The organism is Acinetobacter sp. ACNIH1, from assembly GCF_002934695.1.
GTDB classification, from domain to species: domain Bacteria; phylum Pseudomonadota; class Gammaproteobacteria; order Pseudomonadales; family Moraxellaceae; genus Acinetobacter; species Acinetobacter variabilis.
In genome coordinates this window covers 2,998,209-3,228,894 of the sequence record NZ_CP026420.1, presented here as the reverse complement: position 1 = coordinate 3,228,894, position 230,686 = coordinate 2,998,209, and the positions used below count along the sequence as shown (strand labels likewise).

At 40.6% G+C, this 230,686-nt stretch carries 191 protein-coding genes, 4 tRNA genes, 3 rRNA genes, 18 pseudogenes and 1 CRISPR repeat array (2 of these 217 only partly in view); of the genes and pseudogenes, 95 read left to right on the top strand and 121 right to left on the bottom strand.

Going from position 1 to position 230,686, the window contains the following annotated elements; translation table 11 throughout:
• From C3F22_RS15700 to def, 10 genes are all read right to left on the bottom strand, one after another.
• Positions 1-2,151: the 5' portion of a YgiQ family radical SAM protein gene (locus C3F22_RS15700; protein ID WP_104427036.1), read on the bottom strand. The gene continues 240 nt to the left of window position 1, outside the view; only the first 2,151 of its 2,391 coding nucleotides appear in the window; the start codon lies at positions 2,149-2,151; its stop codon lies off the left edge, out of view.
• Between the two features lie 143 nt (positions 2,152-2,294).
• Positions 2,295-3,509 (bottom strand): MFS transporter, encoded by a 1,215-nt coding sequence (locus C3F22_RS15695; protein WP_005233431.1) that lies wholly within the window; start codon positions 3,507-3,509, stop codon positions 2,295-2,297.
• A gap of 150 nt (positions 3,510-3,659) precedes the next feature.
• Positions 3,660-3,774: ribosomal RNA gene (gene rrf, locus C3F22_RS15690) — 5S ribosomal RNA — on the bottom strand.
• Between the two features lie 202 nt (positions 3,775-3,976).
• Positions 3,977-6,868 (bottom strand): 23S ribosomal RNA (locus tag C3F22_RS15685).
• A 404-nt stretch (positions 6,869-7,272) separates the two neighbouring features.
• Positions 7,273-7,348 (bottom strand) — tRNA-Ala (locus C3F22_RS15680).
• A gap of 67 nt (positions 7,349-7,415) precedes the next feature.
• Positions 7,416-7,492: transfer RNA gene (locus C3F22_RS15675), tRNA-Ile, on the bottom strand.
• Between the two features lie 61 nt (positions 7,493-7,553).
• Positions 7,554-9,091, bottom strand: a 16S ribosomal RNA gene (locus tag C3F22_RS15670).
• Together the 16S, 23S and 5S rRNA genes with 2 tRNA genes alongside form the textbook arrangement of a ribosomal RNA operon.
• Positions 9,092-9,685: 594 nt before the next feature.
• Positions 9,686-11,752 carry a TonB-dependent copper receptor gene (locus C3F22_RS15660; protein ID WP_104426936.1) on the bottom strand — a complete coding sequence of 689 codons (2,067 nt, stop codon included), beginning with the start codon at positions 11,750-11,752 and terminating at the stop codon, positions 9,686-9,688.
• A 71-nt stretch (positions 11,753-11,823) separates the two neighbouring features.
• Positions 11,824-12,234, bottom strand: a complete 411-nt coding sequence (locus tag C3F22_RS15655; protein WP_104426935.1) for a DUF2946 family protein — start codon at positions 12,232-12,234, stop codon at positions 11,824-11,826.
• A 92-nt stretch (positions 12,235-12,326) separates the two neighbouring features.
• Complete coding sequence (def, locus tag C3F22_RS15650) at positions 12,327-12,857, bottom strand: peptide deformylase (RefSeq protein WP_004780730.1); 531 nt, start codon at positions 12,855-12,857, stop codon at positions 12,327-12,329.
• 120 nt (positions 12,858-12,977) lie between these two features.
• Here def and C3F22_RS15645 point away from each other — a divergent pair, with 120 nt between their 5' ends.
• Genes C3F22_RS15645 through C3F22_RS15635 form a run of 3 tightly spaced genes read left to right on the top strand, consistent with a single transcriptional unit; the run spans position 12,978 to position 15,939 of the window.
• A complete protein-coding gene (locus tag C3F22_RS15645; RefSeq protein WP_104426934.1) occupies positions 12,978-14,132 on the top strand; it encodes a LysM peptidoglycan-binding domain-containing protein in 1,155 nt (384 codons plus the stop codon).
• A 57-nt stretch (positions 14,133-14,189) separates the two neighbouring features.
• Positions 14,190-15,329, top strand: coding sequence for a DNA-processing protein DprA (gene dprA / locus C3F22_RS15640; protein ID WP_104426933.1), 1,140 nt, complete (start codon positions 14,190-14,192; stop codon positions 15,327-15,329).
• Positions 15,330-15,369: 40 nt separating this feature from the next.
• Positions 15,370-15,939 (top strand): L-threonylcarbamoyladenylate synthase, encoded by a 570-nt coding sequence (locus C3F22_RS15635; RefSeq protein ID WP_034171542.1) that lies wholly within the window; start codon positions 15,370-15,372, stop codon positions 15,937-15,939.
• A 397-nt stretch (positions 15,940-16,336) separates the two neighbouring features.
• On the opposite strand, the gene C3F22_RS15625 is transcribed toward C3F22_RS15635, so the two are convergent.
• Positions 16,337-17,248: a DMT family transporter gene (locus C3F22_RS15625; protein ID WP_104426932.1), complete on the bottom strand. Its 912-nt coding sequence runs from the start codon at positions 17,246-17,248 to the stop codon at positions 16,337-16,339.
• Positions 17,249-17,439: 191 nt separating this feature from the next.
• On the opposite strand from C3F22_RS15625, the gene C3F22_RS15620 reads away from it, so the two are divergent.
• From C3F22_RS15620 to C3F22_RS15605, 4 genes are all read left to right on the top strand, one after another.
• Positions 17,440-17,985 carry a glutathione peroxidase gene (locus tag C3F22_RS15620; protein WP_104426931.1) on the top strand — a complete coding sequence of 182 codons (546 nt, stop codon included), beginning with the start codon at positions 17,440-17,442 and terminating at the stop codon, positions 17,983-17,985.
• 174 nt (positions 17,986-18,159) lie between these two features.
• Positions 18,160-18,705 carry a glutathione peroxidase gene (locus tag C3F22_RS15615; protein ID WP_004780720.1) on the top strand — a complete coding sequence of 182 codons (546 nt, stop codon included), beginning with the start codon at positions 18,160-18,162 and terminating at the stop codon, positions 18,703-18,705.
• Between the two features lie 208 nt (positions 18,706-18,913).
• Positions 18,914-19,291 carry an RcnB family protein gene (locus C3F22_RS15610; protein WP_104426930.1) on the top strand — a complete coding sequence of 126 codons (378 nt, stop codon included), beginning with the start codon at positions 18,914-18,916 and terminating at the stop codon, positions 19,289-19,291.
• Between the two features lie 164 nt (positions 19,292-19,455).
• Positions 19,456-20,061: a primosomal replication protein PriC gene (locus tag C3F22_RS15605; RefSeq protein WP_104426929.1), complete on the top strand. Its 606-nt coding sequence runs from the start codon at positions 19,456-19,458 to the stop codon at positions 20,059-20,061.
• 68 nt (positions 20,062-20,129) lie between these two features.
• Here C3F22_RS15605 and C3F22_RS15600 read toward each other — a convergent pair whose 3' ends face one another.
• The 11 genes from C3F22_RS15600 to C3F22_RS15550 form a co-directional block, all read right to left on the bottom strand.
• Positions 20,130-21,506, bottom strand: a complete 1,377-nt coding sequence (locus C3F22_RS15600) for an NAD-dependent succinate-semialdehyde dehydrogenase (protein WP_104426928.1) — start codon at positions 21,504-21,506, stop codon at positions 20,130-20,132.
• Positions 21,507-21,882: 376 nt separating this feature from the next.
• Complete coding sequence (locus C3F22_RS15595; protein ID WP_004780711.1) at positions 21,883-22,302, bottom strand: F0F1 ATP synthase subunit epsilon; 420 nt, start codon at positions 22,300-22,302, stop codon at positions 21,883-21,885.
• A 26-nt stretch (positions 22,303-22,328) separates the two neighbouring features.
• Positions 22,329-23,723 carry a F0F1 ATP synthase subunit beta gene (gene atpD / locus C3F22_RS15590; RefSeq protein WP_004780710.1) on the bottom strand — a complete coding sequence of 465 codons (1,395 nt, stop codon included), beginning with the start codon at positions 23,721-23,723 and terminating at the stop codon, positions 22,329-22,331.
• Between the two features lie 30 nt (positions 23,724-23,753).
• On the bottom strand, positions 23,754-24,623 hold the full coding sequence (atpG, locus tag C3F22_RS15585) for a F0F1 ATP synthase subunit gamma (RefSeq protein WP_004780708.1): 870 nt from the start codon (positions 24,621-24,623) through the stop codon (positions 23,754-23,756).
• Positions 24,624-24,711: 88 nt separating this feature from the next.
• Positions 24,712-26,256, bottom strand: a complete 1,545-nt coding sequence (atpA, locus tag C3F22_RS15580; protein ID WP_004780707.1) for a F0F1 ATP synthase subunit alpha — start codon at positions 26,254-26,256, stop codon at positions 24,712-24,714.
• A gap of 45 nt (positions 26,257-26,301) precedes the next feature.
• Positions 26,302-26,838 (bottom strand): F0F1 ATP synthase subunit delta, encoded by a 537-nt coding sequence (locus C3F22_RS15575; RefSeq protein ID WP_004780705.1) that lies wholly within the window; start codon positions 26,836-26,838, stop codon positions 26,302-26,304.
• 12 nt (positions 26,839-26,850) lie between these two features.
• Positions 26,851-27,321 (bottom strand): F0F1 ATP synthase subunit B, encoded by a 471-nt coding sequence (locus C3F22_RS15570; RefSeq protein WP_004780703.1) that lies wholly within the window; start codon positions 27,319-27,321, stop codon positions 26,851-26,853.
• A 39-nt stretch (positions 27,322-27,360) separates the two neighbouring features.
• Positions 27,361-27,606: a F0F1 ATP synthase subunit C gene (gene atpE, locus C3F22_RS15565; protein ID WP_000424060.1), complete on the bottom strand. Its 246-nt coding sequence runs from the start codon at positions 27,604-27,606 to the stop codon at positions 27,361-27,363.
• A gap of 82 nt (positions 27,607-27,688) precedes the next feature.
• A complete protein-coding gene (gene atpB / locus C3F22_RS15560; protein WP_004780701.1) occupies positions 27,689-28,564 on the bottom strand; it encodes a F0F1 ATP synthase subunit A in 876 nt (291 codons plus the stop codon).
• Positions 28,565-28,668: 104 nt separating this feature from the next.
• The gene (locus C3F22_RS15555; RefSeq protein WP_004780700.1) at positions 28,669-29,067 is read right to left on the bottom strand and encodes an ATP synthase subunit I; all 399 of its coding nucleotides are present in this window, start codon (positions 29,065-29,067) and stop codon (positions 28,669-28,671) included.
• 170 nt (positions 29,068-29,237) lie between these two features.
• Complete coding sequence (locus C3F22_RS15550) at positions 29,238-30,077, bottom strand: metal ABC transporter solute-binding protein, Zn/Mn family (RefSeq protein ID WP_104426927.1); 840 nt, start codon at positions 30,075-30,077, stop codon at positions 29,238-29,240.
• Between the two features lie 145 nt (positions 30,078-30,222).
• Between C3F22_RS15550 and C3F22_RS15545 the strand changes: the two genes are divergently transcribed.
• The 4 genes from C3F22_RS15545 to C3F22_RS15530 are packed head-to-tail and all read left to right on the top strand — an operon-like array spanning position 30,223 to position 32,762.
• Positions 30,223-30,720: a transcriptional repressor gene (locus tag C3F22_RS15545; RefSeq protein WP_005233384.1), complete on the top strand. Its 498-nt coding sequence runs from the start codon at positions 30,223-30,225 to the stop codon at positions 30,718-30,720.
• Positions 30,702-31,484: a zinc ABC transporter ATP-binding protein ZnuC gene (gene znuC / locus C3F22_RS15540; RefSeq protein WP_005233382.1), complete on the top strand. Its 783-nt coding sequence runs from the start codon at positions 30,702-30,704 to the stop codon at positions 31,482-31,484. The genes C3F22_RS15545 and znuC overlap by 19 nt, the downstream gene beginning before the upstream one ends.
• Positions 31,485-31,487: 3 nt before the next feature.
• The gene (znuB, locus tag C3F22_RS15535; protein WP_104426926.1) at positions 31,488-32,288 is read left to right on the top strand and encodes a zinc ABC transporter permease subunit ZnuB; all 801 of its coding nucleotides are present in this window, start codon (positions 31,488-31,490) and stop codon (positions 32,286-32,288) included.
• 3 nt (positions 32,289-32,291) lie between these two features.
• A complete protein-coding gene (locus C3F22_RS15530) occupies positions 32,292-32,762 on the top strand; it encodes a DUF523 domain-containing protein (RefSeq protein ID WP_104426925.1) in 471 nt (156 codons plus the stop codon).
• A gap of 39 nt (positions 32,763-32,801) precedes the next feature.
• Here C3F22_RS15530 and C3F22_RS15525 read toward each other — a convergent pair whose 3' ends face one another.
• Positions 32,802-33,422 (bottom strand): LysE family transporter, encoded by a 621-nt coding sequence (locus C3F22_RS15525; protein ID WP_104426924.1) that lies wholly within the window; start codon positions 33,420-33,422, stop codon positions 32,802-32,804.
• A gap of 159 nt (positions 33,423-33,581) precedes the next feature.
• On the opposite strand from C3F22_RS15525, the gene C3F22_RS15520 reads away from it, so the two are divergent.
• A complete protein-coding gene (locus C3F22_RS15520; protein ID WP_104426923.1) occupies positions 33,582-34,502 on the top strand; it encodes a Dyp-type peroxidase in 921 nt (306 codons plus the stop codon).
• Between the two features lie 104 nt (positions 34,503-34,606).
• Positions 34,607-35,530, top strand: a complete 924-nt coding sequence (locus C3F22_RS15515; RefSeq protein ID WP_104426922.1) for an IS5 family transposase — start codon at positions 34,607-34,609, stop codon at positions 35,528-35,530.
• Positions 35,531-35,538: 8 nt separating this feature from the next.
• Here the strand turns inward: C3F22_RS15515 and C3F22_RS15510 are convergent, their stop codons facing one another.
• The 6 genes and pseudogenes from C3F22_RS15510 to C3F22_RS18305 all read right to left on the bottom strand — a co-directional run bounded on the left by C3F22_RS15510 (position 35,539) and on the right by C3F22_RS18305 (position 39,951).
• The gene (locus C3F22_RS15510) at positions 35,539-36,747 is read right to left on the bottom strand and encodes an IS256 family transposase (protein ID WP_004672268.1); all 1,209 of its coding nucleotides are present in this window, start codon (positions 36,745-36,747) and stop codon (positions 35,539-35,541) included.
• Between the two features lie 195 nt (positions 36,748-36,942).
• A complete protein-coding gene (locus C3F22_RS15505) occupies positions 36,943-37,335 on the bottom strand; it encodes a hypothetical protein (RefSeq protein ID WP_104426921.1) in 393 nt (130 codons plus the stop codon).
• A complete protein-coding gene (locus C3F22_RS15500) occupies positions 37,332-37,784 on the bottom strand; it encodes a hypothetical protein (protein ID WP_104426920.1) in 453 nt (150 codons plus the stop codon). The genes C3F22_RS15505 and C3F22_RS15500 overlap by 4 nt, the downstream gene beginning before the upstream one ends.
• Positions 37,785-37,791: 7 nt before the next feature.
• Positions 37,792-38,184 (bottom strand): annotated as a pseudogene (locus C3F22_RS15495) (transposase family protein); the annotation flags it as partial.
• Between the two features lie 37 nt (positions 38,185-38,221).
• The gene (locus tag C3F22_RS15490; protein ID WP_000669095.1) at positions 38,222-38,626 is read right to left on the bottom strand and encodes a transposase family protein; all 405 of its coding nucleotides are present in this window, start codon (positions 38,624-38,626) and stop codon (positions 38,222-38,224) included.
• Positions 38,627-38,673: 47 nt separating this feature from the next.
• On the bottom strand, positions 38,674-39,951 hold the full coding sequence (locus C3F22_RS18305; protein WP_158651684.1) for a glycoside hydrolase family 19 protein: 1,278 nt from the start codon (positions 39,949-39,951) through the stop codon (positions 38,674-38,676).
• A 51-nt stretch (positions 39,952-40,002) separates the two neighbouring features.
• On the opposite strand from C3F22_RS18305, the pseudogene C3F22_RS15480 reads away from it, so the two are divergent.
• Positions 40,003-40,419: pseudogene (locus C3F22_RS15480) on the top strand (helix-turn-helix domain-containing protein); the annotation flags it as partial.
• Between the two features lie 27 nt (positions 40,420-40,446).
• Here the strand turns inward: C3F22_RS15480 and C3F22_RS15475 are convergent.
• Complete coding sequence (locus tag C3F22_RS15475; protein ID WP_001223318.1) at positions 40,447-41,148, bottom strand: IS1-like element ISPa14 family transposase; 702 nt, start codon at positions 41,146-41,148, stop codon at positions 40,447-40,449.
• Between the two features lie 58 nt (positions 41,149-41,206).
• Here C3F22_RS15475 and istA point away from each other — a divergent pair.
• Both istA and istB read left to right on the top strand, forming a co-directional pair.
• Positions 41,207-41,818: pseudogene (gene istA / locus C3F22_RS15470) on the top strand (IS21-like element ISAba8 family transposase); the annotation flags it as partial.
• A complete protein-coding gene (gene istB, locus C3F22_RS15465) occupies positions 41,818-42,591 on the top strand; it encodes an IS21-like element ISAba8 family helper ATPase IstB (RefSeq protein ID WP_075167882.1) in 774 nt (257 codons plus the stop codon). The pseudogene istA and the gene istB, both read left to right, overlap by 1 nt.
• Before the next feature lie 22 nt (positions 42,592-42,613).
• Here istB and C3F22_RS15460 read toward each other — a convergent pair whose 3' ends face one another.
• Positions 42,614-42,793, bottom strand: a complete 180-nt coding sequence (locus tag C3F22_RS15460) for a hypothetical protein (protein ID WP_104426919.1) — start codon at positions 42,791-42,793, stop codon at positions 42,614-42,616.
• Positions 42,793-45,651, bottom strand: a complete 2,859-nt coding sequence (locus C3F22_RS15455; protein ID WP_104426918.1) for a type VI secretion system Vgr family protein — start codon at positions 45,649-45,651, stop codon at positions 42,793-42,795. Before C3F22_RS15455 ends, C3F22_RS15460 begins: the two co-directional genes overlap by 1 nt.
• A 273-nt stretch (positions 45,652-45,924) precedes the next feature.
• Here C3F22_RS15455 and C3F22_RS15450 point away from each other — a divergent pair, with 273 nt between their 5' ends.
• From C3F22_RS15450 to C3F22_RS15435, 4 genes and pseudogenes are all read left to right on the top strand, one after another.
• Positions 45,925-47,079: a methionine aminotransferase gene (locus C3F22_RS15450; protein WP_104426917.1), complete on the top strand. Its 1,155-nt coding sequence runs from the start codon at positions 45,925-45,927 to the stop codon at positions 47,077-47,079.
• Between the two features lie 103 nt (positions 47,080-47,182).
• Positions 47,183-48,547, top strand: a complete 1,365-nt coding sequence (locus tag C3F22_RS15445; RefSeq protein ID WP_104426916.1) for an MATE family efflux transporter — start codon at positions 47,183-47,185, stop codon at positions 48,545-48,547.
• 162 nt (positions 48,548-48,709) lie between these two features.
• A pseudogene (locus C3F22_RS15440) lies at positions 48,710-49,561 on the top strand (NtaA/DmoA family FMN-dependent monooxygenase); the annotation flags it as partial.
• A gap of 56 nt (positions 49,562-49,617) precedes the next feature.
• Positions 49,618-50,558, top strand: a pseudogene (locus C3F22_RS15435) (IS5 family transposase).
• Between the two features lie 134 nt (positions 50,559-50,692).
• On the opposite strand, the gene C3F22_RS15430 reads toward C3F22_RS15435, so the two are convergent.
• Positions 50,693-51,541, bottom strand: a complete 849-nt coding sequence (locus C3F22_RS15430) for an SDR family NAD(P)-dependent oxidoreductase (RefSeq protein WP_104427035.1) — start codon at positions 51,539-51,541, stop codon at positions 50,693-50,695.
• 219 nt (positions 51,542-51,760) lie between these two features.
• Between C3F22_RS15430 and C3F22_RS15425 the strand changes: the two genes are divergently transcribed.
• From C3F22_RS15425 to phoR, 3 genes are all read left to right on the top strand, one after another.
• On the top strand, positions 51,761-52,453 hold the full coding sequence (locus C3F22_RS15425; RefSeq protein WP_034171440.1) for a TetR/AcrR family transcriptional regulator: 693 nt from the start codon (positions 51,761-51,763) through the stop codon (positions 52,451-52,453).
• Between the two features lie 221 nt (positions 52,454-52,674).
• Positions 52,675-53,385 (top strand): phosphate regulon transcriptional regulator PhoB, encoded by a 711-nt coding sequence (phoB, locus tag C3F22_RS15420; protein WP_004780667.1) that lies wholly within the window; start codon positions 52,675-52,677, stop codon positions 53,383-53,385.
• A gap of 24 nt (positions 53,386-53,409) precedes the next feature.
• Positions 53,410-54,768 (top strand): phosphate regulon sensor histidine kinase PhoR, encoded by a 1,359-nt coding sequence (gene phoR, locus C3F22_RS15415; RefSeq protein WP_104426913.1) that lies wholly within the window; start codon positions 53,410-53,412, stop codon positions 54,766-54,768.
• A gap of 52 nt (positions 54,769-54,820) precedes the next feature.
• Here phoR and C3F22_RS15410 read toward each other — a convergent pair whose 3' ends face one another.
• From C3F22_RS15410 to C3F22_RS15400, 3 genes are all read right to left on the bottom strand, one after another.
• A complete protein-coding gene (locus C3F22_RS15410) occupies positions 54,821-55,471 on the bottom strand; it encodes a glutathione S-transferase (protein WP_104426912.1) in 651 nt (216 codons plus the stop codon).
• Between the two features lie 119 nt (positions 55,472-55,590).
• The gene (locus C3F22_RS15405; RefSeq protein WP_104426911.1) at positions 55,591-55,989 is read right to left on the bottom strand and encodes an OsmC family protein; all 399 of its coding nucleotides are present in this window, start codon (positions 55,987-55,989) and stop codon (positions 55,591-55,593) included.
• Between the two features lie 32 nt (positions 55,990-56,021).
• On the bottom strand, positions 56,022-56,969 hold the full coding sequence (locus C3F22_RS15400; protein WP_104426910.1) for a pirin family protein: 948 nt from the start codon (positions 56,967-56,969) through the stop codon (positions 56,022-56,024).
• A 496-nt stretch (positions 56,970-57,465) separates the two neighbouring features.
• On the opposite strand from C3F22_RS15400, the gene C3F22_RS15395 reads away from it, so the two are divergent.
• Positions 57,466-58,818 (top strand): GGDEF domain-containing protein, encoded by a 1,353-nt coding sequence (locus C3F22_RS15395; RefSeq protein ID WP_104426909.1) that lies wholly within the window; start codon positions 57,466-57,468, stop codon positions 58,816-58,818.
• 159 nt (positions 58,819-58,977) lie between these two features.
• Positions 58,978-60,201, top strand: a pseudogene (locus tag C3F22_RS18790) (GGDEF domain-containing protein).
• 69 nt (positions 60,202-60,270) lie between these two features.
• Here the strand turns inward: C3F22_RS18790 and guaA are convergent.
• Positions 60,271-61,839: a glutamine-hydrolyzing GMP synthase gene (gene guaA, locus C3F22_RS15385; RefSeq protein WP_104426908.1), complete on the bottom strand. Its 1,569-nt coding sequence runs from the start codon at positions 61,837-61,839 to the stop codon at positions 60,271-60,273.
• A gap of 481 nt (positions 61,840-62,320) precedes the next feature.
• Here guaA and C3F22_RS15380 point away from each other — a divergent pair, with 481 nt between their 5' ends.
• Positions 62,321-62,959 carry a DedA family protein gene (locus C3F22_RS15380; RefSeq protein WP_104426907.1) on the top strand — a complete coding sequence of 213 codons (639 nt, stop codon included), beginning with the start codon at positions 62,321-62,323 and terminating at the stop codon, positions 62,957-62,959.
• Positions 62,960-62,984: 25 nt separating this feature from the next.
• Here the strand turns inward: C3F22_RS15380 and C3F22_RS15375 are convergent, their stop codons facing one another.
• The 5 genes from C3F22_RS15375 to C3F22_RS15355 all read right to left on the bottom strand — a co-directional run bounded on the left by C3F22_RS15375 (position 62,985) and on the right by C3F22_RS15355 (position 65,787).
• A complete protein-coding gene (locus tag C3F22_RS15375) occupies positions 62,985-63,578 on the bottom strand; it encodes a threonine transporter RhtB (RefSeq protein ID WP_104426906.1) in 594 nt (197 codons plus the stop codon).
• Positions 63,579-63,772: 194 nt separating this feature from the next.
• Positions 63,773-64,165 (bottom strand): hypothetical protein, encoded by a 393-nt coding sequence (locus C3F22_RS15370; RefSeq protein ID WP_104426905.1) that lies wholly within the window; start codon positions 64,163-64,165, stop codon positions 63,773-63,775.
• A 13-nt stretch (positions 64,166-64,178) separates the two neighbouring features.
• Positions 64,179-65,015 carry a ParA family protein gene (locus C3F22_RS15365; RefSeq protein WP_104426904.1) on the bottom strand — a complete coding sequence of 279 codons (837 nt, stop codon included), beginning with the start codon at positions 65,013-65,015 and terminating at the stop codon, positions 64,179-64,181.
• A gap of 61 nt (positions 65,016-65,076) precedes the next feature.
• A complete protein-coding gene (locus C3F22_RS15360) occupies positions 65,077-65,469 on the bottom strand; it encodes a SirB2 family protein (protein WP_104426903.1) in 393 nt (130 codons plus the stop codon).
• A gap of 9 nt (positions 65,470-65,478) precedes the next feature.
• The gene (locus C3F22_RS15355; RefSeq protein WP_104426902.1) at positions 65,479-65,787 is read right to left on the bottom strand and encodes a BolA family protein; all 309 of its coding nucleotides are present in this window, start codon (positions 65,785-65,787) and stop codon (positions 65,479-65,481) included.
• A gap of 230 nt (positions 65,788-66,017) precedes the next feature.
• Between C3F22_RS15355 and C3F22_RS15350 the strand changes: the two genes are divergently transcribed.
• Positions 66,018-66,093 (top strand) — tRNA-Gly (locus tag C3F22_RS15350).
• A 45-nt stretch (positions 66,094-66,138) separates the two neighbouring features.
• A tRNA-Gly gene (locus C3F22_RS15345) sits at positions 66,139-66,214 on the top strand.
• A gap of 324 nt (positions 66,215-66,538) precedes the next feature.
• On the opposite strand, the gene C3F22_RS15340 is transcribed toward C3F22_RS15345, so the two are convergent.
• On the bottom strand, positions 66,539-66,766 hold the full coding sequence (locus C3F22_RS15340; protein ID WP_004895349.1) for a helix-turn-helix domain-containing protein: 228 nt from the start codon (positions 66,764-66,766) through the stop codon (positions 66,539-66,541).
• A 115-nt stretch (positions 66,767-66,881) separates the two neighbouring features.
• Here C3F22_RS15340 and C3F22_RS15335 point away from each other — a divergent pair, with 115 nt between their 5' ends.
• The 5 genes from C3F22_RS15335 to C3F22_RS15315 all read left to right on the top strand — a co-directional run bounded on the left by C3F22_RS15335 (position 66,882) and on the right by C3F22_RS15315 (position 69,935).
• On the top strand, positions 66,882-67,091 hold the full coding sequence (locus C3F22_RS15335; RefSeq protein WP_000122748.1) for a hypothetical protein: 210 nt from the start codon (positions 66,882-66,884) through the stop codon (positions 67,089-67,091).
• A 19-nt stretch (positions 67,092-67,110) separates the two neighbouring features.
• Positions 67,111-68,292 (top strand): site-specific integrase, encoded by a 1,182-nt coding sequence (locus C3F22_RS15330; protein ID WP_004895354.1) that lies wholly within the window; start codon positions 67,111-67,113, stop codon positions 68,290-68,292.
• The gene (locus tag C3F22_RS15325) at positions 68,285-68,533 is read left to right on the top strand and encodes a hypothetical protein (RefSeq protein WP_004895356.1); all 249 of its coding nucleotides are present in this window, start codon (positions 68,285-68,287) and stop codon (positions 68,531-68,533) included. The genes C3F22_RS15330 and C3F22_RS15325 overlap by 8 nt, the downstream gene beginning before the upstream one ends.
• Positions 68,534-68,605: 72 nt before the next feature.
• On the top strand, positions 68,606-69,178 hold the full coding sequence (locus tag C3F22_RS15320) for a DUF1376 domain-containing protein (RefSeq protein ID WP_104426901.1): 573 nt from the start codon (positions 68,606-68,608) through the stop codon (positions 69,176-69,178).
• A 10-nt stretch (positions 69,179-69,188) separates the two neighbouring features.
• Positions 69,189-69,935: an ATP-binding protein gene (locus C3F22_RS15315; RefSeq protein WP_004895361.1), complete on the top strand. Its 747-nt coding sequence runs from the start codon at positions 69,189-69,191 to the stop codon at positions 69,933-69,935.
• A gap of 106 nt (positions 69,936-70,041) precedes the next feature.
• Positions 70,042-79,372: direct repeats of the CRISPR family, unit length 28 nt; unit sequence TTTCTAAGCTGCCTATATGGCAGTGAAC.
• A gap of 131 nt (positions 79,373-79,503) precedes the next feature.
• Here the strand turns inward: C3F22_RS15315 and cas6f are convergent.
• The 7 genes from cas6f to C3F22_RS15280 form a co-directional block, all read right to left on the bottom strand.
• Entirely contained in the window at positions 79,504-80,106 is a 603-nt protein-coding gene (gene cas6f / locus C3F22_RS15310) for a type I-F CRISPR-associated endoribonuclease Cas6/Csy4 (protein WP_034686346.1), read from the bottom strand.
• Between the two features lie 9 nt (positions 80,107-80,115).
• Entirely contained in the window at positions 80,116-81,129 is a 1,014-nt protein-coding gene (cas5fv, locus tag C3F22_RS15305; RefSeq protein ID WP_034686348.1) for a type I-Fv CRISPR-associated protein Cas5fv, read from the bottom strand.
• Positions 81,130-81,140: 11 nt separating this feature from the next.
• Positions 81,141-82,130 carry a type I-Fv CRISPR-associated protein Cas7fv gene (cas7fv, locus tag C3F22_RS15300; protein WP_034686351.1) on the bottom strand — a complete coding sequence of 330 codons (990 nt, stop codon included), beginning with the start codon at positions 82,128-82,130 and terminating at the stop codon, positions 81,141-81,143.
• Between the two features lies 1 nt (position 82,131).
• Entirely contained in the window at positions 82,132-85,080 is a 2,949-nt protein-coding gene (locus C3F22_RS15295; protein WP_034686354.1) for a CRISPR-associated endonuclease Cas3'', read from the bottom strand.
• Complete coding sequence (gene cas1f / locus C3F22_RS15290; RefSeq protein WP_034686357.1) at positions 85,077-86,045, bottom strand: type I-F CRISPR-associated endonuclease Cas1f; 969 nt, start codon at positions 86,043-86,045, stop codon at positions 85,077-85,079. The genes C3F22_RS15295 and cas1f overlap by 4 nt, the downstream gene beginning before the upstream one ends.
• Before the next feature lie 156 nt (positions 86,046-86,201).
• Complete coding sequence (locus tag C3F22_RS15285) at positions 86,202-87,251, bottom strand: HNH endonuclease (protein ID WP_034686360.1); 1,050 nt, start codon at positions 87,249-87,251, stop codon at positions 86,202-86,204.
• Between the two features lie 2 nt (positions 87,252-87,253).
• Positions 87,254-87,844, bottom strand: coding sequence for a class I SAM-dependent methyltransferase (locus tag C3F22_RS15280; protein WP_016658949.1), 591 nt, complete (start codon positions 87,842-87,844; stop codon positions 87,254-87,256).
• A 151-nt stretch (positions 87,845-87,995) separates the two neighbouring features.
• Between C3F22_RS15280 and C3F22_RS15275 the strand changes: the two genes are divergently transcribed.
• From C3F22_RS15275 to C3F22_RS15265, 3 genes are all read left to right on the top strand, one after another.
• Positions 87,996-88,325, top strand: coding sequence for a DUF4236 domain-containing protein (locus tag C3F22_RS15275; RefSeq protein WP_004895773.1), 330 nt, complete (start codon positions 87,996-87,998; stop codon positions 88,323-88,325).
• A 99-nt stretch (positions 88,326-88,424) separates the two neighbouring features.
• The gene (locus C3F22_RS15270; RefSeq protein WP_034686363.1) at positions 88,425-88,760 is read left to right on the top strand and encodes a hypothetical protein; all 336 of its coding nucleotides are present in this window, start codon (positions 88,425-88,427) and stop codon (positions 88,758-88,760) included.
• Between the two features lie 12 nt (positions 88,761-88,772).
• Complete coding sequence (locus tag C3F22_RS15265) at positions 88,773-89,486, top strand: IS1 family transposase (RefSeq protein ID WP_034686366.1); 714 nt, start codon at positions 88,773-88,775, stop codon at positions 89,484-89,486.
• Positions 89,487-89,596: 110 nt separating this feature from the next.
• Here the strand turns inward: C3F22_RS15265 and eat are convergent, their stop codons facing one another.
• On the bottom strand, positions 89,597-91,018 hold the full coding sequence (eat, locus tag C3F22_RS15260) for an ethanolamine permease (RefSeq protein WP_034686785.1): 1,422 nt from the start codon (positions 91,016-91,018) through the stop codon (positions 89,597-89,599).
• 181 nt (positions 91,019-91,199) lie between these two features.
• Between eat and C3F22_RS15255 the strand changes: the two genes are divergently transcribed.
• On the top strand, positions 91,200-92,204 hold the full coding sequence (locus C3F22_RS15255; protein WP_004681103.1) for a phosphotransferase enzyme family protein: 1,005 nt from the start codon (positions 91,200-91,202) through the stop codon (positions 92,202-92,204).
• Between the two features lie 98 nt (positions 92,205-92,302).
• Positions 92,303-93,337, top strand: a complete 1,035-nt coding sequence (locus tag C3F22_RS15250; RefSeq protein ID WP_004681105.1) for an AraC family transcriptional regulator — start codon at positions 92,303-92,305, stop codon at positions 93,335-93,337.
• A 68-nt stretch (positions 93,338-93,405) separates the two neighbouring features.
• Here C3F22_RS15250 and C3F22_RS15245 read toward each other — a convergent pair whose 3' ends face one another.
• The gene (locus tag C3F22_RS15245) at positions 93,406-94,749 is read right to left on the bottom strand and encodes an aspartate aminotransferase family protein (RefSeq protein WP_104426900.1); all 1,344 of its coding nucleotides are present in this window, start codon (positions 94,747-94,749) and stop codon (positions 93,406-93,408) included.
• Positions 94,750-95,172: 423 nt separating this feature from the next.
• Here C3F22_RS15245 and C3F22_RS15240 point away from each other — a divergent pair.
• Positions 95,173-95,261: pseudogene (locus C3F22_RS15240) on the top strand (transposase-like zinc-binding domain-containing protein); the annotation flags it as partial.
• An 85-nt stretch (positions 95,262-95,346) separates the two neighbouring features.
• Here C3F22_RS15240 and C3F22_RS15235 read toward each other — a convergent pair.
• Both C3F22_RS15235 and C3F22_RS15230 read right to left on the bottom strand, forming a co-directional pair.
• On the bottom strand, positions 95,347-95,532 hold the full coding sequence (locus C3F22_RS15235) for a hypothetical protein (protein WP_034684112.1): 186 nt from the start codon (positions 95,530-95,532) through the stop codon (positions 95,347-95,349).
• Positions 95,533-95,686: 154 nt separating this feature from the next.
• Positions 95,687-96,139 (bottom strand): annotated as a pseudogene (locus tag C3F22_RS15230) (LysR substrate-binding domain-containing protein); the annotation flags it as partial.
• A gap of 441 nt (positions 96,140-96,580) precedes the next feature.
• On the opposite strand from C3F22_RS15230, the gene C3F22_RS15225 reads away from it, so the two are divergent.
• From C3F22_RS15225 to C3F22_RS18635, 5 genes are all read left to right on the top strand, one after another.
• Complete coding sequence (locus C3F22_RS15225) at positions 96,581-97,255, top strand: hypothetical protein (RefSeq protein ID WP_004681107.1); 675 nt, start codon at positions 96,581-96,583, stop codon at positions 97,253-97,255.
• Complete coding sequence (locus C3F22_RS15220; protein WP_104426899.1) at positions 97,256-99,529, top strand: hypothetical protein; 2,274 nt, start codon at positions 97,256-97,258, stop codon at positions 99,527-99,529.
• Positions 99,513-102,698 (top strand): site-specific integrase, encoded by a 3,186-nt coding sequence (locus C3F22_RS15215; RefSeq protein WP_104426898.1) that lies wholly within the window; start codon positions 99,513-99,515, stop codon positions 102,696-102,698. Before C3F22_RS15220 ends, C3F22_RS15215 begins: the two co-directional genes overlap by 17 nt.
• Positions 102,699-102,828: 130 nt before the next feature.
• On the top strand, positions 102,829-103,197 hold the full coding sequence (locus tag C3F22_RS15210) for an MbcA/ParS/Xre antitoxin family protein (RefSeq protein WP_034684109.1): 369 nt from the start codon (positions 102,829-102,831) through the stop codon (positions 103,195-103,197).
• A gap of 283 nt (positions 103,198-103,480) precedes the next feature.
• Positions 103,481-103,741, top strand: coding sequence for a helix-turn-helix domain-containing protein (locus C3F22_RS18635; RefSeq protein WP_004647603.1), 261 nt, complete (start codon positions 103,481-103,483; stop codon positions 103,739-103,741).
• 4 nt (positions 103,742-103,745) lie between these two features.
• On the opposite strand, the pseudogene C3F22_RS15200 reads toward C3F22_RS18635, so the two are convergent.
• Positions 103,746-104,375 (bottom strand): annotated as a pseudogene (locus C3F22_RS15200) (aconitase family protein); the annotation flags it as partial.
• 380 nt (positions 104,376-104,755) lie between these two features.
• Here C3F22_RS15200 and C3F22_RS15195 point away from each other — a divergent pair.
• Together C3F22_RS15195 and C3F22_RS15190 are read left to right on the top strand one after the other, a co-directional pair.
• Positions 104,756-105,064, top strand: coding sequence for a helix-turn-helix transcriptional regulator (locus tag C3F22_RS15195; RefSeq protein ID WP_034684105.1), 309 nt, complete (start codon positions 104,756-104,758; stop codon positions 105,062-105,064).
• The gene (locus C3F22_RS15190) at positions 105,061-106,350 is read left to right on the top strand and encodes a type II toxin-antitoxin system HipA family toxin (protein ID WP_104426897.1); all 1,290 of its coding nucleotides are present in this window, start codon (positions 105,061-105,063) and stop codon (positions 106,348-106,350) included. The genes C3F22_RS15195 and C3F22_RS15190 overlap by 4 nt, the downstream gene beginning before the upstream one ends.
• An 18-nt stretch (positions 106,351-106,368) precedes the next feature.
• Here the strand turns inward: C3F22_RS15190 and C3F22_RS15185 are convergent, their stop codons facing one another.
• Together C3F22_RS15185 and C3F22_RS18755 are read right to left on the bottom strand one after the other, a co-directional pair.
• Positions 106,369-109,716 carry a DEAD/DEAH box helicase gene (locus C3F22_RS15185; protein ID WP_104426896.1) on the bottom strand — a complete coding sequence of 1,116 codons (3,348 nt, stop codon included), beginning with the start codon at positions 109,714-109,716 and terminating at the stop codon, positions 106,369-106,371.
• Positions 109,717-109,835: 119 nt separating this feature from the next.
• A complete protein-coding gene (locus tag C3F22_RS18755; protein WP_265735207.1) occupies positions 109,836-109,964 on the bottom strand; it encodes a hypothetical protein in 129 nt (42 codons plus the stop codon).
• Here C3F22_RS18755 and C3F22_RS15180 point away from each other — a divergent pair.
• A pseudogene (locus C3F22_RS15180) lies at positions 109,964-110,200 on the top strand (hypothetical protein); the annotation flags it as partial. The gene C3F22_RS18755 and the pseudogene C3F22_RS15180 overlap by 1 nt on opposite strands.
• Before the next feature lie 29 nt (positions 110,201-110,229).
• Here the strand turns inward: C3F22_RS15180 and C3F22_RS15175 are convergent.
• From C3F22_RS15175 to fruB, 4 genes and pseudogenes are all read right to left on the bottom strand, one after another.
• A complete protein-coding gene (locus C3F22_RS15175; protein WP_104426895.1) occupies positions 110,230-111,912 on the bottom strand; it encodes a fructose-specific PTS transporter subunit EIIC in 1,683 nt (560 codons plus the stop codon).
• A 4-nt stretch (positions 111,913-111,916) separates the two neighbouring features.
• On the bottom strand, positions 111,917-112,849 hold the full coding sequence (pfkB, locus tag C3F22_RS15170; RefSeq protein WP_104426894.1) for a 1-phosphofructokinase: 933 nt from the start codon (positions 112,847-112,849) through the stop codon (positions 111,917-111,919).
• A gap of 6 nt (positions 112,850-112,855) precedes the next feature.
• A pseudogene (gene ptsP, locus C3F22_RS18850) lies at positions 112,856-114,505 on the bottom strand (phosphoenolpyruvate--protein phosphotransferase); the annotation flags it as partial.
• Between the two features lie 86 nt (positions 114,506-114,591).
• Positions 114,592-115,720 (bottom strand): annotated as a pseudogene (gene fruB, locus C3F22_RS18845) (fused PTS fructose transporter subunit IIA/HPr protein); the annotation flags it as partial.
• A 168-nt stretch (positions 115,721-115,888) separates the two neighbouring features.
• On the opposite strand from fruB, the pseudogene C3F22_RS18630 reads away from it, so the two are divergent.
• Together C3F22_RS18630 and C3F22_RS15155 are read left to right on the top strand one after the other, a co-directional pair.
• Positions 115,889-116,017, top strand: a pseudogene (locus C3F22_RS18630) (IS110 family transposase); the annotation flags it as partial.
• Between the two features lie 37 nt (positions 116,018-116,054).
• Positions 116,055-116,189 (top strand): annotated as a pseudogene (locus C3F22_RS15155) (IS3 family transposase); the annotation flags it as partial.
• A gap of 343 nt (positions 116,190-116,532) precedes the next feature.
• Here the strand turns inward: C3F22_RS15155 and C3F22_RS15150 are convergent.
• On the bottom strand, positions 116,533-118,152 hold the full coding sequence (locus C3F22_RS15150; RefSeq protein WP_104426892.1) for an oleate hydratase: 1,620 nt from the start codon (positions 118,150-118,152) through the stop codon (positions 116,533-116,535).
• 383 nt (positions 118,153-118,535) lie between these two features.
• On the opposite strand from C3F22_RS15150, the gene C3F22_RS15145 reads away from it, so the two are divergent.
• The 3 genes and pseudogenes from C3F22_RS15145 to C3F22_RS15135 all read left to right on the top strand — a co-directional run.
• A protein-coding gene (locus C3F22_RS15145; protein WP_104427034.1) for an IS4-like element ISAba33 family transposase occupies positions 118,536-119,629 on the top strand; the annotation gives its coding sequence in 2 pieces (ribosomal slippage) (positions 118,536-119,079 and positions 119,079-119,629; 1,095 coding nt in all).
• A 120-nt stretch (positions 119,630-119,749) separates the two neighbouring features.
• Positions 119,750-119,884: pseudogene (locus tag C3F22_RS15140) on the top strand (IS3 family transposase); the annotation flags it as partial.
• A 111-nt stretch (positions 119,885-119,995) separates the two neighbouring features.
• Positions 119,996-120,118, top strand: a pseudogene (locus C3F22_RS15135) (VF530 family DNA-binding protein); the annotation flags it as partial.
• A 258-nt stretch (positions 120,119-120,376) separates the two neighbouring features.
• Here C3F22_RS15135 and C3F22_RS15130 read toward each other — a convergent pair.
• Positions 120,377-120,967 (bottom strand): TIGR00730 family Rossman fold protein, encoded by a 591-nt coding sequence (locus C3F22_RS15130; RefSeq protein ID WP_005233278.1) that lies wholly within the window; start codon positions 120,965-120,967, stop codon positions 120,377-120,379.
• A gap of 519 nt (positions 120,968-121,486) precedes the next feature.
• Here C3F22_RS15130 and C3F22_RS15125 point away from each other — a divergent pair.
• From C3F22_RS15125 to glmS, 9 genes are all read left to right on the top strand, one after another.
• Complete coding sequence (locus tag C3F22_RS15125; RefSeq protein WP_104426891.1) at positions 121,487-122,455, top strand: alpha/beta hydrolase; 969 nt, start codon at positions 121,487-121,489, stop codon at positions 122,453-122,455.
• Between the two features lie 336 nt (positions 122,456-122,791).
• A complete protein-coding gene (locus C3F22_RS15120) occupies positions 122,792-124,303 on the top strand; it encodes an aldehyde dehydrogenase family protein (protein WP_104426890.1) in 1,512 nt (503 codons plus the stop codon).
• A gap of 412 nt (positions 124,304-124,715) precedes the next feature.
• The gene (gene ribBA, locus C3F22_RS15115; RefSeq protein WP_104426889.1) at positions 124,716-125,837 is read left to right on the top strand and encodes a bifunctional 3,4-dihydroxy-2-butanone-4-phosphate synthase/GTP cyclohydrolase II; all 1,122 of its coding nucleotides are present in this window, start codon (positions 124,716-124,718) and stop codon (positions 125,835-125,837) included.
• Between the two features lie 11 nt (positions 125,838-125,848).
• On the top strand, positions 125,849-126,319 hold the full coding sequence (ribE, locus tag C3F22_RS15110; protein WP_104426888.1) for a 6,7-dimethyl-8-ribityllumazine synthase: 471 nt from the start codon (positions 125,849-125,851) through the stop codon (positions 126,317-126,319).
• 4 nt (positions 126,320-126,323) lie between these two features.
• Positions 126,324-126,773, top strand: coding sequence for a transcription antitermination factor NusB (gene nusB, locus C3F22_RS15105; RefSeq protein WP_005233270.1), 450 nt, complete (start codon positions 126,324-126,326; stop codon positions 126,771-126,773).
• Positions 126,774-126,790: 17 nt separating this feature from the next.
• Entirely contained in the window at positions 126,791-127,708 is a 918-nt protein-coding gene (gene thiL, locus C3F22_RS15100) for a thiamine-phosphate kinase (RefSeq protein ID WP_104426887.1), read from the top strand.
• 22 nt (positions 127,709-127,730) lie between these two features.
• Entirely contained in the window at positions 127,731-128,207 is a 477-nt protein-coding gene (locus C3F22_RS15095) for a phosphatidylglycerophosphatase A (protein WP_052209084.1), read from the top strand.
• Positions 128,208-128,227: 20 nt separating this feature from the next.
• Complete coding sequence (gene glmU, locus C3F22_RS15090; RefSeq protein ID WP_104426886.1) at positions 128,228-129,592, top strand: bifunctional UDP-N-acetylglucosamine diphosphorylase/glucosamine-1-phosphate N-acetyltransferase GlmU; 1,365 nt, start codon at positions 128,228-128,230, stop codon at positions 129,590-129,592.
• A 12-nt stretch (positions 129,593-129,604) separates the two neighbouring features.
• Complete coding sequence (gene glmS, locus C3F22_RS15085; protein WP_104426885.1) at positions 129,605-131,443, top strand: glutamine--fructose-6-phosphate transaminase (isomerizing); 1,839 nt, start codon at positions 129,605-129,607, stop codon at positions 131,441-131,443.
• Positions 131,444-132,042: 599 nt separating this feature from the next.
• On the opposite strand, the gene C3F22_RS15080 is transcribed toward glmS, so the two are convergent.
• From C3F22_RS15080 to C3F22_RS15070, 3 genes are all read right to left on the bottom strand, one after another.
• Positions 132,043-132,791 (bottom strand): IS5 family transposase gene (locus tag C3F22_RS15080; protein ID WP_407061124.1). Its coding sequence is split into 2 segments (ribosomal slippage): positions 132,043-132,557 and positions 132,557-132,791, totalling 750 coding nucleotides; the frame shifts between segments, so codons are not numbered across the junction.
• A gap of 89 nt (positions 132,792-132,880) precedes the next feature.
• Complete coding sequence (locus tag C3F22_RS15075) at positions 132,881-133,369, bottom strand: GNAT family N-acetyltransferase (RefSeq protein WP_104426883.1); 489 nt, start codon at positions 133,367-133,369, stop codon at positions 132,881-132,883.
• A complete protein-coding gene (locus tag C3F22_RS15070; RefSeq protein ID WP_039890759.1) occupies positions 133,359-133,625 on the bottom strand; it encodes a DUF1778 domain-containing protein in 267 nt (88 codons plus the stop codon). The genes C3F22_RS15075 and C3F22_RS15070 overlap by 11 nt, the downstream gene beginning before the upstream one ends.
• A gap of 428 nt (positions 133,626-134,053) precedes the next feature.
• On the opposite strand from C3F22_RS15070, the gene C3F22_RS15065 reads away from it, so the two are divergent.
• From C3F22_RS15065 to C3F22_RS15040, 6 genes are all read left to right on the top strand, one after another.
• Entirely contained in the window at positions 134,054-134,857 is an 804-nt protein-coding gene (locus tag C3F22_RS15065; RefSeq protein ID WP_104426882.1) for a TnsA endonuclease C-terminal domain-containing protein, read from the top strand.
• Complete coding sequence (locus tag C3F22_RS15060; RefSeq protein ID WP_104426881.1) at positions 134,844-136,964, top strand: Mu transposase C-terminal domain-containing protein; 2,121 nt, start codon at positions 134,844-134,846, stop codon at positions 136,962-136,964. Before C3F22_RS15065 ends, C3F22_RS15060 begins: the two co-directional genes overlap by 14 nt.
• The gene (locus C3F22_RS15055) at positions 136,961-138,643 is read left to right on the top strand and encodes an AAA family ATPase (protein ID WP_104426880.1); all 1,683 of its coding nucleotides are present in this window, start codon (positions 136,961-136,963) and stop codon (positions 138,641-138,643) included. The genes C3F22_RS15060 and C3F22_RS15055 overlap by 4 nt, the downstream gene beginning before the upstream one ends.
• A 27-nt stretch (positions 138,644-138,670) precedes the next feature.
• Positions 138,671-140,206 (top strand): TnsD family Tn7-like transposition protein, encoded by a 1,536-nt coding sequence (locus tag C3F22_RS15050; protein WP_104426879.1) that lies wholly within the window; start codon positions 138,671-138,673, stop codon positions 140,204-140,206.
• A gap of 2 nt (positions 140,207-140,208) precedes the next feature.
• Positions 140,209-141,822 (top strand): Tn7-like element transposition protein TnsE, encoded by a 1,614-nt coding sequence (locus C3F22_RS15045; protein WP_104426878.1) that lies wholly within the window; start codon positions 140,209-140,211, stop codon positions 141,820-141,822.
• Positions 141,823-142,003: 181 nt separating this feature from the next.
• The gene (locus C3F22_RS15040; protein WP_171284762.1) at positions 142,004-143,374 is read left to right on the top strand and encodes a phosphomannomutase CpsG; all 1,371 of its coding nucleotides are present in this window, start codon (positions 142,004-142,006) and stop codon (positions 143,372-143,374) included.
• An 80-nt stretch (positions 143,375-143,454) separates the two neighbouring features.
• On the opposite strand, the gene galE is transcribed toward C3F22_RS15040, so the two are convergent.
• The 19 genes from galE to tviB form a co-directional block, all read right to left on the bottom strand.
• Complete coding sequence (galE, locus tag C3F22_RS15035) at positions 143,455-144,471, bottom strand: UDP-glucose 4-epimerase GalE (protein WP_005233256.1); 1,017 nt, start codon at positions 144,469-144,471, stop codon at positions 143,455-143,457.
• On the bottom strand, positions 144,464-146,131 hold the full coding sequence (pgi, locus tag C3F22_RS15030; protein WP_104426876.1) for a glucose-6-phosphate isomerase: 1,668 nt from the start codon (positions 146,129-146,131) through the stop codon (positions 144,464-144,466). Before pgi ends, galE begins: the two co-directional genes overlap by 8 nt.
• Positions 146,131-147,387 carry a nucleotide sugar dehydrogenase gene (locus tag C3F22_RS15025; RefSeq protein WP_104426875.1) on the bottom strand — a complete coding sequence of 419 codons (1,257 nt, stop codon included), beginning with the start codon at positions 147,385-147,387 and terminating at the stop codon, positions 146,131-146,133. Before C3F22_RS15025 ends, pgi begins: the two co-directional genes overlap by 1 nt.
• 15 nt (positions 147,388-147,402) lie before the next feature.
• On the bottom strand, positions 147,403-148,278 hold the full coding sequence (galU, locus tag C3F22_RS15020) for a UTP--glucose-1-phosphate uridylyltransferase GalU (protein ID WP_104426874.1): 876 nt from the start codon (positions 148,276-148,278) through the stop codon (positions 147,403-147,405).
• 26 nt (positions 148,279-148,304) lie between these two features.
• Positions 148,305-150,179 carry a polysaccharide biosynthesis protein gene (locus C3F22_RS15015; RefSeq protein ID WP_104426873.1) on the bottom strand — a complete coding sequence of 625 codons (1,875 nt, stop codon included), beginning with the start codon at positions 150,177-150,179 and terminating at the stop codon, positions 148,305-148,307.
• Between the two features lie 135 nt (positions 150,180-150,314).
• The gene (locus C3F22_RS15010) at positions 150,315-151,484 is read right to left on the bottom strand and encodes a DegT/DnrJ/EryC1/StrS family aminotransferase (RefSeq protein WP_104426872.1); all 1,170 of its coding nucleotides are present in this window, start codon (positions 151,482-151,484) and stop codon (positions 150,315-150,317) included.
• 31 nt (positions 151,485-151,515) lie between these two features.
• Positions 151,516-152,172 (bottom strand): NeuD/PglB/VioB family sugar acetyltransferase, encoded by a 657-nt coding sequence (locus C3F22_RS15005; protein ID WP_104426871.1) that lies wholly within the window; start codon positions 152,170-152,172, stop codon positions 151,516-151,518.
• A complete protein-coding gene (locus tag C3F22_RS15000) occupies positions 152,165-152,773 on the bottom strand; it encodes a sugar transferase (RefSeq protein WP_104426870.1) in 609 nt (202 codons plus the stop codon). The genes C3F22_RS15005 and C3F22_RS15000 overlap by 8 nt, the downstream gene beginning before the upstream one ends.
• Positions 152,770-154,014 carry a glycosyltransferase family 4 protein gene (locus C3F22_RS14995; protein ID WP_104426869.1) on the bottom strand — a complete coding sequence of 415 codons (1,245 nt, stop codon included), beginning with the start codon at positions 154,012-154,014 and terminating at the stop codon, positions 152,770-152,772. The genes C3F22_RS15000 and C3F22_RS14995 overlap by 4 nt, the downstream gene beginning before the upstream one ends.
• A gap of 74 nt (positions 154,015-154,088) precedes the next feature.
• Positions 154,089-155,237 (bottom strand): non-hydrolyzing UDP-N-acetylglucosamine 2-epimerase, encoded by a 1,149-nt coding sequence (gene wecB, locus C3F22_RS14990; protein ID WP_104426868.1) that lies wholly within the window; start codon positions 155,235-155,237, stop codon positions 154,089-154,091.
• Positions 155,238-155,250: 13 nt separating this feature from the next.
• On the bottom strand, positions 155,251-156,309 hold the full coding sequence (locus tag C3F22_RS14985; protein WP_104426867.1) for a glycosyltransferase family 4 protein: 1,059 nt from the start codon (positions 156,307-156,309) through the stop codon (positions 155,251-155,253).
• Between the two features lie 22 nt (positions 156,310-156,331).
• Complete coding sequence (locus C3F22_RS14980) at positions 156,332-157,423, bottom strand: hypothetical protein (protein ID WP_104426866.1); 1,092 nt, start codon at positions 157,421-157,423, stop codon at positions 156,332-156,334.
• Positions 157,424-157,448: 25 nt separating this feature from the next.
• Positions 157,449-158,315, bottom strand: coding sequence for a hypothetical protein (locus C3F22_RS14975; protein WP_228203558.1), 867 nt, complete (start codon positions 158,313-158,315; stop codon positions 157,449-157,451).
• A complete protein-coding gene (locus tag C3F22_RS14970; RefSeq protein ID WP_104426865.1) occupies positions 158,315-159,430 on the bottom strand; it encodes an O-antigen ligase in 1,116 nt (371 codons plus the stop codon). Before C3F22_RS14970 ends, C3F22_RS14975 begins: the two co-directional genes overlap by 1 nt.
• Positions 159,417-160,694, bottom strand: coding sequence for an oligosaccharide flippase family protein (locus C3F22_RS14965; RefSeq protein WP_104426864.1), 1,278 nt, complete (start codon positions 160,692-160,694; stop codon positions 159,417-159,419). The genes C3F22_RS14970 and C3F22_RS14965 overlap by 14 nt, the downstream gene beginning before the upstream one ends.
• A 7-nt stretch (positions 160,695-160,701) precedes the next feature.
• Positions 160,702-161,781 (bottom strand): DegT/DnrJ/EryC1/StrS family aminotransferase, encoded by a 1,080-nt coding sequence (locus C3F22_RS14960; RefSeq protein WP_104426863.1) that lies wholly within the window; start codon positions 161,779-161,781, stop codon positions 160,702-160,704.
• A complete protein-coding gene (gene wbpD / locus C3F22_RS14955; RefSeq protein WP_104426862.1) occupies positions 161,778-162,365 on the bottom strand; it encodes a UDP-2-acetamido-3-amino-2,3-dideoxy-D-glucuronate N-acetyltransferase in 588 nt (195 codons plus the stop codon). Before wbpD ends, C3F22_RS14960 begins: the two co-directional genes overlap by 4 nt.
• Positions 162,366-162,379: 14 nt before the next feature.
• A complete protein-coding gene (locus C3F22_RS14950; RefSeq protein ID WP_104426861.1) occupies positions 162,380-163,324 on the bottom strand; it encodes a Gfo/Idh/MocA family protein in 945 nt (314 codons plus the stop codon).
• A 24-nt stretch (positions 163,325-163,348) separates the two neighbouring features.
• Entirely contained in the window at positions 163,349-164,647 is a 1,299-nt protein-coding gene (gene tviB, locus C3F22_RS14945; RefSeq protein ID WP_104426860.1) for a Vi polysaccharide biosynthesis UDP-N-acetylglucosamine C-6 dehydrogenase TviB, read from the bottom strand.
• Positions 164,648-164,940: 293 nt separating this feature from the next.
• Here tviB and C3F22_RS14940 point away from each other — a divergent pair, with 293 nt between their 5' ends.
• The 5 genes from C3F22_RS14940 (at position 164,941) to C3F22_RS14920 (ending at position 169,953) form a co-directional block, all read left to right on the top strand.
• Positions 164,941-166,041 (top strand): polysaccharide biosynthesis/export family protein, encoded by a 1,101-nt coding sequence (locus tag C3F22_RS14940; RefSeq protein WP_104426859.1) that lies wholly within the window; start codon positions 164,941-164,943, stop codon positions 166,039-166,041.
• Positions 166,041-166,469, top strand: coding sequence for a low molecular weight protein-tyrosine-phosphatase (locus C3F22_RS14935; RefSeq protein WP_034706709.1), 429 nt, complete (start codon positions 166,041-166,043; stop codon positions 166,467-166,469). The genes C3F22_RS14940 and C3F22_RS14935 overlap by 1 nt, the downstream gene beginning before the upstream one ends.
• Positions 166,470-166,504: 35 nt before the next feature.
• Positions 166,505-168,694: a polysaccharide biosynthesis tyrosine autokinase gene (locus tag C3F22_RS14930; protein ID WP_104426858.1), complete on the top strand. Its 2,190-nt coding sequence runs from the start codon at positions 166,505-166,507 to the stop codon at positions 168,692-168,694.
• A 445-nt stretch (positions 168,695-169,139) separates the two neighbouring features.
• Positions 169,140-169,535 (top strand): transposase family protein, encoded by a 396-nt coding sequence (locus C3F22_RS14925; protein ID WP_171284733.1) that lies wholly within the window; start codon positions 169,140-169,142, stop codon positions 169,533-169,535.
• Positions 169,483-169,953: a transposase family protein gene (locus tag C3F22_RS14920; protein ID WP_104426856.1), complete on the top strand. Its 471-nt coding sequence runs from the start codon at positions 169,483-169,485 to the stop codon at positions 169,951-169,953. The genes C3F22_RS14925 and C3F22_RS14920 overlap by 53 nt, the downstream gene beginning before the upstream one ends.
• Before the next feature lie 188 nt (positions 169,954-170,141).
• Here the strand turns inward: C3F22_RS14920 and C3F22_RS14915 are convergent, their stop codons facing one another.
• The 3 genes from C3F22_RS14915 to C3F22_RS14905 form a co-directional block, all read right to left on the bottom strand.
• Positions 170,142-170,780: a sugar transferase gene (locus tag C3F22_RS14915; RefSeq protein ID WP_104426855.1), complete on the bottom strand. Its 639-nt coding sequence runs from the start codon at positions 170,778-170,780 to the stop codon at positions 170,142-170,144.
• A gap of 65 nt (positions 170,781-170,845) precedes the next feature.
• Positions 170,846-171,067, bottom strand: a complete 222-nt coding sequence (locus C3F22_RS14910; RefSeq protein ID WP_104426854.1) for a hypothetical protein — start codon at positions 171,065-171,067, stop codon at positions 170,846-170,848.
• 589 nt (positions 171,068-171,656) lie between these two features.
• On the bottom strand, positions 171,657-172,610 hold the full coding sequence (locus C3F22_RS14905) for a GNAT family N-acetyltransferase (RefSeq protein WP_104426853.1): 954 nt from the start codon (positions 172,608-172,610) through the stop codon (positions 171,657-171,659).
• 121 nt (positions 172,611-172,731) lie between these two features.
• On the opposite strand from C3F22_RS14905, the gene C3F22_RS14900 reads away from it, so the two are divergent.
• Positions 172,732-173,700, top strand: a complete 969-nt coding sequence (locus C3F22_RS14900; protein WP_265596748.1) for an IS30 family transposase — start codon at positions 172,732-172,734, stop codon at positions 173,698-173,700.
• Positions 173,701-173,783: 83 nt separating this feature from the next.
• On the opposite strand, the pseudogene C3F22_RS14895 reads toward C3F22_RS14900, so the two are convergent.
• The 6 genes and pseudogenes from C3F22_RS14895 to C3F22_RS14870 form a co-directional block, all read right to left on the bottom strand.
• Positions 173,784-174,464 (bottom strand): annotated as a pseudogene (locus C3F22_RS14895) (glycosyltransferase); the annotation flags it as partial.
• 26 nt (positions 174,465-174,490) lie between these two features.
• Positions 174,491-176,095, bottom strand: a complete 1,605-nt coding sequence (tnpC, locus tag C3F22_RS14890; protein ID WP_004733110.1) for an IS66 family transposase — start codon at positions 176,093-176,095, stop codon at positions 174,491-174,493.
• 74 nt (positions 176,096-176,169) lie between these two features.
• On the bottom strand, positions 176,170-176,505 hold the full coding sequence (tnpB, locus tag C3F22_RS14885) for an IS66 family insertion sequence element accessory protein TnpB (protein ID WP_005232274.1): 336 nt from the start codon (positions 176,503-176,505) through the stop codon (positions 176,170-176,172).
• Positions 176,502-176,885, bottom strand: coding sequence for an IS66-like element accessory protein TnpA (tnpA, locus tag C3F22_RS14880; protein WP_005232272.1), 384 nt, complete (start codon positions 176,883-176,885; stop codon positions 176,502-176,504). The genes tnpB and tnpA (C3F22_RS14880) overlap by 4 nt, the downstream gene beginning before the upstream one ends.
• 45 nt (positions 176,886-176,930) lie before the next feature.
• Positions 176,931-177,458 (bottom strand): glycosyltransferase, encoded by a 528-nt coding sequence (locus C3F22_RS14875; protein ID WP_228203557.1) that lies wholly within the window; start codon positions 177,456-177,458, stop codon positions 176,931-176,933.
• Positions 177,455-177,910, bottom strand: coding sequence for a hypothetical protein (locus C3F22_RS14870; RefSeq protein ID WP_228203556.1), 456 nt, complete (start codon positions 177,908-177,910; stop codon positions 177,455-177,457). Before C3F22_RS14870 ends, C3F22_RS14875 begins: the two co-directional genes overlap by 4 nt.
• Positions 177,911-177,994: 84 nt before the next feature.
• On the opposite strand from C3F22_RS14870, the gene C3F22_RS14865 reads away from it, so the two are divergent.
• Positions 177,995-178,963 carry an IS30 family transposase gene (locus C3F22_RS14865; RefSeq protein WP_014538385.1) on the top strand — a complete coding sequence of 323 codons (969 nt, stop codon included), beginning with the start codon at positions 177,995-177,997 and terminating at the stop codon, positions 178,961-178,963.
• Here C3F22_RS14865 and C3F22_RS14860 read toward each other — a convergent pair.
• The 10 genes from C3F22_RS14860 to rfbB form a co-directional block, all read right to left on the bottom strand.
• Positions 178,890-179,414, bottom strand: a complete 525-nt coding sequence (locus C3F22_RS14860) for a glycosyltransferase family 2 protein (RefSeq protein ID WP_228203555.1) — start codon at positions 179,412-179,414, stop codon at positions 178,890-178,892. The two genes, C3F22_RS14865 and C3F22_RS14860, sit on opposite strands and share 74 nt — an antisense overlap.
• Before the next feature lie 2 nt (positions 179,415-179,416).
• On the bottom strand, positions 179,417-180,559 hold the full coding sequence (locus C3F22_RS14855; RefSeq protein ID WP_104426851.1) for an O-antigen ligase family protein: 1,143 nt from the start codon (positions 180,557-180,559) through the stop codon (positions 179,417-179,419).
• A 130-nt stretch (positions 180,560-180,689) separates the two neighbouring features.
• On the bottom strand, positions 180,690-181,577 hold the full coding sequence (locus C3F22_RS14850; RefSeq protein WP_104427032.1) for a glycosyltransferase family 2 protein: 888 nt from the start codon (positions 181,575-181,577) through the stop codon (positions 180,690-180,692).
• 15 nt (positions 181,578-181,592) lie between these two features.
• Positions 181,593-182,837 carry an O-antigen translocase gene (locus C3F22_RS14845; RefSeq protein ID WP_104426850.1) on the bottom strand — a complete coding sequence of 415 codons (1,245 nt, stop codon included), beginning with the start codon at positions 182,835-182,837 and terminating at the stop codon, positions 181,593-181,595.
• Positions 182,838-183,953 carry a DegT/DnrJ/EryC1/StrS family aminotransferase gene (locus tag C3F22_RS14840; protein ID WP_104426849.1) on the bottom strand — a complete coding sequence of 372 codons (1,116 nt, stop codon included), beginning with the start codon at positions 183,951-183,953 and terminating at the stop codon, positions 182,838-182,840.
• A gap of 91 nt (positions 183,954-184,044) precedes the next feature.
• A protein-coding gene (locus C3F22_RS14835) for an IS5 family transposase (protein ID WP_085064288.1) occupies positions 184,045-184,867 on the bottom strand; the annotation gives its coding sequence in 2 pieces (ribosomal slippage) (positions 184,045-184,485 and positions 184,487-184,867; 822 coding nt in all).
• A gap of 58 nt (positions 184,868-184,925) precedes the next feature.
• Positions 184,926-186,014 (bottom strand): acyltransferase family protein, encoded by a 1,089-nt coding sequence (locus C3F22_RS14830; protein WP_104426848.1) that lies wholly within the window; start codon positions 186,012-186,014, stop codon positions 184,926-184,928.
• Positions 186,015-186,112: 98 nt separating this feature from the next.
• Positions 186,113-186,541 (bottom strand): sugar 3,4-ketoisomerase, encoded by a 429-nt coding sequence (locus C3F22_RS14825; RefSeq protein ID WP_104427031.1) that lies wholly within the window; start codon positions 186,539-186,541, stop codon positions 186,113-186,115.
• Between the two features lie 5 nt (positions 186,542-186,546).
• Positions 186,547-187,422: a glucose-1-phosphate thymidylyltransferase RfbA gene (rfbA, locus tag C3F22_RS14820; protein WP_104426847.1), complete on the bottom strand. Its 876-nt coding sequence runs from the start codon at positions 187,420-187,422 to the stop codon at positions 186,547-186,549.
• Positions 187,422-188,480 (bottom strand): dTDP-glucose 4,6-dehydratase, encoded by a 1,059-nt coding sequence (rfbB, locus tag C3F22_RS14815; RefSeq protein ID WP_104427030.1) that lies wholly within the window; start codon positions 188,478-188,480, stop codon positions 187,422-187,424. The genes rfbA and rfbB overlap by 1 nt, the downstream gene beginning before the upstream one ends.
• Positions 188,481-189,332: 852 nt before the next feature.
• On the opposite strand from rfbB, the gene C3F22_RS14810 reads away from it, so the two are divergent.
• The 11 genes from C3F22_RS14810 to ahr all read left to right on the top strand — a co-directional run bounded on the left by C3F22_RS14810 (position 189,333) and on the right by ahr (position 199,649).
• Positions 189,333-190,409, top strand: coding sequence for a polysaccharide biosynthesis/export family protein (locus tag C3F22_RS14810; protein WP_104426846.1), 1,077 nt, complete (start codon positions 189,333-189,335; stop codon positions 190,407-190,409).
• Positions 190,410-190,839: 430 nt separating this feature from the next.
• Positions 190,840-193,023, top strand: coding sequence for a polysaccharide biosynthesis tyrosine autokinase (locus C3F22_RS14805; RefSeq protein WP_104426845.1), 2,184 nt, complete (start codon positions 190,840-190,842; stop codon positions 193,021-193,023).
• Between the two features lie 166 nt (positions 193,024-193,189).
• Positions 193,190-193,894, top strand: coding sequence for an FKBP-type peptidyl-prolyl cis-trans isomerase (locus C3F22_RS14800; RefSeq protein ID WP_104426844.1), 705 nt, complete (start codon positions 193,190-193,192; stop codon positions 193,892-193,894).
• 48 nt (positions 193,895-193,942) lie between these two features.
• The gene (locus C3F22_RS14795) at positions 193,943-194,632 is read left to right on the top strand and encodes an FKBP-type peptidyl-prolyl cis-trans isomerase (protein ID WP_104426843.1); all 690 of its coding nucleotides are present in this window, start codon (positions 193,943-193,945) and stop codon (positions 194,630-194,632) included.
• 163 nt (positions 194,633-194,795) lie between these two features.
• Positions 194,796-195,530, top strand: a complete 735-nt coding sequence (locus C3F22_RS14790; RefSeq protein WP_104426842.1) for a dienelactone hydrolase family protein — start codon at positions 194,796-194,798, stop codon at positions 195,528-195,530.
• Between the two features lie 79 nt (positions 195,531-195,609).
• The gene (locus C3F22_RS14785) at positions 195,610-195,969 is read left to right on the top strand and encodes an HIT family protein (protein WP_005233203.1); all 360 of its coding nucleotides are present in this window, start codon (positions 195,610-195,612) and stop codon (positions 195,967-195,969) included.
• A 166-nt stretch (positions 195,970-196,135) separates the two neighbouring features.
• Entirely contained in the window at positions 196,136-197,164 is a 1,029-nt protein-coding gene (mutY, locus tag C3F22_RS14780) for an A/G-specific adenine glycosylase (RefSeq protein ID WP_104426841.1), read from the top strand.
• Positions 197,165-197,215: 51 nt separating this feature from the next.
• The gene (locus C3F22_RS14775; RefSeq protein WP_104426840.1) at positions 197,216-197,758 is read left to right on the top strand and encodes a M23 family metallopeptidase; all 543 of its coding nucleotides are present in this window, start codon (positions 197,216-197,218) and stop codon (positions 197,756-197,758) included.
• Positions 197,759-197,773: 15 nt separating this feature from the next.
• The gene (locus tag C3F22_RS14770) at positions 197,774-198,019 is read left to right on the top strand and encodes a hypothetical protein (protein ID WP_004780440.1); all 246 of its coding nucleotides are present in this window, start codon (positions 197,774-197,776) and stop codon (positions 198,017-198,019) included.
• A 21-nt stretch (positions 198,020-198,040) separates the two neighbouring features.
• Positions 198,041-198,622, top strand: a complete 582-nt coding sequence (locus tag C3F22_RS14765) for a DNA-3-methyladenine glycosylase I (protein WP_104426839.1) — start codon at positions 198,041-198,043, stop codon at positions 198,620-198,622.
• Positions 198,623-198,626: 4 nt separating this feature from the next.
• Positions 198,627-199,649 (top strand): NADPH-dependent aldehyde reductase Ahr, encoded by a 1,023-nt coding sequence (gene ahr / locus C3F22_RS14760; protein ID WP_104426838.1) that lies wholly within the window; start codon positions 198,627-198,629, stop codon positions 199,647-199,649.
• Between the two features lie 466 nt (positions 199,650-200,115).
• Here ahr and tnpA (C3F22_RS14755) read toward each other — a convergent pair whose 3' ends face one another.
• Complete coding sequence (gene tnpA / locus C3F22_RS14755; RefSeq protein WP_104426837.1) at positions 200,116-200,514, bottom strand: IS200/IS605 family transposase; 399 nt, start codon at positions 200,512-200,514, stop codon at positions 200,116-200,118.
• 59 nt (positions 200,515-200,573) lie between these two features.
• Here tnpA (C3F22_RS14755) and C3F22_RS14750 point away from each other — a divergent pair, with 59 nt between their 5' ends.
• Positions 200,574-201,881 (top strand): RNA-guided endonuclease InsQ/TnpB family protein, encoded by a 1,308-nt coding sequence (locus tag C3F22_RS14750; protein WP_104426836.1) that lies wholly within the window; start codon positions 200,574-200,576, stop codon positions 201,879-201,881.
• Positions 201,882-202,165: 284 nt separating this feature from the next.
• A pseudogene (locus C3F22_RS14740) lies at positions 202,166-203,502 on the top strand (IS4 family transposase).
• Between the two features lie 37 nt (positions 203,503-203,539).
• On the opposite strand, the gene C3F22_RS14735 reads toward C3F22_RS14740, so the two are convergent.
• Positions 203,540-204,184 (bottom strand): START domain-containing protein, encoded by a 645-nt coding sequence (locus C3F22_RS14735; protein WP_034170748.1) that lies wholly within the window; start codon positions 204,182-204,184, stop codon positions 203,540-203,542.
• A gap of 57 nt (positions 204,185-204,241) precedes the next feature.
• Positions 204,242-205,063, bottom strand: a complete 822-nt coding sequence (gene dapB, locus C3F22_RS14730) for a 4-hydroxy-tetrahydrodipicolinate reductase (protein ID WP_104426835.1) — start codon at positions 205,061-205,063, stop codon at positions 204,242-204,244.
• A gap of 353 nt (positions 205,064-205,416) precedes the next feature.
• Here dapB and C3F22_RS18300 point away from each other — a divergent pair, with 353 nt between their 5' ends.
• Positions 205,417-205,599, top strand: coding sequence for a hypothetical protein (locus tag C3F22_RS18300; RefSeq protein ID WP_155757182.1), 183 nt, complete (start codon positions 205,417-205,419; stop codon positions 205,597-205,599).
• Between the two features lie 3 nt (positions 205,600-205,602).
• On the opposite strand, the gene C3F22_RS14725 is transcribed toward C3F22_RS18300, so the two are convergent.
• Complete coding sequence (locus C3F22_RS14725; protein WP_104426834.1) at positions 205,603-205,800, bottom strand: hypothetical protein; 198 nt, start codon at positions 205,798-205,800, stop codon at positions 205,603-205,605.
• A gap of 854 nt (positions 205,801-206,654) precedes the next feature.
• Between C3F22_RS14725 and C3F22_RS14720 the strand changes: the two genes are divergently transcribed.
• Complete coding sequence (locus tag C3F22_RS14720; RefSeq protein ID WP_004780424.1) at positions 206,655-206,840, top strand: hypothetical protein; 186 nt, start codon at positions 206,655-206,657, stop codon at positions 206,838-206,840.
• A 171-nt stretch (positions 206,841-207,011) separates the two neighbouring features.
• Here C3F22_RS14720 and dnaJ read toward each other — a convergent pair whose 3' ends face one another.
• The 5 genes from dnaJ to C3F22_RS14695 all read right to left on the bottom strand — a co-directional run bounded on the left by dnaJ (position 207,012) and on the right by C3F22_RS14695 (position 214,291).
• Positions 207,012-208,127, bottom strand: coding sequence for a molecular chaperone DnaJ (dnaJ, locus tag C3F22_RS14715; protein ID WP_104426833.1), 1,116 nt, complete (start codon positions 208,125-208,127; stop codon positions 207,012-207,014).
• A 103-nt stretch (positions 208,128-208,230) separates the two neighbouring features.
• On the bottom strand, positions 208,231-208,608 hold the full coding sequence (locus C3F22_RS14710) for a hypothetical protein (RefSeq protein WP_104426832.1): 378 nt from the start codon (positions 208,606-208,608) through the stop codon (positions 208,231-208,233).
• Between the two features lie 141 nt (positions 208,609-208,749).
• Positions 208,750-211,875, bottom strand: coding sequence for an efflux RND transporter permease subunit (locus C3F22_RS14705; RefSeq protein WP_104426831.1), 3,126 nt, complete (start codon positions 211,873-211,875; stop codon positions 208,750-208,752).
• A 2-nt stretch (positions 211,876-211,877) separates the two neighbouring features.
• Entirely contained in the window at positions 211,878-212,981 is a 1,104-nt protein-coding gene (locus C3F22_RS14700) for an efflux RND transporter periplasmic adaptor subunit (protein ID WP_104426830.1), read from the bottom strand.
• 177 nt (positions 212,982-213,158) lie between these two features.
• Positions 213,159-214,291, bottom strand: a protein-coding gene (locus C3F22_RS14695; protein ID WP_223235881.1) for an IS3 family transposase whose coding sequence is annotated in 2 segments (ribosomal slippage) — positions 213,159-214,039 and positions 214,039-214,291 — 1,134 coding nt in all. Because the reading frame shifts where the segments join, the coding sequence is not laid out codon by codon here.
• Positions 214,292-214,415: 124 nt separating this feature from the next.
• Between C3F22_RS14695 and C3F22_RS14690 the strand changes: the two genes are divergently transcribed.
• The 4 genes from C3F22_RS14690 to C3F22_RS14675 all read left to right on the top strand — a co-directional run bounded on the left by C3F22_RS14690 (position 214,416) and on the right by C3F22_RS14675 (position 220,471).
• Entirely contained in the window at positions 214,416-215,039 is a 624-nt protein-coding gene (locus tag C3F22_RS14690; RefSeq protein ID WP_104426829.1) for a TetR/AcrR family transcriptional regulator, read from the top strand.
• Positions 215,040-215,189: 150 nt separating this feature from the next.
• On the top strand, positions 215,190-217,874 hold the full coding sequence (gene ppc / locus C3F22_RS14685; protein ID WP_104426828.1) for a phosphoenolpyruvate carboxylase: 2,685 nt from the start codon (positions 215,190-215,192) through the stop codon (positions 217,872-217,874).
• A 298-nt stretch (positions 217,875-218,172) separates the two neighbouring features.
• Positions 218,173-219,468, top strand: coding sequence for a solute carrier family 23 protein (locus tag C3F22_RS14680; protein WP_104426827.1), 1,296 nt, complete (start codon positions 218,173-218,175; stop codon positions 219,466-219,468).
• A 97-nt stretch (positions 219,469-219,565) separates the two neighbouring features.
• Positions 219,566-220,471 (top strand): LysR family transcriptional regulator, encoded by a 906-nt coding sequence (locus C3F22_RS14675; protein ID WP_104426826.1) that lies wholly within the window; start codon positions 219,566-219,568, stop codon positions 220,469-220,471.
• Here C3F22_RS14675 and C3F22_RS14670 read toward each other — a convergent pair.
• The 5 genes from C3F22_RS14670 to ilvD (C3F22_RS14650) all read right to left on the bottom strand — a co-directional run bounded on the left by C3F22_RS14670 (position 220,468) and on the right by ilvD (C3F22_RS14650) (position 226,808).
• Positions 220,468-221,205, bottom strand: a complete 738-nt coding sequence (locus C3F22_RS14670) for a sulfite exporter TauE/SafE family protein (RefSeq protein WP_104426825.1) — start codon at positions 221,203-221,205, stop codon at positions 220,468-220,470. The two genes, C3F22_RS14675 and C3F22_RS14670, sit on opposite strands and share 4 nt — an antisense overlap.
• Before the next feature lie 156 nt (positions 221,206-221,361).
• A complete protein-coding gene (locus tag C3F22_RS14665; protein WP_004780403.1) occupies positions 221,362-221,649 on the bottom strand; it encodes a chorismate mutase in 288 nt (95 codons plus the stop codon).
• Between the two features lie 21 nt (positions 221,650-221,670).
• Positions 221,671-222,951: a hypothetical protein gene (locus C3F22_RS14660; RefSeq protein WP_104426824.1), complete on the bottom strand. Its 1,281-nt coding sequence runs from the start codon at positions 222,949-222,951 to the stop codon at positions 221,671-221,673.
• A gap of 152 nt (positions 222,952-223,103) precedes the next feature.
• A complete protein-coding gene (gene ilvD / locus C3F22_RS14655; RefSeq protein WP_104426823.1) occupies positions 223,104-224,789 on the bottom strand; it encodes a dihydroxy-acid dehydratase in 1,686 nt (561 codons plus the stop codon).
• A gap of 189 nt (positions 224,790-224,978) precedes the next feature.
• The gene (ilvD, locus tag C3F22_RS14650) at positions 224,979-226,808 is read right to left on the bottom strand and encodes a dihydroxy-acid dehydratase (protein ID WP_104426822.1); all 1,830 of its coding nucleotides are present in this window, start codon (positions 226,806-226,808) and stop codon (positions 224,979-224,981) included.
• 407 nt (positions 226,809-227,215) lie between these two features.
• Between ilvD (C3F22_RS14650) and fmt the strand changes: the two genes are divergently transcribed.
• A complete protein-coding gene (fmt, locus tag C3F22_RS14645; RefSeq protein WP_104426821.1) occupies positions 227,216-228,178 on the top strand; it encodes a methionyl-tRNA formyltransferase in 963 nt (320 codons plus the stop codon).
• A complete protein-coding gene (rsmB, locus tag C3F22_RS14640) occupies positions 228,175-229,479 on the top strand; it encodes a 16S rRNA (cytosine(967)-C(5))-methyltransferase RsmB (protein ID WP_104426820.1) in 1,305 nt (434 codons plus the stop codon). Before fmt ends, rsmB begins: the two co-directional genes overlap by 4 nt.
• Positions 229,480-229,541: 62 nt before the next feature.
• On the opposite strand, the gene zupT is transcribed toward rsmB, so the two are convergent.
• The 3 genes from zupT to C3F22_RS14625 form a co-directional block, all read right to left on the bottom strand.
• Positions 229,542-230,357 (bottom strand): zinc transporter ZupT, encoded by an 816-nt coding sequence (zupT, locus tag C3F22_RS14635; protein ID WP_104426819.1) that lies wholly within the window; start codon positions 230,355-230,357, stop codon positions 229,542-229,544.
• A gap of 83 nt (positions 230,358-230,440) precedes the next feature.
• A complete protein-coding gene (locus C3F22_RS14630; RefSeq protein WP_004780392.1) occupies positions 230,441-230,551 on the bottom strand; it encodes a methionine/alanine import family NSS transporter small subunit in 111 nt (36 codons plus the stop codon).
• Between the two features lie 10 nt (positions 230,552-230,561).
• A protein-coding gene (locus C3F22_RS14625; RefSeq protein ID WP_104426818.1) for a sodium-dependent transporter crosses the window boundary here: on the bottom strand, positions 230,562-230,686 show its end. It continues 1,351 nt past the right edge of the window; the window shows 125 of its 1,476 coding nt (coding positions 1,352-1,476); its start codon lies beyond the right edge, outside the window — the gene reads right to left on this strand; the stop codon is at positions 230,562-230,564.

The following is a 230,686-nucleotide window of genomic DNA, read 5'->3' as shown; positions in this document are numbered from 1 at the left end:
TTGATAAGTCGGAATCAGATGCTGCTTCGAGTTACCAATCAGATCCTGACGCCCCATTTCCTTTAAAGCTTCACGCAATAAAGGCCAGTTGTTTGGATCGTGATAACGCAAGAAGGCTTTATGCAGACGACGACGTTTCTCACCTTTCACGATGTCCACATCTTCAGTATAACGCGCGACTTTCGCCAGCGGATTTTTACCGGTGTAGTACATGGTCGTTGCAGTCGCCATCGGTGACGGATAGAAGGTTTGTACCTGATCGGCACGGAAACCATTCTTTTTCAACCAGATCGCCAAATTCATCATGTCGTAATCCGTAGTTCCTGGATGCGCCGCGATGAAGTAAGGAATCAGATACTGTTCCTTACCGGCTTCCTTACTGAAACGGTCAAACATCTGTTTGAAGCGATCATACGTTCCGATGCCCGGTTTCATCATCTTCGATAATGGACCTTTCTCTGTATGCTCTGGCGCAATCTTTAGATAACCGCCGACGTGATGGGTGACCAGCTCTCTAACATATTCCGGGTTCAGTACAGCTAGGTCATAACGTAGACCTGAGCCGATCAAAATCTTTTTAATACCCGGTAAAGCACGTGCTTTACGATACAACTGAGTTAACGGTGCATGGTCAGTATGCAGGTTTTGACACACGCCCGGGAATACACAAGACGGCTTACGACAGTTCTTCTCAATCTCAGGATCTTTACAGGCTAAACGGTACATGTTGGCTGTTGGGCCACCCAAATCTGAAATAATGCCGGTGAAACCTGGAGCCGTATCACGAATTTTTTCAACTTCACGCAGGATTGATTCTTCAGAACGGTTCTGAATGATACGGCCTTCATGCTCGGTGATCGAACAGAAAGTACAGCCACCGAAACAGCCACGCATGATGTTCACCGAGAACTTGATCATGTCAAAGGCCGGGAAACGTGCATTACCGTAAGATGGATGTGGCAGACGTGCATAAGGCAGGTCAAACACATAGTCCATCTCTTCAGTTGTCAGTGGAATCGGTGGCGGGTTGATCCAGACATCACGTTCACCATGTTTTTGTACCAGTGCACGCGCGTTCCCTGGGTTAGTTTCCAGATGCAGAATACGGTTGGCATGCGCATACAGCACAGGATCATTCGCGACTTCTTCAAAAGAAGGCAAACGAATCACTGCTAATTCACGTGGTGGTAATTTATGTTTAATCGCTTTAGATGCCGGTTGTAGCTGCACGATTTGCGTATCTGGGTCCAGGTTATCCCCTTCACGCACGATTGGATTCGCTACGATTTCTTTCTGGAAATTCTGGTATTGGCTTAAGCTGTTGCCTTTATCTTTTTCGATTTCACAGCCGTCAATATCTTCGCTCATTACATATGGATTGATGATCGGATCAACACGGCCAATAGTATCGACATCATTGGATGCAATTTCGACAAACTGGGCTTTCGCAGCTCGGTTATGTTTATTAATAATGAATGCAGTACCACGGACATCGGTAATCTGATGAATCTTTTCACCTTTAGCCAGGCGATGCATGATTTCAATGATCGAGCGTTCGCCATTACCGTACATCAACAGATCTGCTTTAGAATCCATCAGAATCGAACGACGAACTTTATCTGACCAGTAATCATAATGCGCGATACGACGCAATGAACCTTCAATCCCACCAAGCAATACCGGCACATCCGGAAAAGCTTCACGACAACGTTGGCAATAGACGGTTGCTGCGCGGTCTGGACGTTTATTCGGCTGGTTATCTGGAGAATAGGCATCATCTGAACGAATCTTACGATCTGCCGTATAACGGTTAATCATCGAGTCCATATTACCGGCAGAAACACCCCAGGCAATATTCGGCTTACCGAGTACACGGAAGGCTTCTACATTGGTCCAGTCTGGCTGGGCAATAATCCCGACGCGGAAACCTTGTGCTTCGAGCACACGTCCAATAATCCCGGTCACAAATGACGGATGGTCAATATAGGCATCACCGCAGACAAAAATAAAGTCACAGCTGTCCCAACCGAGTTGGTCCATTTCCTCGCGTGACATCGGCAAAAAAGGCGCGGGTTCAAAACATGACGCCCAATATTTGTCGTAATCAAACAACGCTTTAGGCGCAGTCTGAGCGGTATAAGCAGTAGACATGGCTAGCAATTCTCGGCTGGCAGATGGAAGATCAGGAAAGTGATCAAAGATGAAAGCCGAGTATTTTAGCATGAATTCAGCTTAGGTTGCTTGATTATAATTTATACGAAAACAGCTTTAAGACCTTTATTAGGAATATATACTTATCCTGATTTTGAAGAATCATTTATAGGTTTTAAACGCTGTGCCATCAACAAGCCTAATCCTAAAATAATAGCGATAAATACACTTAGTCCTAACCATCCGGCATTTTCCCAGACTAGTCCACTCGAACTTCCAAGTAAGCTTGAACCGAGGTAGTAACAGAACAAATAAAGGGACGAACCTACCGCACGATACTGTAAGGATTGCACCGATACCCAGCTACTGGCAGTTGAATGAGCCGCAAAAAAGGAAAAGGTAAAAATCAGCAAACCAATAAAAACCAAAGCCAAGTTATCAATCAACATTAAGGCTAAGCCGAACAGCATGGTACAAAGCATGGCGGCAAGCACCTTATAACGTCCAAACTTTCTGCTCCAAGCTGCGGCTCGTGGAGAGCTATAAATTCCGGCCAGATAAGTAATCGAAATCAACCCTATCCAGACATGAGACAGTTCAAATGGTGGTTGAATCAAACGATAACTTAAATAGTTAAATACCGACACAAAGCCCCCCATCAGGATAAAGCCCTGTAAAAACAGAATTCTTAATTTAGGATCACTCAGATTCTGCTGAAATGCTCTGATAAAACGACTGAATTGTATTGGATAAGCTTTAAAATGCCTGGACTTCGGTAATAGAAAATAAAAAGTTGTCGCGATACATAGATTCAGCAATCCAATAATCAAAGTCGCGGATTGCCAGGAAATAAAATCGACCAATGTTCCAGCAATCAATCGACCACTCATACCACCAATCGCAGTCCCGGAAATATACAGTCCCATGGCAAAGCCCACATCCTGCTCCGCCACTTCCTCTCCGATATAAGTCATCGCCACGGCTGCCACGCCACTGACCGTGAGACCTATTAACACTCGTGTTGTTAAAAATATAGACCAGATAGGTAATAAAGCACTGAGTAATAATAAGACTGATACAGAGAATAAAGACCAAACCATAATTGGTTTACGGCCAAAACGGTCTGAAATAAGTCCTGTAAAAATCAGGCCAATAGCTAAGGCAATGGTAGAGAAGGAAAGTGGAAAACTACTTTGTGTTGGAGAGATATGAAAATAATCCGCCAGAATCGGCATCATTGGCTGGACACAATACAGCGATGAGAAAATCGCAAAACCCGCCAGAAATAAGGAGAATAAAATAGCTTTAAAAGCAGATGAACCATATTCGATATGGCTTGAAGATGAATTTGAGGACATATCCGCTCCTTAGACCGGTTCAGTATAAGCCTCCCAAGTTTATTTTTATGTGATATTTTAGTCGAAATAGCACATAAATAACATTTATTTGACTAAATCCTTCCCATAAAAAAAAGCCCCCTGCGTGAGCAGAGGGCTTTTGGAATAATGAGCTGGCGATGACTTACTCTCACATGGGAGACCCCACACTACCATCAGCGCTAAGAGGTTTCACTTCTGAGTTCGGGAAGGGATCAGGTGGTTCACTCTTGCTATGGTCGCCAGCACAACTGGTATGCTTACTCGCTATGGTCTTATCTACGTTGCTTGCGCTTCGTTTGCCTAGCTTTCTTCAAATAGAGTTCATTAACAGATGTATCCGAGTCGCAGTAGTTTGTTCGATTAGCTTAACTAAATCAAGGCTTCGTCTGATCGTTAGATCAATATAAAATCAATTGATGCTTTATATACAACTGCTTGGGTGTTGTATAGTCAAGCCTCACGAGCAATTAGTATTGGTCAGCTTCACATATCGCTATGCTTCCACATCCAACCTATCAACGTCGTAGTCTTCAACGGCTCTTTAGGAGACATAAAGTCTCGGGGAAATCTTATCTTGAGGTAGGCTTCCCGCTTAGATGCTTTCAGCGGTTATCCCTTCCGAACATAGCTACCCGGCGATGCGACTGGCGTCACAACCGGTACACCAGAGGTTCGTCCACTCTGGTCCTCTCGTACTAGGAGCAGATCCTCTCAAATTTCCAGCGCCCACGGTAGATAGGGACCGAACTGTCTCACGACGTTCTAAACCCAGCTCGCGTACCTCTTTAAATGGCGAACAGCCATACCCTTGGGACCTGCTTCAGCCCCAGGATGAGATGAGCCGACATCGAGGTGCCAAACACCGCCGTCGATATGAACTCTTGGGCGGTATCAGCCTGTTATCCCCAGAGTACCTTTTATCCGTTGAGCGATGGCCCTTCCATACAGAACCACCGGATCACTAAGACCTACTTTCGTACCTGCTCGACTTGTGGGTCTCGCAGTTAAGCGCGCTTTTGCCTTTATACTCTACGCGTGATTTCCGACCACGCTGAGCGCACCTTCGTACTCCTCCGTTACTCTTTAGGAGGAGACCGCCCCAGTCAAACTACCCACCAGACATGGTCCTCGCTCCCGATCAGGGAGCAGAGTTAGAACCTCAATATTACCAGGGTGGTATTTCAAGGACGGCTCCATGGCAACTAGCGTCACCACTTCAAAGCCTCCCACCTATCCTACACAAGTAAGATCAAAGTTCAATGTCAAGCTGCAGTAAAGGTTCACGGGGTCTTTCCGTCTAGCCGCGGGTACACCGCATCTTCACGGCGAATTCGATTTCACTGAGCCTCTGCTGGAGACAGCGCCGCCATCATTATGCCATTCGTGCAGGTCGGAACTTACCCGACAAGGAATTTCGCTACCTTAGGACCGTTATAGTTACGGCCGCCGTTTACTGGGGCTTCGATCAAGAGCTTCGCTTACGCTAACCCCATCAATTAACCTTCCAGCACCGGGCAGGCATCACACCCTATACGTCCACTTTCGTGTTTGCAGAGTGCTATGTTTTTAATAAACAGTTGCAGCGGCCTGGTTTCTGAGGCTGCCAACAGCTCAAGGAGCAAGTCCTATCACCGCCGGCAGCGTACCTTCTCCCGAAGTTACGGTACCATTTTGCCTAGTTCCTTCAGCAGAGTTCTCTCAAGCGCTTTGGTCTACTCGACCTGACCACCTGTGTCGGTTTCGGGTACGATTCCAGTGTAACTGAAGCTTAGAGACTTTTCCTGGAAGTATGGTATCAGCCACTTCACCAGTAAACTGGCTTGCTATCAACTCTCAGCATAGAGCACCCCGGATTTGCCTAAGATGCATGCCTACTGTCTTCCACCTGGACAACCAACGCCAGGCTGACTTAACCTTCTCCGTCCTCTCATCGCATTACACTGAAGTATTGGAATATTAACCAATTTCCCATCGACTACGCCTCTCGGCCTCGCCTTAGGGGTCGACTCACCCAGCCCCGATTAACGTTGGACTGGAACCCTTGGTCTTTCAGCGAACGGGTTTTTCACCCGTTTTGTCGTTACTCACGTCAGCATTCGCACTTCTGATACCTCCAGCAGACTTCTCAATCCACCTTCATCGGCTTACAGAACGCTCCCCTACCACTTGCAATAAATTGCAAATCCGCAGCTTCGGTACATAGTTTTAGCCCCGTTACATCTTCCGCGCAGGCCGACTCGACTAGTGAGCTATTACGCTTTCTTTAAAGGGTGGCTGCTTCTAAGCCAACCTCCTAGCTGTCTATGCCTTCCCACATCGTTTCCCACTTAACTATGATTTAGGGACCTTAGCTGGCGGTCTGGATTGTTTTCCTCTTGACTACGGACGTTAGCACCCGCAGTCTGTCTCCCGGATAGTACTCATTGGTATTCGGAGTTTGCATCGGTTTGGTAAGTCGGGATGACCCCCTAGCCGAAACAGTGCTCTACCCCCAATGGTATTCGTCCGAGGCGCTACCTAAATAGCTTTCGGGGAGAACCAGCTATCACCGAGTTTGATTAGCCTTTCACCCCTATCCACAAGTCATCCCCTGGCTTTTCAACGACAGTGGGTTCGGTCCTCCAGTTAGTGTTACCCAACCTTCAACCTGCTCATGGATAGATCACCCGGTTTCGGGTCTATACCCAGCAACTATACGCCCTATTAAGACTCGATTTCTCTACGGCTCCCCTATTCGGTTAACCTCGCTACTGAATATAAGTCGCTGACCCATTATACAAAAGGTACGCAGTCACCACACAAAGTGGCTCCCACTGCTTGTATGCATGCGGTTTCAGGATCTATTTCACTCCCCTCACAGGGGTTCTTTTCGCCTTTCCCTCACGGTACTGGTTCACTATCGGTCAGTCAGGAGTATTTAGCCTTAGAGGATGGTCCCCCTATATTCAGACAAGGTTTCACGTGCCTCGCCCTACTCGACATCATCATATCAGCCCTTTCGTGTACAGGACTATCACCCACTATGGTTGCACTTCCCAGAGCATTCCACTAAAACTGATATGACTTAATGGGCTGTTCCCCTTTCGCTCGCCGCTACTGAGGGAATCTCAATTGATTTCTTTTCCTACGGATACTGAGATGTTTCACTTCTCCGCGTTCGCCTCATAAACCTATGTATTCAGTTTATGATACCGACCTTATAGCCGGTGGGTTTCCCCATTCAGACATCTCCGGATCACAGGATATTTGCCGCCTCCCCGGAGCTTTTCGCAGGCTATCACGTCTTTCTTCGCCTCTGACTGCCAAGGCATCCACCACATGCACTTAATTACTTGACTATACAACCCCAAACAGTCGTTTATCCCACAAGTAAGATAAGCAACAGATTGTGATGATCTCTCATCACTCTCATACAGTTGGCGTTTCGTAGATTTAACTACTGTACAGCTTCAATTAGATTCATATACCAAAACGCTTGATTCAGTTAATTTCGCTAGTTCTCATTCAATCACTTCAACAATCAATCTTGCGATCTCTTGTTTCCGCTTTTGTATGAGTATGAACAAATTATTTCAACTCAAATATATTCTGTTAATGATTTAATGCATCCTCGTCGGACTGCATTACTGTGATAAATCACAGAGCTTAATAACAATGCCGCGTATTATACGCAACTTAATCACTAAGCTCTATAAGCTATCAGTTCGTTTGCTTAATGTTTAACTCATTGCATCGCAATGAGTGGTGGAGACTAGGAGAGTCGAACTCCTGACCTCCTGCGTGCAAAGCAGGCGCTCTACCAACTAAGCTAAGTCCCCAGCTTATCAATAAGTCAATGTACCGTTCCGTTTCTGTTCGCTCTGCAATTGCTTGCTTCGTCAGTAGTGGTGGGTCTGACAAGACTTGAACTTGTGACCCCACGCTTATCAAGCGTGTGCTCTAACCAACTGAGCTACAGACCCTCAGATACATCGTCATGAAGAACAACTTGTTGTGGATTCTTACCAATCGTCAATCTTTCGTTAAGGAGGTGATCCAGCCGCAGGTTCCCCTACGGCTACCTTGTTACGACTTCACCCCAGTCATCGGCCACACCGTGGTAAGCGTCCTCCCTAAGGTTAGACTACCTACTTCTGGTGCAACAAACTCCCATGGTGTGACGGGCGGTGTGTACAAGGCCCGGGAACGTATTCACCGCGGCATTCTGATCCGCGATTACTAGCGATTCCGACTTCACGCAGTCGAGTTGCAGACTGCGATCCGGACTACGATCGGCTTTTTGAGATTAGCATCTGCTCGCGCAGTAGCAACCCTTTGTACCGACCATTGTAGCACGTGTGTAGCCCTGGCCGTAAGGGCCATGATGACTTGACGTCGTCCCCGCCTTCCTCCAGTTTGTCACTGGCAGTATCCTTAAAGTTCCCACCCGAAGTGCTGGCAAATAAGGAAAAGGGTTGCGCTCGTTGCGGGACTTAACCCAACATCTCACGACACGAGCTGACGACAGCCATGCAGCACCTGTATCAGAGTTCCCGAAGGCACCAATCCATCTCTGGAAAGTTCTCTGTATGTCAAGGCCAGGTAAGGTTCTTCGCGTTGCATCGAATTAAACCACATGCTCCACCGCTTGTGCGGGCCCCCGTCAATTCATTTGAGTTTTAGTCTTGCGACCGTACTCCCCAGGCGGTCTACTTATCGCGTTAGCTGCGCCACTAAAGCCTCAAGGGCCCCAACGGCTAGTAGACATCGTTTACGGCATGGACTACCAGGGTATCTAATCCTGTTTGCTCCCCATGCTTTCGCACCTCAGTGTCAGTATTAGGCCAGATGGCTGCCTTCGCCATCGGTATTCCTCCAGATCTCTACGCATTTCACCGCTACACCTGGAATTCTACCATCCTCTCCCATACTCTAGCTAACCAGTATCGAATGCAATTCCCAAGTTAAGCTCGGGGATTTCACATTTGACTTAATTAGCCACCTACGCGCGCTTTACGCCCAGTAAATCCGATTAACGCTTGCACCCTCTGTATTACCGCGGCTGCTGGCACAGAGTTAGCCGGTGCTTATTCTGCGAGTAACGTCCACTTATCCCAGGTATTAACCAGGTAAGCCTCCTCCTCGCTTAAAGTGCTTTACAACCAAAAGGCCTTCTTCACACACGCGGCATGGCTGGATCAGGGTTCCCCCCATTGTCCAATATTCCCCACTGCTGCCTCCCGTAGGAGTCTGGGCCGTGTCTCAGTCCCAGTGTGGCGGATCATCCTCTCAGACCCGCTACAGATCGTCGCCTTGGTAGGCCTTTACCCCACCAACTAGCTAATCCGACTTAGGCTCATCTATTAGCGCAAGGTCCGAAGATCCCCTGCTTTCTCCCGTAGGACGTATGCGGTATTAGCGTCCCTTTCGGAACGTTGTCCCCCACTAATAGGCAGATTCCTAAGCATTACTCACCCGTCCGCCGCTAGGAATCAGGTGCAAGCACCCTATCCCCGCTCGACTTGCATGTGTTAAGCCTGCCGCCAGCGTTCAATCTGAGCCATGATCAAACTCTTCAGTTAAAATCATTTCGAGTTTTATAAGTAAAACTCTTAAACTTGGCTCATCAATTTCCTGACTTAAATTTCGCTCAAATAAACTTCGAGTAATTCAAACCAATCAATCAATGAAAATAATTTCGATCAATCAACCAGTAAAAATCCACACAAGTTGTTCTTCATAATCTCTTAATGATCTTCTTGCTACTTCGTCAGTAGCAAGCTAGGTCGGCTATATTACTCTCTATCTCTAGAAAGTCAACCAGTAATGAAAATTATTTTTAAACTTATCAAATAAAACCCAACTTAACTATTTCATGCTAAGTTACTGTTTTATCAGAAGTTTTAATCTTCATCACCGCCGATGGATGTGCATTCTACAGCATTTCAGAGGGCTTGCAACACCTTTTTTAAAACATTTGAAACGTGTGTTTATTTTATAAACCACAATATTTATAAATAACTGTTTTATATATAAAAAATATTTTAATAAAAATATTCATTATTTTATTTAGAAATTGTCAAAATAATTAAATATTTGATTATTATTAACTTTATTAAATTAAAAAAGCAAAAAGCAGAACTTTTGTCCTGCTTTTTGTACTGAATCTAATCAGATTAGAACTTCATACTGATTCTTGCCCAATAATTTCGTCCCATATTATTGAATTGTTCATTGGCCGCCAGACCGACACCTGCATTTCCCATCTTATTCAAATGCTCCGTATAGGTTTTATCTAACACATTATCAATACCCACTGATAAATCGATGTCTTCTGCTAAATTATAGGTTCCATTTAGCGATAATGTGCTAAAACCTGCGCTTGGCTGTAGATCGTATCCAACAATATTACCTTCATTCTTACTAATACGGTTTTGACCATCCACTACACGCCACAATAACCCAACATTGTATTTGTCTTGAATATAGCGCAAGTTAACTCGTGCTTCTAATGGAGAGATTTGGGGTAGCGGCGTATTGTCAGTTGTATTCTCACCCCAAGCGTACATTGCACTAACATCTGCTTGAATAGCATCTGTAAAGTTATAACCAATACCTGCTTCCGCACCAGCAATAATGGCATCAACATTTCTTGAATCGACAGTATTTTGCTTAGCACTCATATGCATTGAATGCCCATGCCCACTTGATTGTGTTTGTGGATATACCATCAAAATATAATCGTTAATTAAGCCTGTATAAGCCGACACCCAAGAATTAAATGCACCGTGTTCATGCTGATAGCCTAAATCAAGCTGTAATGTTTTCTCTGTTTCTAATTTTTTGAAAGTATTTGCCGTTACACCTTTGTAATCGGTTTTAAACAATTCCCAATAATCTGGCACACGTTCTACGTAACCTAAACCGATATAAGTTTTACCATCATCATGGTTAGGGTGAGTATTTTCAAAACGGATAAATGCACTTGGCAAAAGTTCTGTACGGCTGTGTTGAGTTTTTAAAGCATCAATTTCAACACGATCAATACGCGCACCTGATACAACACGATTGTTTCCTTCCAATTGATAAGTTAATTCACCAAAAGCACCATAAGACTGAAACTCCATATCAGCTTTTAATGGCATATCCATGCTATTCGACTTCATACCACCAGCATGTTTATTGTGTTGAGAATCAAACCCCGTAATAAGTTGAGTCTTATCCCATTCACTTGTCATAGCTAAACGAGTATTGAGTGTACGGCGTGTTACCTGCATAGACATTGGATTATCCACCATTTGATGGTTGTCATCGTGTGTCTGAGGTACTTTTCTCAAACTATAATTATCCATAATATGGTCATTAAAATTATAGTTCACTTGCGCTTCAATTTTCTTAATTACATCTGTAATATTTTTCTTCTCAACACGCAAACCTAAGCTTTCTCGTGCAAACTGTGAACCATCCATGCCACGCCCTGCATAAACAGCTTCGCCATCAGCTTTTCCGCCTGTTAACTCAATCCATGTGTTTTCATCAGGTGTCCAACCTAATGCAATATCGGTATTCCATCTTTCCCAATCTGATGGAACTCTATTGTTATCACCATCCTTATAACTATCCGATACAGATCGGCTCGCATTTAAACGAATGTATTTTTTATCATCCCCCAATGCTGCTTCAACATTATGATCTAAACGACCATAAGAGCCCATAAGTACACTAGCTTGTCCACGGTAATTTTTATCTTCTGTAAAGCTTTCAGGATTACGTTCAAAAATAACTGTTGCAGCAGAACCTGTATTGGCATATTGAACCGTTTGCGGGCCTTTAATCACTGAAATACGATCATAACTTTCTGGAGAAATATATGAAGTGGGCGAATCCATCCGGCTTGGGCAGGCACCTAGATTTTCTGTGCCATCGGTCAAGATTTTAATACGTGAACCGAACATGCCACGAAAGGTCACATCGCTATTGGTACCTGCTCCGCTATTGACCGAACTAAAACCTACAATACTTTGCAGATAATCTGCACCATCGGTTGCTGGCACTGGCTGAATCGGCTGTTTTGGATCAGCACGAACAATCAGACCATTGGCATCATTACCGGCAGTTGAAGTCACCACAATCGGTGCCATGGTTTGTACTGGCATGGCTTCATTTGCCAGCACCATCGAAGAATAACAAGCAACACAAATCGCAGCCGCAAGGGGCTGTAAAGAAAATTTAGGCTGAGCCATTTTCTATCTCACTGAATACATAAATTGAACACGGCCTAAGTCAGTAAAGACCCAGGCAAAACAACGTGGATTTATGCAAACAGTGGCGGTGCCCGTCCCTGCGGGATTAAAAAGAGTCGCTGAAGGATAAACCAGACATGCTTAAAGGCTTGTTCAAAAGCCAATAGTCTGACCTGAATTCGATCCAGGACTTCTTTCACTTCAAGCTCAGGCGGCAAAACCAGGTTGCCATAGACAGTACAGTACTGACACTGATGACTGGCATCGTGTTCATGCGCTATGGAGTCCGAGGAAATAGGATGCTGATCAAGATGATGAGCAGGATGTTCAGAATGAACATGCGAGGAAACTAAAAGGGCACGCGTGATGGTTTCACAGACCGGAGCAACCTGATATTGCTTCGGCAGCAAAGGCTGTAAGAATACAGCAATCTGTAGAAATACCGCTAGAAAGGAAAGTAGCAGACCTCCCCGCAGAACCATAGGCAAACCCTTAAATTTATCCAGGCTGAGTATAACAAAACCCAATCAAAATTGGGCTTTTTGAATCATAAAAATTGCTTGGAAAAATAATTTTAGCGTTTAACTGCAACTTTTTCCTTATTGCGCTGGCGAACCAGTTTTTCTACTTTTTCACGAGCACGCTGACGTTTTAATGGCGACAGATAATCCACAAAAAGTTTACCATTTAAGTGATCCATTTCATGTTGGATGCACACAGCGAGAAGTCCATCAGCCTCTTGTTCAAAGGGTTGACCATCCAGACCAATTGCCTCAATTTTTACGCGTGACGGACGCTCAACTTTATCGTATATTTGAGGAACTGATAGACAGCCCTCTTCATAAGGCTGTGTTTCTTCAGTCAATGGTGTGATTTTGGGGTTAATGAACACCATGGGTTGATCTTTGTTTTCAGACAGGTCCATCACAATCAGCTGAATATGACGATCGACTTGGGTCGCGGCGAGTCCGATGCCTGGCGCTTCATACATGGTTTCAAACATATCTGCAGCGAGCTGACGAATTTCATCAGTAACTTCTTCGACTGGTTGTGCAATGGTACGAAGACGGGGATCCGGGAAACTTAAAATAGGTAATAAGGCCATACTGCGTCCTCAATTATGCCATTGATCAAAAACCCAAATGAAGGGAATGCTTCATCAAAAAAATGTGTGTAAGATCGTTATTATAACGCAATTACGCACATAATTTTAGGAATTATGATAATGAAAAAGGTTTTGAAGGGCATGCCATTTTTTAGTGCCTTGGGGTTAAAAAATCAAATGCTCGCACTGGCAGTTTGTGTCGGAGTGAGTATGGGCACAATGTATTCAGCCGAGGCAGCTCCTGCCCGCAACGTCAATCCACCTGCTTTAAAAGCCAGTGCGCCTAATGTCTACGTGGTCAAAAAAGGCGATACATTGTGGGATATTTCAAAACGTTTCTTAAAAAATCCGGTGCGTTGGCCAGAAATCTGGGCCAGTAACAAGCACGTGAAAAATCCACATTGGATTTTTCCAGGTGACCGCCTGTTGATGTGTGACTATCAAGGTCGTCCAATTATCGGTAAAGACGAAGGTGATGGCTGTGAAGGTATCATCAGTCGTTATATCGGTAGTACTTCATTACAACCACAGGTTCGCGTTGAATCTTTAAATAATACGATTCCAGTGATTCCATTAGCGCATATCCAGCAATGGTTGGAACGCTATACCATAGTGGCAGCTGATTCAGTTCAGGGTACGCCTTATATTCTCGGCACTGCAGACCAGCGCGTACTGGCCGGTAAAGGCCAGAAGGTCTATGCACGCGGCAATGGTCTGGTGGTTGGCCAGCGTTATGCGGTGTATCGTGAGGCAGACCCTTATGTCTTTACCGATGCCAATGGCAAGAAATACACGGCTGCTCTAGAGCTGCAACAGGTTGCTTCCGGAATCGCAGTACGTGGCGAAGGTGATGTCACCACGCTGGAATTGACAGATAGCTACAATGCCGAAGTGCGTCGTGGTGACCGTGTATTACCTGAATACGATCCGATGTTGCCTACCCTGTTCTATCCAGTGAATGCAGAAAATACGGTTGCTGGTGGTCAGATTGTGCGTGTACTGGGTTCAATTGGTACAGCAGCACGTCATAGTGTCGTGACGATTGACCGTGGTACGGCACATGGGGTTCAGACTGGTCATGTCTTTAGCGTAAACCAGAAAGGTGAAGTCGTGACTGATCCGAAAACCAAAGAGCGCGTACAGCTTCCAGGTGAGCGCATTGGCAATGTGATGGTCTTTAAAACTTTTGACCAGCTGAGCTATGCTTATGTGCTGGAAAGTGAGTTACCTATCAAGGTGGGTGCCAATATTCAAGCGCCATTGTTAGATGAATAATAGATTGATCTAACTTTACAACTGAAAGAATAAGAAGACACACATATAGGTCTCGATATGCTGAACTCTTTATCACGCGTGCAACTGGAAATACTGACGTTATGGTATCTGGTTCAGCATTCTCTTTCGAGTTTCTATAAAATCAGTCAGCATTATTCAAGTCTGACCACAGCCATACAGCCTGATCAGGTGCCTACCTGGCAGGCGCTTGGCATTCATGCCAATCATGTCCAACGCTTAAAAAACTTCTCGCTTCCAGAATCACAACAGAAATTTCAGCGCTGCCTGGAAAAAGTTCAGCGAGATAGTGATTTTGTTCTACTCTACCATGATCTGCACTATCCGCAGCAACTCAGCCACTATGTAGACAAACCACCGATTATTTTTGGCCAAGGTCAGCCGGATACTCTGCTACAAGCCCAAATTGCAGTTGTGGGAAGTCGCAAGCCGAGTCCTCATGGCTGGCAAGTAGCTTATGATTTTTCCTTTTATTTGAGTGAACAGGGTTTCTATATTAATAGTGGATTAGCACAAGGCATAGATGAAGCTGCTCATCGGGCAGGATTAAAACATCAGGGAACCATTGCAGTGATGGGAACCGGACTGGATCAGACCTACCCTTCTCAACATGCACAATTGCGCCAGGAGATTATTGCGCATGGTGGTGCCGTCATTACCGAGTTTCTACCAGAAACCCTACCGTTGCAGCATCACTTTCCACGGCGTAACAGGATTGTCAGTGGCTTAAGTCTCGGGGTCATTGTGGCTGAAGCGACCTTAAAAAGCGGCTCTCTGATTACGGCCAAACTGGCTGCCGAACAAGGCAAGACTGTATTTGCCATTCCGGGACATATTTATAGTGAATATCATAAAGGTTGCCATCAGCTGATTCGTGAAGGCACGATTCTGATTGATCACCCGCAACAGGTGATTGAAGAACTGGCTCTGGCAACCCAATGGCAAGCCTTACAAAATGAAGTACAACATGACATGGCGGATGAACTTCCTACACACATACCGCCCCATTTGCTCAGACTTTATAACCAGCTGGACTGGGTCGGACAGGATCTGGATCATCTCAGTCATCATCTGCAACAGGATGTTTCTTCTCTCACCGGTCAATTGATGGAACTGGAGCTACTTGGCTTTTGCACCCAGCAAGCCGGCATGTATCTACGTTGTCGTCCGCATAAATAAGGTTCACAATAGACACTTCTTGTTTTGATAAGGTATACACATGATCACCACCTCTGTTGCCGAAGCAGCTGAATGTCTCAAAGCTGGACAGGTCTTGGCATACCCTACAGAGGCTGTTTGGGGTTTAGGTTGCGACCCCTATAATGAACAGGCATTTCACCAGATTTTAACCTTAAAACAGCGCCCGATTGAAAAAGGCGTGATTTTACTCGCAGCTCATATTTCACAAGTGGAACATTTACTTCAGGATCTAAGTGAAGAAATGCGTGAAAAAGTAATTGAGTCCTGGAGTAATGATCGACCTACAGACCGGGCGACCACCTGGCTACTCCCTGCCAATGACGATATTCCAGGCTGGATTAAAGGCAAACACCCTAAAGTGGCAGTGCGCGTGACCACTCATCCTCTTTGTGTAGCCTTGTGTCAGGCTTTTGGCGGTTTTATTGTTTCAACCAGTGCCAATCCTGCCGGCTTAGAACCTGCACGTTCCCTGCAAGATGCCATGCGTTATTTTGGTCAGGATCTGAATTATCTGAATGGTGATCTGGGACTGAGCCAGAAACCAAGCCGGATTATTGATGCCGTAACAGGTGAAATTATTCGTGACTGAGCCTTTGCTCAGTCATTTTTCTTTTCAAGTCGACTAAAGTTTTAAGACAAAAAAAAGCTCAACCATATAGGGATGGTTGAGCATAAAAAAGGATGTGTATCAATCACATCCAGAGGGTATCGAAATCTCTGGACATTTCAGCAACAGTTGCTGATCTGCGATGGAGCGTATTATGGGCGAACAGTTTAAAAAAAACAAATATATTTTAGCTCTTAGAAAGCAGCTTAAACCTATGATTAATCAATCATTATTTTAAAAAAATTCAAATTATCTTGCTCTTTTTAAAGTGCTTTTTAAAGAACCTAAAACCTCCCATCCTCGACTAAAGTCTATTTGTCTTTATTTACGAGATCATTCAAGCAAAAAAACTAAGTTTGTTTGTTCGTTTTTTAGGCAATTATTTGGCTTTTAGCAGCACCGGCGCCATGGTTTTTTTCTGGGCCAGTACAATGCCGAACAGAATAATCGCCCCACCAATACTGTGATAAATGGTCCAGGCCTCTTTTAACCAGACCAAGGCAATTAAAGCAGTAAACACCGGCATCAGGTTCATAAAGATACTGGTACGGTTCGGCCCCAGACGCTGAATCGCCATCATCCACAGCAAAGGTGCAATCAGTGACGGGAAAATACTGGCGTAGATGACGCTGCCAGCATTGGCCAGATTAATGACATCTAGACCCAACCAGGCCACAAACGGCAGGTGATACAGCAATGCAAATAGAATCTGCACATACAGGCTCAGCATGAGCGGAATCTGCAGCTGCCATTTTTTCAGAAAGACCCCGTAAAAGGCATAAAAAAATACGGCAATAATCATCAGCAGATCACCCCACTGGCCGCCAGCATGCAGCAACCCCCACGGATTACCCTGCCCCATCACATAGATCAGCCCGGCAAAGGACAACAGACTGCCAATAATCGCATAGCGATTCGGGATATCGCGCAGAATCAGCATCGACACAAAAATGGTGAAAATTGGAATAAAGGCATTAATAATGCCCATATTGGTGGCGGTGGTGTAATGTGCGGCGGTATACGCCAGGCCCTGATACAGCACCAGACCAAAGGCACTCAGCACTGCCAGCTGTTTCAGATGCGGGACGATCAGGGCACGTTCACGAATCACTCGCGGCAGAATAAACGGGGTCAGAATCAGAAAGGCAAAAAACCAGCGATAAAAACTGATGCTCACCGGCGAAATAAAGTCCGTCACATAGCGGGTCACGACAATATTCAGTGACCAGATCAGGACCGCAGTCAATGGAAGCAGCATGGCCCACCACATTGTTTTTTGCTGCTGCGTCATAACTTCATCCTTGTCTCTATCTATTGTTAATCTATACCTTCTTGGCAAGTGCCTAAGCATAATTGATTTTTCAACTAAAATTAATGCTATTTGTAGCCGGCAAGTAAGCATTTCACTGATTCCGACTTGTACTATATTTAAATACCCGTTAAAACAAATAGCCCTTATTCATTTAATAAAAAGGAAATCTGATGAGCACTTCTGTGTATGACATTCCGGTAAAAACGATTCAAGGAACGGACACGACGCTGAACCAGTATCAAGGCAAAGTCTTGCTGTTGGTAAATGTGGCATCAAAATGTGGCCTCACTCCACAATACGAAGGCCTGCAAAAACTTTATGATGATAAAAAAGCCGAAGGACTGGAAATTTTAGGCTTCCCTTCCAATGATTTTCTGGAACAGGAACCTGGAAGTGAAAAGGAAATTCAGGAATTCTGTTCCCTGAACTATCAGGTGGATTTCCCGCTGTTTGCTAAAATTCCAGTCGTGGGTGAAGCTAAACATCCTTTGTATGCTACTTTGACTCAAGCTGTGCCAGAACGTATCGGTGAAGGTCCGTGGTGGAAAGACCTGGTCGACTATGGCCTGACTCCAAATGAACCACCTGAAGTCCTCTGGAACTTTGAAAAGTTCCTAGTGAACAAACAGGGTGAAGTCGTTGCACGTTTTGCACCGGATATCACGGCAGATGATTCACGCCTGCTGGATGCAATCAATGCTGAGCTTGCTAAATAAGTCTTTTTAAATAGGTCGGTTGCAACTGATGATCAGTTTAGCCGACCTGGCTCATAGGCATGAACATTGAATTTCATATTTTTTTCAAAAACTTATCTAAAATTTATGTTTTCTGAAACCGCCAAGACCCGATAAAACATGAGTCTATTTCCATAACAATTCGAGCAAAACAATATGAGTCAGTCCATTTATGAGATTCCGGTAAAAACCGTCACTGGAAAAAATACGACTTTGTCCGATTATCAGGACAAAGTCCTGCTGATTGTGAATGTCGCATCGAAATGTGGTTTAACCCCACAATATGAAGGACTGCAAAAACTTTATAATGAGAAAAAAACCGAAGGACTGGAAATTCTGGCTTTTCCTGCGAATAACTTTAAAGGTCAGGAACCCGGCACAGATGAGGAAATTCAGCAGTTCTGCAGTTTGAACTATAATGTGGATTTCCCGCTATTCTCCAAAATCTCTGTCGTGGGTGAAGATCAGCATCCTCTTTACCATTATCTGACCCAAGCTCAGCCGCAACGTACAGGCGGCGAAGATTTTGCAGAGCGCCTGAAAAGTTTTGGCAATACGCCAAATGAATTACCAGAAGTGCTATGGAACTTTGAAAAATTCCTGGTCAACAAGCAAGGTGAAGTGGTCGCGCGTTTTGCACCCAATATTCCGGCAGATGATGCTCGCTTGCGAGATACGATCAATGCAGAATTGGCTAAATAATTTGTAACAGTAATGTAAGTATTTATTTCAAGAATAGATACTTATTCTTTATATTAAAATCAAATACTTAAAACCATATTTACGTAGCTCTAAAATCTCCATGATTTACACTTAATTTTTATTTTTCTACAACAATTCATTCCATATTTATCAATGAGTTGAGCCTAATATGCAGTTATCCCAAGAGAGATAACGATAGGTTCAAAACATGAAAAACTTAGTAAAAGCAGTCATATTTTCATTATCTAGTGCACTTGTGGCGACTTCAGCTTTTGCTGCAGCTCCAGAGCATCACTCGCAACACCATCAGCCACAAAAAACGCATGTTCAGCAGCATGCACAGCATAAAGCCCCTGCACACGATCAACAGCATAAACAGGTACATAAGAAAGTAGATCCTTCACGCGATTGGCGTGTAGGTCAAAAAGTACCGGCTCAGTTTCAGAGCAAAGTGTACAAGGTAGACCACAGCAAATACAAAAGACTCAGCAAACCTGGTAAAAACCAGCAATGGATCAAAGTGAATGGTGACTATATCCTGACCAATGTGATGAGCCATAACATTATCAAAATTATTGCAGGATAAGTTTTATCCTCCTCGGTGAAAAAAGAGTGCTTCGGCACTCTTTTTTAATGTCTTAATCATTTGTATTCAAAATATTTGTTATTACTTTGCAACAATCTTTTTTATCTCCACATTTTATTCTTATAGTCATGCCTTAGAACCACCTGCACCGAGACCACGATTTCATGTCCAAGATTCTTGTAAATGCTCTTCTTCCTTTTGCATTATTTAGCTCAGGCATTTTATTAATGGGCTGTGAACAGGCGACCGAAGCACCGGTCGAGCAAGAACAAAGTACTCTTTCTACTGATCTTGAACCTGCACAGCAAAGTGATCGCACGACGACTGCGCAAACAGAGCTGAAGTCTGGCAATATGTTTTATATGGTGCGTGATGTGGCTGATCTGCAATTCAAGGCAGGCAGTTATGTTGAACAGTTAAAGCAGACCCAAACTGATCTGCAAACTGCGGTAGATACTAAAGATACCCAGCAACTGCAAGCTACAGCAGGCAAGTTACAACAACAGTTGACAGGCTTTAATCAGGCCTTAAGTGAACTGAATTTAAAAAGTCAGGAAATTGATCAGGTACGTAGCAATATCATGAGTGCCAATCAACAGGTTCTAGCTTCTCCTTTACTGAATGGCCAAGTCGATTTCAGCCGGGTTGATTTAAAGAAAATTGAAAGCCAGATGGTCAGTGTGCAAGCTGAAATGCTTAAACTGGCAGGCATACTGATTCAAAACCCAGATAAAGACGCTTCATCAGAAGCTGAACCAGAAAACACCTGATTTACGTTGATATCTCGTTCAAAAAGAAGCCACTGTTTAAGTGGCTTCTTTATTTTAAAAATTCAATATTATTTTTTTGGGCTTTTCACCACTACCAATCGTTTCTGCACAAATTCTTTGAAACCATCAATTGAAAGTTCATGACCATAACCTGAATTTTTGATCCCGCCAAATGGTAGCTCTGGCGCAGTGTCGGTATACCAGTTAATCCAGATCATGCCGGTTTCTACACGTGAAGCCAGCTTTTTCGCCCGCTCAATATTTTGTGAATGAATCACGCCTCCGAGACCATAATTGGAATCATTGGCAATCGATACAATTTCATCTTCATCTTTTGCCACATAAATTTGAGCGACCGGGCCAAAGAATTCTTCATACCAAGCCGGATTATCACGGCTGATATTTTCCAGAATAGTTGGCTGATAGAAATTACCTTCATGTTCATAAGGCTTACCACCAGTCAAAACTTTCGCGCCATTCTCTACAGCTTTATCCACCTGCTTAGTCAGTTTTTCCAACGCATCTGCTGAAGACAGTGGGCCAAGAGTAGTTTCAGAATCCAATGGATCACCAATTTTTAAGCCTTCAAAGACCTCGAGCATGCCCGCTTTAAATTGTTCTGCAATTTTCTCATGCAGGATAAAACGTTTAGCTGCTGTACAAACTTGCCCCGTGTTATTAACGCGTGCCTGACAGCCAATTTTGATCGCTTTTTCCAGATCAGCATCATCCAGCACAATGAATACATCATTACCACCCAATTCTAATGTGGATTTGGTGACATGTTTACCGGCCTGCCCCGCTACTGCACGCCCTGCACCTTCTGATCCCGTAAGAGCAACGCCTTGTACACGTGGATCTGCGATAATATCTGCGACCTGATCACTACTGATAAACAGATTAGTCCACACACCTTTCGGTGCGCCTGCATCAAGAATCAACCGTTCAAAGGCTTCAGCACATTGCGGAACGATGCTGGCATGCTTGGCTACCACAGGGTTACCAATTGCGCAGTTGGGGGCAAAGACACGCATCAATTGATAGAATGGGAAGTTCCAGGGTTCTACCGCCATAATAATGCCTAAGGGATGATGTTCTACCCAAGCTTCTCCCAGTTCCGTTTTATAAGAAACTGGCGCTAAAAACTCTTTGGCATGATCAGCATAGTATTCTGCAATTTTGGCGCAGGTTTCGATTTCACCTTCACTTTGCTTAATCAGTTTCCCCATATCCTGGGTCATAAGCTTGGCCAGTTCAGCTTTTTGCGCTCGCATGTTGGTAGCCAATTTACGCAGTACTGCAATACGGGTATCAACCTGCTGTGACCATTCTGACTTTAGAATTTTTTCTGCAGTATCCAAGGCATTCTGGATATCTTGATCAGTATGTGACGGATAATCTTTTAATTTCTGGTTGTTAAACGGGTTAACGGATTGATAACTCATAATTAGATCCCTGCTTGGCCAATTCAATTTTTATAAATGGATAACAACGTGATTCGCGTCGTGACAGAGGTAGTAGAACCGTGAAGCTTTTTACTGAATAAATCTGGAAAGCTTAAAGACGCCATATCAACTTAGCATTGTTTTTTTCTGACTATGACTTTGCTTACAGATTGGTTCAAAAGATTACGCAGCGCAGGTAAAAGTTATATCGAGTGGTACAAATTGGGGTTATATAGTTTTCTTAAAATAATTATTCATAAAGCTAAAATTTGGTAATTTTTTTCAAAATATTTATAAAGCATGCATGAGCAAAATAGTTTTTATATGTATAAAAAAACCACCCTTTCGGGTGGTCTCTTCAATCTTAAACCAGCAATTACATTGCACGGTTTTTGATTTTGCGGATCGTTTCCAGCTGAGCAGCAGTTTCTGCAAGAGCAGCCAAAGCAGCAGCAGAGTCCAAATCGCTCTTTTGATTTGCTAGCAATTGTTCAGCGTGTTTACGCGCTTCAATAATTGCAGCTTCATCCAAGTTTTCTGCACGGACTGCTGTATCAGCAAGAACCGTAACAACATGCGGTTGAACTTCTAGAACACCACCAGATACATAGATTAATTCTTCTGTACCGTTTTCCAAAATAACGCGGATCGCGCCAGGTTGGAGCAAAGTTACCAGCGGAGCGTGACCAGGCATAATACCTAACTCACCGCCAGCACCTTTAGCAATTAGCATAGTTACAGTGCCTGAGTACAAAGACTCTTGAACACTTACAACGTCACATTGCATAGTCGCCATGAGAATCTCCTAAATTAGGGAACTAATTAAAGTTTCTCAGCTTTAGCAATCACTTCGTCAATACCACCAACCATGTAGAACGCTTGTTCTGGGATGTGATCGTATTCACCAGCTAGAAGACCTTTAAAGCCACGAATCGTTTCTTTAAGCGGTACAAGTTTACCAGGAGCACCAGTAAACACTTCAGCTACGTGGAACGGTTGAGAGAAGAAACGTTGGATCTTACGTGCACGGTATACAGTAAGTTTGTCTTCTTCTGACAATTCGTCCATACCAAGAATTGCGATAATGTCTTTCAATTCTTTATAACGTTGAAGAACGTTTTGAACTGAACGAGCGATTTCGTAATGCTCAGTACCAACTACAAGTGGATCTAGCTGACGTGAAGTAGAGTCAAGTGGATCGATCGCAGGGTAAATACCTTGAGAAGCGATGTCACGGCTCAATACAACAGTTGCGTCCAAGTGAGCGAACGTAGTTGCAGGCGATGGGTCAGTTAAGTCATCGGCAGGTACGTATACCGCTTGGATTGACGTAATAGAACCAGACTTAGTCGATGTAATACGTTCTTGAAGAACACCCATCTCTTCTGCAAGAGTCGGTTGGTAACCTACTGCAGATGGCATACGGCCTAGAAGTGCTGATACTTCAGTACCTGCTAGTGTATAACGATAGATGTTGTCGACGAACAATAGTACGTCACGGCCTTTACCGTTTTCGTCTTTTTGATCACGGAAGTACTCAGCCATAGTCAGACCAGTCAACGCTACGCGTAAACGGTTACCTGGTGGCTCGTTCATCTGACCGTAGACCATTGCTACTTTGTCTAGAACGTTAGAGTCTTTCATCTCGTGATAGAAGTCATTACCTTCACGGGTACGCTCACCAACGCCAGCAAACACAGATAAACCTGAGTGAGCTTTCGCGATGTTGTTGATCAACTCCATCATGTTTACAGTTTTACCAACACCGGCACCACCGAACAGACCAACTTTACCACCTTTCGCGAACGGGCATAGTAAGTCGATGACTTTAATACCAGTTTCTAGAAGGTCAGTAGAAGCCGCTTGTTCTGCATAAGAAGGCGCTTGACGGTGAATTGGTAAACGCTCTTCAGTCGCAACAGGACCAGCTTCGTCGATCGGGCGACCAAGAACGTCCATGATACGGCCAAGAGTCGCTGTACCTACTGGTACAGAGATCGGAGCGTTAGTGTTAGTTACGTTCAAACCACGCTTAAGGCCTTCAGTAGAACCCATTGCAATAGTACGAACTACGCCATCACCAAGTTGTTGCTGAACTTCTAAAGTAGTTTCAGTACCGTCAACTTGGAGAGCGTCATAGATCTTAGGAACGCTGTTACGTTCAAACTCGACGTCGATAACCGCGCCGATGATCTGAATGATACGACCGCTACTCATTGCTGTCTCCTCAATTCAAACTAATATATGTTAAACGGCAGCGGCACCACCAACGATCTCAGAAATTTCCTGAGTAATCGCGGCTTGACGCAGCTTGTTATAAATAAGTTGCAGGTTCTTGATCAATTCACCCGCATTATCAGTTGCAGCTTTCATTGCAACCATACGAGCAGACTGCTCACACGCGATGTTTTCGATCACACCTTGATACACCACAGACTCGATGTAACGAACCAACAAGCCATTTAAAAGCTCTTCAGCTTCAGGCTCGTAGATGTAGTCCCAACCGTATTGACGGTTAAGCGTCTTGTCTTCTTCAGCAGCTGCCAAAGGAACAAGCTGTTCGATCTTTTGGTTTTGAGTCATGGCGTTGACAAAGCCGTTAGAAACCAGATAAATACGATCTAATTCGCCTTTATCATAAGCGTCTAACATCACCTGTACAGAACCAGATAACTGTTCAAGACTTGGAGTGTCGCCCACTTGAGTGGTCGCACCAAGCACTTTACCGCCGTAGTTTTTAAAAAACGAAACCGCTTTTTGACCAATCAAAGCAAATTGAACTTCAATTGACTGCTCTTGTTGCTGCTGAACGTGTTTTACCACTTTCTTGAACAGGTTAATGTTCAAACCACCAGCAAGGCCACGATCTGAAGACACAATGATATAGCCAACGCGCTTAACAGGACGTTCAACCATATAACGGTGTTTATATTCAGGATTCGCTTGTACCAAATGAGCAATTACACGGTGCATATTTTCGGCATACGGACGGCCTTGAGCCATGCGCTCTTGCGCACGACGCATCTTAGAAGCTGCTACCATCTGCATCGCGCGAGTAATTTTCTGCGTGCTTTTGATACTAGCTACTTTGGCGCGAATTTCTTTTAAATTTGCCATACGCTTAACCTAGTATTCGAAGGCCCTTACGAGCCCTCGAAGGTTGATTCCGTGAACCAAACCAACACAAATCTAGCAAGTTGCTAAATTAGTAAGTTTGAGTCGCTTTGAATTTTTCAATACCAGCTTTGAATTCAGCTTCGATATCTTTATCCCAAGCACCAGTCTCGTCAATTTTTTGCATTAATGCAGCGTGTTCTGAACGGAAGTAAGCAATTAACGCAGCATCAAAGTCTACGATTTTCTTAACTTCTACGTCAGCCATGTAGCCTTCGTTAGATGCATAAACTGATACAGCTTGGTCAGCGATTGAGTATGGAGCATATTGTTTTTGCTTCATCAACTCAGTTACGCGTTGACCGTGTTCAAGCTGTTTACGAGTTGCTTCGTCAAGGTCAGAAGCGAACTGAGCAAACGCTGCCAATTCACGGTACTGTGCAAGTGCAGTACGGATACCACCAGACAATTTCTTGATGACTTTAGTCTGCGCAGAACCACCAACACGAGATACAGAGATACCCGCGTTCACAGCAGGACGAATACCTGCGTTGAACAATGATGTTTCAAGGAAGATCTGACCATCAGTAATCGAAATTACGTTGGTCGGTACGAATGCAGATACGTCACCTGCTTGAGTTTCAATAATCGGCAATGCAGTTAATGAACCAGTTTGGCCTTTAACTTCACCGTTAGTGAATTTCTCAACGTAGTCAGCAGATACACGAGAAGCACGTTCAAGTAGACGTGAATGTAGATAGAACACGTCACCTGGATAAGCTTCACGACCTGGTGGACGACGAAGAAGCAATGAAATTTGACGATACGCAACAGCTTGTTTAGACAAGTCATCATAGATGATCAGAGCGTCTTCACCGCGGTCACGGAAGTATTCACCCATTGTACAGCCAGAGTATGGTGCCAAGAACAGCATTGCTGCTGGATCGGCTGCAGCTGCTGCTACAACAGTTGTATACGCCATAGCGCCAGTTTCTTCTAGCTTACGTACTACGTTTGCGATAGTTGATTGTTTTTGACCAACTGCAACATAGATACATTTAATACCAGAGTTTTTCTGAGCGATGATCGCGTCGATCGCCATAGCTGTTTTACCAGTCTGACGGTCACCAATGATCAACTCACGTTGACCACGGCCTACTGGGATCATTGTATCTACTGATTTATAACCAGTTTGTACAGGTTGATCCACTGATTGACGCCAAATTACGCCTGGTGCTACTTTTTCAACAGCATCAGAAAGTTTTGCATCAATAGGGCCTTTACCATCAATTGGGTTACCCAAAGCGTCTACGACACGGCCAAGAAGTTCAGGACCAACCGGAACTTCTAATACACGACCGGTACAACGAGCTTTTTGACCTTCTTGAAGGCTTAAGTAGTTACCTAAAACAACGACGCCCACTGAATCCTGTTCTAGGTTCAGTGCCATACCGTATAAGCCGCCGTCGAATTCGATCATTTCACCGTACATTGCATCAGCAAGGCCGTGAATGCGCACAATACCGTCGGATACCATAACAATGGTACCTTCGTTTTTAGCGGTCGCGCTGGTGTCCAGATCGCCGATACGCTGTTTAATGAGCGCACTGATCTCGGATGGATTCAGTTGTTGCATTGCGCTATACCTCAATCTTTTTAAAGTTCAGTCTTCTTATTGCAATTAAGCTAGAAGACGAGTACGCATTTTTTCAAGCTTATTAAGCGCAGAATCATCTATCACTTGGTCGCCTGCACGAATAACCACACCCGCGATTAACGCCGGGTTAACTTCTACAGAAACATTTACTGCGGCATTGAATTTTTTCTCTAACGCATGAGTAAGAAGTTGTTCCTGTACAGAAGTCAATGGGAATGCTGATTCAATTACAACATCCACAGTATTGTTATTCTGTGATTTGAGCTGTTCATATTCTGCAGCGATTTCAGGAAGCAAAGCCAAACGTGCGTTTTCAGCAAGCATAGTCAAAAAGTTTGACACTGCAGGCGTTTGGTCTTCGCCTAAAACTTTAGCAAAAAGTGCCACCTGCTCAGCAGGTGTCAACTCAGGGCGATTTAGATAAGCTGAAAATGCTTCGTCTTGCACCGCAGCACTGAGCAATTCAAGTGCAGTTGACCAAGAGTCAGCTGTACCTTGCTCAGAAGCGTAAGCAAATGCTGCTTTAGCGTAAGGGCGTGCCAACGTCAAGAGTTCAGCCATAATCCGCCTCTCTTAAAGTTTAGCAGCCAGCTGAGTCAGCATGGCATTGTGAGCTTCTGCGTCAACTTGCTGGCTAAGAATTTTCTCAGCACCAGCAACTGCAAGAGCAGCCACTTGTTGACGTAATTCTTCGCGAGCAGCATTGATTTCAGTATCAACAGCTTCTTTAGCTTGTTGACGAATACGCTCACCTTCAGCTGACGCTTGAGTACGAGCTTCTTCGACCAATTGCGCTGCACGACGGTTCGCTTGTTCGATCAATTGAGCCGCTTGTGCTTTTGCCGCGTCCAGTTCAGCTTTCACTTGTGCTTGCGCATCTGCAAGGTCAGCCTTCGCTTTTTCAGCAGCATTTAAGCCATCAGCGATTTTACGCTGACGTTCACTAATCGCATTGATTAGTGGTGGCCATACAAACTTCATGCAGAATGCGACGAAAATCGCAAACGCAATCGCTTGGCCAAACAATGTGAGGTTGATATTCATTGCAAATTCCTCAAATAGTGAATTTCGGAATTAAGCTGATTAACCTACAAATGGATTAGCGAAGATGAAGAACAAGCCAATACCAACACCGATCATAGGCACAGCATCAAGAAGACCCGCGATTAAGAACATACGAGTTTGAAGTTGTGGAGCCAATTCTGGTTGACGAGCTACAGCTTCAAGGAAACGGCCGCCTAGAAGACCAAAACCAATCGCAGTACCTAAAGCACCGAAAGCGATCAAGATAGCAGATGCAATTGCAACTAGACCTAAAGTGAGTTCCATGATAATTCCTCAGAGGTTAGGTTTATACCAAATTAAGTTAAAAAATTGTGCCCAACCATCCCGTGACAGTTAGGCAATACCATTAATGCTTTTCGCTTGCCATGCTCAAGTATACGATAGTCAGCATCATGAAAATGAATGCTTGTAGCGTAATAACAAGAATGTGGAAGATCGCCCAAGGCACAGATAACGCCCACTGGATCCAGAACGGTAATAACGCGATAAGAATGAAGATTAACTCACCCGCATACATGTTACCGAATAGTCGTAGAGCCAATGAAACTGGACGTGCAAGGAAGGTTACCAATTCCAGAATCAAGTTCACTGGAATAAGAATCGCTTTTGCAACTGGGTTACTTGGGTTAAATGGGTTAAGTGCTAGTTCACCAACGAAGCCGCCAACACCTTTTTCACGGATGCTGTAGAACAAGATAAGTGCAAATACAGACAATGACATACCAAGGGTAATGTTAGGGTCAGTAGATGGAACGATCTTGAAGTATACGTGGTGTGGATCAATACCAAACAGGCCACCAATCACGTGTTGAGCGACATAAGGAATCCAGTCAACCGGGATAAGGTCCATCAAGTTCATGAGGAAAATCCACACGAAGATGGTTAGCGCTAGTGGAGCGATCAAACGCGATTTACCATGGAAGGTATCGCGTACACTTGAGTCAACAAACTCGATAATCATTTCGATTGCAGACTGGAACTTGGTAGGAACACCAGAGTTTGCAGCTTTCGCTACGAGCCAGAATAACAAGCAGAAAATGATACCGAGGCCGATTGACCAACCCATTGAATCCAAGTGAATAGCAGTGAACCCCATCTGTTGAGCTTCAGCACCATTCTCGGCCAATTTCCATGTACCGTCTGGCATTTTGCCATAGGTCATATTGGTCAAGTGATGCTTGATATACTCGGTCGAAGTAAGGGCATGTTCTTCAGCAGCCATAAATCACACCTGGTCAATGTCAAAAAACTATAGAACAAACGAATATCGCGTGCTGCTTGATATCTCGCCTGCTCCTAAAAAAACTTTTCAATTTTTTGTTGTGTTTAAACTCGTTTTTGTAGACGTGACACCCAAAAAGGAGCGACCCACGACATGGCTTGAACGAGCATAAAACCACAAAACAACGCAACCGGGGATAACGGCTTGACATTGCTTAAAATTAAAATGAAACCAACAATCACAATTGCAAACTTGCCCATCAGGCCTTTATACATGTTCGAAAGAACCTGCTTAGATGCCCGGGCTCCTGCCGCTCGAAATGATTGCCATGAAAAATAACAACTCGCAAGCCAGCAGACGAACGCCCCCAAAGCGGCACTCAAGGCTAAGGTTGAGTCTTTCACGACCCAGCCAATCAAGGCTGAAACAGGAATCATTAATGCTTGTAAGAGGACTAAAGCTTTCGCTAATCGTCGGTCAATCAAGCGACTAGTTCGGCTCATTATTTATTCACTCACAGCAAGCATGCTTGACAAGTTTAGCTGATGATTATTTTTAATCGCAGGCATTATAGAGTTACACCCCTGAACATGCAATCTTTTCCCGACCTTAGTCGTGTTTTTTTCAACAGATCAAATGCTGGCAAACTAATCAAAACTTGATTATTTTTAAATCATTGATGGGCATTTAACACACATTTACGGGTTTGCTCGGCCAATTTCTGCCAGGCCTGGATAAAGTCCCCTGCCCCACTCATGCTTTCATCGACCCTCTGGAACACAATCGGTTTCAGTTTACGGTACTGATTTTCACCAGCATGTGCTTCTGCCAGCAGACACATTTTGCTCTGCACACGACTGTCTTGCAGATACTTGATCTGCGCCACGGTTGGTGACACATGTGGATCATCCGTCAAAGCCCCCATGAACTTCAGGTTCAATGGGCGTTCCAGATATTGATAGGCATCATGATAGGACCAATAAGGTTTAGCTTTACTTGTAGAATTATAACGCTGTGCAGTCAAAAACATGGTTTGGGCAAAGTCACGCGCATTTTTCCAATAGGCTTCCCGATGCTCAGGCAGCTGCTGAGAACGTAAGGCTGCAATAAAGAAACCGATACGTACCGCATTATTGGGATCGAGCCAGACATGGGTATCGACAGTATCTTTTAAGGCTTGCCCACGTGGATTACGCATTGGCAAAATGGTCAGAATACCCGAATCTAAAATCGCGATACTTTTATTGTTATTGTTCAATACTTTTGCCAACGGTGCTTCATGTGCCTGCCCTAACCAGATCATCAGACCAGCATCCTGAATTGTTTTACGGTGTGCTGGGGTCAGGCTGACATCATGACCGCTTTGATTGGCCAATAATAAAGTCGGCTGTTCCACGCCTTGAGTAATGGACTTGGCAATCAGATAAATCGGCTGCGTTGAAACCACTAGACTTTGCGACCAGCTTAGGGTGCTGAACAAAGTCAGGCTACACAGGGCAAGGAAACGGAACATGAAGAGAAATCGCTATATAAGGACAAATTTGATAGTGTTATAATATAACAAAATTACAAAAATACCTATGCCCAATCGAAACTCTGGACGCTTCATGTTAAGATTTGAAATCTTTTAATTTTCAGTTTCGCACCTGAGGTGAACTATGGGTTCATGTTCGCACGAACACCACAATGCATTGCACGGCGTACACGACCATCCAAATGTCGCGCAGCGTCTGGCCGAAGCAGAGAGTCTTTGTGCGGCAAGTGGCGCACGCCTCACTCCTTTACGCAAAGAGGTACTGGAACTGATTCTGAATGCAAGCGGCCCGATGGGTGCGTATGATCTGCTGGCACAAATGAAAAATGCCAGCGACCGTCCTGCTGCCCCACCAACGGTGTACCGTACACTCGACTTTTTATTAGAAAAAGGCTTTATTCACCGCCTGACCTCTATTAATGCCTATATTCCCTGCTGCCATCCGCGTGAAGGCCATCAGGCGGCATTCTTGATTTGTACTGAATGTAAAGCCGTAAAAGAAGCATCTGCACAAGGTTTATTAGAACAACTGGATGCCTTGGCGGCTTCAGACGATTTTAGTGCACACCACAGCATTATCGAAATTTCAGGAATCTGTCAGCAGTGTCGCAACAAAGCTTGAATGCATCACCCTTGATCCAGCTTTCCAAGATTTGGGTCAATATTGATGATCGTGACATTTTAAAGGCCATTGATTTCTCTTTGCAGGAGAAAGAGATTGTTACGCTGATTGGTCCGAACGGTGCCGGTAAGTCGACCTTAATAAAGGTCATGCTTGGGATCGTCAAACCGAAATCCGGTGAAATCAAAACGGCGCGCAAGCTGAAATTCTCTTATGTGCCACAGAAATTCAATCCTTCACATAGTTTACCGCTACGTGTCAAAGATCTGTTGGCGTTAGAAAAATGCCCTTCAGCTATTAAAGCTGAAATTATCCGTGATACCGGTATTGCCAAACTGGAAAATTCTAAAGTACAACAGCTTTCCGGCGGTGAACGTCAACGTGTTCTGCTAGCACGTGCCTTATTACGTCAGCCGGATATTCTGGTACTGGATGAACCGATGCAGGGACTGGATATTCAATCCGAAGCTGAACTGTATGAATATGTGCGTAGCCTGCCGGAAAAATATGGCTGTGCCATTTTAATGGTATCACATGACCTGCAATGGGTGATGCAAGGTACGCATCGTGTGGTATGCCTGAATAAACATATCTGCTGTAGCGGCCTGCCAGAAAGCGTACAGCAGCATCCAGAATATCAAGCCATTTTTGGTACCAACCGGGTGTTCTACCAGCATCATCATGACCATTGTGCGCATGGTGATTCAGCCACACCATGCCAGCACGATTCACGCCCCCACATTCACCCCGAGCCGGAAGCTTAAGCCATGATGGATTGGTTATCTCTCCTATTACCTGCATGGATTATGGGAACACTTTTGGTGTTCCTGACCGCACCACTCGGCTGTCTGATGTTATGGCGCCGTATGTCTTTCTTTGCTGACACGATGGCACATGGCACTTTATTGGGTGTGGCCATTGCAGGTGCACTCAGTTTGCCATTATGGACTGGTGTCACCTTAATCGCCTTACTATTGGTGGCGATTTTATGGGTACTTCATGACCCACGTCTCCCAAATGACGCGTTGTTAGCATTATGTTCAGCAACCCTATTATGTTCTGGCTTATTGTTCATTCAACATTTACCAAGTTTAAGACCAGAACTGCTGAGTTATCTGTTCGGTGATTTGCTGACGATTTCCTGGAATGATTTACCGACTTTTGCTGTGGTGATTATTGTTGCACTGGCTGTGATTTATAAAAGCTGGCAGGCACAGATCCAGATTGCCATTGATCCTGATATGGCGATCAGTGAAGGGGTGAATGCAAAACTGCAACGTCTGATCTTTATGCTGTTATTGGCATTGTTTACTGTATTGGCATTACGTGCGGTCGGTTCACTCTTGATGGGTGCATTGCTGGTGATTCCTGCACTCACTGCTCGCCTACTGGCAAATTCTCCTCGTCAAATGGTGATCTGGGCTTTTGTGATTGCACAAATTGGTGTGACAGTCGGACTCTGGTCAAGTGCAGGTCTGAATACGTCAACAGGTCTAACCATTGTGCTGACCATGTCAGTGTTGTTTGCTGCTATTTTTATCCTGCAGAAGTTTAAAAAACTGGCTTAAGACATGGCAGGCAAATTTTATCTAATTAGTGCCTGCTTGCTCGGACACAAGGTCCGTTATGATGGCCGCGACTGTCTGGTAAAAGAGTTGGTCGATCATTTGCTACCAGATCAATATGTCACGATTTGCCCTGAAGTCAGTGGTGGTTTGCCTATCCCCCGGCCCTCAGCAGAAATTCAAGGCGGTACAGGATTAGAAGTTCTTAAAAGTTTAGCTCAAGTAACAGATATTCAAGGACAGGATGTATCTACTGCTTTTATACAGGGAGCTTATGCTGCCTTGGAGCTAGCACAGAAATTTCAAGTCACCCATGCAGTCTTAAAAGCCAATAGTCCATCTTGCGGCAGCAAGCTGATTTATGATGGTTCATTTACTGAAAATAAAATTCAGGGTGATGGCGTGACGGCTGCATTGTTTAAACAGCATGATATTGAGGTCATGACTGAAGATGAATTTTTACAGATGATTCTTTAAGAGATCGTTGAATTGCCTCTCCTTTAAGGAGAGGTCTCCTTACTGATGCACTAGACTCAATAAAAACGCAGCTCCGGCGAACAAGCTGGCAAAAGTTCGATTCATGACTTTCTGCTGTTTTGGCGATTTCAGAAGACGCAAAACCTTGGCAGCCAGACCGGTATAACCTGCCATCACAATCAGATCAATCGTTACCATAGTCGCGGCCATAATCACATACTGAATCCATTGCGGTTTAGATAAGTCCAGAAATTGCGGCAATACTGCCAGCAAAAATACAATTGCCTTGGGATTACTCATATTGACCAGAAAACCGTGAATGACGAGTTTCCCAGCTGATTTTCGTGCGAGTTCATGTTTAATTTCAATCGACTGCGCCGGTGCTTTCCACTGCAAAAAGGCCAGATACAATAAATAGGCAACCCCAAACCATTTCACTGCAAGAAATGCCCAAGGTGTAGTCGTGAACAATACTCCTGCCCCGGCAGCCACAATGGCAATTTGAACCAATAGGGCGAATTGCAAACCGAGCGCATTCCAGTATCCATGTCGAAAGCCATAATTCAGTCCGCTCGACATTGAAGCAATAGCACCCGCGCCTGGGGAAATACTGATCACCCAACAGGCTAACATATAAGCAAACCAGACTTGATAGGACATGGAGATTTAACTCATTCAAATTCAGGATCTAATTATATGACTTTTCCAATATTTTCAGCCAAAAAAATTGCTTAAACATCAGACTGCATACTATTCACTCTATAGCGCTTCAGGCACAATAGCAGGATTGGATACAGAAATTTATTACAGGAGCCATGAATGACAGCCCAATCTGTAATTTTGCCATTACCTTCAGATCATGCTCGCTTTATTGTTTTACGTCTTAAAGATCTCAGCATTGAAGATTTCAAAGAGCAATTAGAACAATTATTTACGACACGCGATCGTCTGATTACTCAACATCCTAATGCGCAGATTAAAACAGGCGTGGCTTTTGGTCCTGAACTCTGGTCAAAACTTTATGACCAGGCTGCTGCAGGCTTTAAACAACTTGAGCCGATTCAAGGTTCGTTTGATATGCCAGTGGTTCCTGCGGATGTACTGATTCATATTGCCAGTGCGCGTGCCGATATCTGTTTCGCCTTGAGTCAGTCTTTCTTCGAAGGTATTCGCGATCAGGTTGAAGTATTAGATGAGCGTGTTTGCTTCCGTTACTTTGATGGCCGTGATATTACCGGTTTCATCGATGGGACTGAAAATCCACAATTTCCGGATGATCGTGCTGAAGTGGCTTTACTGGGTGAAGATGCTGGTATTTTCCAAGACGGTTCATTTATTTTTGCGCAGCGTTATGCGCATAACCTGGATAAATGGAAGAAACTCAAAGTCGATGCTCAAGAACAAGTCATGGGTCGTACCAAACTTGAATCGATTGAACTCGAGGATGAGGTAAAACCTGCCAATGCGCATATCGCTCGTACTGTTGTTGAAGATGAGGAAGGCGAGGAAATGGAAATTCTACGTCACTCTCTGCCTTATGGAGATGGTCGTGGTGACCAAGGTCTATTCTTCATTGCTTATACCAAAGACCTGAAAATCATTGATGCCATGTTAGTACGCATGTTTGGTACATCAGGCGATGGGATCCATGACCGCTTGCTACACTTCGTGACTCCAATGGATGGTGCGTATTACTTTGCACCAAGTGAGGAGTTGCTGGAAGAGGTTTTGGAAGGGTAAATAATAGGGCTAATTGATATCAATTAGCCCTAATCTTTTTAATTTACTATGGCTTTGTTGCACAAAGCTGTTCTTAAGGACTCCTTCGGCAATATAATTTCCAAATGAAGAAGCCTACACACAAAATCTACCGCACAACCAATTGGCCCGCATATAACCGAGCTCTCATTAATCGTGGGAATATTGCCATTTGGTTCGATCCAAAAACACAATGGTATGCAGAACCTCAAGGCAAACAAGGTCGAAGTCAAACCTACTCCGACATAGCGATTCAATGCTGTTTGATGATCAAATCTCTATTTAGACTCACTTTACGCATGGTTACTGGTTTTGTTCAAAGCTTAATTAAACTTTGCGGATTAGATTGGACAGCACCAGACTTCACGACGCTTTGTAGAAGACAAAAGTATATTGATATTCAAATTAACTACCAGAAAAGTCGTGATGGGTTACATCTACTCGTCGACTCTACGGGTTTAAAATTTTTAGGTGAAGGCGAATGGAAGCGTAAGAAGCATCAGCCTGAATACCGTCGGCAATGGCGTAAACTGCATATTGGTATAGATGCTGAAACACTGCAAATACGTGCCGTTCAGCTTACGACAAATAATGTCAGTGATTCACAAGTACTTGGTGATTTACTCGATCAGATTCCTCAAGATGAGCATATTGACTCCGTTTATACCGATGGTGCTTATGACACAAAGCGGTGTCGCCAGTTGATCACAGATCGAAATGCCCATGCGATTATTCCACCCAGAAAAAATGCGAAGCCTTGGAAAGATACAAAAGTTCATTCGCTAGAGCGAAATGAATTACTTCGCACTGTTAAACGTTTAGGCAGGACACTATGGAAAAAATGGTCGGGCTACCATCAGCGAAGTCTGGTAGAAACCAAGATGCACTGCATCAAATTATTAGGCGATAAGCTCAGTGCTCGGAATTTTGATAGCCAAGTCAACGAGATTCATGCACGTGTGGCCATCTTAAATAAGTTTACGGAGGAGGGTGTAAATAATTCTGTGTAAATACAGTTTTAAAAATACTTGGTTACACGCTCTTCAAACATGATACTAAAGCGATTCATGGCAGCTTTCCAATTCTGAATAGGCATCGTCCATTTTTTGCTTGCTGCCATAATTGCTAAATATACCACCTTTTTCACGGAATCATCAGTTGGGAAGATTTTTCTTTTCTTGGTTGCATGGCGGATAACGCTGTTCAATGATTCAATCGCATTCGTCGTGTAAATCGCTTTGCGAATATCCATAGAATAAGCGAAAAACGTGTTTAGATTCGACCAGTTGGCAAGCCATGACTTGCTGATTTGAGGATACTTCTCATCCCATTTTTGTCCAAATTCATCTAAAGCCTGTAAGGCTGCGTCTTCTGTAACAGCTTGATATATCTTTTTTAAATCGGCTGTGACAGCTTTGTAGTCTTTCCAACTCACATATTTAAGGTTGTTGCGTACCATGTGGATGATACACAACTGAATATGCGTATCAGGGTAAATTGTATTGATTGCATCAGGAAAGCCCTTCAGTCCATCTACGCAGGCAATCAGAATATCCTTTAACCCACGATTTTTCAGTTCTGTAAGGACTGAGAGCCAAAATTTAGAACCTTCGTTTTCTGACATCCACATACCTAATAAGTCTTTCTGTCCGTCTGTATTGACACCTAATGCCAGATACACCGCTTTGTTAATAATCGTACTATCTTGACGCACTTTCACGACGATACAATCCATATAGACAATAGGATAAAGGGCATCCAATGGTCGATTTTGCCATTCTATTACTTGTTCTTTAACTGCATCCGTCACTTTGGAAATAAGCGTTGGGGAGACGTCCGCATCGTACATTTCCTTGAATGTGGCAACGATATCTCGTGTCGTCATGCCTTTGGCGTATAGGGATAGGATTTGGCTATCCATTTGTGTGATACGGGTTTGACTCTTCTTGATCAGCTGGGGCTCAAAAGTGCCATCACGATCTCTAGGCGTGTCTAGTTCAAATTCACCATCATCAGTAAATAGCCGTTTGGTTGTATAGCCATTACGTGTATTTTTGCCTATACGAGGACTATTCTTCTCATAGCCTAAATGTTCAGTCAGTTCAGCATTGAGTGCAGTTTCAACGGTGAGTTTCTTTAAAGCTTTACTGAAATTATTCAGGTCAGCTTCTGTTTTTAAGTTCTTAGCAAATTCTTTTGCCAATGCCAGCATTGCTTCATCTTTCATGGTAAACACCTGTGTTGCCCCCCAACAGCGTTGAGGGATAGTTTAAGCGTTTACACAGTTTTATTTACAGTCTCTTACGGAGCTCGGCCGACCTCACACCCAAGTTGTCACTTAAATTTAAACAACTTAGGAAAGCTCTATCTTTAAAATCTTTATGCAACAAAGCCATTTACTATCATCAATTGCATATCTTAATTAAATACAATTTATACCTTTAATTCTTAAATCATTTTTTTCAAAGAAAGTTTTTTTCTTAGTTTTTAAACTAAAATATTCCACATTATAAAGAAGATAACCTTGCGACATGAAAGTATATTTCCCTGTTATTTTTCCATTAATCATTTCATTCATGGTTCTATAAATTTCTGGTTTAGCATTATCTCCCATATCAATACTTTTTTCTTTTATAGGTTTTGAAATTTTAATATTTTTTAAATAGGGATAATATTTTATAGAATCAATTTCGGGATAACGACTAGAAACTAATAGAATTGATTTATTATCGCTTGCCAAGCAATAGTATTTTTCATTAGATTGAACATTTGAACATGAAGTTAGAGCAAAAAATATGGCGATAATTTTCTTCATAATTCTTTTATTCTCTTTTTAGCTAAGAATTTTGCAGAATTTGCAGTGTAACCATATCTCTTTCTACTAACTTTATTACCTTTTTTATCTTTAGTATATCCAAAAGGAAACTCTTTATCTTTACTCATTTCTAGAAATCTCTGATATCCTTTTTTGGCTTCTTCAGCACTTTTTAATTTTCCTTTTTTATATCCCTTAGGATCATTCCATAACCCCCACCCAAAACTTTCTCCTATTTTATTAGCATAAATATAACTATTTTCAAATTTTGTATAATAATCAAGATTAGCTACTACTTTTTTATCTAAGTTTCTACATTTCTTTATATTAAAAGCTGCTATAGCTCTTTTATGATATTTTTCTCTATCATCAAATCCATTATATCCTCCGTTAATTAATGCACAAGTTGCTATTAGATCATTATTAATTAGACTTCCTTCATAAATCATTTTTCAATCAATTTAATTGTTTATCTTTCACCCAATCTAAATTGTATATGCCAGCAAGTAAATTAAACCGCAGGTTTAATCTTTTACGACGATTTCTATATACACAAGATAAAATCTTAAAACATTTCATCCTTCCAAATACATGCTCTACTTGAATTCGTCTACGACCAATCTCTTTATTTAACTTTTTTAATTCAGAATCTAGTTTTTCAGTTTTCTTTGCTTTAGATGGCATGAGGCATCCAAAACCCAATTTCTTTATCCCTAAATAACCCTTATCAACGATAAAAAAGGGCTTAAATTTTAATTTCCTCATGCTTTTTTTAAATATTTTAAAATCATGCATGCTTCCATGACTTCCACATACACTCAGTATTTCACCTGTTATATAGTGCATAGATAGCTGAAATTTAAAGGTATGTCGCTTTTTTTTACCGCTATACCATTTCTTCTGTTTTTTTTGGACGTTGAACTAATATTTCAGTGGCATCAATCACAACAACTTCCCAATCCACTTCATCTCGATTAGGAAGTTGTTTTGGCAAGTTGAATTTTCCAGAACGGATTAAGGTATCTTCAATAACACGTGTGATACGAATTGCACTCGTTTCAGATACACCGTAACTCATACCAAGATGGAAAAATGTTCGATATTCTCTCCAATATTCTATACATAAGAGCAAACGATCTTCCAACGGTAATTTATGCGGTCGTCCTTTACCAATATGACGAGGTAAATGCTTATTTAGCTCGGCCAACATGAGGTTAAATGTAGCCCAACTAACACCGGTAAGCCTACGAAACTTAACGTTTGATAATTTTTGAATATCTTTGAATTTCATCCAAGGATTATCTCTTGAATTAAATAATTTTGCTGATTAATCTAAGATCAAATAAATTGTACGTTTTTTGATTTATGACGGAAGTCTATTGCATGAGGAGTTAAATTACCAGCTTTAGAATGATGCCAATACCAAACTGCAGAACCTACAGCATGTTGTTTTTCTCTAGCAATTCTATGCCTATTATTTCCTAAAAAATTTTCATTCACTGCCAACCCATATGACTCATAATTAGTTTTATAAGTTATTTGTATTAATCCCCTTCCTTTATAACCATCATAAACTTCACTTTCAGATTTACCAGCTAATCCTTCTTCCATTAGAGAACAACTTGCAGTTTCATGCAGTGTATGTGCTATAAAATGGGCTTTTTCCAAACAGTTATTCATATTAAGTTTCTTAAACTGTTGATTTAAATATTTAAGAAAGCTTATAGCTGTAACACTAGTTGTTACTTTTTTGAATTCTTCTTCCATAATATCTCTATTACAGGCACATTCATTAACTTTTAAGTCCTTTTCTATTTCGGGTTTATTTACTGAGGTTTGGCCTCCTGTTATATCCACATCTAATTCCAATTTATTAGAATCTTCTTTCATTCTTTTAGAGTAATAATTATTGGCTTCTAAAGGCTTTCCATCTGGTTTAAATACTGTAATCTTTACTTTTTCTCCAACCATACTTTGAAGTGAAAATTTTCCATTAGAAGTATTTGAAACTTTCTTTATTCCACTTTCTAAATACAAGATTTCAATTTTAGTATTTTCAATATTGTAGTCATTTCCTAACCTGTCTACTATTTTGAAATTTGAGAGACTTTTAAAATTTTCATAAGGTTCATCTAGTTTAATTATTATTGGTATTTGGGATCCATTCCCAGAGTTAATAGAACTTTTTAAAGTAAATTCATCATTCGAAGTTAAAACCAAAATTTCAATATCTCGATTAGGTGAAGATAGGACTTCTACAATGCCCTGTTCATTTGAATTACGCTCAAATGACTTTTGACTTCCTTTAGGACGAGAGGTTACTGGGAAATTTATCAGGATTTTCTCTTTACTATCTATAATTTTAAATAAAGTTTTCACTATCCCTTTTGAAGTAGTGGTAACTTTTTTCTGTTGATATTGCTCTATACTTTTAGGTAAAGGTACTTTTACAGGGTCTTTTCTAGAAGAAACTATTGAAGAATTAATAGTTTTAACAACAATATAATCTTTGGTATTAGGTGGTTGGGCTAGAATTTCTACAGTTCGATTCGGTGAAGCATGAAAGATAAATAGACCGTTGTTAGCGGCAGTGTAAAAATGACCCCCTAACGGCATTTAAAAACTGACCCCCTTGGTTAATATAGCGGTCATTTTGGACTGCTCAACATGTTAACTTTGGAGCAAGCAGTGACAATCCAAATACTTCATCAGCAAGGTAAATCTATTAAAGCCATTAGTCGTGAACTGGGGGTGTCCCGAAATACCGTACGTAAATATTTACGGCAGAAGGAAACACCTCAGTATCGGCGTACACAACCTAGAACAAGTATTCTTGATCCATATAAACCCTATTTACTCAAACGTGTAAACGCAGCTCATCCTGAATGGATTCCTGCTGTTGTGCTCTACCAGGAAATTTTAAGGTTGGGATATCCAGGAAAGATCAGGATCTTGAGGGAATATCTCGCAACATTAAAACCAGTTGCTAAACCGGAACCGATCATTCGTTTTGAAACCCAACCTGGCCAACAAATGCAGGTGGATTTCACCACGATTCGACGCAACAACACGACTTTGAAAGCCGGTGGTGTTTCAAAAAGTATGCTGACATTAAATGAAGCCATTATTGATGTAAAAAAAGGTTAAGTCGAAAGCTTTAAAATGGTTTTCAATCTTTTTTGAAAAATTACAACTCCTTCTAAAACCGCGCCTAATTCGATGCCTTATTTTGCAATTATTACCTTCAATACCTACAGTAAAAAATTTACCAATACTTTGCTTGCAGTTTTTAAAAGCAGTGATGAAACTGTCCCAATGATCACTTGCAATTCGGGTGTAGTGAATACCTAATTGTTTAAGCTTTGTCTTCAATCGTTGAACTGTAGCTAAGTCTCTTTTACCCCAAACATAAGCAACAATCTCACCTGTTTCTCGATGGTAGGCGTAAATAAGCCATTGTTTATTATTTTTATTTCCCACGAAAGTCCAAAACTCATCAACTTCAAGAGACTCATAATGACTTTGTTTAGGCTGAATTTGGTAGGTCGATTCGGTTAAAGTACGTAAAACTTTACCGATACTGATTCGCTCAACTTCAGCGATATCTCGTATACCACTACCTCTGACCATCAACTGTAATATTTTTCGAGTAATGCCTGAATTACATCCTAGATAGCTCAGAGCATGGTCACCAATAAACTGACGTTTACAGTCTTTGCACTGATAGTTTTGTTTCCCATCTACTTTGATGCCATTTTTCTTTATACTGTCACTGAGGCAGGTTGGACATTTGATTTCTAGAGTTATTCGCATTTCTCTATTTTATCAAAATTCAACCTGCTTTGTTTCAGCATACTTTTTGAAACACCACCTGAAAGCCTTTGTCGCAACATTAGGGTATTCCAGAGCGACTTTCGTGAAATTTTATGATCATGAACGTACCGATGCATGGATCGATGGTCTAGAAAATGCATTTCAGTTCTTTGCAGGAGTACCTCAAGAAATCCTGTTTGATAACGCTAAAACGATCATGATTGAACGGGATGTCTATCAGGAGGGGCAGCATAAATGGAACCCCAAACTGCTCGACTGCGCCAAGAAATACAGCTTTCGTCCTCGCGTATGTAAGCCCTACCGTGCACAGACCAAAGGCAAAGTTGAACGCTTTAATGGATACCTCAAATCAAGCTTTATTGTGCCATTGAAAGCAAGCCTGAAGACTTCGGGTTTACTGTTAAATGTTGATGTCGCCAATGCCCACATTGGCCGGTGGCTGCATGAAACCGCCAATCAGCGGATTCATGCCACCACGCAAGAAAAACCGGCTGTTCGACTGCAACAGGAGCAGCAAAAATTTACGCCATTACCGCAATCAGATACAGGTTCTGGCACTGTACCTGTTGCAGCAGCACAGCATGTCATGCCCTACGAGAGTTTGCAGCATCCCTTATCGGTATATGATCAGTTGCTAGGAGTTTCCTGATGAATCTGCAATACGACCGTATAGAGCAGCTTTGCCAAAAGCTCAATCTGCCTGCCATCGCATCACAATGGTCACATCATGCACAACAAACATTAGGTCAGGATGGAAGTTATGCCGACTTTGTTGAAGCAATCTTGACGCATGAATATGCTGCCAGGCAACAGCGCAGTCAGCAGGTACTGATGAAACTCTCAGGCCTGCCTCAAGTCAAAACCCTGGAAGACTATGATTTTAATTATGCCCTAGGGGCCCCTAAATCACAGGTGATTGAACTGTTCAATCTGAGCTTTATTGCTAGAGCAGAAAATGTGGTGTTTCTGGGGGCTAGCGGAGTAGGAAAAACGCACTTATCTATGGCATTAGGCTATAAGGCCATCATGAACAACATTAAGATCAAGTTCATTACCGCAGCGGATTTAATGCTGCAACTGAGTACAGCCTATCAGCAAGGTAAATTGAAAACCTATATGCAGCGTGCGGTACTGGGACCAAAGTTACTGATTATCGATGAAATTGGTTATTTACCATTTGGACGTGAAGAAGCGAATCTGTTCTTTAACGTGATTGCCAAGCGTTATGAAAAAGGCAGTACGATATTGACGAGTAACTTACCCTTTAGCCAATGGTCTAAGTCATTTGCGGATGATGTCACGTTGACCGCTGCGATGTTAGATCGGCTATTACATCACTGTCATGTGGTACAAATATCGGGTGAGAGTTATCGTTTGAAGGGTAAAAAAAGAATTGGGATTCAGCCCCAGGTTGAAACTTAATACGAGATCAAAGGGGTCAATTTTACTTTGCCATTTGTAAGGTAAAAGGGGTCAATTTTAGAATGCCGTTGACACCGTCTTGATCTGTCTTATTGATGTTCTCTCTAGATGAACCTTTATAGCGTGATTTTACCTTTAAATTGATGACATACTTCCCTGATGCATCATAAAGTTTGGATGTAATAGTGACTAACTGACTCATTACTCAGTATCCTCTTTAGTGTATACCTCATCCTCAATTTCCTCATCTTCTAGGTCCTCCAATAACTCATCGATATCCTCTTTATTTAGCTCTTGACGTAGATATGTTTGACAAGAATTAAACCCAAAAGCTATAAAATCTGTTTTTTGAGAGGTATAGAACCGTAGACTACTTATTTGATTTACTTCATTTAGCAGGGATTTTTTGCTTTTAATTAATGTTCCCTCCTTCTTATCAACAATGAAAATTTCTTTTTCTCTTTCACAGGCAGTATTCCATTGATAATTAATTCGATTACTAAACAAAGTTTCCATTTTTGGTAGACTTATTTTTTGTTCAATAATATTTTGACCTTCTTTAAATATATGCTGCCCCGCTTTACACTCAAACTTCCCACCTGTTACTCCAAATACACCTTGTCCATTAATCTTTAACTGAGATCCACCGGCAGTAAGCACAATTTCTTTAGGGCTTATAATTTCAATTCGATCTTCAGTTGAAATAATTTTTACTTTATGACGAGCAATTGTTTCTATTGCGTCATCTTGTGCCTGGAGTTCGACTTTTCCCTTTGCCGCAACGACTTTTAATCCTTGTTGAGCTGCAAATAAGCTGATCTTGTCCTGAGCGTGAGCAATCAAAGATTTCCGTGTGGAAAAATTAATATTATCCGCAGCACTGTGGTTAATCTGCTGATCAGCTGAAAGATACAGATCTTCATTAGTTGAGAGTGCAATTGAATTCGGTGCACACAGCAGCATTAAAGCTTGTTTGAAAGTTTCAGCCTTGCTTTGATCTTGCTGTTCAATCTGATCCAGAAATTTTTTTAGATGATCTAACCCTTCTAAGGGGTCTGTTTGCTGATTTTTAGCAATCTCACTTAAGGCCTTACTATGATTCAAACTAGATTCAAGCTGGCTTTTCGCAGGACTGACATTTAAGTGATTGGCATTGGCATTTTCTTGTTTATAGGTAGAGAGAAGCAAGCCAGCTCCCGCTCTAAGTGCTCCCCATTGATCTGTTCTTAACTCAAAGCCCTCACCACGCCCGGCGCTAGCCTCATCTTCTTTTGGATGACTTAGATTTCCTAAATTTAGCTGACTGGCCCCATGACTACTTTGCAGCTGTGCACTAATCTGTCCAGTTGTATCATCGAAGCGAAGCTGGTTAAAACCTTCGCCACCCACCTCTTGAGAACGGATACCACTTAGTTTTTTAGTGAATGGCAATCGCCCCTTCTTATCAAACATAGTTTGAAAACGTTCAGCTTCATGAATACGTCCAACAATGAAGGGACGATCAATATCTCCTTCGAAGAAATCAATCACTACAATTTCCCCGATACGCGGATGGAATCGGGCGCCATAACCTTCGCCTGCCCATGGCGTTAGCACGTCTACCCAGGCCGAATCAGTGTCATTATCAGTGGCGCCAGCACCACCATCATGCTGATGATCTTCACTACGGGTAAACAAAAAACGGACCTTCACACGTCCCCATTCATCGACATAAATAGTCTCACCTTCAGGCCCTACTACTTTCGCCCGTTGTGGATAGGCCATAGGCCGATGTTGTAGTGGATGATATTCAGGTATCACCGGAATATCTCGACGAATTAAATACAGCTCATTACCTTGTCTCTCATCATCCAGAACTTTCCAGTGACTGGACTGCATGAGCTGATCCAGCTGTAGCAAAAGATCTTTCGGTAAATTATTTTGGTTATAGAAGTGTTTGCCCAAAATTAAAAATTCACGCTCATTGTGCGGATGTTGATCAATTTCGGGATGGTCATGCAGTTCAAACCAGTAACCGACTTGGGCATCACGAACACTACTGCTGGCCTTAAAATATTTGGACTGCATGGCATGATAGTGACTAAGTTGCTGACTGAGTTGATCCAGTTGAGCTGGACTGGATGATGTAGCCTGATCTTCTCTCTTTAGGTCACTGGTCCAAGCTGGACTGATGTTCCAGACATCTTCCAGACTTAAACTGGTATGATCCTGAACACTACTTTGCTGGATATTCACTAACTGCTGGTTTTGCTCCTGCTCCAGATCTATAGCTTGCCAGCGTTGCAATGCAACACTATTTGGTACAAGTTGTCGCTCAGCAATTAGGCTGGTGATAGTATCGAATTGCTCAGTTGCATGACTACGATGGAAGCGGATGGAACGGCGTTTTAAGGCTTGAAAATATTGCTGCCCATTAACAAGACGCAGGACTTGTGGCTGAATGGTTTGAGCTGAGATTGGAATAATTAATTCCTTTTCATCAATCAGCCAGTTAATACCCTCACTACGCCATAAGCGGGTCAGAAAATCATAATCACTTTCATTGGACTGTATGACCAATGGCCGTACATCATATTCACGATTTAGTCCGGAAAGATCCAAACTTAAACTTTTCGCAAATAAGCCACTTCGCTTTTGCCATTCAGTAAACAGAATCTCACTAATCGCTTTGATACTTTTATTCAAAAACACACGGCTATTACGGCGTTTATGCCAAAGTGAAGTCGCATCTTCGAGAGTCAGCTGATAGACACTTAAAGCACCATCGCTATGCCCCTGTTTAGCTGCGGTAATGATACCTGTAGTCCGAAAAAGCTCACCTTGATCAGTGACCTGATCAACAGCAACCTGACAGCCAATAAACTGTTTTAAGGCAATATAGGGATGGGTGGATAGACAAAGTAATTCAGCATGTAGTCCCTCATTGATCCAGTGCCTGCCTTCAATACGCTGAATCAGGACCTGAGAATTTAAAATTTCATTGGAAAATCGGAGATGAAGTGCACGCTTCTGTGAGCTTAGACCCAAGCCTTCAAGCACCGTATAAATACTCTGTAGCATTTTATAATTATTATTTGAGGTTATTTTTATCGCACTGATTTTAGGGAATAAGCTTAGAACAATCCATCTTGGTATTTATTTCACATGAATTAACCACAAATAACCTTACCCTGACCTAATATTCTCTATGTTTATGAAATAGAAGATGTATTCTGTTTCAACCTTTTCGATTTTTCTGATTATTTGCTGATTCACTTACTGCTACACTGAAAGCCGAATACTTTATATCTCCTACATCATCCTGGATTACAGGATAAGCCAGAGGCCAAGGACATGCTTGAGTTACATTCTAAACTTCCCAATCTGGGCGTTACTATTTTTAGTACTATGTCGGCCTTGGCACAAAAACTCGGGGCAATTAACCTGTCACAAGGTTTTCCAGATTTTCCTGCTCCACCGCAATTGATTGAAGCCCTCAGTCGGGCAGCTGAAAATGGTTTTAACCAATATGCACCGGGTGATGGCTTGCCAGTATTACGTGGTCTGGTCGCTGATCTTTATCAGCATCGTGACCGGCTCATTCTAGATCCGGTAGATGAAATCACCATTACTCCTGGCGCAACGATTGCAATCTTCTGTGCAATTCAGGCAACGGTACGGGCAGGTGAAGAAGTCATTATTTTTGATCCCAGTTATGACAGCTATGCGCCAAGCGTGAAGCTGGTCGGTGCCAAACCGGTACATATCGCTCTAGAATATCCTGGTTTTTCTGTGGACTGGAATAAGGTCAAAGATGCAATCAATGACCGTACCCGCATGATTGTAGTGAATACACCGCATAATCCCACCGGAACGGTATGGACAGAGCAAGACTGGCAGCAGCTGATTAAACTGATTCGTGATCGCAATATCGTGGTTCTGTCTGATGAAGTTTATGAACATCTGATATTTGATGAAGTTCGTCATCATTCTGCAGCATCTTTTCCGGAACTCCGTGAACGCAGTTTTGTGATTGGTTCTTTTGGTAAAACCTTTCATGTGACCGGCTGGAAGACCGGTTTCTGTGTCGCGTCCCCAGCCTTAATGCAGATGTTCAGACAGATTTACCAGTTTGTCAGCTTCTGTGGCGTAACCCCAATTCAGGTAGCTTTGACTGAATATATGCAGCTGCATTCTGAACATATTCATGAGCTGTCCGGTTTTTATCAGACCAAACGGAATTTGTTTAATCATGCACTGACAGATTCCCGTTTTCAATGGACACCGTCTCAAGGCACCTATTTCCAGAATCTGGATTACAGTGAAATTCGTCCTGATCTGGATGCACTGTCGATGTGTCACTATCTGGCGGAACAACACGGTGTTGTGGCGATTCCGGTATCAGCGTTTTATCAGGAGCCGCCTAAAGATTTACACTTATTGCGCTTCTGCTTTGCCAAAAAAGATGAAACCTTGATAGAAGCAGCACATATTCTTTCCAAAGTTTAAAAAAATAGACTTATTGGTTACTGAAAAGCTAAAGCGTTCTTGATGCTGATCAAGGATAATTTAGTCCTGATAAATATATGAAAAATCAAGAACAGGATGTCATATGGCACAGCAAGCATTGGTTCACCAGCAGAATTTATGGAAAACATTTTTTATTTTCCTGTTACCGCTGGTGGTTACCAACATCCTGCAAAGCCTGTCCGGTACGATTAATACTGTTTTTGTGGGGCAAATGCTCGGCGTGCAAGCGATTGCTGCAGTTGCAGTATTTTTCCCGATTCTGTTCTGTCTGATGGCCTTTGTGATTGGTCTCTCTGCAGGTTCTACGGTTCTGGTAGGACAAGCTTGGGGTGCCAGAAATCTTGAAAAAGTGCGCTGTGTAGTTGGCTCTACCCTGTTTATGACGCTGATTGGTGGCAGCCTGATTGCCCTATTGGGAGTATTTTTTGCTGAAAATATCTTGCAATTACTGGGTACAGATCCGGATGTAATGCACCTGTCTTTGCCTTATGTGCAATGGATGCTGGCTGGTAGTCCTCTAATTTTTATTTATATTATTTATACTTCAATTTTACGCGGGGTTGGAGACAGCACTACGCCACTGTTTGCCTCTGCCCTAACGATTGGTGTGGGCTTGATAGTAACACCGGTCCTGATCGCTGGTTATTTTGGTTTTCCTAAGATGGGGATCATCTCTCCAGCAATTGCAACCATTCTAGGTAACTTGGCTGTTCTGTTATTTCTTATTCTCTATTTAAATTATAAACGTCATCCTCTAAGACCAGACTGGGCTTTAATCAAAGATATTCGTCATCAGCCCCAGCTCAGCAAGATTATTCTGCGCTTAGGTATTCCAACCGGGGTTCAAATGGTCACAACTTCAGTCGCTGGTCTGGTCATTGTGAGTCTGGTCAACCGTTATGGTGCAGAAGCGACGGCGGCCTATGGTGCCGTGAATCAGGTACTGAATTATATTCAGTTCCCTGCTCTTTCTATTGCCATTGCAGCTTCAGTCTTTGGGGCACAGGCCATTGGTGCTGGTAAAAATGATTTGCTCAATAAAGTGACTCGAACTGCCTTAAGTATGAATATCTTGTTCACAGGTAGTCTGGTAATTCTGGCTTATCTGTTTTCTAAATATCTCATGGCACTATTTATCACTGACCCACAGGTCGTGGTCCTAGGTCAGCAACTTCTCTTCATTGTCCTATGGTCGATTCTGTTCTTTGGTGCTAGCGCAATTTTTGCTTCGATCATGCGGGCCAGTGGCACAGTGACAGTCCCGATGTTGATCAATATTATTGCCATTATTGGCATTGAAGTACCAGCTGCCTATATGTTCAGCCGCTTGTGGGGTTTACAAGGGATCTGGTACGGTTATGCCTTGGCCTTTGTCTGTCTTTGTATCATGCAAGGCCTGTATTACCAGTTTATCTGGAAGAAAAAAACCATCGAGGCACTAGTTTAATCTTCCAGCTTGGACTACTGGATAAACCTAGCAAAGCACTTCTAAATAGCGTATTTCCTGCTTAATCCATATTTTTTTATATGGATTCATTTTTATTATATTTTTCAGCCATGAAGATCCTTGTTATAAGCAGTGTATTGCATAAAAACACAAGGTCTTCTCATGGCTAAACGACAAATTAAACTGGGTGCTTTTATTCCAACGACTTCGCAACATGCGGCAGGTTGGCGCCATCCTGAGTCTCGTCCTCAGGATCATTTAAGTATTGATTATGCGATTGAATTGGCGAAAACTGCTGAATGCGGCCTGTTTGATGCTTATTTCCTTGCAGATGGTCTGGCAGTCAACTGGAGTCATGGCGCTTCCAAACATAATAAGAATGTCGGTTATAGTGATAAAGTCGTGGGCTTTGAACCAGTCACCTTATTCGCAGCGATTTCAGCCGTCACCCAAAATATTGATTTTATTGCCACTGCTTCTACCACCTATGAAGAACCGTATTTGTTGGCACGAAAATATGCCTCTTTAGACCATATCAGTAAGGGTCGTACCGCATGGAATGTCGTGACCACTATTTCTGCTGAAACCGCACGGAACTTTGGTTTTAGTGCACATCCGGATGCCAAAGTCCGTTATGAACGCGCGGATGAATTTATTGAAGTTGTACAGAAGCTCTGGGACTCCTGGGAAGATGATGCATTCCTCTATGACAAAGAAAACGGTCATTTCTTTGATGCATCTAAACAGCACGAACCACTTCATAGTGGCAAATATTTTAATGTCCAGGGTGCACTGAATGTCCCTCGTCCGCCACAGGGCTATCCAGTGATTGTCCAGGCAGGTCAGTCTGCAGATGGACGTGAGCTGGCCGCCAAATATGCCGAAGTGATTTTTACCGCCCAGCAAAGTTTAGCTGATGCTCGAGCCTTCTACCGTGAGGTCAAAGGACGCCTGGCTAAATATGGCCGTCATCCGGATGATCTAAAAGTAATGCCGGGGGGTTCTGTCTTTGTAGCGGCTTTGTTGCATAAACCTAGCCTAGAAAGATTATTCAGTCCTATAATTTCAATATGAATAAACCTGTTCCTAAAATCTATCGTACAACTAACTGGTCTTCCTACAATCGTGCCCTCATTAACCGAGGTAATATTTCCATTTGGTTTGATCCAAACACTCAGTGGTATGCACAACCACAAGGCAAGCAAGGTCGGAATCAAACTTACTCTGATACCGCTATTCAATGCTGTTGAATGATCAAATCTCTATTCAGACTCTCTTTACGCATGGTCACAGGTTTTGTTCAAAGTTTGATTAAACTGTGTAAATGAGCTGCTCCGAATATCAGCGATATTCGTACAGCACGCTTTGTCGAAGACAAAAACATATTGATATTGCGATTAGCTATCAAAAAAGTAGCGATGGGCTACATCTACTCGTAGACTCAACTGGTTTGAAGTTTCTAGGTGAAGGTGAATGGAAACGTAAGAAACATGGACCTGAAGATCGTCGCCAATGGCGTAAGCTTCATATTGGTATTGATGCCGACACCTTGCAAATACGTGCAGTACAGCTCACTACAAATAATGTGAGCGATTCACAAGTACTCGATGATTTACTTGCTCAAATTCCTTTAGACGAACGAATTGATTCGGTCTATACCGACGGTGCTTATGATACGAAGTACTGCAGACAAGTCATTTTAGATCGAGATGCACATGCGGTCATTCCACCAAGAAAAAATGCAAAACCATGGGAAGATCAGAAATTGAGATCTTTAGAGCAGAATGAATTATTAAAAACAGTGAAACGTTTAGGAAGAATGCTTTGGAAAAAATGGTCTGGTTATCATCGTCGAAGTTTGGTCGAAACCAAGATGCATTGCATCAAATGATTAGGCGATAAATTAACAGCAAGGAGTTTTCCTAGTCAGGTCAATGAGATTCATGCACGCATAGCAGTATTAAACAGATTTACAGAATTAGGTCGTCCTCATAACCAAGTTGTCACTTGAGTTCTGTTCAGATAAGCAGGTGCTGTCTTTTAAATCTTTGTGCAACAAAGCCTTTTTGATTTATAAAATACTTTAGCTGCTTAAGTTTTCGGGCATAAAAAAAACCCGCTTACGCGGGCTTTGATCAGAGTGTTTTAAGCTGACTTTTTCTTTTGCTTGCCGAGGCGGGTAGCTAAAGCCGTGACTTTCTGATAGCCAGTTGGCATGAGGCGCTGAATTAAATCAATCATTTTGGCATCATTTCCAATCAGCAAACGGCGTTTGTCTTTTTGTACCGCATCCAAAATTTGACGAGCTGCTTCTTCCGGTGGGCAACGCAGCAGCTTATTGAAATTCTGTGCAGATTTTTCCGGATGCATTCCCAGACTACGAATGCTGTCATTCATTTTCGCTGCAATGGCGATATTGGTGCGGATTCCGCCTGGGTGTACACAGAGTGCGCTTACGCCGCAGTTTTCCATATCCAGTTCCTGACGCAAAGATTCGGTAAAACCACGCACAGCGAATTTAGTGGCATTATAAGCAGACTGGGTTGGCTGGGCAGTTAAACCAAACAGGCTGGAAATATTGATGACATGACCATCACCGGTTTTCTCGATTAAAGGCAGAAACTCTTTGGTGCCATAAACTACACCCCAGAAGTTAATCCCGACGATCCATTCCAGCTCTTCATAGCTAGCACCTTCTACGGTAGAACTAAGAGCTACACCAGCATTGTTAAAGATCATATTCACGCTGCCATGATCTTTCTCGACCTCAGCGGCCCAAGCGTGCATTTCTTCCAGATTAGCCACATTGACCTTTTTGGTTGTGACACGAACAGCAGTACCTTTCAGCAGCTCAACGGTTTTAGCCAGGCCCTGTTCATTCACATCACTGAGTGCTAAATGACAGCCCTGCTTTGCTAAAAGCACCGCAAGTTGTTGACCGATACCTGAACCTGCACCAGTAATGGCCGCGACTTTATTATTAAAATTTTTCATTGAATTTCCTTGATTAAAACACTGCCCTTTCATGACAGCCTGTTTTTCTGTCGCATAGGGATACAGCACACCGTTTCAATATAGTTTTGACAATCCTTATTGTCAATAATTCCAGCATGTCTCTACGGGCCAATTTTCAGGTTTGAATTTCAGCATAGGTCAAAGCCGGATTTATTGATAAGATACTTAAAATCTCAAGCACATGAGTCTATGGTCTTTATGACGGATGCAGTAAATTCAGGGCAAAAACTAGCAAGTAAAAGTAAAGAACGCCAGTTTAAAGGACTTTCCATGGCTGAACGTCAGCAGGCGCGTCGTGAAAAGCTGATTGAGGCCGGAATCGAGGCTTATGGCCGTCATGGTTTCTTTTCAGTCACAGTGAAGGATATCTGTAACGAAGCCAAACTGACTGAACGTTATTTTTATGAATCCTTTAAGAAAAGCGAACATCTGTTCCAGACTATTTTCCTCAAGCTGATTGACCAGTTACAGCAGAATGTCATGCAGGCCATGATGCAAGCCTCTTCTGATCCAAAGAAAATGATCGAAGCCGGTCTGACTGCCTTGCTAACGACCTTACGTGACAATCCGGGTATGGCACGAATTATTTATATCGATGCGATGCTGGTTCAGGAACTGCATAATCAGGCCACGATTCATGAAACCATGGGCCGTTTCGACCGTATGATTCAGGCCTTTGTCATGCTGATGATGCCGAACCTTAATCGTTCTGAACGAGAGATTTCCCTGGTCTCGACCGGACTTAATGGTTATGTCACCCAGATTGCGATTCGCTGGGTCATGAGCGGCTTTAAGCAGTCACTGGAAGAAATTCTGTCTTCCTGTAGTCTGGTATTCTTTGCTTTACTAGATACTTTGGGTACAGAAAAACCAGCGGATCCGGTTAAATAATTTTTAAATCAAGATAAGTTCCAGATAGATTTACTTGTAAGTGATCTACAATATTTTGAATTAAGACCCTCTTATAAAATAACAGCTTAAATTGTGACAAATCTTTGCAAAAAGTCCCGGAACTACCTATTCTGCAATGATACTGTCATAATTAATCTTTGTAATAAGCCTGTCATAAATATAAAACGGTCCACCGTTTGCATGAAATAGGGTATTGCGCTGTGAAAGATGACTACATTCTAATTGTTGATGATGAACTGCCGATTCGTGAAATGATCCACACTTCTCTGGATATGGCAGGCTTTCAATGTTTACAGGCAGAAGATGCCAAGCAGGCTCATCAAATGATTGTGGACCAGCGTCCAGCATTGATTTTGCTGGACTGGATGATGCCGGGTGGCGTCAGTGGTGTCGATCTATGTCGTCGTTTGAAACGTGATGAAAACCTGTCCGAAATCCCTGTCATCATGCTGACTGCGCGTGGTGAAGAAGATCATAAAGTTCAGGGACTGGACGCCGGTGCCGATGACTATATGACCAAGCCGTTTTCGACCCGTGAGCTGGTTTCACGTATTAAAGCTGTTTTACGTCGCTCCAATGCCCTTAGTGGTGAAAAATCTATTGATGCTAATGGATTGGTATTAGATCCAGTCAGTAAGCGTGTGAATTTTGGCAATACTATACTGGACATGGGACCCACTGAATATCGTCTCTTGGCATTTTTCATGACCCATCCGGAACGTGCTTATACCCGTGCGCAGTTGCTGGATCAGGTTTGGGGTGGCAACGTCTATATTGAAGACCGGACCATTGATGTGCATATCCGTCGCCTGCGCAAGGTACTCGAACCTTATGGCGCTGACCGCTATGTACAAACTGTGCGTGGCACCGGTTACCGTTTCTCGACCCGTGTCGATGTTGCACTCGGTTAATTGTTTTTAGGTAAATCTCGTTTTATGTATGAGCCCTATCCTGTTCCCGAACTGTCACACGAGCACAAAAGATTTCGTTACAGCAGCTTATGGGATTTTGCCAAGCAAGATTTACGTCTCCTTCTTTTCTTCCTAGTAATTGCCAGTTGTATTGGCCTAGGCATCGGTTATTTCTGGATCTGTATCGTTCTGGCCTTTGTTGCCTTCTTTGGTACACAGTTGCGTTCACTCTACCTGGTCAATGAATGGATCTCGAACCGTCCCTATGATGTACCGCCAAATATCAACGGAATCTGGGGCGCTTTACTGTTTAATGTTTATCGGGCCCAGCGTCAGGAACGCGTTGTTCAGGCTGAAATGGTCGAGCTGATTGACCGTGCACAGTCCTCGCTAGTCGCCCTTCAAGAAGCTGTAGTGCTGATTGATGAAAACCAGCAGATTGAATGGTGGAATCCAGCGGCAGGACGTTTACTAGGGATTGGTCAGGAAGATCGCGGCCGTAATATCCTGAGTTTGTTACGTCAGCCAAATTTCATTGATTACTATCATCATATTGATAATGCACCTGATGGCCTTAAAATGAAGTCTTCGATATTAGAAGATCATTATGTGCAAATCAAAATGACCCGTTTTGGCGGTGAAAGCCGCTTACTGGTCGCTTATGATGTGACCCGGATGCATAATCTGGAACAGATGCGTAAGGACTTCGTCGATAATATTTCGCACGAACTGCGTACACCTTTAACTGTGCTCAGCGGCTATATCGAAACCTTTACCGATCAGGAAGATATTAGCCCGCGCTGGAAACGCGCCTTTGACCAGATGCAGTCTCAGACCCGTCGCATGAATGCACTGGTGAATGACCTGTTACTGCTATCCCGTCTGGAAAATGACAAGAATATTGCCAAGAACCAGATTATTGACATGCCGAATCTGATGAACCAGCTGTTTGATGATGCGCAAGCCTATAACGTGGATTATGGCCATACCCTAAATCTGGATATTGACAGTCACTGTGACCTGATCGGCTCAGATATGGAAATTGCCAGTGCCTTTAGTAACCTGATTACCAATGCCATCAAGTACACGCCTAAAGGTGGAACCGTGACCATGGGCTGGCATGATGATGGTGAATCGGCCTATTTTGTCGTAGAAGATACCGGAATTGGGATTGATCCTAAACACTTGCCACGTTTGACCGAACGTTTCTACCGGGTAGATTCTGACCGTAGCCGCCGTACTGGTGGCACAGGACTGGGGCTAGCGATTGTGAAGCATGTACTGATGCAACATCAGGCCCAGCTCGAAATTGATTCCCGTGAAAATCAGGGATCCACCTTTAAGGTGATTTTTCCTAAAGAACGTCTCAGTTTCCCGGACTGATTCAAAAATAAAAAAAGGTGCAAGTCGCACCTTTTCTTTTTTAGCGAAGGTTTTAAGACTTTAATGCCTGCTCTTTGGATAAGGCCCGGAAATAAGCTGCTCGATGCGAGATCCGTTCCAGATAGGCTTGAATCGCCGGATAACTTTTACCAGTACGGCTTTGCATGGCTTCGAGTGGGAAGCTCATCTGAATATCCGCAAAACTGAAACGACCGGCAAAATATTCATGCTGGCTTAAATGATCTTCCAGAAACTGGATATGGTCTTTTAGACGGCTTTGTACAAATTGCTTTTTCACTCCTTCACAAATTGTTTTAGCAACCGGACGAACTAAAAATGGCACTTGCTCAGGAACTTTGGTCATCACCAGTTGCATGACCAGCAAAGGCATCAAAGACCCTTCTGCATAATGCATCCAGTAACGGTATTGCGCCTTGTTCTCGGCACTGATCGGCTGAAACTGATGGGTCGAATCATAGGTTTCTTGGAGATACTCCAGAATAGCGGCAGACTCAGCCAGTACCAGATTCTGATCTTCCAGAATCGGGACTTTACCCAGAGGATGAACCTGTTTCAAAGAAGGCGGAGCAGAATAGTTTGGCAGGCGTTTGTAATACTTGATCTCATAATCAAGTTCCAGCTCTTCCAAGGCCCACATGATTCGAAATGATCTTGATTGTTCGAGATGATGTAAAACACGCATATTAGACTCATGATTTTATTGTTATTACTGCGTGAGCATAGCAAAAAGTCCAGATCTGATTAAAGAGTTTATTAGTCTACTTACATTTTCCCTACCGGATATAGCGTACCCTCTTTAGCTTAAATCAGGCTAGTGCGAATCTCCAGACTGCGTAACAGGGTTTTGGTCACCGGGGTTTTGGCACAAATCTCCAGAATTTTCTGCTGCAAAGCCGAATCATGAACAGTATCAAAACTTAAGCGTCGTTCAATCCATTCCTGCCCTTCTTTATTAGCAAAAAATTCTGCTTCAACCTGAAAGTCGCCCAGTTCAATATTCTTATGCTTGGCATACATGCGCAAAGTAATCATGGTGCAAGAGATCAGACTGCCTAAAAGTAGATCATAAGGTGCAGGACCTGCATCCTGCCCGCCGAAGGATTCAGGTTTATCGGTCAGGTAATGATGCTGGCCATGACTGATTTCTCCCTGCCACGGTATGGTTAAGCTCTGTATTTTGGCAATTGCGATACGGGCCATACTGATCCTTTGTTCTTATGATTATGTAAAAGTTATTTGGAAGCTCGCATATGTTCCGGAAATGCCGGTGCTTCCATACGTGGGCCATCATAGCTTGGAATGGTGCCAAAACGCGGGTGTCCCATCATCCACTGTTCACGGGCCAGCTTAAGTTCTTCCACATCACGACCCACCAGATTCCACCACAATAAAATAGGGCTTTCAAACGGCTCTCCACCAATCAGCAGGACTCGTCCACCGGCATGAATTTCGACATCCACATGCTGTAATCCGGGTTCAAGAATCACCATATTATCTTCAGTCAGTTCATGCCCATTAATACTTGCCAGCCCCTCAAGGGCCATAAAACCATATTCAAATCTTGGATCTAAACTCAGACGGGCACGGGTACTTTCAGCAGCGAATAGATTCACCCCCAAAAGTTCGGTATGAACCTTAACTGGTGATAGTGTATCCAGAAATTCCCCGACCAGGACCGTACATTGAATGCCCTGTTCTTCGATCACAGGTAATTCCGAATAATGATCAAACGCCGGAGCCATATTGATCTTGTCATCAGGCAGGGCGATCCAGAGCTGTGCTGCATGCATTTTGGTTTCAGTTTCCGGTGAAACCTCTGTATGCGAAATGCCATAGCCTGAAGTCATCAGATTAACCTGTTTCGGCCGGATCAATTGCCGGTTACCCAGACTGTCACTATGCATCATGGTGCCTTCAATCATCCAGGTAAAAGTTTGCAGGCCAATATGCGGATGCGGTCCGATATCCAGACCATCTCCCTGAGGAAATTGAGTGGGACCGGCATGATCCAGAAAACACCAGGCGCCAATCATGCGTTTATGCCGACTCGGCAAGGCGCGTTTAATGACGGTTCCCTGCCCGATTTCCGCACGCCGTAAAGGAACTTCCTGTATGAACTGATTGATATACTTTTCACAATCATCTGAATTTGACAGTTCAATATCATTATTATTCGACATGGTTGAGCTGACCTCGGCAAGTTCATTCTGGCTGTATGCTGTATCAAGACATCTTTCCCTGATCATCACAAGATGTCTACCTCATAGAACAATGTACCGCGTCTACCCGCAAAATCTATCTTTGGAAATATTTCGATACGTATAAAATGTGCTACTCATCAGAACAGTTCAGATACTTAAAAGCTTCAGTCTTCCAAAGACTGTAATCAAGATCTTGGTTATGAATTATATAATCATTCAAGTAACCAGCATTATCTCGTTTAAATCAACTTATTCATCCTGCTCATGTTTCACGTGAAACGCTCATTTTTATTTATATAAACTTTTAAAATCAGCAATCTATAAAAATGTGATCCGTCTAGCTTTATGTTCACAAAAACAAAAATTTTGTTACGTTTTCTTTTTAAAAATCGTGCTACCCCCTGATTCTAGGGAGATTGTTTTTTATTCATTTGGTTCATAATAAGGCCCAATAAAAATAAGATTGGATCAGGATATGTCATCCTCGAATGAAAATATATATTCAACGGCGAATATGTCTTTTCAAAACTCGACCACGGATAGATCATTAAAGTTGGCCGAATGTGATCTGCAAAATCGCCAGTTAATTGAAGATGCGCTTGTACATCGCGCTGCACCTATTCCTGTGCAATTCCAGCAGTACTTTTATAACTATCTTTATGTGCATCGTCATCAAAATCTTCGCCAGATTAATTACATGGCACAGATCGCCTTTTTGCTGTATTTCTTTGCCGATATTTTTATTATTCCTGATATGTTTTTCCTGTCTGGACTGATCCGGGTATCACTGGTCATTGCTGTCATGTTTTGCTGTTATTACCTGTTTAAGCATCAAAAGAATATCCGGGTTCTGGACATGATTTTGCCTGTGGGCACGACTGTGGCTGCAGCGACCTGGATTGGCCTGCTCCTGCTGTCGAGCAGCCCGCATGTGTCGACTTATATCTATGCTTCTGCGATCTTTATTTTAATTACCAACCTCTGTGTACAGACCGAGTTTAAGGGTGCGCTGTATTGTTCTATTTTTATCGCCCTGTTTATCATGATTGGGGTAACCCATCTCATGAGTCTATCGCAGGCCTTTATTTTCACCGTTGTTTTCACACCTCTCTGGGCGTTTAGTATTTATATCAACTGGAATAATATCATCAACATACGGCGATCTTTTCTACGCACTTTGCTGGATGAATGGAATTATCAAACCTTAAAGAATCTTGCCCATACTGATGATCTGACCCAATTATTTAATCGTCGTCATTTTGTGGATATGGCGGAACGTTCAATCCACCAATGGCCAAAGCCTGCCAGCACCTGCCTATTGATGTTTGATGTCGATTATTTCAAGAGAATCAATGACAACTATGGCCATGATGTGGGTGACCGGGTGCTACAACTGATTGCTGAAATTACCCGTAAAGAAATGCGCTCTAGCGATGTACTGGCACGTTTTGGTGGAGAAGAATTTATTGCCTTGCTGGAAGATACCCAGCTACAGGATTGCCTGATGATTGCAGAACGGATTCGCTGCTCGATTCAAAAGCAGGTGATGCACATCAATCCCGACCAGAAAATCCAGTTCACGATCTCCATTGGTATTGCTGAACTTGAATCTCCACAACAGGAACTTGAAGACCTGATTAAGCATGCGGATATTGCGCTTTACGAAGCCAAAAAAGCAGGACGAAATCGGATTCGGGTCTATCATCCTAATATGCTGCAACCGACTAAACCGCTCTCTCCAAATCCCTGGAATGTATTTAAACCACTGAATAAACAGGAGCAGTCTGGCGCTCATCATAAAGCGAAACAGTTTTGGTCTGCTTTGTAAGTTGAGAGCAAAACCAAGATTGTTAGACAAGAATTTAAGAATTAGACCTAAATCTGTTTGTGATGCTTTTCAAATAATTTCTAAAAGAATAGAATATTTTTCATACAAATATAAATATTCATCTTATTCATTTCTTTAGATTTAATGTAGGAAGGCGGCATGCCAGATAAATATGAAGAAGAAGTTCGCCTCCTGCTTCAGGATGCCCTTCAAGATCCTCTTGTTCGTATTCCTGGGTCTTTAAAACCTGCCTACTTCAGCTATCAGAAACAGCTCACTTTAAAATATCTGTTACAGGTGAACCTATTCGCACAGGTGGCATATGCCTCCTACACCCTTGCCGATATTCTGGTGCTAAATGACATTATGAATTTGCTCATTCTGACCAAGCTAGGCTATACCTTGGTAATTCTACTGATTACCATCTGGATGTATCATTTTTACCGGAATTTGCCTGTATTTGACCTGCTGTTGCCGACCTCGATTATCGGGGCAAGTGCAATCTGGTTTTTTAATCTGAATCAGTGTGAAAGTCCGCATACGTTCATTTATCAATATGCTTCACTGGTCTTTATTGTCCTGGCCAATCTATGTGTACAGATTCGCTTCTGGCCTAGCCTGATTAATTCCGGTCTGATTACACTGGTGATTTATATTGGTGTGTATTTCAATACCCAAGCTAATCTGTATCAGATGTTCTTGTTTTCCCTGATCTATATGCCGGCATTGACCTTCAGTTTATATATCAGTTGAAGCTCTACACTAAAATCCCGTTTGGTATTCCTGCAACATACCCTGAATGAATATCATCGTCAGACTTTTGAAAATCTCGCCCATACTGACTCGCTGACAGGCCTGAATAATAGACGCTGTTATGAATATCTGATACAACAGCTGATCCAAAACAATCTTAAACAGCCTGCTCCAATCAGTTTGCTGGTCTTTGATGCCGATCATTTCAAGCAGATCAATGACCGTTATGGACATGATGTTGGAGATCAGGTATTGCAGATGATTGCGCAGGCCACACGCAATGAAATGCGGCGTCATGATGTGCTGGCACGCTATGGGGGTGAAGAATTTATCGCATGCCTTACTGAAACTTCACTAGATGATGCACTCAAAATTGCCGAGCGTTTAAGACACAAAATCGAGAATATTATGGTCAATCTGAAACATGGGCATCATCTCGATTTCACCGTTTCAATTGGTGCAGCCATTCTGGAAAGTAGTGAAACAGATTTAATGGCGCTGATTAAATAGGCTGATATTGCCCTGTATCAGGCTAAAGCCAATGGTCGGAACCGAGTCGAGTGTTATGATCCTGAACTTGACCAAGGTTTGCTTGGAGAACTTCAAAACTGGCAGGTTAAACCGGCTTAAATGTCATTTCAAAAATAATAAAAAAGAGCGCCGAAGCGCTCTTTTTTATAGGTAATTTTCGTTAGAAAATTACTCCCATTCAATTGTTGCTGGTGGCTTAGATGAAACGTCATATACCACACGAGAAACTTCAGCAATTTCGTTCATGATACGTGTAGAAATACGGTCTACCAGGTCATATGGAAGATGTGCAAAACGCGCTGTCATAAAGTCGATGGTTTCAACTGCACGAAGTGCAATTACCCATGCATAACGACGGCCATCACCGACCACACCCACAGATTTCACTGGTTGGAATACGGCAAAAGCTTGAGCAGTTTTGTCGTACCAGCCGCTTGCGCGAAGTTCTTGCATGAAGATGTCATCAGCAAGGCGAAGAATATCAGCATATTCTTTTTTCACTTCACCCAGAATACGAACACCAAGGCCTGGACCTGGGAACGGATGACGATAGATCATGCTGTGTGGCAAGCCTAGAGTTGTACCCAATTTACGTACTTCATCTTTAAACAGGTCACGCAATGGTTCAACCAGGTCAAATGCCAAATCTTCAGGCAAGCCACCTACGTTGTGATGCGACTTGATGACATGTGCCTTACCTTGTTTGCTGGCAGCAGATTCAATCACATCTGGATAAATCGTACCTTGTGCAAGGAAGGTTACGCCATCGAGCTTACGCGCTTCTTCAGCAAAGACTTCGATAAATTCGCGACCGATGATTTTACGTTTTTTCTCTGGATCAACTTCGCCAGCCAAAGCAGAAAGGAAACGGTCTTCAGCATCAGCGCGGATCACGCGGATCCCCATGTTGTCTGCAAACATCTGCATCACTTGATCGCCTTCGTTCAAACGAAGCAGACCGTTGTCTACAAATACGCAAGTCAACTGATCGCCAATTGCTTTGTGCAAAAGCGCAGCTACAACTGATGAATCCACACCACCTGAAAGACCTAACAATACTTTTTCATTGCCAATCTGTGCACGAAGCTGTTCTACACGCAGGTCAATAATATGTTCTGGTGTCCACAGACCACGACAGCCACAAATCTGGTGTACGAAGTTAGACAGTAATTCTGCACCTTTCGAAGTATGTGTCACTTCAGGGTGGAACTGGATCCCATAGAAACGGCGAGTTTCATCAGACACCATGGCAATCGGACAGCTTGGTGTGCTTGCAGTCACCTGAAAGCCTTCTGGAATACGTGCAACCTTGTCACCATGACTCATCCAGACATGCAGCTGGTTTTCACGGTCTTGCAGCTGACCAATCAGCTGGTCACGTACCACGATATCCACTTCTGCATAACCGAACTCATGTACAGTACCTGGCTCAACTTTACCGCCAAGCTGTTCACACATGGTTTGCAAGCCATAACAGATACCCAGTACAGGTACACCTAACTCAAATACCACTTGCGGCGCACGCGGGCTGCCTTCCAGGTGAACACTTTCAGGTCCACCAGACAAGATGATACCGTTTGGATTAAATGCGCGAATGTCTTCTTCAGACATGTCATAGGCATACATTTCAGAATATACACCAGCTTCACGGACACGACGTGCGATGAGCTGACTATATTGAGAACCGAAATCCAGAATCAGGATACGATCTTCAGTAATTTGAGTATTGGTAGTCATGACAAACAACTATGAAAGGCAAACGAAAGATAAGCGCCGTATTCTAGCATTTTTATTAGGCTTAAGCACACTATTCCCATCCGCATAATAATTAAGCAGTTTATTTTTTTAAATAGAATTAAGCTTTCGATTCAGCAGGAGAGCTTTCCCTTCTCTCCCCAGAATTCAATATATTTACGCTATTTGGATTTCAATATTTTAAGACCGGCCAGTTAAGTTGCTATTGAAAGTTTATTTCGCTTACCTCTATCACGGTCTTCACTGGGATGGCGTTTAGGGTTAAACATGTGAGCCACCTTTTGATTTTTATTTTAATGACATTTTCATGCTAAGCCTGTTTTATAGGAATTTACCGCCAATTTGTAAGATAAATTTTTAATTCACCCATCAGGGATGAACGGGCAATTATTTTCCTGTTCGGTACTGACTTTCATGCCGCAGACTGTTAGGATTTGATCACCTTTTCGCTTGTTTTTTCCCTATGGAACTGCTTGATTTTATCCTCCACGTTGATGATCACCTGCTCGAATTCATTACCAATTACGGCATCTGGATTTATGGCATTCTTTTCCTGATTATTTTTGTTGAAACGGGACTGGTGGTGATGCCATTCCTGCCGGGAGACAGCCTGTTATTTGCATCAGGTGCACTAGCGGCTTCAACGGGTGCAATGGATCCATGGGTACTGATTCCGCTACTGTTCACTGCGGCAGTGCTGGGCGACACTCTGAATTATCATATTGGTAAATATATTGGGCCACGTGTATTTGAGATTGAATCACGTTTTATTAATAAAAAGCATTTGCTTGCTACCCAGCAGTTCTTTGTGAAACACGGTGGTAAAACCATTATTTTTGCCCGTTTCATTCCTTTTGCACGTACCTTTGCACCTTTTGTTGCTGGTGCGGGAAGTATGAATTACAAATATTTCCTGACTTACAATATAATCGGTGGCTTTCTCTGGATCAGTTCATTTGTGATCCTAGGTTATCTGTTTGGCAACATGCCAATCGTCAAAGACAACTTCACTCATCTGATTTTCGGTATCATTATTTTAAGTGTCATGCCAGGTGTGATTGGCTTTGTTCAGCAGAAACTCAAGAAAAATAAAATCGCCTGAAAGCCTAGAATTATTGATTGAAAATTTATTCCAGCCAATTGATCAACAAGGGCACCAGGCAAAGCAGTAAAAACAGAGCCGACCCTTTATAAATCAGGTCGGCTTTTCTTTTTGCTGACTCTCCCGCCAGAATCGCTTGTCCGAAGATCATCCAGAACAACGCAACAAGCAAGGCAATCCCGGTAAAAATCGCAAAGACCAGAACAAAGTTACTCGGGCTTTTCCAAGTAGACAGCGGCAAGATTCCGGTCGCCAGAAGTGCTGCTTTGGGGTTTTTTAGGGTTCCCTTAAACATCTGCCAGGGACGGATCTGAGGATGACTCTGATTATATTGTTCCAGTTGCCGTGCTTTGAATAAATGGAAGGTCATCCAGCCCACACCAATTGCACTCAGCATATGCACCAGTTCCTGAAAACTGGGCCAGATCGGTGAAAACAGATGAACCAGCAGAGCCCACCCATTGATCGCATATAAATACCCTACCAGAATGACGGGAATATACAGACTGGTTTTGGCTGTTCCCTGCTGATAGGCAGAACTGGCCACCAATGCATTGGCTGGTCCAGGGATCATCAGCACTGCTATTGTTGCAAAAACAAAGAGCCAGTTTTCAATCATGGTGGTTAAACATATCAGACAAGGTGATTACCTTAACCAATCTCGTGTTCTGATCACAAGACGGGATCTTTCAAAATTTTATGCGCATCGGTCATTTTTTCTGGTGAATACTGCGAACTGTGTCACTTGAGCAATCATTTTTAAGATAGAAAAAATGCCGACTTAAAGTCAGCATTTTTTTGATATTTAGAGGGCTATTTATTGGCGTTTTGACGGACAACAATTGGGCAAGCTTTAAATTTTGCAGCTTGTACAATAGCTTCCTGTTCACCCAGTAGACGTGCCGTTTCAGTGCGTTTGGTATTGGAAGACTGTCCCATATTCACTGATACACTCGGACCAATGCCCCAGCCACCGCGGCTGCCCCAGCCACCACCGACTCCTACCCCTACGCCGACACCTGTACGTTTAGGCGGCTCAACACCATTATCAAGATATTGCTGAATACGGTTGTATTCCCCCTGAAGCTGCTGACAGTTGAGGGTTTGATAATGAGTGGGTGAAACATAGGTCGGTTTGACCGTCGTTGCACAGGCACTCAGCAAGCTAAGTATACTGATCGCCAGGCTTATTTTCACAAGTTTCATAGTTAACTCGATCTTAATGCTGCTCTATCTCATTGAACAATGATTGATAGGCCTGAGTCAATTTATGATCAGTTGCCAAGTGAATTAATGGCTGATTTTTTTGATGTGACTCTTTCATCAGCACCGACGGTGGCAACATGCTGTTTAGTACCGGAAGACCTTCATCTCTTAGTTGCTGTACCACTTCGCGAGGCAGTTTTGCCTGAGCCTGAAACTGGTTGACCACGATGCCTTCAATTTCCAGACGTTCGTTATGATCATCCTGAGTTTCGATGACATTCTCAATCAGAGTTTGCAAGGCCCGTTTAGAAAACACATCACAGTCAAACGGAATCAGAACACGGTCTGCAGCAATCAGGGCTGAAAGTGTAAAGAAATTAAATGCTGGCGGAGTATCAATAAACACCCGGTCATAATGCTCAGCAAGTGGTTGCAAGGCATCGCGCAGCTTGTAAATCTTATGCTTGGATTCCAGTGCATGGGCCAATGTGCCCAAACTTGGACTGGCCGGAATGACATCCAGATTTTTAAAAGGTGATTGATGCAGATAACTTTCCAGCCCTTTAGCCCGGTTCTTGAGAATGGAACCAATCGCATTACCAATTAAGCTTTTGCTCTGCTGGTTCCCCAACACATCTTCAAAATAGTTTTCAATATTCGGCTCCAGCGCCGGCTTGTCACTCGAATAAGTTGCATCATCCCCTAGTAAATACTGGCTGGAGTTTGCCTGCGGATCAAGATCGATTAACAGGGTTTTAAGCCCCTGATGCGCACTGATTGCTGCCAAATTGACTGCAATACTCGATTTCCCCACCCCACCTTTTTGATTAAAAACCACACGAGTATGCATAAACACCCCTCTTTATTTTTCTAATGATCAGTATGTTTGAGTTCATTGACTGATGAATAATTTAGCCAAAATTCGGCTTGATCATGACCAATACCATAATCACAATAAGTGAAACCACAGCAATAAATAAGCCAGCACGGCGTTGTACCAGCAGGATTGAATCATCTTTTTTATAGGCTTTGCCCAAGGATGAAATCAGCACCAGAAATAAAATGATTTTGGCATAAAACCAAAGCTGTACATCAAAATTCTTTAAAAACAGGGCAATAATCCCAGTTAAGGCAATCACGCTAATCACCAGGTGCTGCAAAGCGACCAGAAATACACGTGCTTTTGGATTCGGTTGATTGCCCTGTGTACCCATAAACAGGGTAATAGCACGCGCAAGAATGGCCACAATGGCCAGTCCTGCCGCAGACATATGAATAATCTTGACTAAAAGCTGGGTATCCATAAAGTCCTCTTAGTTTTTTGGTGTATGTGCACATTCCGGACTAGACGTATCCTGTCCTGTCCACTCTTCAGGCAAGAAAGCATGAATTGCCAAGGCATGAATTTTATCTTTAGACAGCAAATCACCTGCCGCAGCATAGACCTTTTGATGGCGTTGTACCGCACGCAGGCCGGCAAAGGCTTCACTGACAATCACCGCCTTAAAATGCGATTCCTTACCCGGAAAATATCCACCATGACCTGAAGATTCATTCACGACTTCCAGGTAAGTAGGTGACAATTGTGCCAAACGGTCTTTCAGTTGTTGTTCTAAGCTCATGGCCTGACTCCGATTCAAGATATGGGTCCAGTATACCCTGTTCTACCCGCTATTTCGGTGCAAGAAATGTCTGCAATTATTTGATTGTGCCGAGATTTCATTAAATTTTGCATAAATTTTGTCTAATTGTTTGGAAGCACAGAGAATATTGCTTTTATTTTATGCAATCGACATAAGATTTTTCATAAAGTTATTGACCCTGTTTTTGCATGCTGTATTATACACGGCATGCGGGAATAGCTCAGTTGGTAGAGCACAACCTTGCCAAGGTTGGGGTCGCGAGTTCGAGTCTCGTTTCCCGCTCCAAATTCTTTTTTGTTCATTTTTTAAAGTAAAAAATCGATCGACCCTGCGGGAATAGCTCAGTTGGTAGAGCACAACCTTGCCAAGGTTGGGGTCGCGAGTTCGAGTCTCGTTTCCCGCTCCAGATTCAAAAAGCCCTGATCGAAAGATTGGGGCTTTTTTATTGTTGATTTTATTATATTTTTTAAAAACTCTCCTTCCTTTGTTATTCGATTCAATAAAAAATATTCTTAATGTAATTCGTATTTTGTGACCAAGATGTGACCATGGCGTGCCCACAACAAAAAAAATGGTCTCAATTGATCTTAAATGTCCTCAATCGATCACCACTTTCAGAGCTTTTTTGAAGGCAAAAATCACCCTGTTCTCTTCCAAACAAGGTATTTTTTACCAAATGATCAATAATTTGTGACCATTTCACTTTTTGATGTGACCATTTGTGACCAAACTACTCACTAACAGATTGTTCTTTATTGTCTTTTTCAAAAACAAATAAATCCCCTACCTGTACATCCAAATAATCACAAATTCGATCGATGGTCTCCAAATCAATTCGAGTCAATTCGCCATTATAAAGCTTATGCAAAGTTGTCTTATTAATGCCTGTACCACGAATTAAGTCAGCTACACGCATTTTTCTTTCAGCCAACAATATTGGTAGCTTACAAATAACCATTAATTTTTCCTCTAATACAATGAAAATTTAATTGCATTTAATTAAATTTGAGGTTATTTTAGGTCTAAGGATGAAAAATTCCTTACATCCGATGAATTACGCTAGGAATACAATTATGTCATATACCTATCTCACAGCCCAGCAACTGGCTGAAAAAATCCAGTACGACGCTCGTACCATTCGCAACCAGCTGAAGGACAGTGTCTTTATTGAAGGTGTTCACTACATCCGTCCTTTTGGTGGCCGCAAAATTCTTTTTGTTTGGGAACGTATTGAAACTGAAATGCTTAAATTCACTGGTTTAAGCATGGATGCTTTGCAATAAGGCTTAGGAGGTTTAACTGATGGCTACCATCCGGGAACGAAGTGGCAAACTGATTGCCGACTTTCGCTACATGGGCATTCGTTGCAGAGAAACAACCAATCTTGAAGACAATGCTTATAACCGTCGCATTTTGAAAAAACGTCTCGAACAGCTTGAAGCTGAAATTACTTTGGGAACTTTTGAATACGAAAAGTACTTTCCAAAAAGTAACCGTGTTGAGGAGTTTAAGGAAAAAAGAAGTCAGCAAATTGCTGTACAGACCAAAGTTCCTCTTTTTAAAGAGTTTACTGAATTGTGGTTTAAGCAGAAACAAGTTGAATGGAGAACCTCATATCAGCAAAAGGTTTCAATTGTGATCAAAAACTATTTGATTCCTGCTTTTGGTAATCAGGTTCTCTCGAAAATCAAGAAGTCAGACTTGCTGAACTTCCGTGCCTCTCTCGCCAAAGTGACACACGGAAAAGATCAAACAAGTCTGAAAGCATCGAGGATCAATCAAATCATGACGCCTTTACGTATGATACTCAATGATGCGGCTGAACGATACGAGTTTGAGTCGCCTTATAAAAATATTAACAATCTGAAGGAAAGCAAGATTGAAGTCACACCTTTTTCTCTGGAAGAGGTGCATAAAATTCTTACCACAGTGCGTGAAGACTTCCGCCCCTATTACACCGTTCGCTTTTTTACGGGTATGCGTACCAGTGAAATCGATGGTCTGCAATGGAAAAATATCGACTTACAGCGTCGTGAAATCCATATCAGAGAGGCGTTAGTGAATGGTGTGCTTGGTGGAACCAAAACTTATGGTTCTGACCGCACGATCCAGATGAATGACCGCGTTTACCAAGCCTTTCTCCAACAGAAAAGCTTAAATAATGGTAAATCAGAGTTTGTTTTCTGCAATCGTGATGGTGGACCTCTCGATTATCGTCTGGTGAATAAACGTGTCTGGCATCCGATCTTGCGCTTTCTAGGATTGAAGTCTAGAAGAGCCTATCAAACACGCCATACAGCAGCAACTCTTTGGCTGTCAGCAGGAGAAAATCCGGAATGGATCGCACGTCAATTGGGACATTCAACGACTGAAATGCTGTTTCGAGTCTATAGCCGTTACATCCCCAATGTTACGCGCCGCGATGGCAGTGCATTTGAAGCCATGCTGGAAAAACTAAATACAGAGGAGCTTGCACATGAATAGTAAAGCTTTCTTTGGTGGTGTGGTCGTCAGCCCTGAAGCAGATATGGTCGCTCGTGAATTAATCCATGAGCTACACATTCCCAAACTTCACAATCTAGCTTTTTTGTTGGAAATCAATAAATGCTTCGATGATCACCAGGCGTTGAGACTCTGGTTACAGCGAATGTTGGATGAAGGGCAAGCCCATTACGATGACTTGGCCCAACAGGCCCGTCTCCGCTTAATGAGTCTCGCTCACTAATAAAACAAACACAGACAGAAGGTCATCCAATCGATGACCTTAGCCCCTCTATACCTATAAAAAGGTGAACACATGCATAAAGATATTTCAATTTGGATGCCACTCTATATTGGCGACCTACAGGCAAAATTTGCACGAATGACGGCAGAACAAATTGGTGCGGCACTGCTGTTAATGATGGATTTCTGGAAAAATGGTGCCATTCCTCATAACCTAGCTACTGTATGTAGCATCACGAAATTACCTCAGCACACCAAGGCTAAAACTTTGTTGAATACGCTGATGGCTCTGGAATTGTTTGAAGTCGAGTCTGAGCAGATTCATTCAAGTTTTTTAACCAGTTTAAAAAGCCAGGCATTGCAAAATCAGCAAATGAAATCTGATAAAGCTAAAAATGCAGCTCAAGCACGCTGGAATAAATCCGCAAGTAATGCTCAAGCATCAACTAAGCAACGAAAAGTAAATACTCAAGCAGCTCCTGAGAAGAGCCCGAGTATTACTCAAGTCATGCTTGAATCATGCCCTTCATCTTCATCTTCATCTTCATCTTCATCTTCATCTTCATCTTCATCTTCATCTTCATCTTCATCTTCAAATTTTGAAGAAAAAAATGAGAGTTTTTTAGAAAATTCAAAATGGATTTAGGAGATCAGCCATGAAAACCATGCTTAAAACACTCCAGTTTCGCGCAGAAACAACAGAAACACTTTGCCCTACCCATCATATACCCCTGATGGAAATTGCAGGTCACAGGCTCTGTAAATTGTGTGCCAAAGAAACCGTCCATCACTCACATGCAGCCTATGAGGATGAACTGCAACAGCGATTGCTACAACAGAAAATTAGAAATTCAGGACTTAATAAACGATACCTGGATCGTGGCTTCAAGAATTATGTAATTGCATGCCCTGCACAAGACAATACCATCAAGCTATGTCAGGCCTTTGCACAGCAAATTATTTCTGACCACAACCCGAACATGTTGATGATTGGTACACCGGGTACAGGTAAAACCCATCTGAGTGCATCAATTATTCGCAACATTCTGCATAACAGTACAAAATCTGCGCGCTACTATACCAGTGCAGAAATTGCTCAAAAAATGATGGACACCTGGTCAGATGCTTCACGTTCTGAGAAGGAAGTTATCGACCATTTCTCTAGTTTTGATTTATTGGTCATAGATGAATATGGCCTGCATGACCGGCATGAAAAACGCCTGGAGATGGTGCATAAGGTTTTGTATAGTCGTTATGACAATATGAAATCTACCCTGCTGATTTCCAATTTCACAGTCCAAAATATGCAGCGGGATTTAGGTGTAAGATTATGGTCTCGGTTACATGAAAATAATTTGATTGTAGTGCCGTGTTATTGGGATGATCGAAGAATAAGCGGATAGCCAAACTCTTTGCTTAAGCCAATTATCTTACTGAGATAATTGGCTTTTTTATTACAAAAATTATTTACAGAAACTCTCGTTTGCATAAGTATTACTGAAGATAATACTTCAAAGCTGCCTATATGGCAGTGAACCGGGATGCTTCAATGCCGCAATACTGAATCAATTTCTAAGCTGCCTATATGGCAGTGAACGCTGCTTCCAAAGGCGATTGGTAGTTATGCTGTTTCTAAGCTGCCTATATGGCAGTGAACCCTTAAAAGCCCTCAAGATCATTAAAACTTGATTTCTAAGCTGCCTATATGGCAGTGAACCGCCGTCATACTTTCCTGAAACTCTAAATATCTTTCTAAGCTGCCTATATGGCAGTGAACGTGTTTCTGCAATCAAAGCGACGAGCGCGGTTTTTCTAAGCTGCCTATATGGCAGTGAACTCTTTCCTGCTCGGTCAATTGTTTGTTTCTAATTTCTAAGCTGCCTATATGGCAGTGAACAGACACATAGCTTAGAAAAGATTGTATTAGCTTTTCTAAGCTGCCTATATGGCAGTGAACTCTGCAATCCGGCTTCACGTACCGCCTGATTTTTTCTAAGCTGCCTATATGGCAGTGAACATCTTTCTGTTCGGCAGCATGATTTATGCTCTTTTCTAAGCTGCCTATATGGCAGTGAACGATGTTCAGCAGCCAGAGACGCCTGCATGTATTTTCTAAGCTGCCTATATGGCAGTGAACTATTATTCCCCAAACTGTAAAGCACAACTAATTTTCTAAGCTGCCTATATGGCAGTGAACTCCTTCCTCATGGCGCTTTAGACTATCGCAATTTTCTAAGCTGCCTATATGGCAGTGAACATCCACATCAAATGTCCGTACTGCGATGGGTTTTTCTAAGCTGCCTATATGGCAGTGAACGCTCTGACATTGGGTTACTCCACTTTTGGATATTTCTAAGCTGCCTATATGGCAGTGAACTCACAACCCTTCACGAGGGAATCACCTGTTTTTTTCTAAGCTGCCTATATGGCAGTGAACACTTACATCGATGTGCCAAACGGAACGAAAAATTTCTAAGCTGCCTATATGGCAGTGAACCAGTCACTATTTGTTTGCTTACATTGCTTAATTTTCTAAGCTGCCTATATGGCAGTGAACCGTGAACTCATGGTGATTTGGCCAAACTTCGTTTTCTAAGCTGCCTATATGGCAGTGAACAATACAGGGCGCAGGTGCGCGTCAAGCGACAATTTCTAAGCTGCCTATATGGCAGTGAACGCTCATTGTGGCACTGTGAAAAGGATCATTCATTTCTAAGCTGCCTATATGGCAGTGAACAGTTGTTCATGAGTGCAGAAAATGGATAGTATTTTCTAAGCTGCCTATATGGCAGTGAACATCAGCCGTTGCCCACAGGTTTTCACCAATCTTTTCTAAGCTGCCTATATGGCAGTGAACTGATAATGTAACCCAACAACAGCCCTAAAATTTTTCTAAGCTGCCTATATGGCAGTGAACAGGCACGAAAAGCCGGTATTGGCCCTCGATTTTTTCTAAGCTGCCTATATGGCAGTGAACTGACAGAGCCGCTATTTACTCGCTTGAATAAATTTCTAAGCTGCCTATATGGCAGTGAACCCTGGCTATGTGGATTGCCGCATCGGATGCATTTTCTAAGCTGCCTATATGGCAGTGAACATACATTAAATGGCTCTGGTAAAGGTTCTGGTTTTCTAAGCTGCCTATATGGCAGTGAACAGTGATTAACGTCTACGGCGAAAGTGCCGAATTTTCTAAGCTGCCTATATGGCAGTGAACTGCTCCCGATCTGTTAGATCAGGAATGTCGAATTTCTAAGCTGCCTATATGGCAGTGAACTTGCTGATCTAAAAAAGCCCTAATTTCATCAATTTCTAAGCTGCCTATATGGCAGTGAACTCCGGGAGAATATAGACTGAGACTTCTACTGATTTCTAAGCTGCCTATATGGCAGTGAACTCAATGATTTTGCGTGAGCGGATTACTCCAGTTTTCTAAGCTGCCTATATGGCAGTGAACCCAACATTCGATCCAGGCTGACAGAGTTGATTTTTCTAAGCTGCCTATATGGCAGTGAACAGGATTATCAAGCATCACTCATCAGGAATCACTTTCTAAGCTGCCTATATGGCAGTGAACATAGCACGGTATATTCATCGACATAACTGCACTTTCTAAGCTGCCTATATGGCAGTGAACCTGTACAATCAATTATTTCCTTTAAAGTAAGATTTCTAAGCTGCCTATATGGCAGTGAACTTTTTTCTGTTCCATTAACATCAGGTAGTAAATTTCTAAGCTGCCTATATGACAGTGAACGCCAGGAAATCAGCAGCTTGCTTTTCACTGTCTTTCTAAGCTGCCTATATGGCAGTGAACTTCAAGCCGTAACGGTAAAGGTCGTGGAATTAATTTCTAAGCTGCCTATATGGCAGTGAACGATTGCCAAGTCTTTTAAGTCTCTCTTGAACTTTTCTAAGCTGCCTATATGGCAGTGAACCACTACCAACGTTGTACAAAACTATTGCATACTTTCTAAGCTGCCTATATGGCAGTGAACGCGGATAATTTCAATGTATGAGTTTCCCCATATTTCTAAGCTGCCTATATGGCAGTGAACGAAAACCTCTAAATCACGCTGCGTAAACGAAATTTCTAAGCTGCCTATATGGCAGTGAACTGCAACTTAGCTTTCGCGAGATCAATCATTCTTTTCTAAGCTGCCTATATGGCAGTGAACCTTGAGGTTGCGTAGCAATTTGCTGTACTTGATTTCTAAGCTGCCTATATGGCAGTGAACAAGGAATAAAAAGTCTAAAAGTAAACAAATACTTTCTAAGCTGCCTATATGGCAGTGAACCCTGAGATTCAAAATAAGGTCAATTCCTGTATTTTCTAAGCTGCCTATATGGCAGTGAACCAGGGTTGGTGGTGGTTTGTTGTGTTAGTTATTTTCTAAGCTGCCTATATGGCAGTGAACTTTGTGGATAATAAATAGACTTCTCACCTTTTTTTCTAAGCTGCCTATATGGCAGTGAACTATTTAACCAATAGTCAGACCAAGCGCCACAATTTCTAAGCTGCCTATATGGCAGTGAACGTATAGAAATGTGCTTTGAGTATTTAAATCAATTTCTAAGCTGCCTATATGGCAGTGAACTCACTACGCAGTGGGCGTAGACCTGATTTCTTTTTCTAAGCTGCCTATATGGCAGTGAACATATGTTGCAGTACAAATTAGAAACGCTCGAATTTCTAAGCTGCCTATATGGCAGTGAACTTACATACCAGATTGACAGCCGGACTGTTGAATTTCTAAGCTGCCTATATGGCAGTGAACATCCGTCAGAGCGTCCGTACTATGACGAAACATTTCTAAGCTGCCTATATGGCAGTGAACTCCACATCGCGTAAGTCCATAGGTTCGCGCTTTTTCTAAGCTGCCTATATGGCAGTGAACAACTAATGTACGAGCAAAACTGCCGTCTGTTATTTCTAAGCTGCCTATATGGCAGTGAACTCCATGTCATGAAAATAATATTGCGAAGCAGTTTTCTAAGCTGCCTATATGGCAGTGAACGCTCAATATATCGCTTAAGCAGCACCCCCAAATTTCTAAGCTGCCTATATGGCAGAGAACTTTTTACCAAAGAAAAACGATAACGCATTATTTTTCTAAGCTGCCTATATGGCAGTGAACGCCACGGTACAAGAGTCCACTATTAAATAAGTTTTCTAAGCTGCCTATATGGCAGTGAACCGCCAGCGCAAAATTGATTAAGTCTGTTACTGTTTCTAAGCTGCCTATATGGCAGTGAACATAGCTCTTTTAAATCCATTGTTCTCTCCAGTTTTCTAAGCTGCCTATATGGCAGTGAACGAGCAAGAACTTTAGCGACACCAGTAGCAGTATTTCTAAGCTGCCTATATGGCAGTGAACGGGCTATAAAGCCTTATTGAAGTTCATAGAAATTTCTAAGCTGCCTATATGGCAGTGAACGAATTCTTTTTTCTCTGATCACAATGCTCCCATTTCTAAGCTGCCTATATGGCAGTGAACAAAAATGTCCTATTGGTGAAACGCTTGTAAATTTTCTAAGCTGCCTATATGGCAGTGAACGCCCGGATCAGGTTTTCATCTGCAATGTGATTTTTCTAAGCTGCCTATATGGCAGTGAACTAGAAAAATTGAGGATATTGACGCAACACACTTTTCTAAGCTGCCTATATGGCAGTGAACTAAAAGTTACAGGGTCTTACTCTGCTAAACTTTTTCTAAGCTGCCTATATGGCAGTGAACCAGCAGCATTAGCTGAACTCATTAAAAAGATTTTTCTAAGCTGCCTATATGGCAGTGAACAGATCACGGTTTTCTTTTTGATTTTCCATGATTTTCTAAGCTGCCTATATGGCAGTGAACGCAGTTATCTAAATAGGTGGCGACATGAAAAATTTCTAAGCTGCCTATATGGCAGTGAACGTATTGTCACCCTGTATCCGCATATTTTTTATTTTCTAAGCTGCCTATATGGCAGTGAACTTTCTTAAATTCGTAATGCAACTGATCCTTATTTTCTAAGCTGCCTATATGGCAGTGAACAATTTAGCGGTGATGGTGTCGCCAATTTTGTATTTCTAAGCTGCCTATATGGCAGTGAACATCTTCAGTAATGGTCATAGGCTTGTCAAAGCTTTCTAAGCTGCCTATATGGCAGTGAACTTAAGGCTATAGATCAGCAAGGTAACTATATTTTCTAAGCTGCCTATATGGCAGTGAACTAGTACATAGAAACGGAAACAGGCATCTTATTTTTCTAAGCTGCCTATATGGCAGTGAACTATTTCTGGGCATTTTGGCGACTGCATACACTTTTCTAAGCTGCCTATATGGCAGTGAACTTCACTTCCTCGCACAACTGGCACATGAGTCATTTCTAAGCTGCCTATATGGCAGTGAACGAAAAAATACTTATCCAGAAGATTCAACTTTTTTCTAAGCTGCCTATATGGCAGTGAACTGGATTTTGCAGGGAATATTCATGCTGGTGTTTTTCTAAGCTGCCTATATGGCAGTGAACCGCAGAACGATGAGAACGCATATTTCTGAACTTTTCTAAGCTGCCTATATGGCAGTGAACGTACGCGTGATCGTCAAAAACGTGGTGTAGAATTTCTAAGCTGCCTATATGGCAGTGAACTCACAACTATAGAAAGCTTTACTGATTTTGAAGTTTCTAAGCTGCCTATATGGCAGTGAACTTAAAATTGTTTATTAAACCGTTTCTTGAAACTTTCTAAGCTGCCTATATGGCAGTGAACAACTAATCAAAAGTGAGGTTGAATCAGTGGAATTTCTAAGCTGCCTATATGGCAGTGAACTTTTGTGGATTGAATTGCATTTTTCGATCTCCTTTCTAAGCTGCCTATATGGCAGTGAACTACGTGATTATTATGTGTGTTCAGACATACACTTTCTAAGCTGCCTATATGGCAGTGAACTTTTGAAATGCAGTCCTTCTTCTTAGATTTTTTTTCTAAGCTGCCTATATGGCAGTGAACAAAACCTTTGTGATTTATCACGCAAACTACATTTTCTAAGCTGCCTATATGGCAGTGAACGATCCGTTTGGGCGAAAAACAAAAAGCATCTTTTTCTAAGCTGCCTATATGGCAGTGAACGGGCTATGGTGCGGTTTTTGGGAATCTGGACTTTTCTAAGCTGCCTATATGGCAGTGAACTGGCAGATCCAGTCAGCATGCTTAGACTTATGTTTCTAAGCTGCCTATATGGCAGTGAACGTCGCGTGGTTAGATTGAACAATGTTTTTAATTTTCTAAGCTGCCTATATGGCAGTGAACTTTCATCTTGAAGGCTTGTATGACTTGTACAATTTCTAAGCTGCCTATATGGCAGTGAACGTATGATTTACGTCAGACCAATTCATGTTGTTTTTCTAAGCTGCCTATATGGCAGTGAACGATAATTGGTCGTGACCGAAATACCATAGTTTTTTCTAAGCTGCCTATATGGCAGTGAACTGCTCTGTCAAAGCAGGACTGATCAACAAATTTTTCTAAGCTGCCTATATGGCAGTGAACCTAAGTTTTCGCTGGTTTCACTCGAAACATTTTTTCTAAGCTGCCTATATGGCAGTGAACTTGATTGCAATTGCATCAGCTCTGGGAATTCTTTTCTAAGCTGCCTATATGGCAGTGAACATTCATCAAAACGCATTAGTGTTCAAATTAATTTTCTAAGCTGCCTATATGGCAGTGAACCCCTAGCCAAGCGAGTACATCGACTGAAGCAATTTCTAAGCTGCCTATATGGCAGTGAACCATGAATGCGGCTTCTGATTTTGTAAGCGTTGTTTCTAAGCTGCCTATATGGCAGTGAACTTGCGGATGCAGAGAAGAACTTGGAACATGAGTTTCTAAGCTGCCTATATGGCAGTGAACCAATCCTGGATCAAGGTTGGTCTAAACTTGTTTTTCTAAGCTGCCTATATGGCAGTGAACTAAATTTCAAGCACTCATGCTTGCTTCGTATTTTTCTAAGCTGCCTATATGGCAGTGAACAAAGTTGCCCCGCTTGTTCAACAGAAATATCGTTTCTAAGCTGCCTATATGGCAGTGAACTTCTTCACGATCTAAATTTGCTTTTTCTTCATTTTCTAAGCTGCCTATATGGCAGTGAACTTGAAAGCGAATCAATTCAAATAAATTAGTAGTTTCTAAGCTGCCTATATGGCAGTGAACTCACATCCAATGCGTATTCCAAGAGTAAATTTTTTCTAAGCTGCCTATATGGCAGTGAACCGCTCACAAGCGTCAGAAGCCTTCTCGTTGATTTTCTAAGCTGCCTATATGGCAGTGAACCACCAGTTCTTCGGTGACAGCCTGGACGGTCTTTTCTAAGCTGCCTATATGGCAGTGAACGTTTGGATTCAGTCCGGTATCGTGCCGAATTTTTTCTAAGCTGCCTATATGGCAGTGAACATTTGGGCGCATCGTTACGCTGTTGATGTTGTTTTCTAAGCTGCCTATATGGCAGTGAACCGAGAAGGCATTTAGAAAAAGATGGTGCGAAATTTCTAAGCTGCCTATATGGCAGTGAACTGTTCGGGAAGGCGACACGCTGCATATCGGTATTTTCTAAGCTGCCTATATGGCAGTGAACATCGAAATGCAGAAAGACATTATGAAACAGCATTTCTAAGCTGCCTATATGGCAGTGAACATGGATATGCCTGAAACATTGGCGGTGGGTGTTTTCTAAGCTGCCTATATGGCAGTGAACAACCACACATTGCCACCATTTTGCAATTCAATTTTCTAAGCTGCCTATATGGCAGTGAACCGGTTGATGATGCGACCCTTCAATTTGTAGATTTTCTAAGCTGCCTATATGGCAGTGAACGGTACTTTATCTTATATACGTATTACACAAGTTTTCTAAGCTGCCTATATGGCAGTGAACCATAGAACGAAAGCCAATGCTTATTTAATGCTTTTCTAAGCTGCCTATATGGCAGTGAACTGGATGGTCGCGTAATCCATTTATCTATTCGCTTTCTAAGCTGCCTATATGGCAGTGAACGCGTTAATGTTGGCTCGGTGACTGTACCGCTTTTTCTAAGCTGCCTATATGGCAGTGAACTGCACTCTATAGCACTGTCTGCATAGTGGCTTTTTCTAAGCTGCCTATATGGCAGTGAACTGAAAACACAAGATCATATTTAGCTTTTTCATTTTTCTAAGCTGCCTATATGGCAGTGAACACGCTGAATGACCAATATGCTGAGATTGAGCATTTCTAAGCTGCCTATATGGCAGTGAACAATGAAAAATCTGACAGCCATATCTAGCATTATTTCTAAGCTGCCTATATGGCAGTGAACATTTTAACCTCCTCTTCGGCGCGGTGCGTTTATTTCTAAGCTGCCTATATGGCAGTGAACAAGGATAGCTGCAGCTACTTCTTTTGGTGATATTTCTAAGCTGCCTATATGGCAGTGAACTGGTTGGTACACTGACTGCGATAGCTGCTATTTTTCTAAGCTGCCTATATGGCAGTGAACTTCTAACAATGTTAATATTCTATTGTTATTTATTTCTAAGCTGCCTATATGGCAGTGAACGTTTAGATTCTGGAACATTTTTCTTAACTTTCTTTCTAAGCTGCCTATATGGCAGTGAACGACCACTCCAACTAGCAGAACAATTGCATCATTTTCTAAGCTGCCTATATGGCAGTGAACGTGCCAGGGTATGGCTTTTTGGGCGGCAATACTTTCTAAGCTGCCTATATGGCAGTGAACGGTTAGAAGGCTTGATCTAGTGCATCGTTATTTTTCTAAGCTGCCTATATGGCAGTGAACATTTTTTCAACTACCAAGGTTTATTTTTAGATTTTCTAAGCTGCCTATATGGCAGTGAACGGCAAGGAAGTCAATGAGGGCTATGCTTATATTTTCTAAGCTGCCTATATGGCAGTGAACTCGATTGAGCCTTTCGCTGACTTCGACATATTTTTCTAAGCTGCCTATATGGCAGTGAACATTTTGAGCCGATCCATTGACGCCATATTTTTTTTCTAAGCTGCCTATATGGCAGTGAACGCTGATCGACTATGAAAAGGAGCATAAATAATTTTCTAAGCTGCCTATATGGCAGTGAACCAGCATCAGTGGTTCGAGCATCACGATCTGATTTTCTAAGCTGCCTATATGGCAGTGAACGACAAATGGTTTGTTGTATCTGACCAGGCTTTTTTCTAAGCTGCCTATATGGCAGTGAACTCGATGTCTGGGGTGATATCAATGCACTAAGTTTTCTAAGCTGCCTATATGGCAGTGAACAATATGATATTTCTGCTAAAGAGGCTGCAGCTTTTCTAAGCTGCCTATATGGCAGTGAACATGGCAATGGGGATTATATCTGTCAGCAATGTTTTCTAAGCTGCCTATATGGCAGTGAACTTATGCTCCTTTTCATAGTCGATCAGCACTTTTTTCTAAGCTGCCTATATGGCAGTGAACAAGAAATCGGCCAATGACTTTCTGAAAATTCATTTCTAAGCTGCCTATATGGCAGTGAACGTTCAGATCAGCAGTTATCTAGAAATGCGAAATTTCTAAGCTGCCTATATGGCAGTGAACCAATGGCGCTACGTGCAGCGGTTTATAGCGATTTTCTAAGCTGCCTATATGGCAGTGAACTGTATCGAGCAACAACAGTTTTAATAACAGATTTTTCTAAGCTGCCTATATGGCAGTGAACAGCATTTGTTTTATTAAAAACGCTTTAAAGCATTTCTAAGCTGCCTATATGGCAGTGAACCCGCTTTTTAGTAGTGCTCTTATTCATTGAGTTTTCTAAGCTGCCTATATGGCAGTGAACAGCAATTTTAAAGCAAAAAATAAAGTTATAACAGTGATTTAACTCTTAAATCTCTCAAAAGACCCAAGTTTTAAACCACTATCATAAGCTATTGATTTTATTAAGCTGTTAAAGAGTATAAAAATATTGGGTTAAAATTCTGGTACAGATGACACCGAACTTAATCCATAAGTGCTAAAAACCTGAGTTTCAGATTTTTCAGCAGATTGCTTTTCGATAAACAATTTAAAACGTTTTTCACTTTGCTGATCTGAAGTGCTCAGGCTTTTCATTTCAATATAAGGCATGTTGGTTGTCGTAACTACATTGCTGTATCTGGCTAATGCCTCATCAAAGCCAATATCCCCACGTTTTACACGGTGACGCGCCAAACGTTGTGCATTGGTTTTCACTTGCTTACGCTTATAAATGGCATAGTTCTTAATATCATTAGGTACTTCACGAATAGAAGTGACATGTACATAATCTTCTAAACGCTCAAGCCAACGTCGAATGTCCAGTTTCTTCAAATCAGCTTCAGACTCAGCAAATAAACGTAATTTTGTACCTATAAATCCAACACCTTTATCTTGATGAAAGCGGTATTGAGGGAACGAAAATCCAATATTCACTTTATTGTCAGCATTTTTGGCTTCAACCAATGCAAGATGCAATTGAGGATAAAGTTGTGACCATAATTCATAAGGAGAAAATTGATCATTTTCCATTAATGTTACTTCAATGTAATAGTTCATATCTCTTCCTTAAGGTCTAATATCCGTGACATAAGCCAAGCCCTTTTTACCTAAGTAAAAAGATGAAACCCCTGCATTTTCAATTTTTTCTTCTAAATCTCTTGCTTGTTCTTTAGAAATATTCAAATTTATAATGAGCTTTCCACTAGCTTTGGTTAAAACAGATACGATTTCACCCTCACCTTTTTTCTTTTCTTTCAATAAATAGGGATTGCCCCAAATGAGCTTTTTACTTCCTGTCGTATAACGATCCATAAAATCTTTTTTGGTAAATCCACGCTTTGAGATTCCACTCAGTCCGCCACTTTTTGTTAAGACAGTTGAGAGATCATATCTTTGAGATAATCTTGTAATTTGAAGATATAAAGCAGAGGCATAAATACTGATCAAAGGTAATTGCTTTTTTGCAGTCAAATACTTTGTATCGGGGAAATGATTCAATAAATAGTCTAGTACAGCTTGAATATCCTCCGTCAGATCCATTGGTTTTTCTGCACTCAAAACTTCAATACGATTACACACCGTAATTGGATCTAAAACTTCAGAGTAGGTCACAGAATATGACTCATCCAAAATAAATTTGGAAACTTCAGATAAATTAAGCCATAAAACACCCCAAAGTTCAGCTGAAAAACTCGAGCTAAAGGATGGATCATTTGCTTTAATTTCACCTGTAAATGAATTTTGATCTGTACTCCCTGAAACATTACGGATATAAACCATCTCGTTACTATTTAAAGCGTGATCGACAATATCATTCTCCTGAAGTACTTTTTCAACTTCAGTAAAATAATAATTTTCATCCTGTCGTGCCTGATAAAGTTTACGTTGATCACCAATCAAACGATTTAGAATGCCCATGACGGTATCTTTTGAAATACTACGCTTTTTGTAATTGCCTTCTTGCTTTAATGTTGTCATTGAAGCAATAAAATTACGTCCGCCTTTAGGCAAGGGTTCATTATTAGAGCCATCTAAAAATGAATTTCGCCAAGAGGATTCATATTCAATAATGATTTGCATAAATCACCTCATTATTGGGCTTCAAAATAAACTGCATAATCTTGTTGTAGCTCAGGATTGGCTTGGTCTGGATTGCGTTTAATACGCATCATTTTATGACTGTCGTTATAATCCACTTCTACCGTATCTGCGCACATATAACCTTTGGCTTGCTTAATAACGAGTTCTTCAAGCATTGAAAGCGTTTCTTTGACTAAAATATCAATTGCAGTGTTGTCGAGTAAAATACCCACTTCACCTTCATTAAAGATTGTTCCCTTACGGACATAATTTTTATGGAAAATTGCTTTTGGTTCTTTCGATGGATCAAGGCTCTTAATAAATTCCTGTACTCGCTCTGCAATCTTTTCACCTTCTCCTTCTTTAATAATCATCGAAGCACGGTCAAATTTTTTATCGAGTGAAATGAACTGCAATTGTTCAATACTAATCGAGCCATAAGCGATATATTCGGTATCACCAAAGGTCGTTTTAGAGAAGATTGAGTTTTCACCACGTTTATATGTTTTTGAGCCATCATCTTGCGTAATTTCTTCACTTGAACTTGCATTCGAAAGCTGTTCAAAGTTGCCATTACCCAACTGATCAATAAAATCAGTAATCAAAAGTGGACTTGTACGTTTACATTGACTCGATGGCACAACATAACCACGGATTAATCCCGTAATAGATGCTAGAACATCAATCAAATTCTTATCTTTTGCATAATGTAAATCAAAAGATTGGTCACGGAATAAGTGATGGCGAATACAATTTTGGCTGATATATAAAGGCGTTTCGTTAAAATCAATGTCTGATGCTTCTTTACGGTATTTGTAGCCTGTTTCTTCTTTGACTCTACCTGATAAATTACTGAAACCACGAAGTTTAGGTAATGTGTGGTTATCCACTGTCTTACCATCATTACCTGTCAGTGACGTTGGACCATTCCAATTCACCACCCCATAACCATATGCTGTAATTTTAAAATCTACGCTTTTTACGCCTGTTACTTTAGCCATATTATTTACCCTCTGGTGATGTTGTTAAAATATGAAGTTTGTCTAATGTAATTGAACCAATCGGTTGCTGATCGCATACCGCATAATAAATTGCTTCAGGATGTCGAACCCCTGTGCCACCCACTTTATTTAAGTCATCTTCGATGTAGCTCAGATACAAAGGGAAATCTGCATCTCTTGCATAATTTTCTAAGACCATACATCGTGATTTTTGTTTTTTCTCAGGAATGCCTTTTACTGGATGTGACGGATCAATATTGCCATGCTTTTGGGCAATAAAATTAATCAATCCAAGTTCTTGAATAATATTTAAGGACTCCGTCAAATTATCATATTCAGTTGTATCATCTAAAGGTGGTTGATACGCATATTCATTTTCAAATACAGGCTTGGCATAATCATTTAAATTCAACTTAGCTAACTGTACAAAACGGCTATCTCCACGTAATGAGTTTTTACTAATCTTAGATTTACGCTCTGTCGTTTTAGGTTTTGACACTTTGGTGGGTTCAGTCACCTTATTATTAATTCGATCAATACTTTTCTTCAAAGCTTTTTGCATATCTTGAAAAATAGCAGAGTTTTCTTGATCTTGTTGCGTATGGAATGCTTTGTAGAGTTGATAAAGCTTTGATAACTTAAAGCTTTGCCCTGCAAGCTGATCTTGTAAAAAATCGTACCAAGCCTTTGTAGTTTGCAAACAATTTAATTGATTTAAGAAAAATGCTGAAGAACCTTTACAACTGCCATTTTTTACATTTTCAGTAATCGCAACTTTTAAAACATTAAGACTTTCACTTTCGCCAAAACGATCTAAGCGTCCTAAACGTTGAAGCATATTTTCAGGTGAGGTCATTTCTGTCAGCATATTTTTGGCTGTTATATTTAATGATGCTTGTACAATTGGACCACTACGTAATACATCAAATTTATGTGTACCCTCTTTTTTAAATGCCTCATACACTTCATTAAACCAATATTTTTTATCACTGCGTTTAAACTTTGAATGGAAAAGTACACTTTGCTCTTGATTCTTCTGATAAATAAAGCCCAATTGTGCTGTTAAAGCCGTATTTGAAATGATAAAGGTTTGTCCATCATAGACTTGATAAAATGGATTTCCCTCAATGACAGATTCGTCATAATCTATAAATTCAATCTTATAGTCACGATCATTAAATGATGGCATTGCGATAACGTCATCTTGATGCAAACCTAAGACTTGTTTTAAATAAGAATAGTGTGGTGTTGCTGAAACCAATAAAGTATTTTTTTCGTATTTCTTACGCATATTTTTATTGGCAATCAACTCAGCAAACAATATGTTGAAAATCTCCATCCCAATATATTCATGGTATTCATCAAAGACCACATGTACATCTATAAATGGAATTAAACTATCCACTTTACTATGTGTCACAATTGATCCTAATATTTGATCAATCGTTGTAACCACCACCTCACCCGATAGATATTCATGTTCAGGGGTGACTTTGTCCCAAGCATTAGTAAACTTAAATTCTCCCGTGAAGATCTCCACTTTTGCATCTGGTAAATAGCTTTCTGTGAGTTCTTGAAAAATCCCCTGACAAACTTGTACACGTGGGCAAATCCAAAATATTTTTTTTGCATTTTTTAGTTTTGCCCACTCTAATGCAATTTTAGTTTTACCACAGCCTGCTGGACCTGCAAGCACAGCAATATCTCTTAAATCAGCAAGTTGTTGAGCGATTTCGTTTTGTTTCTGAGTGCGTTCACTGTTTGGAAATTTTGTCGAAACATTGTTTAAATGTTCAGATAGATTAGAAAGCGTTTCTTGTGAATCCAATAACTCATCTAAGCGGTGCTCAGCAATGTATTCCATTAAATCTTGCGCAGACAGTTTTGAAATCAAACGGTCTGCACTAATCACACAGGCACGTAATAAATTATGTTCTGAGTTAATACGCACCTTATCACGTAATATGTCTATAGAATCTGTATTGGTATAATGTTTAAATTCTGGAAAATATTTACTTTTGAATTGATATTCAAAATTATCTTTTAGCTCTTGTGCTTGATCGATATTCCAATCGATATGCTTTTCGATACTTTCATTGGCATAATAATTTTTTGATAGGTTGTTAATTCTTTTAACTAAGTCAGATGTCCGTTGAATCAAGATTTCAAACTGATCTACTTGAATGTTTTTGATTAAATATTCGTAGGCTTTATACACCCCTGTAAAATCATCATTTTGACGATATGGCTTCGCATGATGCCAATACAAAATATGCTGTAAACTTTCTTTTTGACGATTATTCAATCCTTTACATTGCTGTTCAAAAAAATTAAATAGCAATAATGACACCTCATTATGACGAGGGTGTTTATCAAAGGTAAATTTAACATCGATATGCTGACCATCATCTTCAGGATCTTTCCGTTTTCCTTTTTTAACCCATTCTTGAAATAGAGGGTCTAATTTGCCTAAATCATGCAAACAACCCGCTAAAAATACAACTTTAGATAAGTTGTCATATTCATCGTTATCCACTACTGTTTTAAATAATTGCTGTGCCAAATAACCAATTGCAAAACTATGTTCTGCGAGTGGCTGTAAATGCGTATTCGCATAAAACTCATCTTGTTTTGCTTTCATTGTTACAACATCCATAAATACATCTTTTTGTGTGCTATTCACAGGCACGACCCCAATGTTATTAAACTTATTCCGATTCCCAACAATCCACAGTAACTCACTGCGCCTTCTACCCCGAATCCAGTGACAACTCACCGCTGTACTTTTGGTTACGGTTTTACGCAGCAATTTTTTAACTGCAATTAAACCTTCCTCAGTAATTACTGTCTGCCAGGTGTTATCACCAATTCGGTCTGCAAAAGCATCCAATACTCGTCGGGTTCGTGGAATCGCTTTCTTTTCACATTGACTAATAAAGGTCACAATCATAATGCGTCCCCATCTACATCATGATTTTTACAAGCTTGTGCTTTGACCTGATCAAACATAAAGTCCAAACACTTATGCTCAGTAAATTTCTGCAAAATCTGCTGTCTAAATTCCTGTTCGGTCATTTTTTCTTTGGCACAAATAAAAGCATACGGTAGAACCACTGCATCCTTAATTAAATCAGCCACATCAAACACTAAAGCTCCACGGCGAGTTTTACCATGCATTACGGCAAAACCATGTGGAATTCCAAGTACCCAAAGCGTGGTTGCTGCTAAACCATAAGCCAGATAATTGCCATGATTTAAAAAATCATTGGCTAAATCGCCTTGTTCAGGATTGCGACTAAAATCCTTTAAACCTGTACGAGTCGCTGCAATTTTATAAAGTTGCTTTGTGGTTGCAGCTTCTGCAAGTAGTAAGTCTCCGACTTTACTTTGTTGTGAAATTCTTGCTGCATAACCTGTTAAAGCCTGTTGAATATCTAAATCATCTACATGAAAGGTATATTCTTTTAAATCTCGCTCTTTCGACCAAATCTTCTGAATATATTCAACTCGAGCCAATTGAAACTGTTTAGCAACATCTAAGCGTTTGGCTTCATCAAACCAAAATTGCATCCATCCTTGCATATACTCAGTTGGACGGTATTCACTTTGAGGTGTCATCCATTCAATTTCACAGCCCATAAACAAAGGTGTGCCACCTCCACCTGCAAAACCAACCAGAACACCTGCACTTGCGAGCATGCGCATTGCTGCTTGCGTAATTGATGTGCCTGTACCCAATAAAATCACTGTGGTATTGGCAATCGGAATATTCCAATATTGATTTTCGTTTTTAGCCTCAGTCAGATAAAGTACTCGACCATCTTTCTGCATCACACGACAATGTTCAAGATAGTACAGATTGGCACGTTTCGAATGTAATATTGCTTTTAGATCTGATGGATTGAGCTGTTCCATTCTTATCATCAATTATGAAGAAGAGTTGTCCTTAAAATATCCTTTTCCAATAATTATTTGAAGAAATTTCAGGAAATTAACGTCACATATTGACGCAGTCTTTTTAAAGAATTTGTGTGATTCATACAGTTAAAAATATTTTTGAAACTTAATAGTTTAATACACTCGGGCTAATATCTTCTTCTCTTTTCCCCCTAACCAGACTAAATACTCATTCTCTATCGCCTGTTTATAAGCCCAATCAGCAACCCGATGCGAACGCTGCAGATCCGTTAAGAAGCCAAGTTGAGAAATCTCTCGTGTAATGGCTTGATCATGCAGATGATTACGTTCTCTCCATTGCTCAAAGAATTGCTCAGATGCCAAATAATTACTTTTCTGTGAGTTACATTTATCATCTGCCAGAACAAAATTATGTCCGGTATCAGCAGGATATAAAGACCATGGAATAAAATGATCCACAGCATATTTTGAATTTTTGAGACTTTTTCCACAGTAAAAACACTGGCATTGCTGTAAGTCAATTAAGAAGTCCGCGACCTGCCCCAATTGATTACGACTTGGAGCAAACATGAATTCATCTAGGTCAGGCAAACCATCCAGTACCACCAGGTTCTGCTTGTTTAGTCGAACAAAATCAATCCAGCGCTTCTGGCACAACTCTTCAATGATTTCACTAAATTGTCTTAAGCAATACATCACCTTGGGCAACAAGTTGAGGGACTGTTTGGAGTCTTCAAGGCAATAGAGAAATTCTACCGTTTGACCATTCAGATTCTGCAAATATACCACCGGCATTTGCTTTACCGTTGTTGCAACTGCTCGCTTCAACCTGTTCCAGTAAAGTACATCCTTTCTAAACGCAGCCAAGGTCTTGAATTGTTGCTGTGCATTCTGGATTTCAGTGATGATCTTTGCCTGCTTACCAGTGCTTTGATGAATAGTAAAAGGCTCATACTGGTTAAACTGAAACGGCAGTGACTGTTTCCAGTATAGGTCAATAAACTTTTCAGCAATATCTTGATATTCTAAATGCAAGACAGCACCAGTATCTTGCCCCTGTTCAATCGCCAGACGCGTGATACTTATCAGTAAGGCAAACTTATATGTCGAAGTAAACGTCCCTGACTGCAAAATCTGCTGAATATGCTTTAAGAATTTCAACTGTTCTTGAGGGGTTGGTATTTCGGCTATACTGAATAACATATCTAAGCCTGCACTTTTCTAATCAGAATATTCATCCACTCTTCTGTACGCTCTGGACGTTTATCTACAGTAATCCATTGTTGTAACAGTAAAGCCTGATCGATCTGCTTAAGTAAGTCATGAGCTTGCTGTTCATTCAAGTCAGTAAAGCTACGCCCCTCTATCTCACGGTCTGTATTGCCATACTTAAAAGACATGTAACACACACCATTTAGCTTTAATGCTTTGAATATAAGCCCCAGCACTTCAGTTAGGCGATCTCTTTCACAATGTAAAAGAGATGCACAAGCCCAAATACCATCGTATTTATTATTCTCAGCTAGGTCATAAAAACTTTGCTGACGTACTTCAATATTGGTCAGCTCCCTGGCCTTTTTAACCAGCTCGGCAGAATAATCAATTGCCTCAACTTGATAACCTTTTTTCTTAAATGCCAAAGTGTCCCGCCCCGAGCCACAGCCCAAATCCAGGATCAATGCCTGTTCCGGCAAATATCTTAGAAATGGTGCGTAAAGACTTTCCATTTCAACCTGATAGGTATTTTCAAAAAATGCTTGAGCATGTTGATTGTAATAATTTGATGTTTGATTCATTGTCTAAAAGCCAATATCTTATGTTAAAGAACATACTGATTTTTCACTAGATAAGTCAAATGATCAGTCCTATGAATGAATCAAACTCTTATTTCACTGTATCCGGACAACTGAGATAGAAACCAAACTGGTTCTTGTAAATGGAAAAAATATGGGCTTCAGATTTCGCAAGAGTATTAAACTGCTACCTGGATTAAAAATTAATCTGACGCATAAAGGCATTAGTAGCGCGAGCATTGGCAAACCTGGTGCTTCTTTAAATATTGGCAAAAAAGGCACCCGAACCAGCGTTGGTATTCCAGGCACAGGCCTATCCTATTCCAAGCACCAACCCTATAAAAAAAGAGCAGGCAACCAAAAAATTCCTGCTCAGGAACAACAACCACTCTATACATCACATACTGAGAAACCCAAATCGAATGTCTGGATTTGGGTAATTTTTGGATTATTTTGTTTTATTGTCGGGGCAATTATTTTTTGAATTTAGCCATTCTTTGTACCCCATAATATCCACTGCTAGGCAAAATTTAATTCATTCATTACTATGGACGGATGTTAAATACAATAAAGGCTGCCGCTGATGTCTGATAATGACAGTACTATGGATTATGATGAAAATGATTTAATCGATTCTCCCTTGTCTCAAATTTTAAAAGAGGATAATGAGCAAATTGAAGTTCTAATTTATCGATTACCCGATAGTGACTGGACACTGGAAGTGGTAAACCAAAATGGTACTTCTACGGTATGGGATGAAACATTCCCGTCAGATCAGGAAGCTCTATCTGTCGCTTTAGATGGAATTAAAGCCGCAGGCGGTATTCAGGCCTTTTACGAACTCAGCGACCTCGAAGCAAAGAAAAATATTTGGTGGTGTATCAAAAAGTATGCTAAAAAAAAGCAGGTTGAATTTTGATAAAACAGAGAAATGCAAATAACTCTAGAAATCAAATGGCCAACCTGCCTCAGTGACAGTATAAAGAAAAATGGCATCAAAGTAGATGGGAAACAAAACTACCAATGCAAAGACTGCAAACGTCAGTTTATTGGTGACCATGCTCTGAGCTATCTAGGATGTAATTCTGGCATTACTCGTAAAATATTACAGTTAATGGTCAGAGGCAGCGGTATACGAGATATCGCTGAAGTTGAGCGCATTAGTATCGGTAAAGTCTTACGGACTTTAACTGAATCGGCCTATCAAATTCAGCCTAAACAAAGTCATTATGAATCTCTCGAAGTAGATGAATTCTGGACTTTTGTTGGAAATAAAAATAATAAACAATGGCTTATTTACGCCTACCATCGAGAAACAGGTGAGGTTGTTGCTTATGTTTGGGGTAAGAGACATTTAGCTACAGTCCAAAGGTTGAAGACAAAGCTTAAACAATTAGGTATTTACTACACCCGAATTGCAAGTGATCATTGGGACAGTTTCATCACTGCTTTTAAAAACTGCAAGCAAAGTATTGGTAAGTTGTTTACTGTAGGAATTGAAGGTAATAATTGCAAAATAAGGCATCGAATAAGGCATGGTTTTAGAAGAAGTTGTAATTTCTCCAAAAAGCTTGAAACACCACCTGGAAACCATTTTAAAGCCTTCGACTTAACCTTCTTTTACATCAATAATGGCTTCATTTAATCTCAGCATACTTTTTAAAACACCACCAAATAATTTAATGAGCATTTAAGAATATCAAGCCCATTAAAAATGGGATTGATATTCTTAAAAATTAGGTAAATTTCACTCAACTATTCATCTCTGATTTCAATAGATGCAAACTCTTGTTCAGGCGTGCCTTCCACCAGATGATGTCTGCTATACAGCAGATAATACAGAATGAATAAACCATAAATTAGCGCTGCCAAACACCATACTTTTGGATTAACCATTAAACCCGCCACCACTGCAGCACAGGCCAAAACCAATGCTATACTTGAAGTGACGATGCCGCCGGGTGTTTTATATGGTCGTGCTAAATCTGGACGGGAAAAACGCAATTTAATATGCGACATCATCATCAACACATAAGAAATGGTGGCACCAAACACCGCAATCAAAATCAGCAAATCTCCTTCACCCGTTAATGACAATACAAAGCCAATTACCCCAGGAATCACAATCGCCCATTTCGGCGCTTGTTTATTATTGGTGAGCGATAATATTTTCGGTAAATAACCCGCACGCGATAGGGCAAACACTTGACGCGAATAAGCATAAATAATCGAGAAGAAGCTTGCTACTAAACCTGCTAATCCCACAAAATTCACAAAACTGGCAATCCATGAATGCTGTCCATAGACTGCAATTAATGCATCAACCAATGGTGCTCCTGAGTTTTTCACTTGCTCTGCACCCATCGCACCAGCACTTAAAAACAAAATCAGCAGGGCAAATGCAGCCAGAATCAACATTGAACCAATTAAACCACGTGGTAAAGATTTGACTGGATCTTTGGCTTCTTCAGCAGCCAAAGGCACGCCTTCAACTGCAAGGAAAAACCAGATTGCAAACGGGACAGCAGCCCAAATGCCCATGTAACCGAGAGGCAAAAATGAACTCGCCCCCGCAGTATTTGGCATTACTGCAATATTAAATAAATTGGCAGCATTAAAGTGTGGAACCATTGCCACTATAAACACCAACAGCGCCACACAAGCAATTGCGGTAATGCCAAACATTATTTTCAGAGCCTCACCTGCACCTTTTAAATGAATTGCCATGAAAAACACATAGCAAAACAGATAAATCGGCCAGCCACCTATGCCAAATAAAGCTTCACAATAATTGCCAATAAAAACTGCAATTGCGGCAGGTGCGACTGCATATTCAATCAGAATTGCAGTCCCTGTAAGATAACCACCAAATTGCCCAAACGCCACTCGCGCAAAACTATAGCCCCCGCCTGCTGTTGGCAGCATGGTCGACATTTCTGACATCGACAAGCTCATGCATAGATACATAAATGCCACTACAATCGTAGCAACAAATAATCCGCCCCAACCACCTTGCGCAATACCAAAATTCCAACCTGCGAAGTCACCCGAAATCACATAAGACACCCCTAACCCCACCAACAGTAACCAACCGACGGCACCCTTTTTCAGTTGGCGTTGGGCAAAATATTCGGTGTTATCTGCGACACTCTCCGTCATTATCATTTCATTTTTCATGATGCTCGATCACCTTTTCACCAAATTCGACCACTTTAATATCGGTGAAATATCGGCTTTAAACTTGACAATAAATCATGAGCATAGTCGCTTGAAGTCAAGTTGCTCTTTTTTTTCTTTTATAAGATCAGCTCAAAGTCTGGGACTCCGCACCCAAGATCAGCATGAAAAGGAGTACAACATGAGCGTCCAACAAAATGAATATTTAAGCATTCAACAACTCTACGAATTGGCAAAAAAAGCCATGCAAACCTATCCAGCATGCTATCAAGGCGAGATCAAATTACTCTGCCAATCTGAAAATGCCACCTTTGTTGTGAAAACCGCTCAACAACAATATGCACTACGCATTCATCGTCCCAATTATCATTCCAAACAACAAATCGAAAGTGAACTAGCATGGTTAGATGCGTTAAATGCGCATGGCATCGCGGTGCCGATTGCCATTGCCGACTGTCATGGAGATAAAGTCCAAACATTGGCACTCAGTCCAGATATTTCAAGGCATGCAGTGCTCTTTCATTGGGTGAAAGGTGTAATGCCTACAGCAGATAATGTCGATCCATGTGATTTTAAGCAGTTGGGTGAAATCACAGCACAACTGCACCTGCACAGTAAAACATGGGAGATGCCAGCCTACTTCCAACGTATTGTTTGGGATCATGAAAGTATGGTTTTTGCCGATGGACATTGGGGTGACTGGCGTCATGCCCCACAGTTAAAATCGGTAGATCATGCCGTGATTGATGAGGCAATTTGCCGTGTTGCCACCGAGCTAAATCAATTTGGGAAGTCCAAAGATCACTATGGGCTGATCCATGCTGACCTCAGACTGACCAATCTGTTGTTGAATGAAAAAAAGGTTGGTGTGATTGATTTTGACGACTGCGGCATGGGCTGGTTTATGCATGACTTAGCTGCAGCAATTAGTTTTAATGAACACTATACTGCTGCACCCAAGTGGGTCGAACAATGGTTGAATGGTTATGAAAAAATTGGGCATGTGAGTGCAGAAGAGTATGCGTTGGTTCCCACCTTTATTATGCAACGTAGAATCCAATTGATGGCTTGGTTCGGTTCACATGCCTATACCGACATGGCCAAAAGTTTGGGAGCGCAATGGTCGGATGAAACTGTGCGACTTTGCAAAAAATATCTTAACAACCAAATTCCAGCAGGTATATAAAAAAATACCTGTAGGCAGAAGCAAACCGTAAAGCATTGAATGGCATAGCTCTTGCTTAATTTAGAACAATAACGGTTCTGTATTAAAAGAGGCTATGCATGATTCAATTTAATCCTCTCTCCATCAACGCTCAAGACATCAGCAACCAAGGCATTTTATCAGCTGCCGCGACAGGCCTAAGTGACTTTATTCTGCATAAAGGTGCCGATGTCGATCGCATTTTTGGGATCAGTGGTATTAATCCTGAATTATTGCTCAGCCCCACCCTCAGTTTGCAACTCACCAATTATTGCGAAGTCTTGGAACAATCCGCAAAACTATCACATTGCGATAATTTCGGACTGCATTATGGACAGCAATTTCATCCCAAAGCTTTAGGACTGATTGGCTATATTGGTTTATGTTCAGCATCGCTGGAAGATGCATTAAAGAACATGACCTCACATTTTAATCTGCATCAAAAAGATACTTTATGCCGTATGGTTGAAGTCAATGATGCCTATCGTTTCGACTACCAAGTCCAGCATGGTGCAATTTTATCGCGACGACAAGATGCCGAACTCACAGTGGGCATGTTTATGAATGTAATTCGTGAAGTCTTGGGCACACACTATTCACCACGCGAAATTCATTTTGAACACCCACGTCCCGAGTTTTGGCAAGAACACAGTAAACTGTTTAATGCATCAGTGTTTTTTGATCAGCCATTCAATTCAATTTTGATTGCCAAATCAGACCTTAAAACCGCAATGCCACAGTCAGACCCGTTGCTGCTCACCATGATGCTCGACACTTTAAAAATTCTGAATACGCAATCGCAGTCACAAAGTTTAACCAATCAAGTCCGTGCACACATTCAGCAAGATTTGATTCATGGTGAACCCAACTTGGAAAAAGTTGCACTAGATTTACATATGAGTCCATGTACCTTATCACGGCGCTTAAAATCACACGACATCACCTTTACTCAACTAATTGATCAAGTTCGTTATGAACTGGCCAAACACTATATTCAACAGAAGAATTTACCGATTTCTGAAGTAGCATTTTTATTAGGCTATTCCGAAGTCAGTGCCTTTTCCCGTGCATTCAAGCGTTGGTTTGGCTGTACACCACGCCAATTACGACATTAAGTGGTAAGACATCAATAAAAAAGAAACCCCGCTCATTGAGCGGGGTTAAATATGTATGACATTTAAGTTTATTTTTGCAGTTTACTTAAGGCTTGATCCAACGCTCCAACCAACCAATCAATATCTTTTTCTTGGAACACCAATGGTGGACGTAACTTCAAGACATTGCCATATGGTCCCGCAACAGAGGTCAGCACACGATGCGTATTACGCAATTCTTCAATCAAATCCAGTGCCAGAGCTTTATCAGGCATTTTGGTGAAACGATCTTGTACCAATTCGAAACCAATAAATAAACCAGCACCACGCACATCACCAACACAGTCATACTTTTCCATCAGCTTACGCAATTCTGTCAAAAGTAGACCACCAAGGCGCTGACTATGGGCTTGTAACTCTTCTTCTTGAATAGTTTTCAGCACGGCCTGCGCCGCTGCCATCGCCACAGGATTCCCCCCAAAGGTATTGAAATAAGGGATTTTTTGACTAAAGGCAGACAACACATGATCTTTCGCGAGTAAACCTGATACTGGAATACCATTGCCCATCGGCTTGCCTGTGGTAATGATGTCGGGCACCACACCATGACGCCCAAAACCCCAAAAAGAATCGCCTGTACGAGCAAAACCAGGCTGTACTTCATCAGCAATGAAAATACCATCATTGGCATGCACTACATCCACTGCTTTTTTCAGGAAACCAATAGGATTTGGCATTACCCCGTCTGATGAAAAAATGGAATCGGCTAAGAAGCCTGCAAACTTGATGCCATTGGCATTCATATCATCAATTTGTGCTTGAATTTGCGCGGCGAACCAGTCACCTAAATCTTCACCCTCAAAACGATATTGATCAGGTGCTGCCACCAAACGAGTTGTAGCAGCTAAGGTCTGTCCTGTACCAAGCGCAGGCGAACAGCCCGAAGTAAGATCACTAGTACCATGATAGGCTTCTTGCGACACAATAATACCCGTACCACCACTGTATTCACGGGCAATACGAATGGCCAAATCATTCGCCTCAGAACCCGTACACATATACATGGCTTTGTTAATTTCAGTCGGTGTGGTCGCTAAAAGATCGTCGGTATAATCTAAAATGCGCTCATGTAAATAACGAGTATGTGTATTCAACATTTGCATTTGTTCATTTACGGCATTGATTACCGCAGGATGGCAATGTCCTATACTAGCGACATTGTTATAAGCATCCAAGTATTGATTGCCTGCAGCATCCCAAAGGTATTGTCCTTGCCCTTTTACAAGATGCACTGGGTTTCGATAAAACAAGCGGTAAGATTCACCTAAATTTTGGCTACGTCGATCGGTCAGTTTTCGGGTTTCAGAATCTAGTGCACTCGCATGCTCGGCACGGAAGCTATTGGTATCCATAATGGTAGATCGCGTATTCATCTACTATTCCTCTCTCACAAACTGTTTTTTAGTGCATTTGAATGATTTTTATATTGCACACTGCTCATTTTAAAGACTTGACTTTAGAGCGCGATATGTAATTTTTGAAGTCAAATCTTATAAGATAATTTCTTCACAATACGAGTGATAGGATATCTATCTGAGCACTTTTATTATGAAAAGTGAATAAATAGCCTTTAAATGAATTCGCTAAAGAAGCCTGACAAAAAATAAAGTTGAATTCCATCATCCCTAATAAATGATAAAACTACTGAAATTTATTTACAGGCTCTATATTAGTAATATGCATTTATCAACATACAAACTGAACTTTGAGCTATTTAGCAAAACTCATCCAATTTTTGGTGGTGTATCAAAAAGTATGCTAAAAAAAAGCAGGTTGAATTTTGATAAAATAGAGAAATGCAAATAACTCTAGAAATCAAATGTCCAACCTGCCTCAGTGACAGTATAAAAAAAATGGCATCAAAGTAGATGGGAAACAAAACTATAGCTAAATTCTAAAAACACTAGCACATGGAAACATCTGTAAAACCTCATTTCCTATGGTTTTAAGTGTGATAATAAAGTAAGTATTCAGCTATAGCTGGGCTGCATGCCTTGCATGGTTAAAATAGGTCCACCATAGACCAATAAGGCATTTTGCGCCTGTTGTTGTGTGTTTGAAGCGGTGCTAGACAGACTGGGTGCACAACCACTCATCATTACCACAGTGGAAGAAATCAGAGCCGTGAGTGCAAAAGGAATTTTATTAAAAAGCATGGGTTAAACATTTCATATTGCTAAATATTATATTTTGCTCCATACGAGCATTCGTTATAGGTATAAAACTTTAAATACAACACATCATCACTCTGACCTTAGTACTTTAAGCAAACTCTTGTCAGGCAGAATAAAGTGCTCAATATTGAACGAATTATTGCAATAACTTTAAGATGTGTTGCAAACGGACATTGTCTATATTTTCTTTATACACTGCATAAATCGGCGCAATACATGGATTGTTCGCCTTGAGTGCTTTATAAACAATCTGCTTATTCCAAAAGTCACGAATGGCCTCAGGCACGATGGATAAACCAATCCCTGCAGCAATCAAGTTTAAACTCGAGGTTAAACGTGGCGCTTCTTGTACAATTTTGGGACTAAATCCAGCTTGGTAACAACTGGCCAAAATATTATCAAATAAATCTTGCCCCGCTAAACGTCGGTACAACACAAAATCATGCGGTTCAAGATCCAGCAAATGAATTGGTTCGGCTTGTTCAGCCAAAGGATGATTGTTGGGTAAGGCCACAATGAGTGACTCATCTAGTATATGTAGACTGGTTAAACCAAGGCCAATCGGTGCAGGTTTGCGTAAGAACACAATGGGCTTTGTTGCATAAATATGTAAGCATCTGATTTAAATAAATTTAATTTTGGATCAAAAAATAATCAAAACTTTTAAAATCATATAGTTATGAAATCTTTGTGCAACAAAGCCACATACTTATCAAAAATTGATTCCTGTTTGGTTTTAATTACCATTAAAAAAGATCAAATTTGAGCATTGTTATTGTAATAATCAACTATACTCATCCCTACTGTATTCATTGTAATCTGCTATGTGAACATCATAATAGAAACATGATATTTTTTGCCAACTCACAAATATAGCTAACTAATAGTGAGTATCTAATCGAGGAGGAAAATTTGAAACTTTCAATAATAAATAAACTTTAAAAACAAGGAAAAAATGATACCTCCTGCCATATTCAAAAACTCTAAATATACGTGAATATTGCTGTATTATTTTTATTCAATAGCACACATGGATCTGACATCTGAACTACTTTTGAAGTTTCCAGCAACACAGATAAGTACTCTAAAAAATTTCAAAAAAAGCAGAATCACCATTCATCCACAAGCGTATGGTTTCAACTTATGCTACTTAAATATGTTTAAAAATCTCACTGCAGATTTAGATATTTCTAATCGCATAAAAGAACTCCATGTGTGGAAAACTTCAGAATTTGATGGCTACTCCATTTTCAATAATATTCACTTATATCTTAGCTATTTAAAGCAAGATATTAATGAAGTCACTTTAATTATTCACAATCAACAATCTTTTTCAGATGATGAGTTAGCATTTCTGATGGAGTTATGCAGTCGTGAATTTATTCAATTCATCAAATCTACAAAATTTGACATTAAGCCTTTGAACCCACGAAAAACATTGCACTTGATTAATACACATCTTTCACGTCAAACACTATTAACTCTTAACAAAGAATCATCTTTGAAGCCACACCATCAAATGAGCCTAGAGTTACTTGCACACTTGCTTTCATGCTCTCGAAACCAACTCAATCAGCGGATGAAAAAGATCAAGCAAGAACGTACACAGATTTTTAATGAATTATCATTACACAGCAGATGTGTAAAAGATCTCTTAGATCACTCAAATAGCGATCTGAGTGCAGAAAAAATTTGGAGATCTTAAATGTCTAATGATCTAAACGAACATTTTGATTTACCAATGATTTCAATTAAAAGAACAATTGAAAAATTGTTCGGTGATGAGCAATTTGAACGTGCACAACATATCAACTTTGTGATTGAACTATTGTCTTCTCAACAGACTGACAACTGTCTAGATGGTCTCAATCTCGATTGCTTTGACATCGATGTAGAATTTCAGTCAAATCTGCCCAAACCTTCAGTAATCTCTTTTTCTAAAAAAGTTAAGATCAGTGATCTACCGATTACTTCATATGTCAATTCAATTTCGCAATTATCTGAATCGCAGACGCATGCAAAAAATTGGAATATTCTAGTTTTAAAAGCAGCAATTTATTTAATTGCTCTTCCTGAGCTCAAGCCAGATCTTTTTAAACAAGCGCACGCCGAACACTTCAATACAGTAAAGCGCTTATTCCAACGTTTTAGAACTGCAAATAAAAATTTAGATACTGAAAAAAAATATCATAATACAGAAGAATATAAACGCCTCTGGAATGTCTATCTTAAAGATCTAACGCTGAGCTTAGAACAATTTATTCAACATCTGATCACATTAGATACGGATGAATTGCCTGAGTTTGATCGCAATCTACTCAATGATATTCGGATTACTTTTAACTACATTTTAAAAAACAAAGCGAAGATTGCACGTGCAAGTATCGATACGCAGCTTCAACATCAGTTTCTTGATGAAGAACAATTCATTGAAGAAAGTATCGAAATCAAAAAAGGGGCTAAATCTAAAGCACTGAATATAGAAACCTTAATCGATGAGCCGATTAATCGGCAAATTGTTGTCAATCCAACTGACGTCACACCACTCGCAGCACATTCAGAAACGAGTCAAAACTATGTTCTACCGCTTGTTGCAAAACATATTCAACGCAAAGAACATTTACTCACGTCGAGTAGTTTTTTTCCGAATCCATCTAGCGTGAACCATCTACTGAAAAGACTTCATGTGGACTACTCTGAACATCAAAATAAAAGTGCTTTAATCCTGATGCTCGCATTTTTGACAGGCAACAGTGTGAATGAGTGGCTATATATACAAAGCAAGCGAGCTAAAAACTTAAATAACCGCCAAAAATTGATCCATAAAAATGATCAATTCTTCTTAAGCAGTAAATTTAATGTATTTGAGAACCGTGATTTTGAGTATTCAACAAGCTTACTTAATCAGACGATCTATTTAGACATTCCAATCCCGAATCTATTCATTGAGGATCTCCGCAAAATGGATTCGGTTAGTTTCGATGATATACAGCAATATTTACGCAAATTAAGACAAGAATTATTGATTCCAAAACTGTCTGTCGTAAAGGTGAGTTCTCTACTGCATCATACGGTTCTTGCAAAAACAGGGAATAAACAACTCGCAGATTTAATCACAGGGATTGATGCCAATCAGTCATCATCTATTTCTTATTGTCATCAGAATATTCCACGATTACATGCACAATATGTTGATATTCTAAAATCACTTTGTGCAGATATAGCAAGCACATATGAAAGTTGTGTACCTTCGCCCCCTGATTCAATAATTCATTTTGGTAGTCGTAAAGCTCCAAAACCACAGATCATTACAGAGATTTTTGCTGTATTGAAGTTTAATATTTTTTCACAAGCTGAAAACGATCTGATTGCTATATACAACCACTACAACATATGGATATGGCATATCCTCCTTCTTTTTACAGCAGCACGCCCCGTTGCTGAATTCCCTGGATTTCTTAAAAACTTTAATTTAAAACGCCAAATTTTGATGGTTTCTGACAAAGAAGCAGGCGGCCGCAATGGATTCGGACGTTTAATCCCACTTTGTTCATTTTTAGTTGAAGAGATAAAAAAATTCCTTAAATTTTTAGAATATTTTTCGACTCAAATCATGATGAGTCATCCAGCTTTAAGTGATGCTATACAACAAATAGAAGCAAGTAAGTTACCCTTGCTTGGAATCATTCAAAATAACAAGTGGAAACCACTAAGTCATTCTACAGTCAAAAATTTCCATCCTGAATTAGGACTTGCTCATGAAAATTGGCATCGCCACACAGCTCGTGCATTTTTGACTCATAAATTTTCTGAACCTGAAATTTTAGCTCTCTTTGGACATGAGCTCATGCAACAAGAAGCAGCACATCCTTTTTCCAGTTTATCACTATCTCAATTTTCTAAAATTGCGAATGTTTTAGAGCAAATGAAAGATCAATTTAAAATTAGCGGGATTGAAGTTCATGTCATCATTCAATAAAAAAATCCCAAAAAAACGCTATGCTGAAGATAGACGTCAATTCAAACGAGATGAGCCTAAAAAGGACATACGAGCTGATGCAGAACAAGAGCTCCGACAATACTTTGATGAACAAAAATTCTCAAATGAAGACTTAATTCAAGCTTATCCTGCAATTTATGAGTTTATTAAACGTAAAGCACCGAATCTTGCCTGGAAAAAATATGCTCATGAATTCTTCCGAACATATATCAAAGATCTTAATAAAAGTAATAACCTAGACCTCCCACTACCTTATCTCACCTTTGAGATGAAACGCGATGAACCAATTTTCACCCTAGATTGGATCCAAGCCGGTCATGAAATTGACATCATCCTCGAAAAACTGTGGGATTACTGGATTCTTGCTCAAGATAGTTCCGCTTTTTCTGATGATGAAATTATTGGAAATATTCTGCTTTGCTCAATGTTATACGGTGGATTAAATCAAACAGCTTCATTAAATGCTTTGCTCGAACATTTAAAAAACCCTGAAAAAATCCAAAAAATTTGCGATTTTAATATCATCTTTTTAGAGCCACTTTCTCCAAGCTATGGCGATCTATTTGTTGATGAAAAAACAATACGAAAATCACGTAATTTTGTTCCAGATCAACTCACACGACTCTGGCTCATTCACTTCAATACAAGACAAATTCGTGACATCAGTCTAGACGTGAATGCGTATCTGCACCTCATTTTTCAAAAAATAAAACATCCATACACCAAAAAGACTTTTAAGTTTTTACGTGACTACGCCAATTTTAATTGGCTACAACTGCAGAATGCAGATGTTGATCCTGCCCTTTCACAATGTTTGTTAGAAAACACACTCACGTGTGGTTTATCAGAACATGAGTTTGAAAACTTTGCATTCCCAAAATTTAAAACTCAATTAAGTGATGAAATCGAACGAAATGTCTCTTCTACAGCCAAAGTCCTACCAGATCTCAATACGTCTGAAGCAGTAGAGAATGTGATATTTATTCATAAAAACTTGCTGAAAATAATTCGCACATCATCAACGGACCAACCTATTGCTGAACTCATTATTGATTTTTGCCTGCGTCACCAAGAGCAGTTTAATGAGTTTTCTAAACGTATTATTTTGTGGCTCATCAGTCTCTATCTACCAACTTCAGAGCAAATAAAAAAATTATCAGCCACCTTTGATTTTGATACAACTCAGTACACGAAGGCATTTCAAGACAATCAAAAACTCGCAGATAGTTCAATCTATACATATTACACCCGGATCGCAGAACCGTTTTTAACTCATGCCTTACAATACTTCGATGCCGACAATGACATTAATGATCTGCTGAACAAAATCTATCAACAAATCATTAGCAATACACGACTTGCTGATGAAGCAGATCGACCTGAGTTTAAAAAATCTAAAAACCAAACAATCCGCATGTTGAAACGCTTTCACACCTTTCAACAAATTGTTTTTCAAGCAGAAGATTTCGAACTTGAATTTATTGCATCGCAAAGTAGACCTCGTGCACGCATCATTGGTCATACAGCCTTCCAGGTCATATTAAAGAAGTTAAATCAGCTCTTACATGACCAATCCATCTCAGACCATCACTATAAGTTATTAAAAATTATTTATATTTTGGCTTACCGTACTGGTATGCGTATTAACGAAATACTCGGGTTACGTGTAAAAGATATCGAGGGTTTAAATCAATTTTCTATCTGGGTTCAACCTTATGGTTCAAAAAAACAAGGTAATCAACATCTGCTCAAAACGGATAGTGCGGAACGGATTGTGCCTGCATACGCTTTGCTAAAAGATGATGAGTACCAATTCTTTAGCGATTTTGTTGTTGAAAAACGTTTAGAGAATAAGAAAAGTTTATATTTATTCAGCAACTTGAATGAAAATAAAAAACTGAATAAACATACTGTCACCGTACCCCTAAAACTGATATTAAATCAGGTCTTTAAAGGGCATCATTACTCCTTTCACTCTTTTCGTCACACTGCAGCGAATCATTTATCGCTTTTACTGAACTGTGAATATGCACCACTTGTGCAAAAGCTAACCGACTATAGCGAAAACGAATATCAAAAAATTCGAGCTGAGCTACTTCAAAATCAACATGGACAAAACCATTGGTTTGTTATTGCACATCTCTTAGGACATATAGAGCCAGTTGAAACATTCAAAAGCTATATTCATTTAAGTTATCTCATAGCTGGTCAAAAACTACTAAAACATCATCCAGATATGCCTAATGAATTGGCTAAAAAAATTATGGGCCACAATGCAACGTTTAAAAATTTGAAAATAACAAATGATGAAAAAGACTTTAATTTTGAAAAAAACCAGGCCGCTCTAGCAACTATATTATTGAACGATCAAACAAAATGGCTTCAAAGTAATGCTACTGACATTTTAGATGAACTGTCGGTACAAATAGATCAATCCCATAATTTTTTTGCTTTCTTTGTTGGAACAGAAGATTCTAAAATTTCACTTCAACGCTTTTATGAAACCTTAAATCAATTAGAGATTCACAATGATCCTCAAGCTGTATCTCAAAAAATGTATTTACCAGAAGAGCTTGTCAATTATTGGTATGAAAATGCCCTAAATTTAGCAAAAATTAAATCAAAAAAAGGGAATCCTCGTTTATTTAGTATTGATAGCTCAACCCAGTTAAAGCCAGCGATGCTTGATAGCGCTGAAGAGCTTCATGCAGTGACCTATTTTTTTGAACATCTACAGAAAATAGCTTGTAAAAATCCAATACAAATTGCATACGTCCTGAATGTATTTTTAAATCGAGTGACCGCATCACATACCGGTATCCATTATCGCTGGAAGGATATCGATCAACTCGAACATTTTTACTCCCAAGTTAAGGCTTTATTTCCTGCCAAATTTTGGCACTTACTTGGACAAGATTTGCAAACAAAGTTAGATGCTAAACAACAGCCTCAACTATTCAAATTAGCAAAAGCATTAACAGATAAACATCCATCAACTCAAGAGGAATTTCCTCGTCTACAACTCTACTCAGTAAAAGATGGTCATGCTCTTGCTGCATTTAAATTTTGCTTACATCTAGCATGTATCGGCAGACCTCGATCTCTTGAACTTAAAGCTGAAGGTCTAAAAATAACCACATGCTGTTAAATAATTTAACCGTTGCTTCCTTATCTAAAGCCAAATTTAATATATCTTCAGTAAAAATTGGATGTCTGAGAAACGATAATCAAATAGTATAAACTCTAGGTATCAGCAACGTCTGAAACTGAGATCAGTCATGCATAAAACGTCAGAAAAAATTGCAAAACAAAAAAAAGTATTAACTAAAGCTGTTTTATCATCTGCAAAACAACTTGGTTTGACACTGGACCAGCTTGCTATCGTTATCAATTTAGATTCAGTGGAAACTTTAAATTCGCTTGAGTTAGATCCCGATTCAAGTCAGGGAGAACTCGCAATTATTTTAATTCGTATTGCGATATCACTAGATGCTCTAACAGGTGGAGAGGCTAAATGGATGCAGCATTTTATGAAGTCACCAAATAAGCTAACCAAAGGCATTCCGATAAAACAGATTCAGACTACTCAGGGATTAGCTACAGTATTAAACGTAGTCGAAGGACTTCGGCTTCAGGGTAAATATTAAGAATATATAAAGCTTCATTACACAGAAAATTAAAAGTCATAATTTTGTCTAATAATTCAAATTCAAGGTATAAGAAGTTTCTCTTCTCAAGAGGTATACAACTGCCTCATTATTGAGAACTACCATACATATATGGATTCTATTAACCTAATTTGAGGCTAAATTGAATCTTATAAGTTCAATTTAGCTATTCAAGAATCATTATAAAAGTTTGCTATATAGCGAATATTAACCATAATTAGTTAAAAGTTTGCTATATGGCTAACAAATTTCGGGAGAAAAAATGGCTACACGAGGTGAAATAGGTAAAGAAATACGTTTGGCAAGAAAAGGGTTAGGCTATACACAGAAAAGCCTTGCAGAAAAAACTCAAGTCAATAAAACAACAATTTCAGAGATGGAAAATGGCCATTTTACAGGTTCATTTGACATATTTGAACGTGTGCTTGATGGTGTTGGTTTACAATTCGAAGTGAATAAAAAAAAGCATAAATTGCCGCAGTGGGATGAAATTGAAGAAATATTTTCAGAATATGATGAATAAATTGTGAATCGGTACCGAATAAGGTATCAGAAAAGGCAAAGCCCTGCCCATCGACCTCATTGCTCCAGACCACTTGTGCCAGATATTCCAGATTGACCTGATGGCAAATTCCGGTTCTTGGCGGCACCACGCGAAACTGATTGAGCACCGCCTGCCCCCAACGTAGAAACTGGTAGCGCTCGCCATTGCGTTGCATCTCAATGGCGATATTCTACTCAAAAGCTTGCGGGCTAGCAAAGTAATCGACCATCACCCAGTGATCGATGACTAAATCCACTGGTGACAACGGATTAATTTTTTCCGGATCACCACCGGCTTCGGCCACTGCTGCACGCATTGCAGCAAGATCAACCACTGCAGGAACACCGGTAAAATCCTGCATCAGGACCCGTGCCGGACGATACTGGATTTCCTGTTCTGAAGTTCGATCGTTAAGCCATCCTGCCAAGGCGTGAATATGCTCGGTTTTCACCGTGAGCTGATCTTCAAAACGTAGTAAATTTTCCAGCAAGACTTTTAAAGTTTTTGGTAGTCGGGACAGGTCACCTAACTGCACTTGCAATTTAGACAGGTTGAAAATCTGATAGTGTTCTGAACCGACGGTTAATGTTTCTAAAGTATTAAAACTATTGATATTACTATACTTAGCCGTCTAGTTTCCCTCCGGCTTGATATGCTATTTTTATGATCACAGTCAACCATTCCTTTACTTACTGTATGCTAACTGCACGGCGGGTTTGTTATTATTTATTATCAGATTGCGCTAGGCAGTTAAATGCAGGGCTGCCAGGAAATTTTGCCAGAGAGTTGCCAACAGTTCAGATCTGGCTGCCAATTACGTAAGGAGATTAAGGTAAATTGAACCGCGTATTTTAACTGTATTTTCAGAGTGATTTCAGATCACTACGTAGCTAAGGCTTTTATAGATCGAAATGATAAAGTCATAAATTGCTTTTCAAAAAAAAGAAACTAATATGTTTCTTACAGAACCTAAAAGCAATAAATGTATCTACAATGAATAAATCTTTACTTCAGCAAATCAAAAAAAGACGAACCCAATTGGGCTTAAAGCAAGTTGATATGCAATCCCGTACAGGCATTTCAAGACAGCAGTACCAAAAACTGGAAAGTCAGGGCAACCCTCGATTAGAGACTTTAGAAATTATAGCGGCAGGATTAAATGCTCAACTGATGCTCATCCCTGATGATAAGGTTCATTTGATCAGACAATTATTGAATGATGGAATTAAAGTCACTATTGAAGATCAGGATGACTTAATGACTAACCCATGGAAGGGTCTTCTCGGAGGAGAGGAACCATGAATACTGTTGCCGTCCTAAAATTAACATTACATCACGGTATCGTTGGATACTTGGCAGGATTTCAGAGCGGAAAAAATATTCTGGTTTTTACAGATTCTTTCCGCTCTGATCAGCAACGCCCGACCTTGAGCCTGCTGACCTCCTCCTTGTATCCACAAGTGGATAAGATTTTAGAAAAGACCTATGTTACACATCAGCGTTTACATCCCTTGCTATCAAACTTGCTACCAGAAGGTGCATTACGCGAACTGATTGCACAAATCCTCAAAGTACATATAGACAATGAATTTCAGTTATTGGCAGCTTTAGGTCATGATTTACCTGGAGCACTCATTGCGACTCCATTAGATCCAGAAGAAATTCCAGATGAAATAAAATTCAAACTGCAGATCTCTAATCCAGATCAGATCTTAAAGCAAGAGATTCGAACAGATAATAAGTTTTCCTTGGCCGGCGTCCAAATGAAGTTTTCCATGAAAGCCAAAGACGGGCATTTTACATTAGCGCGGGCAACGGAATCCAGTCTACTCGGGGATTGGATTATCAAAACTCCTTCTTCCAGACATGCTTTTGCTCCACTGAATGAATATTCTATGATGACCCTTGCCAAAATGGTCGGAATAGATGTCCCTGAGATTCGCTTGGTGGATATGGCACTCTTACAAGACCTTCCACCATTAAATTTACCCCAAGAGCAATATGCTTTTGCAATTAAGAGATTCGATAGACAGAGTACTGCTAACACTACAGAGCTTATTCATATTGAAGATTTTGCTCAAATCTTTGGTGCATACCCACATCAGAAATACAGCACCACAAATTATGAACAGATAGGCAAGATCATTTACCTGTATTCAGATAACAAAATTTTTGATATTCAGCAATTTGCCAGCCGTTTACTCATAAATATTTTACTCGCCAATGGAGATGCACACTTAAAAAACTGGAGTATGATTTATCAGGACAAAAGAACACCAAGATTATCTCCCGCATACGATATATTGATGACTAGTGTATATATTGAAAATGAGCTTCATTTCGCATTGAATCTTGCCAAAAATAAAGATTGGTATTTAGCTGAGATGAAACACTTTGAACAATGGGCTGAAAAAGTCGGTGTTCCATGGCGTGTTATTGAAAAACAACTTCACGCCATTATGGACAAAGCACGGTCAGTATGGCCAGCGCTATTACTAGACTTACCTATGATTTCTGTTCATAAAGAAAAATTAAGAGAACATTGGAAAAAATTGCATCCAGACTTTCAGATACTTACAGATGATTAGAGGAAACCTGTAACCAAGCTAAAATTTCTCAAACAATTTCATCACATCATTTTCCGTCAGTTTCGCTTCTCCCTCATGATCTGTGCTTAGAATAGACTGTGCCAGTTCTGCTTTATTCTGCTGCAAGGCAATAATTTTTTCTTCTATGCTTTTATTGGTAATCAGCTTATACACAAATACCGGCTTGTCCTGTCCAATCCGCCATGCACGATCTGAAGCTTGATCTTCAGCAGCAGGGTTCCACCATGGATCATAGTGAATGACCGTATCTGCGGCAGTTAGATTCAGACCAACCCCTCCTGCTTTCAGACTGATTAAAAATACCGGCACTTGTCCAGACTGAAATGCTGTAATGACTTCATCTCGTTTTTTGGTCTTTCCAGTCAGCTTCACATAGCCAATTTTTGCGTGATAGAGCTGTTGTTCAATCAGTTCCAACATTGAGGTAAACTGAGAGAAAATAAGAATTTTTCGTCCCTCTTCCACCATTGGAACAACCATATCCATCAACTGTTCAAGTTTGGCAGAATACGCCTGCCCGGTTTTAACTGAATCCAGTTTCAGCAAGCTAGGATGACAACAGACCTGACGCAGCTTCAGCAAGGCATCTAAAATTTGGATTTGACTACGCTTAAAGCCTTTTTCTGCCACAATTTTCTTAATGCTTGCCTGCATCGTGGCACGAACAGCCTCGTATAGCTTGGATTGCTGCTCATTCATGTCAATATTGACTTCAATCGTGGTTTTTTCAGGCAATTCCTTGGCAACGTCAGTTTTCAAGCGACGTAAAATAAAGGGTTTAATGCGGTTGACCAACTTTTGCCTTAACTGCTGATCACCGCGTTTTTCAATAGGATAGCGGTACTTTTTATTAAAGATTTCTTGTGAATATAAAAATCCTGGCATTAGAAAATAAAATAGTGCCCACAGCTCACCCAAATGATTTTCCATAGGTGTACCAGTTAGACATAGACGATGTCGCGCTGTTAATTGCCGTACTACCTGTGCAGCTTTGGCACGCGGATTTTTAATATTCTGCGCTTCATCCAGAATGAGTTGATGATATTCATATTGCTTCAGTTGCTCTTCATCTCTCGCCAAGAGCGGGTAGGTGGTTAACACAATGTCATAGTGTGAAATCTGCTCAAAATACTGATGGCGGTCGGGGCCTTGTAGCAGCAGTACCTTGAGCTCAGGGGTAAATTTTTCCGCTTCTTTGAACCAGTTATGCATCAGCGATGTGGGTGCAACAATTAAGGCGGGTCTGTCCTGCAAATGACCAGCCTGCTTTTCCATGAGTAAATGGGCTAAAGTTTGTGCTGTTTTCCCCAAGCCCATATCATCTGCCAGAATCCCGCCATGCTGGGTTTCCCTTAAAAACTGTAACCAGCCTAAGCCCTGCTGCTGGTATGGACGCAACTCCCCCTGAAAACCTTGTGGTGTCGGCAGTTGTTGCTGGTAGCCTTGTTTGAATTTCTGTACAAATTGCTGCAGCTGGTCACTAACCTGCCATGTCATCCCAAGATTATGCTGCAATTCTAATAATTGACTCGCATCATAGCGATCAATACTGCGCTCTTCTTGCTGTAAAATACTCTGCAGATGCAACAATACCGGCTTAATATCCCTAGCGGATAGCGCCAAATCAGGTTGATCAACTGCAGTTTTCACGGTGAAAATTTGACTGTCATGCAGATGAATAAAAGTCCGTGGATCAAGTAAATCAGGATTTACTCGCACCAAAGCTACGAGCGCATCAAGCAAATTATAAGAATTGCCTGCACTGTCTTGAACCGTCGCCCCGATATTGAACCAGTCCTGCTGGCCTTCAGATTCAGTGATAGAAATATTTAAATTTTCAACATATTGCAGATTAAAGGGGCTGTGTTCCAGATGCTCTATCTGCCAGCCCATCAACTCAATTTGATTGATGGGCATCAGCTGTTTGATCCAGTCTCCATAGAACGCAAAAACCATAGAATCAAGACGTTGTTTATCCAGTTTTAATTGATGGTCATAACTAAGATCTTTCACCCACTTCAGTGATTCGACCAATAGCTGTAAACGCTGGATTGACTGTTGTTCCTGAACTAAGTCCCGAAGCTGTCGCACCATTTTGCCATGCTGCTCACCAATAAAACTGTCACCTGATGTACCTGCTTTTATTCGTCCGCCTACATAGGAGAATTCAATTTCGGCACAAACAGACTCTTCCCATTTCCAATCAAATTTATCTAAAACACCGAAGCGTAAAATTGGCTGGGGACTTCCCTCAAGGACATCAATATGCTGAATAGACTCGGGCTGAGGCAGATTTTTCACGTCTGAATATTGATGAGTCAGTTTCTCAAACTCTGGCAAGAGCATAGATGGAAGATCAGGCATCTGTAAAAAATGGTACAGAAGATTTGCCGTATATTCACCATATAACTGGCCCACCGTGTTCTGTTGAATATCCACATAACACGGTGGCTGGCTAGCGAGAATCTGAATATGAGGATTTGATTTTAAATCGAGTCGAATATCACCATTGACCAATTCAATATTTAAATGCTCAGTCTGTTGTTTAGCCCCTTGTTCCCATCTAAATTCGATGTTGTAGCCTTGTTCTGACCATTGAAGTGCAGCATGGCTCTTTTTTTTCCAATAAACATCGCCACTTTGAATAAAAGATTTGAAATGCTCCAATAAAATTCTAGAGATATCAAGATTGCTTTGATAAAAGCGTTCGTCACTGTTTATTTTGGCATAATAATAAATCTGGTTAAATAATTGTCGTTTTTGTTCAGGTAAAGTCAGATGCTTTCTGGTGATATTTTCATATTGGGTATAATAACTTTCCCCCGCAATTGAGCCGTTTTTATTGCGTCTGGCTTTCTGAACATCAACTGTCAATTTCTTTAAGCTGACAGACTGATCTAGCAGGTAAATTAAATAATTGTTTGTTTTGACAGATTGCTCTGGTTCAGTCTGTTGTAAATACCGTTTAAAATCATTCAACCAGCGCTGCGCCTGATCATCCCCCCGTTGGCGTTTTGTGATTCCCTGCGGGGATTGAGAGTCAGCATAACGCTGCTGAAATTCCTGGCGATATTCCTGAAAGAATAACCGCGCTAAAGCAGCAGCATGTTTACAGTTATATCCAACCGGACAAGTGCAGTCGTCATCGATTAAACGGTCTTTTTGGGGATTATAGGTAATTGCGGTATCGTAATAATCTGTTCCTTCAATTTGGGCATACATCGTAACCCCGTCTTTTTCCTCAAAGAACTCAATCGTTTCCCTATCAATGTGTTTAGCATAGCTCAGACTGCGCTGAAGAGTTGCAGTACTAAAGCGAGATAGAAAATTGATCAATGAGGACATAATTACCAGAAACCAAAAATGTTTATACAATTATAACGGACAAAGCTGTCATTTCAGAACAGTACTGCTCGCCAACGTATCAAAAGGAAATAAATCCATGCTCAAAAACTTAATGTTTACTACAATGGATGGGGTAAATATTGGCTTTGGGGTACATTGGTCTCCTCAACCGCAATCACAGGTCGGCCATTAATCGCCTTTGAATACAGTGCAGAAGCGATCAGTAAAGGTTTAGAACTTTCCTCCACATCAAATGGATATCATGGGTGAGGCACTGAATATTCCTCGACAAGCTCTTGTGAAACTTGGTACTCAGGAAGCGGAACTTTGTGTCCAAGAAGTTGATGAAATTATTGGCTCGATTTGTAAGGTTACAATCTGATTCAGCAATATCGCTCATGACCTATTACCTGGACAAATTCAAGCAGAGACTCTCCAACTGATCCAAAATAGGATTGAGCATAATATTCATTTATTGCACTAAATAGCTTTCACAAAGCTTCTATGAAGGGCTTATTCTAACCGTTGTTTTATTACGGCATAAGCTACACCAGTCACCACACTTCCAATCGCAATCGCCAATAAATATTTTAATGGATAATTCATCGCATTCGGAATGATCAGTACCATTACACCGCCATGAGGAGTGACTAGTTCACATTTAAATAATGCAACCAAAGCCCCAGTTACAGCACCACCTGCGATCGCACATGGAAGCACTCGAATCGGGTCTTTGGCAGCAAACGGAATAGCCCCTTCCGAAATGAAACATAGGCCCAGAACTACAGCAGCCTTCCCTGCATCTTGCTCAGGTTTGGCAAATTTATGCTTTGCTAGAAAAGTTGCAATTGCCATACCCAATGGCGGTACCATACCCGCAGCCATGGTAATCGCCATCGGTCCGTATGTTTGTGACGTAAGTAAGCCCACCGTAAAGGCATAAGCCGCTTTGTTTATTGGGCCCCCAACATCAATACACATCATACTCCCAAGGATAACCCCCATGATCATGGCATTGGTCGTCCCCATATTGGCAAGGAAGTGTGTGAGTAATTCAAACAATTGTGCAACAGGCTGTCCAACCACATAAATCATGATTAAACCAACAGCTAAACTGGCCAATAGTGGAATAATCAATATTGGTTTTAATGCTTCTAGGCTACTCGGGAGTTTAAGCTGTTTCGATAAAAATAACGCAATATAACCTGCAATAAAACCTGCAACTAATCCACCGAGAAAGCCTGCCTCTAATTGTGTGGCAAGTAAACCGCCAATCAAACCTGGAGTTAAACCCGGACGATCCGCAATAGAATAAGCAATGTAACCTGCCAGCATAGGTACCATAAGAGTAAATGCTGCAGCACCTATTTGCTTTAAGGATGCGGCAAAGCTTCCTTCAACAGGATTGAGGCCAAACATAAACGAGATGGCAATGATCAAACCGCCCGCCACCACCATCGGCAGCATGAAAGACACCCCTGTTAAAAGGTGTTTATAAATTCCTGTTTTTTCTTTGTTTTCATTTCCTGTCTTAGTGGCTATTTGCTTACCCGTTTCAAGCACTTTGGCCTCAGCAATTGCATTTGCAAAAGTCTTATCCGTTTGTTTAAGGGCAAATCCTGTACTGCAGCGATATACACGTTTGCCTACAAAGCGATCTGTATTGACCTCAATATCCGTTGCTAAGATCACCACATCTGCTTTGGCAATACTTTCTGCCGATAAAATATTTTTAGCCCCAACCGATCCTTGGGTTTCAACATCAATCTGATAACCGTGCTTTACTGCACCTTGTTGTAAGGCTTCGGCCGCCATAAACGTATGCGCAACACCAGTGGGACATGCTGTAATGGCGACAAACCGTGTAACCCCTACATTGGCTGCAATAGTTTCATCTAAAGCCTCTGAATGCTCAAGAACTTGTTGCAAAAGCATGATCGCATCGTGTTGTGCGTTATTCAAACCAATGACTTTCACAACCTTGTCACGCAGTTGATCCGCTTCTGCCGGCTTCTGTCCAACAAAAACAACAGTATCAATCACATTTGATAAATCAAGATGCTCAACTGATGTCGCCACATCATTGGAAATACCAAGTGCTGTTGCTGCTTTGGACAATTTTTTGGCCAAAATCACTGCATTAATCGGCTGCTCGGGACTATGTGGCACAAATAAAATATGTTTTATCTCTTGCATCGTATTAACTCAATGATTGGACTGAGATTTGCGATTTCAAATCTTCAATAACAGCAAAGTCTGGAAGGGCAAACCCAATTTGGGTCACAGCATTGCTCGCAATTGCGGTTGCTGTTTTCAATGTTTCTTCTGGGGAATTTGAACTCAACAAGCCATGAATCATACCTGCCAGCAAGGAATCTCCCGCACCCACCGTACTTTGGACGGTGACCTTCGGTGCAGTAGCATGCAGGGGTTGCGTGCGGTGAAGCCAGTTCACTCCGTTTTCACCCATCGAGACCACAATATGTTCGATCTGACTATTTAAACTGGCAAAAAGATGCTGCTGTTCTGCAAACGTTTCTGCTGGCAAATGGTAGGTTTCTGTCAACTCATCTGTATTAGGCTTAATCAACCAAGGATGGGCAGCAATTGCTGCTTTCAACGCAACACCACTGGTATCTACTGCGACTTTTTTACCCGCAGACTGTAACCATAGAATCAGTGTCGAAAGCTCTTCTGCAGAAAACCCTTGTGGCAAACTGCCAGCAATCACAATCACATCAACCTCTAAAATCAGTTGAGATAGGCGTTCACGTAGTTGTTGTTTTGCTGAGGTATCTACAAAAAAGCCCTTGCCATTGATGTCAGTCATCTGACCAGAAGCTTCTGCAACTTTAATGTTTTGTCGTGTTTCACCTGCAACATAAATAAATTGGTTATCAAATTGCTCTTGCTGGATATGATGGTCAAAAATTTGACGGTTTTCTTGCCCCAAAAAGCCACTCACAATCAGTTCATGTCCCAAATCCTTAAGGACCTGTGCCACGTTTAAGCCTTTACCTGCTGCATGGCTTTGGGCCGTTAACTGACGATTGACCTCGCCAACTTTTAGTTGATCCAACTGCACGGTGAGGTCAATTGCAGGATTCAGAGTAATACTTAATATCTTAGCCATTCGTAATTACTCCACCAATGCACGTACGGCAGACGCACTGTCACAAGTTAAGGCTTGCTGTGCGACCTGTTGGCAATTTATATAGTTCAAACCACGAATTTGCGCCTTCACCAATGGAATACTGGTACTCGACATACTCAACTCATCCACGCCCAAGCCTATCAATACAGGCACAGCTTTTGGATCAGCAGCCAATTCACCACAAATGCCCACCCATTTACCATGCTGATGTGCTGCCCGAACAGTTTGATCAATCAATAGCAAAATACTCGGATGTAAGCCATCAGCTTCAGCAGACAACAGTGGATGACCACGGTCAATCGCCAGAGTATATTGAGTCAAGTCATTGGTTCCAATACTAAAAAAATCAACTTCTTGAGCAAGAATTGGAGCCAATAATGCTGCCGCAGGAACCTCAATCATAATACCGACTTGTAAGTTTTCACATGGATGCTGTATGCGAACCTCATCCAAAATTGCTTTTGCTGCTCGCCATTCTTCAACCCGCCCAATCATCGGAAACATAATTCTTAATGGGCGATTATCCGCTGCTTTAAGTAAAGCAACCAATTGCTGACGTAACAACTCTGGCTTACGTAAAGTCAGACGAATACCACGTAAGCCCAAGAATGGATTTTCTTCCTTTTCAATAGGCAAATACGGCAAAGGTTTGTCCCCGCCCACATCAAGTGTACGTACCACCAATGGACGACCCGCCAAAGCATCTAACACCACCCGATAATCGGCTTCCTGTGTAGCCTCATCAGGCGCACTGCTGTGTGACATAAAGACCAATTCTGTGCGTAGCAAACCAATTGCTTCTGCCCCATCGGCCACAGCCTGTATCGTAGCGCCCACTTTGCCAATATTGGCTGCGATTTCAACTTGATGTTGATCCAGTGTGATGGCAGATTCTAAACAATGCTGTTCCGCTTGTTCTCGTAACTCACGCTGGCGTTGGCGCTCTGCAATGGCATGATCAATCTGACTTTGCTCGGGTGAGACCACATACTCACCAGTATCCCCATTAATTAGCACTGTGGCATGGTTCTCAATATTTAAAACAGCTACACCCGCACCTACGACTGCTGGAATAGCCAGAGCACGCGCCACAATGGCACTATGGGCACTCGCTCCACCAACCGCGGTCAAAATGCCTGCAACACGATCTTTATTCAGACGCGCTACATCACTCGGACCAACATCATGCATAATTAAGATATAAGGTTGCTCGGGTTCTGTGACATCGGCCACACCGCACAAAGCAGCCAAAACACGCTCACCAATATCCCTTAAATCAGCCGCACGCTCTGCCAGTAAACGATCGCTAAGTGCAGCCTGTGCGGTAGCAGCCACTTCAATATGATCATGCCAAGCTGCAGCAGCAGACAACCCCTGTTTTAAACCGCGTTGTACACTTTGGAGGAGGTCTGGATCATCCAGCATTTCCAAATGTGCCATGAAGATCTGCTTAATGGCAGTAGATTCAGTATGTGCAATGAATTGACGTAAGCTATTTTTCACCTGATGAAGCGCAATTTCGAGCTTTTCATTCTCAGCTTTAAAACTCTGTCCGCGACGTTCATAACTAAATTCGCGTGGCTTCACCACATGAGCAGGACCAAAAGCAAGGCCAGTTGATGCCGCAATACCGCAGCTACCCGTATCGCCATGTGATTCAAAAGGCATTAATTCCAAAGTATTTACGACTGGGTCACTACTGCTATGCTGATGAGATGCAAGGTCAACAGCTTCAACCTCTTCTCCTAAGCCCTGCTGAACTGCATCAATAATCTGTTCTAAGCTTGCTACAGCATCGGTATCAGGTTGTGCAATAAAAGTCAAAGTTTGTCCACGACGGCATCCCATAGCTAATAATTTGGTTAAACTTTTTGCCGAAACGTAAGCCCCCTCATCTACAGCAACGAGAATATCCCCTGCAAATTTCTTGGTCATATTGACCAAGTGTGTCGCGGGACGCGCATGTAGACCATGAGCATTAGCTAAGACAATACGACGAGATGGCCAATCAGGAATTAGTTCAGCACCAATTAACTGCGCCAATTGGTGACTATCTTGCTCTTGGTTGAGGATATGAACTTGTTCAGTATCAAACAAAATATCCATTAACCGTTGAAACCGTTGCATATCCAGTTGCTCATTACTGGCAATACACACCAAAGTCTTGAGCATTTCCTGCTGATGGCTTAAAACCTGTTCCGCTTTTACCAAACTTACAGCTGGGCTCAAAACATGCTGGTTAGAAGTGATCGACCAGACCCCCTCCCCTAAATGAATCATGCTGTTTAGGTTTAAACCCGACAGAAAACCACACTCCACCATTTTTTGCTGTTTCAGCAGCTGTGTTGCCTGCCAAATTAAATCTTCTACATCAAGTGCGGGAACTTGAGTGGCGATTAAATTTTCATGCAATGCCAAAGATGCAGGTTGGGCTTGTAATAATGCAATAATTTGCTCTGCGGATTGAGCATGTTTCACTTGATCAGCGACATCATTAATTAAAGCCCGCGTCAAAATTTGTAAGACTTGCAAATGCTCATCTGATTTCGCAGCAATCACTACTGCTAAATAAATTTTATTTTCACCGTCCCAAACAACTCCTTCAGGAAAGTGCGCCAGACGAATCCCAGTTTTTAAAATATATTGGCGAGACTGAGGCGTCCCATGCGGAATGGCAATTCCTTGCCCTAAATACGTTGCACTTTGTTGTTCGCGCACGGTCAACCCATGAATATAATCAGGTGTAACCAATTGGTCTTCGACCAAGATATCGACTAGACATTGCAACGCTTGTGCCTTATCAGTGGCGTGTTGTTTCATTCGAACATGTTGTATATCTAGCGCGAGCATAAAACGTCCTTGCAAAGCAGCATAGTGAGAAGATGCTTTTTACTGCAGAAAAAATAAGTCGAATTCTACTCAGGATTTACACAAAAATCTGTATTTTTTGATTTTATCTTCATGATCATCATTACAACGTAATTAAGAAACGACGAGATTCTTCAGAGTTCAGTGTTGCGATTATTAAGCTCGGGTAAGAATAAAATGTGTGCTTTAGGTGCTGCAATGCGCAAGCTTATATATCTGTGTTATAGCGTTTTAAAACATCAGACTGCCTATCAAAGAGATTATTTATTAGCCGAATAATCTCAAAACCTGATTGACTACCAAGACGATATCTCAGGTCGCTGACTTCACGTATATTAAAACTCATTCAGATTGGGTCTAAACCACATTTATTATTGATGTTTTTTCATGTGCAATTGTTGGCCGGAAAGTATCAACACGTAAGAATACAGATATGGTGCTTGATGCGCTGAGTTATGTATCGTCTTTTGAGCTTGAAGCAATGTACGATTATAAGATTAACCCGTTAGGTCAGGTGGCCTAACTTAAATAAAAAAGTCTCCGACAAACCCGGTACGGTTCAGTGCGTACACGGCCTCAACTTTCAATAAAGTATAAAAGGTGTTTGTGTAGGCAATACCCTTACTTTTGATAAGCCAAAAGAAAGCAAAAGCCTTTGTTACCCATACATAACATCCCTATTATGATGGATAACGTGTGGCATCCCTGCCACACTCGTGTATCCAAACGTTGCTTAAATTAAACTATGTAATAGTGGCGACATAAAGGTGCTCTTATCGCTATATATTAAAAACTTAGTGGAACACTGTTTCTAAAGCTTTTAAACCCACTTTGGGATCAAGTAGACCGTTGTAAATTTCAGGGATTTCACGTTCCACCCCAAAAAATTCATAAATGGCAAGCATCGCCCCACGAACTGAATATTCCACAGTAAAGACCACGTCATCTTCAATTTCCACAAACTGTCCAAGGAAAGCAAAGTTTTGTGAGCCTTGTGGAATTACCTGTGGACGGTCCCCCGGTTTACGGCAGGCGAATAGGGCAGAGGCGTATGGCATCATGGCGGTAGTAACATCAGTCGTTGCCAAAACATGATCTAAAATGTCGTCAAAACCGAGCTGTTTAATCAGTTCTGTTAGGATTTCTTGCCCCGTGGCTTCGGACATTGGTTTTTTGATGTAATCGCCTATATGGTCAATTTGGAAACCGTAGCCCCATAAGGTATATAAACCTTCAGGTAAGTCGGCAAAGTGTGGCTGTGCAGGAACCACGATGGATAAATGCCAACCCGACTCATACCAAGTCATGAGTGCGCCTGTGCCTGGTTCATTGCCTGTATAGTCAATAATACGTTTAAGTAGCACGTCATCTTTCATGGTCAGAGTGAAAGACTCCCACTTATGTTCATCGACATTGCCATAAAAAGTCATTGGACGGCCAAAGTCTGGGGCTTTTTGTGCCAGCGTTTCCCAAAGCGTCCAGCCATGATCTTCTCGATGACGAATAAGGGCAGGCACGTCATGATTACCGCCATAACGTGAGTCTGCTGTAATAGAGCCTAAAGTGAAAATAGCTAAATCATTGGCTTTCAGATTAATTTGCTCTGAGCCTTCAGGCAATTGTACATATAGGCGTGAAGCGTAGCGTTCTTGAGTTTCAGCATTGGTAATGAAGTCTGCATCTGTGACATAGTGTCCAAAACGCACATCGACGCCTTGTGCGACTAACCAACGCTGTAGGGGCAGAATCATCGAGTCATATTGGTTGTACTTGGTACGTTTCACACCCGCTAAGGTATGAATGCGTGGCAATTCTTGAATAAAACGCAAGAAATAGCGTCTTAACTCTGCTGCACTGTGCCATTTTTGAAAAGCGAAAGTCGTGCGCCACATGCGCCAGAAATTGGTTTCAAAAAAGGTATCATCAAAAAACTCATCAATGCGGCGACTGCCAATTTTTTCTTCTTTTGAAGCTAATAGGCGCAGCATCTGTGCACGATGTAGCGTATTCAGACCAAGCTTTGCTGCATCCGCAATGACATGTTCGGCATCAATCAACCGTGCATTGGCGTGGGTTTTCACTTTTTCATTAAACTCACGACATTCTTCACGCACCGAAATGTCTGGATTTTCCAAAGATGGAATACTGGAAAATAAGTCCCATAGGCACAAATAAGTTTCATCGGTCAGCATTCGCCCACCACGTGTTACCCAAGCTTGCGCGGCATGCGGTGTATGTCCACCATCCATCGAACCACCTGAAATATCGAGTTCTTCTAAAATATGGATATTTTTGGCAGGGACTTTGGCATCACGGATTGCAAATGCAGCAGCAGCCATACCTGCGATACCACCACCAATAATCCAAAGATGGGACTGTTGCGCGTCTAATTGGGTGCGCTTCTTATTTTGCATGGTTCACCTTTAATTATGATATTAAAAATTATGAAGTAAAAAAATTGGTTTAGAAAAACCTTAAAAATAGTATGTCTTTTTATATATGAAAAATGTATGAAATGGGAAGCAATCCCCTCATTATATTTTGTAATCAAAAATAGACGTATGATGGCTATTTTTAATACACATTTGTCTTTTTATTAAAATTGAATATGATCTAAATAATTGATGTTAATGTTTATTGTTGAGTAATTGCTCTATTGTTGTTTTCACTATGCCGTATGCTAAATTTCTTTAAAAATAGGCTTTTTATTTATCATTAAAAAATATTTTTGTACACGACAAAAAAAGATAACTCATTGAAATAATGGCATAATACTTGTTTTCTGACGACGAATATGATGACACATTTCAATGAGTTACATCTCATCTTAAACAAATATCTAAAGTGGAACAAGTCACATGCAAAATGTTTTACACTGATTATGCTTGCATTAATTGTAAAACAGACATGTAATCTTTCTTCTGCATCTAAAGCCTTACCCATCAAGTGCTTACCACAATCATTTTATCGACGTATACAACAACGCTTCTTTGCAGATCAGTATTTCGATTATCGTCAAATTTCTCAGTTAATTTTCAATATATTTTCATTCGATAAAGTCCAATTAACTTTGGATAGAACTAATTGGAAATGGGGAAAACGAGATATTAATATCTTGATGTTAGCCATCGTCTATCGTGGAATAGCGATACCTATTGTTTGGACATTGCTCAATAAACGTGGAAATTCAGATACAAAAGAGCGTATTGCTTTGATTCAACGCTTTATCTCCATTTTTGGTAAAGATCGTATTGTGAATGTGTTTGCAGACAGAGAATTTATCGGTGAGAAATGGTTTACATGGTTAATTGAAAATGACATTAACTTCTGTATACGTGTTAAAAAAACTTTATTGTGACCAATCACTTAGCCAAGAATCATAAAATTAGTGATTTATTTCGTCATCTTCAAGTTGGTCAAACTGAATGTCGTAAACGACGTATTTGGGTTGGTCGAGTGAAACTGTATATTAGTGCGCTACGATTAGAAGATGGAGAGCTTTTACTTGTTGTTTCTCCTATGTTTAATGCTTCTGCTATTCGTGATTATGCATTACGCTGGCAAATCGAAACGTTATTTAGTTGTCTCAAAGGACGTGGATTCAATCTTGAAAATACTCGTTTAACAGACCCTAGACGAGTCAAGAAATTGATAGCAGTGCTAGCTATCGGTTTCTGTTGGTGCTATTTAACAGGTGAATGGCAACATGATCGGAAAAAAGCGATAAAAATAAAGAAGCATGGACGACTTTCAGTAAGTTTATTTCGCTACGGTTTGGACTATGTTCAAATGGCTATTCTACGTTTGATTGGTTTTGGAAAAAAAGAAGAATTTAAGAAAGTGCTAGCAATTTTAAGAAAGAAAAAGCCTGATAGGACAAGGATCCTATGAAATTTGTCGTGTACAGAGATCTGTGTTATAGCGTTTTAAAACATCAGACTGCCTATCAAAGAGATTATTTATTAGCCGAATAATCTCAAAACCTGATTGACTACCAAGACGGTATCTCAGGTCGCTGACTTCACATATATTAAAACTCATTCAGATTGGGTCTAAACCACATTTATTATTGATGTTTTTTCATGTGCAATTGTTGGCTGGAAAGTATCAACACGTAAGAATACAGATATGGTGCTTGATGCGCTGAGTTATGTATCGTCTTTTGAGCTTGAAGCAATGTACGATTATAAGATTAACCCGTTAGGTCAGGTGGCCTAACTTAAATAAAAGTCTCCGACAAACCCGGTACGGTTCAGTTTTTGCATAGACCCAAGTGTTAAATTATCATTATGATTCTTGCGTACCACACCATGGACACGTGAAAAAGTAGAAAGCTTATATTTGTACGTCTTACGCCAAAAGGCCAAACAGAAACCGTAGCCTCAGGCAACACCCCTCTCATCATAAAATTATACCAGTCAGTAAAACACTCTTAGATTAAGCATATGAATGTTGGTTATTATTGTTGATTATCACAATAAATTAGTGACCAAAAATCAAAGTACCCTACCCCACCTTAAATTACGTCACACAAAATTAAAACTCTATATAACTGTTATATATAGAGTTTATTAACATACCAATTATGTAATTTAGTGTATTTTATGTCGGTGACTCTTGCCAAGGTTGGGGTATTACTCATACCGATTCTACTGCCTTTACGCTTTTATTCCATTTCGGTTCAGGCGCATGATAATGCTCCACAGCATCCAATACTTCCTCAATTGAACTTGAGAAGATCAAGGCATCGGTAAAACGTGACTGGGTAAATCCAGCCTCAGTCGTTTTCATCAGGAAATTTAGTAATTCATCATAAAATCCGTGGATATTTAAAAATGCACAAGGTTTCTGATGAAGGCCCAACTGCCCCCAAGTCAACTGCTCAAAAATTTCTTCTAAAGTCCCCACCCCGCCCGGCAAGGCAATAAACGCATCTGCCAGATCAGACATTTTTGTTTTACGTTCATGCATATTTTTCACTACATGCAGCTCTGTTAACAGCGGATGAGCCAATTCTGCATCGACCAGATTTTGTGGAATCACTCCAATGACTGTTCCACCGGCATTTAAGGCACTATCAGCCACAACACCCATCAGACCAGCTCGGCCACCCCCATAAACCAGTGTGATTCCACGATTCGCAATAGACTCACCCAAAGCTTGGGCCTGCTCTTTAAAATTTTTGCTATTCCCCATAGCTGAACCACAAAAGACTGCAATAGATTTCATTTTTTATCCCCTCATCAATCAACATATTCTAACTGCATTAAAATAAAAAAATTGTCTTAAAAACAGGCAAAATAGCCATAAGCGGCTAGTTTATCGAAGCTCATGATTCAGAATAAATCCTCACTTCTACAGAAAATATGGATAATTTTTAGTCAGACATATACGCATTGACTTACATCGATTCTGGTTCTTTGCGGCTATCCCGGATAGTGGAATTTTCCTATGATACTTACATCAGGAACAGGAAGTTCCATATAACAATCACAATAGATAAGCACAAGGATTGTAAGGTACGACAGGAGTTATACCGAGCTAACCAATACGAAAAACCCCGGCAGGATGCCGGGGTTTTTTATTAATCTTTATATTAGTCAATCAGGTTACTAATGACCTGAGATTTTATATTTGGCTATTCTCTGAATGGTACTACTGATCTGGAATGGGTCAGACAGCAGGATTTGACAAATGCAAGCCAATCCACAAAGATAAGTGAATAAAAATAATCATGAGTAGAACAATATGTCCCATCCGCTTTCCAGCCTTGAATATCAACCTGATATTCTGGGTGAAGGTTATGAACAGGCCACTTTAGAATTTCCGCCAGATACTGAAGGTACAGTAGTTGCCACACTGATCCGCAAAAAGACAGACCAGCCCACCTCTAAAGCTGTCCTCTATATTCACGGCTTTATTGATTATTTTTTCCAGACTGAAATGGCAGAGCGTTTTAATCAGCAAGGTTTTGATTTTTATGCGTTGGATTTACGTAAATATGGCCGATCCTATATGTCCCATCAGAAACTTTATAATGTCTATCATCTATCAGAATACGATGCAGAAATCAGTCAGGCTCTCGAAATTATTGGACAGGAAGGCCATGATACGGTTTTACTCAGTGGCCATTCTACCGGCGGACTAATTACTACCCTGTATGCAGCACATCATCCAGATCATCCCTTAATTAAAGGCTTATGGCTCAATAGTCCTTTTTATGACTTTAATATGACACCTTTTGAGAAAAAGTTTCTGGTGCCTAAATTGAGCCGTCTGGGAAAACGTTTTCCGGAAATGCTATTTCCTAGCCGCTTAAACCGTCATTATGTGCCCAGCCTGCATATTAGCTATCAGGGGGAATGGCATTTTGATCTGGAATGGAAAAAACCCAGCTATCACTGGGTGCGTCTGAGTTTTGTACATGCCATTCACGAAGCACAAAAAGAAATTCATCAAGGTGTACGTTTAAATATTCCGACTTTGCTGATGCATGCCCATAAAACCACTTATCCCCTACGTTTTAACCGTAATGCCCAAACCAGTGATGTGATTCTTCAGGTACACGACATGATTGAACATGCACAGAAAATCCAGGGCGATGTGCAACTCTGTTCGATTCAAAATGGGGTACATGATCTGGTTCTTTCAGAAAAACCGGTTCGTGAGCAGGTCTATCAGCAGCTATTTCAATGGCTGGAGAATAAGGCCCTATAAGCCAGATGAATAAGATAGGTAGAAAGCTCTGCCTGTCTTATTTTCCAATAATTTTATTTACCTATTTTTCCTGAATATAAAATAAAAATATCAAGCTGATCAGTAATGCTTTTTACATATTAAAATCATCTCATTACAACAATAAGATATTGAAATTTATAAAAATAATAAATTCTATTTTTATTCAAATGTTGCCTTTTGTAGCAAGCTTGTAAGTATTTATCCTGCGATTTTTTTCCCTCTCTATAGTAGAGCTGAGATGTTGAATCTGAGGACTTTTGCAGAGTAGAAGTGGTTCGGCATTCATCAATAATAATCATATCAAGGAATAGAATTATGCGTTATGCAGATCCCAATACTGACGGTTCAAAAGTGCAATTTAAATCCCAATACGAAAACTTCATTGGCGGAAAATGGGTCCCACCCATCAAAGGTGAATATTTTGATAATGTCTCTCCCGTAGATGGTAAAGCCTTTACCAAAGTTCCGCGCTCATCAGTGGAAGATATTGAATTGGCCTTGGATGCAGCGCACAAAGCCAAAGAACAATGGAACAGAACATCGCCGACCACCCGCTCCAATATTCTGTTGAAAATTGCCGACCGTCTGGAACAAAATCTGGAAATGTTGGCTGTAGCAGAAACCTGGGACAATGGAAAACCGATCCGAGAAACCCTGGCAGCAGATATTCCTCTCGCGATTGACCATTTCCGTTATTTTGCCGGCTGTATTCGCGCCCAAGAAGGTGGCATTTCCGAAATTGATGAAGATACCATTGCCTACCATTTTCATGAACCTTTAGGTGTGGTTGGGCAGATTATCCCGTGGAACTTCCCGATTCTAATGGCTGCCTGGAAACTGGCCCCTGCTCTCGCAGCCGGAAACTGTATTGTGTTGAAACCCGCTGAACAGACGCCGGTGAGTATTTTGGTACTGGTTGAGCTGATTCAGGATCTGTTGCCTGAAGGTGTGTTAAACATCGTGAATGGCTACGGCGTTGAAGTCGGCCGTCCACTGGCGACTAATCCACGCATTGCCAAGATTGCCTTTACCGGTTCTACCGCTGTGGGTCAGCTGATCATGCAATATGCAACTGAAAATATTATTCCGGTAACGCTGGAACTTGGCGGTAAATCACCAAACTTGTTCTTTGCTGACATCATGGACCAAGAAGACGATTATCTGGAAAAAGCTCTGGAAGGCTTTGCCATGTTTGCCCTGAATCAGGGTGAAATTTGTACCTGTCCTTCACGTGCGCTGGTTCAGGAAAGTATTGCCGACCAGTTCCTGGAACTCGCAGTAGAGCGAGTGAAAAAGATCAAGACTGGTCATCCATTGGATACTGAGACCATGATCGGCGCGCAGGCTTCTCAGGAGCAGCAGGACAAAATTCTAGGCTGTATTGCAACGGGCCGTGAAGAAGGTGCTGAAATCTTGTTAGGCGGCAATGAACGTCAGGAAGTGAGACAAGGCTTTTATATCGAGCCAACGATTTTTAAAGGTTCCAATGACATGCGCACCTTCCAGGAAGAAATTTTTGGACCGGTATTGGCAGTGACGACTTTTAAAGACTTTGATGAAGCCATCAAGATTGCCAATGATACGATTTATGGACTCGGTGCCGGTGTCTGGTCACGTTCAGCACATACCTCTTATCGTGCTGGTCGTGCGATTCAGGCCGGTCGGGTCTGGACCAACTGCTATCACATCTACCCGGCTCATGCAGCCTTTGGTGGATATAAAAAATCCGGGATTGGCCGCGAAAACCATCGCATGATGCTGGATCATTATCAGCAAACCAAAAACCTGTTAGTGAGTTATTCAACCAAACCAGCAGGCTTCTTCTAAACTGATCTAAATTCGGGTGGACTTCAGTCCGCCTGATTCATTCATTATTTCAAACAGAATTTTAAACTGATTGGTAAAAAATTTATAAAGGAAAGAATGAGGAGGTATACGTATTCTTAGGGACTGTATTAAACTAATAAATAAAACTGCATAAAAAATAAGAGATTATTTATAGTTATGTTGATTTTAAATAAGTTTGTCATTTTTTATGCTTTCCGATCGTTTAAAAATCCAGCATAAAGCCTGTGCTTTCATTTAAAGTCGACTTTTCATGCTACGCAAGACTGTGTATAACAATGAACCCCTGAGGGAAAGCAATAAGCATAGGCAAAATTGCTTAAAAAGCGTTAGACTATGCAGTAATAACGTCATGATTCGGTCTGGTATAGATCAAAAAAGAAGGTGAAGGTTGATGCCGCTCAATACAGTTGAAGAGCTTGTAGCAGATATCCGTGCAGGAAAAATGGTTATCCTGATGGATGACGAAGACCGTGAGAATGAAGGCGATCTGGTGATTGCTGCGACCCACGTGCGTCCTGAAGACATCAACTTTATGATCACCCATGCGCGTGGTCTGGTTTGCCTGACTTTAAGCAAAGAACGTTGCCAGCAGTTAAATCTACCCTTGATGGTAGATGCCAATGGCGCTCAGCACGGAACCAACTTCACCCTTTCAATTGAAGCAGCCAACGGAATTACTACCGGTATTTCTGCAGCTGAACGTGCGCACACCATTCAAACTGCGGTGGCTGCACATGCCAAACCAAGTGACATTGTGCAACCCGGTCATATTTTCCCATTGATGGCGCAACCAGGTGGCGTATTGCACCGTGCCGGTCATACTGAAGCCGGTTGTGACCTGTCTCGTCTTGCGGGTCTGGAACCTGCATCTGTGATCTGTGAAATCATCAAAGAAGACGGCACCATGGCGCGTCGTCCAGATCTTGAAATTTTCGCAGAAAAACATGGCCTGAAAATTGGCACTATTGCTGATCTGATTCACTACCGTATGACCAATGAGCAAACGGTTGAGCGTATTGATCAGCAAACTATAGATACTGAATACGGTGTGTTTGATCTCTATCGTTACCGTGAAATCGGTAACCCGGACATTCATTTAGCACTGGTGAAAGGTCAGCCTAAAGACGGCGTGACGACTGTACGTGTGCATGGCTTTAACCCAACCCGTGATTTATTAAAGCTGAACAAGCAAGATGGTGAACCGGCCTGGAATCTGGACCGTGCCTTAAAAGAAATTTCAAACAGTGATCGTGGTGTTCTGGTCTGGATTGGCCAGCGCCATTTACAGGACTTAGGCCCTGCCCTAGATACACTGACAGCACCAAAAAATGTAAAATCCAATGCTGCACTTTCCCAGCAGTATCAGACCATTGGTGTCGGCGCACAAATTTTACGTGACCTCGGCGTGGAAAAAATGAAGCTGCTCAGCTCTCCATTACGTTTCAATGCCCTGTCCGGCTTTAACTTAGAAGTGGTGGAATACATCACCGCACAACAAACATCAGAGAAATAATCGAGGTTCCTATGGTAGTTCGCCGTATTGAAGGTATGTTGCATCTCGCGAACGAAGACCGTTATGCGATTTTAGTTGGTCGTTTTAATAGCTTTGTTGTTGAACATCTGTTAGAAGGTGCCATTGATACATTGAAACGCCATGGCGTATCAGAGGATAATATCACTGTTGTTCATGCACCTGGTGCTTGGGAACTTCCTGTAGTTGCGAAAAAACTGGCAGCTTCAGATCGTTTCGATGCCATCATCGCGCTGGGCGCTGTGATTCGTGGCAGCACGCCTCACTTCGATTTTGTAGCTGGTGAGTGTGCCAAAGGTCTGGGCGTAGTTGGCTTGGACACTGGCTTACCAGTGATTAATGGTGTATTGACTACGGATAGTATCGAACAGGCGATTGAACGCTCGGGTACAAAAGCAGGTAATAAAGGTAGTGAAGCTGCCTTAACTGCTATTGAAATGGTTAACTTGTTAAAGGCTATTTAACGTTATGTCGCAAACACTTCAAGCAACTTATGCAGCAAAACGTAAAGCACGTCGCTTTGCTGTACAAGGAATTTATGAATGGCAGATGAGCCACAATCCGGTGCATGAGATTGAAGCACGTACTCGTGTGGACAATGCCATGCACAAAGTGGATCTCAGCTATTATCATGAATTGTTGACTCAAGTGGTTGCCAATCATGAAGCATTGGATGCTTTGCTTATCCCTGTGCTGGATCGTGAACTTTCTGCACTTGATGGTGTAGAACTCGCTACACTTCGCCTAGGCGCCTATGAACTCAAAGAACATCTTGAGATTCCATACCGCGTGGTTCTGGATGAAGCAATTGAGTTAGCTAAACACTTTGGCGGTGCAGACAGCCATAAATACATCAATGGTGTATTGGACCGTTTAGCGACAACTTTACGTGCAGCAGAAAAACAGCAAGCCAACTAATCTAGTCGAATTGTTGTATGGCTGAGTTTTCGATTATCGATACCTATTTTAATCGTCAGAATAAAAATTCTGTCGATTTAGGCGTTGGCGATGACTCAGCCTTGCTCACCCCTCCTCTACAGCAACAACTGGTCATCTGTGCCGACACCCTCGTTGCTGGACGTCATTTTCCTTTAGACACCGATCCTCATGCGATTGGCTGGAAATCTGTCGCTGTTAATCTTTCTGATATTGCAGCCATGGGCGCGACCCCGCATAGTATTTTACTCGCCTTGAGCCTACCCCAAATTGATCATGACTGGTTAAAAGCCTTTAGTCAGGGTCTCTATGATTGTTGCGATCAATTTGGTGTGAGCTTAATTGGTGGTGATACCACACAAAGTCCTCATTTGACCTTATCTGTGACTGCCCTGGGCTGGGTAGAGATTGGTAAAGCTGTACCCCGTTCAGGTGCCAAGCCTGGTGATCTGATTTGTGTATCCGGTACAGTGGGTGATGCTGCTTTTGCTTTAAATCATTTTGGTCATCCATTACAGAAACGTTTGGATTATCCAACCCCACGCTGTCAGTTGGGTACTGCCTTAAAAGGCCTAGCCAACAGTATGATTGATGTCTCGGATGGCCTCGCACAGGATCTGGAACATATTCTCAAAGCTTCTCAGGTAGGAGCGACTTTAGGACTTGAAAAGTTACCGATCAGTCCTGCCCTGCAGGCATTAAATGATGAACAGCGTTGGCAATACGCACTCGCGGGTGGTGATGACTACGAGTTATGCTTTACAATAAGCCCGCAAAATTACGAAAAATTATTGCAAAAACATCTGGATGTTTCGATTAGTATAATTGGCTCCATTCAGCAGCAACACGGTTTAACTTTTGAAAAAGATGGCGTAGATCATTCACTTCAATTTAACGGATATCAACATTTTGCATAAACTTGCGATCAATTTTAAAAGCATGTCATGGATCAACCGGCTCATTGTCTTTAGTGGGGTAGGATTTGGTTCTGGTCTGGCGCCTAAAGCGCCCGGAACTTTTGGTTCAGCTTTTGCACTTTTATTTGTACCCATCTGGCTCTACTTAGGTTTTGTAAATAGTCTTTTTGCCATTGTCATCATGTCCCTGATTGGCATATATATCTGTGGCCAAACAGCCAAAGTCATGGGTGTACATGATGATGGACGCATTGTCTGGGATGAGTTTGCAGGACAATCCATCACCTTTTTGCCACTGATCTATTTAGGTCAGATGAACTGGTTATGGCTACTCATTGGCTTTGCCCTGTTCCGATTATTTGATGTCTGGAAACCTTGGCCGATTCGAGTCATTGACCGTCAGGTTGGGGGTGGTTTTGGCATCATGCTGGATGACATTATCGCTGGCCTCTGGGCAGCACTTTGTATTTGGATTTATTTTTACTTCACGATGGCTTAAGCCATATCTAGGATTAGAACATGTCTACGACTGTGATTATTCTTGCTGCAGGTAAAGGAACCCGTATGCGTTCCAACTTACCGAAAGTATTACAACCGCTTGCAGGACGACCTTTACTCGGCCATGTGGTCGACACAACAAAAAAACTCAATGCAGACAATATTATTACCATTTATGGTCATGGCGGTGAGCAGGTTCAGTCCGCATTTGCAGACCAAGATATCCAGTGGGTAGAACAAGCTGAACAGTTTGGTACTGGTCATGCCGTACAAATGACACTACCTGTTTTGCCGAAAGATGGTATTTCACTAATCCTGTCTGGTGATGTCCCTTGTATTAGCCAGCAGACGCTTCAGAATCTGCTCGATGCTACTCAAGAGCAAGGTATTGGCCTAGTGACATTAACGCTTGCAGATGCCAGTGGTTATGGTCGTATTGTGCGTAAAGATGGTCAGATTCAAGCCATTGTTGAACATAAAGATGCTTCTAAAGAACAGCGTCAAATTAAAGAAATTAATACCGGTATTTATGCAGTCAGCAATGCCAAATTACATGAATGGCTTCCACGTTTAAGCAATGACAATGCCCAAGGTGAATATTACCTGACGGATATCGTGGCAATGGCACTGGCAGATGGTATGAGTGTTGCATCTGTAGAACCTGAGCTGGCTTTTGAGGTGGAAGGCGTCAATGACCGTGTGCAACTGGCTGCATTGGAGCGTCAGTTCCAGGCTTATCAAGCTAAACAGTTGATGCAGCAAGGTGTACATCTGATTGACCCAAGCCGTTTTGACTTACGAGGCCAACTCACTGTTGGTAAAGATGTGCGTATCGATATCAATGTCATTATCGAAGGTGATTGCGAACTCGGTGATAATGTTGAAATCGGTGCAGGCTGCGTGATTAAAAATACCAAGATTGCTGCGGGTACTAAAGTTCAGCCATATAGCGTGTTTGATAATGCTGTTATCGGTGAAGATGCACAGATTGGTCCATTTGCACGCTTGCGTCCAGGGGCAAAACTGGCAGCTGAAGTCCATATTGGTAACTTTGTTGAAGTCAAAAACTCAAGCATTGGTCTAGGTTCTAAGGCGAATCATTTCACTTACTTAGGTGATGCTGAAGTCGGTAGCGGTTCCAATATTGGTGCAGGGACGATTACCTGCAACTATGACGGTGCCAACAAATTTAAGACTATCATTGGGGATCATGCTTTTATTGGTTCTAACAGCTCTCTGGTTGCACCGGTCCAGATCGGTAATGGCGCGACAGTGGGAGCGGGTTCAACGATTACCCATGATGTGGCAGAGAACAGTTTAGCGGTAGAACGTTCTAAGCAATTTGCCAAAGAAAACTATCAGCGTCCGCAAAAAATCAAGAAATAAGAGGAAGTTAGTATGTGTGGTATCGTCGGTGGCATCGCGGAACGTAATATCAGCAATATCTTAATTGAAGGCCTAAAACGTCTTGAATACCGTGGTTATGACTCTGCGGGTCTGGCCTTAATCAATAATAGCCAGGTGCTCCGTGAACGTCGTGTGGGTAAAGTCGCGAACCTTGAACAAGCTGTGAATGAATCACAGATTAATGGTTCATTAGGCATCGCTCATACACGCTGGGCAACTCATGGTAAACCGACTGAAAACAATGCTCATCCCCATATTTCGGGTAATGTTGCTGTGGTTCATAACGGTATCATTGAAAATTACCAGGAGCTGAAAGATGATCTTGAAGCTTTAGGCTATGTATTCACTTCACAAACTGATACTGAAGTGGTTGCCCATCTGGTCAATGATGCACTGAAATCTACCCCTAGCCTGCATGAAGCTGTTCGTCAGGTCGTACCACAGCTGAAAGGCGCTTATGCGCTCGGGATCGTACATACAGATCATCCAGATGAATTGATTACTGTTCGTGAAGGTTCACCATTGGTGATTGGTGTCGGGATTGGTGAAAACTTTATCAGTTCTGACCAGTTGGCTTTATTACCAATTACCAATCGCTTCATCTATCTCGAAGAAGGCGATATTGCACGTTTAACCCGTACTACCATTGAAGTATTTGTTGATGGCCAGTTGGTGGATCGCCCAGTAAAAGAACTGGATGCAACCGTGAGCAATGCTTCTAAGGGTGAATATAAGCACTATATGCTCAAAGAAATCTATGAGCAGCCTGAAGCGCTACAACAGACCATTTCACAAGCCCTAAATGGCAATACACTGCGTGAAGACTTTCTGGTGAATGCTGAACAGGATTTTTCAACAATCCAGCAAATCCAAATTATTGCCTGTGGTACCAGTTACCATGCCGGTATGATTGCTAAATACTGGTTTGAACAGCTGATTGATCTGCCTTGTCAGGTCGAGATTGCCAGTGAATTCCGCTACCGTACGCCAGTGATTGTCAATAACACACTCTATGTGTGTATTTCCCAGTCAGGTGAAACAGCTGATACCTTAGCTGCTCTGCGTGATACCCAAAAACGTGCTGCATCAAAAGGTGTAAACATTACGACGATGACGATTTGTAATGTCGCTACATCTTCAATGGTACGTGAAACAGATTACAGTCTGCTGACTTTAGCGGGTCCTGAAATTGGTGTGGCTTCTACCAAAGCATTTACCACTCAGTTGGCTGCGCTGATGCTACTGGTACTGAAAATCGGTACAGTGAAAAATGCCATTTCAGCTGAACAGATGACTGAGATCACCACTGGACTATGGCATATGCCTAAGGTACTTCTGGATACCTTAAGTCATGATGATGAAATTCTGCGTCTCTCTGAACTGTTTGTAGAGAAACAGCATTGTCTGTTCCTCGGTCGTGGTACACACTTCCCGATCGCATTGGAAGGTGCTCTTAAGCTAAAAGAAATTTCCTACATTCATGCGGAAGGTTATGCGGCGGGTGAGCTGAAGCACGGTCCATTGGCACTGGTGGATAATGATATGCCTGTAGTGATTCTGGCGCCACAAGATGACATGCTTGATAAACTGAAATCCAATATGGAAGAAGTTCAGGCACGTGGTGGTGAATTATTTGTCTTCGCTGATGAAAATAGCGGTATTAAAGCCAAAGAACGTCAGCATGTCGTGCATATTCCTGAAGTAAACGCTGTTTTAGCGCCAATTGTTTATTGTATTCCAGTACAGCTACTGTCTTATCATGTGGCAGTCCTGCGTGGTACTGATGTTGACCAGCCACGTAATCTGGCAAAATCAGTAACAGTAGAATAACTCATAAAATTAGCCTGTTATTGTGTTCGTATAATTAAGTTTGTATCAAATAATTAAGTTTAGATTTAATTATTTAAGTTTGTATATTAATGAAGTAAACGAACAAAACTCTACCCTGTAGACCCAGTGATTCTTCACCAAGTCTACAGGGTTTTTAATATAATTAAATTCAAATTAGAATCACACCAGAAATATAAAATTATTACTAATACATTCAACGATATAGATATATAAAAATCTCACCCTAGATTCAAAAAGCATCCCTTTTTGACCTCATCTTGAAAACATTTCATTTTTATTTAAAGTATGCTTCACCTTTCTGAGCAAGAATTCGTATTTTAAAAGTGGAAAAATCCAATACTTAATACAAACTTAATTTCACCTAAAATTCAGGATACCAAATCTTAATACAAACTTAATTTTAAAATTGAAAAACAATGAATAATATATATCAAAAACTTATGATAAAAAATAAAACAAACTTAATTAAATTACCATAATTAGACGCAATATTTGGTCATAAAGCAAAATAAGGGATAAGGAACTATGTGCAAACTCTGAATAAGTCTATTAGCTATTCCTGTTACTAGGGTGTGTCCTCATTTGGCTTTGCACCAAATAAATATGCAGGCTATACGCATAGATTTATAATTGCGTGCTAGTTTATCAAATCGAGTTGCAATAGCACGGAAATGTTTTAATCTCGCAAAAGCATTTTCAACTAAATGTCTTAATTTATATAGATATTTATCAAATTCCTTATTCGATCTCTTACTGTTTGATCTCAATGGAATAATAGGAATCATATTCTTGTTCTTAGCACATATTCGAATGTGCTCAGCATCATATCCCTTGTCAGCAATGAGATATGTTGCCTCGCCTACAATATCAATCAGTTGTTTTGCAACTTGACTGTCGTGGACGTCACCCCCAGTGATTTTAAAATCAATCGGTAATCCATTCGCCTCGGTTGCAAGATGTATTTTTGTTGTTTGTCCACCGCGTGATTGTCCAATTGCTCTTTCGAAACCATACCGAGCTCCACTTGCATGTTGATGCACGCGTATGTAGCTTCCGTCAATGAATACCCATTCTTGATCCAAGACGCCTCGTAATCTAAAAAAAATTTATCCCATAATCCCTTACTTGCCCAGCGATTAAAGCGATTGTAAGCAGTTTGCCAAGGGCAAAATTCTTGAGGAATATCGCGCCATGTGGCACCTGTGCGCAGTTTCCATAAGATGGCCTCCATGATATTTCTACTGTTTTTTGAACAGTAACAACCATGTAATCGCATAGTATCTTGAATTTGCTGCCAGATATCATCGGTAAGAAGAGTACGTGCCATTGAAAATATAGAAATAAAAATAACTCAAAGGAGGATTTTAAGTATTTAAAACCAATTCTTCAAATGAGGACACGCCCTAGCAGCCTACCTTATTTAAAATGAGGTATTTCATTCACTGGATATATTAATGTTAATGGATTTGATGTTAATGAGATAAAGCCAAACCGCTGATAAAACTCCATAGCTTTTTGATCCTTAGCATGTATTACAACAAAATTAACACCAATAATTTGAGCAACTTTTGAAACTTGTTTAAGAGCATGTGCTAAAAGTACTTTTCCAACTCCTTGCCCCTGTGCTGCTTGATCAACGGCAAAGCGCCCCACAACCACACAAGGTAAGGGATAACGAGGTAATCGTTTAGTGAGAACAGCATCAACCCCATCAAATCCTATAGAGGTACTTGATAGACAATAAAACCCCCTCACCTGTGCATCATCATCAATAGCAACATAGGTTTTACTTGTTCCTGATTTCTGATGTTGGGATGCGTATTGTTTTATGAACTTATTTAAATCATCTTGCCCACAATTAAATGATTTTTTCTGATGATGGGCTTGTAAAACCTCAATTTTCATCCAATAAACTCATTAAATTTTTCATCTCATCATTTGCAGGGCGCGGATTTTCAAGCAAATTCATTAACATATCACGATCAGCATTATTTACTTTTAACTCGTGATTAGATTTAAGTAATTCTTTTGCTCGTTCAAATGAGGATTGGATCATAAAGGAACTCACACTAAGACCCAATAAATTCGCAGCTTGCTCAATTACATTCTTTGCATCTACGGTTGAACGAACATTGATTCGTTCTGTTGCTAAGTTAGCCATATTTTCCACCAATTTGTACATCATAATGATGTACAAATTATAGCAGATTAAGGTAGTACTTTAAGATCTAAATTTACATATTTTGTTCTAAAATATTTGGAATAGAAAATAAGCATTTTACTATGAACCAGAATGAATGGTCGGGTTTGAGTCTGAATATGCAGTTGGTTTACATAAGAATATGCAACGATGTTTACTAAGATGTAATTTGAATACTTTTGCCTATCATCAACGTTTTTTAAACTCATCAATTGAGTATTAAAATACTAGATTAATCATTAAGTCACTGAATTAAATAAATAATTAAATAAAAATTATAAAATTTTGTTTGTATATAAATATATTTAAGTTTGTATGTTTTTGCCAAATACAAAATTACCCCCCTTCAGATATGATTAATTATCCACCAAAATCCACAGGTCTTCTGTATGGCAAAAACTATAAAAAACTATGAAGAACTAGTAACAGAAGGGTATGGTCAGGGCCATGGACGCGATTATAAACCTTGTAAAACTGTTCAAAACTTCAGTTCAATTGGTCGCTCTCACAGAGTACAAGGCCGTGTCAGTAAACGTCTTCATCACTTATTTTCTGATCTAGAGCTATCTACCTTTTTACTGCTTGACTGGAATCAGAATGTTACAGATATTCGCGAACATTATCCTTTGGATATCTATGATCTTAACTCCATCTGTTCTCGTTTCCGAATGAAAAAAGTATCGGTTGACTATCTACCTTTTACCCTATCTTCAGATTTTTTAGTTGATTTTGGCAAGTTTTCTATAGCCCTCGACACTCTTTATAGCAAGGATCTGAATAAAGCTCATATTATTGAGTCTTTAGAAATTAAACGTCGTTACTGGGAAGAAGAGCACAATACGCCATTCAAGCTGATTACTGAAAAGGATATTCCTGCTACGGTACTAGAGAACATTAAATGGCTATATGTAGAAAAAAATGACCTTGAAATAACAAATCATATGATTGATCAAGCAATTTATTTTATGGAAGAAATTAGCCAGTATCCTCAAAGCTCATTGATCTCCTTCTGTAACCATACTGACCAAACTCAAAAAATGGGTATCGGAACGACGCTCGCATTGTTTAGAAAAATATTTGCCCTGCGAATACTGCAATTTAATCTAGAAATTTCATACCTGGAGCTTAAACTTTCTGATATTCATGCAAGTAATTTGCTCCAGAATGAGAATACTGTCCATGCAACTAATTAATTCAGTTTACATCTTGAATTCAACACAATACCGGATACTCAAATTCTTACCGAAGTATACGGTATGGATTGCGATTGATAATAAAAATGCTTTTCCTGAACTCATTTTGTCCAAGGAACTTCAAACTCTCTCAGATGATCAAAGCCTAATACCAGCTCAAGATCCTTATGAATACTTAAAACGATTAAACTTGAGTGAAGATTCTATTCAACTCAAAAAAAGGGATGAAAACTTTCTAATTATTCAAGATCTAATTAATGATGAACAAGTTCTTATCAATGCAAAAATCAGGACTGCAAAAATTAAAACTATACATCTAGAGAAAGAAGTATCAATTAATAAAATTCTACGACTCCTAAGACGCTACTGGCAGCGTGGTCAAACTATAAATGCCTTGGTACCGGACTATGAAAACTCAGGTGGAAAAGGCCAAAAAAGAGCTATAGGTGATAAAAAAATTGGCAGACCACGCATCTATGAATCGAATGAAGGTAAGAATGTCACTGAACAGGTTGAATTATATTTTAAGAAAGCCATCGAAGAGTATTTAGTTCCTGTTAAAAGACAATCCATTAACGAAACTTATCTTCGATTTAAAAATTTATTTTCCAAGCACTTTCCTCAAGTGCAAGCCGCAGATATTCCAACATATGCCCAATTCTATTATTTTTATAATACGCGATACAGGAATAAGAACAATTCCAAGGCAATTCTGACGAATCAGAAAACTCTGAAAGATCACAAACCTCTGACTTCAACAGCGACCAAGCACGCAAATGGTCCTGGTGCACGTTATGAGATAGATTCAACAATCGCTGATATCTACCTTATATCATCACGAGATCCATCACAGATTATTGGCAGACCTACCGTATATATTGCTATCGATGTATTTAGCCGGATGATTACTGGGCTTTATGTCGGTATGGAAAACAGTTCCTTTAACACAGCCATACAATGCCTCAGCGTCGCAATCCAAGATAAAGTGATATTCTGTCAGAGTTACGGCTTGCAAATACAAGCGGAAGACTGGCCTATTTATGGTTTACCTGGTGCCATACTTGCAGACCGCGGTGAACTAATTGGCTATCAAATCGAACTTCTTGAAAAAAACTTTTCTGTTCGAATTGAAAATGCACCACCGTATCGAAGCGATGCCAAAGGTATTGTGGAGAGGGCTTTCGGACTCATTCAGTCACGCTTTAAATCCTACGATAATATCGGTGTCGTTTCTGGATTCAAGGAAAAAAAGAAAGGCGGGCATGATTATCGGCTAGAAGCTTGTCTGACTCTGGAAGAGTTCAGAAAAATCATATTAAGCTGCATCTTATTACACAATAAGTTTGATGTCTTGACGAAATATGATCGCAGTGCCGATATGCCAACTGACTTGCCTTCTATTCCCCTTAACCTCTGGCAGTGGGGTCTACAGCACCGTACTGGGATGTTAAGACAAGTGGATAACAAATCACTATATGTTGGTTTGTTACCTAGGATCGACGCTTCCTTAAGTGACAAAGGACTTAAAGTCAAAGGCTTACTCTATCAATGTTTGGAAATGCATCAACGAGGATGGTTTATTCGTAATACGACCAAATCCCGCCCTAAAAAGTTGCGAATTGGTTTTGACCCATACTCAGTAAATACTATTTATGTTTTCTTTGATGAAAATAAATTGGAATATTGGGAAGCCCATTTAAGCGATGCCTCACGTCAATATAAAAACCTGACTTGGTGGGAAGCTGAACAAATTCAAAAAGCAATCAAAACTGTTGAAAAACAACATTCGCAACTCAAGTCTGTAGCCATCAGTGAATTGCAAGATTTTACTGACAACATCATTAAGTCAGCACAGAGTCGGCGAGCTCAAGAGGGAGTTCACCAACTTTCTAACGCACAACGTACTCGAAATATCCGTCAGAACAAACAAGAAGCCATGCAGATGGAACGTGCGGAACACCTACAAAACAGGCCTTTTAATTCTATCCGGACTATCAATCCCAACAAAGATAATACTCCCCCCCCCTCATCTCAAACTGGCAATCTAGATTTGACAAGTCAACCAGATTTAATGAGACAATTATTTGAAGAGGACGATGAAGAATGAATAATAATGAACTCGCGATTAATACATCAATAGAAGACATCTATGGGGATAATCCTCTCATTACTCAATTACCGCCCATTCTTGACACGAAGTCGGTTATTAAACACCTACGAGGGAAACTAAAATTTATTCCAGAGCAGCGTTTTTTGCCTCAACCGGAAAGAATTCATCTAATTGCTCAACTGCCTCATGATTTTTTCCAACCACTCACCAAACATCTATCCCTTGAACAAAAAATTTCTATCATGATCCGGCAAGGTTACGTGAGTAGAAACATCAATAATGGTGATAGACACAGGCATTTGCACGCGGCTTTTCAACAACTAGAACCTTCAAATGAAAACTCTTACCGCTATGCCCCTCCAGAATCAACAGCAACTAGCATGTCCATTATAGGATGTTCAGGAAGCGGCAAAACAACGACGATGAACAAGATTTTGCGTTATTACCCGCAAGTGATTGAGCATAAACAACTGGGGTTAAAACAAATTGTTTATCTTAAAATTGATTGCCCGCATGATAGCTCTTTAAAAAACTTATGCTCAAACTTTTTTAGAGCGGTAGATTTAGCATTAGGAGATACTAACTTCGAGCATCGTTTCACCAGAAGTCGCTTAAATGTGAATGCTATGCTGCAGCAGATGAAAATTATCGCAAATAATTATTCTATTGGACTTTTAATCATTGATGAAATCCAGCATTTGAATACAAAAAAATCTGGCGGGGCTGAAATCATTCTTAATTTCTTTGTCACACTTGTGAATGTGGCATCCATTCCAATTGTGATGATTGGGACACCCAAAGCCAATGAAATTTTGCAAGAAGACTTGAGATCAGCTAGACGCAGTGCGGGATTAGGCTCTTTAATTTGGGAACCTATGCGCAATGAAGCGCCTACTCCCAATCCTAGTGCACCTGATCAAATGATTATTTCTGAATGGTATGCTTTTACCAACAAGCTGTGGCAATATCAATGGGTTCAACAACCTGCTGAACTGAGCGATGAGCTACGAGCCACTTGGTATTATTATACGCAGGGTATTCCAGATCTAGTGGTTAAGTTGTTCTGTCTGGTACAAATTCATGCCATCACCATCGGCCTGGAAAAAATAACATCAGAATTATTTAAAAAAGTCTATGAAGAACAATTGCAGCCAGTTCACGATATTCTAGATGCGCTGCGTTCAGGTAATCCTGCACGTATTGCACGGTATTCTGACCTCACTATCCCTCAAGTTCAAATTGAGGAGTATGTTGAACAACACCGTTTTAAAGCCGCATTAAAAACAGAAAAACAGCATAAAGATCTAGGACCGCATTATTCTACCCTCATTGGCATGCTGACAGCATTAGGTCATCCCGCTGCTACAATAGAACCGCATGTCACTTCTGCATTAAAAAAATATCCAAAAGAAAACTTACAGGTTCTCCTCCAGCATATTCTGGAAGTATTAGACAGTTCTGTAGCAGAAGATAAGTATAGACAGCATCAAACCACGACTCCGGCAAGGAAGCCAAGGACCTCTCGTAAAGTCATGAAAATGGAGGAATGGAAGAGTACTGAAACGAATGACTTACGAAACTTTTTCAGTCAAGCACAAGAACAGGATGTAGATGTTTATGAGTTATTAAAATCATCGCACTATTTGTTTGATCCTACCCGTCCCATTTTGCATTAAGCAACAAAGAATGGAGAGCACGGTATTATGATTTCGAATTTTCCAATACCATATCAGGATGAGCTGATTTACAGCGTAATTGCACGTTATGCAGTTCACAATGGGATTCTGAGTCCAAAATATCTCACCGAAGAATTATTCAACAACAGAAATTTAACACCAACTTACGATTTACCCTCTCATCTAGACAGGTTGGCCAGCTATTTACCAGATCAATATGATGCACTTATTTTAATCAGCCAACATACCCTATTACCAATTTATCCACTATTTCAAACTAAAACAATGATGAGTTATGCTGTGCAGGCATTAAGAAATGAACAGTATCAATCACTGCACATTAAATTGGGAAAAAATGCATCGCGGATCAAATCTGTGAGTCTTTTTCGATTTTGTCTACATTGCTGGCAAGAACAGATGGAACAATATGGAGAAGTTTACTGGAAACGTAGCTGGCAGATTACTGGATACGAGTATTGTACAAAGCATCAGCAACCGCTCTTTATGAGTTCTATCCCTTGCAATGGGATAGACCGAAAATTCTATTTTGCTCATTTGAATGCGCTGAAAGACTCTTCACAACTTCCATTTAATCCTCAGGACTCACGTCACCATATCGAGCTTGCGGAACTAATCGAAGAGCTACTTGCTCATTCAACATCCATTAGTATTCCAGATTTTTCGACTGTATCAGATGCTTATTTTCTGATTTTAAAAGATAGAGACTTACTATCAGGCCGTAAAAACATCCACTACGAAAAAGCTCGTCAGTTAGTCATAGATTACTGGGGTGAAAGTTTGCTTGCATATTATCAATTAGCAGATTTAGATAGTGAAAACTGCTGGCTGAAAAATATATTAAGAAAACATCGTAAAGCGTTTTCTTATCTTGAGCATCTCATCGTATTAAAAGCTCTTGTTCCAGAGAAAAATCCGATTGAAACATATAAGCAATATATTCACCTAGCATCCATGGATCTAGAAGAAGCCACCGAAACAGCAACAATATGTATTAATAATAAAGTAGATCGAATGTTATCTGAGGACCAAAAACAATGGACAAAATTAATCCTAGAAAGGCCAGTCAAACAGGCTCGCCAACAAAATGGCTCACTGTATGCTCGCTTATATCGCAATCATAAAGATTGGCTATTATTTATCAATAAATCAGCTTTAACTCCCCCGCCTTCTATCCCTAAACCACGTATTGACTGGAGAGCTCGAGATCGACAGTTTGTTAAACAACTCATCAAAATACGCGATGAATTATTAGAAGATCTAGACTCCCCACAATGGACAAAAAAGTTTTTTATTAGACAACTGGGTTCAGTGAGTATGATTGAAAAAAACTGGAATTTTTTCCCATTGACTTCAGTCTTTTTAGATCGTTATGCTGAGTCTGTGGATTGTTACCAAATACGTCGCCTGACTCGAACCTATATTCATCAACAAATTGAAAATAAAGACTATCCACCAAGTGTTTTTTTACGTGAATCTGGATTAAGTGAGCAGCGATTGACACCAGAAGCACGTCGATTCTTTAAGAATATTATGGGAAAATAAAAGTGGCTAACCTTCCATTCGTATGTTTACCTGAAGCAACACAATACTACAGTGCAACACAGATAACTCATCGTGGTAAAACTCGTTTCAATATTAAAACTACAATGCGCAATCCCGAAGAAAAGCGTTTTTTTTATTCAAAAAGACCAATTGAAAGTATCCTTTTATATCACTACAAAACACCACTGAGCAGTGTTTTCCCTGTACGTTTAGTCAACCATAAGCTCACTCAAATCAATTTGGGATTTTTAAACGAGACCAATGCAGAAAATTCAACTGTAAATACCCATCCGACATATCGCAATCGTCCCTGCTTCAGTTTCCAATATCACAACCCAGGAGATGCTTTGGAGGGGTGGACCATCCAATTACCTAAACTGGTACTCGCACGAGATCTTTTTTTCTCTCATCCGTATTTATTACGTGCTGCATTATTTTCTGAAAGATATACAACTGATGTCTTAATTGATCGTAATGATGCTAAAGCCTTTCATATTTTTGTTGCACCAAACAGAAAAATAACAGCCAAGGATCTGAAGGACCCTGTTTTTCTAAAAAAACTAGCATTAATTTTATTACATCCTGAATTAAATCAATCTTTTTTAAGTATTTATGAAAAAACCATTAAAAACCAAGCTCAATCTAAAGCCTATGATTTTGATATGGATGCTCCTATCCTCAAAAACATTGAACTTGATGTTGATGGATGTATTTATTCAGACAGCAAAATATTTCGGATCGAACGTATCAATTCATTCGGAAATTTAGAAACAGGAATACATAAACCTGTTAAATTTCATTTTTTATCCCAAAAAAGTTTTGGACAGGCTAAAGATATACTAGATAAAAACCAGCATACTAAAAAACAGACAAGTCAGGATAAATCTAAATTTGATGATGAAGCTAACGCTGATATTGATCAGGAAATTACACAACTCAAAAATATTGTGGGGGAAATTTATACCATAGAAGACCTACAAATCTCACTAAATACTTCATGCTCAGAAATTAATATAACAAGACGAAATACAAGTAGGGAAGCTCTTCATGAGGACCAACCATTTGCTGGTGGAGAAGGAGAAGACGAAGGCACCCTTCCAGGATTTAGCATAGAGGCAGAAAATAATTTTACAAGTTCAACTTATCAAGACCTTAGCAAAATGCTAAAAAAAATAGAAGGCAAAGGCTATAAAGTCAAACAAATTCATAATAAGTCTTTCATAAAATATGGCCGATTCAGAGGGCATAAACTGACTAATGGTCAAAATCGCCGATTTTATGTAAATCTAATACTCGACAGAGAAGATAATGAGCTTTTTTATTTATGTGAAATTGATACCTCTGATGGAAAAAAGAATATTTCCACATTACTGATACCATACGATGTTAATGCAAATAAAATCTTCCTGAACAAAACTTTAGAATCTTTCAAAATTGCAATTTTGTCACAGTCTTTAAGTTGGCCAAAAGACTTTATTAACAAAGTTTGTAATATCCAGTCATATATAATGATTAACCATATTTCAAAAAAAGATCACGTTGTATCAAATACTTATCATGCAGACTGGGCACAGCGCATTCTAGAAAAATGGAAATCTATATATGACTCACCATAAATCTCCAAAGTTATTCTCTAACAAAAGTACTGATCGTGAGATCTTACAATTACTGGCTGAATATTCTGGAATGCTGGCTCACAAAATTACGAATGAAGGAAGCTGAATTAAATAATTTTGGCTCTATACTACCAGCATATATTATATCTTTTTCTTATTTTCAGGGATTTTAATGACTTACATGACCAAACTGACCTGCTTTAAAGCCTATGATATTCGTGGCAAACTCGATACTGAACTCAATGAAGATATTGCCTATCGGATTGGTCGTGCCTATGGACAGATCTATCAACCAAAAACCGTGGTGATTGGCTGTGATATTCGACTCAGCAGTGAAAGCTTAAAACAGGCCACCATTCACGGTTTAAATGATGCGGGTGTCAATGTTCTGGATCTGGGCATGACCGGCACGGAAGAAGTCTATTTTGGCGCCTTCCATCTGGATGTGCAAGGTGGCATTGAAATCACGGCCAGCCATAATCCGATGGACTATAATGGCATGAAACTGGTACGTGAAAATGCCCGTCCAATTAGTGCCGATACTGGTCTTAAAGAGATTCAGGCTTTAGCAGAATCAAATGAATTTATTGACGTCAGCAATAAAGGCCGTACTGAGAAATATAATATTCTGCCTGAATTTGTAAATCATCTGATAAGCTATATTGATCCGGCAAAAATCCGTCCGATGAAACTGGTCATGAATGCCGGGAATGGAGCAGCAGGCCATGTGATTGATGCCATTGAGCAAAAGTTCCAACAACTCAATATTCCGGTCGAATTTATCAAAATTCATCATGAAGCTGACGGCAATTTCCCGAACGGGATTCCCAATCCGATTTTAATTAAAAACCGTGACAGCACCCGTGATGCGGTCATTCAGCATGGCGCAGATATGGGCATTGCCTGGGATGGTGACTTTGACCGCTGCTTCCTGTTCGATGAAAAAGGCCAGTTTATTGAAGGCTATTATATTGTCGGCCTTCTGGCTCAAGCGTTCTTGCTGAAGCAATCTGGCGAAAAAATTGTACATGATCCGCGTTTGGTCTGGAATACACTGGATATTGTAGAGCAATACCAAGGGATCACGGTTCAGTCAAAATCAGGTCACGCCTTTATTAAAGATGTCATGCGTGAACATAATGCGGCCTATGGCGGTGAAATGAGTGCCCATCATTATTTCCGCGACTTTGCCTATTGCGATAGCGGCATGATTCCATGGTTACTGGCTATTACCGTATTATCAGAAACACAGCAATCTTTATCTTCTCTGGTAGAGGAGATGATCGCCAAGTTCCCATGCAGTGGTGAAATCAACTTTAAAGTCGCCGATACCCAAGCGACCATCCAAAAACTTTTCGATCATTATGCCAATCAGCAGCCGGAGATCGATCAGACCGATGGGGTCAGCCTTAATTTTGGTGCATGGCGTTTTAATGTGCGGGCATCGAATACTGAACCGCTATTGCGTCTGAATATTGAAAGCCGTCGGGATCACAATCCCCGACCAATGCAGGATTATGTCGATGAATTGACTCAACTGATTCGGAGTTAATCTTCACGCATACAGTACAATAAAAAATGGGAGCTGTTCATCAAAAGCTCCCATTTTTTATTTATATCGCTATAAAGATTTTAACGATAGCCATTCGGATTCTGCTTCTGCCAGTTCCAGCTGTCAGCGAGCATGTCCTCTAAACCATACTGAGGTTGCCAGCCCAACTCTTGGACTGCACGGGTATTGTCTGCAAAACAGGTGGCCACATCGCCTTCACGACGAGGGGCTAATTCAAATGCAATCGCCACACCATTCACTTGCTCAAACGTATCTTTAACTTGTAGCACTGAAATACCATTACCTGTACCAATATTCCAAGCACGGCAACCTTGCGCAGTTAGACGATTATTGAGGGCACATAAATGTGCATTGGCCAGATCCACCACATGAATATAGTCCCGCACACCCGTACCATCCACCGTGTCATAATCATGACCGAAAATAGATAGCTTTTCACGACGACCGACTGCCACTTGAGTCACAAAAGGCATCAGGTTATTGGGAATACCTTGTGGATCTTCGCCAATCTGGCCACTTTTATGCGCGCCGACTGGATTAAAATAACGTAATAAGGCAATCGACCAACGTTCATCCGCCACAGACAACTTTTCTAACAGCTGCTCAACAATCAGCTTGGTATAACCATAGTTATTGGTCGGCATTCCGGTAGGCATTTCTTCATTTAAAGGGGAAGGATTATTTTCGCCATACACCGTTGCTGAGGAACTAAACACCAGTTTAAAAACTTGCGCGCGCTGCATCGCCTGAACCAGGCTGATTGAACCGGCAATATTATTGTCAAAATAAGCCAATGGTATTTGCTGGCTTTCTCCGACCGCTTTCAGACCGGCAAAATGAATCACTGCATCAATACTATTTTGCTGAAAGACTTGATCCAGTAACTGGACATCCCGGATATCACCTTCAACAAAGGTCAGGCTTTTCCGGGTCAACTGTTGCACCCGATTTAAAGACTCAGCAGCGCTATTGCAGAGATTATCTAAAACGATGACCTCATACCCGGCATTTAATAATTCCACACAGGTATGTGAACCAATATAGCCTGCCCCACCGGTGACCAGAATTTTAGCCATGTGACTTTCCTAACAGAATTTTAATTAAACCTTGGGTTGAACCATCCAGACTATCCAGATCGCTCTGTTCGCCATTAAGGATCGGCAATAACTGATTGGCAATTTCCTTGCCTTTTTCTACGCCCCATTGGTCAAATGGGTTGATGTTCCACAACACCGACTGAACAAACACCTTATGCTCATACAATGCAATCAGCATCCCCAGACTATAGGGATTCAGCTCTTGCAGTAACAAGGTACTGCTCGGCTGATTGCCTTCATACTGCTTATAAGCCGGCAAGCTCGCCAATTCGTTTTGATCCAGCGCTTCATTACCAAATGCCAGTAAACGTGATTGTGCCAGACAATTAGATAAAGCCAAATGATGCTGTTCGATCAAAGCATCAGCATTATCGACGTAGGTATATTGTTGACTGTTATAACGCTTCACTGGGGCGATAAAATCGCAGCTGACTGCTTGAGTACCTTGATGTAACAGCTGGTAGAAGGCATGTTGGGCGTTTGGTCCAACTTCGCCCCAAATAATTGGACAAGTGTCGAGCTGAACTTTTTCACCATTGCGCTGGATGGATTTACCATTAGACTCCATTTCCAGCTGCTGCAAATAAGATGCAAAATATTTCAGACGTCCATCATAAGGCAAGATGGCATGGGTCTGAATATCCAGAAAATTCGTATTCCAGGCACCCAGTAAGCCCATTAATACTGGAATATTCTGTTCCAGAGGCTTGTACTGGAAATGCTGATCCACGGCATAAGCACCAGCAAGCAGTTGTTTAAAACCGTCCACTCCAATACTGAGTGCAATCGGCAAACCAATACACGACCAGAGAGAATAACGCCCACCGACCCAATCCCATAACAACAGCTGATTTTCGGGTGCAATTCCCCAGGCTGTCATTTTTTCAGGTTTAGTGGATACCCCAATAAAATGATGCTTCACGATAGAAGGATGTTGGCCTAAAGATTTTTCCAGCCATAAACGTACTGTTTGAGCATTGGATAAGGTATCAATCGTTCCAAATGACTTGGAAGAAATAATGAAAAGTGTTGTTTCCGGACGTAACTGATGCAGCAATTCAGATAGCTGGCTACCATCCATCGTCGAAACAAAATGCACATTTAATGGCTTGGCAGATTGATATTTGAAATCCGAGAGTGCATGACTGACCATTAATGGTCCTAAGTCAGATCCCCCCACCCCGATATTCACTACATCTTGAATGACTTCACCGGTAGCGCCACGGCGTTGTCCGGCATGAATCTGCTCGACCAAAGCATACATACGGTCTAATTGAGCATGAACTTCAGCTGCCAAATCTTCATGTTGCTGGTCCTCTTTCGGCAAACGTAAGGCCCAGTGCATGGCTGCACGTTGTTCAGTATAGTTAATCGTCTGAGTGGAAAATAAAGACCCGATCCAGGATCTTAGATTTTGTGTCTCTGCCCATTCGATCAGATGCTGCACAGCATCATGATTGACTCTATGTTTGCTATAGTCAAAAACTACCTGCTCAAATTGCACCGAGTACTGATTAAAACGTTCAGAATCTGCTGCAAAGAGTTGGCGTAAATGGATCAATTTCAATTGTTCTTTTACAGAATTCAGCTTTTTATAAGCATTATTGGTATTCTGGTCTGATTTAAGCTGGTCTAACATCAACGTCCCACCCCAATATAGTTAAAACCGCGTGACTTGATATAAGCAGGGTCATAGAGATTACGTCCATCCAGAATCAAAGGATGCTGCATCAACTTGCTGAGATAAGCATAATCCGGGCTACCATACTGTTTCCAGGCCGTGATTAAACACAATGCATCTGCATCTTCTACCGCCTGATACTGGTCTTCACATAAAATTAAATCGATACGTTGACCATAAATCTGTTCAATATTGGTCAAAGCCTGTGGATCATGCAGTTTCACTGTTGCACCTTGCGCCCACAATGCTGCCAACATGGCATGTACCGGAGATTGCTGGATACTTGGGGTATTTTCTTTAAATGCAGCTCCCCAGATGGCGACTGTTTTCCCTTGCAGGTCTCCACGGAAATAATTCCATAGCTTTCGGAATAACAATTCTTTCTGTTGCTCATTGATATCCCAAACCTGTTCCAGTAACTGGTTTTTCACCCCTGAATCCGCTACCGCGTGAGTCAGCGTCCGGATATCATGAGAAAAGTTTTCTCCACCAAAGCCCACGCCAGGAAATAGATACGCGGAACCAATACGATTGTCGGCTGCCATACCCTGACGGACCTGTTCAATATCAATCCCCAGTTTTTCCGCAACGCTCGCCAGATCATTCATATAACTGATCCGGGTAGCCAGCATGCCGGAAATACTTAGCTTGGTAAATTCTGCATCCAGAATAGGCATAAACAGATATTGCTGGGCTCGAGGAAACAAGGGACGTAACAACTCTCTAACTTTGAGCTGCACATCTGGCTGATCGCAACCCACAATCAGTTGAGTGGCTTGAACGAAACTGCGAATAGCATTTCCTTCCTGGATAATATCTGGAAGATAGACCCAGTCATCATTCGGCAAAAGCTGCTGGAATCGCGCTGTACCATGCAAACCAAAGGTGGATGCATTAATCATCAGTTTAGGGTGCGCAAAGCAGGCATGATGAATGGTATTTAACATCTGAAATGCCAGCTGCTCTTCGGTTGCATTAAAACTGAAGAAAAAGACATCCTGATTAAAGGTTAGATGCTGAAAATCACAACAGTTTAAGAATCCTAATTCCTGCTGTTTTTGTAACAATACCTGTAAAGATTCATCTTGGAAATATGTCCGTGCAGGCTCATCAGTATTAAAACTATTACACCATACGACCTGATGGCCACATTCAGCTAACAGGGCTGAAATAACCCCTGAAAATAAGGTTTTTCCTAATACTGCGACTTTCATAATATCCCTTTTTTATTATAAGGCGAGTTCCTGAATCAATGCTTTAAACTCTGCACCGAGTTTAGGATGATCTATGCCATAATGTAATACAGCCTTAAGATAGCCGAGCTTGCTACCACAATCAAAGGTCTGACCCTTCATCCGATAAGCTTCGACAATCTCTGTTTGCTGCAATAGCGCAATCGCATCAGTCAACTGGATTTCATTGCCTGCACCTTTCGGTGTCTGCTCCAGTAGTTGCATAATCTTTGCCGGAAGGATATAACGGCCTACTACTGATAAATTTGACGGTGCCGTACCAATCGCTGGCTTTTCCACAATACCTTCCATCACCGCACTTTCACCTTCTGCAGGCGAAGCTGAAACATCCACAATCCCATATTGATCAACCAGATGATCAGGAACTGCTTCAACCATGATTTGTGATGCACGAGACTGTTCATAACGTTGAATCATACGAGACAGGTCATTTTGTGTATCTTGATCCTTAACCAGAACATCCGGTAACAGGACAGCAAAGTCATCATCACCAATGACAGCCTTAGCACAAAGTACCGCATGACCAAGGCCTAAAGGCTGTGGCTGACGTACGCTAATCACACTAACATGAGGGGGTAAAATTTCAGTAACTTCTTTAAGCAAATCGGTTTTATTTTTTTGCTCAAGTGTAGTTTCAAGTTCAAAGTTACGGTCAAAGTAATTTTCAATCGATGCTTTGGAAGAATGCGTCACCAGAATAATTTGTTCAATTCCAGCTGCAATCGCCTCTTTTACCACATATTCAATTGCTGGGCGGTCAACTACCGTCACCATTTCTTTGGGAATGGATTTGCTGGCTGGTAAAAAACGTGTGCCAAGTCCTGCGACAGGGAGAATTGCCTTTTTAATCATGTTATTCAACCTAATTATTTCCAAATTTAATTTACTTTAATTTCCTGACCACGCTGATAACCATCGACATAATGTTCAAGCTGCATTAACGCCCAGTCCACATCACTCTGAGTCGCTGTCAGCACATGCATACGATTAAATACTTCCAGAATTTCAGCTAAAGGATAATGCTTTTCTACTGATCTTAAAATTCGCTTATGTGAAGTAATCTCTGTATTTTCCTGGTCAATTAACAGCTCTTCATACAATTTTTCACCTGGACGCAGTCCTGTATATTGAATTTCAATGTCACCATCGGGATTTTGACTGTCTTTCACCTTTAAACCACTCAATGAAATCATCTGACGAGCAAGATCTTGGATTCTTACCGGTTCACCCATATCGAGTAGGAATACATCGCCACCTGTGCCTAAAGCACCTGCCTGAATCACCAACTGCGAAGCTTCAGGAATCGTCATAAAGAAACGTGTGACTTCAGGATCAGTGACGGTGATAGGTCCACCTTTAGCAATCTGCTGCTTAAATAATGGCACAACTGAACCCGATGAACCTAAGACATTTCCGAAACGTACAATACTTATCTGGGTTTGATTCTGTGCTTCCGCCATAGCCTGACAATAAAGCTCTGCCATACGTTTGGTTGCACCCATGACATTGGTCGGACGTACTGCTTTATCAGTCGAAATCAGCACAAAGGTTTCTACACCTTTTTTAACTGCGGCATTGACACTAAAGGCAGTCCCTACAGCATTATTTTTTAAGCCGGCCAATGGATTACATTCGACTAGTGGAACATGTTTATAAGCAGCAGCATGATAGACGGTTTGAACGCCATATTGCTCAATGACCCGTTCCAGTTTACTTTCATCTACTACCGAACCTAGAATTGGAATAATTTCACAGTTGGCACTAAGACGTAACTCTTTATCGATACTATATAAAGCAAACTCTGTCAGTTCATAAATAATAAGTTTTATCGGTTGATTTTTAATAATCTGACGACATAGCTCTGAGCCAATTGAACCTCCTGCCCCTGTAACCATCACGACTTTATCTTTGATATTTTTTTCTAATAATTCTGCTACAGGAGGAACTGGATCACGTCCTAAAAGGTCAATAATATCGACTTCCCGAATATCAGAAACCCGAATTTCACCATTGACCAGTTTAGTCAGTCCTGGAATCTCTGTAATTTTTAAATGTGCAGGTTCCAAGAATTTTACAATTTCGCTTTTTCGGATACGACCTACTGAAGGAAGTGCAATCAGAATTTCATCAATACGTAGTTTAGTAAAACATCTTAATGCGGTTTCTGGTGCATAAACTTGGATCCCACCAATATTTTGCCCATTTAGAGAAGGATTATCATCAATAAACATGACCGGTAAATGTTCATTTGAACGATTTAAAGTTGCTGCAACCTGCTGTCCCGCATAACCTGCACCGTAAATCGCAATCCGTTTTTTCGATACTCCTGCATATAAGTAAGAACGAACAATAAAGCGGATCAATCCTCGACTAAACCAGACCCAGGCAAACATCATGAAGCCAAACATCAAAGGAATAGAAGTAGGAATGAACGCATGTGTTGCATACGCAAGCAAATACAAACCAATGACTGCCAGAACAGTGGCTAGCCCTAATTTAACAATAAAAAATTCATTAAAAGTACGAACAATAAACCGATAAACACCACAAACAAATAAAGCCAATACGGCAATGGCACTGACCCAAACTGTACCAAAAGGAATATTGGGAACGACTTCTGCACCCAGATCGAATTGACGAATGGCATAGCAAAGCCAGATCAGGACAGGAAATATGCAGAAGTCCAAAATAACGAGAAATGTCTGTTTAGCCGCACGTGGAGATTCAACTAAAGGTAGAATGATAGATTTCACTTGCTGTGTCTTCTCAATAATTATTTATAAATTTTTACCTCATATTAAATATTAGAGAGAATTGAGGTAAAAACTTGGATAAATTTTTAAAGTGTACCTATAATGATACACTTTACATGATTGAATCTTAGAGAATTATATGCGACTAATCACCTGCTGAATAACATCTTTAGTTGTTTGAATATTATTTTCTGTTAACGTTGGATGCACGAGGAACATCAGACTGGTTTCACCCAGTTTTTGAGCATTCTTCAGACGCTCTTTTGGACGCCATGGCGTGTCATCAAAAGCATGCTCCAAGTAGACTTCTGAACAAGACCCACTAAAGCATGGTACACCTTCAGCATTAATTTCAGTCATGATTCGGTCACGTGACCAGCCTTCTGGTAAAGCATCAGTATTGACTTGTACATAGCATTTATAGGCAGCATGCACATAATCATCTGATGAACGATGAACTGTAAAATATGGGCTATCTGCAAATGCAGCATAAATTTTTTCCATATTTACATTACGCTGTGCTGTCCATTCAGACATCTTTTTCAGTTGAATCCGTCCAATCACAGCCTGCATTTCCATCATGCGCCAGTTCGTACCAAAAGAGTCATGTAACCAGCGGAATCCCGGTGGATGCTGTTTGTTATATATACTGTCAAAGTTTTTACCATGATCTTTATAAGACCACATTTTTTTCCATAAATTTTCATCATTGGTAGTGACCATTCCTCCTTCACCACCCGTGGTCATAATTTTATCCTGACAGAATGACCAAGCACCGATATGACCGATTGAACCTGCAGATTTCCCTTTGTACTTGGCACCATGGGCTTGGGCACAATCCTCAATCACATACAGACCTTTTTCTTTTGCCAATTGCATGATTGGATCCATATCACACATCCAACCCGCCAAATGCACACAAATGATGGCTTTAGTTTTTGGTGTTAGTACGGCTTCAATCGTACGTGCAGATATATTTTGCGAATCTAACTCTACATCTGCAAATATAGGGTTTGCACCAGCCGTCACGATGGAACTTGCAGATGCTAAGAAAGTACGTGAAGTAACAATCACGTCATCCCCTGCTCCAATGCCCAAGGCTTTTAATGCAACATCAAGTGCTACTGTCCCATTAGCCAATGCGACTGCATATTTAGTTTCTGCGAACTGAGCAAATTCTTTTTCAAACTCTCGGCATTCCTGCCCGGTCCAGTAGTTGACTTTATTCGACAACAAAACCTGGGAAACCGCATCCGCTTCTTCCTGAGTAAAACTTGGCCATGGTTCAAATGCAATGTTTAACATGATGTTTCCTGAATTTTTAAAATTTAAAAACTTATTTTTTCTCTAGAATTCTTGCTGGATTACCAATCACCGTTACGCCCGGTGGAACGCTCTTGGTGACCACAGCACCCATACCCACTACCGCACCCTTGCCAATGACTAAAGGTTGGTCAGGTGTACCCTGTTTAATCACGGCACCTGTACCAATATAGGCATGATCTTCGATATGGATATTGCCATTGCATTTCACCCCGGGAGCAAAGGTAACGTAATCGCCAATGATGCAATCATGCTCAACATAACTATATAAATTGGCATGAAAACATTTACCAATCTTGATATTGGAAGTCAGGGTCACAAACGGGCTTAAAGCAGCACCGGGGGCAATTTCTATTGCATCCATGCGCACGACATTATCTGCCTGAACCGCCCATAGCTCAATTGCATCTTGTTCAAGTTTTTTAGCTATTTTTTCACGGATCTGACTATTGGCAATCGCAATGAGAACTGACTTTCTATCAGCCTTTAGATTTTTAAATGCTGCATAATTTAACGCTGTATGTCTATTAACCGTCATTTCTTCGATCAGACTATCATCTATAAAATAGATTTCGGCATTTATATTCTGACGCTGTAATTGCTGGCGAGCCACAGGCATCAAGCTTCGGCCACAACCTGAAGCGCCATAGACGGCATAGATTTCAGTCATGGAGATTGTCCGTTTTTGTACCGGTAAATTTGGTCATTGTCGCTTCACCCTCTGCACTGATATCATCTTTTGCTAAAACTTTATGTACCGTTTTAAACATGATTTTGAAGTCCAGCCAAATTGACTGATTTTCGACGTACCAGGTATCCAGCTTGAATTTTTCTTCCCAGCCAATGGCATTGCGACCATTGACCTGCGCGTGACCCGTCATGCCCGGTCTTACATCATGGCGTTTGGCCTGTTCAGGGCTGTAGAGCGGTAGGTATTCCATCAGCAGCGGGCGTGGGCCGACAATACTCATATCGCCTTTAATCACGTTCCACAGTTCGGGCATTTCATCCAGACTGGTAGAACGTAGCATTTGACCAAAAGGCGTTAGACGTTCACTGTCCGGCAATGGGTTACCTTGCTCGTCCACAGCATCTTTCATGGTCCGGAACTTGATCATCTCAAAGGGCTTGCCATGTAAACCTGGACGCACCTGGCGAAATAAGACAGGCGAACCCAGATTTTTTTTCACTTTATAGGCTACAAAGGCATAAAGTGGTGAAAGCAGGATCAGGGCGATGGAAGCGATGATAATATCGAGTAATCTTTTCATGAATCTGCATTTTCCGGAAAAATGATAATTTCTAATTTTTCGGCAATCATTTTATATTCTAAATGTTGCAATACATATTGATGGCCATTGTTGCCGAGTACCGATCTTTCAAAATCTGGCAGCTTATATAATTGCATAACTGCATCTGCAATCGCTTGAGGATCTTCCGCCTCAATGGTAATACCTGCATTAGCCTGCTGCACTACATCGCTTTTACCAGAAAAAGCATGAATAATTGGTTTTCCTGCATATAAATATTCAGGCAATTTATTGGGAGCAATTCCAAATCTGTACAGTGGATTCTTTTGCCAGCCTATGTAACATACATCGAAATGTTCTAACATCGATTGAATTTGTTTTTTAGGAATAGGATCAATAAAACTAATATTTGTTAATTTTAAGTCCTGTACCTTATTTTGCATTTCCTGTTTTTCTTTACCTGAACCGACAAGCACAAAATGAATATCTGGATGATGAGAAACTAATTGAGCTGCTTCGATTAAATCATCAATTGCATTTGCTACACCGATGGTGCCGGTATATCCCACAATAAATTTATCTTGAGGGAGCTGCTTTAATACATCTACAGATAAAGCCTCTTTAGCTGAAACTTCTGCAAAAGATACTCCATTTGGTATCCAATGAAATTTAGCCTTGTCTAAGCCCCGAGTCTGCATATGCTCAACAGCATTGAACAAGTTAGAAAAAACGAATTTTGCATTTTGATAAGAACGGTCTTCTATCCATTGCATCAGGCGTATAAAAGGGTGGTTAGCGGAGTGCCCACCTAGCTCTATTAAAGTTAAAGGCCATATATCACGAACCTCAAATATAAATGGCACTTTAAAGGATTTCGCCAGATATTGTGCAGCCAAACTACCAATTGGTGAGGGTGATGAATACAAAATCATATCAGGCTTTTGTAGGCTAGAGTTCTTCAAGCCCCTTAATGCCCAAGCAAATTTAAACCAGTTTAGTACCCTCTGTTTACTATGTGCTTCTGCATATTCAGGAAGATTTATCCATATAAAAGAAAAATTAGGCGTAATTTCTTCAATTAAATATTTTTCAGAGAACTGCTTTGGATTTCTTAAAAGATGGCTATAACGTCCAGCAACCACATAAACTTGATGACCTTTTTTAACGAGCTCTTGTGCCAAATAGTAGTGTCGCCCCCCCATTGCTGTTTCAGGGGTTGAGCTATATTGGTTAATAAACCAAAATGTTTTTTTTTCACTCATTTCTATATTAAACACTTTTAGATAAAAGAATCAGAAAATATCTAAATTATTAGAATCTTCGAACTCACCTTAAATTAACCAGGAATAACATCTTTTAAAGAACTCGTGTCTTTTAGAAAGTCTATTATTTTCTCGCATGCTGTGCCATTACCATAAGGATTGTGGGCTTCAGTCATTTCCGCATAAACAACTGAATTATCAAGCAATTCTGACACAGATTGCTCTATATCCTTCGTCTTTGTTCCAACTAAACGCACCGTTCCCGCCTCAACAGCTTCTGGACGTTCTGTTGTATCCCGCATCACCAAAACAGGTTTACCCAAAGAAGGTGCTTCTTCTTGAATACCTCCAGAATCAGTAAGAATCAAATAACTGAGGTTCATTAAGTAGACAAAAGGTAAATAATCTTGTGGTGCGATAAGATGAATATTCGGAATATCTGTTAAAAGCTCATTTACAGGCTGCTGTACATTAGGGTTTAAATGAACAGGATAAACAATTTGAATATCAGGATACTTTTTAGCTAAATTACCTAACGCCTTACAAATGTTTAAAAAACCTTGGCCAAAATTCTCACGACGGTGTCCTGTTACCAATATCAATCTTTTATCCGTATCGAGAAATGAAAATTCTTTTTGAAATTGATTAGTAAGGGTCTGGTCATATTCAACTTTTTGCTTCACTTGTAGCAAGGCATCAATTACTGTATTACCTGTCACTACAATATGTGATGGATCAACATTTTCTTTAATCAGGTTATTATATGATAATTGTGTGGGAGCAAAATGATAGCTTGCTAGCACACCTGTTAATTGTCGATTCGCTTCTTCTGGCCAAGGTGAGTATAAATCTCCCGTCCGAAGCCCAGCTTCAACATGACCTACTTTTATTTTATGATAATATGCAGCCAATGAAGCTGCAAATGTGGTTGCAGTATCACCATGAACCAAAATTAGATCAGGCATCCATTGTTCAAATACTTTTTCAAGACCTTTGAGTACACCAGAGGTAATATCTGACAATGTTTGCCTTGGCTTCATTAAATTTAGATCAAAATCAGGCCTTAAATCAAAAAGCTCCAAAACTTGGTCTAACATCTGTCGATGCTGTCCCGTTACGCAGACTTTAGTTTCAAAAATTTGATCAAATTGTTGCAGTTTTAAAGCCAAAGGCGCCATTTTTATCGCTTCAGGCCGAGTTCCAAATACTAATAATACTTTCATACTTACCACTCAATTACGATAAAATAAAACTAAGTTCTTTTAAAGCAAGTTTTTCTGGATTAAATCTCTCAACCTGATCAAATCCATCTAAGGGAACTAGCTCTAACGTATTGATTTTTTTATTTAAGAAATCATCATTTTTAATAAAATAAACATTCGAAAAATCATCTAACATTTCATGACAAACTGGTAAATCAGATACAATAGTTGGAATTCCATAACTAGCCATTTCACACATCATTACTCCTTGCGCATCAAGGCGAGTAGGCATGACAACAGCCTTATAGTTATCCAATAGATCAGGGATACTATTTTGCGGTATAAATTTATCAATATGCCGTACGTTTTTAGGCAAATCATTATGTAAAAAATAGTCGCCTCTTCCATATATATCAAAAGATAAACTAGGATTTGCCTTAGCTAAGGCTACCACTAAATCTACAGCATATTTTGAACCATTTAACGGTCTTATAGTAATAAAATCCGAATAGTTTTCTGTTTCTTTATACTTATACTTTCTTTCATAAAAAGAGTAATTTATTGGATTATGAACAATAATTTCTTTAGAAGAATAACTAGCTTTCAAACATTTATTTGCCTCTGACCTCATCCACTCACTAACATATATAATTGAGACTTTATCAGAATTAAGGATCTTATTAAGTATTTTTAATTTAATTTTATCATAGAGCCATCTTAAAAAAGAATTTTCAGTAGACTTTTCCCATTTATAAGGTTTTGGATAGTATTTCAATACCTCTAAAACCTCATGACCATGGAATACAAATACTATTTTTCTTATTTTAGTTAAATTTTTAAATAAAAATAAAATATGGTTTCTTATGTTGGGTGCATGTGAGACAACCGAGTCATATTGTGATAATTCCAATACACTATCGGGAGAAACAACATTAATACCCTCATACACATAATTAGTCTTTGCACTAAAATTTAAAACAACTACTTTTACATTTTTCTTTTGATATTCTAAATTTCGGCTATGTACAAAAGCTAAATTATAAATATTTTCAGGACTAGGATAAGACTGAGCTAAAACAAGTATACTTTTCACAATAATTCCTTACAAAAATTTATTAACAATCAAATAGATCATGTATTACTGTACTAGCTCGACTCTTCCATGTTTCTGTCTTACTAAATTCCAATATTTTTTTTGTTTTACTAATAACATCCATAGACTCTAAGCCAGTAAGTAATTCAACCAATGACTCAACCGTATAATCAATTGACCACCCAATGTTATTAGAGCTCACAATATTACCGACCAATGTATCTCTACAACAAATTATAGGTTTATTTCTTCCAATATATTCATACAGTTTAAAAGGAACAGCAAATTCCCAATAGCTCTTAGGTTCGACAAATAAAACTCCAATATCAGCATTTTTATATAATTTATCTAACCCTTCAGCACTTTCATGAACTACTCTAATATTATTAGGGATACTGTCGTAACTAAATTTTGCATTACTCCAGTCCAATTCTCTTGTACAAACTGTTAACTGAATCTCTGGCAATAATTTTAATGCTTCAAATAATTTATGAAGTTTATAACCTTCACCAACTCCACCCACGTATAGCAAATTTATACTTTCAGTTAAAATTCCTGGTTTCTCAGAAAAATATATATCATGCGCTGGAGGTAAAGCTTTAAATTTATTTGAATCAATAAAATCAATATATTTACCCATTTCCAATGATGGCAAATATAATACATCAATATATTTATTATATGCTTTCAAATCAAAATAATAAAAAAATAAAGCAAGTTGCTTCTTGTACCAAGGTAAACCCAAACCATAGTGATCAAATTTCCAATGAATATCTCTATAAAATAAACCAATTTTTACATTATTTTTTTTCAAAAAACGGAAGAAATTAAAATCCATAAAAGGATGAATTGGCAAATGATGCGTATCAGTTAAAGCTGTAGGCATTGTTGATGACTCAGAATAAACAAAATTATATTTATAACCTTTTTTAATCTTACGCTTAATAATATTTATTGCTTCACGACGCTCATCAGAATATCCAACCACTAGGTCAATATTACAACCTAATTCTTGAAAAGCTTTTAAAAGTTTAATTGGCCTAATTCCACTTGCAGATTTAGCTTGAAAAGCTAATGGGAAAGGACAATGAAAAATAATATTAAGATCTTTCATATATAACCACTCAAAAAAAATAGATTTACTGTCTATTAGCTATATTAACAATTGCTTTATAAGAAGAATGATTAATATCAAATATTGCAGATTTTCTATTATCATCTTGAACAGCAGCACCACTTTCCCATATCACAACTCCATTAGCACCTAATAGTTTTAGATTCTGTATTACAATAGACATTTCATGTTCAGTCAGAGGAGTTATTTTAAATCTACCATTAACATTTTCCCATGTACTCAATGAAACAAAAGGTATAATTTTTATATTGTATTTTTTCGAATAACGTTTTGCTTCCGACATATTAAATTTAGCCTTATCATTCCAAATATTTATATCTTTTAAATCATAAAAGTATAATGTAGGAGCTAAGAAATCCACATTTTGGGCAATCTCTTCATATTGATTATTTAAGCTAGAAATTTGAAATTTACCACTTTTATTTAATATTTTATTTGGGCTTTTTTGTGGTAATACACCGTAGACACCAATAGGTGCAACTCCACCATATTTCTTATATAACTTTAAAGCATCTAATATTACAGGTAAGTTTGTTTCTGGTTTACTAGCTTCACCAATTTCAATATCAAAGCAAATCGGTATATTTGGGTTCTTTCTTGAATCCTCAGCTATTATTTTTATTTTTTTTGGATCAGCCTTATTATTAGTTAATATTTTTTGAGGATAAATTACATTCATTTTTTTAATTTTTAAAGTAGCTAAATATTGTTGAAACTCCTCAGTATCTTTTGTACGAATAACTTCACCCTTATCATTTTTATAAAACCGCCAATTAATAAATTGATACACATCAAAAGCCATTACCTGTGAGGATAAAGTTATAAACACAATACTTGCTATACATAGAGTTAAACTAAGCGACTTGGACATTATTTCACCTTTTTTGTAGAAATTGCACGATATAACAATCCAAGAGCAAAAAAAGGAATTAACCAATAATAACTCTTAGCTAATGCCACACCTATAATACCAAAAGCACTTGTAGAAAAAATAAAGATATTGTAGTCGGTTCTATCTCTAAAATTTAAAATACAAAACTTAATATAGAGCCAAATTAATACAAGTAAAAAAACAACTCCCCATACTCCAAAATCTGATAAAAAGGATAAATAGTTATGAGCATATGCACCCTCCCCATAAACTTTACGATATAATCCAAAATCTCCCACTATGGGATTTTTTAAAAAAGTATTATATCCAAATTCATTTAGTTCTTTTCGGACATTTAATGAAGTATCCTCTTCTGAGTCAAAAATCAACCTAAGAAATCTATTATCCCCATATCTAACGATTGTTGAGTTCAGCTCAATAATAAACATCACTAATATATAAATCACTGGAGGTATGAAAATTGAAAAACGCATCAAGCCAAATTTTATATAAATTAAAATAATAGCAATTAAAGAATAAATCATTAATCCTGCACGCGACCCTATTAGATATAAAGCATAACAGGAAATGCTTATGGTTATTAAAGTTAAAAAGAAACGCTTTTGGTAAGAAATTAAAAATAATGAAGTTATCACAAACGCATCTGAAAGCCTTAAATAATTCCCATCAGATGAATACTGCAAGACAAGCAAGCTCATTATAACAAATAAAAATGCAATTATATACTTAATCGAAACATCATTCCTTTGTTTAAAATAATCAAATAAAATCATTCCAGTAAAGAAAATTCCAACTGTTTTAAGCCAAAATAAATAATCTACGGCAAGAGAGTTTTGCGACAACAAGATAAAGAAAAGAAACCCACTCAACAGCCCAAACATATATATATCTGAAATTTTTATTTTTTTGTTTAAGAAAAATACTCCTATTAAAGTGAAAGATAATAAAGTACCTAAAAAACCTATCGGAAAGCCAAATGACGCAACACTGCTTGCAGTATATGCTATATAATCAAGTGGGAATATTAATAAAAAAGCAAAAAAGGCCAATAGATTAATATTAAACTTATTAAAATCCATTTTATTTTCTCTCATAAGCCTTCAATGCTTTTAAAATCACTATTAAGTAAATTGCATAAAACATAAAACCAGATAAAACATAATAAAATATTATCCAATTAGTTTGATACATAGCAATCAAAATTAATATTAACACTCTCATTACAAAGCCTAGAATCTGTAAATAAAGCGCTTTTTTTTGCTCCCCTATTGCATGCAGAGACATAGATACAGGAGAAGATAAAATTTGCATAAAATACCAAGGAATCATCGCTAAAATATAATATCCAACTTCACTCCATTGCTCCCCTAGAACTATTCCAAATATATATGGACTAATTAAGGCTAATATAAAAAAGGGTATAAAAGTAATTTTTAAGATTTTTTTTATAACATCTAATGTATACTCATATAACTTACAATCTTGATGATACTTAGGAGCATGTGAAAGATAAACTTGAGACATTGCTGACCCTATAAGTCCCATTGGAATCCCTAGTACTTTCATCGCCAACATTAAAAAACCGACTTCTGGCCCTAATAAAAAATATGCAATAATAATTAATGGTAATTGAATTGCACTCGTATTTGCTAGCGCTTCAAAAGTTGAATATTTAGGAAAGTCTTTATATTTATACAAAGTTAGTTTTAAATTTGAATTTTCTTTGACTTCTTTTAAGTCTTTATAAGCACTAATGCTTAGTTTTAGTAAACCTCCTCCAAAACTAAACAATTGCCCTAGAATCAGTCCACCAAAACTTCCTGATGTAGCGCCGACTACAAGACTGGCTCCATTTCCAGAAATAGCTTGAGTCATACGAGTTTTCGCAATTTCTCTGAAACGTTTTTTGCGTGTAGACCAGTACTGTAGCGTAGAATATATTCCTGACAATAAGACACCTATCGGGATAAACCATATCCAGAAAGATAGTTGTTGAATAACATGAAATCCTTCTAAAAAAGGATGAAGTAAAGCCAAGAGAATGTATAAAAAAACAATAAAAACAATATTAATAATAAATGCTAGAAGCAATAAATCTTTAGCCTCTCTATCGCTATCTGGTATAGGAATAGCAATTTCAAGTCTTAGACAAGCAATAACTGATAAAATTGATACAATTGCAATATAAACACCTAAAACTGAATAATCTTCTGGACTATATAATCGTGTAAGGATAGGTAGACAAATTAGTCCAATAACTTGCGCAAAGGCTGTGCCACCTACAAGAACAGAGACAGCTTTAAAAAAGCCTCCTTGAGCATTCAGCTTATTATTAATTTTTACAAGAAGGCTTTTCACTTTTACATTAACCTAAAGCTTGAACAATTTTCTCTTGAGCTTCGACCGTCAAGTAGGGATGCATTGGCAAGCTCATAACTCTTTCCGCAATTTCATCACCGACAGGTAGACTCACACTTGCATCAGCCACTGCAGGTTGCTTATTCAAAGGAATTGGATAATGTACTGCTGTTGGTATACCCTGCTCTTTTAACTTTGCTTGTACTTCATCACGGTTTTCAACTTGAATGGTATATTGCGCCCAAGCGCTTTGGTTATGCTCTTCAATAAACGGTGTGGTCAAAATACCTGCTTCATTGAATAACTTCGTATAAGTATCCGCTACACGCTGGCGTGCCTGCATTTCATCATCCAAAATTTCTAGTTTTGGCAATAAAATGGCTGCTTGCAAGGTATCTAAACGGCTGTTTACTCCAACACGAATATGATGATAACGACGATCCTGCCCATGGCGTGCAATCTGACGAATCACTTTTGCCAGCTCTTCATCATTTGTAAAAATTGCCCCTCCATCACCATAACAGCCTAAAGGCTTGCTTGGGAAAAAACTGGTACAAGCCACAGTACTCAGGTTACAACTTTTTCGACCTTTGTATGTTGCACCAAAACTTTGTGCAGCATCCTCGATCACAGGAAGATTATATTTAGCTGCAATAGCGTTAATAGCATCAAAGTCAGCACACTGACCATATAAGCTGACAGGAATAATGGCTTTAGTGCGTGGTGTAATAGCAGCTTCGAGTTTTTCAACATCTAGATTATATGTTTTAGGATTAACATCCACATATACAGGTGTTGCACCCAATACAGCCACTGTTTCAGCAGTCGCAATATAGGTAAATCCTGGAGTAATCACCTCATCACCTGAGCCAATACCAAACGCCATTTGGGCAATTTGCAAAGCATCGGTACCATTGGCACAAGTAATACAGTATTTTGCACCCACATACGCTGCCAGTTTTTCTTCTAGTTCCGCAACTTCCGGCCCCAAAATATACTGGCCATGTGATAATACACGCTGAATACCTGCATCAATTTCAGCCTTGATACGTGACTGCTGTGCTTTTAAGTCAATAAATTCAATCATGCTGCCACCTGCTCTTTCGTTACAACCTTACCGTTTAAACGATAAATTGCACCCGTGTGTTCACACGCGACTTGTGCTTTTCCTTCCAGAGGTAAATCCAACTGTTCGCCAAATTCACTCATCCAGCCAATTTGTTTTGCAGGAACACCCACCATAAGCGCATAGGCAGGCACGTCTTTATTCACCACTGCACCTGCACCTACAAATGAATATTCACCAATAGTGACACCACAGACAATGGTGCAGTTAGCACCTAAAGTTGCACCTTTTTTTACTAAGGTATTCCGGTATTCATCTTTGCGCTCGATTAAAGAGCGTGGATTATAGACATTGGTAAAGACCATGCTTGGCCCACAAAAGACACCCTCTTCAAGGGTGACATTGTCATAGACGGAAACATTATTTTGTACTTTACAATGATCGCCAATAACGACTTTGTTACCTACAAAAACATTTTGGCCTAAAGATACACCCTGCCCAATTCTAGCCCCCCCACAGACATGGACGAAATGCCAGACACGAGAGTTCTCACCAATTTGAGCCCCCTCATCCACAATTGCACTTTCATGTTGATAAAAACTCATCGTGCTCTCTCTTTTTATTTTACTTTAGACAATAGGGGATGCGGATTCTCTGGATTTTCAACTACAGGTGCAACACGAATTACTTCAACTGTTTCTATCGCAGCGCGGTTTTCTTCTACCCCGTAACCTTTTCCTTCGAGAATACGTTGGTAACTTTGAGTATGCAGGTCGGTAAAGCCACCTGAGAATTCAAGCTCTTCATTTTCAATAGTAATACTGCGATAAGTGAGTTTCTCGCCTTTCACAGCATTTGATGGCAAATTGTTCGCATCTATAGACAAGAACCAGCGTACGCGGGCACGTTCATACTCTAGATATCCTGAAGCTGTTTTTTCATCACGATAATGCACTTCATTTTTTACGATTTTACCAAAAATAAAATGCAACATATCGTAGAAGTGCACACCAATATTAGTTGCCACACCACCCGATTTTTTATCTACGCCTTTCCATGATTTTAAATACCACTTACCACGCGAAGTTAAATAGGTCAGATCTACATCAAAAACCTTATCCGCAGGTGCTGCCTGAACTTTGTCACGTAATGCAATAATAGATGGATGTAAACGCAGCTGCAGAATCGAATTTACTTTTGCACCATATTGTTTTTCATATTCCGACAATAAATTTAAATCCTCTGAACTCAGAACCAGAGGTTTCTCACAAATGACATCAATACCATTTTTCAATGCGTACTTCATATGGGGCGCATGTAGATAGTTTGGTGAGCAAATGGCGACATAATCCAGCTTTTCACCTTTCAACTTTTGATCTTCTACATAAGCTTCAAATTCTTCAAACTCAGTAAAGAATTCTGCATCTGGGAAGTGGCTATCCATAATCCCTACAGAATCATTTACATCCATAGCAACAGCTAATGTATTTCCTGTTTCTTTAATCGCTTTTAAATGACGAGGAGCGATATAGCCGGCAGCACCAATAAGAGCAAATTTTTTCATGTTTTTCACTTATATCAATAAATTTTAGAGACGGAATACTGTAAAGCCTTGCGCAGATAATGCTTCTCGATTAAACAAGCTTTTTACATCAGCTATAACAGGTTTAGAAGCATTTACATAAGTACGTAATTGTTCTGGTGTCAGGGTGCGGAACTCATTATGTCCTACGGCAACAACCAAGCTATCTACTGGATGATCTGCATCAATTGTAGATAACTCTACTCCATACTCCTGTCGTACTTCTTCAGCATCGGCCCACGGATCACACACTACAACTTGTGCTCCCCAAGCTTGAAATTCTTTAATCAGATCTTCAACTTTACTGTTACGAATATCTGGACAATTTTCTTTAAAAGTAATCCCCAGAACACCAATTTTTGCACGTGGCACATCAATACTATTCTTTAACATGTGTTTAATAGTATTTCGAGCTACATAACGAGCCATATTGTCATTGATACGACGACCAGCCAAAATGACTTGAGGGTGATATCCTACTTCTTCTGCCTTATGAGTTAAATAATAAGGATCAACCCCAATACAATGTCCTCCAACTAAGCCAGGACGGAATGGTAAAAAGTTCCACTTACTTCCTGCAGCTTCTAAAACATCTAGGGTATCAATCCCAAGACGATCAAAAATTACAGATAACTCATTAACCAAAGCAATATTTAAATCACGCTGGGTATTTTCAATTACTTTTGCCGCCTCTGCTACTTTGATACTAGAAGCTTTGTGTGTACCTGCAGTAATGATACTGCTATAAACCTGATCAACAAGTTCAGCAATTTCCGGTGTAGAACCCGAAGTAATTTTTTTGATTTTAGTTAAAGTATTTACTTTATCGCCTGGATTGATACGCTCAGGACTATAACCAGCAAAAAAGTCCTGATTAAAAGTTAAACCAGATACTTTTTCTAATACTGGAATACAAATTTCCTCGGTTGCACCAGGATATACAGTGGATTCATATACCACTATATCCCCCTTCTTAAGCACCTTACCGAGTGTTTCACTGGCTTTCTTTAAAGGAGTTAAATCAGGTCTATTTACTTCATCTACCGGAGTAGGAACAGTAACAATAAAAAAATTACATTTTTTTAAATCTTCTAACGTAGAAGAGAAACTTAGCTTCTTAGCTTGATTTAATTCTTCTGGTGATACTTCTAAAGTATGATCTTGACCACCTTTTAATTCATCAATACGCTTCTCGTGAATATCAAACCCTACAACTGGTAAGTTTTTCCCAAATTCTACTGCAAGTGGCAAACCTACATAACCTAAACCAATCACCGCAATTTTTAAATCTGCAATAGATAGCATGTCAACGCCTTATTTATACTGTGCTTATAAAGATTAAAGTCTTCCGGCACGAATAGTATCAGAAAACAATAAAACTTCTATTATGATTTGTGCTCAAATAACTCAAAATATAAAATAATGTATATTTTTTGTGAAAATTTAGTATTTTATTTATTATAAGTATCGTCTCTTATAAGCTTAATTTTTCTTTTAAAAGATGGTAATAAGTTACAATTTGTGATGTATATAACCAGTAACTTCGGTAGAATAGCTTCAATTTGAATGAATCTAAAAATTAATATTTAGGAAAGCCTGTGCGACACTTTCAATTAGCTGTTTTATTGGCATGTGGTATTACCACTACAGGGTGTGCAATCACCTCTGGTCTACAAACAAATGACTTACCAAGTGAGGGCGTCTATCAAACTGATCTCGGTACTACAGTAAATGTCATTAAACTAGATCAAGAATCAATTATGGCTGCTCAGCCCGCTGTACATAATATTCAACAAGAATATGCTCATCTTTTTAGTACATCACACCGCAGCTATCAGTTGAGTCCGGGTGATATTTTATCTATTTATTTATGGGCTTACCCAGAACTTAGCTCTGCAAGTAATGTTACGAGTGATCAGTCTGCGCAAGCGAATGGCTTCCAGATCGATTCAGATGGCTATATTCATTTTCCAATTATTGGACGCTATCAAGCTTCAGGAAAATCAGTAGCTCAGGTCAATCGTGAATTACGTACCCAATTATCACGTTACTTAAAGACTCCAGATGTCATCGTCCGGGTATTATCATATCAAGGTAAAAGATATTCGGTTCAGGGCAATGTTGTAAAAGGCGGCCAGTTTTATCTCAATGATCAACCTGTTAGTGTTTATACCGCATTAGGAATGGCAGGTGGTATTAATCCTGCACAAGGCGATAATACTTCAATTACATTGGTCCGTCAGGGACGTTCCTATAGTTTAAATACAATAGAATTAGAAAAGGCCGGATTCTCTCTACATAATTTATTAATACAGCCTAATGACACCTTATATATCAATAATCGTGAGAATCAAAAAATTTACGTTATGGGTGAGTCAGGTAAAAACCAGTCTCTACCTATACGTGACCAAGGCATGAGCCTTAGCGATGTAATTGGGGAAAGCTTGGGATTAAATCCACTTTCTGCGAGTCGCAGTAAAATTTATGTAGTACGAAGTAATGTAAATTCTCCAATAACAGAAATATATCATATGGATCTCAGTAATATTGGGGACTTTGGCCTAGCAAATCAGTTTAAAATGCGTAGCAATGATATTGTTTATGTAGATGCTTCAGGTCTTGCACGCTGGCAACGTGTAGTTAACCAGGTTATTCCTTTCTCAAATGCATTGTATAATTTAGATCGTTTGGGGAACTAATGAAAATTAACAATATTTTAGTGGTCTGTATTGGTAATATTTGTCGTAGCCCAATGGCAGAATATTTTTTAAAACAGGAATATCCTCATTTAAATATTGAATCTGCAGGTATTTCTGGTTTAATTGGCCATGCAGCTGATGAAAAAGCGAGTCTATGTATGCAACGCTTTGGAATTGATATGAGTCCTCATGTTGCAAAAAAACTGAATGCAGAACTCATTAAAAAAGCCGACCTGATATTAGTTATGAGCCAGAATCAGCAAAAACATATAGAACAAACTTGGCCTTTTGCTAAAGGTAAAACCTTTAGACTTGGACATTGGCAAAGTAAAAATATTGCCGATCCTTATCAGCATGATCAAACAGTCTTTGATGAAACTTGTAGATTGATTCAAGACTGCATTACTGACTGGAAAAAATATATTTAAGTTTTTTAATATTTTCACTTTTTGATATTTAAATTATGAGCCAAACTGCCAATACCGAAGATACTATTGATCTGAAGGAATTACTTTTTTCCTTAATTGCTCAATGGAAACTGATCACGATCTGCATATTATTAAGTTTAATTGCGGCTTTATTATATTTACGGATTACTCCAGATACCTACAATGTAGATGCTCTGGTACAAGTAGAAGATAGTAAAGGTGCATCATCAGCTCTATTAGGTGATCTATCTAATATGATTGAGCAGAAATCTCCTGCTCAAGCTGAAATCGAGATTTTAAAATCACGTCTTGTCCTTGGCTCAGTAATTAACCTGTTAAACTTGGATCTTGTAATTTCTGGTACTGAAGATTCGATCTGGAATCGATTATTAAAAAATCATAATTATGATATCCAATATACGACAAAATCAGTGCTCTTTAAGGATAATGAACTTAGTTTCGACGTAAGGCAGTTTGATATTCCAAACTATTATAAAAATAAAAATTTGTTATTAAGTTTCGATCATAATAAATATAATCTGACTGATGCTGCAACAAATGAAATTATATTTACTGCTCCTTTAAACCAAACCAGTCAAGTTCAATCAAGATATGGTCTTTGGAAAGTCGCCATTTATAGTAAAGATCTCTTAGATTCTACTTATAATATTCAAAAGCTGACTTTGCCTGCGGCAGTGCAACGTGTACTTAATAATTATTCCGTTGCTGAAAAAGGTAAAATGACCGGTGTTCTAGGATTAAATTATCAAGGCTATGATAAACAGCACATTACCCAAGTATTGAATGCAATCTTAGCAGCCTATAGTCAGCAAAATATTGAACGACGTTCAGCTGAATCGGCTCAAACGCTGAAGTTTCTAGATGAACAACTCCCTGAGTTGAGCCAACAGCTAGATCAGGTAGAACGTGAATTTAACCAGTTCCGCCAACAATATAATACTGTGGACTTAACTAAAGAATCAGAACTGTATTTGACCCAAAGTATCGCTCTAGAAACACAAAAAGCTGAACTTGAACTTAAAGTTGCTGAAGCTTCTGCACGTTATACTGAAGAACATCCAGTAATGGAACAAATGAATGCTCAACTCGGTGCAATTAACAGTAAAATTGCAGCATTGAGTAATACTTTAAAGCAGCTCCCTGATTTACAGCGTCGTTACTTACAACTCTATCGCGAGGTTGAAGTTAAACAACAGCTATATACAGGATTGCTTAATACGTATCAACAGCTTCGCATTGCTAAAGCAGGTGAAATTGGTAATGTGCGTATTGTTGATACTGCCGTAGAACCAATTGAACCGATTAAACCAAAGAAATTACAAATTATAATTCTATCTATCTTCTTAGGCGGTTTTTTAGGAACATTACTCGCTTTATTACGCAATATGATGCGTTCAGGAATCAAAGATTCAGCACAAATTGAAAGAGAGCTGGATCTGCCTGTATATGCAACAGTTCCTCGATCTCCTCTCCAAGAAAGTCGCGTCAATTTGCTGAAAAAGAAAAAGAGCATTCCTATTCTTGCGGTTAAAGATAGTAGTGATATTGCAATTGAAAGCTTACGCAGTATGCGTACTGCAATCCATTTTGCTTTGAGCAATGCCAAAAATAATATTATTGCACTTTCAGGTCCAGCTCCTGAAATTGGTAAATCGTTCATTACTACTAACTTAGCCACTATTTTAGCTCAAGGCGGAAGCCGGGTATTAGTGATTGATGGTGATTTGCGTCGTGGTTATTTAAATAAATATTTTAATAAAGAAGTGCAACCAGGCTTATCTGAATTATTAAATCATCAAAATAGCTATGAAGATGTAGTTCAAAACTCACAGGTTGATAACTTGTTCTTTGTTACTCGAGGTAAAAGTCCAGTAAATCCATCTGAATTACTCAGTACAGATAAGTTCAAAGTTTTTCTTGAACAAGCTTCTACTAATTTCGATTACGTATTAATTGATACTCCGCCGATATTAGCCGTAACCGATGGTATCATCATTGCGCAATATGCTGGTGTAAATCTATTAATTGCACGTCATGGTAAAACACAAATTAAAGAGCTTGAGATTACTGTTACTCGTTTTGAACAGGCTAATGTAAAAGTTAATGGTGTTATTCTGAATGATGTACAAAAAGGACCAGGTAATGGCTATGGGTACGGATATAACTATGCTTATGCTTATAAGGCTTCAAAAGATGGAGACTAAGGTAAATTTAATTCATAGCAATCAAATTTATCCTAAAAAATAAAGATAACTTTATTGTTATCATAAAGCTTCAAACTAAGGTCGAGCAATCAAATTAGTTTGAAGCTTTTTATATTTATCTTACTATGAAATTAGTTATAGTCTTATAATGACTGATAAAATTAAAAATAATATTTAAAATTTAGGTATCTTTTTTATTATTAATATCATTAGTATATTTTTATATATTAAATTATTAATAAATTTTATTTTAAAGGAATAACTTTTATTAGATAAGTCTTTATCAGCTTCCTTGCTTATTTTTAATATGAAAAACCTTAAATAAATAATTATTATAAAATTTTACTAGACCTTTCAATAGATCTCTTTCATAAATCAAAAAACGATCTTCTTTTTGGTTAATATTTGCCCTCTGGATTTCTTAGCATTCGTGCATAATCTGCGGATGAAATACATCGATTCAAACAAGCTTTCTGATCCTCAGTTCAAGCGATACACAGGCATCTCATGGTCAACTTTCTATTTGATGGTTGAGCAATTGCAGAAGCATGTCTCTGCCAAAGGCAGACTGCCCAAGCTAAGCTTGGAGGATCAGGTTCTGCTCTGTCTGAGCTATTGGCGAGAATACCGAACCTTATTTCACGTTGCGACGAGTTACGGGGTTTCAGAGCCCACAGCCTCAAGAATTGTCCGTCATGTTGAAGACTGCCTGATTCGGTCCAATCTGTTTAATTTACCCAAAGATTTACCCGAGGGCGAAGGCATCGACTGGAATATTGTGATCGTGGATGCCACGGAAATTCCAATCCAAAGGCCTAAAAAAACAGAAGAAAAGCTATAGCGGCAAGAAAAAGACCCATACCTTTAAAATACAGGCCATGATTCACTACAAAACTCAGCAAATTCTGAGTTTATGTACCAGTCGCGGTGCAGTGCATGATTTCGAGTTGTTCAAACGCAATTTAAACCAGATTCCTTTTGAGGCTTTTATCCTTGCAGATAAAGCCTATCAGGGGATTTATGTGTTGTATCCGAATAGCCTGTTACCATTAAAAGCCAAAAGACACTGTAAATTGGATCCTGAATTGAAAATCTATAATCAGGAAATCAATAAAAGAAGAATCGGAATAGAGCATGTATTTGGCAGCCTGAAAACCTTCAAAATCCTTGCTGAGCGTTATCGAAATAGAGGTAAAAGGCTTGGTTTGAGATTCAATTTAATCGCTGGAATCTACAACTTGGAACTGAGCAAAAAATGATTTATGAAAGAGATCTAATATAAATAACATAAAAAAACCAATAATAAGATTAATATATTTTATTTAAAAATAATTAAAAACCCCTATTAAACTAATAAGATAAAATTAATAGGAATAAAAGATGTCTTCTAAAAAACTTAATTAGAAGAAGCTAAAAATATTTTTTAGTAATAATGAAATTTATTTAATTATTTTACTTCTTTTGCACGTAAATGGTTCTCGGTGACCTCCTTTCTACAAAATCGTGCAGCACCAACTTCTTGATCTGGTGCATTAATTCCTTCTTGATTAAACATCACCTTAGCTGTTTTAAACATAATTTTAAAATCTAGCCAAATGTTATTTTTCTCTACATATTGAACATCTAAGTCGAATTTTTCTTCCCAAGATAAATTATTGCGTCCACTGACTTGGGCAAGCCCTGTCATACCGGGTTTTACCTCATGTCTTCGCATTTGTTCAGCCGTATAATGTTCTAGAAATTCTTTCATTTGAGGTCTAGGCCCAACAATACTCATATCACCTTTTAAAACATTTATAAGTTGAGGCATTTCATCCAAGCTTGTAGAACGTAGTTTTTGACCAAATGGTGTAATTCTAAATTTATCTGGTAAGAGATTACCTTCTTGGTCAAATGCATTTCTCATTGACCGGAACTTAATCATTTTAAAGAGCTTTCCATTTTTACCAGGTCGTTCTTGATAAAAGAAAATTGGTGAGCCTAGATTTCTACGTACTTTATAAGCAATGATGATAAAAACTGGCAATAATATAAATATAGCAGTAAGAGAAATAATAATATCGATTAATCGCTTAGCAACTTTTATATCATTCCTAAAAAGGTCAGCACTAGAATATAGATAAGGGTAAGATGTTAAAGAATTTTTTAAAATTAGATCTTTCTTCCCTCGATAATACCAAGATTTTTTTTCTCTAGCTTAGCCACTTTATTTATCTGTGGAGAAAATTGAATGATCTGGTTCTTATACCCTTCTTTTTCTATAAGGTTTTTTTTTAAGAAAATATTATCTTTTTCAATAAATAAAGATTTACGTGTTGTAATAGAGCTTTTTACAAAGTTTTTGATCTTATTTTTTTCTTGTTGTAGATCCATTAATAAACACCTCACTATGTCTATCTACGCATCATATCAATTGTATTTTTATTAAAGTAGAGAGACTATTGTTAGCCAATTTCCTATTTTAGTTTTTTAGAAATATTATTATTATTTTTATTAAAATATATATTTAACTAGAATTAATCAAATTTCACCTAACAAGAAACTTGTGTTTATATTTTTTTCTATAAATATTAGACACTTATATCAAACTAAAGTAAATAATTTATAATTACAATAGATCAGTTAATAATGAAATATATTTCATTATTAAGATAAATAATTTTTGTAAAAAATAGCAAATCTCACACTAAATAAAATGTGACAAAATGTAATTTATTTATAAATGATGAGCCTTATATCACAATGAAATTCTATTTTAAACTTATAATTTAATATATTTCTAATTAATTATACAACCCAGATAACGTTATTTTTATTCTATTGCAAAAAACCTTAAGAATATAAACTTTATAAAAACATAATATCTAATCAATTATTATTTTTAATTATTAAAATTTAAGAAAATTAGAAATCCACCTCTGGCTAATAATGAGGTGGAGTAATTCTAGTTCAAATTAGGTGATTATAAATCTATACTATAATAATCATGCACAATACCACGTGCACCAAACCTTTCTTTTTGATCAATCAATCCTATATTTAAGTATTGCCCTTCATTCTCATTGGAAGTACCGAAATCAAATATTTTGGCATTTTTCTTACTTTTATCTATTAAATAATCAATGACATAATCTAATACTTTGTTTTCCCTACCTTTATCATTGCTAGCCAAATATTGAGTATGAACTACTCTTTCAGTTTCAAAAGTCACAGCTGCTGCCACAATATTGCCATCAAGACAACATTTATATGCTCTTATATCATTAGGGAAACGGCTTTTTAATAAATCTATTTCATCTTCATTATGTACAGGTTGTTGGTTATGATGCTGACGCAGTACTTCCCGGATTACTCCCCAAACCATACTAGGTTGATCTACTTCCTCACAGCTAACCCCATTTTTTTTGAGCTTATTGACTGATCTTCTTTTACTTTCTGAGTATGAATATTCTTCATTTAGATCAATAGAAACACTAATATCTCGTCGATAAAGCTTGGCATCATTACGAAATAAAGCATACAAGTCTTCTTGAGCAGGATAATTATGATAAATAACAGGAATACATTTATATATAATCTTATCAATATTTTTTTGTTTTAAATAAATTTTTAATAAAGTAAATAATTCTAGCATGTCAGATGCATGAACATCTCTATTAATTAAAAAACCTCCAAAAGTTAAGCCTTGATGACTATAAAAAATATTATCTTCAATATTTCCAGGCAATAAAGCTACAATTTTCCCTTTTTCATTTTTAAATATTAGTGAGAAATCCTCAAATCGATCAGCATGATATTCCATAAAATCGCGATTAAACATAAAATGATAATTTTTACATTTTAATAAAAACTCATTCCATATATTTTTGTCAGAAGCTTCATATTTATGTATTTGAAAACCTAAGTCTTCTTTCATTATAATACCCGGCAGAGTAAAACTTGAAGTGCGACATAAACCACCTAATTAATTTAAAGGGTTTATGGAGTATATAAAATTGTCATACCATCATCTTAACTTTGAAGATCGTACTGCATTAATGCTTGAGTCAAGAAAAGAAGGCTTTTCAGCCAGAAAATTTGCTGAACTCATTAAAAGACATCCTAGTACGATCTATCGTGAGCTTAAAAGAAATAGCATCAATGACGTTTATCAAGCTCAATATGCTTCTGATAACACCTTCGCTAGACGTAGACGCGGTCACAGAAAACTCAAAATCGATTCAATCCTCTGGAAATTTATTGTTGAAGCGATCCGTTGTTTATGGTCTCCTCAGCAAATAGCAAAGCGTTTAAAGACATTTCCTGATTTGGATCAAACAATGAATGTAAGCCATACAACGATTTATTCAACTATACGAGCATTACCAAAGGGTGAGTTGAAAAAAGACTTATTATCCTGTCTGCGTCATGAAAATAAAAAGCGAAAAGCTAACGGTGAACCTAAAAAAGATTCTATATTACAGGATATTAAAACTATTCATGAGCGCCCAGCCGAAGTTCAAGAAAGAAAAATACCGGGTCATTGGGAAGCCGATTTAATTAAAGGTAAAGACAATAAAAGTTCGATAGCAACACTTATTGAACGAAATACACGGCTCTGTATCTTGGCAACATTACCTGATGCAAAGGCAGAATCAGTGCGCAAGGCTTTAACTGAAGCTCTGAAATATTTACCTGCAGAACTACGTAAAACGTTGACCTATGACCGTGGACGTGAGATGTCAGAACATAAAATCCTCGAAGAAGATTTAGGCATAGATGTATATTTCTGTGACCCACATTCGCCATGGCAGAAAGGTACATGCGAAAATATGAATGGTTTAATTAGGCAATATTTACCTAAAGGGATTGATTTAAATCAGGCAGATCAGCATTATTTAAATCAAGTTGCCATGTCACTGAATACTCGTCCTAGAAAAGCGTTAGATTGGCTTACACCATTAGAGAAATTTGCTCAGCTTGTTGATTATCATAAGGCTTTTGAAACTGTCGCACCTCATGTTTGAATTCGCCCCCATATCTATATCCTAGTTATTATTTTTGAATAAAATATAATTTTCTATTTATTAAGGAAAATACTATTACTTTTTTAAAGCCTATTAATGCTCATCATTTGTAATAGTCTATGGTTTATATGATCCGCATTAAAATTTTTTCTAGCATAAAGGAATCCTTGATAGCCCATTTTATTTATTTTTTCAGGATGTTCTATAAAATAAGTCAGTTTCTCTACTAATGCATCTACATCCCATTTAGGAATTAGGAAACCTGTCACCCCATCGACTACAGTTTCATTGCAGCCTGGAACATCAGTGGTGATGACTGGACGTCCTATAGCCATTGCTTCTTGTGTACTACGGGGCACCCCCTCTCGATAATAAGATGGTAATACAAAAACCGCGCTATTACGTAGCCTTTGATCTACATCAGTCACAAAACCATTATATTCAATAATACCTGTTTGTATTAGCTGATCTAATTCAGCTTGCTTTAAGCCAGTTGGATTTTCAGGATCTAATCCACCAATAATTTTAAATACAACTTCAGGATATTTTCTTTTTACTATTCGTGCTGCTTCTATATATTCAAATATTCCCTTTTCAGCGATCAATCTAGCTATAAATATAAATGATATATTGTCCTGATTATTCCATTTTGTATAAGCATAATCTTGTAAATTAAGGCCAATCGGCCCCAAGACTTCGATCGCATTTTTTTTATGTGGCAAATTATAATGATGGACTAAATCCTTAGGATCATCATGAGTAAGCGTCCGCTGAACCCCATGCCTATTTTTTAATTTGAGTTGGATTTCCAGCGATGTGGTAGTAATTCTTCTATTTGGGTCGCTTTATGCGTCGGCAGCCTTTTCAGCACATCACTGAGATAGGCATACGGATCCAACCCATTCAGCTTTGCTGACTGGATTAAAGTCATGATATTTGCCGCTCGCTGTCCACTGCGCAGCGAACCTGCAAACAACCAGTTCTTACGGCCCAATGCCCAGGGACGCATTGAGTTCTCTGCCCAGTTATTGTCAATGGGTAGATTGCCATCATCCAGATAGCGGCTTAAGGCTGGCCAACGCTTCAGACTGTAATTGATGGCCTTGGCGGTTGGAGAACTCGATGGCACCGTCAGATAATGTTGGTTGAGCCATTCATACAGTTGTTGCATCACCGGTTGGCTGTGCTGTTGTCGGTATTCGCGGCGGTGTTCTGCTGTACTATCGGTCTTTTTCCTGAGTTCTGCTTCTATCGCATACAGTTTCTGAATCATCAGTAATGCCTGTTCAGCGATCTGACTTTTCCCAGTCACATGTAGCTCATGGAATTTACGACGTGCATGCGCCATGCAGCCCACCTCAATGACATCGCCTGATTTAAAGCGTGCTTTATAACCACTGTAATCATCACAGACCAGATGGCCCTGCCAGCCATTCAGGAACTCTTCTGCATGCTGACCTGAACGGCTATCCTGAAAGTCATAGATCACCGCTTGAACTGGATTGTACTGTGTAGTGGCATAGGCCCAGACATAACCTTTCTTCGGTTTTTTCTCATCATCACCCATCCGCATGATGGTGACCGGCGTTTCATCGGCATGGATCACCCGCTGTTGCAGCACCACCTCTTTTAAGGCATTGGCCAGAGGCTCCAGTTCTACACCGCAGCGACCTATCCAGTCAGATAAAGTAGATCTGGACAGATCAATGCCCGCCCGCTGATAGATCAGGCGCTGACGGTACAGCGGCAAATGATCGGCATACTTCGATACCAGCACATGGCTGAGCAGTTCAGGTGAAGCAATGCCTTTATCAATCACATAGGCGGGCATCGCTTGCTGAGTCAGGGTGTCACACTGATCACAGACCCATTTGCCACGCACATGCTGTTCCTTATAGAACTGTGCCGGTCTGAAATGCAGTTTTTCACTGATATCTTCGCCGATACGACGTAACTGGCAGCCACAACTGCATTGGGTTGATGCAGGTTCATGCTCAATACGGATGGTGTGTAGATGATCCGGCAGCAGTCGACGTTTAGGTTTGTTGACTGTGGCTTTCTCTGTCGCTGCATCGGTTTTATCTGCATTCAGCCGCTCCAGTTCCAAATCAACTGCTGCAATATCTTCTTCGACCGCTTCGTCCCACAGATGGATTTGTTTTGCGGTGAGATGTTCGTTTTTACTGCCAAATTTGTGCTGTTTAAATAGTGCGAGCTCATGCTCGTATTTTTGCGTGAGAATGGAAAGATGTTGAACTTTGGCATCCAATTGCTGGTTTGATTTTTCTAATTCTTGATTTGATTGTGCCAGAGACTGATGCTGCATTGCCAACTGTCTGGTAAATTCCAGCAGTTGTTCATGGGTCAGTTGGCTTAAGTCTGGCAGCGTATTCATGACCGCAGTATGCCTGAGGTCATGACGCAGAGGAAATAGAACGTTTGGAGAATAGCAGAATGGACCAGCCTAGTTTAGAGCATCGTCACCACCTGCTGTCGTCCAATGCGCTGCCAAGGTAAACCCTGGATCAGTGCATGTAACTGTTCCGGACTGATCGCCATGCTTTCACCCTGGTGAACCTGCGCCCAGTGGAATTTTCCCTGTTCCAGCCGCCGGGCACACAGCCAGATGCCCAGTCCATCATGTACCAGCACTTTCATGCGATGGCCACGTTTATTACAGAACAGGTAAGCACAATGCGGTTTGATGTAGCCAAAGGCTCTCACCACCTGAGCCATGATAGTATCCATCCCTGCTCGCATATCCAGAGGTTGGGTAGAAAGCCAGATTTCATCAATGCGGATCATGTTGCAAGTGCCTTGAGTAATTCTGCTAAAGCAGATATTTCTGATACTTGCCATTTCAAGCCAATTTCTGCTTTTGAGTGGGGTAAAGTAATTTGAACCGTTAACATGTCAGTAGGAGTAGGATCTAATGGTGTAGAGCAAGATAAGGCAATAAATGCAGGTTTATTCGGTAGTGGTGAGCGATCATTCCCTGGCTTAGCATCAATTAAGCGAATCCATTTGGATACGAGATTTGTATTCAATCCATGTTGCAAAGCGACCGAAGCAATTGAAACGTCCGGTGCTTTACAAGCCTGAACGATCTGCTGTTTAAATTCAGCACTGTATGTTCTTCGTTTTTTCGCAAGAGATGCGATGGATGTCTGGTGATTTGTAGTCATAAATTTTAGTCCCCACTTGTTTTTAAGTGGGGACTAAATTAAGGCTTATAGGATGAATTCATAAGGTGTGTTCAGCGGACGCTTACCATCATGATTTAAAAAAATAATTTTATCTAAATATGGAAAAGCAAGCCGATATAGTGACACCTGCACAAAACGTATGAATTTAGCCTTTAAGCTTTGGCCATATTTATGAATAGTAAAAGGTGATCCTAGTCCTTCGATCATGCCATAAATATAAGGCACTTTAGTCTTATAGGCCGCTAGCGTTGCATAGATAACAGGCTTAGTTGAATAGGAGAATACGATATCAGGTTGAATTTCTTTTATTTTTTTAGCCAGCTGATAAGTTGAACGTAGATCAGCCAAGGGATTCAATCCTCCTCGACTAAGCTGATATGTCACTAAGGTGACTCCTAAATCTTGAATTTTGCCCACCCACTCATTTGTATATTCGGATACAAAGGCATAAACATGATAATTTTGTGCCAGACAAGACAAAATAAAATCTTTGCGAAAACCGTAAAGATTAGAGGCAGTCGTTCCAATGATAATAATTTTTTTAGAGATCATGGCTTTATACGCTCTATGAGTTCTAATTGTGCAGCATAAAAATTTTTATCGGAGTCAGAGACTGATGTAACTCTACGCTTATGTAGGATCTGCATTAAGTTCAAAAAATTTAGTACTTTTACAATAATTTTTTTAATTTCAAACTTTAAAACAATCTTATTTTTTTCAAGATCGGAAATAGTACTATTATAATATTTTTTGATTACTCCGATCTGGGTATTGTAACCACGGATCATTTTTTCTTTTTTTACATTTTCAACTTCTCTATAAAAATACAAGGGTTCCTGTAAAACCACATAATTAAAATCATTTTTTATCGCAGCTGAAAGCCATAGTTCATAATCTTCTGCTAGACAATTATCGACTTGATACGGGTTCCTTTTACACCACTCCTTTCGGGCAAATAATGAAGGATGCAGTATATTGGCAGAGTAAAACTTGAAGTGCGACATAAACCACCTAATTAATTTAAAGGGTTTATGGAGTATATAAAATTGTCATACCATCATCTTAACTTTGAAGATCGTACTGCATTAATGCTTGAGTCAAGAAAAGAAGGCTTTTCAGCCAGAAAATTTGCTGAACTCATTAAAAGACATCCTAGTACGATCTATCGTGAGCTTAAAAGAAATAGCATCAATGACGTTTATCAAGCTCGATATGCTTCTGATAACACCTTCGCTAGACGTAGACGTGGTCACAGAAAACTCAAAATCGATTCAATCCTCTGGAAATTTATTGTTGAAGCGATCCGTTGTTTATGGTCTCCTCAGCAAATAGCAAAGCGTTTAAAGACATTTCCTGATTTGGATCAAACAATGAATGTAAGCCATACAACGATTTATTCAACGATACGCGCATTACCAAAGGGTGAGTTGAAAAAAGACTTATTATCCTGTCTGCGTCATGAAAATAAAAAGCGAAAAGCTAACGGTGAACCTAAAAAAGATTCTATATTACAGGATATTAAAACTATTCATGAGCGCCCAGCCGAAGTTCAAGAAAGAAAAATACCGGGTCATTGGGAAGCTGATTTAATTAAAGGTAAAGACAATAAAAGTTCGATAGCAACACTTATTGAACGAAATACACGGCTCTGTATCTTGGCAACATTACCTGATGCAAAGGCAGAATCAGTGCGCAAGGCTTTAACTGAAGCTCTGAAATATTTACCTGCAGAACTGCGTAAAACGTTGACCTATGACCGTGGACGCGAGATGGCAGAACATAAAATACTTGAAGAAGATTTAGGCATAGATGTATATTTCTGTGACCCACATTCACCCTGGCAAAAAGGCACATGCGAAAATATGAATGGTTTAATTAGGCAATATTTACCTAAAGGGATTGATTTAAATCAGGCAGATCAGCATTATTTAAATCAAGTTGCCATGTCACTGAATACTCGTCCTAGAAAAGCGTTAGATTGGCTTACACCATTAGAGAAATTTGCTCAGCTTGTTGATTATCATAAGACTTTTCAAACTGTCGCACCTCATGTTTGAATTCGCCATTAGTAACACCTTGTAAAATTTCTTTGGGTTGCATTTGATGATTAGAATAGATTCTCTTTCCTAAAATTTCATTCTTATCTCCAATTGAATATAAGCTGGTGACTACGACATCAATATCTGGATTTTCATTTAGTACTTTAATTTGCTTTTGAAGACGATCGACTGCCATTAAATCATCGGCATCCATACGTGCAATAAAATCATACTTTGCTTCATTGATAATCTGATTTAAGCGGTAAGGTAATCTTCTATTATGCCCATCAGCTATGATACGGATTCTCGGATCATTAAATGAGCGGGCAATTTCTAAAGATCGATCTGTTGAACCATCATCTACCAGAATTAATTCCCAATTTTGAAAAGTTTGCGCTAATACCGATTTAATCGCATCTTCTAAATATCTTTCAGCATTAAAAAATGGAATTCCTATAGAAATATACATATTTATTCTTCCTTATTATTATTTGAGAATAGTAAAAAAGCGGCCAATAAAAACCAAAAAATGAGTGTCCTTGCACTATAAGTTGTAAACCCATATAGCATCGGTCCCAAGAATATCAACTTGTTTGAAAATGATAATTTTTTAAAAATTTGATATAAAAAGACTAAAAATAAAGAGATACCGACGATCCCATAATAAAAAAGGATACCTAACCAAGTTGAATGAATTTCGTTTCCCTTCGGGTTATATAACCAGTATGCACCTTGACCAGCACCAAAAACTAAATATTGAGGATATTCAAGGAAATTAAAAAGACCTCGTACTTCAGCCTGGCTGTCTTTTTGATCCAGGCCTTCGACAAAACGCAGAACGACACTATCAAAAGCCCCTAAATGATATAAAAAGTAACTGAGGGTACTAAAAATGACTAATATGCCAAAAAATACAAATATTCTTTTATTCAGATCCCCTTTTTGACTAAATATAAATCCTAAAGTCAGCATTAAGAAGCCAATTGAAGCAGACCTTGACATGGTCAATAGAATTAAGAATAAAGCTAAAAAATAAACGATTATCTTTTTTAAATTACTTTCAGAAATATATAAAAAAATAGCACAGGTAGTTAAAACCCAAAATGCCATTTGATTGGGATCATTAAAAAGACCATTGTATCGTGGTTCAAAATTGTAACGACCTAATCCACTTGCCCAGATCGCAATTTCTATTACATAGGAAAATGGAATAAGAAACAGTATTTTTTCATAAAAAAAGTTAACTTGAGAGGAACTCAAATTCATTAATAATAAAAAAAACAACAAGTTAAAGATCCAGTAAATGGTAGAAACCATATAACTGGGATCTAGAACGATCAAATACCAAGCAAAATTTACACAAACTGTATATGCGACAAAGATTAAGGCTACACTTGAGTATTCGATGGTTATTTTTGAGCTACGACTGAATAATAAAAATATAGCCGCTATAATAAAAAGGTGACTAAATTGTGGAACCCCACTGGACCAAAAATAAAACTGAGATAAGAAAAATGATAGTAAGATAAAGTATATGACTACTTTATCTTTTAAATTAATATCATCTAAAAAAATAATGTTATTTTTTGAATTACTTTCATTTAAAATAATCATTATCCATTCCTTTTATTATTATCTAATGCCTAGAATCAGCAAAAGAAATGATTAATATTTTTATATTACTAACTAAATTATTTTATTAAATATAGTTAAAATACAATTATTGATATAATTTTTTTAATTATTAAAAATCTTTTTTAATTAGTAGCCAATAAAAAAATCTAAAAAAATCATATGTTAAAATTTCTGAAGGATATTCTTTTAAAATTTTTATCATCTTTTCTAATGATTTCTTTTTAGATAATAGCCCTAATTCAAATGCATTAATCCACAAAGCTCTCTTTTTTGCTTTATTAAATAAAATATGATTCTGATATTCACTTAGAATCATCATTCTTGAATCGTGCATAAGAGTCGTTTGCTTATGCATATTATTATCATGCAAGCGATATTTTGCAAAAAGCACAGGGAGATAGCATAACTCCCCTTCTTGCGCTAAAAGTAGCCACATATACCAGTCTTCTATTTGTACTTCTGCATTGTAGCCACCTATTTCTCTTAAAGCTTGAGTACGAATAAGTTGTGTAGTAGCCGGCAAATCATGTTCTAACAATAAAATCTGGTCGAAGGTATAACTTTTTCTTTTTTTAACTCTATTTTTCACAAGATTAGAATCATTATCAATAATTGATACTCCTCCAAATACAGCTATACAGTTCTTATTCTGGCTTAGAAATTTGGTTTGTATTTTTATTTTATCTTTTGAGATTATATCATCAGAAGCAAGGGAGGAAAAATATTCCCCCTGTGCCCATTCTAATGCTTCATTTAGAGTTGCGCTTAAGCCCTTATTCGGACGATGTCTAAACTCAAATCGGGTAAACCGTTTTTCACATAATGGAATTAATTCTTGTATTTTTTCCACTGAAGCATCTGTAGATCCATCATCAATAATAATTAACTCAATATTCTGATAAGACTGGTCAATGACACTCTTAATGCTATCATGTATAAACCTTTCATGATTATAACTTGGTATAACTATAGAGACTAGGGGTTGTTCACTTATCATCATATTATTCCCTCTTTATTTTAATTGTTTAAATATAAATAAACTGATTACGATCCAATACAGCCCATAATTTATGAGATGAGCAATAGAAACACCTTCAAAACCAAATACTTGAGTACATATATAAGTTAAAGCAATGAGAGACACTGTAAATATAATCTCTGTACAAATATAGAGTTTAGTCATTGCTTTACTGAGCATTAAATAAGCCAGTATCCAGCTTCCTATCTTCAAGGCATCTCCCATCATTTGCCAAAGAAATAAATCCTGCATAGGGGCAAAAAATGGACTAAATAATAAGTTGATAATCCAATCACGTAGTATGAAAACGCAAATTCCGCCTAGAACAGCAAGTGGAAAAATAAACTTGTAGCCTAAATAGACCTCTTTCTTAATTTCATCAATTGCATTTAGTTCTGATAAGCGTGGCAAGTAATACACGCCTAATGTAGTGGTTACCAGCAAAAGATATACTGTGCTTAGACGGATCATCGCCTCCCAATAGCCCGCATAAGCCAGACTAAATTCTTGGGTCAAGTAGGCCCGAATTAACATTTGCGATAGCGGCACGCAAATCGCACTGACTAATGCCATGAGAATAAATGAGGCAAACTTTTTGGTAATTCCTAAGTCTATTTTTCCTAATAGTGAGGAAAACTCAAACCAGTCTGCTCTATGACAGAGTATTAATGTCACTATAAATGCAATTGACTGATAAATGGATAATGCAATTAAAGCTCCATATAACTGCAGCTTGATTGCCAAAATACCAGTGATCACAAGTGCAAATAAACTACCGGCAATATTTGCAAGCACCAGTTTTAAAATTTCTTTTTTTCCATTCAATATGGCTAAAAATAGCGTATTGAAATTGAAAAATATTAAAAAAATGGCAAACCATATAAAAATCGTTTGGTACTTAAGTGATTGAAATATATATAATGCCAGCTGCTTTTGAAAAATAAGTATGAGAATCGCAAAAAGGAGACTAAATAGAAAAACAATAGTCCCTGCTGTTTTCCAGACTGCACGTTGTTTAGTCTCATCTTCATGATATTCAGCCGTATATTTAACTACTGCGGTATTAATGGCACTACCAGCAAAGGTCGTCACCATTTGAATAAAATTCTGGAATTGGCCGATCGCTGCATATCCAGTGGGTCCTAGATATACAGCCAGAATTTTATTTAGTACAAACATGGTGATGGTTTTAATCAAAACGGCTACACCATTCAGTACACTGGTCCTAAATAGATTCATCTATGCCTGAAAACCATTACATAACTGAACAACCTGCTTTGCTTCATCCATAGATAAAGTTGGTCCAATTGGTAAGCTTAGGACCTCCGCATGAATTTGTTCTGAAATTGGAAAACTTAAGCCATTCCATTCCTGATAAGCCTGCTGCTTATGAGGAGGAATTGGATAATGAATGAGTGTCTGTACCCCGTTTTCTGCTAAATATTGTTGTAATTTTTCCCGATATTTTGTTCTGATCACAAATAAATGCCAGACATGTTGAGCATAAGTCTCGGTATCTATATTTTTGCACGGTAGCTCAATTGCTGGATTGTGAATTTCTTTTAAATATAGATCTGCAATATGTCGACGATGCTGATTCTCTTGATCTAAAAATTTAAGTTTCACATTCAGAATGGCAGCCTGAATTTCATCAAGACGACTATTTACACCTGGTACCAGGTTTTTATATTTTTCATGTGAACCGTAATTACGTATAGCTTTAAGCATCTGCGCTAACTCGGCATCATTGGTGGTAATTGCTCCCCCATCACCGAGTGCGCCTAAGTTTTTACCTGGATAAAAACTGAAACCTGCAGCATCTCCCCAACTTCCTGCTTTTTGACCATTTATTTCAGCACCATGACCTTGTGCCGAATCTTCTAAAACCAATAAGTTATATTTTTTGGCAATGGTCATAATTTCTGGCATTGCAGCGAGCTGTCCATATAAATGCACAGGCAAAATTGCCTTTGTTTTTGGAGTAATGGCTGCCTCAATTTTCTTGGTATCAATATTAAAAGTCGTTATATCCGGTTCAACCAGTACCGGTTTCAGATTATTCTGTGAAATTGCTAAGATACTTGCAATATAGGTATTTGAAGGGACAATAACCTCATCTCCTTCCTTGAGTTTTCCTAATTCTTTCCATGCGCGTAGTGTTAAAATAAGAGCATCCAAGCCATTGGCAACACTTATGGCATATCGTGTTCCACAATAATTTGCAAAATTATGCTCAAATTCTTCTAATTCTTTGCCACAGATATACCAACCAGAGTCGATTACCTGAGTGCAAGCTGTAATCAGTTGATCACGGTATTGAGTATTTATCGCTTTCAGATCAAGAAAAGGAATCATTCTTATCAATCTCATATAAAAATTTATATTTATTTTTAGTCTCATATTAATTAAAATTAATATACCTATAGTAGATCTCTTGCGAAAGTCGTTATTGCAAGTTCATCCGGTTTACCAGTGCAGCGATTAAGTTAATGCGTAAACCGAATCTTTTCCGTCTATTTCGATAGCGTTCACTTAGTATTCTAAATCTTTTCAATTGACTGTTAATATGTTCGATTACAACTCGTATTTTTCCAATCATTTTATTGTAATTTTTCTCAGCATCAAATAAGGGTAAATTCTTCTTTTTCTTTATTGGCATCAATAATTTAAAGCCATCTTGCTCTAATCCATAGTACCCTAAATCGGTCATAACATAGTCACAATGTTTGAATTTCTTAACTGTTTTTCTTGCCAATTTAATATCATGCTGACTGCCAGACGATATATCTACTCCTATGATTTGTTTGCTCTTCGGATGATAGATCACTTGGGCTTTTAACGTATGTTTCTTCTTTTTACCACTGTAGAACTTACTCTGATTTTTTTTTCGGGCGTTCTATTAAGCATTCTGTCGCATCAATAATTACCCAGTTAAATTGTTCGTCTGCTGTGGTAATGCTTCGTTTTGGCAGGGTAAAACGTCTTGATTTCATTAATGCATCTTCAACCTTTTTAATAGTTCGATTCACATTACTTTCAGCGATATGGTAATTTGCCGCCAATTCCAATTGGGTGTTGTAGCTCCGTAAGTAATTGAGTGTTAGTAATAATTGATCCTCTATAGCTAAAGTATGAGGACGCCCTAATTTCTTTTTAAGTGATTCTGCTTCTTTTAAAACTTCGACCATTTCACTAAAAACTGCTCGAGGTACACCAACCAAGCGCTGGAATTCAGAATCTGAAAAACGATTTAATTTCTGATATTTCATGAAATCTATATTGAGGCAGTTTTTACTTTCGCAAGAGGTCTAGTATTTAAATACAATCCTATTTATTCAGTTCATAACCTTTAGATTTAAAGCTTGACTCCAATAAAAATTGTTTTACTTTCTTATTTAGCGGTTTTTCAATAAATCTATACATTAAAAAGCTAGCGATTAGAGTGACAATAAATATAAAAAAGGAAAACAGCATTAAGTCCATATTCAATGAAAATATTCTTCTTATATAATTTAAAATTTGTATTTCCAGAACATGCAGCAAGTAAAAAGAAAAACTGATTTCCCCTGCTAACACCATGTATTTATTTGACAAAAACTGGGTGATTATACTTTTGTTCTGAGCAACATGAGACAGTGAAAAAATTAAAATAATTGCTGCCATAGGCACCCAGTAGTAAATTGAATACCTGTAACTTATATCTATTTTATTATGAAATATAAAGAATAAAATAAAAAGTAAAATAGCCCCTAATTCAAATATAACTATAGGTTGCTTAATTTTGGAATAGCCCACTTTTACTTTTTCAAAAATATCAAACAGGATAATACCGAGTAAGAAGTCAGAAAAACGTATGTATGGCGAAATATATAACCAATAGTGATCCTGATTTTTATCGAGCTGAATATTTAGAATCAAAATACCTATAAGATATAATATAAAAATATAACTTCTGATTTTTTCAGAAATCAAAAATGCAAATGGAAACAGCAGGTAGAAGAACATTTCATCCGAGATGCTCCAGGACGGAGAATTCAATGAAAAATGGATCTCTTCTGATGTAAAAAAGCTTTGTATCAGAAAAACATGCTGGATTAAATATTCCCAACCCTTGCCAGACTGAGCAAAGGTTAATAAAAATACCAGTGCGGTTGTGGCAATATGTACAGGATATATTCTGGCTAAACGAGAAATATAAAATTCTCTTTTTGAAATATTTCCGATTAAAAACTTTTCTTTATAATTGTAGGCTAAGATAAATCCACTCAAAATGAAGAAAAAGCTGACCCCTAAAAAGCCTTCGTCAAAGATACTATTAAAAATATTGGCATAATTGGTTTCTTTTAGAAAAGCCAAATGACTCAGAAAAACAAAAAGTGCAAAAAACATACGCAATGATGTAAGCGGCTTAATCACGTCATATATCTCCTTAATATTTATTATTATTTTTTTAATTCTATCTTCTGAAGCTTCTTCTTTTGTAAGGCCTTCATTCTAATGAATTAACTTTAATTTTATTCTTTAGTGATCTGCTCAACCAAAGTCTGATCTACTTCATTTAGAAACTGGTCATAATTACGAATGTAATCACTTTCATCATAGTAATCGTTTGCCAGCACCAATAGGATGCAATCTTGTGAAAAATCATGCATCTCATGCCAAACCATAGGTGGGATCAATAATCCCTTATTAGATTGAGCGATTAAAACTTCCTGTTTTTCTTTGCCATTATCCATCAGCATTTTGCAACTTCCTTGGACTCCAAAAGCAATCTGTTGAAGTTGCTTATGTGCATGGAAACCGCGTGGAACATCGGGTTGAGCACCAGAAATATAATAAAGTCGCTGTATACTGAAAGGTATATTCCGATTGGCTTCTGCGACGATCAGACTGCCACGGTGATCTCCCAGGTTAGGCAATTCAATCCACTCAATTAAATTCATGGTCATTACCCCACCAAAGAAATCAGATATTGACCGTAGCCATTCTTATGCATGGTGTGACCAATCGCTAAAACTTGTTCTTTGCTCAACCAGCCATTGTTCAAGGCAATTTCTTCCAGGCAGGCAACTTTATAACCTTGACGTCTTTCGAGGGTTTCAACAAATTGAGCCGCTTCAAGCAAACTTCCCTGGGTACCTGTATCTAACCAGGCAAAACCACGTCCCAGCAGTTCAACATTTAGGTCACCGCGTTCCAGATAAGCCTGGTTAATTGAGGTAATTTCCAGCTCACCCCGTTCTGAGGGTTTGACCTGTTTGGCAATCTGGATGACATCATTGTCATAAAAATATAAACCTGTCACCGCAAAGTTAGATTTTGGATTTTGGGGTTTTTCTTCAATTGAAATTACCCGTTGCTGTTCATCGAATTCTACGACGCCAAAGCGTTCAGGATCTTTCACCTGATAGCCAAATACTGTTGCACCTTTTTGTCGTGCTGCCGCCTGACGTAACATCGGAGTAAAACCTTGGCCATAAAAAATATTATCGCCCAGTACCAGACATACATTGCTTTGACCGATAAATTTTTCACCCAGGATAAAGGCTTGTGCTAAGCCATCAGGACGAGGCTGAATCGCATAACTCAGCTCCATGCCAAATTGTGAACCATCTCCTAATAAGCGCTTAAACCCCTCAATATCTTCTGGTGTACTAATCACTAGGACTTCACGAATACCGGCCAACATTAATACAGATAAGGGGTAATAAACCATTGGTTTATCATAAATCGGAAGTAACTGTTTTGAGATTCCTTTGGTAATAGGATGCAAACGTGTACCTGAGCCACCTGCCAAGATAATCCCTTTTGTTGTTCTTAACATTATACTGCCTCCCCTAAACGTTCACGCTGATAAGAACCATCCTGAACACGCTGACACCATTCCAGATTATTCAGATACCATTGCACCGTTTTCCGGATACCTGTTTCAAAGGACTCTTGTGGCTTCCAACCCAGTTCGCGCTCGATTTTTGAAGCATCAATCGCATAACGTAAATCATGACCTGGCCGATCGTTAACAAAAGTAATGAGGCTTGTATAAGTTTTTCCCTCCAGACGAGGCTTGAGCTCATCCAGAATTTTGCAGATGGTTTTAACCACCTCAATATTCTGTTTTTCATTATGCCCCCCGATATTGTAGGTTTCTCCCACGATGCCTTCGGTTGCAACCTGATATAAAGCACGCGCATGATCTTCTACAAAAAGCCAGTCCCGGATCTGTTGACCATTGCCATAAACCGGCAATGACTTACCATCCAGGGCATTTAAGATCATTAAAGGAATCAATTTTTCAGGAAAGTGATAAGGACCATAATTATTTGAACAGTTCGTGATTACGACTGGCAAACCGTAGGTTCTATGCCAAGCCCGAACCAAATGATCCGAACTGGCTTTACTTGCTGAATAAGGTGAGCTTGGTAAATAAGGCGTAGTTTCAGTAAATAAGTCTGTTGTACCTTCTAAGTCTCCATATACTTCATCCGTTGAAATATGATGGAACTTGAATCTAGACTTTTTAATCGTAGATAGATTTTGCCAATACTTTCGTGCTACTTCCAATAAGGTGTAAGTTCCCACAATGTTTGTATTAATAAATTCTGCCGGACCATCAATCGAACGGTCCACATGAGACTCTGCAGCCAGATGCATAACGATATCTGGCTGAAACTCTAAAAATAATCGGGTTAAAGATACATGGTCGCAAATATCAGTTTGCGTAAATTGATAACGAGGATGATCCGATACAGAAATAAGTGACTCCAGATTACCTGCATAAGTTAACTTATCAACATTTAATACATGATGTTCAGTCTCGTTAATGAGATGCCGAATGACGGCAGATCCAATAAAACCGGCCCCACCGGTTACCAATATATTCATCACCATTTTGAGTATCCTTTAATATTTTTTATTTTACTTTTCACAAATTATTTTTAATGTATTGGTGCCGTCTAGGCACGTCTGTTTTTATTGATTTGTCTATAAGATATATTAATTTTATTATACAAACTACCCATAGAACAGCTAATCATCAAATGTAGTTACATTTTAAAAATCTGGATAATTTTTTTTAAACTTAATCCATCTTATATAGGCTTTTAGTTTTCAGATAATTTTCCACTAATATTAATTTAACAATCACCTAAACTAATTAAATATTATTTTAATTAACAACGGATTATTTTGATTAATATAAAAATAAAGTATCTTAAAATTCCTCAAAATATAATTGAATATTAAGAAAAATCAATGATCTAAAAAACCTCTAGATTAGATAAAAATTAGACCTCTTGCGAAAGTATCGTTTTACCTAATTTTTGAATTGGCTAAAACCTTATAAATTGTAGCTTTAGGCTGTTTAAATTTTAACTAACGCAAGAAGTCTATTATATGAAAATACTTTTCTATATTAATTTCAGGGCTTAATTCCTTCTATCATTGAAGAATAGTACTTATTTAAAAAATAACAATTGGAAACAATTAATATTCTAATGCGATCTTAAGCAATTCACTATATCTCTATAGCTTATTTAATCACGGTTTCACGTCCATTTTTGTCAATCTTACAGTTAAATTTCAGCTCAAACTTGTTAAATTGACTTAAGAATAGCTATAGACAAGGTATGTGATCTATTATATTTTTTAGACGTTAATCACATAAACCGAATTCAAAAAAATTAATAATTATTAATAAATACCAATTCTGAAAATATAAAAATAAAGGGGTTTCAAGTGAACTATAGACACCTTTTAGGTACTTTTACCTTAAGCCTATCTCTGGTTGGATGTGCAGCAACATCCGGCTTTCAAACGTATGATTTACCGACAGAAGGAATCTATCAAACTGAACTGGGAACTCCAGTCAATCTGGTGAAACTGACTCAGGATACATTACCTGTAGTACAGTCTGCGCAAACGCATAATCTCAGTCATTATGCTCCTCTATTTCAGACTGAGGTGCAGGATTACCGCTTGAATCCAGGAGATATTTTATCTTTCCACCTATGGGCTTATCCCGAAATTAGTGCCGTTCCTACAGCAAGTGACAATAACAATGGTTATCAGATTGACCGGAATGGTTATATCCAGTTTCCATTCATCAATCGTTATAAAGCAGCCGGAAAAACCCTTCCACAAGTGAATCAGGAAGTACGACGTCTGTTAATTCCTTATTTGAATAATCCAGATGTGGTCGTGAGAGTAATTTCCTATCAGGGACAGCGTTATTCAGTAGTGGGGAATGTAAAATCAGCTGGACAATTTTATCTGACTGATCAGCCGGTAAGTGTGTATACGGCGCTGGGCCTAGCCGGTGGGATTAATGAACAAGGTGATTCCACTTCAATCCAGCTCGTACGCCAAGGTGTGACCTATGATCTGAACACAATTGCTTTGGAAAAAGCGGGTTATTCCTTACACAAGCTACTGATTCAACCCAATGACACCCTGTATATCAGTCCTCGGGAAAACCAGAAAATCTATGTCATGGGTGAAGCCGGCACCAATAAACCATTACCCATTCGTGATCAGGGCATGACGCTCGCTGATGTACTGGGTGAAAGCGAAGGTATTAATCCATATTCTGCCAATCCGAGTCGAATTTATGTCTTGCGTGGCAATTCTGACAACAAAATGACTGAAATCTATCACTTAAGTCTAAAAAATCTGGGAGATTTTGGTCTGGCTAAACAGTTCAAGATGAATAGTAACGATATTGTCTATGTTGATGCTACCGGTCTGACCCGTTGGGAACGCGTAGTGAGCCAGATTCTTCCATTTTCATATGTCGCTGGTTCAGCTATACGATAGGTGAAAGTATGAAAATTAAAAATCTTTTAGCAATCAGTTTTGGACATGTTAATCATCAATCAGTGGCTAAACATTTATTTATAGGATCTACCCGTACTTTCAGGTTAAATCTATAAGGTTGGGTCATTGAAATAATGACTGTTAGTGGTAATAAAAAAACAATTTTTAATTCCTCCATGGACTTCACCTGCAACTCCATGGTGCTCAAAAACCGGATATGAAACAGATGAAATTAAAGACCACATTATTCTGATCAGAATCAGAATGTCTGGTTTTTAGCAGATTAGACATACCCAGAGAGGATAAAAAACAGAATATTGAGGATCCTTTCTCACAGGGGCAGCAAGTCATTGATGCAGTTTTTTTGAGTTAATTCAAAACGGTATCAGCGACTGGAAAAATCACTTTTAAACTTTTAGATAGTAAAATTATGAACAAAAATAACAATACCGATAATATGATTGACCTAAAAGGGGTGTTCTTTTCCCTGCTCGCGCAATGGAAGCTCATCCTGCTATGTGGTTTGCTCAGCCTGATTGTAGTGCTGCTTTACATACGCACTGCAGCAATTAACTATAAGGTTGATGCAATCGTCCAGGTCGAAGAAAGTAGAGGCTCATCAGCTGCTTTACTTGGTAGTCTGTCCAGCATTGTGAGTCAGATGTCTTCATCCAATGCCGAGATTGAGGTTTTAAAATCACGCACGATTCTCGAATCCGTAATTGACCGTTTAAATCTGGATCTGCATATTGCCAGCACTGAAGACTCTTTTATCAACCGTTTGATTCAAGGCAGAACTTCTCAAACTGAATATCAGACCGAAACCGTACGCTTTAAGGATGGTCAAAAAAGTTTTGATATCCGTCAGTTTGACGTCCCTGTAGCATATCTGGATAAAAATCTGCTGCTGAAATTTCAACAACAGAGCTTTAGCTTAATCAATCCACTGACTGAAGAAATTGTTTTTCAAGGCGCATTGAACCAGCCGGTTGAGGCTAAAGCTGCACAGGGCGACTGGAAAATTGCCATCTTTACTCAAGATAATCTCGATAACAGCTATCAGGTGAAAAAGCTCTCATTGCCTGCAGCGATCGATTCTATTCTTGCCAATTATACGATTACAGAAAAAGGTGATCTGAGTGGCGTTTTACAACTTCGCTATCAGGGTCAAGATAAACAGCACATTACTAAAGTCCTGAATACGATTTTAGCAGTTTACAGCCAGCATAATATTACACGCCGTTCCACAGACACTGCACGAACACTGGCTTTCTTGGATGAACAATTGCCGGATTTAAGGAAACAGCTTGATGATGCAGAATTTGCCTTCAATCGCTTCCGCCAAAAATATAATACCGTTGATATCACCAGAGAATCAGAATTATATTTAAATCAAAGTGTTGATTTAGAATCACAAAGAGCCCTACTTGAACAGAGACAGGCAGAAATAGGTGCCAAGTATGCAGCTGCCCATCCAGCCATGCGTGAAATTACGGCCCAACTTCGCGTAGTGAATGGCAAGATTCGTGAATTGAATTCAACACTTAAAAATATTCCAGAGATTCAACGCCAGTATTTACAATTGTCTCGTGACGTTGAAGTGAAACAGCAACTGTATACCAATCTGGTAAATTCTTATCAGCAACTGCGTGTTGCTAAAGCGGGTGAAAGCGGTAATGTTCATATTATTGATACCGCACTTGAGCCAGTTGACCAGATTCAACAAAAACAGCCTCTGATTTTATTTTTAACCTTCTGCTTTGGTATTTTCCTGGGCATCTTGGTGGCATTGTTCCGTAACATGCTACGTTCTGGTGTGAAAGATAGCAGTCAGATCGAATATCAGTTAGACCTTCCAGTCTATGCCAATATCGCGCACTCTACTGTTCAGAAGCCCGGCCTGAAATTACTGAAAAAGAAAAAAATGCCTTTCTTATTGGCATTGAAACACAGTGATGATATGGCAGTTGAAAGCTTAAGAAGCATTCGTACAGCGAGCCACTTTGCTCTGACTCAGGCCAAAAACAATATCATGATGATTTCAGGTCCAGCACCAAAAGTTGGAAAATCTTTTGTTGCCAGCAATCTGGCAGTCATCATGGCAGAGAAAAATAAGCGTGTACTGATCATTGATGCAGACCTGCGCCGTGGTCATATACACAAATATTTTAATCTGGATAACCAGTATGGATTAACTGAATATCTGAATGAACACGTGTCTTTGGATAAAGTGGTACAAACCACCAATGTGCCGAACTTAAATGTCATTAGCTGTGGTGAAAATGCAACTAATCCAGCTGAGCTTCTGAATTCAGAACGCTTCCAGGAGTTGTTGCAAAAACTGATTCCACACTATGACCATATTATTATTGATACTCCACCGGTACTGGCTGTTACGGATGCGATCATTGTTTCCCGATACGTCGGACTTAATCTGGTTGTAGCACGCTATGCAAAAACCCAGATGAAGGAACTGGCACTTACAGTAAACCGCTTTAAACAGGCTGGCAGTACTGTCAATGGTCTGATCCTGAACGATATCCAGCGTTCAGCAGGTGGCAGCTATAGCTATGATTATACATATAGTTATAAGCCGAAAGCCAAAACCAGCTAATCTGATAGCTTCTAAAAAACCAGCAATCATTGCTGGTTTTTTCTTTTTTTAGCCATACCAAACACAGGTATTCACTTGCTAAAAAACCACCCGTTCTACAAGATTTCTTAAAATTTTCTGCTAAGATGGACTGAACCTCAACGATAACATTAGATTGGACAAATACATGAGTAAGGCCTTACCGATTGCCGTCGCTGTTCTTTTAGGCGGTGCCGCGCTAGTACCTGTTTACTATGCAACTCAAAACCCTGCTACTCAAACTACAAAAGCATCTAAAGATGCCTCTGCTGTCTCTAAAATCAGCTATGCACTCGGTTATGAAGTGGCTCATCAGACTCCTCCTGAGCTGGACATTAACAGTTTTGTGACCGGTGTACGTGAAGGACATGCACGTTCTGCACCTGCCTATACGGAAGAAGAATTACAGGCAGCTTATGAGCAGTTCCAGAAAGAAATGCAACAAAAGCAGCTTAATAGTGCAAAACAAGCTCAAGCTTCAAGTGATACTTTCCTGACTGAAAATGCGAAAAAAGCAGGCATTAAAACAACCGCTTCCGGCTTGCAGTACCAAGTTACTAAAGAAGGTACAGGTAAACAGCCAAAAGCCTCTTCAATTGTGAAAGTACATTACACTGGTAAACTGGTAGATGGCACTGTATTTGATAGTTCAGTAGAACGCGGTGAACCGATTGAGTTTCCATTAAATCAAGTCATTCCAGGCTGGACTGAAGGTCTGCAGCTGATGAAAGAAGGCGGTAAGGCAACTCTATATATTCCGTCAAATCTGGGTTATGGTGAACAGGGTGTCCCTGGTACGATTCCTCCGCATAGCACTTTGATTTTTGATGTGGAATTAATCGAAGTAAAATAATACAAATAGGGAGAGTGATCAGCTCTCCTTTATTTTTGAGAATTGATAATGAAAATACAAATCAGTTTAATGGTTTTGCTGCTCAGTTCAGGCAGCCTTTTTGCTAAAGAGATCAATAATATAAGTAGTGAAGCTGAGAAGATTGGCTACAGCTTTGGTTATCTGATGGGTCGTAGTAATGCTGACACTTTAAAGGATCTTGATTTAGATGCATTTAGCCAGGGCTTAAAGACAGCCGCTGCTGGACAACAATCCAGTTTAAGCGATGAAGAAATGACCCAAGTGCTGACTCAGTATAAACGTCAAAGTGATGCCAAAGAACTGATTGTGCTTAAACAGAAAGCTGAAGAAAATGCCAAAGCTGGTAAAGCATTCTTGCAGGAAAATGCCAAAAAGCCCGGCATTAAAACCACCAAATCTGGTCTGCAATACCTGGTGCTGAAAGAAGGTAAAGGGAAATCACCAAGCGCTAACAGTAATGTCCGTGTCCATTATGAAGGTCGCCTGATTGATGGTACCGTTTTTGACAGTTCGATTGCCCGCCAGCAGCCAGTCGATTTCCGTACCACCCAAGTGATTACTGGCTGGACAGAAGGCTTACAGCTCATGAAAGTCGGTGCCAAGTACCGCTTCTTTATCCCTACTGATCTGGCCTATGGACAGATTGGTTCGGGAGATATCATTGAACCAAATAGTACCCTGATTTTTGATATCGAATTACTGGAAATTATTAAATAAAAATTCCTTTAATTGTAAAAACTAAAAAGAGAGGCAAATTATTTGCTTCTCTTTTTTTGTACTGATGAGAAACGAATTAGTTGGCGGTTTTCATGTATATTCATAGCAGTTTTGCTATTTTATAGTTTAATCAAAATATTCAACAACAATAGAGGACTTCAGCATGGCAGCAATCAAGACCCACGAAATTCAATATACTGCGCAGGATGGCAGCACTTTGATTGGTTATTTTGCCGCACCAGAAACTGATGCACCTGTAGCAGGTGTCATCGTGGCACCAGAATGGTGGGGCCGCAATGACTATACTGAACAGCGTGCCCGTGAACTGGCTGAACATGGGTATGCCGCGCTGGCAATTGATATGTATGGTGACAAGAAAGTGACCACCAGCTCTGATCAAGCTTACCAATGGATGATGCAAACGTTTGAAGATCCGGACACTATCGTGAACCGTGCAAAAGCTGCTTTAGATACTTTGGCGGCACAAGATGAAGTCAATCCGGAAAAACTGGCTGCGATTGGTTTCTGCTACGGCGGTAAAGTGGCTCTGGATCTGGCTCGCTCAAATGCACCGTTAAAAGCTGTGGCTACTTTCCATGCCAACCTGTCTCCTAAAGCACCTGCACAGAAAGGCCAGGTACAGGCAGAAATTCTGGTCCTACATGGCGAAAAGGACAGTATGGTGAGCCTGGATGACGTCGCCAGCTTTAAAGAAGAGATGCAGGCGGCTAAGGTCGAGCATAATGTGATTGTATTTGAAAATGCCAAGCATGGATTTAGTAACCCGCTGGCGGATGAGCGCGCCAAGGCCAATGGTGTAGATCTGGGCTATAATGCTGAAGCAGAGAAACAAAGCTTGGCTGCCATGTATGAATTACTGGCACGACAACTCGCCTAATAACAGATAAATTGATCCGGCTCATGATCGAACTGGGTCATACCTGAAAAAAATAAATTCAATGAAAGGAGCCAATATCATGACTGAAAATAACTGCCCGTACTGTAATTTTGACGAATACGATATTCTGGCTAAAAATGATTTTGCTGTCGTGTTACCTGAACCGAACTCCCTGTCCAAAGGACATTATGTAGTTACTCCATTACGTCATGTGGCGTCATTTTTTGAAATCACAGATAAAGAACGTAAGAGTATGATGTCCTTACTTGAACAAGCACGTAATGAATTACAGTTACGCTATCAGCCTTCCGGTTTTCATGTCGGGTTTAATGATGGTGAAGTATTTCAGGAAAAATCAGAACATTTACACATTCATATAATCCCGCGTTATGAAGGCAAGGTATTAAAGCTGGATGCACGCTGGGGTATTGAAGAATAAGAATTTAATTTTTTTTTGCCGAGTGAATGCTTTTCGAAGTGTTCACTTGTCCCTTCCATTTATTCATTTTTACTCTTTTTCAGTCTTGCTGTTTTAGCAGACTTTTCATCTTTTAGCTGAGGCTCTTCAGTTATACTAAGCCTCGTTTTCCAGTTTTTATATCTTCATGTTTGTATTTTCAGATGCCCTTTTAGAATGGTTTGATGTGCATGGCCGCCATGATTTGCCGTGGCAAGTGGCTGATGATCCCTATAAGGTCTGGGTCTCTGAAATCATGCTACAGCAGACTCAGGTCAAAACCGTTCTGCAATTTTTTGAGCGGTTTATTCAGCGTTTCCCGACGGTACACGACCTCGGTACAGCTTCCTGGGATGAAGTTGCGCCCTATTGGGCGGGGCTGGGCTATTATGCCCGTGCCCGTAATTTACATAAGGCAGCCGGTATTGTGGCAAGTCAAGGTCATTTCCCGAATAGCTTGGAAGAATGGATCGCCCTGCCCGGCATTGGCCGATCAACCGCTGGTGCTTTAATGTCTTTGGGTTTACGTCAGTACGGCGTGATCATGGATGGTAATGTTAAACGGGTGCTGGCGCGGTTTTTTGCGATCGAAGATGATCTGTCTAAACCGGTTCATGAACGTGCCTTGTGGGAGCTTGCTGAGCAGCTTTGTCCGGTTGAACGGAATCATGACTATACCCAAGCGATCATGGATCTCGGTGCGACCGTCTGTACTCCGAAAAAGCCTTTATGCCTGTATTGTCCAATGCAGCAACATTGCAAGGCACATCAACAGGGTCTGGAAAATGAATTGCCCTTTAAAAAAGCCAAAAAGCCGGTACCGGTCAAAGCAGCTCAAGTGCTGTTGATCCAGTCAGGTGATGAATGGCTATGGCAACAGCGTCCTAATAGTGGTCTTTGGGGCGGGCTCTGGTCTCTGCCAATTATTGAAGACACTCATGCATTTGAACAACTGTGCCAACAACTGGGTCTGAAAAATCTCGTACAAAAGGTCCAGATCAGCCACAGTTTCACCCATTTTACCTGGCAGCTTGAAGCCATGGTTTTTGCAGTCGATGCAGATCAGCAGGAACGTCTGGCGATTGAGTTACAGGGCTTCTGGATGAACCCGGAAACTGCGGTCAATGCAGGTATTCCAACCGCCATGAAAAAATTGATTTCTACCGTAAATTTATGACATAGTCTGGAACAAGAAGAATCATACTGGCCTCATTTAAGGATAAATATTTTGCGCCATTCTCTTGCGTTTGTCGGGCTTTCTTTAGTGATATTATTTCTGGTGGCGTGTAGTAGCGCACCGAAACATCCTTCTGCGGTTCAGCTTAATCCGGCACTGGTCAAAAAACTGAATCATATGCGTATGCCCTCTTCTCTGCCGATTCCGGTAGATCGGGTCCAGGCTCGTGAATTGAAAGATACCTGGGGAGCTTCGCGTAGTAGCGGCCGTTTGCATGAGGGCATTGATATTCTGGCTCCACGTGGAACCAAGGTTCGTAGTGCGACGCCTGGTCTGATCGCAGATTTACGGAATAACAATTTGGGTGGTAAAGTAGTCTGGATTCTGGGTCCAGGCGGCACTTGGCATTATTATGCACATCTGGATGGTCATAAGCGTGGCCTGAAAGTCGGTAACTATGTCAAAAAGGGCGATGTCATTGGTTATGTCGGTAATACTGGCAATGCCCGCCATACCGCGCCACATCTGCATTATGGTCTCTATTTAAATGGTAAGGGCCGTGGTGTCGTTAACCCTTATCCATATTTACGTTAATTTTAGGAAGTTTACATGTCAGAAGCGTTGATCAACCGTCTGGTCGAATTTGCAGAATCAGGCAATCAACAGAAAATCGTGCTCAATGGCCAGACCTATCAGGGCTGGATCATGGAAATTACTGAAGAGGCGCTTCTGATCAGTACCGGTTATGCCGACAAAAGTGGTAAGGATATGTGGATCCAGTTCAGTGATCTGCAGCAGGCAGAACTGTCCTACTGGGATAATCAGCAAGATCAGTGGACGACATTTAAATTATAAGATAATCAAAAGGAGCATCCCTTGACGATCCAACGCTGTGGCTGGTGCTCTGATGATCCCCTCTATACTGCCTACCATGATCAGGAATGGGGACAGGCGCTGCATGATGAAAAACGCCTGTTTGAAATGCTGTGTCTGGAAGGTCAGCAGGCCGGTTTAGCCTGGATTACCGTACTCAGAAAACGTGAATCTTATCGCAAACATTTCTTTCAATATTCTATTGAAACGATTGCTTCTTTTACAGATGAGCAACTCACCGCAAAACTGCAAGATGCTAGTCTAATTCGGCATATCGGTAAACTGACTGCAATTCGCGATAATGCCCGGGCCTGGCAACAGCTTAAATCTCAAGAGATTGATGTGGTCACATGGTTATTGTCCTTTGCCCAGCAGCCCCGATTGAATAATGATGTGGCAGATTATCGCCAGGCTCCGGCACAAACCATTGAAAGCCAGAACATGTCCAAAGCCTTAAAAAAAGCAGGCTTTAAGTTTGTCGGTCCTACGATCTGTTATGCCTTTATGCAGGCAGTCGGCATGGTCGATGACCATGAAAATCACTGTCACTTTAAAACAATATCCTCCCATTCAAATAAGAGCTGAATCTATGTCCAATAATACTATTCACGCTTACGCCGCAATGTCTGCGGGTGCCGCCCTGGAACCTTATCAATTTGATGCGGGTGAACTTCACCCGCATCAGGTCGAAGTGAAAGTTGAATACTGCGGCCTATGTCATTCTGATATTTCAGTACTCAATAATGACTGGGGATCTTCAGTATATCCTGTGGTGGCCGGACATGAAGTGATTGGTACCATTACGCAACTGGGTTCTGAAGCTAAAGGTCTAAAAGTAGGTCAACGTGTCGGTATTGGCTGGACTGCGGAAAGCTGCCAACATTGTGATTCCTGTATTTCAGGTCAGCAAGTGCTGTGCACCGGTGGTCAGGTTGCAACCATCGTCGGTCATGCAGGCGGTTTTGCGGATAAAGTCCGTGCTGGCTGGCAATGGGCAATTCCCTTACCTGAAGATCTGGATCCGGAAAGTGCCGGTCCCCTGCTTTGTGGCGGGATTACCGTATTTGATCCGATTCTGAAACATCAGATTCAGGCCATTCACCACGTTGGTGTGATTGGTATTGGCGGTTTGGGACATATGGCGATCAAGCTGCTGAAAGCTTGGGGTTGTGAAATTACCGCCTTTACTTCAAATCTGGATAAAACCGATGAGCTGAAAGCCATGGGGGCAGACCATGTAGTGAATAGTCGTGACCCAGCAGCGCTTAAACCGCTTCGTGGTAAATTTGACCTATTAATGAGTACTGTGAATGTCACATTGGACTGGCAGGCTTATTTATCAACACTGGCACCAAATGGCACGGTACATATGCTGGGCTTACCACTGGAACCCATGCAAATTTCTGCAGGTTCACTGATTGGTGGTGCTAAATCAGTGACTGGCTCACCAACAGGTTCACCAGCAGCTTTACGTCAGTTATTGAAATTTGCAGCACGTAAAAATATTGCGCCACAAATTGAGTTATTCCCAATGTCGGAAATTAATACTGCGATTGAACGTCTGCACTCAGGCAAAGCCCGTTACCGGATCGTACTGAAAGCCGATTTCTAATTTGTCCTAATCATTAGTAAATCTAGATCTGCCCTAGCCTCATGTTAGGGCAGATTTTTTATGGCTGTATTTGCAAATAATTGGTTTCATGAGATTATTAAGAATTTGATATATAAAATTAATTTTTAGGCTGACAATCTTACTAAATAGAAAGGATTTAGAAGGTTATTTAATCTGTCAATTCCTCAAAACTTGCAGAACTTTTTCTAATTTGTAATCCTTGCGACCAAGGGTGTCTAGCTGAGCTAAGGCAGGTATTTGTTGTAGTCGGGCCGCTACAACTGATAACAGGTGCCTATATGTTTAATTTAAAGATTTTTAATAAGATCTCTACTGAAGTCTTGACCTTAAAAAATGACCTGGAGCTGAATTCCGAGATTCAACTCATCACTAAATATAAAACATCTATCTCCAAGTGAAAGAGGACTCCACCCGTCAGTCAGGGTGGAGGTGAATTTCACAAATTTCAACCTTGTTGATTCTGAATATATTGTTTGATTATTTCCAAAGGCGCACCACCACAAGACCCTGCAAAATATGATCTTGACCATAAAACAGGTTTTGTATAATTCCCTCTCAAGTCTAAAAACTCATTTCGCATTCTTCTACTTGTTACAGACTTTAAATTATTAACCAATTTGCTTAACTGTACCGTTGGTGGATACTGAATAAGCATATGAACATAGTCGGATTCACCATTACATTCCTTTAATTCAGCATCAAAATCTTTACATATTTCAGTTGCACACTCATTAAAATATTTATGATGCAACTCACCTAGTATTTTTTTTCGATATTTCGTTATAAAAACTAAATGAACATGAAGATTAAAGGCTGAATGTCGGTTTTTATATATCTCACTCATTGAAAAATTATACCTAAAATGTTAAAATCAGCACCATATTAACAGATACACACTCATTAATGAGAATCAACAAAGCGTATAAATTTAGGCTTGAGCCTAATGTCGAGCAAGAGGTTATTTTAAATAATCTTGTTGGCTCTGCACGCTTTGTTTGGAATCAAATATTAGCAATTTCATTTGAAATGTTTGCTCAAAATGAACACATTAATGCGGTGAATCTAGTAAAAAAGATAACAGCACTGAAAAAGAATCCTCAGTTTAGCTTTTTAGATGGAAATTCAAATGCTGTGTCACTTCAACAAAAAGTTCGTGATCTTGCATCAGCATGGGGGAAGTTTTTCAACCCTAAAGAACATGCTCGACTAAAAGAAAAAAAGCGCAAACCTAAGAAACCTAAATTTTTTAAATTGGCTGATGGCACTGAGGTTCAGTTGCGCCCACTTATGCCTAGATTTAAGAAAAAATCAGACGGTTATGATTCCATTCGCCTTGTACAATTCGATAAATACTGTTGGGTTAAAGGAAATAAACTCAAACTCCCTAATGGCGTAGGTGTTATTAAATTCAGGAAGTCGCAAGAGATTCTAGGCACAATAAAAAATGTGACGATCAGTAAGGTGTCAGGACGTTGGTACGTTTCATTCTGTACTGAAACAGAACTTACTGAAATGCCGATCCACCCATCAAAATCAGCGATTGGTGTTGATCTTGGTGTTAAGAAATTAATCACCACCTCAAATGGTCAGGTCTTTGACCCGATCAATAGCTTTAAAACCAATCAGATTAAATTAGCTAGACTTCAACGGAAGCAGAGAAAGAAAGTTAAATTTAGTCAAAATTGGAAAAAACTGAATTTTAAAATCAATAAACTACATCATCATATTGCCGATATTCGTCATGACTACTTGCAAAAAATCACTACAACGCTCAGCAAAAACCACGCAATGATTGCTGTTGAGGATTTAAAAGTAGCAAATATGTCGAAGTCAGCAAGTGGCACAATCGAAAATCAAGGAAAGAATGTAAAAGCTAAGTCAGGCTTAAACAAATCAATCCTAGATCAAGGTTGGGGCATGCTCGTTAGTATGTTGGAATATAAGCAAGAATGGCGAGGTGGATTACTTGTAAAAGTTGATCCGAAGTACACAAGTCAAACCTGCTGTGAATGTGGTCATGTAGCAAAAGAAAACCGACAAACTCAAGCTAAATTTGAGTGTGTCGGATGCGGTTATGTTGCGAATGCGGATTTAAACGCATCTCGTAATATATTGTCGGCAGGACATGCCGTTTTGTCTGTGGAGGGTGGATGCGGTAAAGGTCGCTCTAAGAAGCAGAAAGCAAGCGAAATCCGTGAGGAAGTCGCCTAAGAGCTTTGCTTTTAGAATCCCCCACTTTAGTGAAAACGAAAGTGGTGGGAGTATGTCAAAGTGCGGTTTCATTTGCTGGTGCTGGGCTCAGTGCTGTTGCTTTGCTTTTAGTTTTAATTCAAATGAAACTGGTTCCCCAGCAAGATATGACTACGCAGCAATGCCCTTAAAACTTCTTTCATAAAAAAGTCCGCCTAATGCGCAATGCTGTTCACTTAAGCATTTGAAGCCCCGCGAAATTTATTAGAGAATCCGATGTCAGCTTTGGCATCGGATTTTTTATAGTGTTTCAGCAGGATCTTGTCGACCTCAATAGTCTGTTTAACTTCTCTGATCTCAGTATCTTTACTGACAACATCCCCATTGAGTGGGTCGAATCTGCACTCAAGTTGAGCAGTTCAGCTACTATCCGCAGGCGGCGCTTGCCTGCAGATCAAGTTCTCTGGCTGGTTCTTGGGATGGCAATTTTTCGGGATGAGCCCATCCATGAAGTGGCAAGAAGACTCAATATTTGCGCTCAGGGATTAGCCTCTCTTGAACTACTGGCGCGCAGTGGTTTGACTGAAGCACGTAAGCGTTTGGGTGCAGATCCTGTAGAGTGGCTATTTCGCCAAACGGGTCAATACTGGGGATATGAGATGAGCGATATCCAGATGATCATTGGCAGGGGCTTCAAATCTTTGCTGTCGATGGTGCGCTCTTCCGGACTCAGGATACGATTGATCTGCGTGAGCACTTTGGCTCAGGCAACACTTCTACGCAGCGCCAGACGCCATTTCCGATGCTACGGCTCGTCGCGCTGATGAATGTACGCTCACATACATTGGTCGATGCACAAATTAGCCCCTATCGCAGGGGTGAGATTCCTTTGGCTGCAAAGTTCCTCAGTCAGATTCCGAATAACTCCATCACCTTTTTTGACAAGGGTTTTTGGAGTGCAGATTTATTGCTTTCACTCTCGATACAAGGCCAAGGTCGTCACTGGCTGATTCCAGAGCGCAAAAATCTGAAAAGTGATGTGATCGAGACGTATGCTGAAGGTGATGTGAAGGTACGGATGAAAGTGTCATCCCAGGCAAGAAAGAAAAACCCGATGCTCCCCGAATATTGGGAAGTCAGGCAAGTCAGTTATGCTGTGCGGGGTGGAATCATGAAAACAGTTCTGACCTCACTGCCGGCTGATCAATATCCTGCCAAGGATATCGCTAGGCTCTATCAAGAGCGTTGGGAAATCGAGCTGAGCTTTCGGGATATCAAAAGTTCGATGCAACATAATGCCATCACGCTTCGCAGCAAGACAGTAGAGCTAGTTTATCAGGAGTTGTGAGGGTTGTTGCTGACCTACAATATTATTCGGCGAGAAGCGGCATTTGCAGCAGTGGCCTTTGGGCGTTCACCATCGGATATCAGTTTCAAGCCTGCATGCCAGTACATAGCCGTTCAGCTGATTGTGATGGCGAATGCTAACCCCTTATCAGGGACTGGTAGGCGGCTATCGGAGCTGAGATCAGGGATAGGTAGCCTGTTTCTGAAAAGGCGTTCGAGGCCAACAACACCTCGAACAGTTAAGATGTCAAAAAACCGTTATCCGGTAGATCGCAATGCTGCTCCTCTTAAGTGAACAGCATTGCGCCTAATGCGGACTTTTTATTAGCTATTTAGCGTAAAGCTTCGGGTAACACAGGCGTTGCCACAGGTTTAGCCAGTTCGGTTTTCATCTTTTGCAGCATCTGATAAGGCTGCTGCTGCACAAACATATTCACAAAGGTTAAAGGAATCGAACCTTCAGGATTGGCATAGCCATAAGTCGATACCTTGACCTTGTTATTGGCCAGTTTCTGGAAAGTCCAGTCTCCCTGATAATCAGTCAAACGTACATAATTCGGGTTTAGGGCATACCCAGTCTGAATCGCTTTATTTTTGATCGTAATCTGTCCATTGGCATCCTTGATCATTTTGCCTTGTACGATCAGATCACGGTCTTTTAAAGGGAATGGAAAATCCAACACCATATACAATGTGAAATCACCTTTTTTATCATCACGCGACAGCACCTTGATACTGCCCATATAAGGCACCCATTTCACTGCATGATCAACATCCAGAATCAGAGAAACGGCATTCTCAATCGGGACATTGTAGGTGGTTTCGGCTTTATAGAGAAAAACGGGATTCCGCTCATCCTGATAGGTCCAGACTTTAATATTATTTTTATTAATGCTGAGTTTGGCATTCTGCACAGAGGTCGACTGTGCTGTAGCGGCAAAGGCTACAGCACACGCCATTAATATTAATTTCTTCATTCCATTGTCATCTTATTTTAGTTTTAAGTTATTTTTATATAGGATTTTGACGAAAATTTATACTTGAATATCGTTAAAACCAAGTACGTCCTTCATGTCATATTTACGTGCATCACGACCAACGACCCAAGCTGCTGCACGTACGGCACCCGCTGCAAAGTTCATACGGTTGGTGGCTTTATGCGTAATTTCAACGCGTTCGCCTTCGCCAATAAACATTGCAGTATGTTCACCAACGATATCACCGCCACGAATGGTCTGAAAACCAATGCTTTTACGTTCACGTGGACCCGTATGTCCTTCACGGTGATATACCGCATCTTTTTTCAGATCACGACCCAGTGCTCCAGCAATCGCTTCACCCATCATGAGAGCTGTACCTGATGGCGCATCCACTTTATGGCGGTGATGTGCTTCGATCACTTCAATATCGACCGTATCACCAAAGACTTTAGAGGCAAGTTCCAGTAGTTTGATCGAAACGTTCACACCTACTGAATAGTTCGCTGCATAGACCACTGGTGTTTCTTTTGCAGATTCATCCAGATAAGCCTTTTGTTCGTCATTCATACCAGTCGTACCAATCACGATCGCAACGCCATTTTCACGGCAGATTTTAAGATGATTCACCGTCGCAGCAGGTGCAGTAAAGTCGATCACCACGTCACAGTCTTTGACCACTTCTTCAAGATGGCCGACAACCTTTACACCCAGGCTCCCTACGCCAGCCAGTTCACCGGCATCTGCACCAATGAGTGAGCTTTCAGGGCGCTCAACAGCTGCTGCCAATTGGTAACCGGCTTCTTTCACCGCCTGAATAAGGATGCGTCCCATACGGCCGCCTGCACCTAAAATCCCAATGCGTGGTGTCACTGACATAACATAGTCCTGATGTTGATTCGAAATTGCTCTTACTATAGCAAAACTCGCTCATAACACTAAGATTGATCGCATAAAAATCAATGAAAAGAATTAAAGAAGGTCATGAGGGTTTTTGATATGCAGTCCATTTAAACAATAGTTTATGGACGAGTAAAAAGAAAAATAATTCCATTAGAGGAATAATGATTAAATGCTTAGTCAGAGATAAACTCATTTAAAGAAAAATTCTAGTTAATAAAGATTAAATTTTAATTATAAATAATTGAATTTAATAAGATAAAAATATTTTTCCATAATACGTATGATCTTGATTTTTCATATTCAGATCATTTGCATTTAAGGGAAATATATTGAAACTCCAACTTGACCGCCTCAGCAATATAAGTATTACTGATATTATTGAATTAAATATCCATTATCGCGTACTGAAGCATATGCCTTTAGCGCATGGCATTATTTTCGATGAAACGCGATGGATTGCTTGGGTAAATGAAAGTATAAATCCATACTTTTTTAAATTTAGGAATGTTTAAGGATCAAGCATCAAGTAGTTGACCGACTTCCAAGCTGGTATATCCACGTTCTTTAAAGATCAAAATAATCGCTTTTTTATAATCTTCACAAATCGATGTTTTATATTTAGTGATGAGTTGAATCTCGGAATTCAGCTCAAGGTCATTTTTTAAGGTCAAAACTTCGGTAGAGATCTTATTAAAAATCTTTAAATTAAACATACAGGCACCTGTTATCAGTTGTAGCGGCCCGACTACAACAAATACCTGCCTTAGCTCAGCTAGACACCCTTGGTCGCAAGGATTACAAATTAGAAAATGTTCTGCAAGTTTTGAGGAATCGACAGATTAAATAACCTTCTAAATCCTTCCTATTTAGTAAGATTGTCAGCATAAAAATTAATTTTATATATCAAATTCTTAATAATCTCATGATTGCTAAAAATTTAATAGAAATCAGTTTTTGTAACAATTCTTTTAATATTCCCGATTATTCACAATATTTTATTAGTTAAATGAATGGAGAGATCATTAATTCAGGATTTTCATATCCTGATGATGAGGTCTTAAAAGACAAAGTATTTTTTCTATCTGGCAAAGGTAAAGCCAGACTCTTTGTACGCTTTGGCTCACATTAATCTCGGCCTTTTGCTGCTATCCAGAATACTGGAAGTTTCCTATGATGAACTCATCAGGAACAGGAAGTTCCAAACAAGAATAACAATAGATCAGCACAAGGACAGTAAGGTACGACAGGAGTTATACCGAGTGAACCCATACGAAAAACCCCGGCAGAATGTTGGGGTTTTTCTTTTAGAATTTAAATTAAATTTCATCCTTTAGATATGAAAATATGTAACATACATCACATTAAAGGATCCATTTTCTTATATATTTTGCCACTTGCTCAATTTTATGAGATTAATGATTAATCTTATATTTCAATTATTTAAATAACACCAAATTACATTAGCAAACATAAGTACACACAAAAAAACATCAATATCTACATTTTATGTCAATATTTTTGCCAAGTGTACTGAGTAGTACACTATTTTTAATACAAGGAAATTTATATGAAATTAGTTCAATTAACTTTTGCCGGGGTAGCGTTAATTGCTGCATCACAAACTTTTGCTGCTGAAGAAGTAGCACAAACAGCTCCTGCTGCAACTGAAACAGCTGCATCTGAAGTTCAAGCTGCTGAAGCACCTGCAAGTGAAGCTCCAGCATCAGAAGCTCAAGCCACTGAAGCGCAATAATATGACAGGATTTATATTTCTCTGCGTGAGGAATATAAATCCTTCTTAAAAAGCTAATACTATTAAAAGAATAATTTTCTTATCATTTCTATCTAATAATTAACTCATACGCCTTTCCCGAATTTAAGCCATAAAAAAAGACGCCTGAGCGTCCTTTTTTATCTATCCAGATCAGTCAAACAACCGATCAAAGAAAGATTTTTTCTTTGGAGAAGACTGGCTGCCCTCATCTTCCATGGTCGCTTGCAACTCTTTCAACAGTTCACGTTGACGTGCAGTCAGGTTCACCGGTGTTTCTACAACAACACGGCAAAGCAGATCACCCTGCATGGTTGAACGTACTGGTTTCACGCCCTTACCACGTAGGCGGAACAGTTTACCGGTTTGCGTACCTTCAGGAATTTTCAGGCTGACACGACCATCTAATGTCGGAATCTGAACTTCTTTACCCAAAGCTGCATCCGCAATTGAAATTGGCACATCCATATACAGATCTGCACCGTCACGCTGGAAGATTTCGTGTTCACGTACCACGACTTCAACGTATAGATCACCTGATTGGCCATCACGGATCGCTTCACCTTTACCAGTCAAGCGTACGCGGTCGCCATTGTCCACCCCGGCTGGAATAGTAACTTCCAAAGTTTGCTGACGGTCAGATACACCTGAACCATGACATTTATTACATGGATTCTTGATGATCTTGCCCTGGCCACGACAGGTACTACAGGTTTGCTGTACCGAGAAGAAACCTTGCTGCATACGTACCTGGCCGGCACCATGACAGGTTGGACAGGTTTCAACATCGTTCGGATTTTTAGAACCTTTACCATCACAGGCGTCACATGGCGCTGGTGCAGTAAAAGTAATGGTTTTCTTAACGCCTTTCACTGCTTCTTCAAGGGTCAATTCCATCACATAGCGTAAGTCTGAACCACGGCGTTGACGTTGCTGGCCACGGCCACCCCCACCAAAGGCTCCACCGAAAATATCCCCAAACTGGTTGAAAATATCTTCCGCACTGAAACCACCGAAGCCGCCAGCACCACCACCCATACCACCTTCAAAGGCTTGATGGCCCATGCGGTCGTACATGCTGCGTTTCTCGCTGTCTGACAGAACTTCATACGCTTCTGAAGCCTCTTTAAATTTCTCTTCAGCTTCAGGATTGTCCGGGTTACGGTCTGGATGATATTTCATCGCCAACTTACGGTAGGCTTTTTTAATTTCATCATCACTAGCGGTTTTAGAGACGCCCAAAACCTCATAATAATCACGTTTAGCCATGTCTGGCGATGCTCCTCACGGAATTCTATTTAATATTGACTGTGGTCTAAAATTGGGGTTAAACCCAGCTTTACAAGGGGAATTCTGAAAAAAAATTGAAAGCTTAGAATACGGCTTTGTTTTGAGAAAATTTGAAGATGCCTTTGAACCAGGCATTAATGAGGAAAATAATGGCAATAAAGCTGAATACTACACCTGCGACTGTGCAGGCTTTCACCCAAAGCTGGCTATCCCAGGCGAAGAAAAATAATGGAATGAACCAGAGCGCTGCAAAAATCGCGAGTACTGAATAAATTACAATATTACGCATGATCCAGAGTGCCTGTGCCTGTAACCAGACTTCGGCATAATCAATCTGGGTCACCTTACGTGCATACCAGTAGGCGAATATGCCGCTCACCACTGTAAACAAAGCAAAAAACATGAAGACATAAGCCATCGCCACGGAGCGTCGCATCTTGGTGAGTGTGTCTTGAGTCATGTTTAGTCAACCTTAGTGTGCGGCCCAGCACAAGCAAGTTCCGCAGCAGTATGTCTTTTTTGAATTATTAAAAAATCAGGCACTACTATATTGAAATTTTCAATATTTCGCACCTGAAATTATGACAAATTTAAACAGAATTTAAACTTTTTTCACTTTAAACCATTGTGCATATAAGGCTGGCAGGAAAAACAGCGTTAATAGCGTTGCAACGATCAATCCTCCCATAATGGCAACCGCCATTGGCCCGAAGAAAATGCTTCTGGATAAAGGGATCATGGCCAGAACGGCAGCCAGTGCAGTAAGGACAATCGGACGGCAACGGCGGACTGTGGCATTGATAATGGCATTCCATTGCGATTCACCTGCCTGAATATCCTGTTCAATCTGGTCAATGAGAATCAATGAGTTACGCATGATCATGCCTGACAAAGCAATCGTACCCAGCATGGCCACAAAGCCAAAAGGTTTATTGAAAATTAACAGGAATAAGACCACGCCAATAATGCCCAATGGCGCCGTTAGGAAGACAATAAAGGCACGTGAAATACTTCTAAGCTGGATCATCAATAAAGTCATCACCACTGCCAGGAACAATGGCATACCCGCATTCACTGAATTCTGCCCTCGCGCAGATTCTTCGACTGTTCCACCTACTTCAATCAGATAGCCACTTGGCATTTCTGCTCTGAGCTGCTCAAGTTGATCTTTCAACTCATTCACCACGGTTGCCGGTTGCAGTTGCGTCCGGATATCGGCCCGTACAGTAATAGTCGGCAAGCGATTCCGATGCCAGATCAGGCCTTCTTCAAAGCTGTATTCGATCTTGGCAATCTGGGCCAGAGGAACTGAACTCCCATTTGTAGTTGGTACAGCCAGACTACTCAGTGAACCGACATCGACACGTTCAGCCTGATCACCCCGTAAGCGGATTTCAATCAGTTCACGTTTTTCACGGTATTGATCAATCGCAGTTCCAGAAATTGAACTATTTAGAAAACTGGCCAAATCGCTACTACTCACGCCAAGCTGACGGGCGCGGTCCTGATCGATATCCAGTTTAATCACTTTACTTGGCTCGCCCCAGTCCAGATGTACATTGGTGGTATTCGGATTGTCTCCAACCGTCGCTGCAACTTTCTGTGCCCATTGTCGGACTAATCCAAGGTCTTCACCCGATACACGGAACTGTAATGGATAACCGACGGGTGGGCCATTTTCCAACAGAGATACGCGGGTACGGGCTTCTGGTAACAGCACCCGAATCTGGTCGCTTAAGGATTTACGGATTTCATTGCGGTCTTCAAGTGATGAAGCCAATACCACAAACTGGGCAAAGCTGGCTTGCGGCAATTGCTGATCTAGAGGTAAATAAAAACGTGGTGAACCGGTACCGATATAGACCACATAATTATCAATCCCCTCCTGTTTGGACAGGAAGTTTTCAACTTTTTTCACCGCAGCCTCAGTCGCTTTTAATGAAGCGCCCTCTTCCAGTTTCAGATCCACCAGAATTTCGGCACGGTTCGATGGCGGGAAGAATTGTTTTGGCACCAGATTAAACATCAAAATGGATAGCACAAAAATCCCGACAGTCGCCGCGATGACCGTTTTACGGTAGGTGACACAGATATTCACCCAACGACGAAAGCCCTGATAGAACTTGGTTTGATAAGGATCATGATGCTCACCCGCATGATGCACCAGCGGCTCCGGTTCAGGGCGTTTGCGTAAACGCGCCCAGAGACGCTGATACCATGGCGCTCTCTGCACCAGATCCTTATTGAAATCTGGCAGGAGTTTGTCACCCAGATAAGGCACAAACAGAACTGCGGCAATCCAAGATACTAATAGCGCCAGCGTCACCACCTGGAAAATCGAGCGGGTATATTCCCCGGTACTCGACGCTGCTGTCGCAATCGGCAGGAAACCGGCAGCAGTAATCAGGGTTCCAGTCAGCATTGGAAAAGCAGTCGTCCGCCAGGCATGACCGGCCGCCTGTAAGCGGCTAAAGCCCTGCTCCATTTTGATTGCCATCATTTCAATGGCAATAATCGCGTCATCCACCAGAAGGCCAAGTGCCAGAATCAGGGCACCCAGAGAAATCTTATGCAGACCAACATCAAACAGCTGCATCCCGGCAAAGGTCATTGCCAGTACCAGCGGAATCGAAAAAGCCACCACCAGACCGGTACGGAACCCGAGTGAGAAAAAACTCACCAAGAGAACAATAATTACGGCCTCGGCCAGAACTTTCATAAATTCATTAATACTGCGTTTCACTGCTACCGGCTGATCTGAAACTTTTTGCAGATCCATTCCTAAAGGCAAAGTTTTCTGCAACCGGGCAAATTCCTGTTCCAGATTTTTACCCAAGGCAATGATGTCACCGCCTTTACGCATCGATACGGCAATACCGATACCATTTTCGCCCATAAAGCGCATACGCGGTTGTGCCGGATCAGTAAAGCCGCGATAAACCTCCGCCACATCGCCAAGCTGGATGGTCTTGCCATTCACCAGTAAAGGTAGCTGCTGCAGTTCTTCGACATTATTCAGCGCACCACTCACCCGTACCTGAATCCGGTCAGAACCGGTTTCAAAAAAGCCCGCCTGAGTCATGGCATTTTGCTGCTGCAGTGCCTGCTGAATGGCAGTGACCGGAATACCGAGCTGGGTAGCTTTGGTGTTGGAGATTTCGATCCAGATTTTCTGGTCTTGAAGTCCAATCAGTTCAACTTTGGCAACATCCTTGACCCGTTGCAACTGTAACTGCAAACGGTCGGCATATTCTTTAAGCGTGGCATAATCAAAGTCATTGCCTTTAATGACATAGATGTTGCCGAAGGTATCGCCAAACTCATCATTGAAGAATGGACCTTGTACGCCTTGCGGCAATTCATGGCGAATATCATTGATTTTCTTGCGGACGTTATACCAGACATCTGCGACATCCTTGGAAGCCAAGGAATCCTTGGCAATAAAAGTCACCATGGATTCTCCCGGACGGGAATAGGCCATGATCCGGTCATACTGTCCGGTAGTCATCAACTCTTTTTCAATCCGGTCGGTGACCTGTAAGGACACTTCTTTAGCACTGGCACCCGGCCAGTAGGTCTGGATTACCATCACCTTAAAGGTAAATGGCGGATCCTCACTTTGTGACAGTTTGGAATAGGATACGATGCCCACCAAACCGAGCAGGATCATGAAATACAGTACCAGACCTTTATTCTTTAAGGCCCATTCAGACAGGTTAAAGTTCATATTTAACTCCCTGCCTGAATTTTCACACTACGGTTTTCACGGTCAATCGGATTGATTTTTTGCTGGTCACGCAGCAGATGCACTCCACCAATTACCACATAATCATCAGCCTTTAAACCACTGAGGACTGGCACAGAATCACGGCCATAAGAACCCAGCTGCACCGGCACTTTGCGAATAGTATGATCCGGCTTGACTACCATTACATAGGCCTGCTGATCGGTCGCTGAAACACTGGATAAAGGAACGCTAAGGACATTGTCCTGACTGTTCTGAAAGAACACCCGGGCACTCTGACCGAGCTGGATCTGGCTATTACCTTCGCGTAAAGCCACTTTCACCCGGAAGGTACGCGATTGATCTGCTGCTGGTGAAATCTCACGAACAAAGGCGGTGAATTTTTCATTCGGTTTAGACCATAACGTGACCCAGGCCGGCTGACCGGTTTTAATTTCGGAAATTGCCTGTTCAGGAACCCCAATTACGACTTCACGCTCACCAGCTATCGCCAGTTCAAAGGCGGCCTGCCCTGCTGCAACGACCTGACCAATTTCGATATTGCGTGCAGTAATTACCCCACTTTTATTGGCAATGAGCTGGTTATAAGCGGTCTGGTTTTTAGCCGTATCATAATTGGACTGAGCTTGTTTCAGATTTGACGCGGCTGCCTTGTATTGATTTTCAATCGCATCATATTGCGAGCGGCTCACGGCATTGGTCGGTAACAGCTGCTTGAAACGCTGTAATTCATCCTGAGCAATTTTACTGGCCGATTGAGCACTTTCCAGCTGGGCACGTGCTGCATTGAGCTGGAGCTGGGCATCTTTCACATCTAGGGTCGCCAAGACCTGCCCGACTTTTACCTGATCGCCCACATCGACAAAGCGCTGGGTGACCTGCCCGCCTACCCGGAATGCCAGTGCTGTTTGCTGACGTGCCTGGACATCACCGGCATAGCTTTTCAATTCCTGATGTGAAGTTTTCGGTGTGGTCACCATGACAAATGGAACTTCCTGTTCTGCTGCAGCGCTGTCCTTGCTACATCCTGAGAAAGCCATACTGCATAGGACGATCATGCCAGCCAGTGCGATCTGTATCGTGCTCATTATTGTTCGCTCTTATCTAATCATCATTTTTAGGGCAAAATAGGTAGATATATAAATTGCTTATTTTTTAATTAATATACCACCCGGTACACTAATTAGGATTCTGCAGTTAAAACAGAGGTGGTCCCACATGTTTGAACAACTAAAAGCTTATTTATAAGTGATACTCTGCTCTAGTTAAGCTACCTTATTTTGTTGTGGTAGCTGGTCATAGTAAAACTCATCTGGAGTCATTTTGTCCAGACTCGAATGAGGTCGTTTCAAATTATAAAATTCAAAATATGCGTTTAATTGCTTCTTCGCATCCAAAACATTGCTGTAGGCTTTGAGATACACCTCTTCATATTTAACGCTCCGCCATAATCGTTCAACCATCACATTATCAACCCATCGACCTTTACCATCCATACTGATTTGAATGCCATTTGATTTCAATACATCAATAAATGCATCACTGGTAAACTGACTGCCTTGGTCTGTATTAAATATTTCAGGTCGACCATATTTTTCAATAGCTTCATTTAATGTTTCTATGCAAAATGTAACCTCCATACTAATCGATACTCTATGCGCAAGTACCTTGCGGCTATGCCAATCAATCACAGCACATAAATAAACAAAGCCTTTTGCCATAGGGATATACGTTATATCCGTAGACCACACTTGATTACTGCGCTGAATAGCCAATCCTTTGAGCAGATATGGATATTTGCGGTGAGCTTGATTAGCCTGGCTTAAATTTGGTTTGCAATATAACGCATTAATGCCCATTTTCTTCATTAAAGTACGTGTATGACGTCGTCCTATATGATGTCCTTGACGATTCAACAAATCACGCATCATACGGCTACCTGCAAAAGGGTATTGCATATGTAACTCATCCATACACCGCATCAGCTTCAGATCTGATGCACTCACAGGTTTTGGGCGATAGTAATAACAACCACGGGAGACTTTCAGCAGCTGAGCTTGCTTAGATACTGAAATCTGAAGTGAGTCATCGATTAACTTTTGTGGTTGAAGCGGCCCAGTTTCTTCAACACACCTTCTAAAAAATCAATTTCTAATGCCTGCTCACCGATTTTTGCATGTAGTTTTTTTAGATCGATGGGTGGTTCTGTTGGAGCTTTTGATTGATCGAAAGCTTGCGAGGAAGCTGAAATCAGTTGATTTTTCCAGTCGATAATTTGGTTTTGATGAACATCAAATTCAGCACTCAATTCAGCAAGTGTTTTTTCTGCTTTAATCGCAGCAAGTGCTACCTTAGCTTTAAAATCATTTGAATGATTTCTTCTTGGTCTACGTGCCATAAAATACTCCATATATTGATGTTTATAACATCATTTGGGAAGCAAAATATCACTTATAAGTGTTGTTCAAATTTCCTGATCCACCTCTAAACAATGACCATATTGATTTTTTTTGGATGGAATTGTGCAAATACCGGTTGGACGACCCAAGGATCTGGAGAAACGCCAGCGTATTCTGAACGCAGCGAAACAGCTGTTTTTACAGCATGGTTATCATGGTTCCAGCATGAACCAGATTGCGCTGGAGGCAGGTGTGACCAAACTCACTGTCTATAATCATTTTCAGGATAAGGCCACGCTGTTTAGCTGTGCGGTTGAAGAGACCTGTGAGGCAATTCTGCAGGAATCTCCTAAAGTTCTGCAGCCTGATAATGATTTTCAGCAGAAGCTATATCAGATCTGTCTGCGCTCATTCAATATTGCCAATCTGCCGGAAGCTCTCAAACTGGACCTGCTCATCATGCAACTGGCTTATGAAAAAAATCCGTTGGCGGAACGTTTTTATACGGCCTCACATATCAAGCTGAATCAGGCCTGGCATGATTTCTTTGAGCAGGCGCAGCAACATCAATTTATCCAGACTGATGATCCGCAGCATCAGACCGAACTGATGGTGTCCTTACTGTTAGGTATGCGACATCACAAAGTCTTATTGGGCTTAAGTCCGCTACCCGACATGCAGCAACGCCATCAGATCATCCAGCAGGCCATCGAGATCTTTATGCTGAAATATGCCATTTCCTGTTAAATTTCTTCTATCTGGCCTGATCCTTGCAACAGCGTAAGGACTAAAATTCATCCAATTATCAACAAATAATATTCAACTTTTGTCTGCAAAAGACTTGGATTGTCATGCAGTCGGGGTATAGTCAAAGGAAGAATCGGAGGAATATAAAAAATGGTTCAACAGATTGATGCACCTCTACGCGAAGACGTACGTTTACTGGGTAATCTACTGGGAGAAACCCTGAAGTTACATGCGGGGCAAGATTTGTTTAATCAGGTCGAGCAAATTCGGGCCTTATCGAAAGGTGCTCGCGATGGACAGGTTGAAGCAGAAAAACAGCTGGAACAATTATTCCTGACTTTAGAAGATCATGAAATCCTGCCATTGACCCGTGCCTTCACCCATTTCCTAAACTTTGCCAATATTGCCGAACAGTACCATGTGGTACGTCGTCGCCGTCAAAGCGAATTTGAGGAAACTACAGAATCTCCAAATCCTCTGGTGCCTTTATTTGAAAAATTCAAACAGCAAGAAATTTCTGCAGAAACCTTATATCAGCAAATCTGTGAATTAAAGATTGAACTGGTGCTGACCGCACATCCAACAGAAGTCAGCCGACGCACCTTGATCCAGAAATATGATGGTATCAATAATGCCCTGTCCAAATTTGACCAGCAGAAATTGACCCCACGTGAACGTCAGGCAGTTTTGGCTGACTTAAAACAGCTCATCAGTTCTGCCTGGCAAACTGATGAAATCCGTCAGCATCGTCCAACCCCGGTGGATGAAGCCAAATGGGGCTTTACCACAATTGAACAAACCCTCTGGAATGCGGTGCCTAAATTCATCCGTGAACTGAACGGCATGGTTGAGGAACAATGTGGCCAGACTTTGCCGCTAGATGTTGCTCCGGTACGTTTCGCTTCCTGGATGGGTGGCGACCGGGATGGCAACCCGAATGTGACGCATAATGTGACTCAGGAAGTATTGTGGTTGTCACGCTGGAAAGCAGCTGATCTTTATCTGCGTGATATTGAAAACCTGCGCTGGGAACTTTCTATTCAGCAATGCAGTGATGAAATTACACAGGCATTAGGCCATCAACATCCTGAACCGTACCGTGAATATTTACGCGATATCCGTGAACGTCTAAAAATTACCCGGGCTTGGCTGGCTGAAAAACTGCATGGCAAAGATGCTGATGATAGTCGAGTGATTAAAAGTAAAGATGAGTTATTAAAACCTTTACTGACCTGTTATCGCTCATTGATGGCGTGCAATCTGGCAGAACTTGCCAATAGCAGTCTGCTGGACCTGATTTACCGGGTGAACTGTTTCGGCATTGAACTGCTCAAACTGGATATCCGTCAGGAATCTGGTCGTCATCGTCAGGCCATTTCAGCCATTACTGAATATCTGGGTCTGGGTAATTTTGAAACCTGGACTGAACAGGCCCGTCAAAACTTCCTGTTGCAGGAACTGCAAAGTAAACGTCCTCTACTACCTAAACACCTGAATGAACCAGCGGCTAGCCTGATTGAACATCCAGATGTACAGGAAGTGTTTACCACCATGCGCACATTGGCCGAACAGCCAAGTGAGTCTCTGGGCGCCTATATTATTTCCATGGCCGAATATCCAAGTGATGTGCTGGCCGTCTTGCTGCTGCAAAAAGAAGCCGGGATTAAACAGCCTTTACGGGTAGTGCCTTTATTTGAAACCTTAAAAGATCTCGACGGCGCTGCTGACACCATGTCGACACTCTTTAATATGCACTGGTACAAGCAGCATATTCAGGGCAAGCATGAAGTCATGATTGGTTATTCGGATTCGGCCAAAGATGCCGGCTTTATGTCAGCCAACTGGGCACAGTACCGTGCGCAAGAAGAACTGACCGCAGTTGCTAAACAGCATGGTATACAGCTGACCCTGTTCCATGGTCGTGGCGGCTCGATCAGCCGTGGTGGTGCACCCACCCAGCAAGCGCTGTTCTCACAACCGCCGGGTTCGATTTCAGGCGCCATCCGGGTGACTGAACAGGGTGAGATGATTCGCTTTAAATTTGGTCTGGAAGAAATCGCGCTACAAAATCTAGAAATTTATACTGCAGCGACTTTGGAAGCGACTTTATTACCGCCACCCGAACCGAAACCGGAATGGCGTGATCTGATGCATAAAATGACGGATCTGTCGGTACAGGTCTATCGTCAGACAGTACGTGAAAATCCACATTTCGTGAAATACCTGCGTACCGTAACTCCAGAACTGGAATTACAAATGTTGCCGCTTGGTTCACGTCCGGCCAAACGTAAGGTCAGCGGTGGGATTGAATCCTTGCGTGCCATTCCCTGGGTCTTTGCTTGGACCCAGATCCGTTTGATGTTACCGGCCTGGCTGGGTACCGGTGCCGCATTAAATGAGGTACTGGATCAAGGGCAACGTACAATTCTAGATGAAATGCTAACTGAATGGCCTTATTTCCAGACCCTGATTGATATGCTGGAAATGGTACTCTCCAAAGCAGACAGCAATGTCGCGCTCTATTACGAATCGCATCTGACTCAGGATGAAGATCTGAAAGAGCTCGGCACGGAACTGCGTCAACGCTTGCAGGATGCTATTCAGACCTTATTAACCTTAAAAGGGGAATCAAAACTGCTCAGCAGTAATGGCGTCTTGGATCAGTCCATGACCGTGCGTAAACCTTATCTGTTACCGCTCCATTTACTACAAGCCGAACTGATGAAACGTCGTCGGTTATATCTGGAACAGCAGCAGGCTGAACACACTCCGGTCGATCATGCCCTGATGGTGAGTATTGCCGGCATTGCCGCCGGTTTACGAAATACCGGTTGATTTTTTTCTCTTCCATTTAAAGCACATCTACACGATGTGCTTTTTTATTGATCAGTCAATAGCCAAAAAAAGCTTTATTTATATATCAAATTAAAATTACTTATAGAAGTTAAATATGAATTGTCCGGGAATTAATCCACTGATTTAACTTTAGTTTTGATTTAAAAAACTTTTACCGCACGGTAAAATCTCAAATAAAGTCATAGAATTAATTTGAACAAAAATTTTGTTTCAGTGATTAAATCTTCTAAAAAACAAGAGTATGATGTGCACAATTTATCTTTTGAGTGCTCATTTTATGTCCAATTGGTTTCCCAAGTGGCGCCCTTATAAGGGTAGTATCGATGCACGACCAGTAGGTACCGCAGAGTATTTACCGCCTGCCCAGACCCTGATCTTGGGGGTACAACATGCCTTTGCCATGTTCGGTGCGACGGTACTGGCGCCATTTCTAATGGGTTTTGATCCCAATCTGGCCATTTTAATGTCGGGGATCTGTACCATCCTGTTCTTCCTGATCACGGGTGGTCGTGTACCAAGTTATCTGGGTTCAAGCTTTGCGTTCATTGGGGTAGTGATTGCGGCAACCGGTTATGCAGGTGCTGGCGGACTAAATCCAAATATTGGTGTCGCCGCTGGCGGGATTATTGCCTGTGGTGTGCTTTATGCCTTGATGGGTGTTCTGGTCATGGCAACAGGAACCCGCTGGATTGAAAAATTGATGCCGCCTGTAGTGACCGGTGCGGTGGTGATGATTATTGGTCTGAACCTGGCCCCTGTGACTGTGAAAAACGTCATGGGCAATACCTTTAATATGTGGATGTCACTGGTGACCGTCCTGTGTATGGGTTCCATTGCGGTGTTTACCAAAGGTCTGGTACAGCGTTTATTGCTCTTGATCGGTTTATTGCTGGCTTACTTCATTTACTACATTTTAAGTAATGTAATGGGCTATGGGACTGCAATTGATTTTGCGCCCATTCAGCAAGCTGGCTGGTTTGGTGTTCCGAGCTTCCATGCGCCAGTATTTGATACCAATGCCATGCTGATCATTGCGCCTATTGCCCTGATTCTGATTGCAGAAAACTTGGGACATATTAAAGCCGTAGGTGCCATGACCGGTGAAAATCTGGATCCGCATATCGGTAAAGCCTTTGTAGCGGACGGTATTGCAACTACCTTGGCAGGTGGTGTGGGCGCACCGGGTATGACTACCTATGGTGAAAATATTGGTGTGATGGCCGTTACCCGGGTTTACTCGACGATTATCTTTGCTGTTGCCGGTGTATTTGCGGTATTCCTAGGTTTATCGCCGAAATTTGGTGCGATTATTCATACCATTCCAACAGCGATTTTAACCGGCGCCTCAATTGTGGTCTTTGGTCTGATTACTATTGCCGGTGCGAAAATCTGGATCGAAAATAAAGTCGATTTTTCACAGAACAAAAACCTGATGGTGGCAGCAGTAACGATTATTCTGGGTACAGGTGACTTTGCTCTAACCTTTGGTAACTTTAACCTCGGTGGAATTGGTACAGCGACCTTTGCTGCGTTATTCCTGAACTGGTTCTTTAGCCTGGTCGATAAAAAATAATTCGAAGACTTAAATTTTCAAGCAGCCTCCGGGCTGCTTTTTTTATATCGCAAGAATTGTTTAAATAGGCCTGATCTTTTATATGAGCATCCTGCCGATGCGTCTGGATTTTTTTGATTTACGTCTTTTTCTCAATATAGTCGACACAGGTAGTCTGACCAAAGGTGCTGAACGCTCTGCCATTTCCTTACAGGCAGCCAGTGAGCGGATTAAAAAGCTGGAACAGCAATATCAGGTCAGTCTGTTCAGCCGCCATTCTGGCGGGGTGAAAATGACTTTTGCGGGACAGGTCTTTGCTGAGCATGCCCAAGCCCTGTTGCAACAGGAACAACAGTTGTCTCAAGCCATGGCCGGTTTTAGTGAAGGACTCAATTCCAATATCAGCTTATGGTGTAACTCTTCAGCACAAAGTGAGTACCTTCCTCTATTATTGCCACAGTATCTGGTGAATAACCCAAATATCCAGATCGATCTCAAAGAAGCAGAGAGCAATGACATCATTGCGACTTTGGCGAGTGGTACTGCCAAACTAGGACTTATTTCCAGTTTTTTTCCTGCCCCTCAATTACAGACTCTGGAATTTTCAGATGATCCTCTGGTGCTGATCTGCCCTGAACCGCATGGTCTGGCAACGAATCAGGCATTAAAATTAGCAGACTGTCTGAGTTATCCTTTTGTTGGTCTGATGCAATATCACTCTTTGCAGCAATCCATCGAAACTCAGGCTCGCTTGCTGAACTGTGAAATTCAATACCGCTTACGCTTACCAAATTTTGCCGCCATTGCCCAGGTTGTGGCCAATGGTGTAGGTATCGCGATCATGCCAAAACGTGCTGCACAACGTTTGTCGAAGCTCTATGCATTTCAGCAAATCCAACTGACGGGAGATTGGGCCAACCGCAAGTTATTGTTAGCTGCAAAGAACTTTGATGAACTAAGCACGGCCTATCAGCACTTTAGCCAGTTCCTCATTTCTGCGGATGTACAAAAAATCCTGAATTAAATCCAGCCGAATTGATGCAGCATCATATAGCTGCCTAAGGCGATCAGGCCGATAAAAAATACTGTCCGGAATTTCTGTTCAGGGATACGGGAACGGATTTTTTTGCCGAACCACATCCCGATCAAGGCCGGAATCAGTGCAATCGCCGACATGGCATAATCAATCGGCATATCTTCCACCGGGTTTTGGTGCAGGAAAATTGCCAAACACACTGTCGAGGTGGTAAATACCAATCCTAAGGCCTGAACCAGATCATCACGTTTTAAATGCAGGGTTTGCAAATAAGGTACCACTGGAATTACCACTACCCCGGTTGCCACGGTCAAGGCCCCCCCGAGATATCCCATAATCGGAGAAAGCCACTTTTCATACTGGCTTAAATCTGGCATCCGTTTCGCCAGTAAACCATATAGGCCATACAGGGCAAGCATCCCCCCCAGTAAGGCTTCACTATGAAATTCAGAATGGCCTAAGGTCGGGAAAATACTCCAGACTGAACCCACAATAATGCCTGCCAGCAATAGCCAGAAACGGCGAATCAGTTTCAGCACATGACCTTCGGCAAAGAGTTGCCAGAAATTGGTCAGCATCGAAGGCACAATCAGTAAAGTTGCTGCCTGGAATGGGCTCATAAATATGGTCAGCAAACCCATGGACACCGCAGGCAAACCTAATCCAATGGTGCCTTTAATCAGACCAGCCAGAGCAAAAATAGCAATAACAAAAGCAGTCATCTGATGACCCTAAATTGATTTAAGCCCATGCTATAGAAATCACGAATAGAGTAAAATCAGGGTTTTAAGAAGGAAGCCTCAAGTAAATCTTGAGGCTTCAGATGGAGGTGCTGAAACTGATCAGATTCATCAGCAAAAATCGGATATGAAAATTGTTTAAGGACGAAACTCTTTCAGTTCACGCTGAATGAAATACTGGAACATTTCCCGGTACAGATGCTCAATAAACGCCTGATCCACACCCTGCTGTTGTGCCAAGGCTTTGACATTTTCCACAATCTGCTCCATACGCTCCGGTGATTGCAGATCAGTTTCAGTTTTTTTAAAACGGGTGGTTTGATCAACATAAAATTGACGCGCAGCGATCAGCTCGACTAAAGCTGTATCAATGGCATCGATCTGTTGACGTGCATGTTGTAATGATTCAGCTTTGATTTTTTCCATGTTTATTCAGTCACTTTCAGTTTAGTTATCACTCTTATACTTTTCTTCTAACACATTACTGAAAATACTTTCAATCATCCAGACACGATATAAGCTATTAAATGTATAACTTTGCCCATCAATACGCAGTTCTAGGACCGGTAAATTCGGCTGGGACTTCATTTCACATAAGGTGTCATTTTCCTGCAACTTGGCCAGAACATCTTCCTGAGTCAGTTCAGTAATATTCAGTTCCTGCTGCATACGCTTGAAATGCGCTGCATAAGACAGATCATAACCACGAGTCCAGACCGCTTCCAGAATCTGGTACATGGCTTCAATCCGCTGCTCTTCCGGACAGCTATAAAACAATTGCGCCATCGGCATCACGGCCTGCTCGGTTGGCCGGCAGAATGGGGTAAATTTGACTTCAGTTCGCTTGGATAAGCGCGTCGCCAGACTCCAGTCAAACCAGTCCCGTCCCTGATAAGACAGCGGATAAACATTCAACTGGATATTATAAAAATCAGCCAGCTCTTCTTTAATATAGGCCAACAATAACCAGGAAATCGGATCTTCCAGAGCGATATACAGGTCTAGCTCCGGGTCCATGGACTGGATTTCATTCAGCTCTTCGGCATCACTGATTAGATGCTCGCGCCATTCAATATGATTGATCAGGAAAATCGGGTTGCCGGTCAGTAATCTCTGCTGTTTCAGGCGACGGGTCAGACGTAACAAGTCATCTACCGCCTGATACTGGCGTCCGCCAAACTGGAAATAGCTGGCCAGAATCGGACTATGCTCAAAAATTCGTTCCGGAAAATTCTGCGGCGCATAATGACGGCTGGCCATCGCATATAAGGTGCGCAATTTTCCGTTCTGTTTTTGCCAGAGCATATGGAATACATCTTCTAGCAAATATAGAAAATCCTGTCCGCGTAACGGTGTATTTCTCAGGATATTTTCTGCCTGCTTTAAGGCGTCAGCTGTCGGTAATTCTGGGGTGTCATGAAAGCTGAAACGATGCTGTTTAGATAAAATTTTGGCATCATTCAGGCAATAGTGCTGCCATTCATCAAAAGACATTTGATTAGGCGGTTCAGCCCGCTGATCTGAAATGATGACTTTGAGTGGCTTCAGTTCCGGACTGAGAATTTCTTCTAGTTGCGGTAACTGTTGTACCGCCAGATAACTATAAACATCATCCAGTCTTAAATGGATGCTCAAGCCATCTTCAATAGATAACACCGTTTGACGAACTGGTTTCTGGTAAAACCAACTCGATCGGATTGGATCAAACCAACGGCGTAGCAGGGACATGAGAGGTGCCTCGAAAAGATTTTGTCATGCCAGCCCTTGCCAGCAGGATCGTTTTATTCAACATCCTATTATGAGGATGTTTATGACCTGATATAAGTCTTGTGCAAAACTTATATCAAGTCAGCAACAAATGTTCAATGTTTTCTAGGACTTTAGATTTCAAGATTTAGGTCAGTCACGGCCCCGGTCTCCGCCCCAGAGGTTAGTTTGGCGAATTTCGCCAGTGCCCCGTGAGTGTAATTCGGTTTCGGTTTCACCCAGGCCGCCTGACGTGCAGCAAGCTCTTTATTCGAAATATGCCAAGTCATTTCACGGGTTTCCGCATTAATGGAAATTTCATCGCCATTTTGTACCAGACCAATCGGGCCACCCTCATAGGCTTCCGGTGTGACATGACCAATCACAAAACCATGACTTCCACCTGAGAAACGGCCATCAGTAATCAGTGCGACTGAATCCCCCAGACCTTTACCAATAATGGCAGAAGTCGGTTTCAGCATTTCCGGCATACCCGGCCCACCTTTAGGCCCGACACCGCGAATGACAACTACTTCACCTGGTTGAACTTCGCCATCCAGAATCCCGCGCATCGCGCCCTGTTCGCCTTCAAACACCCGTGCCGGTCCTTTGAAATATAGACCTTCCTTACCGGTAATTTTGGCGACTGCACCATTCGGTGACAGGTTGCCTTTCATAATGATCAAATGCGAATCTTTTTTCACCGGTTTGTCGAATGGCAAGATAATCTGCTGACCTTCAGGATAATCTTCTACATCGGCCAGGTTTTCTGCCAGTGTTTTTCCAGTCACAGTCAGGCAGGAACCATCTAGCATGCCAGCATCCAGCATGCGTTTCATCAATGGCTGGATTCCACCAATAGCAATCAGTTCTGACATCAGGTATTTACCGGATGGGCGGACATCAGCCACGACAGGAATTTCTTTTCCAATTCGTACAAAGTCATCTAGGCTCAGCTCCACACCCGCCGTATGCGCCATTGCCAAAAGATGTAGCACCCCATTGGTTGATCCACCCAATGCAATCAATACTTTAATTGAATTTTCAAAAGCCGCTTTGGTCATGATGTCACGTGGCTTGATGTCCAGACGAAGTAGGTTCATCACTGCTTCACCAGCACAGGCACAATCGATCTGTTTGTCTTCAGACACCGCTTCCTGTGCTGATGAACCCGGTAGGCTCATACCGAGGGCTTCAATCGCAGAGGCCATGGAGTTCGCGGTGTACATCCCGCCACAAGAACCTGGGCCCGGCAACGACACTTCTTCAATGTGTTTCACCTGAATCGCATTAATTTCGCCTTTGGCATGCTGACCGACCGCTTCAAATACAGAAATCATGTCAGTATGGCCTTCACCCGGCTTGATGGTACCGCCATAAATAAACAGACCCGGACGGTTTAAGCGTGCCAAGCCCATGATGCAGCCCGGCATATTTTTATCACAACCGCCAATGGCAATCACGCCATCATAGGCCTGACAACCAACTACTGCTTCAATCGAATCGGCAATAATTTCCCGCGATAGCAAGGAATATTTCATGCCTTCAGTACCGTTGGAAATCCCATCAGAAATAGTGATGGTATTGAAGATAATGCCCTTACCACCGGCAGCATTCAAGCCCTGCTCGACTGTACGTGCCAGGCCATCAATATGCATATTGCAAGGGGTCACATTGGCCCAGGTTGACGCGATCCCGATAAACGGACGAGTAAAGTCTTCATCCTGAAAACCGGTGGCACGCATCATGGAACGGGCCGGTGCATTCTCGATGCCTTCATAGACGGGAGCAGAATGTTCTCGGATATTGTCTTTACTCATTTTATTCGTCCTGGATGTAATTCTTGTGAAGCCTAAAAGCTGTCTAGGTTTTATTTGATTGTATAGAAAGCGATCTTTAGATAAAAGTAAGACTCTGTGTATCTGATTCAGTTATTTGAGGTAGTGCAATTATCAAAAATAAAAAAAGCACCCCTCTGGAGTGCTTTTTTGCGCTATAAAATTTACAGCTTAGATTTCACGTACCGCGCCTTTTGCCGCACTTGTGGTATGCATTGCATAGGCTTTCAAAGCTTTAGAAATCTTACGTGGACGGTCTTCCACTGGATGCCATCCTTTTTCATCTTGAGCAGCACGACGAGCGGCCATAGTCGCATCATCCACAGCCAGGTGAATGGTACGGTTTGGAATATCGATTTCGATACGGTCGCCATCTTCAACCAGACCAATTGCACCACCTTCAGCCGCTTCCGGAGAAACGTGACCAATCGACAGACCTGAAGAACCACCAGAGAAACGGCCGTCAGTCAGAAGTGCGCACTCTTTACCAAGACCTTTAGATTTCAGGTAGCTGGTTGGGTACAGCATTTCCTGCATACCAGGGCCACCACGTGGACCTTCGTAACGAATCACAACTACATCACCTGCTGTGATTTTGCCACCCAGAATCGCATCTACCGCAGAATCCTGGCTTTCAAATACACGTGCAGCCCCGTTAAATTTCAGGATTGATTCATCTACACCAGCAGTTTTTACGATACAGCCATCCAGCGCGATGTTGCCATAAAGTACAGCCAGACCACCGTCTTTAGAGAAAGCATGTTCTGCATTACGGATCACACCATTTTCACGGTCGCCATCCAGACGTGAGTAGTAACGGTCTTGTGAGAATGCAGTTTGAGTTGGTACACCGCCCGGTGCTGATTTAAAGAATTTATACACTTCTTCATCTTCAGTACGGATGATGTCCCATTTATCTAAAGCATCTTTTAATGTTGCTTCGTGAACCGTACCGACAGAGGTATCTAACAGGCCTGCACGATCCAGTTCACCGAGAATCGACATGATCCCGCCGGCACGGTGCACATCTTCCATGTGCACGTCATTCTTCGCAGGAGCAACCTTACACAGCACTGGTACTTTACGAGACAGACGGTCGATATCATCCATCGTAAAGTCTACACCAGCTTCGTTTGCAGCAGCTAATAAGTGCAGAACAGTATTGGTTGACCCCCCCATTGCGATATCTAAAGTCATGGCATTTTCGTACGATGCTTTGGTCACCATTGAACGTGGCAATACGCTGTAATCGTCCTGTTCATAATGGCGTTTTGCCAGTTCAACAATGAGAGAACCTGCACGTTCGAACAGTTTTTTACGGTTCGCATGAGTTGCCAAAGTTGAACCGTTACCTGGAAGTGACAGACCTAAGGCTTCAGTCAAGCAGTTCATTGAGTTCGCAGTGAACATACCTGAACATGAACCACAGGTTGGACATGCAGAACGTTCGTATTCTGCAACTTCTTCGTCAGTATAGTTATCATCTGCAGCGACGATCATCGCATCGATCAGGTCGATCGCTTTGTCATTACCACGGATTTTTACTTTACCGGCTTCCATCGGACCGCCAGACACGAACACCACTGGAATGTTCAGACGCATTGCTGCCATCAACATCCCCGGAGTGATCTTGTCACAGTTCGAGATACACACCATGGCATCGGCACAGTGTGCGCTGACCATATATTCCACCGAGTCAGCAATCAGGTCGCGTGAAGGCAGTGAATACAACATACCGTCATGACCCATCGCGATGCCGTCATCAACAGCAATGGTATTGAATTCTTTTGCTACACCGCCTGCCTGTTCAATCTGACGTGCCACGAGCTGGCCTAGATCTTTAAGGTGAACATGACCCGGTACAAACTGAGTGAATGAGTTCACCACTGCAATAATCGGTTTACCGAAGTCTTCATCCTTCATCCCAGTTGCGCGCCATAAGCCACGCGCACCCGCCATGTTTCTTCCGTGTGTCGATGTTTTTGAACGATAGTCAGGCATTTTATATTTCCAACAAAGTTTGAGCTTGAAATGAACCGAAAAAGGTTCACTCTGGCTAGATCATACTGACAATGAGCTTAAATCAGTCGAATGTTAGACCTATCATACTACAAGCCATTGTTTTACAAGATGACCTATTCGTTGTAGATGCAGACAAAAATGTCTATAGAGAGGTCTCGGTGAGCTGACAATAAAAATCTCTTAATAAAGCTACTATACCGCCATCATGGATCGGACAATACAAAACTTTCATGAATAATTTTTAGAATTTGCATGAGTTTTTTTTATATAAAATTTAATTAAAAGTGGGAATCTATAATCGCTGTAACAGTTAAGTGCATTGTAGATTAGGCGGCCATTTGGCTTTTAGCTTATAATAGCTGCCAAGTTTATTTGGAATTTCATGTGTGAAAATCATATTTGCAGGCACACCAGAATTTGCAGCAACTGCATTGGCTGCGCTTCTCAAAACCGATCATGAAATTGTGGCGGTCTATACTCAGCCGGACCGTAAGGCTGGTCGTGGTCAGAAACTTACCGCTTCTGCTGTAAAACAGCTGGCGCTTGAACATGACATTCCGGTATATCAGCCACTTCATTTTAAGTCTTCAACTGAAGAAGGTCTGGCAGCTCAGGCTGAGCTAAAAGCCTTGAATGCTGATGTGATGGTCGTAGCTGCCTATGGTCTAATTTTGCCGCAAGTGGTTCTGGATACGCCTAAATATGGTTGCCTGAATATTCATGGTTCACTGCTGCCACGCTGGCGTGGTGCTGCGCCGATCCAACGTGCAATTGCAACAGGTGATCACGAAACTGGCGTGACCATCATGAAAATGGCTGCCGGGCTGGATACTGGTGACATGATGTATAAAACCTTATGTCCAATTACTGCAGAAGATACCTCAGCCAGCCTGCATGATAAACTAGCTGCTCAAGGTGCTGAAGCAATTGTAGCGGTACTGGAATCTGAAGAAAAATTACAACAGTATTTAGCTGCCCGGGAAGTGCAGGACGAAGAACTTACCGTCTATGCTCATAAGCTGTCTAAGGCAGAAGCCCGAATTGACTGGAGCTGTACTGCCTCTAATATTGACCGTAATATCCGTGCCTTTAATCCTTGGCCAGTCGCTTTTATTCCTCTGGATGAAAATAACAACCTGCGGGTTTGGGGTTCGATACTTTCAGAAAAAAATGCGCACTGTCATGCCGCTGGTACGATTCTGGCGATTGATAAACAGGGTGTGCATGTAGCCTGTGGTGATGAAAAAGCAGTGTGTCTCACTTCACTGCAATGGCCGGGCGGTAAACCGCTCAATCCGGTACAAATTAACCAGACCCAAAAATTACATGTAGGACAATTATTGGCATGAGTCATTCTGAATCAGGCACATCTCACCTTAACTTGCGTGCCCAAGTGATTCGTACCTTACTTGCTGTACAGCAAGGACAATCTCTGGCTAGCATTTTGCCGCTACATTTAAAGAAAGTGGCTGACCGTGACCGTGCCCTGTTCCATGAACTGGTATTGGGTACTTTGCGTCAATGGTATGCACTTAAAAGTATTACCTTGCCTCTGCTGGTCAAACCTTTAAATAATGACACGGTTGAAACCTGTCTCTATGTCGGCCTATACCAGTTACTGGAAACCCGGATTGCACCGCATGCTGCCATTTCTGAAACCGTGACTGCAGTAAAGCAACTTGGTTATCAGGCTTTAAGTGGCGTAGTCAATGCCATCCTGCGCCGTGTTTCACGTGAAACATCTGAATTTCAGGCAGCATTGGATCAAGCTCATGGCCTGCCAAGCTGGCTCTTTAAACGTCTGAAAAAAGACTGGCCAGAGCAACTTACTGAACTGAGGCATGAGTTAAAGCAGATTGCTCCACTGACCTTGCGCGTAAATGAACGTCAGGTTAGCCGCGAAGACTATCTGGAAATTCTGGAAGAGCACGAAATTCCTGCCCATGCCTGTGCTGTTTCCAAGGCCGGAATTGTCCTGGATGCCAATATACAAGTACCTGACTTACCCGGCTTTGATGTCGGTGGTTTTTCGGTACAGGATGAACATGCCCAGCTTTGCGCTACCTTGTTGCCAGATCTGGATGACAAGTATGTTATTGATGCCTGTGCAGCACCGGGTGGTAAAACGGCGCATATTCTAGAAAAATATCAGCCGCGTAAACTGATCGCTCTTGATCAGGATGCCAAGCGTTTAACGCGTGTCACTGAGAATCTAGAACGTCTGTTATTAGAAGGCGAACACGTTGAAATTAAAGCCGCAGATGCCATTACCTGGCAGGCACCGGAACAGCCGGACTGTATCGTACTGGATGCGCCTTGTTCAGCCATCGGTGTAATGCGTCGCCATCCAGATATCCGTTTACTGCGTCATTCAACAGATATTACCCAGACAGTAGAGCTGCAAAAGCAGATTCTGGAAAATATGTGGCAGCAACTCAAAGTCGGCGGCACCCTGCTCTATATCACTTGTTCAATTCTTAAAGCGGAAAATGAACAGCAAATGGTCGAATTCTTTAGCAAGCATGTAGATGCTAAGGAAATCAAAATTGAAGCCGATTGGGGTATTGAACAGATCCATGGCCGTCAGCTTTTACCTAAAACCGGTCAAGGCGATGGCTTCTTCTATTGCCGGATTGAAAAAACTGCTTAAATAATATTGTTAAAAGAGAGGGTAGCTTCGGCTGCCTTTTTTATTGTTTTGATTTGAAATTCTTATTGTACAAATTTAAAAATCACTAGACTGGTCGCCAACGCCGCCATCCCACTGACCAGACCATAAACGGTTTCATGACCTTTAGAAAAACGTTTTGCAGTCGGTAAGAGTTCATCTAGTGCCAGATAAACCATCACCCCACCGATAATCCCAAACACCATGCCATAAATGGTATGACTCATATACGGCGCCAGAATGAAATAACCCAGCGCAGCGCCCAGAGGTTCAGCAAAGCCTGAAACCAGACTGGCCACAAGTGCATAGTCTTTACGGCCTGTTGCACCATAGACCGGTAATGCAATCGCAACACCTTCAGGCACATTATGAATCGCAATGGCAACCGCCAATGGTGCACCCAGTGCAGGACTTTCCAGCGTCGCAAAAAAAGTCGCCAATCCTTCTGGCAGGTTATGTGCACTAATCGCAAATAACGTCAGTAGTCCTGTTCTTAGTAATTGCGGCTGACTCAGATCCTGTTTCGATTGTGCCTCAATGGTTTCATGCGGATTAGGAACGAATCGATCCAGCAATAAGACCAGTACCACACCCAATAAAAAGGCAAAAGTACCATAAGCAAAACCGGATTTTTCATCAAAAGCCAGGCTAAAAGAACTAATAGATTTATTTAAAATTTCTGTGAGCGAGACATAGATCATTGCTCCCGCAGCAAAGGCCAGTCCGAAGGCTAAAACCCGGTAATTCGGTTTTTTCAAGAACAGCACCAATCCCCCACCCACGAGGGTAGCCAGACCTGCCAAAAATGTCACTGCAAAAGCGGTATAGACTTGTGCATCGGTAACGGGAGCAATTCCCATAAGTCTGCCCATTAAAAAAGTCATTATCACCAAAGATGATAATGACTTTCATTTACAGCAACAATGTGTTTATGTGAAGATTTTTAGTCTTCTGGTTCTTCTGGATTTTTTGCCAGATGCATGACAGCCAGTGCCAGACCACCCCATAATAAAACCATGGAGAAAATCATCATAATCAATGCAGATGTATTCATATTGGTTCTCCTAACTATGACGGTCTTTCACTAGACTGAACAGAATGGCGCCCAGAATAAAGAATGCAATCGTGCCCCCACCAATCGTCCATAGCGTACTTGCGGGATAACCACCATAGCCTTCTGCCATGATTG

Bases quoted from the DNA above. Each gene is read 5' to 3' on its own strand.
- C3F22_RS15695 (WP_005233431.1), bottom strand. From the start codon at position 3,509: ATGTCCTCAAATTCATCTTCAAGCCATATCGAATATGGTTCATCTGCT.
- C3F22_RS15660 (WP_104426936.1), bottom strand. From the start codon at position 11,752: ATGGCTCAGCCTAAATTTTCTTTACAGCCCCTTGCGGCTGCGATTTGT.
- C3F22_RS15655 (WP_104426935.1), bottom strand. From the start codon at position 12,234: ATGGTTCTGCGGGGAGGTCTGCTACTTTCCTTTCTAGCGGTATTTCTA.
- def (WP_004780730.1), bottom strand. From the start codon at position 12,857: ATGGCCTTATTACCTATTTTAAGTTTCCCGGATCCCCGTCTTCGTACC.
- C3F22_RS15645 (WP_104426934.1), top strand. From the start codon at position 12,978: ATGAAAAAGGTTTTGAAGGGCATGCCATTTTTTAGTGCCTTGGGGTTA.
- dprA (WP_104426933.1), top strand. From the start codon at position 14,190: ATGCTGAACTCTTTATCACGCGTGCAACTGGAAATACTGACGTTATGG.
- C3F22_RS15635 (WP_034171542.1), top strand. From the start codon at position 15,370: ATGATCACCACCTCTGTTGCCGAAGCAGCTGAATGTCTCAAAGCTGGA.
- C3F22_RS15625 (WP_104426932.1), bottom strand. From the start codon at position 17,248: ATGACGCAGCAGCAAAAAACAATGTGGTGGGCCATGCTGCTTCCATTG.
- C3F22_RS15620 (WP_104426931.1), top strand. From the start codon at position 17,440: ATGAGCACTTCTGTGTATGACATTCCGGTAAAAACGATTCAAGGAACG.
- C3F22_RS15615 (WP_004780720.1), top strand. From the start codon at position 18,160: ATGAGTCAGTCCATTTATGAGATTCCGGTAAAAACCGTCACTGGAAAA.
- C3F22_RS15610 (WP_104426930.1), top strand. From the start codon at position 18,914: ATGAAAAACTTAGTAAAAGCAGTCATATTTTCATTATCTAGTGCACTT.
- C3F22_RS15605 (WP_104426929.1), top strand. From the start codon at position 19,456: ATGTCCAAGATTCTTGTAAATGCTCTTCTTCCTTTTGCATTATTTAGC.
- C3F22_RS15600 (WP_104426928.1), bottom strand. From the start codon at position 21,506: ATGAGTTATCAATCCGTTAACCCGTTTAACAACCAGAAATTAAAAGAT.
- C3F22_RS15595 (WP_004780711.1), bottom strand. From the start codon at position 22,302: ATGGCGACTATGCAATGTGACGTTGTAAGTGTTCAAGAGTCTTTGTAC.
- atpD (WP_004780710.1), bottom strand. From the start codon at position 23,723: ATGAGTAGCGGTCGTATCATTCAGATCATCGGCGCGGTTATCGACGTC.
- atpG (WP_004780708.1), bottom strand. From the start codon at position 24,623: ATGGCAAATTTAAAAGAAATTCGCGCCAAAGTAGCTAGTATCAAAAGC.
- atpA (WP_004780707.1), bottom strand. From the start codon at position 26,256: ATGCAACAACTGAATCCATCCGAGATCAGTGCGCTCATTAAACAGCGT.
- C3F22_RS15575 (WP_004780705.1), bottom strand. From the start codon at position 26,838: ATGGCTGAACTCTTGACGTTGGCACGCCCTTACGCTAAAGCAGCATTT.
- C3F22_RS15570 (WP_004780703.1), bottom strand. From the start codon at position 27,321: ATGAATATCAACCTCACATTGTTTGGCCAAGCGATTGCGTTTGCGATT.
- atpE (WP_000424060.1), bottom strand. From the start codon at position 27,606: ATGGAACTCACTTTAGGTCTAGTTGCAATTGCATCTGCTATCTTGATC.
- atpB (WP_004780701.1), bottom strand. From the start codon at position 28,564: ATGGCTGCTGAAGAACATGCCCTTACTTCGACCGAGTATATCAAGCAT.
- C3F22_RS15555 (WP_004780700.1), bottom strand. From the start codon at position 29,067: ATGAGCCGAACTAGTCGCTTGATTGACCGACGATTAGCGAAAGCTTTA.
- C3F22_RS15550 (WP_104426927.1), bottom strand. From the start codon at position 30,077: ATGTTCCGTTTCCTTGCCCTGTGTAGCCTGACTTTGTTCAGCACCCTA.
- C3F22_RS15545 (WP_005233384.1), top strand. From the start codon at position 30,223: ATGGGTTCATGTTCGCACGAACACCACAATGCATTGCACGGCGTACAC.
- znuB (WP_104426926.1), top strand. From the start codon at position 31,488: ATGATGGATTGGTTATCTCTCCTATTACCTGCATGGATTATGGGAACA.
- C3F22_RS15530 (WP_104426925.1), top strand. From the start codon at position 32,292: ATGGCAGGCAAATTTTATCTAATTAGTGCCTGCTTGCTCGGACACAAG.
- C3F22_RS15525 (WP_104426924.1), bottom strand. From the start codon at position 33,422: ATGTCCTATCAAGTCTGGTTTGCTTATATGTTAGCCTGTTGGGTGATC.
- C3F22_RS15520 (WP_104426923.1), top strand. From the start codon at position 33,582: ATGACAGCCCAATCTGTAATTTTGCCATTACCTTCAGATCATGCTCGC.
- C3F22_RS15515 (WP_104426922.1), top strand. From the start codon at position 34,607: ATGAAGAAGCCTACACACAAAATCTACCGCACAACCAATTGGCCCGCA.
- C3F22_RS15510 (WP_004672268.1), bottom strand. From the start codon at position 36,747: ATGAAAGATGAAGCAATGCTGGCATTGGCAAAAGAATTTGCTAAGAAC.
- C3F22_RS15505 (WP_104426921.1), bottom strand. From the start codon at position 37,335: ATGAAGAAAATTATCGCCATATTTTTTGCTCTAACTTCATGTTCAAAT.
- C3F22_RS15500 (WP_104426920.1), bottom strand. From the start codon at position 37,784: ATGATTTATGAAGGAAGTCTAATTAATAATGATCTAATAGCAACTTGT.
- C3F22_RS15490 (WP_000669095.1), bottom strand. From the start codon at position 38,626: ATGAAATTCAAAGATATTCAAAAATTATCAAACGTTAAGTTTCGTAGG.
- C3F22_RS18305 (WP_158651684.1), bottom strand. From the start codon at position 39,951: ATGCCGTTAGGGGGTCATTTTTACACTGCCGCTAACAACGGTCTATTT.
- C3F22_RS15475 (WP_001223318.1), bottom strand. From the start codon at position 41,148: ATGCGAATAACTCTAGAAATCAAATGTCCAACCTGCCTCAGTGACAGT.
- istB (WP_075167882.1), top strand. From the start codon at position 41,818: ATGAATCTGCAATACGACCGTATAGAGCAGCTTTGCCAAAAGCTCAAT.
- C3F22_RS15460 (WP_104426919.1), bottom strand. From the start codon at position 42,793: ATGAGTCAGTTAGTCACTATTACATCCAAACTTTATGATGCATCAGGG.
- C3F22_RS15455 (WP_104426918.1), bottom strand. From the start codon at position 45,651: ATGCTACAGAGTATTTATACGGTGCTTGAAGGCTTGGGTCTAAGCTCA.
- C3F22_RS15450 (WP_104426917.1), top strand. From the start codon at position 45,925: ATGCTTGAGTTACATTCTAAACTTCCCAATCTGGGCGTTACTATTTTT.
- C3F22_RS15445 (WP_104426916.1), top strand. From the start codon at position 47,183: ATGGCACAGCAAGCATTGGTTCACCAGCAGAATTTATGGAAAACATTT.
- C3F22_RS15430 (WP_104427035.1), bottom strand. From the start codon at position 51,541: ATGAAAAATTTTAATAATAAAGTCGCGGCCATTACTGGTGCAGGTTCA.
- C3F22_RS15425 (WP_034171440.1), top strand. From the start codon at position 51,761: ATGACGGATGCAGTAAATTCAGGGCAAAAACTAGCAAGTAAAAGTAAA.
- phoR (WP_104426913.1), top strand. From the start codon at position 53,410: ATGTATGAGCCCTATCCTGTTCCCGAACTGTCACACGAGCACAAAAGA.
- C3F22_RS15410 (WP_104426912.1), bottom strand. From the start codon at position 55,471: ATGCGTGTTTTACATCATCTCGAACAATCAAGATCATTTCGAATCATG.
- C3F22_RS15405 (WP_104426911.1), bottom strand. From the start codon at position 55,989: ATGGCCCGTATCGCAATTGCCAAAATACAGAGCTTAACCATACCGTGG.
- C3F22_RS15400 (WP_104426910.1), bottom strand. From the start codon at position 56,969: ATGTCGAATAATAATGATATTGAACTGTCAAATTCAGATGATTGTGAA.
- C3F22_RS15395 (WP_104426909.1), top strand. From the start codon at position 57,466: ATGTCATCCTCGAATGAAAATATATATTCAACGGCGAATATGTCTTTT.
- guaA (WP_104426908.1), bottom strand. From the start codon at position 61,839: ATGACTACCAATACTCAAATTACTGAAGATCGTATCCTGATTCTGGAT.
- C3F22_RS15380 (WP_104426907.1), top strand. From the start codon at position 62,321: ATGGAACTGCTTGATTTTATCCTCCACGTTGATGATCACCTGCTCGAA.
- C3F22_RS15375 (WP_104426906.1), bottom strand. From the start codon at position 63,578: ATGATTGAAAACTGGCTCTTTGTTTTTGCAACAATAGCAGTGCTGATG.
- C3F22_RS15370 (WP_104426905.1), bottom strand. From the start codon at position 64,165: ATGAAACTTGTGAAAATAAGCCTGGCGATCAGTATACTTAGCTTGCTG.
- C3F22_RS15365 (WP_104426904.1), bottom strand. From the start codon at position 65,015: ATGCATACTCGTGTGGTTTTTAATCAAAAAGGTGGGGTGGGGAAATCG.
- C3F22_RS15360 (WP_104426903.1), bottom strand. From the start codon at position 65,469: ATGGATACCCAGCTTTTAGTCAAGATTATTCATATGTCTGCGGCAGGA.
- C3F22_RS15355 (WP_104426902.1), bottom strand. From the start codon at position 65,787: ATGAGCTTAGAACAACAACTGAAAGACCGTTTGGCACAATTGTCACCT.
- C3F22_RS15340 (WP_004895349.1), bottom strand. From the start codon at position 66,766: ATGGTTATTTGTAAGCTACCAATATTGTTGGCTGAAAGAAAAATGCGT.
- C3F22_RS15335 (WP_000122748.1), top strand. From the start codon at position 66,882: ATGTCATATACCTATCTCACAGCCCAGCAACTGGCTGAAAAAATCCAG.
- C3F22_RS15330 (WP_004895354.1), top strand. From the start codon at position 67,111: ATGGCTACCATCCGGGAACGAAGTGGCAAACTGATTGCCGACTTTCGC.
- C3F22_RS15325 (WP_004895356.1), top strand. From the start codon at position 68,285: ATGAATAGTAAAGCTTTCTTTGGTGGTGTGGTCGTCAGCCCTGAAGCA.
- C3F22_RS15320 (WP_104426901.1), top strand. From the start codon at position 68,606: ATGCATAAAGATATTTCAATTTGGATGCCACTCTATATTGGCGACCTA.
- C3F22_RS15315 (WP_004895361.1), top strand. From the start codon at position 69,189: ATGAAAACCATGCTTAAAACACTCCAGTTTCGCGCAGAAACAACAGAA.
- cas6f (WP_034686346.1), bottom strand. From the start codon at position 80,106: ATGAACTATTACATTGAAGTAACATTAATGGAAAATGATCAATTTTCT.
- cas5fv (WP_034686348.1), bottom strand. From the start codon at position 81,129: ATGCAAATCATTATTGAATATGAATCCTCTTGGCGAAATTCATTTTTA.
- cas7fv (WP_034686351.1), bottom strand. From the start codon at position 82,130: ATGGCTAAAGTAACAGGCGTAAAAAGCGTAGATTTTAAAATTACAGCA.
- C3F22_RS15295 (WP_034686354.1), bottom strand. From the start codon at position 85,080: ATGATTGTGACCTTTATTAGTCAATGTGAAAAGAAAGCGATTCCACGA.
- cas1f (WP_034686357.1), bottom strand. From the start codon at position 86,045: ATGGAACAGCTCAATCCATCAGATCTAAAAGCAATATTACATTCGAAA.
- C3F22_RS15285 (WP_034686360.1), bottom strand. From the start codon at position 87,251: ATGTTATTCAGTATAGCCGAAATACCAACCCCTCAAGAACAGTTGAAA.
- C3F22_RS15280 (WP_016658949.1), bottom strand. From the start codon at position 87,844: ATGAATCAAACATCAAATTATTACAATCAACATGCTCAAGCATTTTTT.
- C3F22_RS15275 (WP_004895773.1), top strand. From the start codon at position 87,996: ATGGGCTTCAGATTTCGCAAGAGTATTAAACTGCTACCTGGATTAAAA.
- C3F22_RS15270 (WP_034686363.1), top strand. From the start codon at position 88,425: ATGTCTGATAATGACAGTACTATGGATTATGATGAAAATGATTTAATC.
- C3F22_RS15265 (WP_034686366.1), top strand. From the start codon at position 88,773: ATGCAAATAACTCTAGAAATCAAATGGCCAACCTGCCTCAGTGACAGT.
- eat (WP_034686785.1), bottom strand. From the start codon at position 91,018: ATGAAAAATGAAATGATAATGACGGAGAGTGTCGCAGATAACACCGAA.
- C3F22_RS15255 (WP_004681103.1), top strand. From the start codon at position 91,200: ATGAGCGTCCAACAAAATGAATATTTAAGCATTCAACAACTCTACGAA.
- C3F22_RS15250 (WP_004681105.1), top strand. From the start codon at position 92,303: ATGATTCAATTTAATCCTCTCTCCATCAACGCTCAAGACATCAGCAAC.
- C3F22_RS15245 (WP_104426900.1), bottom strand. From the start codon at position 94,749: ATGAATACGCGATCTACCATTATGGATACCAATAGCTTCCGTGCCGAG.
- C3F22_RS15235 (WP_034684112.1), bottom strand. From the start codon at position 95,532: ATGCTTTTTAATAAAATTCCTTTTGCACTCACGGCTCTGATTTCTTCC.
- C3F22_RS15225 (WP_004681107.1), top strand. From the start codon at position 96,581: ATGGATCTGACATCTGAACTACTTTTGAAGTTTCCAGCAACACAGATA.
- C3F22_RS15220 (WP_104426899.1), top strand. From the start codon at position 97,256: ATGTCTAATGATCTAAACGAACATTTTGATTTACCAATGATTTCAATT.
- C3F22_RS15215 (WP_104426898.1), top strand. From the start codon at position 99,513: ATGTCATCATTCAATAAAAAAATCCCAAAAAAACGCTATGCTGAAGAT.
- C3F22_RS15210 (WP_034684109.1), top strand. From the start codon at position 102,829: ATGCATAAAACGTCAGAAAAAATTGCAAAACAAAAAAAAGTATTAACT.
- C3F22_RS18635 (WP_004647603.1), top strand. From the start codon at position 103,481: ATGGCTACACGAGGTGAAATAGGTAAAGAAATACGTTTGGCAAGAAAA.
- C3F22_RS15195 (WP_034684105.1), top strand. From the start codon at position 104,756: ATGAATAAATCTTTACTTCAGCAAATCAAAAAAAGACGAACCCAATTG.
- C3F22_RS15190 (WP_104426897.1), top strand. From the start codon at position 105,061: ATGAATACTGTTGCCGTCCTAAAATTAACATTACATCACGGTATCGTT.
- C3F22_RS15185 (WP_104426896.1), bottom strand. From the start codon at position 109,716: ATGTCCTCATTGATCAATTTTCTATCTCGCTTTAGTACTGCAACTCTT.
- C3F22_RS15175 (WP_104426895.1), bottom strand. From the start codon at position 111,912: ATGCAAGAGATAAAACATATTTTATTTGTGCCACATAGTCCCGAGCAG.
- pfkB (WP_104426894.1), bottom strand. From the start codon at position 112,849: ATGGCTAAGATATTAAGTATTACTCTGAATCCTGCAATTGACCTCACC.
- C3F22_RS15150 (WP_104426892.1), bottom strand. From the start codon at position 118,152: ATGCAAAATAAGAAGCGCACCCAATTAGACGCGCAACAGTCCCATCTT.
- C3F22_RS15130 (WP_005233278.1), bottom strand. From the start codon at position 120,967: ATGAAATCTATTGCAGTCTTTTGTGGTTCAGCTATGGGGAATAGCAAA.
- C3F22_RS15125 (WP_104426891.1), top strand. From the start codon at position 121,487: ATGTCCCATCCGCTTTCCAGCCTTGAATATCAACCTGATATTCTGGGT.
- C3F22_RS15120 (WP_104426890.1), top strand. From the start codon at position 122,792: ATGCGTTATGCAGATCCCAATACTGACGGTTCAAAAGTGCAATTTAAA.
- ribBA (WP_104426889.1), top strand. From the start codon at position 124,716: ATGCCGCTCAATACAGTTGAAGAGCTTGTAGCAGATATCCGTGCAGGA.
- ribE (WP_104426888.1), top strand. From the start codon at position 125,849: ATGGTAGTTCGCCGTATTGAAGGTATGTTGCATCTCGCGAACGAAGAC.
- nusB (WP_005233270.1), top strand. From the start codon at position 126,324: ATGTCGCAAACACTTCAAGCAACTTATGCAGCAAAACGTAAAGCACGT.
- thiL (WP_104426887.1), top strand. From the start codon at position 126,791: ATGGCTGAGTTTTCGATTATCGATACCTATTTTAATCGTCAGAATAAA.
- C3F22_RS15095 (WP_052209084.1), top strand. From the start codon at position 127,731: ATGTCATGGATCAACCGGCTCATTGTCTTTAGTGGGGTAGGATTTGGT.
- glmU (WP_104426886.1), top strand. From the start codon at position 128,228: ATGTCTACGACTGTGATTATTCTTGCTGCAGGTAAAGGAACCCGTATG.
- glmS (WP_104426885.1), top strand. From the start codon at position 129,605: ATGTGTGGTATCGTCGGTGGCATCGCGGAACGTAATATCAGCAATATC.
- C3F22_RS15075 (WP_104426883.1), bottom strand. From the start codon at position 133,369: ATGAAAATTGAGGTTTTACAAGCCCATCATCAGAAAAAATCATTTAAT.
- C3F22_RS15070 (WP_039890759.1), bottom strand. From the start codon at position 133,625: ATGGCTAACTTAGCAACAGAACGAATCAATGTTCGTTCAACCGTAGAT.
- C3F22_RS15065 (WP_104426882.1), top strand. From the start codon at position 134,054: ATGGCAAAAACTATAAAAAACTATGAAGAACTAGTAACAGAAGGGTAT.
- C3F22_RS15060 (WP_104426881.1), top strand. From the start codon at position 134,844: ATGCAACTAATTAATTCAGTTTACATCTTGAATTCAACACAATACCGG.
- C3F22_RS15055 (WP_104426880.1), top strand. From the start codon at position 136,961: ATGAATAATAATGAACTCGCGATTAATACATCAATAGAAGACATCTAT.
- C3F22_RS15050 (WP_104426879.1), top strand. From the start codon at position 138,671: ATGATTTCGAATTTTCCAATACCATATCAGGATGAGCTGATTTACAGC.
- C3F22_RS15040 (WP_171284762.1), top strand. From the start codon at position 142,004: ATGACCAAACTGACCTGCTTTAAAGCCTATGATATTCGTGGCAAACTC.
- galE (WP_005233256.1), bottom strand. From the start codon at position 144,471: ATGGCTAAAATTCTGGTCACCGGTGGGGCAGGCTATATTGGTTCACAT.
- pgi (WP_104426876.1), bottom strand. From the start codon at position 146,131: ATGTTAGACCAGCTTAAATCAGACCAGAATACCAATAATGCTTATAAA.
- C3F22_RS15025 (WP_104426875.1), bottom strand. From the start codon at position 147,387: ATGAAAGTCGCAGTATTAGGAAAAACCTTATTTTCAGGGGTTATTTCA.
- galU (WP_104426874.1), bottom strand. From the start codon at position 148,278: ATGATTAAAAAGGCAATTCTCCCTGTCGCAGGACTTGGCACACGTTTT.
- C3F22_RS15010 (WP_104426872.1), bottom strand. From the start codon at position 151,484: ATGTTAAACATTGCATTTGAACCATGGCCAAGTTTTACTCAGGAAGAA.
- C3F22_RS15005 (WP_104426871.1), bottom strand. From the start codon at position 152,172: ATGACTGAAATCTATGCCGTCTATGGCGCTTCAGGTTGTGGCCGAAGC.
- C3F22_RS15000 (WP_104426870.1), bottom strand. From the start codon at position 152,773: ATGAAAAGATTACTCGATATTATCATCGCTTCCATCGCCCTGATCCTG.
- C3F22_RS14995 (WP_104426869.1), bottom strand. From the start codon at position 154,014: ATGAGTGAAAAAAAAACATTTTGGTTTATTAACCAATATAGCTCAACC.
- wecB (WP_104426868.1), bottom strand. From the start codon at position 155,237: ATGAAAGTATTATTAGTATTTGGAACTCGGCCTGAAGCGATAAAAATG.
- C3F22_RS14980 (WP_104426866.1), bottom strand. From the start codon at position 157,423: ATGAAAGATCTTAATATTATTTTTCATTGTCCTTTCCCATTAGCTTTT.
- C3F22_RS14975 (WP_228203558.1), bottom strand. From the start codon at position 158,315: ATGTCCAAGTCGCTTAGTTTAACTCTATGTATAGCAAGTATTGTGTTT.
- C3F22_RS14970 (WP_104426865.1), bottom strand. From the start codon at position 159,430: ATGAGAGAAAATAAAATGGATTTTAATAAGTTTAATATTAATCTATTG.
- C3F22_RS14960 (WP_104426863.1), bottom strand. From the start codon at position 161,781: ATGATTGAATTTATTGACTTAAAAGCACAGCAGTCACGTATCAAGGCT.
- wbpD (WP_104426862.1), bottom strand. From the start codon at position 162,365: ATGAGTTTTTATCAACATGAAAGTGCAATTGTGGATGAGGGGGCTCAA.
- C3F22_RS14950 (WP_104426861.1), bottom strand. From the start codon at position 163,324: ATGAAAAAATTTGCTCTTATTGGTGCTGCCGGCTATATCGCTCCTCGT.
- tviB (WP_104426860.1), bottom strand. From the start codon at position 164,647: ATGCTATCTATTGCAGATTTAAAAATTGCGGTGATTGGTTTAGGTTAT.
- C3F22_RS14935 (WP_034706709.1), top strand. From the start codon at position 166,041: ATGAAAATTAACAATATTTTAGTGGTCTGTATTGGTAATATTTGTCGT.
- C3F22_RS14930 (WP_104426858.1), top strand. From the start codon at position 166,505: ATGAGCCAAACTGCCAATACCGAAGATACTATTGATCTGAAGGAATTA.
- C3F22_RS14925 (WP_171284733.1), top strand. From the start codon at position 169,140: ATGAAATACATCGATTCAAACAAGCTTTCTGATCCTCAGTTCAAGCGA.
- C3F22_RS14920 (WP_104426856.1), top strand. From the start codon at position 169,483: ATGCCACGGAAATTCCAATCCAAAGGCCTAAAAAAACAGAAGAAAAGC.
- C3F22_RS14910 (WP_104426854.1), bottom strand. From the start codon at position 171,067: ATGGATCTACAACAAGAAAAAAATAAGATCAAAAACTTTGTAAAAAGC.
- C3F22_RS14905 (WP_104426853.1), bottom strand. From the start codon at position 172,610: ATGAAAGAAGACTTAGGTTTTCAAATACATAAATATGAAGCTTCTGAC.
- C3F22_RS14900 (WP_265596748.1), top strand. From the start codon at position 172,732: ATGCTTGAGTCAAGAAAAGAAGGCTTTTCAGCCAGAAAATTTGCTGAA.
- tnpC (WP_004733110.1), bottom strand. From the start codon at position 176,095: ATGAATACGCTGCCAGACTTAAGCCAACTGACCCATGAACAACTGCTG.
- tnpB (WP_005232274.1), bottom strand. From the start codon at position 176,505: ATGATCCGCATTGATGAAATCTGGCTTTCTACCCAACCTCTGGATATG.
- tnpA (WP_005232272.1), bottom strand. From the start codon at position 176,885: ATGACTACAAATCACCAGACATCCATCGCATCTCTTGCGAAAAAACGA.
- C3F22_RS14875 (WP_228203557.1), bottom strand. From the start codon at position 177,458: ATGATCTCTAAAAAAATTATTATCATTGGAACGACTGCCTCTAATCTT.
- C3F22_RS14870 (WP_228203556.1), bottom strand. From the start codon at position 177,910: ATGTCGCACTTCAAGTTTTACTCTGCCAATATACTGCATCCTTCATTA.
- C3F22_RS14865 (WP_014538385.1), top strand. From the start codon at position 177,995: ATGCTTGAGTCAAGAAAAGAAGGCTTTTCAGCCAGAAAATTTGCTGAA.
- C3F22_RS14860 (WP_228203555.1), bottom strand. From the start codon at position 179,414: ATGTATATTTCTATAGGAATTCCATTTTTTAATGCTGAAAGATATTTA.
- C3F22_RS14855 (WP_104426851.1), bottom strand. From the start codon at position 180,559: ATGATTATTTTAAATGAAAGTAATTCAAAAAATAACATTATTTTTTTA.
- C3F22_RS14850 (WP_104427032.1), bottom strand. From the start codon at position 181,577: ATGATAAGTGAACAACCCCTAGTCTCTATAGTTATACCAAGTTATAAT.
- C3F22_RS14845 (WP_104426850.1), bottom strand. From the start codon at position 182,837: ATGAATCTATTTAGGACCAGTGTACTGAATGGTGTAGCCGTTTTGATT.
- C3F22_RS14840 (WP_104426849.1), bottom strand. From the start codon at position 183,953: ATGATTCCTTTTCTTGATCTGAAAGCGATAAATACTCAATACCGTGAT.
- C3F22_RS14825 (WP_104427031.1), bottom strand. From the start codon at position 186,541: ATGAATTTAATTGAGTGGATTGAATTGCCTAACCTGGGAGATCACCGT.
- rfbA (WP_104426847.1), bottom strand. From the start codon at position 187,422: ATGTTAAGAACAACAAAAGGGATTATCTTGGCAGGTGGCTCAGGTACA.
- rfbB (WP_104427030.1), bottom strand. From the start codon at position 188,480: ATGAATATATTGGTAACCGGTGGGGCCGGTTTTATTGGATCTGCCGTC.
- C3F22_RS14805 (WP_104426845.1), top strand. From the start codon at position 190,840: ATGAACAAAAATAACAATACCGATAATATGATTGACCTAAAAGGGGTG.
- C3F22_RS14800 (WP_104426844.1), top strand. From the start codon at position 193,190: ATGAGTAAGGCCTTACCGATTGCCGTCGCTGTTCTTTTAGGCGGTGCC.
- C3F22_RS14795 (WP_104426843.1), top strand. From the start codon at position 193,943: ATGAAAATACAAATCAGTTTAATGGTTTTGCTGCTCAGTTCAGGCAGC.
- C3F22_RS14790 (WP_104426842.1), top strand. From the start codon at position 194,796: ATGGCAGCAATCAAGACCCACGAAATTCAATATACTGCGCAGGATGGC.
- C3F22_RS14785 (WP_005233203.1), top strand. From the start codon at position 195,610: ATGACTGAAAATAACTGCCCGTACTGTAATTTTGACGAATACGATATT.
- mutY (WP_104426841.1), top strand. From the start codon at position 196,136: ATGTTTGTATTTTCAGATGCCCTTTTAGAATGGTTTGATGTGCATGGC.
- C3F22_RS14770 (WP_004780440.1), top strand. From the start codon at position 197,774: ATGTCAGAAGCGTTGATCAACCGTCTGGTCGAATTTGCAGAATCAGGC.
- ahr (WP_104426838.1), top strand. From the start codon at position 198,627: ATGTCCAATAATACTATTCACGCTTACGCCGCAATGTCTGCGGGTGCC.
- tnpA (WP_104426837.1), bottom strand. From the start codon at position 200,514: ATGAGTGAGATATATAAAAACCGACATTCAGCCTTTAATCTTCATGTT.
- C3F22_RS14750 (WP_104426836.1), top strand. From the start codon at position 200,574: ATGAGAATCAACAAAGCGTATAAATTTAGGCTTGAGCCTAATGTCGAG.
- C3F22_RS14735 (WP_034170748.1), bottom strand. From the start codon at position 204,184: ATGAAGAAATTAATATTAATGGCGTGTGCTGTAGCCTTTGCCGCTACA.
- dapB (WP_104426835.1), bottom strand. From the start codon at position 205,063: ATGTCAGTGACACCACGCATTGGGATTTTAGGTGCAGGCGGCCGTATG.
- C3F22_RS14725 (WP_104426834.1), bottom strand. From the start codon at position 205,800: ATGTTTAATTTAAAGATTTTTAATAAGATCTCTACCGAAGTTTTGACC.
- C3F22_RS14720 (WP_004780424.1), top strand. From the start codon at position 206,655: ATGAAATTAGTTCAATTAACTTTTGCCGGGGTAGCGTTAATTGCTGCA.
- dnaJ (WP_104426833.1), bottom strand. From the start codon at position 208,127: ATGGCTAAACGTGATTATTATGAGGTTTTGGGCGTCTCTAAAACCGCT.
- C3F22_RS14710 (WP_104426832.1), bottom strand. From the start codon at position 208,608: ATGACTCAAGACACACTCACCAAGATGCGACGCTCCGTGGCGATGGCT.
- C3F22_RS14705 (WP_104426831.1), bottom strand. From the start codon at position 211,875: ATGAACTTTAACCTGTCTGAATGGGCCTTAAAGAATAAAGGTCTGGTA.
- C3F22_RS14700 (WP_104426830.1), bottom strand. From the start codon at position 212,981: ATGAGCACGATACAGATCGCACTGGCTGGCATGATCGTCCTATGCAGT.
- ppc (WP_104426828.1), top strand. From the start codon at position 215,190: ATGGTTCAACAGATTGATGCACCTCTACGCGAAGACGTACGTTTACTG.
- C3F22_RS14680 (WP_104426827.1), top strand. From the start codon at position 218,173: ATGTCCAATTGGTTTCCCAAGTGGCGCCCTTATAAGGGTAGTATCGAT.
- C3F22_RS14675 (WP_104426826.1), top strand. From the start codon at position 219,566: ATGCGTCTGGATTTTTTTGATTTACGTCTTTTTCTCAATATAGTCGAC.
- C3F22_RS14670 (WP_104426825.1), bottom strand. From the start codon at position 221,205: ATGACTGCTTTTGTTATTGCTATTTTTGCTCTGGCTGGTCTGATTAAA.
- C3F22_RS14665 (WP_004780403.1), bottom strand. From the start codon at position 221,649: ATGGAAAAAATCAAAGCTGAATCATTACAACATGCACGTCAACAGATC.
- C3F22_RS14660 (WP_104426824.1), bottom strand. From the start codon at position 222,951: ATGTCCCTGCTACGCCGTTGGTTTGATCCAATCCGATCGAGTTGGTTT.
- ilvD (WP_104426823.1), bottom strand. From the start codon at position 224,789: ATGAGTAAAGACAATATCCGAGAACATTCTGCTCCCGTCTATGAAGGC.
- ilvD (WP_104426822.1), bottom strand. From the start codon at position 226,808: ATGCCTGACTATCGTTCAAAAACATCGACACACGGAAGAAACATGGCG.
- rsmB (WP_104426820.1), top strand. From the start codon at position 228,175: ATGAGTCATTCTGAATCAGGCACATCTCACCTTAACTTGCGTGCCCAA.
- zupT (WP_104426819.1), bottom strand. From the start codon at position 230,357: ATGGGAATTGCTCCCGTTACCGATGCACAAGTCTATACCGCTTTTGCA.
- C3F22_RS14630 (WP_004780392.1), bottom strand. From the start codon at position 230,551: ATGAATACATCTGCATTGATTATGATGATTTTCTCCATGGTTTTATTA.